Below are 225,370 nucleotides of genomic sequence, written 5' to 3'. Positions count from 1 at the left end.
CGCGGCGGATCGCATCGAATTGCGCGCACTCCACGCTCGGGTTGAAGTCCGCCTCGCCCTGCACGTCGGCGAGGATCTTGCGGATCATCGGCGGTATTCGCGTGCCGACCACCGCGTAGTCGAGCAGGGCGCGCAGGGACAGGTTCTGCTGCTGCGCCAAGGGATGTCCGACACGGCAAAAGAACCGCCCACGTCGAGGGCGCAACAGCTGAACCTGGTATTGCGGGTCGCCAGTGAAGTACCGCGCGTCGGCCACGAGGAATTCGATCTGCTGTTCGCGAAGCCAGACCGCCAGTTGCTCCCAGTCGCCCTGGTGGAAGCTGATGCGGATCGCCGGGTGAGCCTGGATGAATTCCGCCAGCGCCTCGGGCACCAGCACCTGGGCCGGGTACGGGCCGCAGCCGAAGTGCAACTCGCCACCGGTCAGGCCGTTGTATTGCGTCAGTTCGTTTTGCAGGGCCTGGCTGCCGGCGAGCAGGCGCCGGGCATGTTGCAGTACCAGTTGACCCTGGCCAGTCAGACGGAATTCGCGGCTGCTGCGTTCTACCAGCGCGCAGTCGAGGTCGCGCTCCAGGGTCTGGATGCTGCGACTGAAGGCGGGTTGGCTGAGGTTGATCGCCTCGGCGGCACGGCCGAAGTTGCGGTAATCGGCCAAGGCGACAAGGTGGCGGAGTTGTCGTAGGTCCATCATGCGTCTCCTGCATTTGTCGGATACTTTTAATGCATTGGATCGATATCACAGGGGCTGGCATAAGTACACGCCTGTCTTCTCGCCGTAACCTGCCATGACCAGCCAACCGTTCATTTCCAGCGCCTTCACCCGTACCATTCTCAGCCATGCCCGGCAGTCCGGACTGTGCCAGGACCAACTGCTGCAACGGGCCGGCATCTGCCAGTCGTTGCTCGAAGGGCAGGACCTGCACGTGCCCGCGCACCTGGTCGAACGCCTGTGGAATGAATGCGAACGTGCGGGCGCCGGGGTGTCGTTTGGCTGCGAACTGGTCAATGGCATGGCGACTACCACGTTACGGGGTTTGAACATTCTGCTGGACTCCGCCGCGACCCTTCGCGCGAGCCTGGCGTGTTTCACTGATTTCCTGCCGCGGGTGACCAACTACGTAGTGGCGGAACTGGAGGAGGGTGACGGGCAGGCTCGCTTGCATTTGCGCAGTGTTGACCAGCCGCCGCATTTTTTTGGTCTCGATGCGGCGACCCTGACGTTGGTGCGCAACATCGCCCGACGTTTGGGGCGCGCGCCGGCCGAGGTGTTCGTCGCGGTCCACTTGACGCCGCAACAGGCTGCCGGGCAGTGGTTGCGTAGCATGGGTGTCGAGGTGCTGGAGGGTTCACATCCGTGTCTGAGCCTGCCAGCGGCCAGTCTCGATGAGCCTTTGCTGGGGGCCAATGGGTTTTTGCATCAGAGTATGTTGCGGCACTGGCAGACCGCTGCGGCGCAACACACCCGTAGCGATAGCCTGGAGTTGGCGCGGCACTGGTTGACGGCGGGGGATCAGCCGATTGAGCGGATTGCCGAGCGGTTGGGGTATCGGCAGCCGAGCAATTTCATTCGGGCGTTTCGCAAGCAGTTCGGGATTACGCCTAAGCAGTTTCGCCTTGGTTTGTAGTCCGGGGTATAGGGCTTTGGTGATGGAGTACATATCCGTTGATCCCTTCACGTCCCACGAGGCCTTCCGAGGGGGCGGGTGGATCAAGATCAAGAGCTGCAGGCGAGCTAACGCTCGGCCTGATGAGTGGTGAGAAGCGCGGGTGTACGCCGCTCTGCCTTTGCTCTTCTGTAGGAGCGAGCCTGCTTGCGAAGGCGGCCTCACAGTCGACCGAAATCTTGCGGATGTACTCAGTACCTGTGGGAGCGAGCTTGCTCGCGAAAAACGTCCAGACACCGCGTTCATTCAGACAACACGCGTTATCGTTGACGTCCTTCGCGAGCAAGCTCGCTCCCACAGGTGACCGCATCCGCAGAAACGGATATGTACGCCTTCAGAAATTAACCGAAGCCCCCCGCAGATACCCCCGATGATTATTTTTTGTCGGCCATCGCTTGCGTGTCGGGGCCGATAGTTGGGCACCGTGTCCGGGCTGAGCAAACCTGACCGGAGCCTAATAATGATAAAAAAACGCTCGGCCACAGCCGGAGTCCGCCAACGGCTTCACCGGCTTGGCCACACTCGCCCGCAACCCCTTGCGCTGGCGATTCTTGCCGTACTGACGGGGCCAACCTACGCCACCACATTTGACCTCAACGAAGACTGGAGCCTGTCGACCAAGACCAGCCTGAGCCTGGGCAGCAGCTGGTCGACGCAAAACCCTGACAAAAGCCTGATGACCCGCGCCAACGCCCTGCAGGCCCAGGGCGTAAATGCCAATGGCACCAGCGTCAGCGCCGACGACAACCGGCTGAACTTCAAGAAGGGCGACCCCATCTCGCAACTCTTCAAGGGGCTCACCGATATCAGTCTCGATGGCCAGGGTCAGGGCGCGTTCATTCGCTTCAAGTACTGGTACGACCATGCCTATGAAACCGGCAATGGCCGCTTCAAGGATTTCGACGATTCGGGCTGGGACGACCTGTCAAAATTCAAGGGCTTCGAGGTGCTCGATGCCTACGTCTGGAAAGACTTCCAGGTGGCCGAACATCCGCTGAACGTAAAGGTCGGTAACCAGGTGTTGTCCTGGGGCGAAGCGCTGCTGATCCAGAACGGCATCAACGTGATCAACCCGTTGGACATCTCGGCGTTCAACCGTCCCGGCGTGGAGATCAAGGAAGGCCAGTTGCCGGTGGAGATGGTCTCCTTCAGCTTCGGCCTGACAGACACCACCAACCTCGAAGGTTTCTACCAGTACAACTGGCGCCCCAGCGTTCTCGACGGTTGCGGCACCTTCTTCGCCAGCAGTGATGTGATCCAGCCGGGTTGCGGGCCGCTGTACCTGAGCCAGGTACAGACCGATCAACAGATGCAGGCCGCTGGTTTGTTCGCCACGTCCCGGGGCAACGAATCGCCGTCCGACAACGGCCAGTTCGGCTTCGCCTTGCGCCAGATGATCCCGGCGCTCAACGATGCGGAAGCGGCGATCTACTACATCAACTATCACTCGCGGTTGCCGTACTTCACCATTAACGCCAGGAACACCGCCTTGCCCGGTACCTTCCCCGGTGGTATCCAGGGGCCGAGCTATGCGGCGGCCTTCCCGGAAAACATTCGCCTGTACGGCATCAGCCTCAACGGCGTCGAGCCTGTCACCGGGATTTCCCTGGCCGGTGAGTTGAGCTACCGGCCGAACATGCCGATCGCGATCAACGCGCCCGACGTCAACGTTGCGGTGATTTCCGGACCGGGGGGCAGTTCCTGGTTGCAGTTGCCGCCCGGCTTCAGCACCACCAATGGCAGCCAGTTCGATGCGTGGGAGCGCAAGGGCGTCTGGCAGTTGACCGGTTCGGCCACCCAGGCCATCGACAACGTGCTGGGCGCCACGCGCCTGAGCCTGTTCGGTGAGGCCGGTGTCGTGCACATCGACGATCTGGGGGACGAGCGCCTGGGCCGTAACGCCGCGTTCGGCCGCAGCGCCCCGCGCAACGGCACGCTGTGCAACACGGTGGCTTCAGGTGTGACCAACCAATACTGCACCGACAAGGGCTTTGCCACCGATTGGTCGTGGGGGTATCGCCTGCGCGCCAGCCTCGAATACAGCGATGTGTTGCCAGGCATCAACCTGATTCCGGCCGTCAACTGGCGGCATGACGTCTCGGGCTATTCCTACGATCCGCAAGGGCCGTTCCAGGAAGGCCAGCAAGCGCTGGGCGTGAGCCTGACCGGCGTCTACATGAACGACTACAGCGTGGAACTGGCCTACAACACGTTCTTCGGTTCCAACGACTACAGCACCCTCGACGACCGCGATTTTGCATCCGTCAGCTTCAAGGCAGACTTCTAAGGAGAACCGTTATGCGTATGCAATTGTGCGTGCTGGCCCTGGCCTGCACCGTCGGCCTGGCCCAGGCCAAAGGCACCGATTCGGTGGCACTGGGCAAGACCCTGACCCCCATGGGCTCGGAAATGGCGGCCAATGCCGACGGCAGCATTCCGGCCTGGACCGGTGGTCTGGCGAGCAACGCCGGCACCGTCGACAGCAAGGGCGGCTACAGCGATCCGTATGCCGCCGAGAAGCCGTTGCTCACCGTCACCGCGCAGAACCTGACGCAATACCAGAAGTTTCTCAGCCCCGGGCAAATCGCGTTGTTCAAGCGTTTTCCCGACACCTACAAGATGAACATCTACCCGAGCCATCGCAGCGCCAACCTGCCCAAGGAGGTACTGGCGGCCAGTCGTGAGAACGTCGCCAAGACCAGCATGGCCGACGGCGGCAACGGCTTGCACGACTATGCCAGGGGCATTCCGTTTCCGTTGCCCACCGAAGGCCTGGAGGTGATGTGGAACCACATGACCCGTTATCGCGGCGGCAGTTACGAGCGCATCAGCAGCGCCGCGCTGGTGCGTGAAAATGGCGCCACCAGCTACGTGCGCAACCAGTCTTTGATCAACTTTGCCGACACCGTGGGCGGGCTGGAACCGGGCTCGAACATCCTGTTCATGTTCAAGAGCCGGGTGCTGGAACCGGCGCGTCTGTCCGGTGAGGCGGTGCTCGTGCACGAGCCGATTGACCAGGTCGCCGAGCCGCGTTCGGCCTGGCAGTACCTGCCGGGGCAACGTCGCGTGCGCCGTGCGCCGATGATCGCCTACGACAACAGCGCCCGTTACAGCAACGGCCTGATCACCGCCGACAACATCGATGGCTACAACGGCGCGCCGGACCGTTTCGACTGGAAACTGGTGGGTAAGCAAGAGTTGTTCATCCCTTACAACAGCTACAAGATCGGCAGCCGCGACCTCAAGTACGACACCGTGATCAAGCCCAACCACGTCAATCAGGATCTGGCCCGCTACGAGAAGCACCGCGTGTGGGTGGTCGAAGCGACCCTCAAGCCCGGTGCCCGGCACATCTACGCCAAACGTCGCTTCTATGTGGACGAAGACAGCTGGCAGATCGCCCAGTCGGACCAGTACGACAGTCGCGGTGAACTGTGGCGCAGCGGTGAACTGCACGCGATCCAGCAGTACGACCACGGCTTCACCTACAACGTGCTGGAAACCTCCTATGACCTGATCTCCGGACGCTACTACGCCGGCGGCCTGGCCAACGAAGAGACCGAGCCGATGCGCGTGGGCTTCGCCGCCAAGACCGACGACTACACCCCGTCGGACCTGCGGCGTTGGGCCAAGTAAACCGGGAGGCACCGTAAATCCCTTGTGGGAGCGAGCTTGCTCGCGATGGCGGCGTGTCAGACGACATCAATGTTGGATGTTCCGGCTTCATCGCGAGCAAGCTCGCTCCCACAGGGATCAGTGTGTGTTGATATTTATCTACCAGGAAATCTGCCATGCGCTACTGGATATCCGCTCTGGCCCTGGGCGCGAGCCTGGGTACTGTTCACGCCGCAACCCTCGACCAACAGCAAGCCAAAGACCTGGCGCAGGAGGCCTACGTGTTCGCCTACGCCACCGTCGAACACGACAAAGTGCTCAGCGCCATCGCCGCGAAACTGCCGTTCAACCGTCTCTACAGCGAACCGCGCCTGCTCGGCCCGCAAGACAACAAAGTGGTGTCGCCCAACAACGACACTTTCTATTCCCGTGCCTTGCTGGACTTGCGCAGCGAACCTGTGGTGCTCGACGTACCGGCCGTGCAAGGTCGCTACTACAGTTTCCAGCTGGTGGACATGCGCACCGACAACCTCGACTACATCGGCACTCGCGCCACGGGTGACAAGGCGGGGCGCTACCTGATTGTCGGGCCGGACTGGAAGGGGCCCGCGCCTTCGGGGTTCAGCGCGGTGATTCGCTCACCGAGCCGGCTGGTCTTCCTGTTGGGACGGACCGAGGTCAAGGGCGAAGCGGATCAGAAAGACGCCGCGCAAGTGCTGAGGGGCTACGCCTTGCAACCGCTGTCCAAAGTCAATGGCAGCGCGCCCCCTGAACCCCTGGCACCGCTGCAACTGCCAGCGTACACGGACACCAGGCACGGGCCGGCGCAGGTGTTGTTCAGCACCTTCAACGCGCTGGCCCCCTTGCATCAATGGACCGCCAGCGAACAAAAGAAACTGGTCCGTTTCGCCGCCATCGGGGTGAAGCCGGGGGCCGGATTCCAGGCCCCGGCGGACTTGAACGAAGCCGTCGCACAGGGCGCCGAAGCCGGTCGCGAACAGGTCCGCGCAGCCTCCAGCCGACTATCGGTGGAACAGCAGGGCTGGTTGCCGTCGCCGCCCAACGTCGGCAAGTTTGGTGACGATGACCTGACCCGTGCCGCAGTCGCCTGGCGCTACATCTACGCCAACGATGCGGTGGAAGCGCTGTACCCGATGGCGTTGCACGATGCAAAGGGGCAGGAACTCAATGGCCAACACGCCTATCGCCTGCATTTTCCCGCCGGGCAATTGCCGCCGGTGAATGCGTTCTGGTCGCTGACCCTGTATGACGGCAAAACCCAGTTGCTGGTGGCCAACCCGATCCAGCGTTACGCCCTGGGCGACCGCAGCCCTGGTCTACAATACGATGCCGACGGCGGCTTGACCCTGATCCTGCAAGCCGATGCGCCCAAGGCTGCGCCGCAGGGCAACTGGCTGCCGACGCCGCAAGGTCCGTTCAACCTGCTGTTGCGCCTGTACCTGCCCAAGGGCGGGGCATTGGACGGGAGTTATCAGTTGCCGACGATTGCGAGGATCGAATCATGAACCTGATTTTCAGTCGCCGCCGGTTGCTGGGCGGCATGGGGGTATTGGGAGCAAGCCTGATGTTTCCACGCCGGCTGCTGGCCGGTGATTCCGATGACCCTCGGCAGATTGCCAAAGAGGCGTGGATTTACGCGTACCCCATGCTCATGCATTACCAGACCATGGAAAAACAGGCGCTCAACCCGGCCGCGCCGGAGTACGTCGGCGGCTTCAACCGCTTTCGTCATTACAGCGAGTTGTTTACCCCGAACAACCGCGACATCGTCACGCCGAACAACGACACGCCGTACTCCTGGGCGTGGCTTGACCTGCGCAGCGAGCCGCAGGTGTTGAGCGTGCCGGCCGTGCCTGACGACCGCTATTACGTGCTTCAACTGGTCGACCAGTACACCCACAACTTTGCTTATGTCGGCGTGCTCAGCACCGGTCGCGATGCGGGGAATTACCTGATCGCCGGACCCCACTGGCAAGGCCCGACACCGGACGGCGTCAAGGCTGTGCTGCGCAGTGAAACCGAAATCGTCATGGTGCTTGGGAGAACGGGCCTGAAAAACGCCGGGGACCTGCCGGCGGTGCGTGCCTTGCAGCAGCAATACGGTTTGCGTTCGTTGCATGAATACATCGGCAGTGCGCCGCCTGTGCCTGCGCCAGCCATTGACTGGCGCCCCTGGGACAGCAAGACCGGGTTGGGGCTGGAGTTTATCCCGGCGCTGAACCAGATCCTCAGCCTGTGCCCCACGCAACCGTCCGAACAAGCCTTGCGCGCGCGGTTTGCACGGATCGGCATCGTGCCCGGCCAGGGTTTCGACCCGGCGACGTTGCCGCCAGCAACGCGCCAGGCACTGCTCGCGGGGATTCAAGAGGCCCAGGCGCAACTGCAAATCGCGGTGAGCCAGGTACGCACCACCCTCGGGCTGTTCGGCACTCGCGAAGCGCTGAACGGCAATTACCTCAACCGCGCTGTCGCGGCGAATGTCGGCATCTACGGCAACAGCGTGGAAGAGGCCTTCTACACCGGCACTCGTCTGGATAATCAGGGGCAACCCTTGCAGGGTGGGCGAAGCTATCGCCTGCGTTTCGCAGCGGGTCAATTGCCGCCGGCCAGCGAGTTCTGGTCGCTGACGCTGTATGACTTGCCGGACCGGCAACTGGTGGCCAACCCGATCAATCGCTACTGCCTGAGCAGTCGGGATCAGTTGCAAGAAGATGCGGACGGCGGGTTGACGTTGATCCTGCAGAATGTCGCTCCGCCGGAGCAGAGCAACTGGTTGCCGACGCCTGCAAGCGGAGCGTTCACCCTGGTCCTGCGCCTGTATGGACCCGGGCAGCAGGTGGTCAATCAGCGCTGGAAAATGCCGGTGGTTGAAGTGGTGTCTGCCTGAACCGCATCGCGAGCAAGCTCGCTCCCACAGAGGATCTGTGTCGTTCACAAATGCTGTGAACAACCCGGCCCCCTGTGGGAGCGAGCTTGCTCGCGATGGCGACCTGACAGTCAATCAGGTACTCACAGACGAACGAACCCGGCAAACAGGCCGGCCGGTAGGCCGCCTCGGGTTAGCCGCCCCCGGCCATGGATGGCCGATGGCGGCGGGCCCACGGAGCAGGACCGGAGCGAGGGCATGCCGAGCCTAGGCGAGGCACCGAACGTCAGGGGCAAGAGCCCTTGGTTACTTGGGGCCGGGCGGCGCTCCGCTTTTCCAAGTGACCCGCCGTAAGGGCGGAACCCTGAGTGGCCGTGACCGCAGCAAGGGATATGTACACCCACAAAACAATCATCGCCTGACACAAAGCCATCGCGAGCAAGCTCGCTCCCACAGGGGATCGGGTTGTTCACAGCATTTGTGAATGGCACAGATCCAGTGTGGGAGCGAGCCTGCTCGCGATGAAGGCGACGCGGTTTCCCGCGTCATCCGGTCAAGGCGTGACAATATTGAACTGCGGCGCAAACGTATCGAGGCTGCTCATCAACTCCCCAAGCTTCTTGCCATTGCCTTGCAACTTGATCAGACCTTTCTGGATTGCCGTCGGAATATCCAGTTGCTTGAGGCTGATCTGTTCCAGGGTGGCCTTGCTCATGGTCACGCTGGCATCCGCCTGAGCATTGAGCCCTGCACGGTGGGTCAGCACGCCATTGCGCAGGGTCAGGTTGAAGTCCTTGCTCAGGTCATCGAAGGTCCAGTTCAGGGTCAGGTCATGGCCTACGGCCTTTTCACTGTCCAGGCGCACCGCCAGGAAGTCGAAGAACATCTGCGGGCTCATCGCCCGCACCATGTCCACCGATACCGAAGTGCCCGCATGGGGTGGCACGCCGTTGCGCAGCTCCATGGCACCGGTCAGGTACATGTTGCGCCAGGTGGCGTTTTCACTTTGATAGCCCATTTGCTCCAACGCCTGGGCCTGGACTTTGCGGGCGTCGCCGTTGTCCGGGTTGGCGAACAGCACCTGATTGCCCAGTTGCGCGGCCCAGCGGTATTCACCCTTGGCCATCGCCGCCTGCATTTTCTCAAGCACTGCCGCTTCGCCGCCCATGGCCTCGACCGAACGCTTGGCCGTTTCTACCGGCGGCAGCGGATTGAGGTTGGCCGGGTTACCGTCATAGAAACCCATGTAGCGCTGATACACCGCCCGGGTGTTGAAACTCAGTGAGCCGTAGTAGCCACGGGTGTACCACTTCTGGTCGAGGTTGCCGGGCAGTTTCTTGATTGAATCGGCGATTTCCAGCGGCGTCAGGCCCTGGTTCAGCAGGTGCAGGGTGCGGTCATTGAGGAAGGCGTACATGTCGCGCTGGTCGGCGAGGAAGGTGCGGATGCGTTCGCCACCCCAGGTCGGCCAGTTGTGCTGGGCGAACAACACGTCGCTCTTGTCGCCGTAACGCGCCAGGCTGGCGTCGAGGTACTCGGCCCAGGCCTTGGCGTCACGCACTTGCGCGCCGCGGGGGGTAAGGATGTTGTGCATCATTTGCGTGGCGTTTTCCGCCATGCACAAGGCGCGCAATTGCGGCAGGTACAGGTTCATCTCTGCCGGCGCCTCGGTGCCCGGGGTCAACTGGAACTCTACCTCGAGACCGGCGATGGTGCGGGTTTGCAGTTCCTTGTCGATCAGGTCGGTGGGCGGGATCAGGGTGACAGTGCCGCCGCTCGGTGTGCTCTTGCCCAGGCCGGCGTCGACCTGGCCTTTTTCGCCACGGGGCAGCAGGCTGCCGAACTGGAACTGTGCGCGGCGGCTCATGGCATTGCCGGCGTAGACGTTCTCGCTCATCACGTGTTCCATGAACCCGGTGGGGGCGAACACCTTGACCTTGCCGGCCTTGACGTCGGCTTCGTCGATGACCCCGCGCACGCCACCGAAGTGGTCGACGTGGGTGTGGCTGTAGATCACCGCCACCACCGGTTTGCGCGGACGGTTCTGGTAGTACAGGTCCAGTGCCGCCTTGGCGGTTTCGGCCATGGTCAGCGGGTCGATGATGATCAGCCCGTCGTCGCCTTCGATGATGGTCATGTTGGCCAGGTCGAGGCCGCGTACCTGATACAGCCGTGGGCTGACTTCGAACAATCCGGCATGGGCGCTGAGTTGGGCCAGGCGCCAGAGGCTCGGGTTGACCGACTCCGGGGCCTGGTCTTTGGCGAGGAAGTCATAGGCCTGGATATCCCAGATGACCTTGCCCGAGGCGTCCTTGACCTGGCCCTTGAACGGCGCGATCAGACCCTTGGTGACCGACTCGTAGTCGGTGCGGTCGGTGAAGGGCAGTTGTTGCAGCACGGCGGTGTTACTGGCCGTGGTTTGCGGGCTGGCTGCGACCGGTTCATCGGCGGCGACCACCGATTGCGCAAGGCAGGCAGTGATCAGGCAAGCGAGCAGCCCACGAGGGCTCAAGGTGAAACGAGGCATGGCGTCTCCGTTTTTTATCGTTATGGTTAGACCAGCTTCGAGGGTAGGGCGGGGCGCGGGCGGGGCGATCATCAGCAACGGACAAAAAACATTCAGGACCGCTATCCTTGAGCCACGCCTATCCAGCAGGTTGAGCCATGCTTGAAGTCCATGGTGTTTTCAAAAGCTACGCCACACCGCAGGGGCCGCTGCCGGTGCTGCAAGGCGTCGACCTGACGCTCAGGCCCGGCAGCAGCCTGGCGCTGATGGGCGAGTCGGGCAGTGGCAAAAGCACCTTGCTGCACCTGATCGCCGGGCTGGACAAGGTCGATCGCGGCAGCATCCGCAGTGGCGCGCATCGCCTGGAACAGATGAATGAAGGGCAACTGGCAAACTGGCGCCGTACGGAAATCGGCCTGGTGTTCCAGCAGTTCAACCTGATCGGCAGCCTGCGGGTCGAAGACAACCTGGCGATTCAGGCGCGGCTGGCGGGGCGTCATGACCCACGCTGGCAGGCGCACCTGGTGCGACGCCTGGGCCTGGGCGAGCTGCTGCGGCGCTACCCCGAGCAGCTGTCCGGCGGCCAGCAGCAACGGGTCGCGCTGGGCCGGGCGCTGGCGTCGCGTCCGCCATTGTTGCTGGCCGACGAGCCCACCGGCAGCCTCGATGAAACCACCGGTGCCGAGGTGTTGCAGTTGCTGCTGGAATTGCTCGACGACAGCCCCACCAGCCTGTTGATGGTCACCCACAGCCCCGGCGTCGCGGCACGGCTGGCGGAAAAAGCCCTGCTGTGCGGCGGTCGCCTGGCCGCTGCGGGCGAGCGCTGACATGCGCATCTTTGGCGAAACCCTGCGCGCACTGCTCAGCCACTGGCGGCAGCATCCGGTGCAGTTTTTCAGTGTGCTGACCGGGTTGTGGCTGGCCACCAGTCTGTTGACCGGCGTCCAGGCACTCAACAGCCAGGCCCGCGACAGCTATGCCCGCGCCAGTCAATTGATCGGTGGCGAACCTCAGGCCAGCCTCGGTGCGCCCGGTGGCGGCACGTTCCCCCAGCAATGGTTTATCGATCTGCGACGCGCGGGGTGGCCGGTGTCACCGGTGCTGCAAGGCCGGGTCACGCTCAAGGGGCACGAAGAGCAGCGCTTGCAGTTGATGGGCATCGAGCCGGTGTCGCTGCCGGCGGGCGCAGCGGTGGCCGGGCAGGCCTTGGCGATTGAACAGGTGGTCGGCTTTTTCAGTCCGCCGGGCAGCACCTGGATATCGTCGCAGACCTTGCAGGCAATGGGTTTGCGCGAGGGTGACCGGCCACTGAACCTGGCGGGCGTGGCCCTGCCGCCGCTGCATGTGCAGGCCGATATGGCGCCCGGCGTGCTGCTGGTGGACATCGGTTTTGCCCAGCAGATTCTTGGGTTGCCGCAGCAACTGTCGCGGCTGCTGTTACCGAAGGATTTCACCGCGCCGTTGCCGGAGCCGTTCAAGGGCCAGTTGCAACTCAAGCGCGCCGGCGAAGAAAACAATCTGAGGCGCCTGACCGAAAGCTTTCACCTGAACCTCGATGCCCTGGGGGTGCTGTCGTTCGTGGTCGGCCTGTTTATCGTGCACGCCGCCATCGGGCTGGCGCTGGAGCAACGGCGAAGCTTGCTCCGAACCCTGCGTGCCTGCGGTGTGAGTGCGCGGATGCTGATGGCCTGTCTTGCCGTCGAATTGGGTGGATTGGCCCTGATCGGTGGTGTGGCCGGGGTGGTCAGCGGCTACCTGCTGGCCGGCGTGCTGTTACCCGATGTCGCTGCCAGCCTGCGTGGCTTGTATGGCGCCGAAGTGGCGGGGCAGTTGAGCCTTGGTCTGTCGTGGTGGTTCAGTGGTATCGGCTTGAGTCTGATCGGCGCGCTGCTGGCCGGGGCCAACAGCCTGCTGCGGGCGGCGCGTCTGCCGTTGCTGGCGCTGGCCGATCCGCAGGCCTGGCATCAAGCCCATGCACGCTGGTTGCGACGCCAGGGTTGGGTGGCGGCCATGGCCGGGATGACCGCGTTGCTGGCGTTGATCTTCGGCCACAGCCTGATCAGTGGCTTCGTGTTGATGGCCGCGCTGTTGATCGGTGCCGCGCTGGCCTTGCCGGTGGTGCTCAGCGCGCTGCTCAGTCTCGTTTCGCAGCGCAGTCGCTCGGTGCTCGGCCAGTGGTTTGTTGCCGATTGCCGCCAGCAACTGCCGGCGTTGAGCCTGGCCTTGATGGCGCTGCTGTTGGCCATGGCGGCGAACATTGGTGCCGGCAGCATGACAGCAGGGTTTCGCCAGACCTTCAGCAATTGGCTCGAACAACGGTTGACGGCCGAGCTTTACCTCAATCCACAGAACCCGGCCCAGGCTCGGGACCTGCACAGCTGGCTCAACCAGCAGCCGCAACTGGTGGCCGTGCTGCCCAACTGGCAGGTTTCGATTCAATTGCAGGGCTGGCCGACGGACCTGTCCGGGATCATCGACCATCCGACCTATCGCCAGCACTGGCCACTGCTCGAAGCCTTGGGCGACAACCCTTGGGAGCGACTGGCCAAGGACGATGCGGTGATGCTCAGCGAACAACTGGCCCGGCGCCTGCGAGTGCAACTGGGCGATCACCTGACGCTGCCAACGCCCACCGGCCCGTGGTCGCCACGGATCGTCGGGATCTACGCCGACTACGGCAATCCCAAGGGCCACATTCTGGTGAACATCCGCCACCTGTTGCGCGGCTGGCCGCAACTGACTCCGAACCGCTTCAACCTGCGCATCGAGCCGGCGTCGATCCCGGTGTTCGTCACGGCATTGCAGGCGCGATTTGCCCTGGACGACAGCCGCATCGTCGATCAGGCGCGGCTCAAGGGCTGGTCCACGCAAGTCTTCGAGCGCACCTTCGCTGCCACCGCCGCACTCAACAGCCTGACACTGTGCGTGGCGGGGGTGGCGCTGTTCATCAGCCTGTTGACCCAAAGCCAGAGCCGTCTCGGGCAACTGGCGCCATTGTGGGCGTTGGGCGTGACGCGTCGGCATTTGATGTTGCTCAACCTCGGGCAAACCTGGCTGCTGGCGATATTGACCCTGGTGCTGGCGTTGCCGCTGGGCATCGCCCTGGCGTGGTGCCTGGACGCGGTGATCAACGTGCAGGCCTTTGGCTGGCGACTGCCGTTGCGAGTGTTTCCATTGCAACTGTTGCAATTGATGGGGCTGGCGCTGGTGGCGACGTTACTGGCCTCGGCCTGGCCGTTGTACCGTTTGTACCGCACGCAACCGGCGGACCTGCTGCGGACGTTTGCCCATGAAGATTAAAGCCGGCGTGTTGCTCCTGGCGCTGCTGGCAAGCGGTTGCGATCAACCGGCACCGGTGGAAAAAGGCTTTGCCGGGTTGGGCAACCAGGCCGCTGCGTTCACCCCGGTGGTGCCCGGTCGGGTGTTCAGCTTCCCGGCGGATCACGGCCCGCACGACGGCTTTCGCATCGAATGGTGGTATGTCACGGCCAACCTGAAGGACGATCAGGGGCATGAGTTTGGCGCGCAATGGACCTTGTTCCGCAGTGCCTTGAAAGCCACCCCCGAGGTGCTGGGCTGGCAGAATCAGACGATCTGGCTCGGCCACGCGGCAGTGACATCGGCGACGGCGCATCACGCGGCCGAACGTTATGCCCGTGGCGGCGTCGGTCAAGCTGGTGTCAGCGTCGCGCCGTTCAACGCGTGGATCGACGACTGGCAATTGAGTAGCCAGGCGACTGCCGACGACCCGTTGGCCGACCTGCAGCTCAGTGCCAGCGACCGGCGTTTCAGCTACCGGCTGCGGTTGACTTCGACAGGTCCGCTGGTGCTTCAGGGGGACCGGGGCTTCAGCCAGAAATCCGAACAGGGTCAGGCCTCTTATTACTACAGCCAGCCGTTTTTCCAGGCCAGCGGCACCCTGGACATCGACGGCAAGACCTTTCGGGTCAGTGGCCCGGCCTGGCTCGACCGGGAATGGAGCAGTCAGCCCCTGACGAGCAACCAGACCGGTTGGGACTGGATCTCCCTGCATCTGGACAGCGGCGAGCAGGTGATGCTGTATCGCATGCGGCAAAAGGACGGTGAGCCTTACCTCACCGGCACCTGGATCGACGCCCGGGGCCAGACACAATTGCTGCACGCCCGCGACATCAGTCTCACGCCGCAAGACACCGCCCGGGTTGCCGGGCGTGAGATGCCCATTCGCTGGTCGATCAAAATCCCTGCAAGACACCTCGATATAACCATTGCCGCGCTCAATCCCCAGGCCTGGATGGACTTGCGCATTCCGTACTGGGAAGGCCCGGTGCGGCTCAGTGGCAGCCATGCAGGGCAAGGCTATCTGGAAATGACCGGGTACTAGGCGCTCGTGTCAGGAAAATCACCGCTGCGGCGCGACCACTCGCTGAACAGCGTCTATGCTCACTCGCACACATGGCGTTGAGCCCGGTTTCAACGCCGTCTGTTGCCATCTATCACAGGGAATGTTCTGCCTATGAAACGCCACGCACTGAGCAAAGCCATCACCCTCGCAACCTTGCTGTCTGTCGCCAGTTTTGGCGCGGTTGCCGCCGAACTCCCGTTGTCCGAAGTTGTGGTGGTTGACCAGGTCACCACCAAAGTCGTTTCGGTAGATACCGCGAACCATTCCGTGGTCCTTAAAGGCCCGCAGGGTAATGAGTTCCCTGTGCAGTTGACCGACAAGGCGAAAAACCTCGACAACCTCAAGGCTGGCGATACGGTGGAAATCAGGGTTACCAGCGCCGTTGCAGCCTTCCTCGACACCGATGTCGACAAAGGCCTGCCCGGCACCGCCGAAGCCACCGGCGAAATGCGCACAGCGCCAGGTAGCCCCAACCCCGGCGGCGAAGCGTACCGTCAGGTGAAAGTGCAGCTGAAAATCACCAGCATTGACCTGAAGAAAAACCAGGTGACCTTCGAAAACCCGGAAGGCAAGTCCAAGACCGTCGACGTCAAACGACCTGAAGTCCAGGCCAAACTCAAGGACTTGAAAGTCGGACAAAGCGTCAACGTGGTTTATACCGACATATTGACGGTGACCAGCAAGCACTAATATTGAGTATTGGTGTTATACGGGCCGATTGTTTTTGTGCAAGTTTTGTATAGAAATAATCAGCTCGTAATGGTCGAACTGGTGAGTTTGAGATGCCGTGTTGCATAGTATTTAAATCGACATCTTGTTAAACATTGTGTCGATAAATTTCATTTTTGCGTACGGACATATTAATCCGCTTCTACTAAAATACGTTCCGTTCGCCCAGTGTCAGGGCTCTTTACCAGTGCATGGATTGCCGAGGCCATTGCACTGGGCGAACACTTTATTTGCTGTACAGAACGTTTCGGATATAAAAAAAACGGGCGACCTGTAGGTCGCCCGTTTTTATTGAGTTGTGACAAATCATTCAGTCATGTTTTTTATTGACTTGACGCAACATCGGCCAACGCGGCGAAACACTGTTCGATCGAACGCCGCTGGCTCTCGGCGTACAGTTCCAGCTCATCGATCGTCGAACGCCCCAGGGCCTGTTCGAACGCTTGCTGGTTGGCATGGGCGCCGTAACGGGTTTGCGCCGCGTCCCCCAGGTTTGATTGAAAAATCCCCGCCGCGCTGACGGGCAGGAAGTCTTCGTACACCAGGGGTTCTACCCGCAGGTAACCGTCGCTGAGCAGGTCTTCCAGGGGCGCGTTTTTCAGGTCGCCCGCCGCCAGGCCCTTTTCCGTCACGAAGTAGCGAAAGTAAGCCAGGCCCTGTTGGCGCATGCCTTCCCAGGTGTCAGGGAACTCGCTGAAATGCTGCGCCATCAGGGCGTTGTAGCGCGCAGCGTTGGCTTCGTTGGGGAAGTCCTTGAGTTCGTCCCGCGCGGCATTGAGCAAACGGTCGTAGAGTGCGCGGCCTTTGGGCGTGAGGGCGGCACCGCGCTGTTCGATCTCGCCGAACCGGGCACTGTGACTGCCGCGAGCCTCGCTTTGATCGGTGAAGGCAATCGGCTCGTCCAGAGCCTTGAAGCTGGTCTGGCGCAGCAGGATCGGGCACTGGCGGCGAGGCGGGCCTTCGATCACCGCTTTGGGGGTGATGCCATGGGCCGGCATCTGCGCCTGGACGATGTCGATGTCCAGGGTCCGTGGTGTCAGGTGGTTGATGTGCGGGCCCTTGAACGCCACCACGTCGGCGATCAGACGATGCTGGGCGCTGAGCTGTTGATACTGTTCGGCGGTGACGGTGGCGCTGTGGTGCCAGCGAAACGTTTCCAGTGCCTGCTCGACGAAGTCCAGGGCTTGCTGTTCGGTCAGGCCACCCTGGGATTCGGCGCGCTCGATAAGCGTGAGGGCCGTGGGGGTGAAGATCGAACGCTGGTCGAGCATCGACTGGGCGAACGCTCGTAGCTGCAGGTCTTCGATCAATTCCAGGCGCAACAGCGACGTGAACACCCGGAACGGGCTGACCTGCAGCGACGCTTCATGCACCGCGCGAAACGCCGTGGAATGCACTGGCACACCGGCCGGTGTCAGGTCGTAGTAACCCACCGGTTGCATGCCCATCACCGCGAACAGGCGGGCGAGGGTCGCCAGTTCATCGGCCGTACCGACACGGATCGCCCCATGCCGTTCCAGGTCCAGGCGTTCGATTTCGCCGGTGCTGGTGAGCTGCCGCAGGATTTGCGCATCGTTGTCCAGCACGTGACGGTTAGTCTGTTCCACCAGTTCCATCAACGCGCCGTACAACGGCACTTCCTCGCGGTACATGTCGGACATCGCTTTGGAGAAGCGTTGGCGGATCAGGTCAGGGCTGACGAAGTTCGGGTGGTTCATGAACAGGATTCCTGGCGCGGTGACGTAAAGGATGGACGAAAGATCGCAGCCTTCAGCGACGCCGACAAACGAAGTTTCTGACGAACTTCATTCTGCTAAGGACTGCTAGGGGGCGTTCTCAATTAGTTTCCCTACCGCGCCGGGTCTGCTGTTGTGCAGGGCAAGGCGCGAGAAGCGCAGTTTGGTCATTCCAAATCAGCTTCGAGCAACACAGCCCTGCACAACAGCAGACCCGGCCCTTCGGGTTGTGCCTTAAAGCTGGCCATGCTGCGTTGCAGGCCTTGGAAAGGGAACAACCATTCCCCGCGGCCTACGCCTTGCCTGGCCAGCTTTAAGGCGACAACGCGGTGGGGAAACTAATTGAGAACGCCCCCCCTAATGCAGTCGTTGATCCTGTGGGCTCTCCGAGCGCAGCGATGCCAAAAACTCGCGATACAGGCGCGCCGAACCGTATGGCGCTTCCACCATGGGCATGTGCCCGATGGCATCCCAGATATGCACGCGCAGGTCGGCGATGCCCTTGCTCCAGACCGCCACGCTGCTGACGTCGATCAGCCGGTCCTTGCGCCCCCACAGCAACAGCGCCGGGGCGGTGATGTCGGGCAGGTGCGGTTCCATCGGCGGGCTGGCACGGAATTCGCGGAAGATTTCCTCCAGTTCTTCGCGGGACTGTTCATAGCGCTGGGCGACGGCATCGAGCACCAGCTTCGGTACCCAAGGTGGCGAAGCCATGGTCATGGCGTAGAAACGCCGGAATTCTTCGCGCGAGTGAATCAGAAACGGGTTGTGGCCCTTGGCCAAATGCCGCTCAAGGTCACTGGGCTCGGGGGAGGTGACCCCGGCCGGGTCGACCAGGGCCACGGACACAATGCGTTCCGGGTAAGTGGCCGCGAGCCACGCCGCCATGTAGCCGCCCATGGAGTTGCCGATGACATGGACTTTCTCCACCCCGCAAACGTCCAGCAGCTGGATCATGCGTTTGGCCTGCAGCGGGATGTCGTAGCCGCCGCCCGCCTTGAAGCCGGTTTCGCCATGGCCGGCGATGTCCGGGATGATCACCCGATGGCTGCCGACAAAGTGCCGGGCGAAACGCAGCCAGAGGTTTTTGTCGGCGCTGAAGCCATGGAGCATCAGCACACTGCTGGTGGCCTCGTACGGCCCGCCTTGCCAGGTCGAGACGGTCATTTCGGGGATGGGCACGACGATCTTGTGCAGCCGGTACAACTTGGCCTCGGCCGCCATGCTCAAGTCATAGAGCCAGTAGCCGATGGCTGGGTAGGTCAGCCAGCTCCAGGCAACGAACACTGCGAGAACGACGAACAACAAAAGCATCACGCGTCTCCCTTCTATCTGCTCAGGACAAAATGTGATCGGCGGGTTTCAGCGCTCGGGTCAAGCGATGAAAGCTGAAGCTGAATCCCGGAAACATGGCAATCACATGACCGCTCTTGCTTTGATACCAACTGTGGCAACCACCGGATTTCCACACGGTGCGTTCCATTTCCCGGTGGATCATTTCAGTGTAGGTACGTTCCGCCTCATGGCGAACTTCGATGCTGCGTAAACCTTGAGTCTTCAAGGTGCGAATGCAATCGAGGATGTAATTCATCTGGGATTCGATGATGAACAGCGCCGAGGTGTGGCCAATCCCGGTGTTCGGTCCGGTGACGATGAACAGGTTGGGAAAGTCGGGCAGGGCGGTGCCGAGGTAGGCCCGTGGGTACTGCGCCCAGACCTCCTTGAGACGGGTGCCTTTTTTGCCCGTTACCGGGTAGGAAATCACCCCGTCGGTGGCATCGTAGCCAGTGGACCAGACGATCAGGTCCAGGTCGATGTGCTGGCCGTCCAGTGTCACGATACCGGTCTCGTCGATGGACGCGATGCCTTGCTCGCGGCTGTGCAGCGTCACGTTGTCGCGCGCCAGTGCCGGGTACAGCGTGCTGGACAGAATCACCCGTTTGCAGCCGATGGTGTAGTCCGGCGTCAGTTGGCGCCGCAGTTCGGCATCCGGCACCTGGCGTTTGAGAAAACGCAGGGCCTGGCGCTGGACCATGTGCACCGCCGGTTTCGAATACTTGAAGGCAATCACCCGGGTTTCGAATTGCCAGTAGATCCCCCAGCGCAGCAGCTTGTAGGCCGGCTTGAACCCCAGCAGCCAGCGCTGGAAACGGCCAAAGCTGCGGTCAGCCCGGGGCAGGACCCAGTGGGGCGTGCGCTGGAATACATGCAAGTGCCCGACGTCCGGGGCGATGGCCGGAATGACCTGGGCCGCACTGGCGCCGCTGCCGACGATGGCCACGCGTTTTTGCCGGTAGTCGTAGTGATGATCCCAGTTGTTGGTGTGAAACGCTTTACCTTGAAAACGCTCCTGTCCGTCGAAGCGCGGAACAACCGGTTGACTCAGCGGCCCGGTCGCGTTGATCAGGAACTGTGCGCAAAACGTGCCTTTGCCGGTGGTGTACACCGTCCAGCGTTTGTGGGCGTCGTCCCATTCGACGCGCTCGACATTGGCGCCCAGTTCCACTTTGTCCCGCAGGCCGAAGTGCTCCACCACGTGGCGGGTGTAACGGTGCAGTTCGGCCTGTTCGGCGAACATTTGCGTCCAGCGATACGGAGCAAAAGACAGGGAGTACAGCGGCGAGGGCACGTCGACTGCCGCGCCGGGGTAGGTGTTCTGGCACCAGGTGCCGCCGAAGAAATCACGCCGCTCCAGCAGGCGAAAATCGTCGATGTCGGCCTTGAGCAAATTGATTGCTGCACATTGGCCGCCAAACCCGCTGCCGATGATCAATACTTGAAAGGTCTGCATGGGCCTCCTCTTATGGTCATTGATCAACCCCTTCTTTCATGTATAGCCGTTAATGGGGGGAGGCTTTTGCTTTTATGTGAGCCTGATGTCGCGATTTTCAGCCCGTTAGTCGGTGATGGCTATTTAATGCCACCCTGATAGACTCCAGCGCATAGGCACAGGCTGTAATCGCATTCCGTGGAGTGGCAAAGAGGTCCTATGGCAAAAGCGGGAGGAAAGGGATCTTCATTGGCCAGGAGGCTCTATACATCGCGGATCCTGGGGTTGGCCCTGGGGCTGGTGTGTGTGAGCGCGGCAATGTATCCACTCGATCCTGCACCTTGGGTCTGGGGCTTCATGTGGTTCAATGGCCTGGTCTGGCCGCACCTGGCTTACCAATGGGCGCGCCGGGCCAAGACGCCCTATCATGCCGAACACCGCAATCTGCTGATCGATGCCTTTCTCGGCGGCTTCTGGATTGCCGCGATGCAATTCAATCCACTGCCCAGCGCGACCACCATTTCCATGATGGCCATGAACAACGTGGCCATAGGCGGCTCGCGCTTTCTACTGGCCGGGACAGCCTCGCAAATCCTGGGCGTGGGCGTTGGCATGCTGATTTTCGCCCCGGCGTTCATTCCTGCCACCAGCGCGGTACAGCTCTATGCCTGTTTGCCGTTGCTGTGCCTGTATCCGCTGGCGCTGGGCTGGATCTGCTTCCGCCAGGCCCATACTCTGGGCTGTCAGAAGCGTGAACTGCTGGCACTGAGCCGCACCGACAGCCTGACAGGCCTGCTGAACCATGGCACCTGGAAGGACCAACTGGAGATCGAGTTCCAGCGTTGCAACAGCCAGCAAAAAGGCGGAGCGATCGCCCTGATCGACATCGACCATTTCAAAGCCATCAACGACACCTACGGCCATGTTGCCGGCGACATCGTCTTGCGTCAATTGAGCAAAATGCTCAAGCAGAACCTGCGAGCGACCGATGTGGCAGGGCGCTACGGCGGCGACGAGTTCTGCGTGATCCTTCCGGACCTGCCCCTGAACCGCGCCGCCGCCATCATGGATGCCCTGCGCGCTCGCTTCGCCATCTTGGGCTACGAGCAGAACCCGGCGCTGAAAGTCAGCCTGAGCATTGGCCTGGCGTCATTCAACCCGGCCCATGCCGACGCGATGCTTTGGCTCAATGATGCCGATCATGCGTTGTACGAAGCCAAGACCACCGGGCGTAATCGGGTGATCTGCTGCGGTAACGGGAAACCCCATCGCGAACTGCTCGACTCGGTGTGACCCTTCACCGCAAAACCTGTGGGAGCGAGCCTGCTCGCGATGGCGGCGGGTCAGGCGGCAGGGATGTTGGCTGTGACGGCCTCATCGCGAGCAAGCTCGCTCCCACAGGGACTCCGGGTGAATACAAGATTTGTGTTCAACAGAAATCCACTGTGGAGCGAGCCTGCTCGCGATGGCGGCGGGTCAGGCGGCAGGGATGCTAGATGTGATGGCCTCATCGCGAGCAAGCTCGCTCCCACGGGGATTCCGGGTGAATACAAGATTTGTGTTCAACAGAAATCCACTGTGGGAGCGAGCTTGCTCGCGATGGCGGCGGGTCGGTTTAAACCGTCATTCCTTCACGCTCATGAACTCCTCCGCGAAGCGGATGTATTCCTCGGGTTGCGTATAGGTGTGCGTCAGCTCGGTGGCGCTCAGGTCCGACGTCTGGGTGAGGATCTGGCGTTGTTCGCGCAGGCTGTCGTAGGTCGCCTTGATCGCGGCGAAGTAGGCGCCATGGCCGTCGATGGTCACGCGCACACCCAGTTCGGCCAGGCGTTTGTCATCGCGCAGCAGCGGGTTGCCATAGGTCACCAGCATCAGCGGCACGCTCAGGTGCTCGGCGATCTGCTCCAGATGGTCGAAGTCCTTGATGCCCACCATGCAGATCCCGTCGGCGCCGGCGCTCTGGTATTGCCGGGTGCGGCTGATGATTTCCTGCACCGGCAGAATCCCGGCATGGGTGCGGGCGATGATTGCCATTTCCGAATCGCAGCGGGCTTCGAGCGCCGCGCGGATCTTGCCGACGCCTTCGGCGACCGTGATCAGGTCGGTGGATTTACGGCCGAACTGCGCGGGCAGCAGGGTGTCTTCGATGGTCAGCGCAGCCACGCCCGCACGTTCGAGTTCGACGATGGTGCGCATGACGTTGAGCGCGTTGCCGTAGCCGTGGTCGGCGTCGGCAATCACCGGCAACTGGGCGACACGGCCGATGCGAGTGGCCTGTTCAGCGAATTCGCTGAGGGTGATCAGGGCAAAGTCAGGGGCGCCCAGCACTTGCAGCGATGCGACCGAGCCCCCGAGGATCCCGACTTCGAAGCCCAGGTCGGCGGCGATGCGGGCCGACATCGGGTCGAAAACCGAGGCCGTGTGGTAGCAGGTGTTGGAGGCGAACAGTTGGCGAAAATTGCGGCGCAAATCTTGATGGGAAAGCCTGGACATATGAGTTCCACCAATGGAATGGAAGGGCTTGAGCAAAAGTGTCAACGCCGAAGAAATAAAAGGCTATCACGCGCGCAAGGGGAGAATGATGACGAATTTGCTGGGTCAGTCCGATTGACATCGCCGCGATGGAACTGATAGATCACGCCGCCACGGCCTGTTGCCGTTGGTCAAGCAGCGGCACGGCGCGCACCGAGTCTCCGGGTTGCAGTTGCAAGCGCTTGGCGGTCAGGCGATCAACCACCAGGCTGTTGCCCACCTGTCGGGCCGGGGCGCAGGTAATGCGACAGTTTTCCCGGCGGCGGTTGTGAATCAGCCAGAGGGGCGCTTTATCGTCCGGCGAGCCGATGGCCAGTGACAGCGGTTGGCTGTCGCGCACGGTGCGGATCCCGGAAACCGGGGCTTCGATGACCGGCCCGCCGTCGAAGATATCGATGTAACCCTGGTGGGCAAAGCCCTCGGCGCTGAGGATTTTCAGGGCCGGCTCGGTATTGGGGTGGGCCTTGCCGATCACCGCCTGGGCCTGTTCGGTGAGCAGGCAGGTGTACAGCGGCTGGCGCGGCATCAGTTCGGCGATGAACGATTTGTTGCCCAGCCCGGACAAGTGATCGGCGTGGCTGAAATCCATCTTGAAAAAGTGCCGGCCGAGGCTGTCCCAGAACGGCGAGCCGCCTCGTTCGTCGGCACTGCCGCGTAATTCGGCGATGAGCCGGTTGCCGAACAGCTGGGTAAACTCGGCCACGAACAACAAACGCCCGAGGGAAAGCAAACGGCCGTTGCTGCCCTGGCGCTGATCGGGGCGCAGGTACAACGAGCAGACTTCCGATTGCCCGGTCAATTCATTGCTCAGGAACAGGGTCTGGATCTGGCGCTGGATACCCAGGTCCGCCGAGGCGCTGACCGTCAGTCCGACCCGGTAGTTGTACCAGGGCTCGCGCAGACCGACGCCCCCCGTCAGGGCGCTGACGCCCACCACTTGCTGCTCGTCATCCTCGAGCACGAACAGGTAATCGGCATCGGCCCGGTCGACCTGTCCGGCGAAGGTGCGCTGGGCCCAGCGAATCCGGTAGGCCAGGCGTTCTTCATCGGCCGGCAGGCTGGTAAGCCCCGGAATGGCCTGCCGCACCAGCGTGAACAAGGCGGGCAGGTCGGTGATCTGGACCGGACGGACAATCATGGGGCGGTTCCTTGTGCGCGGGTGCTCGGGCGTTGAATCTGGCGGGTGTTCACAGGGCCACCAGCCTGACGGGGCTGCCCTCGGTCACCTTCAGCGCCGTGCACATGGCTGCGTCAAGGGTCACGGGTTGTCCGGGGATGTAATCAAGATCGGCGACGATGGCTCGGTAATCCTTCAAGGACTCGTTGCTCACCAGAAAGCGGCCGCGGGTGTCGATCACCGGGCCAGGCTGCGTTATGCCGCACTGGCTGAGGGCGATGGAGCGAATACCCGGGGTGCGCGCATAGAGCGTCGGGCCTCCATCGAACAGATCGATGTAACTGTTGGTTTCGAAGCCTTCCCGTTCGAGGATATCGAAGGCTTCCTGGCCGTCGGGGTGGATGCTGCCGATGCAGTCCTGTGCCGCCTGGGGCAGCATGGGCACGTAGATCGGATACTGCGGCATCAGCTCGGCGAGAAAGGTGCGGCTCTGCAGACCGCAAAGCCGTTCGGCCTCGACGTAGGGCAAGTCGAAGAAATGCTTGCCCACGGCGTCCCAAAATGGCGAGTGGCCTTCATCACTGCTGTAGCCGACGATCTCGGTGATCACCGTTTCGGAAAAACGCCGGGCGTGGGCGGCGATGAACAACAGGCGCGCCCGCGACAGCAGTTCGGAATGTGCGGTGCGTACCTGCGCGGCATCGATATGGAAGCCCCGCAGCAAGGTGTGGCCACTGAGGTCGTGACACAACGACAAGGCCGGCACGCCGTGCTCGATGTTCAGTTCCCTGGAGGCACTGGTGAAGTGCCGGTTGCGCAGGCTGTAGAACGGTTCGCTGTACCCCGCCGTGGCGAGGATTTCCGAACAGCCGACCAGGTGTTGCGTGGTCAGGTCTTCGAGGACGAAGAAATAGTTTTCCGGGCCATGACCCTCGATGTGTTTCTCGAACGAGGCACAGGAATCAAGGATTTTTCCGCGCAACCGTTCGCTATCGTCGGGCAGGGACGTGACGCCCACGAGGCTTTCACGGGCCAGCCTCTGCAACTGGGGCAGGTCGGCCAACTCGACTGGACGCAAGACCAGCATGGAGACACTCCTGTATCAAACGATTCGGCGGCTCGCGCCGAACCTGACTATCACTGTCGGTTTTTCCACACATTAAATCGGTGGTCATCTGAACGTTGTCAGGCGCCACGCTTTTTCTTATCGGATGTTTCTTGGGATGGACCGCATTAAACGAGGAGCAGGCGGTTCGGTCGGAGGTGGTGCCTGGCCAGGCGCGTTGATCGGGTGTTCGAGTAAAGGCATCCGGGCTCCTGCTGGATGAGTGTGGCACGTGTTTTAACAATCCGTTGAAAGGAGTATTTAATCATCGCGTACTGCCTGTCTAGTGAATTTTCGCGTGGTCTGCTCGTGCCCGAAAAAGGTGCGAAGTGCCTGTACTACGGGGCTACGCCGATGTCGTAAAGTCTTGTAGGCGATTGCCTGCATTGCGGTCAGCCATGACAGAAAATCTCGCAGGAAATGACTGAAGGAATCCGTTTCAAACAGGAAAATTAAACACCACCCGGGCCTGCTTTCTTGCGGCACAATTGCGCGATGGCGGTCACCTGACGCCGTCGTTTCTTTCCATCCCTGGAGTGATTGCTGGTGCAGGCAACCCGTTTAACCCTGATTTGCCACGCTCGAACCGTCGCACAGAAATTGGCGCGCTTTCCTCTGGACGAGCCTCTGGAGATGGATTGGCAAGCGCTCAGGCTTTCCCGTTGCAATCAGTTCAAGGGCGCTCCGCGTCTTGTCTGTGGTCCGGAGTTGCGCACCCGGCAAACCGCTGGACTGTTCGGCAGTGCGCCGCAGATTGTAGACGCCTTGAAGGACTGCGATTTCGGGCGCTGGGGCGGTGAGCGCATCGGTGATCTGCAAAAAACCGAAGCCCAGGCGCTCCAGCATTGGCTGGACGACCCGGCTTCGGCCCCCCACGGTGGTGAGTCGCTGGTGCAACTGGGCGAGCGGGTGGGCGCCTGGCTGACAACCTTGCAATCGACGCCGGGGCACATCGTTGCCGTTACTCATCCCTTTGTCATCCGCGCCGCGCTGACGCAAGTGTTGCAGGGGGGCGCGTCCAACCTGATCGACGTCGAACCCCTGTCGGCCATCGAGTTGAGGTTCCATGACCGCTGGCGGCTGCGCTTTCCGGGCATCGATCCCGAGGACCTGCCGTGATGAAAAAACTCCTGGTCATCGGCATCGGTGCCGGCAACCCCGACTACATCACGATGCAGGCCGTGAAGGCGCTGAATCAGGTCGATGTTTTTTTTCTCATGGACAAGGGCCAGAGCAAAGACAAACTCATCGATCTGCGCCGCGAAATCTGCGAGCGCTACATCACCGGCCACGACTACCGTTTTGTCGAAGCCCACAGCCCCGAGCGTGAGCGCGGTGAGGTGGACTACAAGACCAGTGTCGACGACTTGAACCTGGCCAAACAACAGACCTTCGAACGGCTGATCAATGAAGAGCTGTCCGACAGCCAGTGTGGTGGTTTTCTGGTGTGGGGCGACCCTGCGCTGTACGACAGCACCATCCGTATCCTTCAGGCGATCCAGGCCTCGGGCGCCTGTGGGTTCGAGTTCGAGGTGATTCCCGGGATTACCAGCGTCCAGGCATTGGCGGCACAACACAAAGTGCCGCTCAACCAGATTGGCCGCTCCGTTGAAATCACCACCGGCCGGCGCCTGGCGGCAGGGCAGGCGAGCGATGCCGACAGCCTGGTGGTGATGCTCGATGCCCAGGATGCTTTCCATCAGGTGGTGGATCAGGACACCGAGATTTACTGGGGGGCCTATCTGGGGACGCCGGATGAAATCCTGATCAGCGGCAAGCTCAAGGATGTCGCGGATGAAATCGAACGGGTGCGCAAGGCGGCGCGGTTGGCCAATGGCTGGATCATGGATACCTATCTGCTGCGAAAGCCTTGATCAGTCGGTGACCGGGCTGACGCCTTCGCGAGCAAGCCCGCTCCCACAGTGGATCGTGTTCACACCATCGGTGTGGGAGCGAGCCTGCTCGCGATTGGGCCTTGAAGGTCAACCGAAGGTGAAGTGTTACCCCCACGCCCAAACCGCTCCCGATACACCGAAGGCGGCACGCCAACCACCGTTCGAAACGCCACCCGGAAACTTTCCACCGAGCGATAACCACAGCGTTCGGCAATCTGCTCGGTGTTCTGGTCGCTGCTTTCCAGCAGTTCACGGGCGCGGCCCAGACGTTCGTGCTGCAACCAGGTTTTCGGTGACTGGCCGCTGGCTTCGGTGAAGCGGCGCAGGAAGGTGCGTTCGCTCATGGCGGCTTCGCTGGCCAGGTCGCGCACCTCCAGCGGCTCGTGCAAACGCTCACGTGCCCACTGCATGACGCGGGAAAGATCGTTGCGTGGTGCAGGACTGACCGGCGTCGGAATGAATTGCGCCTGGCCACCGCTGCGTTGCGGCGACATGACCAGGCGTCGCGCCACGGAGTTGGCCACCTGGGTGCCGAAATCCCGCGCCACCAGGTGCAGGCAGGCATCGATGCCTGCCGCGCTGCCGGCGGAGGTGATCAATTGGCCGGAATCGACATACAGCACGTCCGGGTCCACGAGGATGCCGGGAAACCGCTCGGCCAGTTCCGAGGTATAGCGCCAGTGCGTGGTCGCACCGTGCCCGTCGAGCAACCCGGTGGCGGCGAGGACGAAAACACCGGAGCAGATCGACAGCAACCGCGCCCCCCGGGCATGGGCCTGGCGCAAAGCAGCGATCAGTTCTGCTGGCACCGTGGCGCTGCGGTCGCGCCAACCGGGGATGATGATGGTGCGGGCATCGGCGAGCAACTCCATGCCGCCATCGGCCAGTACCTGGATGCCGCCCATGGCCCGCATCGGACCTTGATCGACCGCGACGATACGATGCTCGTACCACGGAAAATCGAATTCAGGTCGTGGCAGGCCGAAGATCTCCACGGCAATGCCGAACTCGAACGTGCACAGGCCGTCGTAGGCCAGAATCGCGACCAATCCTGGGGCGGGTTGCATTTGGCGGAAAATTCCCGGTGAGTGTCTTGTACGCCACTGTAGCCGCAAGTCGCTGGCGGATAAAGTCTTTCCACACCCACCACCTCTTTGGAGTACAGCCCATGACCAGCCTGGTTCGCGAAATTCCCGCCGCCCCATCGGCCATCGCCCTGATGCATTTCAGTAACCGTCTGACGTTCGAAACCGATTGTTCAGACGTCTACGGCAGCCAGCAGGCTGGCGAAGTCGATTTCATTCTGGTGGATGTTCGGGGGCCGCTGGCGTTCGAGCGCGGGCATGTACCGGGAGCGATCAACATTCCCGGGCGCTTGCTGAGCGCCGAAGGTTTGGCGGGTTATCCGAAAAACAGCCTGTTTGTGGTCTATTGCGCCGGGCCTCACTGCAACGGCGCCAACAAGGCGGCGGTGAAACTGGCGGCCTTGGGGTATCCGGTCAAGGAGATGATCGGCGGCGTGACAGGGTGGCTCGATGAAGGGTTTGAGTTGAGTGTCGGGGTGCCGCGGCCGGTGAATGCTGTGATCGGTTGTGAATGCTGATATCCAAACAGCATTGATCATTGTGGCGAGGGGGCTTGCCCCCGTCGGGTTGTGCAGCAACCCTCTGAAATAGTCGGGAGCGCTTCGCACTCCAACGGGGGCAAGCCCCCTCGCCACAGGTATGTATTTCAGCGAAAGGAAGCGGCCGCCCACCACTCATCCAGTGTCGCCTGCAACCACGCCAGCACATCGGCGTAGGCCGCATCGTCCTGCGGCCCTCGGGGCAACGGCGACTCATCGCCAAAATGCGCATTGAGCATGGTCACCGACTCGGCGTTCCACTCCGGATGAAACTGCAGACCCAGCCGCGCCGGCCCGGCTCGGTACATCTGCTGCACACAGTGCTCGCTGCTGGCCAACAGCTGCGCGGCAGGCGGCAGGTCGATGGCGTCTTCGTGCCACTCCAGCACCTTCAGCGTTTTCCCATCGATAAAGGTCACGGTGGTCCATCCGGTTTCGGTCCGGTCCATCCGCCGTACATTCCCGCCCAGGCTCAGCGCCAGCAACTGTGCCCCCAGGCATATGGCGAACACGGCCGCGTCCTGATCCAGCGTACCTCTGAGCCATTGTCGTTCGGCTTCCAGCCAGGCCGGGCCGGCATTGGATTCATAAGGCCCGCCCAACAGGATCACGGGATCGGCGCTGACGGGCGGCAATTGGCCGAGGTCGGCGCGAAACACCTTCAGCGTCAGCCCTCGGGATTCGGCCCAGATGGCGATGGCGCCCGGACCTTCGGCGCAGTGGTGCTGGATCAGGTTCAACGTGGGCATCACGCTACTCTCGATGGGACGCAAGGGCGCTCAATGTGCCGCAAAACACTGGGCATCGCCAGCCGTCCCATTCTGTCGGATGGAGCCGGAAAACCTGTAGGTTTGCTCTGAAAACGCGGTATGTCTGACAGACTTTGCACCGTCATGGCGCGTTCACCTCGATGCCTCTCTCCGGGTGCCACTTTTCTATAAATATTTGTCGCCTTGGCGTAATTTACCCTCCTGTAGCCGCTCTAGACTGCCGGCCACTTCGGTTTCCGCTCACGAAGCGATGACCGAACGCTGCCAATCGAAGCTGCCAATAAAAGCCTCCGCACACAGGAGTTATAAATGAAGAAGCTAGTGATGTTCGGTGCCCTGGCACTGTCGATGTTGTCCCTGACCGCCGTGGCCGAAGACGCCAAGCCGATTCGCATCGGTATTGAAGCCGGCTACCCGCCATTCTCGATGAAAACCCCTGACGGCAAACTCACCGGTTTCGACGTGGATATCGGCGATGCGCTGTGCGAGCAGATGAAAGCCAAGTGCACCTGGGTCGAACAAGAGTTCGACGGCCTGATCCCAGCGCTGAAGGTCAAGAAAATCGACGCCATCCTGTCGTCCATGACCATCACTGACGACCGCAAGAAGAACGTCGATTTCACCATCAAGTACTACCACACCCCGGCGCGCTTCGTGATGAAGGAAGGCAGCGACGTCAAGGACCCGCTGACCGAACTCAAGGGCAAGAAAGTCGGTGTGCTGCGCGCCAGTACCCACGACCGCTTCGCCACTGAAGTGCTGCAACCGGCGGGGATTGTCCTGGTACGCTACGGCTCCCAGCAGGAAGCCAACCTGGACATGGTTTCCGGCCGCATTGACGCGCTGCTGGCCGACTCGGTCAACCTGGACGACGGTTTCCTGAAAACCGACGCCGGTAAAGGTTTTGCCTTCGTCGGTCCTGAGTACAACGATCCGAAATACTTCGGCGGCGGCGCAGGCATTGCCGTGCGCAAGGGCGATAAGGAACTGGCGGACAAATTCAACACCGCCATCACCGAAATCCGCGCCAACGGCAAGTACAAGCAAGTGCAGGACAAGTACTTCAAGTTTGACGTTTACGGCGAGTAAGCGAGCGGGCTGAAAAAATGGCAACCGTCAGACGCGGTTGCCATTTTTTTTGTGCAATTTTTTCAGCGAAGAAGATACCTGTGGGAGCGAGCTTGCTCGCGATAGCGGTGGGTCAGGCAAAATGGCTTCGACTGAATGAACGCCATCGCGAGCAAGCTCGCTCCCACAGGTTTCTCTGTTTTCAGGAGTTTATATGCAACGCATCGACCACCAGCTTCCCTGGAGCCACCTGGGCAGCGAGCGCACCCTCAGCGTGTTTCGTTATGGCGCGGGCACGCGCAAGGTGTACATCCAGGCCAGCCTGCACGCCGACGAATTGCCGGGCATGCGCACCGCCTGGGAGTTGAAAAAACGCCTGGCCGAACTTGAACAACAGGGACAATTGAAGGGTGTGATCGAACTGGTGCCGGTGGCCAATCCCATTGGCCTCGACCAGCACCTGCAAGGCAGCCACATGGGGCGTTTCGAGCTCGGCAGCGGCAAGAATTTCAACCGCTCGTTCGTCGAACTCAGTGCGCCGGTGGCCGCGTTGATCGGTGATCGTCTCGGCAGCGATGCCCAGGCCAACATTGCGTTGATTCGCCAGACCATGGGCCAGGTCCTCGACAGCTTGCCGGCAGCGGCATCGCAGCTGGAAGCCATGCACCGCCTGTTGCTGCGCCATGCCTGTGACGCCGACATCACCCTCGACCTGCATTGCGATTTCGATGCGGCGATCCACATCTACGCGTTGCCGCAGCACTGGCCGCAGTGGCAATCCCTGGCGGCGCGTTTGCAGGCCGGTGTGGCGTTGTTGTGTGAAGACTCCGGCGGCAGTTCGTTCGATGAATCCTGTTCTTCGCCATGGTTGCGCCTGGCCAGGGCGTTCCCGGCGGCAGCGATTCCACCGGCCAACCTGGCGACCACCCTGGAACTGGGCAGCATGGGAGACACCCGCGTCAATCAGGCCCAGGCCAATTGCGAGGCCATTCTCGGGTTCCTCGCCGAGCAGGGATTCATCTCCGGCACCTGGCCGGCGGCACCGGCCGAATGCTGTGAAGGCATGCCATTCGAAGGCACCCAATACCTGTTCGCCCCGCATCACGGCGTGGTCAGCTTCCTGCGCGAGGCCGGGGAGTGGGTGGAGAAGGGCGATGCACTGTTCGAGGTGGTCGACCCGTTGAACGACAAGGTCACCACCGTGCAGGCCGGCACCAGCGGTGTGCTGTTCGCCATCGACCGAGGGCGCTACACCCAGCCAGGCAGCTGGCAGGCGAAGGTCGCCGGGCGCGAGCCGATTCGGGTGGGCAAGTTGATCAACGACTGAGCCAGGAATTTTCTTTGTCTGTACTGGCCTCTTCGCGAGCAAGCCCGCTCCCACAGGGTTTACGCGTTCCCTGTGGGAGCGGGCTTGCTCGCGAAGGCGGCATCGGCCACGCCTGAGATGTTCCTGTCTACTGCACAGTGTTAGGCTCTTGCGCGAATCCTGCATTCAGTGAAGGAAGACCCATGTTGAAGATTCTCGCGCTGCTCACGCTCCTGGTATCCACCGCTGTCCACGCCCAAACCCCGCTGCAAACCGACTTGCCGCTCAAGTATCTGGAGCAGGCCAACGCCGATTCGAACCATCAACCCCTGGTGATTTTCCTCCACGGTTACGGCAGTAACGAGCAGGACCTGTTCGGCATCAAGGATGACTTGCCCGCGTCCTACACCTACCTGTCGGTGCGGGCACCCTTGGTGATGGAGGCGGGCAGCTACCAGTGGTTTCGCAAGAAGGGCGAAGGGGCCTACAACGGCGAGACCGATGATCTGAAGTCCAGCGGCCAGTTGTTGCTGGATTTCGTCGCACAGGCCACGAAGAAATATCACACCGAACCGGAGAAGGTGTTCCTGGTCGGTTTCAGCCAGGGCGCGATCATGACCTACGAAACAGGCCTGCGGCATCCCGAGGCGCTAGGCGGGATCGCTGCGTTGAGCGGACGGATTCTGCCGGTGCTCAAGTCCGAGCTCCAGCCGGATGAAAAACGCCAGTCACTGGCTATTTTCATCGGGCATGGCGAGCAGGACAAACGCCTTCCCTACAGCGACGGTACTGAAGCCAACAGCCTGCTGCAGAGCGTGTCACTCGAACCCGAGTTCCACGGCTACCCCGGTGTCGGTCACAGCATCAGCGCCGACGAGATACAGGACTTGAGCGCCTGGTTGCAGCGTCTCAACCCCTGACATTCATTTTCCGTTGACGATCTGCTTGACCAGGGTTTCGTGGGCCGCCATGTCGCCGGGGCGGGAAATCACCTGGATTACCGCCATGCGAGTGCCGGATGCAGCCATCAGCGTGGTGGTGAGGGTCATGCCACCGCCTTGCGTGGCAGTGCCGTCGATCTGGCGCAGGCCCAGCCCGGTTTTCTGGGTCAGGGCTTTCTCGCTGAGCTTGTTGTAGTCGGGCAGGGATTTGTGTTGCGCCGCATCGAAATCGGCCACGGTGCCGTCGAGGAACCCGCCGTCGTTGTCCTTGACGCTGATACCGTTGGGTAGAGTGTTTTCAGCGGCGATCACCACGGTCTTGGTGGTTTCATTGCTGTAGAGGGTGCCGCTGGCACCGTCCGGGCTGGCCGGCAGCGGGTTGGCGACGAAACCCTTGGGCAGGTTGAAGGTGAACTTGCTGCCGAGCATGGAGACTTTATGGGCGGGCGCATCGCTGGAAGTGGACTTGGCGGCCTGCGCATTCAAAGCCCCAAGGCCGGTAGCGGCTGCCAGCAGCAGTACAAGGGCTTTTTTACTCAACAATGACATCGGAATCTCCAGGGATGTGCGCGCGGTGGGGCGCGATCATCCCATGGAGGTTGCGATGCATTCCAGCGTGCTCTACCCAGCGGTCACCTTGGCTGAACACCCACCTATGCTCAGGGCCGCTCGATGAGCTGATGCAGCTTAGCGTTTGATGGCTGCTCTTTGAGTGTCAGTCGCCGGGCTGGCTGGCCGCGCCAGCAGGCGTTTGGTCACGCCCAACATGGCCACCGACACCGCGACGCCCAGCACAAAAGCGTTCATTCCCATCGTCGGCAGGGCCAGGGCCAACACCAGGCAGAAGGCGGCGAACGAGTACATGCCGGTGGCAGTGGCGCGCAGCAGCGCGGCGGTAAAGGCCGGGCCACGGGTTTGCTGGGAGAACACCGCCATCACGCTGCCCAATACGGGGAACACTGCCAGCAGGCCGCTCCAGCGGTCACCGACGGTGCTGGCCAGCAGTGTCACCACCAGGGTGAGCAATGCACCGGCCACCATGCGCAACAGGAGCTTGTCGGATTTCGGCGCCGGGCCACTGAGCACGGGTTGCACAGTGGGGAACAGGTACGGTGCGGCGAGCAGCGCGGTGGCGGCGGCGCACACCGAAAACACCAGGGAGGCCGGGATCAACGACAGGACAACCGCCACCAGTGCCCAGACCGACAGCGAGATCAACAGCGCCAGCGGCCATCCGGCCCGTTGTGCGACCTGGGCGTAGCTCACGCAAAACGCAATCATCGCGAACATGGCTGACAGCGCGGCGGTGGCCGATTGCGCAGCGAACGCCTGGCCTTGTTCGAGGGCGAGGAACAACAGGATCGGCCCGACCACCACCGGCAACCCCGACAACCAACCGGCCACGCTCGGCCCCCAGCGTTTGCCAGCCAGGGAAATCAGCAGCAGGAAGCCTGGGATCACCAGCAGTTTGAGGATCAACACGCGCACGTCTCCGACCTTGTGAGGTGGCAACGGTAACATTGCAGCGGGTAGATTGCTTTATGTGCATGTAAGTTTTGTATACAAAATAGAGATTTTCTCGAGTTCTACGAAAGGCTCTTTTGCGCAAACGTTTTATCAAGGCATCCCACGATGAGGACAGCTCACCTTGAAACGCCAACGTTCACTCCTGCGCCATGGTCTGTGGCTGCTTGTCTTGCTGAGCTGCCAGGCCCTGGCCAATTGGCAGGACTCGCTGCCCGGTGCGCAAATCCTCGGCAGTGGTGAGTTTCGCAAGTACGGCTTCGATGTCTACAGCGCACGGCTCTGGAGTACTTCGCGCCCCCTGGCGAACGATCAGCCGTTCGCCCTGGAGCTGATCTACCAGCGCAGCATTTCCCGTGATGACCTGGTGAATGCCAGCGTCAGGGAAATCAAGAGACTCGCCGGCACCTCGGTCAGTGCCGAGCAACTGGCGTCCTGGCAGGTGCAGATGCAACAGTCGTTCGTCGACGTACAGGCCGGCACGCGGCTGACCGGTGTCTATCTGCCGGGGCAGGGCGCGCGGTTCTTTCTCGGCCAGCAGCTGTTGCGTGATGTGAAGGACCTGCAATTCGCCAAGGCGTTTTTTGCCATCTGGCTCGATCCGCGTACCGGCAACCCCGAGTTGCGTCAGCAGTTGTTGGGCGTGGCGCCGTAAACTTTACGATGATCCGGGCCTCATCGCGAGCAAGCTCGCTCCCACAGTGTTTGGCGGTGTGGCTCCATTTTTTGAACAGTACAAAAACCTGTGGGAGCGAGCTTGCTCGCGATGAACGATAACGCGGTCCATCTGAATAAAACGCAGGCAAAAAAGAACCCGGTGCGACTTGCATCGCACCGGGTGTTTTTCCAGGCGGTCACGGATCTTCGTGGGTCCCCGCGCCGTCTGTTGAACGCTGTTGGCTTAAGCCCGTTCGAGCGCCAGTGCCACGCCCTGACCACCACCGATACACAGGGTGGCGAGGCCTTTCCTGGCGTCACGCTTGAGCATTTCATGCAGCAGGGTCACCAGCACGCGGCAACCCGAGGCACCGATCGGGTGACCCAGGGCGATGGCGCCGCCGTTGACGTTGACCTTGTTCAAGTCCCATTCCAGGTCCTTGGCCACGGCCAGCGATTGCGCGGCGAAGGCTTCGTTGGCTTCGATCAGGTCCAGCTGGTCGATGGACCAGCCGGCCTTGTCCAGGCAGCGGCGGGTGGCCGACACCGGGCCGATGCCCATGATCGCCGGGTCGACGCCTGCGTTGGCGTAGGCGGCGATTTTTGCAAGGACTGGCAGGCCCAGGGCCTTGGCCTTTTCGGCGCTCATCAGGATCACGGCCGCGGCACCGTCGTTCAGCGACGAAGCGTTACCGGCGGTCACCGAACCGTCCTTCTTGAAGGCGGCTTTGAGTTTGCCCAGGGATTCGGCGGTGGTGCCGGCCCGTGGCTGCTCGTCGGTGGCGAAGGACAGCGGATCGCCCTTGCGCTGCGGGATCAGGATCGGCGTGATTTCATCGACGAAGCGCCCGGCTTCGATGGCGGCCACGGCTTTCTGCTGCGAGGCGGCGGCGAACGCGTCCTGCTGCTCGCGGCTCAGGCTGTATTTCTCGGCCAGATTCTCGGCGGTGATACCCATGTGGTAATCGTTGAACGCGTCCCACAGGCCATCGCTGATCATGGTGTCGACGATTTGCGCGTGGCCCATGCGCAGGCCGGTGCGGGCACCGGGCATGACGTAGTTGGCCAGGCTCATGTTTTCCTGGCCACCGGCGATGATGACCTCGGCATCACCGCAGCGAATCGCCTGGGCACCCAGGTGCAGGGCCTTGAGACCGGAGCCGCAGACCTTGTTCAGGGTCAAGGCCGGCACGGCGAAGGGCAGGCCGGCCTTGATTGCGGCCTGGCGCGCAGGGTTTTGCCCGGCGCCGGCGGTCAGCACCTGGCCCATGATCACTTCATCGACTTGCGCAGGATCCAGGCCGGTTTGTGCCAGCAGCTGGCGGATCACCGCAGCGCCCAGGTCGACGGCGGACACATTGGCCAGCGAACCCTGGAAACTGCCGATCGCGGTGCGCGTGGCGGCAACAATGACGACTTCTTGCATGGAATGATTCCTCACTGGGCAGCGAACTGCATTTCCGGTACGTGGTCCGGCACGATCAGTTTACCTGCGGTCTTGGCGACGATCTCTTCGACGCTGACGCCCGGCGCACGTTCTTTCAGGATGAACGCGCCGTTTTCGATTTCCAGGTAGGCCAGGTCGGTCAGTACACGCTTGATGCACCCGGCGCCGGTCAGCGGCAGGCTGCATTGGGACAGCAGCTTGGATTCACCATCCTTGGATGCGTGGGTCATGATGACGATGATGTTGTCTGCACCGGCGACCAGGTCCATCGCGCCGCCCATACCCTTGACCAGTTTGCCGGGGATCATCCACGAGGCGATGTTGCCTTGCACGTCCACTTCAAAGGCGCCCAGCACGGTCAGGTCGACATGACCACCGCGGATCATCGCGAAGGACTCGGCCGAGGAAAAGATCGAAGCACCGATACGTGCGGTCACGGTTTGCTTGCCGGCGTTGATCATGTCGGCATCGATGGTGTCTTCAGTAGGAAAAGGACCCATGCCCAGCAAGCCGTTTTCCGACTGCAGCATGACTTCCATGCCTTCGGGGATGTAGTTGGCGACCAGGGTCGGAATGCCGATGCCCAGGTTCACGTAGAAGCCGTCCTGCATTTCGCGGGCGACGCGTTGAGCCATTTGTTCGCGGGAAAGTGCCATTGTTTTTATTCCTTCATTCGGTCCGGGGGCAGGGGATCACTTACGCACGGTGCGCTGTTCGATGCGCTTCTCGAACGTGCCGCAGATGATCCGGTCGACGTAGATGCCAGGGGTGTGGATCTGCGCCGGGTCCAGCTCGCCGGGTTCGACGATTTCTTCGACTTCGACCACAGTGATCTTGCCGGCGGTGGCCGCCAGCGGGTTGAAGTTCTGGGCGGTGTGGCGATAGATCACGTTACCGAAATGGTCGGCTTTCCAGCCTTTGACGATGGCGAAGTCGCCGGTGATGGATTCTTCCATCAGGTACTTGCGACCATGGAATTCGCGGACTTCCTTGCCGTCGGCGACAGGCGTGCCAACGCCGGTGGCGGTGAAGAACGCCGGGATGCCGGCGCCGCCAGCACGCATTTTTTCAGCGAGGGTGCCTTGGGGGGTCAGGGTGACTTCGATTTCGCCCTTGAGCAGTTGCTCTTCGAACAGCTTGTTTTCGCCGACGTAGGACGCGACCACTTTGCTGATCTGGCGGTCGGTCAGCAGTACGCCAAGGCCGAAACCGTCGACTCCGCAGTTGTTGGAAACCACGGTGAGATCGCGGGTGCCCTTGCGCTTGATCTCGTTGATCAGGTTTTCCGGGATCCCGCACAGGCCGAAGCCGCCGGCGATCACGGTCATGCCGTCTTCAAGACCTGCCAGAGCTTCCTCGTAGGAACTCACGCGCTTGTCGAAACCTGCCATATGCACCTCTTTTATTCTTTGTGGGCGGCTGGCTAGCCGAATGGGATGGAGTGTCTCGCTGTCAGATTCATTTGTTAAGTTGTTTTTTAGAGCGGATTGATTGATAAAGCTCAATAATGTGTTGCCCAGTCTCTTGCAGCTTAGAACCTGTAGCTTACAACCGGAGCGTTGCCCCATGACCGTCAAGCAGATCCGCGCCTTTCTGGCCGTGGCCCAGAGCCTGAGCTTTGCCGTGGCCTGCGAGCGCCTGCACCTGTCGCAATCGGCCCTGAGCCTGACCATCAAGGCGCTGGAGGAGGGCCTGGGCGGGCGCTTGTTCACCCGCAACACGCGTAACGTGGCGCTCACCGCCGAAGGCGAATCCCTGGTGCCGCTGGCGCGCCGGTTGATCGCCGACTGGGACAATGCCGAGGATGAACTGCGTCAACGTTTCACCCTGCAGCGCGGTCGCGTGACCCTGGCGGCGATGCCGTCGTTCGCCGGCAACCTGCTGCCGCCGATCCTCAAGACCTTCCGCGCCCGTTATCCGAATGTCAACGTGACGGTCAATGACGTGATCAACGAGCAGGTGCTGGAAATGGTCCGTGACCGCCAGGTGGAGCTGGGAGTGGCCTTTGAACCGACCCAGAGTTCGTCGCTGCAATTCACGCCGTTGTACATCGACCGTTTCGTCGCGGTGGTGCCTCTGGATTCGGCACTGGCCGAGCTCGATGACATCGACTGGCAGACCCTGCTCAAGGAGCCGTTCATTACCTTGCAGCGTCCGTCCACTGTGCGAGTAATGCTTGAAGAGCATCTGCAGGCCCGCGGGATGAAGCTGCCGGTGGAATTTGAAAGCCATCAACTGGCGACGGTCGGGCGCATGGTCGCCAGTGGCCTGGGCGTGAGCGCGGTGCCGGCCTTGTGCGCGGGGCAGATGCGTGAACTGGGGGCGCGTTGCATCACCTTGCGCGACCCGGTGGTGGAGCGGGCGCTGGGGGTGTTGACGTTGCCGGGGGGCGAGCTGTCGGCGGCGGCGCAGGCGATGTTTGATGTGCTGAAAGAGGAAAACCTTGGTCAGCGATTTTCGTGAGTTGTATGGGGGACCTTGTGGGAGCGAGCTTGCTCGCGATGAGGCCAGCACATCCAGACAGTTTATTGGCTGATCCACCGTCATCGCGAGCTAGCTCGCTCCCACAGGGATCGGGTTTCGTCAGTTGCCAAGTAGCTTCGCCAATATTGGCAACAAGCGCTCGCACGACCCCTCGATCTTCAAGTCCAGAATCTCGTCCGCCCGGGTCTTGCCCAGGTTGATCGCAATCAACGGCTTGCCCTGATCCACCACCGCCCGGCACAAGCGAAATGCCGAATAAGCCATCAGCGACGAGCCGATCACCAACAGCCCGGCAGCCTGTTCGACGGCGGCCATCGCTTTCGCCGCCGTGGCCTGTGCGACGTTCTCGCCAAAAAACACCACATCCGGCTTCATCCGTTCCCCGGCGCAATGCGGGCAGTGCGGGACCTGGAAGCGTGCCTCGAAGGCCGGGTCGAGCAAGGTGTCGCCGTCCGGCGCTTGCACCGCGTCGACGCCGGCCAGGTAGGGGTTCTGTGTTTCCATCAAGTGCTGGATCGAATCGCGCTCGCTGTGCCGGCCGCAATCCAGGCACAACACCCGATGCAGACTGCCGTGGAGTTCGATCACGTCACGGCTGCCAGCCTGGTCGTGCAGGGTGTCGACGTTCTGGGTGATCAGCCCTCTGATCTGTCGCGTGTCTTGCAAGCGAGCCAGGGTGTCGTGGGCTTCGTTCGGCTGCGCCAGACGCACCCTCGGCCAGCCGAGCATCGCCCGCGCCCAGTAGCGTCGCCGGGACTCCGGGGCCGAGAGAAACTCCTGGTACATCATCGGCTGCCGGCCCCGTCGCACGCCCTGGCTGTCGCGATAATCCGGGATGCCCGAAGGCGTGCTGATGCCGGCCCCGGTCAGCACGGCAAACGGCTGATCCGCCATGAGCTGATGGAGGCGATCGAGCTGTTCATGGATCAGATTGTCGAACATGCTGTGCAGGCCTGTAGGAGCGAGCTTGCTCGCGATGGTCGTCAACGATAACACTGTAAGCCTGACACCCCGCGGCGTGATCGCGTTTATCGCGAGCAAGCTCGCTCCTACAAAAAGCAGACAGTATTTATTTACGCGCCTCCAGGATCAGGTTGAACGGTGTTTCCGTGGCCCGGCGGAAACGGGTGAAACCGGCCTCGCTGAACACCTTGCGCAAACGCGCTTCACCGGCCTGGGCACCGAGGCCGAGGCCGACTTCCTGGGACAGCGAATTGGGCGTGCAGATAAAGGTCGACGCCGCGTAGAACAGGCGTCCGATCGGGTTGACGTTGTCGTCGAGCAAGTCGTTGGCGTAGGGCTCGACCAGCAGCACCGTGCCGTCGTCCTTCAACGACTCATAGGCATGCCTGGCCGCGCCCACCGGGTCGCCCATGTCATGCAGGCAATCGAAGTAGCAGATCAGGTCGTAGTCGCTGCCGGGGTAGCTTTTGGCCGTGCCCTGGAAGAACCTGGCCCGGCTGGATACACCCCCTTCTTCGGCCCGTTGGGTGGCAACGGTAACGGACGGCGCGTGGTAGTCGAAACCGACGAAGCGCGAATCCGGAAACGCCTGGGCCATGATCACCGTCGAGGCGCCATGGCCGCAGCCGATGTCCGCCACTTTGGCCCCGGCTTCCAGTTTGGCCACCACGCCGTCGAGGGCCGGCAACCATTCGGCGACCAGATGGGCTTTGTAGCCGGGGCGGAAGAAGCGTTCGGTCCCGCTGAACATGCACGGATGGTGATCGCCCCAGGGCAGGGCGCCGTTGCCGCGCATGGCGTTGACCAGTTTGTCCTTGTCATGGAAAAACGACGCGACCACGCCGATCCCGCCCGCCACATAAACCGGTGAGTCTTCTTTTGCCAAAGCCATGGCCTGCTCTTCGGGCAGGCGGAACTGGCCGTCCTGGTGTTCCATGTAGCCTGAGGCGGCGTGGGCACTGAGCCATTCGCGCAGCAGGCGGGTGTTGCAGCCGGTTTTCTCGGCAAGGGTTTCAGGGGTGATGGGTTGACTGTCGGCCATCGCCCGGTACAGACCGAGTTCTTCGCCGAGGATGACGTTGGCGAGCATCGCCGCGCCGCCCATGTCATTAACCAGTTTGCCCATGAAATCGTTGAGTCTGGCCTCGTCCATCATGTGTGCTCCTTCAGCAGGATCACGGTCCAGAGGCGTTGTCTGGCGAGGGGATCGCCACTGGGCGGTGGTCGTGGGAATGTACAGGGCACCAAGCGGGCCCTGTGTGCAGTAAGTTTAGTTCGGGCCTTGTACCGCGCGGTCTGGCGCGACGAAAGCAACGTTTTTTCTGGCGGTACACGACCCTGTGGGAGCGGGCGTGTATCCCACTGTATCCAGACCCCTTTTCGACACAGTGACCTCTAATTCCGGCCCCAGCCGAACACAGTCCTGATACACCCCTTCGATTAACTCTGTCTCATGGCGGGCACCGGCTCGCGTCCTTGAACAGCTTGTGAGATCGACACCATGCAGACCTCCATTCCCCCCGTAGCCAAGGCCAGCGCAGGGCTTGGCCTACGTCGCGGTTTACTCAAAGACCTCCAGGCCGCACCAGCAGGCGATTTCGACTTTCTGGAAATCGCACCGGAAAACTGGATCGGCATCGGCGGTGCCCACGGCGCGGCATTGCGGGCCCTGGCGGAACGCTATCCATTGTCCTGTCACGGTTTGTCCCTGTCCCTCGGTGGGCCGTCGGCGCTGGACGTCGGTTTTTTGCAGGAAGTCCGGGGTTTTCTCGATCACTACAACGTGCCGCTCTACAGCGAGCATTTGAGCTATTGCAGCGATGACGGTCACCTGTACGACCTGTTGCCGTTGCCTTTTACCGAAGAGGCGGTGCACCACGTCGCCGCGCGTATCCGTCAGGCCCAGGACATTCTCGGGCGACGCCTGGCGGTGGAAAACGTCTCTTACTATGCCGCGCCTCAACAGGACATGGACGAGGTGACCTTCACCAATGCCGTGCTGCGCGAGGCCGATTGCGACCTGTTGCTGGACGTCAACAACGTGTACGTCAATTCGATCAACCACGGCTTCGATCCGCAGGTGTTCCTGGCTGGCATCGATTCGGGGCGGGTGGTGGCGATGCACATTGCCGGGCATTTCGATGAGTCTGACACCTTGAAGATCGACACCCATGGCGCTTCGGTCAAACCGGCGGTGTGGTCGTTGCTGGCCCAGGCTTATGCCCGGTTCGGTGCGCAACCGACCTTGCTGGAGCGGGATTTCAACTTTCCCGTCTTCGCTGAACTGGTGGCGGAATTGAAGACCATTCGCCGCCTGCAACAGGAGGGCGTGAACCGTGGGTAAGTCGAGCCTTTTGCATCAACAAACCACCATGGGCCTCTACCTGCGCGACCCTGAACGCAACGGGCCACCCACCGAAATGGACCCGGCGCGGGCCCTGGTTTATCGCGATCTGGTGTTCGCCAACCTGTCTTCGCTGCTCAGTGGCACCTTTCCGGTGTTGGTGAAGATTCTGGGTGACGAGCACTGGCGTTCGCTGGTGCGGATCTTTCTGCGGGACTACCGCGCCCGCACGCCGAAATTCGGTGAGATCGCCCAGGAGTTTGTCGAGTTTCTCGCGGCCGGGCCTCAGGCGTTGAGTGATGGGCCGTGGCCGCCGTTCATGGTGGAGCTGGCGCATTACGAGTGGGTGGAAATGGCGTTGCAACAGTCTGACGCCGAGCTTCTGGTGGGTGGTGATGCCGCGTTGCTGCTGGATCGGCCCTTGCGGGTGTCGCCGCTGGCCTGGCCGTTGGCGTATGCCTGGCCGGTGCAAAGGGTGGGGCCGGATTACCAGCCTGATGTGGCGCCTGCTCAGCCGACCTTGTTGCTGGTGCGTCGCGCCGAGGACTGGAGTGTGAGGTTTTCTGAATTGAGTCCGTTGGCGTGGCGGTTGTTGCTGCGAATTGGCGAGTTTCCCGAGTTGACCGGACGTGAGCAGTTGCAAGGACTGGCGGTCGAGGCGGGGGCGGTGGGGGCTTCGGAGTTTCTGGAGGGTGGGTTGGTGTTGTTGCGGCAGATGCATGGGGAGGGGGTTGTTGGTGTTGGTTGATATTCTTTGACCTTGGCGGCCTTTGGGCCGACCAGGTTCTTGGTTGATTGAGTACATATCCGTTTCTGCGGTAACGGCGGCTGGCGGTTTCGCCCTTACGGCGAGTCCCTTTGGCAAACGCCGGAGTGCCGGCCCAGCCCAAAGGAACCAAAGGTCTCGCCCCGAACGTACGGCCCCTCGCTTAGGCTCGGGGTTCCTCCGTTCAGCCTGCCGAGCTAACGCTCGGCCCTGTAGGAGCGAGCTTGCTCGCGATGGACGTCAACGATAACGCGTGCTGCCTGATTGATCGTGTTGTCCAGACGTTTTTCGCGAGCAAGCTCGCTCCTACAGGGAACGCGTTCAATTGCGAATAGGTCGGCCTGCCAGCCGACCAATTTCTTTCGAGTGTACCCAGCCCAACTGTAGGAGCGAGCCTGCTCGCGAAGGCGGCCTGCCACCCAATCAATTTCTTGCTGATGCACACCGATCAAATTGTGGGAGCGAGCTTGCTCGCGATGACGGCCTGACAGCTGACCAATGTCTCAAAGGTGCACCCGATCCCCTGTGGGAGGCTCGCTCCCACAATGAATCGCTTTTCAGGGTTGGCTGCCACTGGCACTCACGCGTGGTTGCTCGTTTGTTGCATTCACCCCCTTGTCCCAAAGAGCAACCAACCCACCGAAAGTCCCGACATAGGCCGTGCCGTCCGGCGCCAGTGTGATCGGCGACCAGTTGTTGTCGAAGGCCTGGCCGACCCCGCTCAGCGCCTTGAATCGGGTCTGGCCGCTGTCGAAATCCAGCGCCATCAGGTACCAGGCGTTCTCGCCGTCGGGCTGCGGCTCGAAGGTGTAGAAGTACAGCAGACCGTTGCTCACCGAGAGTTTGGGGACCACCGAAGGCGAACGTTCCTTCGATTCCCAGATCCGGTCGCAGCCCGACTCATCGGTGCGGATGTCGATGCGGCTGATGCCGCCGTGCACGGCCTGCCAGTCCTTCTGCGCGAAGGCGCTGGTGTAGCCGGCGTTGTTCTCGAGGATGATCGAGCGACCCCAGCCGATGGCCGAGTTGTCGGTGGCCGAGGCGTTGTTGTCGAACACCGGCAGCTTGCAGATCAGGCGATTGCCGGCGTAGTCCTGCTCGCGACGGTAGACCAGCAGGTTGATGCGTCCGTCGCTGTTGTCGGTGATGGTGACGTAGCGCTCGCCGAGCAGGGTCGGGGTGGTACCGCTGCCCTGATTGATCGCGCCGACCTTGCGCGTGGTGCCGCGGTCATAGACTTCGCGCCAGCCTTGCACGGGCTCGCCCTCGGCATCGGCGACGAAGCGGTACATGGCGTGGTCGGACACCAGGTAGACACCATCGGCCGCCACCGACATGCCGTTCTGGATTTCTTCGTTGGCCAGTTGAATGCCCTGGACCTTGCCGGTGTCGGGGTTCAGGGTGCCGATACGGCCGCGTCGGGTGATCCACCAGATCAAGCCCCGGTGATCGGGCATGACCCCGGTGACGGGGTCGCATTCGCCTTTGGGGAACCAGTTGGCAGGCTTCACACAATCGTGGGGGACCTTGTCGCTCAGGTCCCAGTTGTCGACCGCTTCGAACGACCACGCACCGGACTCATCCTGACGATGTACGACGCGCTGGATGTGCTGCTCGGCATCGGCGATGACCACGCGATTCTGTTCGTCGACATAGAAATAGGCGCCGGAGGTGTCGGCCATGATCTTGTCCGGGTCCAGGGTAATCAGCGCGTGGAAAGTCGACGGACGCGGCGGCAGCGGATAGCGGGCCAGCAGCTTGAGGGTGCGTGGTTCGAGCAATTGCAGTTCGAACTGCATCAGGTTGGCGCACAACACCACCAGGCGACCCTGCTGATCGAAGGTATGGATCGGGCACATGCCGCCGGGCTTGCGGCTGCCATCGCGACTGTTCACCTGTACATCCCGGCCCAACGGACCTGGCCCCGGGTGCGTGTCGGAGCTGTAGCCATCGGAATGCATGTAGCTGCTGCCGTTGCTGGTCATGTAGGGGTTGGCGGGAATCGTACCGTTCAGCGGTTGCGCGACAGCGGCGCTACCGATCAAGGGTGTGGCGCTGCCGTTGCTGGCCAGCGGTTTCGGTTCATAGGGTTCGGAACAGGCACTGAGCAGGCCGAGCAGGGGCAGGGCAAGCAGGAGTGGAGCACGCATCGAAGCCTCGCGATCTTGTTATTGGTGTGTTGCGCAATAAGCGGCAACGAGGCTGCCCGGGCATCGGCTGTTTGGACTAACCTCGGTGAAAGGCCTCGCACCGCTGATCAAAGCGGACATGTATTTTGGCCATTTCGATCTCCTTTTGGCCTGCCTCACGCTGTGAACCGGCGACGCCGTCAGCAAGAATCAGACGCGGGTGGCTGAGTCGGCAACCCAAGGTGAAAACCACAACCAGACGCTTCACTTCCTTGCCCTTGGCTGTTTTCAAGGCTGCTGCCGTGTACAGAACATAAAAACCATCGAACTCACGCCACACTTGGGGAAATGATCCATGGACTCAATGAAACGCATACTGGGCGCCACCGTTTGCGGACTGTCGCTGCTGGCCAGCGCGGTGCATGCCGAACAGCGCGAATTGCGGGTGTACAACTGGGCGGACTACATCCTGCCGTCCGTGCCCAAGGATTTCGCCAAGGACACCGGGATCAAGGTGACCTGGGACACCTTCGACACCAACGAGTCCCTGGAAGCCAAGCTGCTGACCGGCAACTCGGGCTACGACCTGGTGGTGCCGTCGAACCAGTTCATCGAAACCCAGATCAAGGCGGGCGTGTTCCAGAAGCTCGACAAGTCCAAGTTGCCGAACTGGTCGCACCAGGACCCTGCATTGCTCAAACTGCTGGACAAGAACGACCCGGGCAACCAGTACGGCGTGCCCTACATGTATGGCACCGTGTTGATCGGTTTCAACCCGGCCAAGGTCAAGGCGGCGCTGGGCGAGAATGCGCCGGTGGACAGCTGGGACCTGGTGTTCAAGCCCGAGAACATGGAGAAGCTCAAGGCCTGTGGCGTAGCGATGCTCGACTCACCGTCGGAGATCCTGCCGCTGGCCCTGCATTACCTGGGGCTGGATCCGAACAGCCAGAACCCCGATGACTACGAAAAAGCCAAGGCATTGATGCTCAAGGTTCGCCCCTACGTCACCTATTTCAACTCCGCCAAGTACATGACCGACATCGCCAACGGCGATATCTGCGTGGCCATCGGTTACTCCGGCAGCTTCTATCAATTCGGCAATCGCGCCAAAGAGGCGGGCAACGGCGTGGTCGTCGACTGGCGCCTGCCGAAAGAAGGCGCGCCGATCTGGTTCGACACCTTCGCCATCCCGAAAAGCGCGAAGAACGTCGCCGAGGCCCACGAATTCCTCAACCACCTGCTGGACCCGAAAGTCATCGCGCCGATCAGCGACTTCCTCGGTTACCCGAATGCCAACAAGGACTCGCTGGCGCTGATCAACAAGGACATCACCGGCAACCCGAACCTGACACCGACCAGCGAGGCATTGAAGACGCTGTACGTCGTGCAGCCACTGCCGCAAAAGCTTGAGCGGGTCCGTACCCGGGTCTGGACCAGTATCAAGTCCGATCAGTAACACCGGGATATTTATGTGAAATCCCTGTAGGAGCGAGCCTGCTCGCGATAGCGACCTGACAGTCAATGCAGGTGTCGACTGACCCGGCGCCATCGCGAGCAAGCTCGCTCCCACAGGTTTTTATGTCGAGCACAGGTTTTGTGTATACCCATGGCCCCTGTGGGAGCGAGCTTGCTCGCAATGGAGGACTGACAGGCAACAGAGGTGTACGGTGCTGGACTCAGCGAAAAAACTCCCCCGGTGTTTCGCCGAATTGCTGGCGGAAGGCAGCGATAAACGCTGACGTCGAATCGTAGCCACAGGCCAACGCGACGTCGGTCACTCGCTCGCCCTGCTCCAGCGGCGTCAGGGCGCCGAGCAGGCGCAAGCGCTGGCGCCAGGCGCGAAAGGTCAGGCCGGTGTCGCGCAGGAACAGGCGACTGAGGGTTTTCTCGGTGACGCCGAATTGGTCGCTCCAGTGGCTGAGCGTGGTCTGTTGCTCCGGGTGCGACTCCAGGCTTTGCGCGATTTGCCGCAATCGACTGTCCTGGGGCAGCGGCAGCATCAAGTCGATCTGTGGCGCCTCGGCCAACTGATCCAGAATCACCTGGGCCAACCGACCGTGCGGCCCGTCCTGATCGTATTCCACCGGAACCTGACTGAAGGCGCGGATCAACTCGCGCAACAAATCACTGACCCCCAGTACATGACAGCCCGGCGGTGCCCACGTCGAGACGCTGCAATCGATGTATAGGCTGCGCATTTCCGTGCGCGGCGAACTGAACACCCGGTGCGGCATTCCCGCCGGAATCCACACAGCACGCTCCGGCGGGGCCACGAAACGCCCGACGCCGGTCTGTATTTCGAGCACGCCCGCAATCGCATAGGAAAGCTGCACCCACGGGTGGCTGTGGCGCCGGGTCAGTGCGCGATTGGGCAGCGATTCGGTACGGCCGTAGAGCGGTCGTGGCAGGCTGGACAGCCCGGGAATACTGCGTCGAACACTCTTGTCATGTCCTTTAGGCGGCATCAGCTGGCTCATCGGCGTTAGTCGGTAATTATCAGGCACGTTAGAGTCACTTTCATGTACTGGCAACCCCCGGATGATCAACCCCATGACTCGCCCCCGTTTGTTACCCGACAACTTCACCCTGACCCTGATCGGCGTAGTGACGCTCGCCAGCCTGCTGCCCGTCAGCGGCCAGGTCGCGCTCGGTTTTGGCTGGCTGACCAACATCGCCATTGCGCTGCTGTTTTTCCTGCATGGCGCCAAGCTGTCCCGCGAGTCGATCATTGCCGGTGCCGGGCACTGGCGCCTGCATTTGCTGGTGTTCAGCCTGACCTTCGTGCTGTTTCCGTTGCTCGGTCTGGCGCTCAAGCCGCTGCTGTCGCCGCTGATCGGCAATGACCTGTACATGGGCATGCTCTACCTGTGCGCGCTACCCGCCACGGTGCAGTCGGCGATTGCCTTTACTTCGCTGGCGCGGGGCAACATCCCGGCGGCGATTTGCAGCGCGGCGGCGTCCAGCCTGTTCGGGATTTTCCTCACGCCGTTGCTGGTGACCCTGCTGTTGAATGTCCACGGCGAAGGCGCCTCGACCCTCGACGCCATCCTCAAGATCAGCGTGCAGTTGCTGCTGCCGTTCATTGCTGGGCAGATCGCGCGGCGCTGGATCGGCAACTGGGTGGCGCGCAACAAGAACTGGTTGAAGTTCGTCGACCAGGGTTCGATTCTGCTGGTGGTCTACGGCGCGTTCAGCGAAGCGGTGATCGAAGGCATCTGGCAGCAGATTCCGTTGTTGGATCTGCTTGGGCTGGTGCTGGTCTGCTGCATCGTTCTGGCGCTGGTGTTGGTGGCCTCGACCGTACTGGGCAAGGCATTCGGCTTCAACCAGGAAGACCGCATCACCATTCTCTTCTGCGGTTCGAAGAAAAGCCTGGCGACCGGCGTGCCGATGGCGCAGGTGCTGTTTGCCGGTAGCACCATTGGCTTGCTGATCTTGCCGCTGATGTTGTTCCACCAGATTCAACTGATGGTCTGTGCGGTGCTGGCACAGCGTTATGCCAAGCGGCCGGAATCGATTCCCGAGCTGATGGCCCAGGTTGATCCCTGATGATCCCGGGAAACTGTAGGGGCCGGCTTGCCGGCGATGGACTCAAGTGCGCCGCGTTCATCCAGCTCAAACGCGTTATCGTTAACGACCATCGCTGGCAAGCCAGCTCCCACATTACCGCTTGTCAGCGACCAATGGCGGGGTACGCGGCGGGATCATGCGTTTGCTGCCGGTCGATTCGAACGCCGACGCCAGGTGCAGCAGCGACGAGTCGTCATAGGCGCGCCCGGCAAACGTCAGGCCGACCGGCATGCCGATGTCCGGCATCACGCCCATCGGTACGGTGACCGTCGGCACACCGAGATGACGGATGGCGAGGTTGCCATTGGCGACCCATACGCCGTTGCTCCAGGCGATATCCGCCGATTGCGGATCGACATCGGCATTCGCCGGACCCACATCGGCCACCGTCGGGAACAGCACCGCGTCGAGGCCCAGGCGATCCATCCAGTCTTCCAGATCGATCTTGCGGGTCTTTTCCAGGCCGCGCAGGCCGTCCGGCACCGTGCTGATCTGATCCCAGGGCGTGATGCCGCGTTCGGCCATGCGCACGTATTCGTCCATGCCGGCGGCCAGGTCACCCTCGCGGTTGGGCAGGGTGCCCGGGTCATGAGGGAAGATCTGCGGGCCGTCGACATCGACGAGGCGATTCAGTTTGGGATCGCCGTTCGCTTGCAGGAAATCATCGAAGGCCCAGGCGGACAGGTCCCACAGTTCATGGTGTAAAAATTCCTTGGAGACGATGCCGCGATTGAACACGGTCGGCGCACCAGGACGATCGCCTTCGCAGTTGGAGACCAGCGGGAAGTCCACTTCGAGCACTTCGGCGCCCGCGGCTTCGAGGGCCTTGCGCGCCTGTTCCCAAAGCCCGATCACCGAAGGACGGGTGTTGATGCGTTGGCCAGTCGGCCCACCGATGCCCGGTGCTTCGGAGGTGCCGGCTTCAGTGTCGGCGTTGATGTACATGCGCGGGATGCCGAATTTCTTGCCTTTGAGCGCATCGCTATTCGCGGCCAGCGCGGCATAGGACTCAGGGCGTACCGAAGAAGATTTCGGGATCGGTACCCAGGGCTGCAGGCGCCACAGGTCGCCACGGGTGTCCGGGTCATCGGCCACGACCACGTCGAGCACTTCGAGCAGGTCGGCCATGGTCCGGGCAAACGGCACGACCACGTCCATGGTCGGGGTCAACGGCCAGTTGCCGCGCACCGAGATCACGCCGCGCGAAGGGGTGTAGGCGCACAAGCCATTGTTCGAGGCCGGTCCACGGCCGCTCGACCAGGTTTCTTCCGCCAGGCCGAAGGCCGAGAAACTGGCCGCGGTCGCCGTGCCGGCACCGTTCGACGAGCCGGAGGCGAAAGGGGCGGTGAGGTAGTCAGCGTTGTACGGGCTCTCGGCGCGGCCGTAGACACCACGCTGCATCCCGCCGTTGGCCATTGGCGGCATGTTGGTCTTGCCCAGGCAGATGGCCCCGGCGGCGCGCAGACGTTCGATGGTGAACGCATCGCGATAGGCGACCAGGTCCTTGAAGGCCGGGCTGCCGGAAGCGGCGGTGAGCCCTTTGACCAGATAGCTGTCCTTGGCGGTGTAGGGGATCCCGTCCAACGGCCCCAGCGTCTGGCCCTTGGCGCGACGGGCATCGGACGCCTGGGCTTCGGCGAGCGCCTCGGGGTTGCGAACCACGACTGCGTTCAACGCGGTAGGCGTTTCGGGGCCGTCAAAGGCGTCGATCCGCGCAAGATAAGCCTGGACCAGTTCAACCGAGGTGGTCTGGCCGGATTCGAGCGCGGCGCGCAGCTCGGCGATGGAAACTTCGGTAACTTCGATCATGCTGCCACCGCCGCTTGCAGGTGGAGGGTCCCAAACACTTCACTTTTCTCGAAATGGACTTTCATATCGTTATTCTCGTTGCACTGTGTGGCACGACAGGGTCGGGTGTTAAAAATACTGAGCACTATTTAGCATTAAACCGGGATTTTAGGAATCCGTTGTCCAATTTATCTTACAGGCGACAGAAAAAAGGCCACCACAACCCGACGTTGTGGTGGCCCGAGGGTGACTCATTATAGTGGCCCGCGCGCGCAGGCCAATGGATCAGTGAGCGCCGGCGGCCTTGTTCAGGTCGCTTTCGGCCCATTCGGTGTAGACGCAGGCATCCGCAGTAGCCCAGCGCACCCGCACCGGGTCACCGGACTTGAGCGGCATGCCGGCGGCGGACAGCGCCTTGACCGTCATCGAGGTGCCGCCAGCGGTGACCACGCTGCACGTCTGGCTTTCACCCAGAAACAGCACTTCCACGACCTTGGCTGAGACTTCGTTCCAGCCGGCAGCCAAGGGTTCGGCAACGGCCTGTTCATTGCTCAGGGCCAGGGCTTTTTCCGGACGCACCATCAGCAACACGTTCTGATCAGTTTGCAGGCCGGCCGTGAGTCGGATCGACAGCGGTTTCCCTTCGAAGGTCGCCACCGCATTACCCTGGGCCTTGAGTTTGAGGAAGTTGGAGTTGCCAAGGAACGAGGCGACAAAAGCATTCGGCGGATTCTGGTACAGGTCATAGCCGCTGCCCAGGCCGACGATCTTGCCATGGCTGAAAATCGCGATGCGCTGGGACAGGCGCATGGCTTCTTCCTGATCGTGGGTCACGTAGACGATGGTGATGCCCAGGCGCCGATGCAGCTGACGCAGTTCGTCCTGCAAGTCTTCGCGCAGTTTCTTGTCCAGCGCACCGAGGGGTTCGTCCATCAGCAGGATGCGTGGCTCATAGACCAGCGCCCGTGCAATGGCGACTCGTTGCTGCTGGCCACCGGACAATTGCGAAGGGCGGCGATGGGCAAACTGCTCAAGCTGCACCAGCTTGAGCATTGCATCGACCCGGCGTTCGCGTTCGGCGGCGGCCAGTTTGCGGATGGCCAACGGGAAGGCGATGTTGTCGCGTACCGACAGGTGCGGGAACAGCGAATAGCGCTGGAACACCATGCCGATATCGCGTTTGTGCGGCGGCACATTCACCAGCGACTGGCCGTTGACCAGGATCTCGCCGCTGCTCGGGGTTTCGAAACCGGCGAGCATCGACAGCGTGGTGCTTTTGCCCGAGCCGCTGGAGCCGAGAAAGGTGAGGAATTCACCGTCCTTGATGTCCAGCGAGATGTCGTCCACGGCGGCAAAGTCGCCGTAGTATTTGTTCAGGTTGCGCAGGCTCACCAGGGGCTTGTCATTTTGCTGCGCGGAATCTTTGATCACTGCACTCATGTCGTACTCCTGCGCGCTCAGGCGCTGATTTCATTGCGCCGGCGCAGTGCGGCGGCGATCACCATGACCAATACCGAGAGGCCGATCAGCAGCGTCGAGGCGACGGCGATCACGGGCGTCAGGTCCTGGCGCAGGGTGGTCCACATTTTCACGGGAAGGGTTTGCAGGGTCGGGCTGGCCATCATCACGCTCAGCACCACTTCATCCCAGGAGACGAGGAAGGCGAAGAGGGCGCCGGCCACCATGCCCGGACGAATCGCCGGGAAGGTCACCTTGAACACCGCTTGCAGGCGTGAGGCGCCGCAGATCACCGCTGCATCCTCGATCGACTGATCGAACAGCTTCAGCGAATTGATGATCGAGATGATGGTGAACGGCAGCGCGACGATGACGTGGCTGACCACGAACGCGAACATGGTCCCGGTGTAGCCCAGTTTCAGGAACAGCGCGTACACCGCCACGGCGATGATCACCAGCGGCACGATCATTGGCAGAGTGAACAGACCGTAGAGCATTTCCCGGCCGGGGAAGCGGCCACGCACCAGGGCGAAAGCTGTGGGCAGGCCCAGGGCCACGGCGAAGAACGTGGTCAGCACCGCGACCTTGAGGCTGGCCATGGCCGCGCTCATCCAGTCGGCGTTGGAGAAGAACTGGCCGTACCATTTCAGCGTCCAGCCCGGTGGCGGGAACACCAGCCATTGCGACGAGCCGAACGACAGCAGCACGATGAACACAATCGGCAGCAGCAGGAAAAGACCGATCAGCCCGGTGGTGGCATACAGGCCGAAGCGCATGCGCCGGCTCATGGCATTGGGGGTCAGGAGCATGACGGCTTACCTCGCGTTGCTGGCGCCAACCGGGGATTCCGGCTGGAGCTTCAGGTAGAAGTAGAACAACACCAGCGTGATCACGATCAGCAACGCGGCGCCGGCGCTGGCCAGGCCCCAGTTGAGGAACGACTGCACCTGCTGAATGATGAACTCGGGCAGCATCATGTTCTGCGCACCGCCCAGCAGCGCCGGGGTCACGTAGTAACCGAGGGACATCACGAACACCATCAGGCCGCCGGAGAACAGCCCCGGCCGGCACAGCGGCAGGAACACCCGGAAGAAGTTGGTCCACGGACTGGCGCCGCAGATCGAGCCGGCCTGCAGGATCATCGGGTCGATGGCCTGCATGGTCGCCTGCAACGGCAGCACGATGAACGGGATCATGATGTAGCTCATGCCGATCACCACGCCGGTGAGGTTGTGCACCATCTCCAGCGGTTGATCGATGATGCCCATGGCCATCAACGCCTTGTTGATCACCCCGGAGGCTTGCAGCAACACCAGCCAGGAGTAGGTGCGGGCGAGCAGGCTGGTCCACATCGACAGCAGCACGATGTTCAGGATCCAGCGGCCCCAGCCGCGCGGCACCAGGGTGATCGCCCAGGCCAGCGGGAAGCCCAGCAACAGGCTGAACAGCGTCACCAGGCCGGCCACCGAGAAGGTGTTGAGCAACACCCGCGCATAGGCCGAGTTGGCGAACAATTGCTCATAGTTGCCCAGGCCCGGCACCGGTTCCAGCACGCCGCGCAACAGCAGGCCAATCAGCGGCGCGAGAAAGAACAGGCCGAGGAACAGCAGGGCGGGGATCAGGTTGCTCGATCCGCGCCAGCGTTGCGCCAGGGTAGGGGATTGCGTCATCGCAGCCGCCTTGCCGACAGCGCCGGAGGCGCTCCCGACTGGCGTGGATGGACGGGAGGCGGTTACCGCCATTTTCATTTGACCAGCCATTCGTTCCACCGTGTCGCGATGGCCGGACCGTTCTTGGCCCAGTACGCGAAATCAAGAGTGATCTGATCCTTTGCGTAGGCGGTCGGCAGGTTAGGGGCCAGCGCCGAATCCAGGCGCGCCACACTGTCGACGTTGACCGGGGCGTAGGCGGTCAGGTTGGAGAAGTCCGCCTGTCCTTTGGCGCTGCTGGCATTGGCCAGGAACTTCATCGCCGCGTCCTTGTTTTTCGAACCCTTGGGGATGACCAGGATGTCGGCCATGACCAGGTTCTGCTTCCAGCTTACGCCGACCGGGGCGCCGTCTTCCTGCAGGGCATGGATCCGGCCGTTCCAGAACTGGCCCATGCTTGCCTCACCGGAGGCCAGCAGCTGCTGTGACTGCGCGCCGCCGCCCCACCAGACGATGTCTTTCTTGATGGTGTCGAGTTTCTTGAAGGCGCGGTCCAGGTCCAGCGGGTAGAGCTTGTCCGCCGCTACACCGTCGGCCAGCAACGCCAGTTCAAGCACGCCTGGGCTTGGCCATTTGTAGAGGGCGCGTTTGCCGGGGTAGGTCTTGGTGTCGAACAGCGCAGACCAGTCCTGAGGCTTGTTGGCGCCGAGCTTGCCTTCGTTGTAGCCGAGGACGAAGGAGAAGAAGAACGAGCCGACGCCGTGATCGCTGACGAAGCGCGGGTCGATCTTGTCGCGTTCAATGACTTTGAAATCGAGGGGTTCGAGCAAGCCTTCGGCGGCGGCGCGCAAGGCGAAGTCGGCTTCGACGTCGACCACGTCCCACTGCACGTTGCCGCTCTCGACCATGGCCTTGAGTTTGCCGTAGTCGGTCGGGCCATCCTGCACGACGGTAATGCCACTGGCCTTGCTGAACGGGTCGGCCCAGGCCTGCTTCTGCGCATCCTGGGTGCTGCCGCCCCAACTCACGAAGTTGACGCTTTCAGCCGCCAGCAATGCCTGGCTGGTCACGCTCAGCAGTCCCGCAAAAAGAACTGCGGTCGCACGTTTGTTCAACACCATTTTCACGCCCTCATTGTTGTGTTTATGAGCGGGGCTTTGGAGTGCCCGCCTATCGGGAGCAGTAGGTCCGTCGAGTCAGTGCTGACTGTCCGGTCTATGGAATATCATATTATGGTATTCCAAACTTTGTGCAAGCATTTTGCCGTACCGGCTATCAGCCAAAAGGTGTTTTTTCTGTGGATCTGAACTTCGTCCGGCGACGCAATCCCCTGTGGGAGCGGGCTTGCTCGCGAAAGCGGTGTGTCAGACAACTTTGGGTCGACTGACACTCCCTCTTCGCGAGCAAGCCCGCTCCCACAGGGAATTGCGTTAAACCAAGAGTCACTCGGTGAATGGAATACTCTCCACCACTTCCAGGTCATACCCGGTCAAACCGGCATATTTCAGCGGCGGCCCGAGATGGCGCAGCTTGCCGACACCCAGGTTCTGCAGGATCTGCGCACCGGTGCCCACCTCCGAATAAATCCGCGACTGCGAACGGCTGAACTGTCGGGGCGTCTGGGTCAATTGCGGTACACGTTCGAGCAACGCCTGGGAGGATTCGTGATTGGCCAGCACCACCACCACGCCGTGACCTTCGGCGGCGACACGCTGCAAGGCGGCCCACAAGGTCCAGTTGGTCGGCCCGCTGTACTCGGCACCGACCAGATCGCGCAACGGGTCAATCACATGCACGCGCACCAGCGTCGGCTCATCACGGCGCAGATCGCCCATGACCATGGCCATGTGGACACCGCCTTCGATGTGATCCTCAAAGGTGATCAGACGAAAGGTGCCGTGTACGGTGGGCAGATCACGTTCACCGATGCGCACGATGGTGTGTTCGGTGCTAAGGCGGTAGTGGATCAGGTCGGCGATGGTGCCGATCTTGATCCCGTGCTTGCGCGCAAACACTTCCAGGTCAGGGCGCCGGGCCATGGTGCCGTCGTCGTTCATCACTTCGACGATCACCGAGGCCGGGGTATGGCCGGCCAGGCGGGCCAGGTCGCAACCGGCCTCGGTATGACCGGCGCGGGTCAGCACGCCGCCTTCCCGGGCACGCAACGGGAAGATATGGCCGGGTTGCACGATGTCGGCAGGGCCGGCGTTGGCAGCGACGGCGGCGGCCACGGTGCAGGCACGATCGGCGGCGGAGATACCGGTGGTCACCCCGACGGCGGCCTCGATGGACACGGTGAAGGCGGTGCTGAACACGCTGCCGTTGCTCGGCACCATCTGCTCCAGGCCCAGGCGTTTGCAGTGCTCGTCGGTCAAGGTCAGGCAGATCAGGCCACGGGCTTCGCGGGCCATGAAACTGATCGCCTCGGGCGTGCAGCAGTCGGCGGCCAGCAGCAGGTCGCCTTCGTTTTCCCGGTCTTCGTCGTCGACCAGCAGGACCATTTTGCCGAGGCGGTAATCTTCGATGATTTCTTCGATGCTGTTGAAGGCCATGCTGGAGTCTCAGTGTTTGTTGGATGAGTATTGTGGTATACCATAATACAAAACAAACCGAGAGGTCACTATGAAGGCTTACTGGATTGCTCACGTGGACATCACCGACCCCGATCAATACAGCCAATACACCCAGCGGGCGCCGAAGGCGTTTGCCCTGTATGGCGGTCGGATTCTCGCGCGGGGCGGGCGCAGCGAGGCGATGGAAGGCCGGCCTACGCCGCAACGCAGTGTGGTGATCGAGTTTGATTCCTATGAGCAGGCGGTGGCTTGCTATCACTCGGCGCTGTATCAGGAGGCCAGGGGACATCGCGAAGGCGTGGCGAAGGCAGAGGTCATTATCGTCGAGGGCATGGCGCCGCTCTGACCCACACCGCTTGACCCTGTAGGAGCGAGCCTGCTCGCGAAAAACGTTAGAGCAACGCGTTCGGTCAGTCAGCACGCGTCATCGTTGACGACCATCGCGAGCAGGCTCGCTCCTAAAGGGGGAGTGGGGTTTTTTCAGCGAATGAAGTGAATCTTCCCGCTGTCGTCATTGCCCATGTAGATGCCATAAACCCCGGCCTGGCGCTCCTCGATATAGCGCTCAAGGATCTGCCGGATCGCCGGATAGTAGATGCTGTCCCAGGGAATGTCCTCGGGCGCGAAGAACTTGTAGTCGAGGGTTTCCGGGCCGTACTGCCCGGTAATCTCCAGCGCGATGGCGCGGAAGATGATGTACACCTCGCTGATCTTCGGCACGCTGAAGATCGAATAGGGCGAGACGATTTCGGCACGCACGCCGCTTTCTTCCCAGACTTCGCGCAAGGCCGCCTGTTCGGTGGTCTCGCCACTTTCCATGAAGCCTGCCGGCAGGGTCCAGGTGCCGGGGCGCGGCGGGATGGCGCGCTGGCACAAGAGGTACTTGCCGTCCTGCTCGATGATGCAGCCGGCAATGATTTTCGGATTGATGTAATGGATGTAGCCGCAACCGCGGCACATCAGGCGCTCGTGCGTATCGCCCGGCGGCAACTGTGACCTGAGGTCTGCGCTGCCGCACTTGGGGCAAAAGCTCGGGCTGAACATTTCAGCGACCTATGCGCGGTTCTTTCAGCGCGATGGGCAAGGTAATCGCCGGGATATCGCCGGTTTCTTCCTGCTTGCGCTTGAGGTAGTCCAGGGCCACGGCAGCGGCCGCACGCACGTGGTCGACGCAAGCCTGGTGGGCGGCCAGCGGATCACCGCCCTTGATCGCCTCGACCATGCGTTCCATTTCCTGGTTACTGGCGCCGCGACGGTTTTCCTGGGACACCGAGGTCGCGCGCAGGTAGCTGATGCGTGCCTGCAACTGGCGCAATTGAGTGGCCGCGACATGGTTGCCCGAGCCTTCGAGCAGCACATCGTAGAAACCTTGCACCGAGTCGATGACCTGTTGCAGCTCACCGTCCTTGAGCGCCTTGCGATTTTCTTCGAGGGCTTTTTCCAGGGCCTTGATGTCCTTGGCCTTGGCGCGCAGGGTGAACAGTTGCACGATCAGCCCTTCGAGTACGCAGCGCAGCTCGTAGATGTCCACGGCATCGGCCAGGGTGATGATCGCGACACGCGGGCCCTTGGCGTCGGCGAATTCCACCAGGCCTTCGGATTCCAGGTGACGCAAGGCTTCGCGCACGGAGGTACGGCTGACGCCCAGGCGATCGCACAGATCGCGTTCGACCAGACGGTCTCCCGGCAGGAGCTGGAAGTTCATGATGGCGCTTCGCAGTTTATCCAGCACGATTTCGCGCAGGGTAACGGGGTTGCGATTGACCTTGAAGCTGTCGTCGAGTGGCAGGCGTTTCATGGGGTCCGCTCTGATTGTGGCTGTCCATGCAAAAAAGAGCACTTCGATTACAGGAATCTGGGTGCCCGGTCAGATCAAACAGCCAAGGGTTAACTGGAGGCCTCGGCATCGGCTTCGGCGAAGGCTTCACGGGCGAGCCGGAAACTGTCTACGGCAGCGGGGACACCGCAATAAATGCCGACCTGAAGCAATATTTCGCGTATTTGCTCACGACTCAGGCCGTTACGCAAGGCGCCGCGTACATGCAGTTTGAGTTCATGGGGCCGGTTGAGGGCCGAGATCATCGCCAGGTTGATCATGCTGCGCTCCTTGAGCGACAAACCCTCACGACCCCAGACATGACCCCAACAATACTCGGTGACCATTTCCTGCAACGGTCGGGTGAAGTCGTCGGCGTTCTCGATGGAGCGATTGACGTAGGCCTCACCCAGCACCTGGGTACGGATCTTCAGGCCTTTTTCATACTTTTCGTTGTTCATTTGCGTAGCTCCCGCGGGCTCAAAGGCCGCCCATCAAGGTGTATTTGAGTTCCAGGTAATCCTCGATGCCGTACTTCGACCCTTCACGGCCCAGCCCCGAGGACTTGATCCCGCCGAATGGCGCGACCTCAGTGGAAATCAGCCCTTCGTTGATCCCGACCATGCCGTACTCCAGCGCCTCGCTCATGCGCCAGGCGCGGCCCAGGTCGCGGGTGTAGCAGTAGGCGGCCAGGCCGAATTCGGTGTCGTTGGCCATCTCGACGGCCTGGGCCTCGGTGTCGAAACGGAACACGGCGGCCAACGGGCCAAAGGTTTCATCCCGGGCGACTTTCATCCGGGTGGTGACGCCGATGAGCACGGTCGGCTGGAAGAACCCATTGCCCAGGGCATGGCGTTCACCGCCGCAGAGCAGTTGTGCTCCGTGGGCCAGAGCGTCTTGCACGTGTTCTTCGACCTTGGCCACGGCGCGCTCGTTGATCAGTGGCCCTTGGGTGACGCCATCATCGAAACCGCTGCCGACCTTGAGTTGCGAAACCCGCTCGGCCAGGCGTGCGACAAAGGCGTCGTGGATGCCGGCCTGCACCAGGAAGCGATTGACGCAGACGCAGGTCTGCCCGGCGTTGCGGAATTTGGCGATCAGCGCGCCGTCGACGGCGCGTTCCAGATCGGCATCGTCGAAGACAATGAACGGCGCGTTGCCGCCCAGCTCCAGCGAGACTTTTTTCAGGGTCGGCGCGCACTGGGCCATCAGCAGTTTGCCGATGGCGGTGGAGCCGGTGAACGACAGTTTGCGCACAAGGCTGCTGGCGGTCAGCTCGCCACCGATGGCGATGGCATCGCCGGTGATCACGTTGAAAATGCCCGCTGGAATCCCGGCCTGTTCCGCCAGCGCAGCCATGGCCAGTGCCGAGAACGGTGTTTCCGGGGCTGGCTTGACGATGCACGGGCAACCGGCCGCCAGTGCCGGGCCGGCCTTGCGGGTGATCATCGCCGCCGGGAAGTTCCACGGCGTGATGGCCGCGACGACGCCAATCGGCTCCTTGCTGACCACGATGCGCGCATCGCCCTTGTGGCTGGGAATGGTGTCGCCGTAGATGCGTTTGGCCTCTTCGGCGAACCACTCGATGAAGCTCGCGGCGTAGAGGATTTCGCCTTTGGCTTCGGCCAGTGGCTTGCCTTGTTCGAGGGTGAGGATGTGTGCCAGGGCGTCGGCGTTTTCCAGCATCAAGGCATGCCAGCGCTTGAGCGTATTGCTGCGCTCCTTGGCGGTCAGCGCGCGCCAGGCCGGCCAGGCCTTGTTGGCGGCCTCGATAGCCAGGCGTGCATGCTCGGCACCGAGGTTCGGCACCTGGCCGATCAGTTCACCGGTGGCCGGGTTGAAGATGTCCTGACAGGCGCCATCCGGCGCGTCCAGCCACTGGCCATCGATGTAGGCCTGCTGACGGAACAATTGCGAGGCTGCTGGGCTCATGCCGGCTCCTGGAAAGAATGAAGACTTAACTGTCTGGTGCAGTACCTGTGGGAGCGAGCTTGCTCGCGATAGCGGACTGACATTCAACATCCATGTCGACTGATACACCGTCATCGCGAGCAAGCTCGCTCCCACAGAAAAGCAGTGTCAGGCCAGGGTGGGCAGGGGGCCCAGTTTGCCTTTGTGGTAGATCATCGGCGTGACCGGTTGCGCGGGCAGGATCAGGTTCTTCACCGCGCCGACGATGATCGCGTGATCGCCGCCGTCGTATTCGCGCCACAGTTCGCACTCGATGATCGCCGTAGCCTTGGCCAGGATCGGGTTACCCCGTTCGCTCAAGTGCCACTCGATCCCTTTGGCCTTGTCCTTGCCTTTACCGGCGAAGGCATAGGCCTCGGCGGTCTGGTCGGCGGACAGCAGGTGAATCGCGAACTGCTTGCTGTCGCGCAGCACCGGGTAGGTGTCGGAGCCGTAGTTGGGGCAGAACAGCACCAGTGCCGGGTCGATCGACAGCGCACTGAAGGCGCTGGCGGTGATGCCGACGATGCCGCCGTCCGGGTCCAGGGTGGTGACCACCGTGACCCCGGACGGGAACGAACTCATCACGTCTTTGTAAATGCCGGGTTCGATCATTTTCCAGGACTCCTAGCGCATCACGAAGGGATCAGGCATCGGTGCCTGGGACAGGTTGATCCACACCGTTTTCAGCTCGGTGTAGGCCAGCACCGAATCGATGCCGCTTTCGCGTCCATAGCCGCTGTTCTTGAAGCCGCCGATCGGCGCCATGGCCGAGACTGCACGGTAGGTGTTGACCCAGATGATCCCCGAACGCACGTCCCGGGCCAGGCGATGGGCGCGGCCCAGGTCGCGGGTCCAGATGCCGGCGGCGAGGCCGAACTGCGAGTCGTTGGCAATTGCCAGCGCTTGGGCTTCGTCCTTGAAACGGATGACCGAAGCCACCGGACCAAAGACTTCTTCCTGCATGATCTTCATCGAATTGCGGTCGCACTCGAACAGCGTCGGTTCGTAGAACCAGCCGTCACCCAGATTCTCTGGACGCTTGCCGCCCAGGCGCAGGCGCGCGCCTTCGGCGATGGCATCGGCCACCAGGCCTTCGACCACGGCCAGTTGCTGCGCGGTGGCCATCGGGCCCATTTCGCTGCTGTCGTCCTGCGGGTTGCCAATGCGGATGCGCTTGGCGCGTTCCACCAGACGACCGACGAACTCATCGTAGATTTCGTCCTGCACCAGCAAGCGCGAACCGGAGACGCAGCTTTGCCCGGAGGCGGCATAGATCCCGGCGATGGCGCCGTTGATCGCGCTGTCGAGGTCGGCGTCGGCGAAGATGATGTTCGGCGATTTGCCCCCCAGTTCCAGCGACAGCTTGGCGAAGTTCTCGGCACTGCTGCGCACCACATGCCGAGCCGTCGCCGCGCCGCCGGTGAAGGCGATCTTGCGGATCAGCGGATGGCGGGTGAGGGCGGCGCCGGTGCTCGGGCCGTAACCGGTGACGACGTTGACCACCCCCGGCGGAATCCCGGCTTCCAGTGCCAGGCGCGCCAGTTCAAGAATCGTTGCCGAGGCGTGTTCCGACGGCTTGATCACGATGGTATTGCCTGCGGCGAGGGCTGGGGCGAGTTTGATCGCGGTCAGGTACAGCGGGCTGTTCCACGGAATGATCGCGGCAACCACACCCATGGCTTCGTGCACGGTGTAGGCAAACAGATCCGGCTTGTCCAGCGGCAGGGTGCCGCCTTCGAGCTTGTCCGCCAGGCCTGCGGTGTAGTGGAAGAACTCCGGCAAATAGCCGACCTGGCCACGGGTTTCGCGGATCAGCTTGCCGTTGTCGCGGCTTTCGAGCTGCGCCAGTTGTTCTTTGTTCTCGGCGATCAGGTCGCCCAGGCGTCGCAGCAATTTGCCGCGAGCGGTAGCCGTCAAACCGCGCCATGCCGGGCTGTCGAAAGCCGTCTGCGCAGCCTGCACGGCACGCTCGACATCGGCTTCGTCGGCATCGGGCAGTTCAGCCCAGGGTTCGGCCAGCGCCGGGTTGAGGCTTTCGAAGGTCTTGCCGGACAGGGCATCGACCCATTCACCGCCGATGCACATCTGGAAGCGTGCGAGTGTCATGCAACGATCCCCTTGATCTGGTTTTGTTTGGAGTGCGCGGTCTGCAGAAACTCCAGCAACAGCTGGTTGACCAGGCGCGGCGACTCTACCGGCATCATATGCCGTTGCTCGGCGAGTACGGCAACGGTCGCGCCGGGAATCCGTTCGGCCAGTTGCCGGGCCATTTCCGGGGTTGAGCCGGGGTCCAGTTCGCCGGTGGCGATCAGCGTCGGCACCTGGATGCTGGCCAGGTCGTCGGCGCGGTACATGTCCTGGGTGGCGAACAGTTCATAAGTGGTCAGGTAACCCTGAGGGTCATTGCCGGCCAGGGTCTGGCGAATCGCGGCGATCTGCGCCGGGTTCGCGGCCTGGTATTCACGGCTGAACCAGCGTGACAGTGCGGCTTCGGCATTGGCGTCCGGCCCGTGTTCGGCAGCCTGGCTGGTGCGGGCGATGACCCCGGCACGCTGTTCGGCACTGCGGTTGAACACGCTGTTGAGCACCACCAGGCCTTCCAGGCGTTGCGGGTAGTGCAGGGCAAAGGCCCGCGCCACCAGCCCGCCCATGGAAAAACCGATCACCGTTGCCTTGGGCAATTGCAGGTGGTCGAGCAGCTCCAGCAACTGGTCGGCATAGCCGAGCAGTTGCGTACCGTTCTCCGGTCGCGGGCTGGCGCCATGGCCGAGCATGTCGTAGGCGATGACGCGGTACTTCGTGGCCAGGCCAACGATCTGGCCGCCCCACATTTCTTTGTTCAGGCCCACGCCGTGGATCAAGACCACGGGCTGGCCTTGGCCGGTCGCCAGGTAACTGGTGCCAGCCGGGGTGAGTTCAGCGGTGAGCCGAATCATGGAGCGCTCCTGCAATGCCTTCTTGTTGTCGTTCTGCTGGCCGGTTACTGGGCTTTTTCGGCAGCCAGTTCTTCCAGGTCGATGTAGCGGTTGCCGATGCGCGGGTGCAGGCGGCCGCCATCGGCGCAACCCAGGACCACGACGATTTCGTCGGCACGCGGCGCGTCTTCGATCTGCATTTCCAGGGTGATGTAGTGCGAGCGCAGGCCTTCGTCGTCCTTGTGCATCATCGGGATCTGAATCGAGGTGCCCGGGCCGCCGCGCTTGTTGGTGAAGCTCAGGTAGCTCTTGGCCTTGACCGCTTCGCGGTAATGGTTGCCGAAGCGCAGGGTGTGGATCACCGCCGAAGCGTGTTCGATTTCGCCATCGGCGCCGACCACCGCAGCCTTGCCGTAGGCCTCGATTTTCTCGGCGCCGCCAATGATGCCCACCAGACGCTCGACCATCAGTGCGCCGAGGTCGGAGCAGTTGGCGCGGATCTGTGGTTTCAGGTCTTCGACGAAACCGTTGCCCAGCCAGGGGTTCTTCATCACCACGGCCAGACCGACCATGGTCACGGGCTTATCGGTGGCTTTGCCGCCTTCAATAAAGGTTTCTTCGACATAGCTGACGATCTTGCGGATTTCGAAACTCATGAGCTGCTCCGTAGAGGTTTGGGTGTCTGTGCGTCTGATGGTATACCATAATACCGGAAGCACAAGTCCCCCGAACGGAGTTTCTGGCTGGATGGCGATAAAAGGGGGGCGGGCGAGGCGCTATGCGTGGCGGGAAGGACTTATAAAAGACGTAAAAAAACCCGGCTGATGAGGCCGGGTTTTTCGTCGAGTCCTGCGGTAAAGCACTGCATTCAGACAGCGCGGCTTTCGATCAGACGATCCGAGCCGCCTTCAGCGACCACAGGTTGAGCGGCGGTAGCGGCGAAAGCGTTAACTGCGAAAACCGAGAAAGCGATGCCGAGAAGGGTTTGGCGTTTCATGATGGTGTGCTCCGGGGTGCTGATGGGTTGGTATGGAGCAGATGTTACGCCGTGGATTTTTTAAGAGAACTTCATTGAATCAATGGTGACTATCGACGCAGTCAATGGTGGATTCGATGCTCCTTGTGGGAGCGGGCTTGCTCGCGAAGGCGTCGGCATTGCCAGCAATGTTGTCGACTGACACAACGCCTTCGCGAGCAAGCCCGCTCCCACAGGTTTTTGCAGTGAACACAGGGTTCGCGGTGTTAGCGGGAAATGAGCCCATGATCGATGGCGTACTTGACCAGCGCCGCCGGCTTGTCGATGTTGAGCTTGCGCCGGATGCTCAAGCGGTGTGTCTCCACCGTGCGCACGCTGATGTCCAGTTCCCGGGCCATTTCCTTGTTGTTCAACCCCTGCGCCATCTTCGACAGCACCTGGCTTTCCCTAGGGGTCAGTTCGTTGTCGGTGTTCCTGTCGGCGATCAGCCGCTGGGCGATTTCCGCGCTGTAGAAGGTTCCGCCGCTGCTGATGGCTTCGATGGCGGCGATGATTTCCCGTGACGGGGCGTTCTTCAGCACGTAGCCGCTGGCACCGGAGCGCACCGATTCACTGACGTATTCGTAATTGTCGTACATGCTCAGCACCAGCACCTTGAGCGACGGGTACTGGCTGCGCAGCACGCGGGTCAGTTCCAGGCCGTTCATGTCCGGCAGGCTGATGTCGACCAGCAGCAGGTCCGGCTGGCAACGTCCAACCATCTCGATGGCCGCGGCGCCGTTTTCCGCTTCGCCGACCATTTCCAGGGGCGACATCACGGCCAGCAGCGCCTTGATTCCGTCGCGGACCAGGGAGTGATCGTCGACCAGGGCGACGCGGATCGGGGAAGGCAGGTTCATCGCAGCTATTCACTCTTGTAGTTTTGGGCCGGGTCAGCGTTATGCGTCTGGTTTCATTGGCAGCCGCACGTCCAGCTCACTTCTGCCCGGCATCGAAATCAAATCGAAGCGCCCACCAAAATGTTCGACGCGCTCGCGGATGTTACGCAAGCCAATGCCGGCCTGGCGACGTTCTACCTGGGCTACGTTGAAACCAATGCCGTCATCGACCACCGTCAGCCGCACCGACTGTTCGCAGCCGCGCAGTGTAATGGACACGTTCTTCGCCTGGGCGTGGCGTTCAATATTGGTCAGGCCTTCCTGGACGATTCGGAACAGCGAAACAGCCGCGCCGTCGACCAATTGGCAGTCGAATTCATTTTCGTCATAGGTCACGGTCAGCCCGCTGCGCTGCTCGAATTCGGCAGCCAATTGGCCGATGGCCGCCGGCAGGCCGAGGGTGTCGAGCAGGGATGAGCGCAGGTCGTGGGAGAGGCTGCGGACTTCGCCGATGGCATCGCCCAGGCGCTCGGTGGCGTCTTTCAGCGTGCTCAAGCCCTTGTCGTGGGCCTGTCCGCGTTCCAGCAGATGGCTGGCCAGTTCGAATTGAAACTTGATCGAGACCAGCACCTGGCTGATGCCGTCGTGCAACTCGCGGGACACTCGGGATCGTTCCTCTTCCTGCAGGCTGACGATGCGCTGGGTCAGGCGCTGCAGTTTCTTGTCCGCCAGCCGATGTTCGCTGACGTTGAGGGTCATGCCGGTGGCGAATACGAACAGCACCGCGACGAGGGCAACCACGGCAATCGCCATCATGGTCTTGCGGATGCCCATGGCCACTTCGGCACGGGCCTGCTGGGTGGCGCGTTCGACGTCTTCGAGGTAGATGCCGGTACCGAGCATCCAGCCCCAGCGATCGAGCATCACCACGTAGGCGAGCTTGTCGGTCACCTGACCGGAGGAGGGTTTGTTCCAGGCATAGCGTTGAAAACCTTCGCCCGATTGCGCGCTTTTGAGCAGCGCCTGGATCACCGGCAGGCCGTGGGGATCTTTCATGTCCCACAGGTATTGGCCCACCAGTTCCGACTGGCGCGCATGCATCAGGCTGCGGCCTTCGTGGTCGTAGACGAAGAAGTAGCCGTTGATGCCAAAGCTGAGCTTGCGCAGTTCTTCCAGCACTTGTTGTTGGGCACGGGCGTCGCCGTGGCCGTCGTCGTACAGGGGCGCGATCAGGCTCTGGGCCATTTCCACGTAGTTTTTCAGCTCCGCGCGCTTGCTCGCCAGAATGCTGTCTTCGATCAGTTGTGCCTGTTGATCGCCCAATTGGCGATTGAGGGAAATCACCAGCGCGCAGATGACGGCAATGGCCAGCACCAGCGGCAGAATCCCGAGGGCGACGATCTTGTGTTTGAGCTGCATGTTGACTCCTGCCCGCGCGAAGGCTCGGGATCATATGCCAAAGAGGTGTTCGGCCAGTAGCGTTGCTGGACGGAATGACCGGCGGCCGGGATGCCATTCAGTTGAAATACAGAACCTGTGGGAGCGAGCTTGTGCGCGATGAGGGCGGCACATTCAACATTGATGTGTCTGACAGCCCGCTATCGCGAGCAAGCTCGCTCCCACATTTGATCGGGGATGGCCCCGGGTCCGGTGGTGAACCCACATGAGATCGGCGTCATCTACGTAGAACTACGTAGGCGCCACGTACGTAGTAACGCGGATTTATTTGTGGACGACATGCGCAGATATTGGGCCAGCTCCGCACTGCGGACACAATTATAAAAATTACCGCCGCAGTCACTGGCTGTCGGCAGGAGACACGCTATGCCCCGTCTGGCTAAACACCTCGCCTGGTTTGCCGTGGCTGTCCTGGGAGCGATTGCGCTGAGTGTCGTGGCCCTGCGCCGCGGCGAAGCGATCAACGCCCTGTGGATCGTAGTCGCAGCCGTCGCCATCTACCTCGTTGCCTACCGCTACTACAGCCTGTTCATCGCCAACAAAGTGATGCAACTCGACCCCAATCGAGCCACTCCGGCTGTGCTCAATAACGATGGTCTGGACTACGTGCCGACCAACAAACATGTCCTGTTCGGTCACCACTTCGCAGCCATTGCCGGTGCAGGTCCGCTGGTCGGCCCGGTGTTGGCGGCGCAGATGGGCTACTTGCCCGGTACGCTGTGGCTGATCGCCGGCGTAGTGCTGGCCGGTGCGGTGCAGGACTTCATGGTCCTGTTCATGTCCACCCGTCGCAACGGTCGTTCCCTGGGCGATATGGTCCGTGAAGAAATGGGCCGCATCCCCGGCACCATCGCGCTGTTCGGCTGCTTCCTGATCATGGTCATCATCCTCGCGGTGCTGGCGCTGATCGTGGTGAAGGCCCTGGCCGAGAGCCCTTGGGGCATTTTCACGGTAATGGCGACCATCCCGATCGCGATGTTCATGGGTATCTACATGCGCTACATCCGCCCGGGTCGCATTGGTGAAATCTCGGTGATCGGCGTGCTGTTGCTGCTGGGCTCGATCTGGCTCGGCGGGCAGATTGCCGCGGATCCGGTGTGGGCCAAAGCCTTTACCTTTACCGGTATCCAGATCACCTGGATGCTGATCGGTTACGGTTTTGTCGCGGCGGTACTGCCGGTGTGGCTGATCCTGGCACCCCGTGACTATCTCTCCACCTTCCTGAAAATCGGCACCATCGTCGCCCTGGCGATTGGCATCCTGGTGACCATGCCCGAGCTGAGAATGCCGGCCCTGACCCAGTTCGTCGACGGCACCGGTCCGGTTTGGAAGGGCGGTCTGTTCCCGTTCCTGTTCATCACCATCGCCTGTGGCGCGGTCTCCGGTTTCCACTCGCTGATTGCTTCCGGCACCACGCCCAAGCTGCTTGCCAGTGAGGGGCATGCCCGCTACATCGGTTACGGCGGCATGCTGATGGAGTCGTTCGTCGCCATCATGGCCATGGTTGCCGCGTCGGTGATCGATCCGGGTGTGTACTTCGCCATGAACAGCCCGGCCGCTGTAGTCGGTGCCGATGCGGTGACCGTTGCGCAAACCGTCAGCAGCTGGGGCTTCGCCATTACCCCGGAAGCCTTGCAAGCCGTAGCCCATGACATCGGTGAAACCACCATCCTGGCCCGTGCCGGTGGTGCGCCGACCCTGGCGGTCGGTATCGCGCAGATCCTGCACAGTGTTCTGCCGGGTGAAAACACTATGGCGTTCTGGTACCACTTCGCGATCCTGTTCGAAGCGCTGTTCATCCTCACCGCAGTGGATGCCGGTACCCGTGCCGGTCGCTTCATGCTCCAGGACTTGCTCGGCTCTTTCGTGCCGGCGCTCAAACGCACCGAATCCTGGACCGCCAACCTGGTGGCCACCGCCGGTTGCGTGGCCATGTGGGGTTATCTGCTGTACCAGGGCGTGATCGATCCACTGGGTGGCATCAACACCCTGTGGCCGCTGTTCGGCATCTCCAACCAGATGCTGGCCGGTATCGCGCTGATGCTCGGCACCGTGGTGCTGATCAAGATGAAGCGCCAGCGTTATGTGTGGGTGACCTTGCTGCCGGCCGTATGGCTGCTGATCTGCACCACCACCGCCGGCTTCATCAAGCTGTTCGATGCAAACCCGGCGATCGGCTTCCTGGCCCTGGCCAAGAAATACAGCGATGCGCTGGCCAATGGTCAGGTGCTGGCCCCGGCCAAGAGCATCGACCAGATGCAGCATGTGATCTTCAACGCCTACACCAACGCGACCCTGACTGCGCTGTTCCTGTTCGTGGTGTTCAGCATCCTGTTCTTTGCGCTCAAGGTCGGCATCGCTGCCTGGGGCACCAAGGAACGCACGGATAAAGAAGCGCCATATCAAGCGCTGCCGGATGCCTGATCATGTTCAATGACCTGAGTCGCCTCGGTAAATACCTCGGTCAGGCCGCGCGCCTGATGGTCGGCATGCCCGACTACGACAACTACGTCGAGCATATGCAGACCAAGCACCCGGACAAACCGGTGATGGACTACGAGGCGTTCTTCCGCGAGCGCCAGGAGGCCCGTTACGGCAGTAAAGCCGGACCGAAGTGCTGTTGAGTGACATAAATAACCGGCTGAAAGGCCGGTTTTTTATTGAATACAGGAATGCCCTGATGACAACGTCCTTGCAGCCAATGCTGCTCATCCTCTGTGCAACTCGTTACTGATTTGAACTGTTTATCAGCTATCTCCAAAGATGAAGCGACAGTTTCCCCGACCGGGACTTTAATGGAGGGTCTGGAGCGACTGATCGCGGGGCTGTCATAGCCTCAAGGCTATGGATCCCATACCGAAAAGCTATTTCATCAATCGGTGATCCGGAGCCACGCTCAAAGGTGGTTAGCTGAAAACAAAATCAAGAGGAGATGCCATGTCAACTGAATCGAAATGCCCGTTCAATCACGCCGCTGGCGGTGGCACGACGAACCGCGATTGGTGGCCGAACCAACTGAACCTGAAGATCTTGAGTCAACACTCGCCCAAGTCTGACCCGCTGGGAGGCGACTTCAACTACGCCGAAGCCTTCAAGAGCCTGGACTTCCAGGCGCTGAAAAACGACCTGACTGCGCTGATGACCGATTCCCAGGATTGGTGGCCGGCGGACTTCGGTCACTATGGGCCTTTCTTTATCCGCATGTCCTGGCACGCCGCAGGCACCTATCGCACCGGTGACGGCCGGGGTGGCGCCGGCTCCGGCCAGCAACGTTTTGCACCCCTCAACAGCTGGCCGGACAACGTCAGCCTCGACAAGGCCCGTCGGCTGCTCTGGCCGATCAAGCAAAAGTATGGCAACAAAATCTCCTGGGCCGACCTGATCGTCCTCGCCGGCAACGTCGCACTGGAATCCATGGGCTTCAAGACCTTTGGTTTTTCCGCTGGCCGCCCCGATGTCTGGGAACCGGACGAAGACGTCTACTGGGGGGCTGAAGGCAAGTGGCTGGGTGGCGACGTGCGTTATGGCAAGGATGCCGGGCAAAATCCCGTAGAGCGCACTCTGGAAACCCCTCTCGCAGCCGTGCAGATGGGCCTGATCTACGTAAACCCGGAGGGCCCTGAAGGCAACTCCGATCCGGTTTCCGCCGGGATAGATATCCGTGAAACCTTTGCGCGCATGGCAATGAACGATGAGGAAACCGTCGCGCTGATCGCGGGCGGTCACGCCTTCGGCAAAACCCACGGTGCAGGTCCCGTCGATCATGTCGGACCTGAGCCCGAAGCCGCCGGCCTCGAACTGCAGGGCCTGGGCTGGAAGAGCACGTTCGGTACAGGTAAAGGTGGCGACACCATCTCCAGCGGCCTGGAAGTCACCTGGACCACCACGCCAACCCAGTGGAGCAACAACTACCTGGAGAACCTGTTCGGTTACGAATGGGAACTGACCAAGAGCCCGGCGGGGGCAAACCAGTGGAAGCCGAAAAACGGCGCGGGTGCCGGCACCATTCCGGATGCACACGATCCGTCCAAACGGCGCGATCCGACCATGCTGACCACGGACCTGTCGCTACGCTTCGACCCGATCTATGAACCGATTTCGCGGCGCTTCCTGGCCAATCCAGACCAGTTGGCCGACGCCTTCGCCCGTGCCTGGTACAAGCTGATTCACCGTGACATGGGTCCGCTCTCACGCTACTTCGGCCCGGAAATGCCGAACGAAGAACTGCTGTGGCAAGACCCGATCCCTGCCGTCGATCATCCGCTGGTCAATGACAGTGACGTGGCGGGCCTGAAAAGCAAGGTGCTGGCGTCCGGCCTGTCGGTCTCGCAGCTTGTATCTACAGCTTGGGCGGCGGCTTCCAGCTTCCGTGGCTCCGACAAGCGCGGCGGTGCCAACGGCGGGCGTCTGCGCCTGGCACCGCAAAAGTCCTGGGAGGCCAACCAGCCAGAGCAACTGGCCAATGTGCTGGCCAAACTCGAAGGCATCCAGAACGAGTTCAATAGCGCGCAAACCGATGGCAAGAAAATCTCCCTGGCCGACCTGATCGTGCTCGCCGGTGGCGCGGGTGTCGAACAGGCTGCGAAAAACGCCGGCCACAGTGTGACGGTGCCGTTCAGCCCGGGACGCATGGACGCCAGCCAGGAACAGACCGATGTCGAGTCCTTCGGATTCCTTGAACCGATTGCCGACGGCTTCCGTAATTACCTGAAGCAACAGTACCGGGTGCCGGCCGAAAAATTGCTGATCGACAAGGCACAACTGCTGACGCTCAGTGCGCCGGAAATGACGGTATTGCTGGGTGGCTTGCGCGGGTTGGACATCAATGTCGGCCAGAGCAAACACGGTGTGTTCACCACGCGTCCGGAAGCCTTGACCAACGACTTCTTCACCAACCTGCTGGATATGGGCGTGGAGTGGAAGCCCGTGTCGGATGCCCAGCAAGAGTATGAAGGGCGTGATCGCAAAACCGGTGCAGTGAAGTGGACGGGCACCCGGGTTGACCTGGTCTTCGGTTCGAACGCGCAGTTGCGTGCGCTGGCTGAAGTCTATGCCTGCGCCGATGCGCAGCAGAAGTTCGTCAAGGACTTCGTCGCTGCGTGGACCAAAGTGATGAACCTGGACCGATTCGACTTAAACCGCACTGTCTAGAGGGGATGTTGTCATAACGCTGGTTGTTGATGTTTGGTGGGCTGGCATGGGTAGTTTTAATGTGGTTCCTGCAAGCTATGATCGATACACACACTCAACACAAAAACCCGGCCACCGTGCCGGGTTTTTTGTTGCCCGTTCATCTGCTCGAATGCACCCTGCAATCCACACAGCTTCAAACCAATACGACTTGCGCTGTGACAAGACGCCCGGTGGGATCGATCGGCGAGCCAAGTAAGTCGCGACACGTTTCGCGAATCGCAAGCGTCTGGCCAAGGCATGATGGTCACCTTCCGACAAGAGAAAGCGAGCTCTCTCCTGTCAGTCCCTTTCCTACATTGGAGCTTGTCAGCGCTCGGCAAAGCTGTGCCCGAATGATCGCGCCCTGTGATTTACGATAATGGCGGGATTACTTCTCGACCAGTATTTTCGGGTTGGCGCTGCCCCAGACGGTATAGAGGTCGGCCAGTAGCGCACCGTTGATCTCTTCGACTTCAGCCTGGCTGACTTCGCTTGCGCCTTGTTTGCCAAACAGCACTACTTCATCACCCGCCTTGACGTCGGGTGCATCCGTGACATCGACCATCACGGTGTTCATCGAAACCTTGCCCACCACCGGCACGCGATGACCATTGATCAACACCACGCCTTTATTGGTGAACACGCGGCGATAACCATCGGAGTAACCGACCGTGATGTTGGCCAGTTTCGAATCACGTGACAGGGTGAATGTACGGTCGTAACCCACGGTGTTTCCAGCGGGATAGCTATTGACCGAGGCCACATGCGACTTGAACTGCATCACGCGCCGATACTCAGTGCGCGAGATGACGGTATCGCCAAACAACGCGCCGCCCGTGCGCACCATGTCCAGGCGCGATTCGGGTACTTCCAGGGTGGCGAAGGAGTTGGCCGCGTGCAGGGTGATTTTCTTGCGATCGAGCTGGGCCACGTCCATCAGCCAGGCCGCTTGTTCGTTGAAGGTTGCCAGGCCCTTGCGTACGTCGTCCTTATCCTCCACGGCGAAGTGGGTCATGATCGCAACCACTTCGACATTTGGCAGTTTGGTGATCGCCAGCGCGTCTTGTTTACCCTGCTCGGTAGCCATTTCCACGCCGTTACGGCTCATGCCGCTTGAGTTGAGACCGATGTGCACCTGCAGTTTGCGACCGTGTTTATGTGCAAGATCGGCCGCTTGGCGGGCGAAATCGAGGTTGCCAACCAGTTCCTCGATGTTGTACTGCAGAGCATTTTCCAGCTCCCCCAGGGAGGCGGTGCGAACACGGATTAACTGGCCTTTAAAGCCGCTTTCGCGAACCACTCGCGCCTCTTCGTTACTGGCGACCGCCACACACGGTACACCCAGCGCGATCACTGAAGGCATCACCAACCCGATACCATGACCATAAGCGTCGGCTTTCAGTACCGCACAGAGTTTCGACTTGCCGGCGAGCTCGGCTTGCAGGGTACGGATATTGTGCTCTAACGCGGTCTTATTGATTTCTATCCAGGCATTACTGATTTGCGCAGTCAGCTCGGAGTTGCCGTTAGCGAGCGACAGCGGCGCCGCCGCCTGGGCATTGCTCTGTAAAAAAACTAGGCCGAGGGACAACGCTAGAACAGTACGGGTAAAGGGCATCTGAAACTCTCCATGTAATCGGTCTTTTTATTATTCCGGTGCCGATTATTGGAAGGCGATGTAAGTTGCCGTTGTACGCCGGGTTCGAAGATGTAAAAACATGTAAGGAATTTGTTCGCGCTCAGCTTGACCCCAAGCGATGGCATCAGGAAGGTTTGTTGCCGGAACGGTTACCGCACAACAGAAATTCATGTCGCGACATTGGAGAGGGCATGACCAACGTCACTCGCCTGCACGCTCAGGTGCAGACCAACATCATGGTGAAGTGAACTGTTCAATGCTGTGGATTCATCTGCCTGCACCAGCTACTTTGAGATTTCACGCAAGGAGTTCGGACATGGCAGATAAATATGTTGGAAAAATAGTTGGGGTTGGCACAGATAACCTGGAATACGTGATTAACATCTATCAGGACGAGACCATTGAGCGCTCGCCAAACGGCATGGTTCGACATGAAGGTCTGAAGCATTTCGAAATGCAATTTGGTGGTGCCGTGAATAAAATTTCCGAAACTGAGTACGAGATTGTCGCTACGGGAGTTAGGGTCACTGTGCATGATGGTGAAAGCTAAGAGGGTCGGCCTCTCATGCCTGACGGTGAATGAGTTCGGCTTCAGCATTGCCTGGTCATTCGCAACGGCTGGCTTCATCGGCGTGCTCGGCGTAGAGCAGGCTCGTCAGCTTGGCAAGCGCTGGGCTGAGCGAAAGGCAGACGAGAGCTAATTCGCGACACGTTTCGCGAATTAGCAAATTGTGCCGCGGATACCGGGAAGGCTCGAGTGATGTTCGCGAAGCTATCTGCCATCAATCGAATACTTGCCAGGACCAGTAATGCCCAGCAGCAGCAAACCGCCCATGATACTGAGGTTCTTGAAATATTGGGTCATGTTGGCTGCGCGCTCTGGGTCAACCATAGTCCAAAAGTGATGTCCGATTAGAGCAGTACCGAGTACGAACAAGACGAAGAGAAATGCGAGTGGGCGGGTGTAGAAACCCACGACTATCGCTATAGCGACAAAGAACTCCATGACGACCGCAATCCCCGCAGCGACCATGGGCATGGGCACGCCGAGAGAGCTCATGTAAGTAGCGGTACCGTCAAAGTTGGTCAGTTTGCTCCAGCCGGAAATGATGAAAAGGATCATCAGAAGGATGCGCGCGAGCAGGATGATCTCGTTTCTCTGATTCTCGAACAGGTTGTATCTCATGACTACCTTCCTTTTGTGATGGGCAGTTTTATATTAGCTGCCGCCTGGAAGTTCGCCTGGGCACGACAACGCACTCTCTTCTGGTAGGACTCTGAAGGATTCCCATGACAACCAAGCAACCCGACTGGGAGGCAATTGAACGTGCCTACCGGGCCGGATTGCTTTCCACCCGTGAGATCGCATCTGCCCAGGGCATCACCCACGGTGCAATCAATAAGCGCGCCAAGCGTGAAGGGTGGGAGCGAGACCTCAAAGTGCCGGTCAACAGCATCACTCACCTGCCTGTGCCAGCGCGGCAACCAGTTCATCGGTGGTCAGGATGGCGTGAGCGAAGGTCGGACCGTTCAGCTCATGGGCCGAATGCATCATCTCCGGCATGAAGGCCGCGGTCGCATCCCGCACCAGGGTGACGTGATAGCCGAGTTCCTGAGCGTAACGGGCGGTTGCCTCGATGCAGGTATTGGCCAGCAGGCCGACGATGATCACGTGGGTGATGCCCTTTTGCTTGAGGCGAAAATCGAGGTCTGTATTGGCAAAACCGCTGGAGCCCCAATGTTCCTGCACGACGATGTCACCGTCCTTCGGCGCGAAGTCGGGGTGCCATTCGCCGCCCCATTCACCCCGTGCGAAGTGATGCATATGCATGACCTTGCACTGGGTGGGGCTTGGGTGATCCCAGTTTTCATAGTCGCCTTTTTCCCAGCGGCGGTGCGGTACGATGACCACCGGGATGTTGAGCGCGCGAATGGTGCGATCAAGCGTGCGCAGGTTGTTGAGCAGGCCGACTTGCTCGGCCATTGGCTCGATCAGGGGATAGATCTTTCCGCCCTCCGACAGAAAGTCGTTGTAGGGGTCGACCAGCAGATAGGCAGTCCGGTCAAGAGGGTAGGTGGCGTTGGGCATGACGGTTCTCCGCAAAACAATCCGTGGATGGTGAAGTGTAGTTGCTCAGGATTTACGTTGATATGATAATCATAGTAACTAGGAAAGAGACAATGCCGCATGTCGGTGAAAACAACCGTTTCTGAAACCCTGTGTCCGATCTCCCGGGCCGAAGCCATCGTTGGCGACCGCTGGACGGTGCTGGTGTTGCGGGAGTTGTTCATGGGTAGCCATCGCTTTGATGACATCCAGGCGCAGACCGGCGCTACGCCGCAAATGGTCGCGGCGCGCTTGAAGAGCATGGAGGCCGACGGGCTCGTAGAGCGCCGCGCTTATAGTGAGCGGCCAAAACGCTACGAATATCACCTCACGGAAAAAGGCGACGCGTTCTACTCGGTGGTCCTGGCGTTGCGGGCTTGGGGTGAAACCTGGTGCAAGTCGCCCGAGGAAGGCCTGGCGGTGGTTTATACCCACCGCAGTTGCGGCGAGCCGGCCGGGCTCGGACCGATGTGCGCCCATTGCGGGCAGCCCTTGCGCCGCGCGGACCTGATCAGTGAGCCGAGTGCCGCCTATGTCGCCGAACGCAGCGCCCGGCGCGACGCTTTCAAGGGCAGTCGCGGGGCTGCGGGGGAATAAGACCAACGCCGTGCCCGCAGTTGCGGGTTTGTATCCGCAGGTATCCGCAACGCCCGCCGTTACCGGGGCATACAAAACCGCCGTTTCCCGACACCTGGGCGATACACGGCGGCCTTCAAATGGAACCACCGGCACCGCGCCACTTTCGGCGCGGCCTGGCGTGGTTCAATTGGAGGAAAGACAATGTTGCGTACCCACACCCGTCACACCCTCGGCAAGCTTGGTCTGGCTCTGGCCGCCGCTGGGCTCGCTACCGTAGCGAGTCTCTCTCAAGCCCAGGAAACACAGCCGGCCCCGGCGATGAAAAGCTGGCAGCAGGGCCTGCATCGCACCGACCTGGTACGCGAAGACCTGGGCGCCGCCGATCGCGAAGTCCTTCAGGTGCTCGTGGACTTCGATCCGGGCGTGACTTCGCCCAAACATGCTCACCCGGGCGTAGAGGTGGCGCACGTGATCAGCGGTACCTTTGAGTATCAACTGGAAGGTCGGGCACCGGTGACGCTCAAGGCCGGTGATTCGTTGTACATCCCTGACGGCGTCGCCCATGTGGCGAAGAACGTGGGTGGAGGCAAGGCCTCGGAACTGGCGACCTACATCGTGAAGAAAGGCGAACCGCTGCTGATCCTGAAGGAATAGTAGGAGCGAGCTTGCTCGCGATGGTCGTTAACGAAAACGCGCGCTTGCTGGCTATGCGCGGCGCTCTTGAGACCATCGCGAGCGAGCTCGCTCCTACACCTACAGCAATTGCGGTGCTCAAAAAGCCTGGCCTGACCGGTATCAAGACGTCAGGCCAGGCTTTTCTGCATCGGTCAAACCAGATTGATTTCGACGTCGATGTTGCCGCGGGTCGCTTTGGAGTACGGGCAAGTCTGATGCGCCATTTCCACCACCTTGCGTGCGATGGTCGGGTCCAGGCCCGGCAGGCTGACATTCAGACGGGCTCGAAGGAAGAAAGCGTTTTCGGACTTGCCCAGATCGATTTCGGCATCCACCGCAACGTCGTTCGGCAAGGCCACGTTCAGCGCGACGGATGCCTTGCCCATCGCCCCGATGAAACAAGCCGACCAACCCGCCGCCAGCAGTTGCTCAGGATTGGTGCCGGCACCTGAAGAGCCGGGAGGCGAAAGCTTGATGTCCAGACGTCCGTCGGTGCTGCGCGCCTGACCGTCGCGGCCGCCGGTGGTGTGGGTCTTGCCGGTGTACAGCACGGTATCGATTGCATTGATCATGGTGGTTTTTCCTGTCAGTGGGTCGCTGGAATGCTCGGAAAACCTGCGCTTTCCGATGCGCCACACTTTTTCATTTCCATGTACTGCACATATGTCCTGAACCTGGCGGATTTGTATCGCTGTGTAAGGTGGCCGGGGGGAAGTACAGTTCGATACAAACCGCTTGAATGCCTTCGACTGGGGAGGGTGTGGCGGTCAAGCTTGGCGTTCCACACTCAGTTTCCCGGTGGTGTTATTGACTGCAAACCTCCCACACACAACCGCGCAGCCAGCGATGGGCCGGGTCGGCGTCCATGCGCGGGTGCCACAGCATCGAAACCGTGATCGCCGGCGTGGGGAACGGCAGGGCAAAGCAATGCATTCCCTGGCACAGGTTGCCGACGTGCCGCTGCGGTACGCTGGCGACCAGGTCCGAAGCCCGCGCCAAAGCAATCGCCGAAGAGAAGCCAGCGACAATGGTGGCGATGTCGCGAGTCAGTTCCAGCTCATTCAAGGCATCGTCCATGACGCCCTTTTCGTGGCCCCGACGCGAGACCAGGATGTGCCGGGCGGCGGCATAACGAACCGCTGTCATCTCGCCTCGAGCCAGTGGATGACCCTTGCGCACCACGCCAATGAACCGGTCGCGAAACAGCATCCGGGTCCGCACTTCCGGGCTGGTCGATTCGCCGATCACACCGGTTTCCAGGTCCACCGAGCCGTCGCGCAGCAGGGTGCTGTCCTTGTTCAGCTTCTGCACGAAATTCAGGCGGACACCGGGTGCTTCCTGGTGGAGGCGGGCGATCAGTGGTGGTCCGAAATTTTCCACGAAGCCATCGCTGGTGCGCAGGGTGAAGGTGCGCGCCAGTTGATTGAGATCCAGTGCCTCGGCGGGGCGCAGGACGGCTTCGGCATCCTGCACGAGTGCGCCGACGCGTTCACGCAGCTCCAGCGCCCGGGGCGTGGGAACCAGTCCGCGACCGGCCCGCACCAGCAGCGGATCACCCGTGGTTTCGCGCAACCGCGCCAGCGCCCGGCTCATGGCTGAGGGGCTCAGGCGCAACCGCTGCGCAGCGCGGGCCACGCTGCCTTCTTCGAGCAACACGTTCAGGGTGATCAGCAGATTCAGATCTGGCATGGAGTGAATCCTTGTGGGAGCGAGCCCTGTGGCGAGGGGGCTTGCCCCCGTTGGGTTGCGAAGCAGCCCCAAAATCTCTGATGCACCAAAGATCTTGTGAGTGCTACGCACTCAAACGGGGGCAAGCCCCCTCGCCACAGGGCTCGCTCCCACATTTTTGAGTGTGGCGTTGTATGCACGTATAAAGTGCAAATGCTGCGTCTTCCGCCATGTTAGGTGCGGGCTTAGGCTCGAGACAACCTATTTGCGGAGTCGCGAGAAAATGAAGTCCATATCGATTCGGGGCGCCTTGGCCAGCCTGTCGTTATCCATGTTGCTGTCGTCCCTGGGCACCAGCATTGCCAACGTTGGTTTACCGACACTGGCCGCAGCGTTCTCGGCCTCCTTCCAGCAAGTGCAATGGGTGGTGCTCGCTTACCTGCTGGCGATCACGGCGTTGATCGTCAGTGTCGGGCGGCTCGGCGACATCATTGGCCGTCGGCGATTGCTGCTGATCGGCATTGCGGTGTTCGCCATCGCCTCGTTCCTGTGCGCCCTGGCGGCCAGTCTGTGGTTGCTGATTGCCGCAAGGGCCTTACAGGGCATCGGCGCGGCCATCATGATGGCGTTGACCATGGCGCTGGTGAGCGAGGCGGTGCCCAAGGCAAAACTGGGCAGTGCGATGGGCCTGCTCGGCACCATGTCGGCGATTGGCACGTCGCTCGGCCCGACCCTCGGCGGTTTCTTGATTGCCAATCTGGGGTGGCAGGCGATTTTTCTGGTCAATGTGCCGTTGGGTGTTTTGGCGATTGGGCTCGCGCATCGTTTTTTACCGAAAGATTGCCGTGGGAAAAGGGCGGATCGAGCGGGTTTCAATGTCCTCGGCACCTTGGTACTGGTCTTGACACTGCTGGCCTATGCGCTGGCGATGACCCTCGGGCGTGGCGGTTTTGGTCCGCTGAACACGGCACTGTTGCTGGTGGCGATGGTTGGGGCGGGCGTGTTTGTGTTCGTCGAGCGTACAGCCGAGGCACCGCTGGTTCGACTGACGATGTTCCGCAATCCTCAGTTGAGCGCAGGTTTCGTCATGAGCATGCTGGTGACGACCGTGGTCATGGCCACCCTGGTGGTGGGGCCGTTTTATCTCACCGGCGCACTGGCATTGAATGCAGCGAGCGTTGGCCTGGTGATGTCGACGGGGCCGCTGGTCGCTGCACTGGCCGGGATTCCGGCGGGTCGATGGGTCGACGGATTGGGCGCGCATCGATCCAGCATGCTCGGATTGATTGCCATGTTGACCGGCGCTTGCATCCTGCCCGCCGTGCCGACGGGCTTTGGTGCGCTCGGCTACATCGTGCCACTGGCGGTCATTACCGCCGGTTACGCGCTGTTCCAGGCGGCCAACAATACCGCCGTCATGTCGAATATTGCGACGCCGCAGCGTGGCGTGGTGTCCGGTTTGCTCGGGTTGTCGCGCAATCTTGGCTTGATCACCGGCGCTAGCGTGATGGGCGCAGTGTTCGCCTTCGGTTCGGCCAGCAACGATGTTTTGCAAGCGCATCCCGAAGCCATCGCACAGGGAATGCGGCTGACGTTCGTGGTCGCCGCCGGGCTGATCCTCGTCGCCCTGGCGATTGGCGCAGTCAGCAAAATCGTTTCACGTCGCCTGATCGCGCCGTGCTGAAAAACGGCGCGACTGTCGTGAAAACGACCTGTTTGCGCTGAACGCGAAGCCTCGCGAGTTTTCTGTTGAACGAGTGTTCAGTCTGGACTATGTTGAGGGCCACCTTCCCCCGGCTGGTTGCGGGCTTGCGTTTCTTCAATTCGAACGAGGCACTGGCATGCGGTTTTCACCCTTTGTTGAACGGATCAGTGGCCAAGGCGTTGCCGCCTGGGATATCCACTACGCGGCCAACGCTGCGCAGCGCAATGGCGAGGACGTGATCATCCTCAGCGTCGGCGACCCGGATTTCCCCACTCCCGATTTCATTACCGATGCCGCCATCCACGCCCTGCGCGAAGGGGATACCCACTACACCGAAATCGCCGGTCGCCAGGCCCTGCGCGAGGCCATTGCCGGCCGCTACAGCCAATTGATCGACCGCGAACTGCAGGCGACCAACGTCATTCTCACGGCAGGTGCGCAGAACGCCTTGTTCGCCACCTCGATGTGCCTGCTCGGTGCCGGCGACGAAGTGATTGCCTTCGATCCGATGTACGTCACCTACGAAGCGACCCTCAAGGCGTCCGGCGCCACGCTGGTGCGGGTGCCTTGTGCGGCGGACTCGGGTTTCCGCCTCGATGCCGCCGTGTTGGCCAAGGCCATTACCCCGCGCACCCGGGCGATTTTCTTCTCCAACCCGAACAACCCCAGCGGCGTGGTGCTGGGTCGTGAAGAGCTGCAAGCCATCGCCGACCTCGCCATTGCCCATGACCTGTGGGTGGTGGTGGACGAGGTCTACGAGAGCCTCGCCTATGAGCGTGAACACCAAAGTCTGGCGGCGCTGCCGGGCATGGCCGAGCGCTGCGTGGTGATCGGCAGCCTGTCCAAATCCCATGCCATGACCGGTTGGCGCATCGGCTGGGTCGTGGCCAATCAAGCCCTGGTCAACCATGTCGAAACCCTGGTGTTGAGCATGCTGTACGGCTTGCCCGGGTTTGTCATGGAAGCGGCGCTCAAGGCCGTGCAGTCCCATGACGAAGTCACCCACGGCATGCGCGAGATCTATCGTCGGCGCCGCGATTTGGTGGTGTCCGGGTTGGCGGATTGCCCGGGTATCAGCGTGCTCAATCCCGATGCCGGCATGTTCGTGCTGGTGGACGTGCGCGGCACCGGCCTGACCTCGCTTGAATTCGCCTGGCGCCTGCTGCGCGAAGCCGGTGTCTCGGTACTGGATGCCGCGGCATTCGGTGAGCCGGCCCAAGGGTTTGTGCGGCTGTCGTTCACCCTGAGTGACGAGCGACTGGCCCAGGCCTGCCAGCGCATTCGCGGCTTTGTCCAGGTACTCAATGGTGAAGCGCCCAGGCCGGTGATCGGCACGGTGACCAGCACCGCGACCGTCGAACCGGCCACCGCCAGGACCATGATCGAAGTCGATGGCCTGCACAAACGCTTCGGCAATATCGAAGTGCTCAAGGGTGTTTCCCTGACCGCCCGCGAGGGCGAAGTGATCTCCCTGATCGGTGCCAGCGGCTCGGGCAAAAGTACCTTGCTGCGCTGCATCAACATGCTCGAAGTGCCGGACCAGGGACGCATCCTGGTCGATGGCGAAAGCATTCACCTTAACCAGAATCGCCCCGGCGCACCGCTGGTGTCGGACGCCAAACAGCTTGTGCGCATCCGTTCCAGCCTGGGCATGGTGTTCCAGAACTTCAACCTCTGGCCCCATCGCACGGTGCTGGAAAACCTCATCGAAGCGCCGACCCAGGTCCTGCGTGAAAGCCGTGCGGAGGCCACTGAACGGGCCGAAGCCCTGCTCGAGCGCGTTGGGCTGGCGGCCAAGCGCAACGAATACCCGGCGTTTCTCTCCGGGGGACAGCAACAACGGGTGGCCATCGCCCGGGCCCTGGCCATGCGGCCCAAGGTCATGCTGTTCGATGAACCCACCTCGGCACTCGACCCGGAACTGGTCGGGGAAGTGCTGCGGGTGATCCGCTCCCTCGCCGAAGAAGGCCGGACCATGATCCTGGTGACTCATGAAATGGCTTTCGCACGCGATGTCTCTTCCAAAGTCGCCTTTTTGCACCAAGGGCTGATCGAGGAAACCGGTTCGCCGGACGAAGTGTTCGTACACCCACGCAGCGAGCGTTGCCGACAATTCGTCAACGCTCATCAGACTCGCTAACTCATCATAAAAAGACGGGAAAACAACATGGGAAATCGACGTTTTGCAAACTGGTTGACCGGTGCGGCCTGCGTATTGCTGGCCGGCATGAGCGCGGCCCAAGCGCAACCGATCAGGTTCGCGGTGGCAGCCGAACCCTATCCGCCATACACCGAAAAACAGGCCAATGGTGAGTGGAAGGGCTTTGAAGTCGACCTGATCCACAAGCTGTGCAGCGAAATGAAAGCCGATTGCGAAATCAAGGAAGTGGCGTGGGACGGCATCATTCCGTCGCTGCTGGCGAAGAAGATCGACGTGATCTTTTCCTCGATGTCGGTGACCGAAGAACGCGAGAAACAGATCGCCTTCAGCAAGGCCTACTACGATTCGGCGATTGCCGTCGTCGGCCCGAAAGAGGCGTCGGTGAAGAAGTACCCGGATGACCTCAAGGGCAAGATCATCGGCGTGCAGAACTCGACCGTGAGCGCCAGTTACCTGAAGACCTACTACGAAAAAATTGCCGACGTTAAGTACTACGACACCCAGGACTCGGCCAACGCCGACCTGATTGCCGGGCGCATCGACCTGATGATGGCCGACGGCACCGCCATGGCCGCATTCATCAAGACCCCGGATGCCAAGGACCTGGCCTACCTCGGCACCGTGCCTTATGACCCGATCTTCGGCAAAGGCGTGGGTGCCGGCCTGCGCAAGGACGACACCGAACTCAAGGCCAAACTGGACAAGGCCATCCAGGAGCTGCTGGCGAGCAAGGACTACGACGACCTCTCCCAAAGCTACTTCGGCACCAGCGTGAAGCCTGCGTTCTGACAGCCAGGTCGAACGCGAACCCTTGGAAAACGCAAATCCTTGTGGGAGCGAGCTTGCTCGCGATGAGGGCATGACAGTCAACATCCAAGTTGACTGAACCACCGCTATCGCGAGCAAGCTCGCTCCCACAGGGTCTGGCGGTGCTTTCTAACCGCCAACTGGAGACTGAAATGCCGGCAATGTTCGATCTGATCAATTTCACTGAGCAGGGATGGGGCAGTGCGCTGTTGAAGGGGCTCTGGATGACCCTGCAGATTTCCGCCGGGGCCTTTGTCCTCGGGCTGGCTATCGGACTGGTGGTGGCGTGTCTCAAGCTCGGCGCGCCGAAGCCGATTGCAGCGCTGATGCGCGGCTACACCACGTTGTTCCGGGCGGTTCCGGAATTGCTGCTGATTCTGCTGCTGTACTACGTCGGCTCCATGCTCCTCAATTCGCTGATGACCCGACTCGGCTACGGCGTGGTCAATGTCAGCGGCCCGCTGGCGGCCATCGTGGTGCTGGGGCTGGTGCAGGGCGCCTATGCCTCGGAGATTTTCCGCGCGGCGATCCAGGCGATTCCCTTCGGCCAGATCGAAGCGGCCAAGGCGTTCGGCCTCAACGGTTTCGGGCTGTTTCGCCGGGTTACGCTGCCGATCATGGCGCCGTATGCGATGGCCGGGATGGCCAACCTGTGGATCAACCTGATCAAGGACAGTGCGCTGATCAGCGTGGTCGGCACCAATGAGCTGCTGTACACCGCCAAGCAAGGCGCGGGGTCGACGCGCCACTATCTGTTGTTCTACCTCACGGCTGCCGCGTTGTATTACGCGGTGACGCTGGCGTCGAACTATCTTTCGGGACGGTTGGAGCGACGCATTCGTCGCTGGATGCCTCTTGTTGACTGAACCGGCAGAGAGAATGAAATGATTCCAGCGTGGATAGTTGAATACGCGGCACTGTTGGGCCGGGGGCTGCAAACCACCCTCGTCATTCTGTTGGTATCGAGTGTGTTCGGTTACCTGCTGGCGGTGCTGGTGGCGCTGGCACGGATTTCGAAAAACAAGGTGATCGCCAAGGTCAGCCTGTTCTACACCAGCGTGACGCGCGGCACGCCGTTGCTGATCCAGATCTACATCTACTACTACGGGCTGGGCAGCCTGTTTGCCCAGTTCCCGCTGATTCGTGGCAGCTTTCTCTGGCCGTACCTGCGTGATGGCTACTGGTACATCGTGTTCGCCCTGGTGGTGTCGATGGGGGCCTATGTCGGCGAAGTGATTCGCGGTGGCCTACTGGCGGTGCCCAAGGGTGAGATGGAAGCCGCGTCGGCCTTTGGCATGACGGCGCGCCAGTCGTTGTTGCGAGTGCGCTTGCCCCGAGCCCTGCGCCTGCTGTTGCCGACCCTGGCCGGGGAAACCGTGATGCTGCTCAAGTCCACGGCACTGGCCTCGACCATCGCCGTGATCGACCTGCTCGGCGCCGCCAACGTGGTCCGCGCGCAGACCCTGCAGGTGTACGAACCCTTGTTGTTGGTGGCCGCCGTCTACGTCTGCCTGACGTTCCTGATCGAGGCGCTGTTTGCCTTTGCCGAACGGCGCGGGACGCCCGTGCGCAGGTCAGCCTGATGAGTTCGCCAACGGTTGACCGCTCGCTGCAGGGCATTGGCCTGTGCACCCTGGGCTACGCGTTCCTGGCCTTGCAGGACGCGGTCATCAAATGGCTGGTGGCCGATTATTCGGTGGTGACCATCCTGTTCTGGCGCAGCCTGGTGGTGGTCGCCGCGGTGTTGCTGGCGGGGCGCCTGCGCCTGGTCCAGCGGGCCTGGCGTTCACCGAGCCGGCGCTTGCTGGTGGTGCGCGGTTTGCTGTCGATCGTCGCCTGGGTGCTGTACTACACGGCGGCCAGGGACCTGACCTTGGCCGAGATGACCACCCTGTATTTTTCCGCGCCGATCATGGTCACGGTGCTGGCGGCGGTGATCCTCAAGGAGCGCGCCAGCGGTTGGCAGTGGTTCAGCCTGGTCATCGGTTTTGTCGGGGTGGTCATTGCCTGTCGCCCCGACAACATGACCGATCCGTTGCCGATCGTCCTGACCCTGTTGGCGGCGATGTGCTGGGCGTTTACCTATATCCAGCTGCGCCAGGTGGATGAGCAGACCTCAGTGCTGGAGCAGATGCTGATCACCAACGTGGTGTTCGTGATTTGCATGGCGGTTGCCCTGCCGTGGACCCACACGCCATCACCGACGCCCGCCTGGCTGGGCATGCTCGGCGCCGGCCTGGTGGGTGGCATCGGCCAGTTCCTGTTGTTCGCCAGTTTCCGACGCGCCACCGCGACCCTGCTCGCGCCGTTCGAATACACCGGGCTGATCTGGGCGTTTGCGCTGTCGAGCCTGGTCTGGGGCACGCTGATGGACATGTCGCTGATGATCGGCGCCGGGCTGATCGCCGTCAGTGGCACCCTGGCGATGATCTTCGGCCGGCATTCTTCACAGGATGTCGTCGGTGCTGAATGCTCCGTGACGCAGCCCCTTTATCCAGCAACGACAGATGTGGAGTCCGTTGGCGGCGCTGAAGGTCTCGGGGTTCAGGCACCACTCGAGCCAGAGCCCGTCGAGCATCGCCGATAAGCCGATGGCGGCCAGGCGCGTGTCGTGAATCACGAAGCCTTCGCTGGCGGCCAGCCCGTCGAGCAACTGGCGGATCAGGTCGAGGTAGGCGCGGTAACTTTTTTCGTGGGACTGGCTGACGTGTTCGGAGTGACGGATCAGGCTCCAGAACACCACCCACACGCCGAGCAGTTTCGGGTCCATGACCCTGGGCGAGAACGAGCCTTCCAGGAAGGCATCGATCTTTTGCGCGGGTGTCTGGGCCTGCTCGATTTCCTGGTGCAGGGCGGTGGTCAGTTCGTTCGCGAGCCGCTGATAGGTGTCGGCGATCAGTGCCTCGATGCTGCCGAAATGGTGGTTTAGCAACCCCACGGACACGCCGGCTTCGGTGGCAATGCGCCGTACGGAAATCCCGGCGTGACCGTCGCGGCCCAGGCAACGCAGAGTGGCGGCCACCAGCATTTCGCGACGGTCATCGGGTTCGGCGCGGCGGTTTTTCGGGGCATCGGTTGTCACAGGGTTGTCCTTGGGTGAGGTTCCACGATTCCGAGCTTAGTTGAACGTCTGTTCAATCACCAGCTACAGCAGCGATACCACGTTTTTCAGCATTCATGACGGGAGGGAAGCCAATGCCGCAGGATATTTCGTTCAGTGTTCGCAACAACAATGGCGATGCCGTGCGGGTCGGTGCCTGGCGTTATGCAGGCGACGGCAGCGGGCCAAACGTGCATCTGCAAGCCGGCGTACACGCCGATGAAATCGCCGGGATGCTGGTCCTGCACCTGCTGATGCAACGACTGCACACCGCCGAAGCCCAGGGCCGGCTCAAAGGCAACATCACCGTGGTGCCGCAGGCCAATCCGCTGGGCATCGGGCAGTTTCGCCAGGGGCGGATCCTTGGTCGTTATCACGACGCGACCGGGCATAACTTCAATCGCTCGTTCGACCAGTCGGCGGCCATGGCGCGACCTTCGACCTGCGTTCAGCAATGGCAAAAGAAACTGGTGCAACTGGCCGCCCCGGCCGATGTGATGCTTGACCTGCACACCGACGACGAGGCGCTACCGTACCTGTACGTGCACCGCAGTTTCTGGCCCCGTGGCCGCGAACTGGCGGCGGCGATGAAGATGGACGTGGCGATCATCTGGGATGACGGCGGCGATGGCTCCTTCGAGGAAACCATTATTGCCCCATGGATACGCGACAGAGTCACAGCGGGGCGCATGGCTGCGACCCTGGAGCTGCGCGGGCAGGGCGATGTCAGCGACCGTTTTGCCGAACAGGATGCCACAGGACTGTACAACTGGCTGTGCGGTTGCGGTGTCATCGATGAGTCAGTAGCGCCTGCAGAATGGCCCGTCGAAGCCGTGGAAATGGGCCACATGGAAACCATCCTCGCCCCGCAACCCGGGGTGCTGATCTTCGAAAAAGAGCTGGGGGATTTCGTCGAGGAAGGCCAGCGCTTTGCACGGATTCTCGGGCGCCCGGGTGATCCGTCTTCCGAAGTGGTGTTGTACGCCGAACAAGCGGGGCGCCTGGTGACGCGCTATCGCGACCGCCTGATACCCCAGGGCATGGGGGTGGCGAAGTTCACCGGCAGCCGGGTGTCGCGTAACTGGAGCGGCGGGTTGCTGGACCCGAACTAAGCCTCACCTTCGCAATTGTAGTGTCATGACATTTGTGGCGAGGGGGCTTGCCCCCGTTGGGCTGCGAAGCGGCCCCCGCTTTTCTTCAGTCAGATAGTGCAGGCAGGTTTTGCGACGGCTTCGCCGCCCAACGGGGGCAAGCCCCCTCGCCACAGGTTCAGTGTAAGCCTCAGCCAACATCAGCCCGGCTCAGTTGTCAGGGAATGCTGAGGGTGATCAGGTAGCTCCCCGAGCGAACAGGGGAGCCTGCATCATCCACCAACACATACTGCTGATCGAAATAGCGACCTTCCCGACCACTGTCAGCGAGCAGTTTGACGTTGACGCTGGATTGACCGACAGCGCTCACACTGGCGGTTGGCGCGATGCTGTTTGCCTCAATCCCCATCGCGCGACTCTGGGCCGGGCATTGGTAAAGTTCGAATGTGCCATGCGTACCCACGCGTGACTGACAGCCCGGCTCGACAATGCTGCCTTGAAACCTGATGGTGCCCGGCGCCGCCAGGCACGCACCACTGAGTGCGAACAAAAGACTCAATCCCGCTGCTATACGTTTGCCGTTCATGCTTAACGCTCCTTGAGTTGTAAGGTCTAGGTCGTCAATGAACTCTAGAAGCTTGAGGCTTTTGTTGTATCGCCGTGTATCAGGGCGCCACATCTTCGTACAGCCATACAAAACCAGCTCCCCACGGATACAGCCCGGATACACCACTGGGGCCAAATAGACCTGTCAAAGCGAGATGCACAACGCAGCTCGCAACCAGGTTTATCAACCCTTGTGGCACGACCAATAGTGGTCCAGCTGCGCAAATGATCCGGAGTATCAACATGTCTCGTATCCAGTCGAACAAAACCCGTATTGGCCTGCTCGCTGTTGCACTGGTCGGCGGTATCAACTTCGCTTCCACTGCGTTTTCCGCTGAAGCCTTGCCTCAGGGCTATCAACTGGCCTCTGCGGAAAAGACCAGCGAAGGCAAGTGTGGCGAAGGCAAGTGCGGTGCCAGCGAAGCCGGCGCGCAAAAGACCCAGGCCGAGGGCAAGTGCGGTGAAGGCAAGTGCGGCGATGCTTCTTTCGCGCGCACCGACACCGATGATGACGGCCGCGTGTCGCTCAAGGAACTGCTGGCGGTGGCGCCCAAGGGCACTGAGGAATTCAAGGCGATGGACACCAACGGTGATGGTTTCCTGTCCGAAGGTGAGGTGTACAAGTTCCGCACCAACCAGTTCACTTCCAACGGCAAGAAAGTACCGACGGAACTGTTCACCAAGTTGAGCCAGGCTAAAGACTGATCGGCCGCAAACAAAAAACCCTTCCTGTGTTGAATCGCAGGAAGGGTTTTTTTGCGTGGGCAGTACTGTATGGGAGAACTTTGTGAAAGTTCACTCAAGGAAGACTTATGTGTTTCTCAATATTTCATTACTTCACCGGGCAATAACCGCTTTTCAACCCCTCCTGCCCTGGAACTCTGGAGCTAGCCATGTTGCAGCGGTGGAGGGTTGGCGAATGCTACAGGGCTCATCAACACACGGCTGCATTCGCGATAAACGGTCAGGTCAAAGTGGCGCACTTGCGTTCCCTTGGAGTTGTCTAATTAGCCTCAACCCGCTGTAACGCAGTTCACGCTTACCATCTCCATCAACGGAGGGTAGAACCATGGCTATTATCCCTGGCACCCTGGGTGATGACTTTCTGCTCGGCACCGAGGAAGACGACCAAATAACCGGCCTGGCCGGCAACGACAGCGTGTTTGCCCTTGGCGGCAACGACAATGTCGACGGCGGTGACGGCAACGATGACCTCTTCGGCGACCTCGGCAACGACACACTTCTCGGAGGCAACGACAACGATACTCTCGACGGCGGATCAGGCGCCGATATCCTCACCGGCGGTGCCGGCATCGACAGCTACTTCTGGACCGTGGAAACCGGTAACGAGTCCAGCTCCCTGAGCCAGGACCGCGTCACCGACTTCGAAGGTGCAGGTCAGGTCGGCGGCGACATCCTGCGGCTCTCCAGCTTCCCCAACCGCCTGGTCTTCCAGGGCGCTCGCAACGACGTACCCACGGTGGGAACCAGCCTCGGTTTCGGCAATAACGGCTTCACCGAAGTCTTCTTCGCCCTCGGTGCCGCCAGCACCCTGCTGTTCGCCGACTCCAACGACAACGGCATCTTCGACGCCACTGACTTCGCTGTGCAGCTGGACGGCGTCCACAACCTGGACAGGAGCGACTTCGGCACCACCGCCTTCGTCCTGCGCGGTACTGAAGGCGGCGACGTGATCAATGGCACCAACGATCCCGACACCATCTTCGGCCTGGGCGGCGGCGATGTGATCAACGGCAATGGCGGCAACGACATCATCAATGGCGGCGACGGCAACGACACCCTGAACGGTGACGCGGGCATCGACCGGATCTCCGGCGGCACCGGCAATGACATTATCAATGGTGGCGCCGACCGCGACCTTCTGACCGGCAATGAGGGCAACGACATCATCAACGGTGGCGCCGGCAACGACACCACTCTGTCCGGCGGCGCAGGCAACGACGTCGTCAATGGCGGCGAAGGCAACGACACCCTCGACGGCGACGACGGCAACGACATCCTCAATGGCGGCGTGGGCAACGACGACTTCTTCGGCGGCGACGGCAATGACCAGATCTTCGGCGAAGACGGCAACGACGAACTGTTCGCCGGCCCCGGCAACGACATGCTCAATGGCGGCGCCGGCAACGACCTGATCATGGGTGAAGGTGGCCAGGACAGTCTCACCGGTGGCACCGGCGACGACGAATTCGAGTTCTTCACCGGCTTCAACCCCAGCTCGCCCTTCGCCACCTTCGACACCCTGGTCGACTTCCAGGGCGCAGGCGTAGTGGGCGGCGACACCCTGGAACTCAACAATGAGTTCTTCTTCCGCGGCCAGGTCAATGTCAATCCGCAACTGGGCGCCGTACTGGTGGGCGGTGGCAACGGCGTGACCGACCTGTTCTACAGCCTGCGCCCTGGCAATACCTGGCTGATCGCCGACGAAAACGACGACGGTGTGCTCGACAGCCTCGACTTCACCCTGCGCCTGCAGGGCACGCACAACCTGACGGCGGGCGACTTCGGTCGTAACACGAGCCTCATCACCGCCGGCACCGAGGGGAATGATGTGCTCACCGGCACCGATGGCGACGATCGCATCTTCGGCCTGGGCGGTAATGACCAGATCTTCGGTCTGGAAGGAGCCGACTTCCTCGACGGCGGCAGCGGTGACGACGTCATCGACAGCGGCCTGGGCTTCGACGAGCTGCTCGGCGGTTCCGGCAACGACACCCTGATCGTCCAGGAATTCGCCAATGCCAGTGGCGGCGATGGCGACGACCAGCTGTTCGGGGGCGACGACCCCTTCGGCTTCCAGTCCAACCTCCACGGTGACGCCGGCAACGACACCCTGACCGCGGGCGCCAGCGGCGCTGTCATGGAAGGCGGCGTAGGCAGCGACGTATTGGTGGGCAGCAGTGTCGACGACTTCATGGTCGGTGACGTCTTCTTCGAGCCGAGCCTCGGTGCGGACAAGTTCCAGTTCGGTGCGGTGTGGGGAACGGACACCATCTTCGACTTCGAGGACGGCACTGACCTGATCGACCTGAGCACTAGCGGTTTCACCTTCGCGAGTCTCGATATTGGAGAACAGTTCGGTGAGGCATTCATTACCGTCACTGGCCAGCCGGATGTGGGAAGCATCACCTTGACCGGCGTCCCACAGGCCGCGATCACCGAGGCGGACTTCGCCTTTACCTGAGTGATCGGCGCATGCTCACGCCGGGGGATGGCGTGAGCATGCCGCGTCGCTCGCGTCTGGGCCTGGGGCTTGGCTGGAGCTTTGTGGTAGCAGTGAAACCAGAAGGGGAAAGGGGACTGATTTATTTTTTTACTCCGAATGTCGGGTCGATTTCAGCCGGTCGAGGAAGGCAGAAGTCGGCCAAAAGCAGCCTCTGACCACCGTGGAGAACATACTTTCACCACGGTGGACTTGGCTTCCCTTGGGATCTAACTAAATGTTACTCGTAACTGATAATTCCGAGTTGCTTTGCCATGAACAGTTCGTTCCGTTCAACGATCTCCTCGACCACTTTACCCTCTTTGTTAAATCGGAAGTACGTCAGGGCCGTCCACGTCAAGCTCTTGCCTGCTACGTTAAAGCCGTGCCATGTATTCGAACCGGTTGCACAATGTGTCAGCGCGACTACAACAACGTCATTTGTAACAACTTCCTTGCTGAATGTAGTTTTAATTGTCTTATATCGCTCGAGAACATTTGCGCTCAAGGCTCGTTTGAAGTTTTCCAAACCACCTATCGGAGCATCGCAGTCCGGTCGATGCACGACCACGTCGACATCGAAATACTCTGAAACTCGCTCAACATCCTTACCATCCACACAATATTTAAAGTAGTTCTTCACCGTGTCTAGATTTTTGACGTTCATGCGACACTTACCTCTCTCACATTGATAACAAGCAATAAATTCAACTGCTTTTATAAAGGCCGCCCCACTCAAAAGGAGCCGTATCCGAGCGACGTTACATCGATACGAACAAGACTTTTTGCACACTTCGCAAGTGTTTAATTGGAGCGACCCAGCGTGTCAGGCACATTCTAGGAGGGGTTATGGTATTCGTAAATCTATAATATATTAGACATGCTATCGGCTAATGGAATACCACATGAGTCTGGAACGGTTGGAAAAATGGGCGACAGTCAGGCATTTCCGCTTGGCAATTGCATTGCTTGAATATGGCAGTGTCTTGCACGCCGCACGCTCGCTGAACCTCTCACAGCCCACGGCGAGCAAGCTATTGCAGGATCTGGAGGAGGCTGTAGGGGCTCAGCTCTACACTCGGAATCGTAGAGGGGTTACGCCTACAGAGCTTGGTCGGGACTTTGTGCAGCGCAGCCGGATGATTCTTGCCCAGCTGGATCATGTATCCCAAGCAATCGACGCTCTTGGAAAGGGGCATGCCGGGCGTGTTGCCATAGGAAGCGTGTTAACAGGGTCAAGTTATCTTGTACCTGCCGCCATCGCACGACTGTGGGCAAGCCGACCAAGCATCCGCATCAAAATAGTCGATGGGGTAAGTGGCGAACTGATACCTCGGCTCATCTCGGGCGAATTGGACTTTTTGATTGGGAGACTTTCCGATGTCAGCTCAAGCGTCGTTGTCGCTCAGGAGGCGCTTTTTAGCGAAAACGCCATCATCGTTGCGCGCCGTGACCACCCACTTGCTCAGCAACCAGGGGTTGAACTGGAAGAACTCGCGCGCGAAGCATGGATTCTGCCTCCAATAGAAACTACTTTACGGAAGCAGTTCGATGATATTTTTCATCGAAAGGACATCAATCCACCACATGCAACCATAGAAACAGCATCATTCTTTAATATACTTTGGTTATTAAAGCAGACTGATCTTCTTGGAATATTGCCGCAATCAGTTATTTCTGACCCCGCACACAGTAAGGAGTTGATTCGCCTCCCGGCTTTCGAACCTCTTATTCTGGAGCAGATCGGTGTTTCCCGACTGGCAGACGCTACATTGTCACCTGCCGCTTGCGCTTTATTGGACGCACTAAGAGAGGTTATGCACAGCACCCCAAAAATGAGGGAGTGCCTTCTGTGAGAGAAAGAGTTCAAATCGTTGCAATAGCCCATCGTATGGATGGACAGCCTTGAGAACAGGCAGCAATCGGCCAGGAGCAGTCACTCAGCGCGCTTACAAAAGGAAGGACGATTCAGTTTTCTAATCAACTGACCTTGCTGCGATACCAGACGGCCGTACACCCATTATCAGCTTGGGATTTTCGTATTTCGAACTGCCGTGATTCGTGCAGGACATGCCTCCAGCTGCTGCAACCGTAGCGCTTGGGCGTCTGCTCCGGATAGGTACTACCGATCCAGCGGATGGCTGCTTCCAGTCGAGTCCAGCCAGCGTCGGCAAGCTTGGTTTCTGCTTCACGTAAACAGCTACATATTCCACTGCCAGACCAATTGACAGAGCCATCCACCAAGATACCGTCGATCAAATCTTCAAATGCTTGGCTCTGTACAAACGAAGCCATTTCAGATCGTGTCTCATCCATGGCTGTGGCCCAGCGTTGCAGATTCAGGTAATGCCGATTGATGGTTTCGTAGCGCTCCTCCAGGAATCCATCCGCCGCCTGACAGCCTGTTTCAGACCAGAGATCGAAACGCTCAAGGAAGTGGTGAACCAGCTCATTGCGCAGGTCGACCAACTCCTTGAGGGCGACCTTTGTTGCCTCATTGTGTTCGGCTGGCATTTCCAGCTGGTGTCGATAGCTGAACCAGATTTGGTCACAAGCATCGGTTTCCGTCTGTGATTCTTCTTCATTTGGGGACAGCGGCGTCAGAAAGTTTTCGGTCAACATCCCCATCAACGTGCCCATGGTCTTGTTCTGGGCACATACGATCTTCTGCTCACGGATGATAGGCAGCTGATCCGCGGGACCGCTCAGCTCGCCATACGCGACAATGGCTTTCAGCTGCCGTTCGCATTGTTGCAAACGCAACAGACACCGTCCGAGCTTGCGCTGCACTATATGTTGAATAGCAGGTACATCATCCGAGGGCATGGTAGTGACTTCATCCATGATTAACGACTCAGGCATAAGTGGTAGGGCTGGAGCGATTCACTGCAATACGCTTGCCCTGCCAAGAGGGCTTGCAACTCGTAAATCGGACGCTTTCGAGCTCAGTATAGGTTGAGTCAATCCGCTCGGACTTTTTCAACAGAATCGGTCGACAGCTGCCGCTGGCGAGTGACAGCTATGGGTCGAAAACAGTCGAAGGGTTGCCTTTTAGAAGTCGAGTTGTGGATAGGGATTCCAACTCCTTCAAGCCTCCCTCTGGTCCGCTCCAGGCCGTAAAAAACGGCGCAATATGAATCTGTCTGAGGCATGCTGCGGCCTGTGGCGGCCCTAATTCTCGGGAGCGGAGCGGTTCCTGGGGTCTATTTCGAGTTGGCCAAGGGATACTTCATGAAAAAATTGATGATTTTAATGCTCGCGACTCTGATCGCTGGATGCTCTACGTCAGGAACATCCATTTTGATCGGTGAAGATGGTGCGCTTCCACCCACAGACCCAAGCTCGATCTCACTGCTCCTGGAGCCACCGCAGAAAAAGCATAAGGTCGTTGCCCTGGTTGAGGGTGTCGCGGCAACAGACGATTACTTCACGAAAGCAAAGACTGAAGCCGCTGCGATCACGGCCATGAAGGAAGAAGCCGCAAGGATTGGCGCAAACGCCATTGTGCTAACCGGTAAGGGCACCCAGCCTTATGGTCAAGTAACGGTTGGGAATAGCACTGGCTCGGCGTACGGTTCCGCAACGGCTACTGGCTTCAACGCCAACGCTTATGCAACAACTGTCAGCTCTGCTATGGGCTGGGAAAAGATTACCTTTAGCGGCACAGCAATTCGATACACGGATGAGGCTAAGTAGACTGCTTTTCGCACTTCGAGCGCGAAACGCACCGGCTCCGGTTATCAACGGCGTTAGGGGATTTCGTGAGAAAGCTGCTGGCTGTTTTCACAATTGTGCTTTGTGGATGTTCAGGCTCGAGCTCGGACTGGACCGCTTTCGTATACCCCCGATATAAAAAGCATTCCTGGCCCCGACCAAGTCCCATCACGCCTTGACCCACCGCTGGCGACTCCAGCTGCTCAGCCCGTCGACGGCAAACACCAGCACCAACATCGCCAGGATCACCGTGCTGGCCTGGGCTTCCTGGAACAGGCTGAGGCTGACATAGAGCATCTGCCCCAAACCGCCGGCACCAACAAAACCCAGCACGCTGGCCATGCGGATATTGTTTTCCCAGCGATACAGGATGTACGCCAACAGCTGCGGAAACAGGTTGGGCAGGGTGCCGTAACAGAAGGCCCAGACGACGTTGCCGCCCTGCAGACGGATGGCTTCGGCGGGTTGCGGCGGGGTGTTCTCCAGTGCTTCGGCGAACAATCGGCCCAGCACCCCGGTGGTGTGCATCGCCAATGCCAGGGTCCCGGCGTTGGGGCCGAGTCCGGCTGCCAGCACCATCAGCGCGGCCCACACCAGTTCGGGAATGGCGCGCAGGGCGTTAAGCACGAGGCGCGACGCACTCTGCAGTGGCCAACCGAAACGACCGGCCGCTGGCAAAGCCAGCACCAGGCCGAATACCGCCGCGAGCAGGGTGCCGAGGGCCGACATGGCCATGGTTTCCACGGCGCCACGGCCGATGGCTTGCAGATGGCCGGTGCTCAGGTCCGGGCTGAGAAAACGCAGCACGTAGGCACCCATCTGCTTCAGGTTACCGCTGCCCGTCAGTTCGCCGAGGTCGATGCCCAGGTAGCTGAACGAGGCCACGACCGCCGCGCAGATACAGAGGATCAGCAGCAGGTTGAAAAGGCGATTCATGCGAACCTCCAGCGCAACAGGCGGCTGATCTGATCGGCGAACAGCACCAGGACGAAAAAGGTCAGCAACATGCTCGCCACTTCACCACCGGCGAACATGCGTAACGACAAATCGATCTGCTGGCCCAGCCCGCCGGCGCCGACGAAGCCCATCACCACCGACGCGCGGATCGCGCATTCCCAGCGATATACCGTGTACGACAGCAGCTCCGCCGCGACATTGGGCAGGATGCCGTAGCAGAACGCCGCCAACCGGCTGCTGCCGGCTTGCATCAGTGAGTGGGCTGGGCGCTGGTCGACCGACTCGAAAATCTCCGCGTAGACCTTGCCCAGCATGCCGCTGTAGGTGATGGCAATGGCCAGCACCCCGGCCGTCGGGCCAAGGCCGACGGCGCGCACGAACAGCAAGGCCCAGACGATTTCCGGGACGCTACGCAGGAAAATCAGCAACCCGCGCACCGGCCAGCGCAACAACCGGCCCAAGGCACTCGGGCGACCGCTGCGCGAAGCCGCCGACAACGAGAGCGCCCGGCTGGCCAGCAGGCTGGCGGGGATGGCCAATAGCAAGGCCAGGGCCATGCCGGCGGTGGCGATGGCCAGGGTTTGCAACGTGGCTTGCCACAGCAACTGGAGGAACTCTTCGCCATGGGCCGGTGGCCAGAAGGCCGAGACAAACCGGCCCATTTCACTCTGGCTGTCAGCCTGGAGCAGCACACCCAGGTCCAGTTCGCTGAAATGAATACCGGGCCACAACAGGGCAAGCGCCAACAAACTGAGCAACAGGCGGGGCAGGGTGGCCGGGTCTCGTGTATCGCGGGTCAGCATCGTGGAATCTGCAGGCTCAAGGGCGCCACTGGCGCGGGCGGCGACAGCAGTTGCTCGTTGGCGTAGAGCTTGTCGAGCAAATCGTGGTCGACGTCGCTGGCGGGAAGATCGAACAGGATCTGCCCTTCACGCAATCCGATGATGCGCGAGAAGTGCGCCAGGGCCAGTTCCACCGCATGCAGGCTGGCGACCAGCGTCACCTGGTGTTCCCGGGCATGGCGGCAGAGAACTGACAGGGTGTGCCCGGCTAGCACAGGGTCCATCGCCGACACCGGCTCATCGGCCAGCAGCACTTCGGGCGCCTGGTACAGCACCCGGGCAATGCCCACGCGCTGCAGTTGGCCGCCGGACAATTGCTGGCACTGGGCGAACAGCTTGTCACCCAGGTCCAGCTTGAGCAGTGCCGCCCGCGCGCCTGGAACATCCACCGGATGCAACAGGCTCAACAGGCTTTTGGCAAAACCCCATTGCCCCAGCTTTCCGGCCAGCACCGCCGTGACCACTCGTTGCCGGGGGGGCAGGGGGGGGGCCTGATGCACCAGGCCGATGCGCGCCCGCAACTGCTGACGCCGACGCGCACCGAGCTGCCAGGCGTGTTCGCCGAGCACCTCGACCGCGCCGTTGTCCGGGCGCAGGGCGGTGGCCAGCACGTTGAGCAGGCTCGACTTGCCGGCACCGGACGGGCCGATGATTGCGACTTGCTCACCGGCGCCGATGTGCAGGTCGACCTCATGCAGCGCACGCACGCCGTTGCCGTGGGTGAGGCTGACCCGGTTCAGGTGCAAGGTCATTTCAACAGGTCGGCAGCGCGTGCGGCTTCCTCGATGCCCTTGTAGTTCTCAGGCTTGGTCTCGATGAAGCGGCTGGCGGCTTGCAGGTCCAGAATCGCTTTTTGCTCCGGGTTGGCTGGGTCGAGCGCGAGGAATGCCGCCTTGATTTTGCCAGCCAGGGCCGGGTCGAGGGTGCCGCGCACGGTCCAGTTGTAGTCGAAGTAGGCCGGTGTGGTGGCGAAGACCTTGACCTTGTCGGTGTCGACCTTGCCGGCCTTGACCAGTTTTTCCCAGACGCTGGCATTGAGTACGCCGGCGTCCACTTTGCCAGCCTGAACCCAGGCGACCGTGGCGTCGTGGGCGCCCGAGTAACCGACGCGACTGAAGTAGGTTTCCGGCTTGATGCCGTCCTGCAGCATGAAGTAGCGCGGCATCAAACTGCCCGACGTCGACGAGACCGAGCCGAAGGCAAAGGACTTGCCCTTGAGGTCGGCCAGCGACTTGACGGCCGGGTCGGCGGTGATGAATTTGCTGGTGAACTGGGCGTCCTGCTCACGCTGTACCAGTGGAATGGCATTGCCGGTTTTCAGTCGCGCCTGCACGAAGGTGAAGCCGCCCAGCCAGGCCATGTCGATACGGTCGGTGGCCAGCGCCTCGACCACCGCCGGGTAGTCGGACACCGGCACGAACTCGACCTTCATGCCCAGTTGCTTCTCGAGATACTCGCCCAGGGGCTTGAACTTGCGCAGCAATTCGGTGGGGGCTTCATCAGGAATGGCGCTGACCTTGAGGGTGTCGGCGGCCTGTGCCAGCAGGGTGGAAAAGGATAGGGTCAGGCCGACGGCCAATGCCAGGGTACGTTTGAGCATGGAAGTTCTCCGGTTCAATAGCGGAAAAATGTCGATGCGCCCCGCACAAGCTGATTGCTGCACGACGCTTCGTGAGGGTAGACGAAAATGGCGCGATTATAGGGGCTCTTGCGTGCTTGACCAGCGTTGCAACAGGAGTGATGGCCTAAAAAAACCTGTAGGAGCGAGCTTGCTCGCGATGGTCGTTAACGATGCCGCGTGTTTACTGACTGAACGCGGCGCTCTTGAGTCCATCGCGAGCGAGCTCGCTCCCACAGGTTTTGCGGTGTCCCACCATTCAGGTGATTTACATCCTTGCCAACGCCTGCGCCAGATCGGCCCGCAAGTCCTCGACATCCTCGACGCCCACCGACAACCGCACTAACCCATCGCCAATCCCCAGTTCCGCGCGGGTATCGGGCGGGATGGTGGCGTGGGTCATGATTGCCGGGTGTTCGATCAGGCTTTCCACGCCGCCCAGGCTTTCGGCCAGGGCGAAGATCTGCACGCTTTCAAGGAAGCGTTTGGTACCGGCCAGGTCACTGTTGAGGTCGAGGGCGATCATCCCGCCGAAACCGCGCATTTGCCGTTGGGCCAGTTCGTGTTGCGGGTGCGACGGCAGGCCGGGGTAGTAGACCCGTGAGACTTGTGGCTGGCGCTCCAGCCACTGCGCCAGCTCCAGTGCGTTGCTGCAATGCCGCTCCATGCGCAGCGCCAGGGTCTTCACGCCGCGCAGGGTGAGGAAGGCATCGAACGGGCCGGCGATGGCGCCGACGGCGTTTTGCAGGAAACCCAGGCGCTCGGCCAGTTCGGCGTTCTGCCCGACCACGGCGATGCCGCCGATCACGTCGGAGTGACCGTTGAGGTATTTGGTGGTCGAGTGCAGCACGATGTCGAAGCCAAGCTCCAGCGGGCGCTGGATCCACGGGCTGGCGAAGGTGTTGTCGGCCACGCAGATGATGCCGCGGGCGCGGCAGGTGCGGGCGATGGCGGAGAGGTCGGTGAGGCGCAGCAGCGGATTGCTCGGGGTCTCGACCATGACCATGCGTGTGTCGTCTTGCAGGGACGCCTCGAACGCCGCCAGGTCGGTCAGGTCGACGAAGCTGAAGCGGTGCCCGGCGCTGCGCTGGCGCACCTTGTCGAACAAGCGGAAGGTGCCGCCGTACAGGTCGTTGCCCGAAACGATGTGCGAGCCGGCGTCGAGCAGTTCGAGCACCGTGGAAATGGTCGCCAGCCCCGAGGCGAAGGCAAAGCCCCGGGTGCCGCCTTCGAGGTCGGCCACGCAGCGTTCCAGCGCCCATCGCGTCGGGTTGTGCGAACGCCCGTAGTCCAGGCCTTTGTGCACCCCGGGGCTCTGTTGCAGGTAGGTGGAGTTGGCGTAGATCGGCGGCATCAACGCCCCGGTCGAAGGGTCCGGCGCTTGCCCGGCGTGGATCACCCGGGTGGCGAAGCCCTGTGGCGGGGTGTTTTTATCCTGTTGACTCATGGCAGGGATCTCCGCAAATGGTTGAGCATGTCGGTTCGGGTAATCAGGCCGTGAAAGCCCGAGGCATCCTGGATGATCGCCACCAGTCCACGGCCCAGCTCGGCTTCCAGTTCAGCCAGGGTGGCATTGGGGGACAGGGTTTGCAGTTTGTCGGTCATGGCGCTGGAGACGGCCCTGCGAAAGTGCGCAACGTCTTCATGCACGCCCAGCAGGATGTCGGACTCGTCGATCACGCCGACCAGTTGCTGCCCCTTCACCAGCACCGGCAGCTGCGAGACATCCGCCAGGCGCATGCGCTGGAAAGCCGTCAGTAGCGTGTCATCCGGGCCGACGCTGATCACTCGGCCATCCTCGAAGCGCCGCGCGATCAGGTCGCGCAGGTCGCCGTAGTGCTTGCGTTGCAGCAGGCCCTGATCGTTCATCCACTGGTCGTTGTAGACCTTCGACAGGTAACGCGTACCGGTGTCGCAGACGAAGCTGACCACCCGTTTCGGCTGGGTCTGTTCGCGGCAGTAACGCAACGCCGCCGCCAGCAAGGTGCCGGTCGACGAACCGCCGAGAATCCCTTCGGCGCGCAGCAGTTGGCGGGCGTGATCAAAGCTTTCTTCGTCGCTGATCGAATAGGCGTGGCGCACGCTGGACAGGTCGGCAATCGACGGGATGAAGTCTTCGCCAATGCCTTCCACCGCCCAGGAACCGGGGGTGGGGAGGGTGCCACCGCGGCTGTATTCGGCCATCACCGAACCGACCGGGTCGGCCAGGACCATTTCCAGGTCTGGCTGTACTCGTTTGAAGAAACGGGTCAGCCCGGTGAGGGTGCCGGCCGAACCGACGCCGACTACGATGGCGTCCACATCATGCTGGGTTTGCGCCCAGATCTCCGGCGCGGTGCTGCATTCGTGGGCCAGCGGGTTGGCCGGGTTGTTGAACTGGTCGGCGAAGAACGCATCGGGAATTTCCGCCGCCAGCCGTGCGGCGACGTCCTGGTAATACTCGGGATGGCCCTTGCCGACGTCGGAGCGGGTGATGTGCACCTCGGCGCCCATGGCCTTGAGGTGCAAGACCTTCTCGGTGGACATCTTGTCCGGCACCACCAGCACCACTCGGTAACCTTTGGCGCGGCCGACCAGGGCCAGGCCGAGGCCGGTGTTGCCGGCGGTGGCTTCGACGATGGTGCCGCCGGGGCGCAGGCGGCCATCGCGTTCGGCGGTGTCGATCATCGCCAGACCGATGCGGTCCTTGATCGAGCCGCCGGGATTCTGGGATTCGAGTTTGAGAAACAGCGTACACGGGCCGGTATCGAATCGGCTGACGCGTACCAGAGGTGTATTGCCGATCAGTTCGAGCACGGCAGGGCGGGAGTTGTCAGTCATGTCGTCACTTCCTTGCGCTATTCGCACTGGGTGGACATCGACCGGCGCTGTGCCATCAGGCGTCAATCGCCGGCATTGCATCGCTAGGACCATAGGCCGGGATCAGGCCTCCCGCAACCTTGCACAGCCGACCGGTCGGCTCGACGCTTTTTCCTCGCCAGCAACCACAAAAAACATAATTTCGCTATTTCCCGGCTCCGAACAGAATGCGGCCAACACCCTGACACCGATAGCCGCAGCAGAAGAACAACAGTGATCAGAATCGAGGCGGCAGCCATGACCGACCTGAATCAAACCACCTTTCAGAAGTGCACAGCCATGACAGTTGATAAAACCGAAATTGATACGCTTGTTGTTGGCGCCGGCCAGGCCGGCGTGGCCATGAGTGAACACCTGAGCAAGCTCGGTGTGCCTCACCTCGTTGTGGAGCGCAATCGTATCGCCGAAGCCTGGCGCACCGGTCGCTGGGATTCGCTGGTCGCCAACGGCCCGGCCTGGCACGACCGCTTCCCGGGGCTGGAGTTCGACGGTCTGGACCCGGATGCCTTCGCCGGGAAAGAGCAGGTGGCTGAGTACTTCGAAGCCTATGCCCGCAAGTTCAACGCGCCGATTCGTACCGGCGTGGACGTGAAGAAAGTCGAACGTAACATCGACCGTCCCGGTTTCACCGTTGAAACCTCTGATGGCGTGATCGAGGCCCGGCATGTGGTGGTCGCCACCGGTCCGTTCCAGCGTCCGGCCATTCCGCCGATTGCCCCACAAATCGCCGGCATCGCGCAGATTCACTCCGCTCAATACTACAACCCGCAGCAACTGGCCGAAGGCGCGGTGCTGGTGGTGGGTGCCGGTTCCTCGGGCGTGCAGATCGCCGATGAACTGCAACGTTCCGGCAAGCAGGTCTACCTGTCGGTGGGCGCCCACGATCGTCCGCCGCGTGCCTATCGCAACCGTGATTTCTGCTGGTGGCTGGGGGTGCTTGGCGAGTGGGATGCCGAAGCCATGCAACCGGGCAAGGAACACGTGACCATCGCCGTGAGCGGTGCCCGTGGCGGCCATACCGTGGACTTCCGCCGGCTGGCTCACCAAGGCATGACCCTGGTTGGCCTGACCCAAGCGTTTAACGGCGCCATGGTGAGTTTCGAAAACAACCTCGCTGACAACATCCAGCGCGGCGATGAAAACTACTTGGCGTTACTCGACAAGGCCGACGCCTACATCGAACGCAATGGCCTGGACCTGCCGCTGGAACCCGAAGCCCGGGCCATGCTGGCGGACCCGGATTGCGTGACCAATCCAATCCTGGAGCTGGATCTGCTCAAGGCCGGCGTCACCACGATTATCTGGGCCACTGGTTACTCCACCGATTACAGCTGGCTGAAGGTCGATGCCTTCAAGGAAAACGGCAAGCCGCAGCACCAGCGCGGTGTGTCGGCTGAGCCGGGGGTGTATTTCGTGGGGTTGCCTTGGCAGTCCCGTCGTGGCTCCGCGTTTATCTGGGGCGTTTGGCACGACGCCAAGCACATCGCCGATCACATCGTTAAACAGCACACCTATCTCAACTACCGGGATGCGACCCAGCGTCAAGCCGAAGCCGCCCGTGCACCTATTCACAAAGCCAGCCTCATGGGAGTTCGTTAATGCCTACTCATACCCGCATCCGCATGTTCAACACCAAAGACACCTACCCGAACCAGACGCTGGACAACGATTTGTGCCAGGCCGTGCGCGCCGGCAACACCGTGTATGTGCGTGGTCAGGTCGGCACCGATTTCAACGGCCAACTGGTGGGCCTCGGTGATCCGCGCGCCCAGGCCGAGCAGGCCATGCGCAACGTCAAGCAACTGCTGGAGGAGGCGGGCAGCGACCTGAGCCACATCGTCAAGACCACCACCTACCTGATCGACCCGCGCTATCGCGAGCCGGTGTACCAGGAGGTCGGCAAGTGGCTCAAGGGCGTGTTCCCGATTTCCACCGGCCTTGTGGTCAGCGCCCTCGGCCAGCCGCAGTGGCTGATGGAAATTGATGTGATCGCTGTCATCCCTGAATAAGGAATTCGCCATGACTTTTTCCATCGTGGGTCGCTGCGCCGAGACCGGCCAGTTGGGCATTGCCATCAGCTCTTCGAGCATTGCCGTCGGCGCGCGCTGCCCGTGGCTGCGGGCCGGTGTCGGCGCGGTGTCGAGCCAGAACATCACGCTGCCGGCCCTCGGCCCGCAGATCCTCGATGAACTGGCCAACGGCTCGGCGCCGCCCCAGGCGCTGGACCACTCATTGACCCGCAACGGCTACAGCCAATACCGCCAGGTGGCGGTGGTGGATGCCCACGGGCGCACGGCGGTGTTCAGTGGCAACCATGCCCTGGGCATCAATAACGCTGTGGCCGGTGACCAATGCGTGGCGGCCGGCAACCTGCTGGCCAACAGTGGGGTGATCGAGGCGATGGTCGCGGCGTTCGAAAGCAGCGAAGGCTGTCTCGCCACCCGGCTGATGAACGCCTTGCAGGCCGGGCAGGACGCTGGCGGCGAAGCCGGCGCGGTGCACTCGGCAGCGCTGTCGGTGGTCGGTGACCTGACCTGGCCGATTGTCGACCTGCGGGTGGACTGGGCCGAGGAAAACCCGATTGGCGAGCTGGGCAAACTGTGGACGGCCTACGAGCCGCAATTGCAGGACTATCTGACCCGCGCCCTCAATCCGACCCTGGCCCCCGCGTATGGAGTGCCCGGCGATGAGTGAGTTGCGCAGCCGCGCCATGCTCGCGCGATTGATCGGGTTCGCCACGGTCAGCCGCGATTCGAACCTGGAGCTGATCGAGTTCGTGCGCGACTACCTGCACGAACTGGGCGTGGATTGCGAACTGATCTACAACGCCGAGCGGACCAAGGCCAATCTGTTGGCCACGGTCGGCCCGCGTGTGGCTGGCGGCATCGTGTTGTCCGGGCACACCGACGTGGTGCCGGTGGACGGCCAGGCCTGGACGGTCGAACCGTTCTGCCTGAGCGAGGCGCACGGCAAGCTTTACGGTCGCGGCAGCGCGGACATGAAGGGCTATCTGGCTTCTGTGCTGGCCGCTGTGCCGATGTTTCTCTCCAGCCCTTTAAAGCGCCCGGTGCATTTGGCGTTTTCCTATGACGAAGAGGTCGGTTGCCTCGGCGTGCGCGGCTTGCTGGAAGTGCTGCCCCAACGCATCCCGGCACCAGCGCTGTGTTTGATCGGCGAGCCGACCGAACTCAAGCCGGTGCTCGGTCACAAGGGCAAACTGGCGATGCGGTGTCACGTGCGCGGCGCCGCCTGTCATTCGGCCTACGCACCTTACGGGGTCAATGCCATCGAGCAGGCCGCGCGCCTGATCGGTCGGCTGGGGGACATCGGCGCCACCCTGGCCCGACCGCCATTGCACGACAAGCGCTTCGACCCTGCGTTCTCGACCGTGCAGGTCGGAGTCATCCAGGGCGGTACGGCGCTGAACATCGTTCCAGCTGACTGCCGTTTCGATTTCGAGATCCGCGCCTTGCCGGACTTCGCCCCACAAGTGGTCGTCGATGAGCTGCAGGACTACGCCGAGCAGACGTTGCTGCCGGCCATGCAGGCCGTGGACACCGATACCGGTATCCGCTTTGAAAAAATCTCGGCCTATCCCGGCCTGGCGACACCCGCCGACAGCGCAGCGGCCCGGCTGATTGCCCAGCTTTGCGGCAGCGACGAGTTCAGCACCGTGGCCTTTGGCACCGAAGGCGGGCTGTTCGATCAGGCCGGCATTGCGTCGGTGGTCTGTGGTCCCGGCAGCATGGACCAGGGGCACAAGCCCGATGAATTTGTCAGCGTTGATCAGATGGCGGCCTGTGACCGCCTGATGGATCGCCTGGCGGCTTACTTGAGTGAATCCGAACACCCATAACAACAACGGGCCGACAAGCCCCGAGGAAGCGATCCATGTCCAGATCCTTGCGTTGCAGTGTTCCGTTTGCCCTGGCGTTGTTGAGTGCCAGTGTGTGGGCGGCCCCCCAGGACCTCACCGTGATTTCCTTCGGTGGTGCTACCAAACAGGCCCAGGATAAGGCCTACTTCCAGCCCTTCAACGCCAGCGGCGCGGGCAACATCATCGCCGGGGAGTACAACGGCGAGCTGTCGAAGATCAAGGCCATGGTCTCCGCCGGTCACACCAGCTGGGACGTGGTGGAAGTCGAAAGCCCCGAGTTGTTGCGTGGCTGCGAAGAGGGCCTGTTCGAGAAGCTCGATGCGGGACGCTTTGGTGATTCGGCGAACTTCGTGCCGGGTGCGCTGACCGAGTGCGGTGTCGCAACCTATGTCTGGTCGATGGTCATGGCCTACGACCAGAGCAAGCAGGCCAAGGCGCCGCAGTCCTGGGCCGACTTCTGGAACGTCGCCGACTTCCCGGGCAAGCGCGGCCTGCGCAAGAGCGCCAAGTACACCCTGGAAATCGCGTTGCTCGCCGACGGCGTCAAGGCGGACGACGTGTACAAGGTCTTGAAAACCCCGCAAGGCGTGACGCGGGCTTTTGCCAAGCTCGACCAGATCAAGCCGAACATCCAGTGGTGGGAGGCGGGCGCGCAGCCGGCGCAATGGCTGGTGGCCGGTGACGTGGTGATGAGCGCGGCCTACAACGGCCGGATCGCTTCGGCGCAGAAGGAAGGCATGAAATTGAGCATCGTCTGGCCGCAGAGCCTGTACGACCCGGAATACTGGGCGGTGGTCAAAGGCACGCCGAACAAGGCATTGGCGGAAAACTTCATCGCCTTTGCCAGCCAGCCGCAGACGCAAAAAGTCTTCTCGGAAACCATCCCCTACGGGCCGGTGCATCGCCAGACCCTGCCATTGCTGCCCAAGGATGTGCAGGACCAACTGCCGACCGCAGAGGCCAACCTAGCCGGCGCGAGGGCCGTGGACGCGGAGTTCTGGGTTGACCATGGCGAGGAGCTTGAACAGCGCTTCAATGCCTGGGCTGCGCGCTGATACAGGCACCGCATAACCCCTGTGGGAGCGAGCTTGCTCGCGAAAGCGGTATGTCAGTCACATCGATGTTGGATGTGCCGCCGCCATCGCGAGCAAGCTCGCTCCCACAAAAAGCGCAGTGCAATACCTCGGGTTCATGCTTTGCCGTCTTCACGGAATGACGATGGTAGTCAATTCGGACGAAGGACCCTGTGGGAGCGAGCTTGCTCGCGATGAGGCCGTCAGATCCAACATCTTCGTTGGCTGACTCTCCGCCATCGCGAGCAAGCTCGCTCCCACAGGGATTTCGTCGTTCAGTTGTCATGGTGTTCTGATCAATATTTTATTTTTATTGGTTTTTTCTGCCGGTTATTCCGGAAAACCGCGCAATCTTTTTTAAAGTTTAAAGGCACAAATTAACTAATTTTCCTCCCCGCGCTCTTTGTCCATGATCGCCTCCAACAAGAAATGCGCAGGTATGCCCGCGCACACCGAAGTACGAACACGTACTCATCCTTGCCTTGGAGTTCGTCATGTCCACCACCGCTTCATCCGCCCCGCTCATCGAGAAACACACGATCGGGTACGTCCCCCCTGAGGATCGCCACGGAAAGGTCAAAGATCTGTTCACCCTGTGGTTCGGCGGCAATATCGCGCCGTTGCCCATCGTTACCGGCGCGCTTGGCGTGCAGTTGTTTCACCTGAATCTGGTCTGGGGCATCGTCGCGATCATCGTCGGCCACCTGGTCGGCGGTGTGCTGATGGCGCTGCACTCGGCGCAAGGCCCGCAGATGGGCATTCCGCAGATGATCCAGAGTCGCGCTCAGTTCGGTTCGCTGGGTGCGTTGCTGGTGGTGGTGATTGCCGGCGTGATGTACATCGGTTTCTTCGCTTCCAACATCGTCCTGGCCGGCAAGTCGCTGCATGGCGTGGTCGAGAGCGTGCCGGTGTCGGTCGGCATCGTCCTCGGCGGTCTTGGCTCGGGGATCATCGGCATCATTGGCTACCGCTTCATCCACGTGCTCAATCGCATCGGCACCTGGGTGCTGGGCCTCGGCATCGTGCTCGGCTTCGGCTACATCCTGACCCACGTGCAGACCGATGACTTCCTGACACGTGGCAGTTTCAACATCTCCGGCTGGCTGGCCACGGTGTCGCTGGCGGCGCTGTGGCAGATCGCATTCGCGCCCTACGTGTCCGACTACTCGCGCTACCTGCCCAAAGACGTGAAAGTCAGTTCGACGTTCTGGGCGACCTACCTCGGCTCCTCGCTGGGTTCAATCCTGTCCTTCGTGTTCGGCGCCGTCGCCGTGCTGGCAACGCCGGTGGGCATGGACACCATGGACGCGGTGAAACTCGCGACCGGCGCCATCGGCCCGCTGATGCTGGTGCTGTTCCTGCTCAGCGTGATCAGCCACAACGCCCTGAATCTGTATGGCGCCGTGCTGTCGGTGATCACCTTGCTGCAAACCTTCGCCCACCGCTGGATTCCGACTGCTTCGAGCCGGGCGGTACTGTCGCTGATCATCCTCGCCGGTTGCAGCGTGGCGGCCATCGGCGCCTCGGCGGATTTCATCGGGCATTTCGTCGACCTGGTACTGGCGTTGCTGGTGGTGCTGGTGCCGTGGACCGCGATCAACCTCATCGACTTCTACGCGATCCACAAGGGCGAGTACGACATCGCCTCGATCTTCCGCGTCGACGGCGGCATCTATGGCCGCTTCAACCCGCAGGCGCTGTTGGCCTACGCCATCGGCATCGTGGTGCAAATCCCGTTCATGAACACACCGATCTACACCGGTCCCGTGGCAGTGCACATTGATGGTGCGGATTTGTCCTGGCTGGTCGGGCTGGTGGTCACCACGCCGCTGTACTACTGGCTGGCGAACCGTGATACGGCTTACCGTCGGCGCCAGAACATGGCCGGGTTGATGCCGACCAACAGTTGATCGGGCCTGTGGCACAGGCGTACCGGGTTGAAATGATTGTGTAATTCGGGATGGTCGTTTGCCGGGCGTATGGCTATGCTCAGCAAGTTTGCCAAACGCCAATGATAACAATCACAGTGAAACCATGAGCCAATCAGACACGCGTGCGACTGTTCTAGCGCTGTATCCAGAAGACTCCCGCGAGGCGGCGGCATTGCTCAAGCAGGCAGTGCCGCTGATGGTTCGTCACAACATTCCGCCCAACCCGGTGCACTACGCGCTCTGGTACACCTACAGCAAGGGCCAGGAGCCGGAGCTCAATCGGCACCTGGACCGGGTGGTCAACGACTTCGACTACTTCCCGCCGGAGTCGGCCGCCAAGCTGTTTCGCGAGTACATCATCCGCGATGAACTGGCGGACGCCCGCTCCGGGCAGCAGGACGCGATCAATCTGGTCGACGACATGGAGCGCGATGTGTCGCGCAGCGTGAAGGGTAACCAGGATTTCCAGGCCAGCCTCGGCCAATACCTGCAGATGCTTGAAGAGCCCGCCAGCGAGCGCTTGCCGAGCATCCTGACCCAACTGCAACAGAGCACCCGGCTGATGCAGGGGCAGCAGGAACACTTCCTCGCCCAGTTGCAATCGGCACAGCATGAAATCAAAAGCCTGCGTGACAAGCTGGAGCGCGCCCAACTGGCCGCGACCCTCGATGGCCTGACCGAATTGCTCAACCGCACCACCTTCAACCGCCAGCTTGAACAGGCCTTGAGCAACATGGCGACGGGCGTGGCGCTGGTCATGCTGGATATCGACCACTTCAAGCAATTCAACGACCAGTACGGCCACCCCTTGGGCGACCGCGTGCTTCAGCATGTCGCCCGGGTGCTGCGTGATTCGCTGCCTGGCGAAGCGTTCGCGGCACGTTATGGCGGCGAGGAGTTTTGCGTGGTGCTCAAGGATTGTCCGGACCTGGCCGCCGCGGGCGCTTTTGCCGAGCGCCTGCGTTTGAAAATCCAGTCGCTGCGGGTCAAGGCCCGGGGCACCGACACGGTGCTGGACACCATCACCGCCTCGTTCGGCGTGGCCCATGCACAACCCGGCGATACACCGGAAAGCCTGGTGACCCGCGCAGACGACGCGCTGTACCAGGCCAAGCGCAACGGGCGCAATCAGGTGCGTCAGCAGTCTGACGTAGCGGTCGGGGCCGTTTAGCCAAGGATGAAGTAGACCTTGCGCACCGTGGTGAGGTTTTCCCAGGTGCCATTGAATCCGCTGGCGACCACAAAGGAATCACCGGGGCCGAACGTGCGCGCGACACCCTCGGCATCGGTCAGGCGCACGGTGCCTTCGAGGATGTGACACAGCTCATCGTAATCGCACTGGCAATGCTCCCGGTGCGGTCCTGCTTCCCAGATACCGGCCACGGCGTTTTTCTCAGGCGTCACAAAGTGCCGCCAACTCTTGCTGCGGTAAGGCGCGTCGACCACGGCCGGGTCGTTGATTTCAGTTTCACGGGGGTCAAGGTCGCTGGCGAAGTCGATGACGTGCCGGGGCAGGGCTGTGGACATGGTGGTCTCCGGATCAGGAATCGAAACCGATGCCAAAGGCATCGAAGGTCTTGAGCAGCAGGTCGCGGTGACCGTCGCGGTCCTCCCGCGCCAGTGAGCGCTGGGCCAGTTTCACGCCGACGTAACGCAAGGGTTCGGGCGGAAAGCGGAACGGCGCCTTGGAGGTCATCAGCAGTTCGGTGCGTTCGGTGCGCTCGCCGGCCAGCAGGTCGAGCATGTTCAGCGCGGCGAAGCGGCTGGCGGACACCCCTTGTCCAGTGAAGCCCAAGGCATAGGCGACGCGGCCCTGGTGTTCGCAACCGGTGAACATCGTGGTGCGCGCCGAGGTGTCGATGATGCCGCCCCAGGCATGGCTGAAGCGCACATCGCCAAGGGCCGGGAAAGTCTGGTGAAACTGCTCGGCCAGGCGCTGGAAGCTTTGCGGTCGCTGGGTCAGGGCTTCGTCGCGGCGCCCGCCGAAATGGTAGATGGCATCAAAGCCAGCCCAGAGAATGCGGTTGTCGGCGGTCTTGCGCAGGTAGTGGAACTGGTTGCCGGCGTCGGCGATGCCATAGCGACCGGTCCAGCCGATGGCTTGCAGCTGCGCATCGCTCAATGGTTCGCTGACCAGGCTGTAGTCGTAGACCGGGATCACGCTCGATGCCAGATGGCCGAGCAGCGGCGGGGCAATGTTGGTGGCGAGGGCGATTTGTCCGGCGATGACTTCGCCGTCGGCAGTGCGCAGGCGCAGGCTGTCGTTGCGGGCATCGAGTTTCAGGACCGGGCTGTTTTCGAACAGTTGGACCCCTTGTTCAAGGCAAACGCGGCGCAGTTCGGCCGCCATTTTCGCCGGGTTGAGGAGGGCGTAATTGGGTTCGAACAGGCCGGCCGCATACGCCGGGGAGTCGAGTCTCTGCGTCAGAGCGCGGCCTTGCAGCCACTCGCAGTCAATGCCGAACCGCGCGTAGTTACGCTGCATCGAGCGCAACCCGTCGACCTGCCACGGTTGGCTGGCGACGTTGAGTTTGCCATGGCGTTCGAACTCGACGTACATGCCAAAGCGTTGCAGGTCGGCGGCCAGTTCATCGAGGTTCTGCCGGCCGAGGCGGATCAGTTGCTCGGCTTCATCCGGCCAGCGCTTGAGCGCATTGGACACCCCATGGGAAATGCTCGGCGCGCAGAAACCGCCGTTGCGCCCGCTGGCCTCACCGCCGCAGCGTCGTGCCTCGATGATCGCAATGCTCAGCCCGGGGTTGCGCTGACGCGCCAGCAGGGCGGTCCACAATCCGGTGAATCCGCCGCCGACCACGGCCAGGTCGCATTGCACCGTGCCGGTGACGGAAGGTGCGGCGGGCGGCGGGGTGACGGTGTCCTGCCAGAAGGGATGGGGCAGGACATGGTCAAGCGCATCGAGACGCGATGGGGCATTCATGCTCAAACTCCGACGGTTTTTGTTGTTATGACTAGAGGTCTGGCAGCGCCAGGATCGCCCGCGCGGCAATGTCAGTACCGCGGGTCGCCTGCATGCGCTCGCTGAACGATTGGAGGCGTTGTTTCATCGGTTGGTCGCCCAGCAGCTGTTCAAGGGCGGCGGGCAGGGCGGCGACGGGATCGGCAAAGCGCGGCAGGTAGCGGCCGACACCGACTTCCTCGGCGCGGGCGGCGTTGTCGTGGCCGTCCCAGCAATAGGGGATGATCAGCGATGGCAGGCCGAAGTACAGCGCTTCACAGAAGCTGTTGTTACCACCGTGGTGGATGAACACATCGCATTCCTTGAGTACCGCCGGCTGGGCAAACCAGCTGTCCAGGTACACGTTGTCCGGCACGGTGGTGTACATGTCGCGGTAGGCGCCGACGTTGACCAGGAAGCGGTACGGCAAGCTTTCGATCGTGCTGATCAGGCGTTTCATCATCCCGGTGTCGGCCGCGCCGAGGCTGCCGAAGCTGAGGTAGATCAGCGGCGCGTCGTTGTGCCGTGGAAAGTCCGGGACAATGTACGGCGCTTCGCGGCGTACGCAACCGTCGAGGTACACGTAGCGTTGCGGGTCCAGCGGTTGCTGGCGCTCATAGCGCACTGGCGTCGGTGACAGCAGCAGGTTCAGCCATGGCGAGTCGGTGAGGAACTGCCCTGCTGGGCACGGCGCGGTGCCGTTGCCGAGGAGAAATTGCGAAAAGCGTTCATGGGCTGGCGCGACAGCCTTCAGGTACTGCTCGGTGTAACGCTCACAGGCCTGGGTGTCGCTGGCCAGGCACCCGGACAGGTACGGCGGAACGGCCGCATCCGGCAGTTCGGTTTCGGCGCAGGACACCACCCGCACCCAGGGGCAACCGGCGTTGGCGATGGCCGGGAACATCACCACGTTGTCGAGCACGATCACGTCGGGCTTGAGGCGGCCGAGCAACTGCTGCAAGGGTTTTTCCGCTTCGATGGCGGTATCGATGATGGCTTCCCAGGCCGGCGCCACATAGCTGTCGATCTGTGCCAGCGGGGTCTGGTCGAAGTAGGGAATGCTGCGCTCGATGAAGCGTTCCCAGTAGTGCTGGTGTTCCGCCGCCGACAACGGGCTCGCTTGCGGAATCGGGTACTCGTCGAAACCGTATTCGGCGAACAACCCCTGGAAATGTTCATGGCAGATGAACACCGGCTTGGCGCCCAGTTCACGCAGCGACTGAGCGATGCCAATGCAGTTCAAGGCCGCGCCGAAACTGGCTTCCGGAAACAGGGCGATCAGTTTTTGTTTTTGCATGGCGAGGACTGTCCATGGCGGGTCAGACCCGCCGCTCCTGAAGGTGTTTTTGATGCTGTCTTATTTTCAAAAAAAAATCATCATGTTTTTGCGAGCCGGTTAGCGACGCCCGAACAGATGGCTTTGCGGGATGCCACGGTTGGCGGTTTGCGGGCGTTGCGCGGCGCTCAGGCGCAGGTGCAGGCGCAGCAGGTCGGCGGCGATCTCCATCTGCCCGCGTTCGATCTGCGCGATGATTTGCAGGTGTTCGCGCAGCGCTTCCTGCAGGCGGTGTACGCTCACCGATGGCAGCAGGTTCGGCAGGCGGCGCAGGCCCTGATGCTGGAGCAGGGCGTCGCTGATGAAGCGGTTACCGCAGCTCTGGGCCAGCAATTCGTGGAAGCTGATGTCCAGTTCGCGAAATTGTTGGATGTCGAAGTCTTCCACGGGGCGGGCGAGCAGGCTTTGCGTGGCGCTGCGCAACAGCGCCAGGCGTTGCGGGTCGGCATTGAAGCTGGGGCTGAGCAGGGCTTCAGGCTCAAGGATCAGGCGGAATTTCAGGCTTTCTTCGAGCGCGGCCAAGCTGTTCAGCGACGGGCGAAACAGCCAGGACTGGCCGGGGCCGCGCTCGATGGCCTGGCTTTCGCTCAATTGCTGCAGGGCCTTTTGTGCCGCCGGCCGGCCGATGTCGTAGCGGCGCATCAGTTCGCTGATGCTGATGCTGTCGCCCAGGCGCCCGGCCATGCGGTCGCGCAGCACCGAGGCGGCCAATTCTTCTTCCTCGGCTTGCGGCAGGGTGGCGTTGAAGGCTTGGCCCACCGGCGAGGCCAGCAGTCGGTAGCCCTTGCCGGCTTCGTGGCTCAGCAGGTTTTCTTCCAGCAGCACTTTCAACGCGCCGCGAATCAGCGTGCGCGAGACCTGGAAGGTCCGGGCCAGGGCTTGTTCGGCCACCGGGTCGCCGGCCACCATTGCGCTTTCCTGGGTGTGCTCGAGGATGCGGCGGGCCAGCTCCAGGTGATTGGTGCGCGGTTTTTTTTCGGCTGTCGTGCTCAAGCGTCTTTTCTCGTTGTGATCCGCTGTCGGACTCAGGTGCTCATCTTATGTCATGCGCTGGCGAAGCGTCAGGCCGTAAAAAAGCGTTGACATCTTTTGATACTGGTCCTAATTTCTAAAAAAAAACACAAGCAATCGTTTCTCGTTTTGCCGTACTGCCTTCGAACACAACAATAAACAATCGTCGGGTGAGTATTTATGAGCAAGCTGAATGATCTTCTGTGCGTGGGATTGGCCGTTTCTCTGGCGATCGCTTCACAGGCTGCAAGTGCGAAAGACATGGTGATTTCCATCTGGGACGGCTACATGGCTCCGGATGCGCTGGAGAAGTTCAAGGCTGCCAGCGGTGTGGACGTCGACAAGGCGTTGCACGCCACCAACGAAGAAATCATGGGCAAGCTGATGGCCTCCGGTGGCGAAGGGTATGACGTGGTGTTCGTCTCCTCGCCCTTCGCCGAAGTCCTGCACAAACAGGGGCTGCTGGCGGACATCGATCCGGTCAAGGTTCCCAACCTGAAAAACCTCTACCCCGAAGCCACTCACCTGGAATATGACCAGGGCAACCGGTTCTCCGTGCCTTACACCTGGGGCACCACCGGCATCTGCTATCGCTCCGACAAGGTGACACCAGCGCCACAGAGCTGGAACGAGCTGCTCAATCCGAGCGATGCCCTCAAGGGCAAGGTCACGATGCTCGCCACCGACCGCTGGATGCTCGGCGCCGGTTTCCTCGCCAAGGGCTGGTCGGTCAACGACAGCGACCCCGCGCAAATCGCCGCGGTTCGCGACCAACTGATCGCCACCAAAAAACGCATCCTCTCCTTCGACGACACCACCTTCTATTCCAAGCTGGCCTCCGGCGAATCGCTGATGGCCCACGCCTGGGACGGCTGGTGCAACTACGGCACGCAAGCCAACGCTGCGATCAAGTTCGTGGTGCCCAAGGAAGGTTCCGACCTGTGGGTGGACACCATGGTGGTGCTCAAGGGTTCGAAGCACCAGGACCAGGCCTTCAAGTTCATCAACTTCATGCTGGCCAAGGAAAACCACGCCTGGGTCGCTGAAAACATCCTCTACAAAGTCCCCAACCAAGCGGCTATGGCCGGGTTGTCCGCTGACTTGCTCAAGCAATACCCCAATCTGACCATCGCCCCCGCCGAGCTGCTGAAAATGGAGCAATTGCGCGACCTGGGCGGCACCACGCAAAAGGCCTACACCCGCGCCGTCACCGAAATCATGGCGGCGCAGAACTAACGCCACGTCGATCCGAGGCATGCCCGGCATGCCTCGCCACGCTCGCAAGCCGCTTCTGTCCTGAAGCGGGAGGATATGGGTAATGAGTGCTTTGCATGCTGACAGGCGTCTGTCGGCCTGGCTTCTTGCGCCCGGCTTCGGCTGGCTGCTGATGTTCCTGGTGATTCCGTGCCTGCTGGTGCTGGTCTACAGCTTCGTTGAACGCGGCGCCTATGGCGGCATCGACTGGTTGTTCACCTGGGAAAACTACCAGCGTGCGTTCGATCCGCTGTACCTGGGCATCCTGCTCAAGTCGGCGAAAATCGCCGGGCTGGCCACGGTGTTCGCGGTGTTGATCGGCTACCCGGCGGCCTATGCGATTGCCCGCGCGCCACGGCGGCGTCAGGCGGTGTATCTGTTTCTGGTGATGCTGCCGTTCTGGAGCAACTACCTGATCCGCACCTACGCCTGGATCGTCCTGCTCAACCGCGAAGGCCTGATTAACCGCATGCTGCAATTATTCGGCTACAACGGCGAACCCATCAGCCTGCTGTACACCGAGTCGTCCGTCGTGTTGGGGCTGGTCTACAACTACATCCCCTTTGTGATCCTGGCGATTTTCTCGTCGCTGTCACGGATCAACAACGAACTGTGGGACGCCTCGAAAGACCTCGGCGCCTCGGGCTGGATGACCTTTCGCCGGATCATCCTGCCGTTGAGCGTACCGGGTATCGCCGCCGGTGCGGTGTTTGTCTTCGTGTTGAGCATCGGCAACTTCATCACTGCCGATCTGCTGGGCGGCAAGCAGGTGCAGATGGTCGGCAACCTGATCTATTCGCAATTCCTCACGGCACGGGACTGGCCGTTCGGTGCGGCGCTGAGTTTCTTCCTGATCGCAATCATGTTGATCCTGTTGTTCATCCAGGCACTGGTGGCCCGTCGTGCAGAAGGGGCGCGCTCATGAGTCAGTCTCGTTCTGTCAGCAGCACCGTACTGGGTTCGCACCTGGGGCTGGTGTACGCCTTCCTTTATATACCGATCCTGGTGTTGATCCTGCTGTCGTTCAACAAGTCCGGATTGCCCACCGCCTGGGGCGGCGTATCGCTGAAGTGGTACGCGGCACTGGCCCACAACACGGCGATTCTGTCGGCGGCGCTCAACACCCTGGTCGTTGCGTTGTCAGCAACCTTCATTGCCTGCGTGCTTGGCACGTTCCTGGCGCTGGGCATCGAGTTGCGCCGCAAGGGCAACGACAAAGGCCAGGTGGTCGACACCTTGCTGATGGCGCCGATGATCATTCCCGACATCGTGCTGGCGATTGCGCTGCTGAGTTTCTTCAACCTGCTCAAGGTCGGCCTGGGGTTGCACTCGATCATCATCAGCCACGCGGTGTTCAACATCGCCTTCGTCTGTGCGGTGGTTCGCACGCGGCTCAAGCACTTCGATTATTCGATCCTCGAAGCCTCGATTGACCTGGGTGCGAGCTGGTTCACCACCTTGCGCCGAGTGCTGCTGCCGGTGATTTTTCCCGGTGTGCTGGCCGGCGGTTTGCTCTCGTTCACCTTGTCGGTGGACGAATTCATCATCGCTTTTTTCAACTCGGGCTCCGGCCAGGCCTCGACCACGTTGCCCATGCAGATCTACGCCATGATCCGCTTCGGCGTCACCCCGGAAATCAACGCTCTGGCGACGCTGGTGATGCTGGTCAGCATCACCGCGCTGCTGGCTTCGCAGCGTCTCAACAAGGCTCCTCGCACCCATGAATAATTCATCCGCGGTACTGATCCTGGATAAGGTCAGCAAGTCTTATGGCAACGGTCTGGCGGTCAACGAGGTGTCGCTGAGTATCCGCGAGAACGAGTTCTTCGCGCTGCTCGGGCCATCGGGCTGCGGCAAGACCACGCTGCTGCGCATGCTCGCCGGTTTCGAGACTCCCAGCGGTGGTTGCATCTACCTGGACGGCAATGACATTTCGCCGCTGCCGGCCAACAAGCGTCCCCTGAACCTGATGTTCCAGTCCTACGCGCTGTTTCCCAACATGACCGTGCGCAAGAACATTGCCTACGGCCTGGAAATGGAGCGCCTGCCGGAAACCGAAATCCGTCGCCGGGTCGATGAAGTGTTGAGCACCGCGCAACTGGGTGAGCTCGCAGAGCGCAAGCCCGATCAGCTTTCCGGTGGCCAGCGTCAGCGGGTGGCACTGGCCCGGGCACTGGTCAAGCGTCCGCGGGTGTTGTTGCTCGACGAGCCCTTGGGCGCCCTCGACAAGAAGCTGCGGGAAAAGATGCAGCTGGAACTCAAACGCCTGCAACACGAGAGCGGCATCACCTTCATCATCGTCACCCACGACCAGGAAGAAGCCCTGGTGATGTCCGACCGCATGGCCGTGCTCGATGGCGGCAAGGTGTGCCAGTGCGGCAGCCCGACCGAACTCTACGAAAACCCCAACAGCCGCTTCGTCGCCAACTTCATCGGCGTCAGCAACCTGCTCGAAGGCGTGCGCTCGGGCCAGCACTCGGTGCGGGTCAACGGTCAGGAACTGAACGTCGAAACCGACGCGCCGCTGGTGACCGGCCAATCCGTCGCCGTGGTGGTTCGTCCCGAACGCCTGCAAGTACTGACGGAGCAGGGCAGCGATTGCGCCAATCAGGTCAGCGGCAAGATCGTCGAAATCGCCTACCACGGCCTCGACACCAACCTGCACGTGCAGACCCCCCTCAGCGACAAACCGCTGATCGTGCGCGTGCCGTCCTCGCAGTTTGAATTCGCCCATTTTGCAATCGACACGACCATCCGGCTGGGCTGGCAGGCCCGGCATGCCCGCGTACTGACGCGCTGAACAATAAAAAGACCAGGCAGGAGCAGCACTCGATGAAACAGAAAGTGATCGCATTCTTTCCGGAAGCCGCCTACGGCCCGGCGCTGAACTCAGTGGGTATCGCCCAGGCCTGTGAGGCCCTGGGGCATAAAGCGGTGTTCCTCACCGACCCGGGCATGAGCGGTGTCTACGCCGGTTATGGTTTTGAAGAGCACATGGTCAACATGTCGGCGCCGATGCCGGCCGAAGAGATGGCCCGCTACTGGGTGGATTTCATCAACGGCCACATTCCGAATTTCCGCAAGTCGCCGCTGGAGCAGATCGACAACTACGTCAAGGAATGCTGGGCGGCCATCGTCGAAACCGCCAAGTGGGCGCAAAAGGACCTGCCGGCGGTGCTGGACAAGGTCAAGCCCGACCTGATCTGTGTCGACAACGTGATCCTGTTCCCGGCAATCAAGCAATACGGCAAGCCATGGGTGCGGATCATTTCCTGCTCGGAGAACGAGATCGAAGACCCGGATATCCCGCCGCACCTGTCGGGCATGAGCATCGACGACAAGGCGGGCCACGCGCAATTCCGCCAGCGCTTCGAGGAAGTGGTCGGGCCGATACACGAGGACTTCAACCAGTTCCTGCAAGCCCATGGCGAGCAGCCCTATCCGCTGGGGACCTTCTTTGAAGCCTCGCCGTTCATGAACCTGCTGCTGTACCCGGATGCGGTGAAGTTCGACCGACGCCATCCCTTGCCGGCCGAGCGCTTCCATTACCTGCAAGGTTGCGTGCGCCACGACACGCCGTACGAGATTCCGCAGTTCCGTGCGAACAACGACAAGCCGCTGTTGTACGCCAGTTTCGGTAGCCTCGGCTCCGGCGATGTCGAGCTGCTCAAGCGCCTGATCGAGGCGGTGGGCAAGCTGCCTTACCGGGCGCTGTTCAACGTCGGCGAACACCTCGACGAATACCCGGACCTGCCGGACAACGTGCAGATTTCCAACTGGTTCCCGCAGCCGTCGGTGATTGCCCAGGTCGACGCGGTGATCCATCACGGCGGCAACAACAGTTTCACCGAGTGCCTGTTCTTCGGCAAACCGGCGATTGTCATGTCCTACGTCTGGGACGGCCACGACAACGCCATGCGCGCCGAAGAAAGCGGCCACGGCTTCAAGCTCGATCGCTACGAATGGAGCGAAGAACAGCTCGCGGAAAAACTCCACGCGTGCCTCAACGACGGGGCGATGCGCCAACGCCTGCAGCGCACCAGCGCGCAGATGCAATCACGCAAGGGGCCGCAAGACGCGGCCGCGATTCTCGACAAGGTGCTCAACGATGCCTGATTCATCCACCACGGCGGGTATCACGCCGTACCTCGAAGCCGTCAGCAGCCGCACCGACCTGGTGGACTGGGGCGTGCAGAGCGACGCCGTCGAAGGTGTCTCGCATTCCAGCGGCCGCTTGCTGTTCAAGGGCCCGAACAACAGCCCGGAAACCGGATTGTGGGTGTGCACCCCCGGTCGCTGGCGGCTGTCGATTCCCCAGGACGAGTTGTGTCACTTCATCGCGGGGCACGCCACTTACCGTAACGACAACGGTGAAGTGATTGAAGTGCGCCCCAACACCCTGGTGCTGTTCCCGGCCGGCTGGACCGGCGAATGCCACGTCCGGGAAACCCTGCGTAACGTGTACATGTTGGCCTGAGTCTGAATGCCGAATTGTAGGAGCGAGCTCGCTCGCGAAAAACGTCAGGACAACGCGCTCATCCAGACAGCGCGCGTCATCGTTGACGACCATCGCGAGCAAGCTCGCTCCTACACACACACACACACAACCTGGAGAACAACACATGACTACCCCGTTTCTGTACGACCCGCTGAGCATCACCGACGTCAAGGATTGGGGCGTGATCCCGACCATGCTTGAAGGTGAGTCCCGTGTATCCGGCGTGGTGCTGCACAAAGGGCCGGAAGGCCAGTCCGAATGCGGTATCTGGATCTGCACCCCGGGCAAGTGGTTTTGCCATGTCACCAGCGACGAGTTCTGCCACTTTCTCGACGGTCGCTGCACGTACGTCCACGAGTCCGGTGAAGTGATCGAGATCAAGCCGGACACCGCCGCTTTCTTCGGCAAGGACTGGAAGGGTGTGTGCACCGTCCACGAGACCATCAAAAAGGTCTACATGATCCGGTGACTGCCATGACAGATGCATTGGCGTCATTGCCAACCCGTGACGACCAGCGCGCCGCCTTTCTGGCCCGCGCCGGTTTCGCCGGGACCTTGCTGGTCGCCTTGCCGGCGGATGCTTCGACCCGGCGTTATTTCCGCCTGGACGGCGCGGGCCTGCTGCTGATGGATTCGCCGTCCGACAGCGAGCCCATCGGCCCGTTTGTGCGGATCGCCCGGCAGTTACAGGGGCTGGGCCTGTCCGCGCCGGCCTTGCTGGATGTGGACGAGGCGGCGGGGCTGGCGTTGATCGAGGATTTCGGTCACGACACCTACACCCGGCTGCTGCTGGCCGGGCATTCGGAGTCGGCGTTGTATCACCTGGCGGTCGATACGCTGGTGGCGTTGCATCGCGCAACGCCAGCCACGGAACTGGCGTCTTACGACGAACAGCGACTGGCGGCCGAGTACGCGCTGTTCATCGACTGGTACGTGCCGCTGCTGATCGGCAAAGAGGCGGCGCACAACTTGCGCGATGAATATCTGGCGTTATTCGCCGACGCCTGCCGCGATGTCGCAAAACGCCGCGAAGCCCTGGTGCTGCGCGACTTTCACGTCGACAACCTGATGCTGCTGCAAGGCCGTGAAGGTGTCGCGGCCTGCGGTTTGCTGGATTTCCAGGATGCCCTGGTCGGGGCGGCGGCCTATGACCTGATGTCGCTGCTCGAAGACGCCCGGCGCGATGTGCCCGAAGCGCTGCGCAAGGCACTGATCAGTCATTACCTGTTGCAGCGCCCGGAGCTGGATACGCCGGGTTTTCTCGAAGATTACCGGCGCCTGGCCGCCCAGCGTCACGCCAAGGTGCTGGGGATTTTCGTGCGCCTGGCCGGCCGTGACGGCAAGCACGGTTACCTGGCGCACCTGCCGCGCACCCTGGGGCTGTTTGTCCGCGCCCTGGACGCCGAGGCTTTTGCGCCGCTGCGCCAATGGCTCGACCGGCACGTGCCGGGCTGGCGTGAAGAACTGCCCGCCCAGACCCTGGCGACGTTGCGTGAAACCCCTTATCGATTGGTTCAAGGATCATCCCATGGCCACGTTTAACTGCGATTCTGCCTTGCGCTTCATCAATCCCGAGTTCCTGTCGCTGACTGAGGGCCGCGTGCGCGAAGTGCTCGACCCGGCGACCCTGCAACCGGTCGGGCAAGTCGGCGTGTGTGGCGAAGCCGATGTGCAAGCCGCCACCGATGCCGCCACCGCCGCGCAACGCCAATGGCGCCTGATCGACGCGAAAAGCCGCGCCGCGCGCCTGCATCAACTGGCCAACGCCATCGAACAGAACGCTGCCTGCAACCGTGAAGTCGCGCGCCTGATGACCCTGGAAATGGGCAAGCCGTTTCCCGAAGCCATGGGCGAGCTGGCCAACTGCGCGCCGATCTTTCGCTACTACGCAGAAATGGCCCGGGATGATGCCGGCAAGGTCGCCGGCACCACGCAGATCGGCTCGTTCCAGCATGTGCGTTACGAGCCGTATGGCGTCAGCGTGCACATCATGCCGTTCAACTTTCCGATCCTGCTGATGTGCTGGACGGTCGCCGCGTCCTTGGCGGCGGGCAACGCCTGCATCATCAAACCGGCGGAAGCCACGACCCTGTGCACCCTCAAGTTCATGGAGCACTTCACCGCGTTGCTGCCTGGGCTGGTGTCTTGTGTACCGGGCGATGCGGTCACCGCGCAGTTGCTGGTGCAGTCGGCGCAGACCCACGCGGTGGCCTTCACCGGCAGTGTGGCGGCAGGCAAAGCGGTGGCCGTGGCCTGTGCCGAACGGATGAAACCTTGTGTGATCGAGGCCGGTGGCAGCGACCCGCTGATCATCTCCAGGCATGCACCGCTGGAAGTGGCAGCGGCAGGCGCAGTGACCGCGGCGTTCCACTTGAGCGGGCAGATCTGCACCTCGGCGGAACGCTTCTACGTCGTCGATGAAATCCATGACGAATTTGTCGCGAAATTCGCCGAGCGCACCCGTGCCTTGCGCATTGGTCATGGCCTGGAACGCTCGGAGATCGGGCCGATGGTCAGCGAAGCCGCGCGCAATAAAGTCATGCGCCTGGTCGATGACGCCGTGGCCAAGGGCGCGAAAGTGGTGTGTGGCGGGCGCATTCCACCCGGGCACAGCGTCGGCTGGTTCTATGAACCGACCATCCTCACCGGCGTGACCGGTGACATGGCGATTTTGCAGGAAGAGTGCTTCGGCCCGGTGGCGGCAATCTGCCGGGTCAGCGATTTCGATGAAGCGGTGCGGTTGGCCAACGACTCGCCGTTCGGCCTCGGTGCCTCGCTGTTTTCCACTGACCTGGCCGAATCCATGGAAGCCGCCGAGCGTCTGGAGGCGGGGATGGTCTGGGTCAACAATCCGCTGATCGACAACGATGCGCTGCCGTTCGGAGGCTGGAAGATGTCCGGCCTTGGGCGCGAACTAGGGCGTCAGGGGCTGGAAGCGTTCCGCCGTTCGAAAATGGTCATCATCGACCACCAGCCGAAGATTCAGGACTGGTGGTACCCGTACGCCGACGACGTGTTCTATCGCGATCCGGCCTGAAGCCGGGATGCACACAGGAGGATGGTGATGAGCGACAACATGGGCTGGCCGACGCTGGCGGTGATTCTCGCGGCCGGGCAGGGCACGCGCATGCGTTCGCCGCTGCCCAAGGTCTTGCACCCGGTGGGCAACCAGCCGCTGCTCGGTCATGTGCTGGCGGCGGTGGCGGCGGCGGGCATCGAGCAACGGGCTGTGGTGGTGGGCGCTGGCGGTGGGCAGGTGGCGGAGTACCTGCAACAGGTCGCACCGACGGCGCAGGTGTTTACCCAGCACGACCAACTGGGTACGGCCCACGCGGTGCTCGCGGCCCGACCGGCCTTGCAGGCGCATGAACAGCAACAGGGTTGTGTGCTGGTGCTGTTTGGCGACTCCCCCTTGATCACCCCGCAGACCTTGAATCGCTTGCGCAGGGCATTGATTGACGGCGCGGCGGTGGCGGTGGCGGGTTTCCACACCCAACAGCCCGGGCCTTACGGGCGGCTGCTGGTGGAGCAGGGGCGCTTGCGGGTCATTCGCGAAGCCAGGGATGCAAGCCCGCAGGAGCTGGACATCAACTTCTGCAACGGCGGCGTCATGGGCCTGCGCGCCGATACCTGTCTGTGGCTGCTGGAGCGTATCGGCAACCTGAACGCCCAAGGCGAGTACTACCTCACCGAAGCGGTGGCGGTGGCCAACGAAGCGGGACTTGCGGTGACGGCCGTGGAAGTGGATGAAGTCGACGTGCTCGGGGTCAATGACCGCGAGCAATTGCAGGTCGCCGAACAGCTCTACCAGCAGCGTCGGCACCGCAGGATCAAGGAGTGTCCCATGGGTGACTATCAACGGTTGTACATCGGTGGCGAATGGATCGCCCCGGTTCAGCGCGGTGTTTTCGACACGCTCGATCCGAGTGACGAGTCGGTTCTGGCGCGGGTTGCCTCGGCGACCGCAGAGGACATCGATCTGGCCGTGTCGGCGGCGCGCAGGGCGTTTGACGAGGGCGACTGGCCACGCTGGCCCGGTGCCCGACGGGCGCAAGTGTTGAGGAAAATCGCCGAGGGCATCCGCGCTCGCCAGGACGAACTGGCGGCCATCGAAGTGCGTGATAATGGCAAGCCGTTGCCGGAAGCATTGTGGGACATCGCCGATACCGCCGGGTGCTTCGACTTCTATGCGGGACTTGCCGAGCAGTCGGACTCACACAACGAGCAGTCGATTGAGTTGCCGGATGCGCGCTTCACGTCATCGGTGATCAAGGAGCCGATGGGCGTGGTCGCGGCGATCATCCCGTGGAATTTCCCGATGCTGATGGCCGCGTGGAAAGTCGCCCCGGCACTCGCAGCGGGTTGCACCCTGGTGCTCAAGCCTTCCGAACTGACCCCGCTGACTGCCCTCGAACTGGCCGGCATCGCCGACAAGGCCGGGTTGCCGGCCGGGGTGCTGAACGTGGTCACGGGCTTGGGGCGCGAGGCGGGCGCGCCGTTGGCCGAACACCCGCAGGTCGACAAGATCGCCTTCACCGGCAGCGTGCCGACCGGACGCAAGATCATGCAGGCCGCCGCCAGCGAGATCAAAAACATCAGCCTGGAACTGGGCGGAAAATCACCCTTCGTGATCTTCGCCGACAGTGACCTCGAAGCGGCGGTGGAGTGGATTCTGTTCGGGATCTTCTGGAACCAGGGGCAGGTCTGTTCAGCCACCTCGCGGGTGCTGGTGGAACGCCGGTTGTACCCGGCGCTGTTGGAGCGCTTGATTGCCGCCACCGAGCAGATTCAGATTGGCCAGGGCTTCGAGGAAGGCGTGAAGCTCGGGCCGCTGGTCAGCCAGGGGCAGCTGGATAAGGTGCTGGTGGCCATTGCTGCCGGCCAGGCCGAGGGCGCCCGACTGGTTTCGGGCGGTGTGCGGCCGATTAATCTAAAAAAGGGTTATTACCTGACGCCAGCGATTTTCGCCGATGTCCCCGAGGACAGCACCGTTTGGCGCGAGGAGATTTTCGGCCCGGTGGTGTGCCTGCGTGCCTTCGACACGGAAGCCGAAGCGATCCGTTTGGCCAATGACTCGCCGTTCGGCTTGGCGGCGGCCGTCATGTCCCGGGATATCCCGCGTTGCGAACGGGTCGCTCGCGGTTTTCGCGCGGGCATCGTGTGGGTCAACTGCTCGCAGCCGACCTTCGTCGAGGCACCGTGGGGCGGCTACAAGCAAAGCGGCATCGGTCGCGAACTGGGCGAGTGGGGCTACAACAACTACCTGGAAACCAAGCAAATCACCCGCTACAACGGTGAACCCTGGGGGTGGTATCTGAAGTGACGTGAGCGCCAGAGCGGCCTGCCTCAGAACAGGGGCAGGTGATTTTTTCCGATCTGTGTGCCTATGTGTGTAATCCCGGTGACACGCCACTCAACTCAGAGCCAGTACTCCCAAAGGCGCGCCATCTGCTCCTTGGCTTTCACACCGAGCGAGCGGCTCTGCCACTTTTCCATCTTGATTTCGTTCGACTTGGCGAGATCGGCCAGGAATGCCGCCTGCATTTTTTTTCCAAACCCGGCGCCCAGCACAACAACGTTGACTTCATCGTTATGCAGGAAGCTACGCCAGTCGAGGTTGGTGGAGCCGACAGTCGACCACACGCCATCGATTACTGCTGTCTTGACGTGGAGTAGCGCGTCTTTGCGTTCGTAAAGCTTGACGTTGGCTTTCAACAGCTCGCTGTAGTAGGCGCGTCCAGCATGGAACACCAGCCACGAATCGGTGCTGCTGGGCAGCACCAGCTTGACGTCGACGCCACGTGCTGCAGCCTCCTTGAGTGCCGCCAGCAACTGCGGGTCGGGAATGAAGTAGGCGTTAGTCAGCCATATCTCGGATTGCGCGCTACGCAGCGCCGAAATCAGCGTGGCATAGATCAGGCTGAACGGCTCATTTGGCGAGCTTCCGATGGCCCGCACCACCTCGGTGCCTTTGCGCTCAGGTGGCGGAAAGTAGTGGCGAGCCGCGAGTGGTTCGCCTTTCTGGGTAGCCCAGGTTCCGATGAACAGCTTCTGGAGTTCCGCAACCACAGGCCCCTCGATGCGCAAGTCGGTATCGCGCCAGGGCAAATCACCATTTGGGCGAGTCTTTGAGTAAGAACTGAACGAGCTCCCCGAATAGACGCTGCTGATGTTGATCCCGCCGAGAAAGGCAATACGGCCGTCCACGATCAGCAGCTTTCGGTGGTCGCGCTGGTTCACGTCCCAGCCCGCTTTGGCCGTCACCGGATTGACTGGGTTGTACTCCAGCACCTTGACGCCCGCGTCGGTCAATTGAGAGAAAAACGCCGATGATGTTTTAAGGGTTCCGACGCTGTCACGGATCAGATTGACCTGTACGCCTTGCCGTTGCCGAGCGATCAGCGCGGTGGCGAAGCGCTGGCCGACTTCATCATCGTCGAGGATGTAGGTCTCCATGTTGATGTGGTCGCGCGCTGCTTCCACGGCTTTGATCATCGACTGGTAGGTGGTGGGGCCGTCCTGCAGCAAGTCGACCTTGTTTCCTTCCGTCAGCGGGCTGCCGACGATGGACTCTTCGATTGCGAGGTGCACGTCGAAGATGTTGGTCTCTGCGCCGGTGGACTCGAGTCGATCGAGAATGGCCTTGCTGCGCTCGGCTGACAGAGGCCCGTGTACCCCGTCGAGCTGCACTGGCGCAGAGCGCGCGTGAGCCATATCGGGCACTATCCTGGGCAATGTACTGCAGGAAACCACAAATGCCAGGAGCACAGCCATGCACAGAGCCAGAGGAACACACACACCCTTACATGTGGCAAAAAGATTCATCAGGCCCCCTCTTTGTGAGGACGGTGATAGCGAGTGGCGATGCCGTCACTTGCTTTGACTACTGCGCAAGGGCAGGGTTCGTCGTCAGAGAGTGCTTTTGGCCGATTGTTGCTTTCGGGAATGGGTCGTTTGCTGCCGAGTAAACAAGACCGCCAGTGCGATCTTGCCAGTTCCTTACATCTCCACCTGTGTGCCCAGTTCTATCACCCGATTCAACGGCAACTTGAAGTACTTAAGGTTGCTGTTGGCGTTCTTGAGTAAAAAGGCGAAAAGGCTTTCTCGCCAACGGGCCATACCGATGCGCTTGGTCGGGATCACCGTTTCCCGGCTCAGGAAATAGGTGGTGCGCATCGGGCTGAAGTCCAGCTCGGCCAAGTGACAGAGACTCAACGCCAAGGGGACATCGGGCTCCTCGATAAAGCCAAAGTGCAGACTGACCCGGAAGAACCCTTCGCCATACGCTTCAACCTCAAACCGTCGATCAGCACTCACACGAGGGCTGTCTTCAGACACCACCGTAAGCAGTACCACTTGCTCATGCAAAACCTGGTTATGCAGCAGGTTGTGCAGCAGCGCATGCGGAACGGCATCGGACCTGGCTGTCAGAAATACCGCCGTACCCTGTACCCGATGAGGGGGCTGCGTGCGGATGCTACCGATAAACAGTGGTAGAGGCAGCGCGGTTTCGTCCAGCCGTTCAACAATGATCTTGCGGCCACGTTTCCAGGTGGTCATCAAAATGAACAGGCCAATGCCAGCAATCACCGGGAACGCACCGCCCTGGAAGATCTTCGGAGCATTGGCCGCGAAGTACAGGCTGTCTACCAGCAGAAAACCGAGCAGCATCGGAACGGCCAACCAGCGCGGGGTTTTCCATAGCAGCAGGACGACGGCCGAGGACAGGATGGTGGTGATCAGCATGGTGCCCGTTACAGCGACCCCATAAGCGGCGGCCAAAGCACTGGACGACTCGAAACCAAGTACCAGCAGCACAACACCGACCATCAACGCCCAGTTAACGGTACCGATGTAAATCTGTCCCTGCTCCTGGCTGGAGGTATGCTGGATAAACATGCGAGGGACATACCCAAGCTGGATGGCCTGGTGTGTCAGGGAAAATGCGCCGGAGATCACGGCTTGAGAAGCGATGATGGTTGCCAGTGTAGAGAGTGCGACCATCGGCAGCAGTGCCCAGCCCGGCGCGAGCAAATAAAATGGATTGCGCACCGCCTCAGGGTTTTCCAGGATCAAGGCACCTTGGCCAAAATAATTGAGTACCAGTCCTGGCAATACCAAAATGAACCAGGCGCGGGCAATGGGTTTGCGACCGAAGTGCCCCATGTCTGCATACAGTGCTTCGGCGCCCGTCAGCGCAAGCACCACTGCCCCGAGGATGGCCACACCGATTCCCGGATGGGCGATGAAAAAATGCGCTCCCCAGTATGGATTGAGCGCTTGCAGCACTTCCGGCCGCTGTAAAATGCCATAGACCCCCAGCGCACCCAGCACGACAAACCACAGCACCATCACTGGGCCGAACAGAATGCCGATGCGAGCCGTGCCGTGTTTCTGTATCAAGAACAGCGCCACCAGCACGATCACTGATAAAGGCACGACCCAGTGTTCAATTCCGTCAAACGCCAGCTGTAGCCCTTCAACCGCAGAGAGCACCGAAATAGCCGGGGTGATCATGCTGTCCCCGTAAAAAAGTGCCGCACCAAACAGGCCAAGCAGAACGAGTATTTTACTCATGCGCGGATAAGGGGCTGCTGCGCGGCGGGCTAAAGCCGTCAACGCCATGATGCCGCCTTCACCCTGGTTGTCGGCACGCAGGATGAACAGCACATATTTGATCGAGACGACCCAAATCAGTGACCAGAAGACCAACGACAGAATACCCAGCACGCCGTCGTGGTTAGCCTGAACTCCGTAGTGGCCAGAAAATACTTCTTTCAGCGTGTAGAGGGGGCTGGTGCCAATGTCCCCGTAAACCACTCCGACCGCGGCGACGAGCAAGCCCACTCCTGACGCTTTGGATTGCGAGTTTTCATGTGCTCCGATTGCTGTTTCACTCAAGGGTCGCTTCTCTCGAATTACGGGGAGGAAATACATGCCATCCTTGGGCAAAACGATGTGCCTGGGCCACTGAAGCTTCAAGGCGCATGGACGATCTAAAAAGTCGCGGCCAGTATCTTTGAGGGCGCAAACAGCAGTCGTAAAGAAAGCGTAAAAAATTTACGGCAGATACTCGAAACATCAGATCCAGTGGCTTGGGCCTGTCACGCCCCGGCCCGACGCGTCGTGCGAGCAATCAGACCTGCGCCTCGCCTGGGAACGTCGGCAGCCCGTACGTCAACGCAAGTTCCAAGACCGGTTACAAGGGGTATAACTATCAGAACAAAAAGCGGGTCACCCAGAATAGGCCCTCCAAAGGCAGCGCCCGGTCCGGGCGCCCCAGGCCTGATCGGCGCCTGCGGTGCGGAGCGATGTGATGAGTTCCAGAGCATGGCGATGGGCTCGCAAGAGCTTTCTTGGCTGCATCGAGCTGGCCGTGCTGGTCACTCCACTGTGCGCCAGCGCCATGTTCAAGTGCCAAGCCAGGGACGGAGCCATCAGCTACACCAGCCAGGCCATCGCCAGCGCCCGCTGCACTCGCCTCAATGGCATGGCGGACGCCGGTGTCGGCGCCAAGGCAATGGCGCTGCCACGGGTTGTGCGGGACGACACCCCAGGCGCGGTACGGATCCGGGTGTGGACTTTCATCCACAAGGGTAATCGTCAATATGTGAGCCGGCGCCCCGTCGGGATCTCCGCACGGGTCGATGTCCTTGAGCTCTATTACATCAAGGGCTGCTATCTGTGCATGGCGCCGAAGGATTTCAAGGTCGCCTCACTGCGCCTGGACACCCATTCCTATCGGCGGGAGATCGAAGCCGCTTCGGGTCATTATGGTGTCGACAGGGCGCTGGTCCGCGCAGTGATACATGCCGAATCGGCGTTTCGCCCCAACGTCATTTCCGAAGCCGGCGCCCAGGGGCTGATGCAGTTGATGCCCGCCACCGCCGAACGCTTCGCCGTGGACGATCCGTTCGACGCACGACAGAACATTCGTGGCGGCGTGCGCTACCTGGCCTGGCTGCTCAAGCGCTTCAACGGCAACCAGATGCTGGCGTTGGCAGGTTACAACGCCGGCGAAGCGTCCGTGGTCCAGTACAACGGGGTGCCTCCCTACGCCGAGACGCAATCCTACGTCACCCTCGTGCAGTCCTTGACCGAACGCTATCGCAACCATAGCGGCCGTCCGTGAGAGGCAGAAACCGGCCAGGAGCGGACCTCGAACACATCACCTGATCGGCTGTTTTTGTAGGACGAAGCGGTCACCCGTGTTCCGCTGCCAACATTGACCTGAACTGCGAAACGATCTCTGAAGATAACCCGGCAGCTTCGAACACTGCGCAGGTAAAGCTAACGGGTGCAGGACCTGGAGCAGTTATGATGCGGTCGGCAACCACCGCTACTTGACTGCTTCGATAAAGCGTGGCCCCGTCATAATCTGCGGCATTCTGTTGTAAAAAGTCAGCGCTGTTCGAAGTATGAGGAACCGTGTCGAGAAGCCCGGCCCTCGCAAGTGCCAGCGTCCCCCCACAGATACCGGCAATTGTCGCTCCACTTGAACGACTAGCATGAAGAAAGTCCCGAATATCCGGTGCATCTGCACGCTCCCAGATCATTCCACCGATGACGACAACAACGTCCGGCTTCCAGTCCAGGCATTGTTGCAAGCTGCTATCCACAGTTACAGCCAATCCGCCCTGCGAGCGGAACTGCCCCGTAGTAGAGGTGAAAAACCTGACGTCGATCCCGTAAAACGGGGATGCGGTTCCTGCAATGAAAGCGTATTCCCAGTCCGCAAAACCGGGTGTCAGTATCAAGCCCAAGCGTGCCATCAGTCCGAATCCTCCATGAAAACGAACAACATAAAGCGACAACAAACAGATCTCAACGTCCGCTTCGGGTCTATTGTGTTGAAAAAAATCCCAACGCCATCCTGACTGTTACTGGACTTGAGAAAAAAACAATGAAGTCGCCGTTGCCTCTGTAGTTACCTCTTCAACCAGGTACTTGCCGGTTCTTCGCCTGCCCTCCATCCACATCCGCATGATTCATCCTCGTCTGAAGGTGAAATGAGTGGAGCTACCTCCAACAGATACCATAGAGGACAACCACTGACACGCCTCTGGCCGCTTGATACAGGGAAATGGGATGACTGGAAAAACGGTGGGCAAGTCTGTGCAATCACCCAGCCGGTGGAACTGCAAACCATTCTGGCAATCGAAACCTTAAAGGGCGGAGCGGGCGTAGTATGGGTTACGCATTCGCATTAAACGCCCTGTAGGGCTGTAAAGCCGGGAGGGTTGCGTGGAAAGGGACGCGATGTTCAAGTTCCTTGCGGGCTACCTGTTGATGTGTGCCCTGCTGGCATGGGGGGTGATCCAGGCGTCTCACTGGATTGCTTCTCGCCTGTTGCTGTATTGGATTATTTAGCGCCGACCCTCGCTGCTTCGCTCTTCCTTGTCGATTCTTCCAGTACCACAATGGTGCGATCCACTGTCTGGCCTTCTCCCTCTGACCCTCAGCCTGCTCGATCAGTCGCTGCAATAACAACGCGATCAGGCCGGTTCGCTGAGCCGGCAACTGGCTCCATTCAAGGATTGAGCCAGTTGCCGATGCTGCCAGGTTAGTGGAACGGAAAGATGTAATTCATCCATGCCGCCATGCGCAGAAGGATTTTGCGCATCATCGCGATGTGGTGGAAATGCTGGCTGTACAACGCCGCCTGGCCGTAGGCGCCGCCGGGCATCTGGTCGGCGTACTGGGCATAGTCGGGATCGGTGATCTCAATGATCACCGGAACCCGGCCGGCCGGCGGTGAACCGGTGAAGCTGATCAGTGTGCCCGACGGTTGGATCTGGCCTTCGGCGATGACCGAAACGACGGTCTTGACCTTGCCTTCGAAAACCTTGCCTGGAATGCCGTCGAAAGCGACCTCGGCCTCGTCGCCCTCGGTCAGGCGCAACAGGCTGTTCTGGCGCATCCACGCGGAGAAGTAATGCCCTTCGGCGGGAATGAAGACCATCGAAGGGCGCAGCGGCAACTTGGTCGCCATCATGCCCGGACGCAGTGAAACATGGGTGACGAAGCCTTTGCTCGGCGCACGGACGGTGGTGTTGTCGAGTTCGTACTGCGCGTTGTCCAGTTGTGCCTTCAGGTCGTCACTGCGAGCGACCACCATATCCAGTTCCCGTTGGGTACTGAAGTTACGCTTGATCAACTCGGTGATCCGCGCGCGATCGGCCTGGGCGGCAATCAGCTGTGCCTTGAGGGATTTCACCCGGTATTCGAAAGGTGCAGGGTCGATGCGAAACAGCACATCGCCTTTTTCCAGGGGCTGGTTGGTCTTCACCGATACATCGATCACCTGGCCGCTGACCACGGGTATCACCGGAACCGATACGAAATAGGAACGCGCCACCTCGGAGTAGGGGTGGTTGTAGTTCATCGTGAAAATCAGCGTGCCGATAATCACGATCCCGCCCAGCACCGCCGTGGGCACCGTCCATTTGTTCAGGGGGATGCGGAAGATCTTGAAGATGGCTACGCAGAGAGCGGCATACGTCAGAATGAGTAAGAGATCCATGGCTCAAATGCCCTCGCCGAGATTGTCCGTTGGCACACGATTCTGTGCCGTACCCATCGCTGACTCCAGGCGCTCGATCCGGCCTTGCAGCTCGGCGACCTGTTGTTCGAGGTGAACCACATGACTTTTGGGTGAATGTCCGTCACTGAAACCCCAGCCCCGGTCCTCCCGATAGGCCATCGCCCAGATCCAAAGGAACGGCCAGAGTGCGTGCAAGGTGAAGAGGCTGACCCAGCCGGTGGCGTGGATCGCATCCTGGTGAGGGTGGTTGCGGTGGACGGCAATTTCATAGGGGATGTCGTGGAGCAGGATGATCCCGTAGAACAAGAAGAGTCCTACAAATATCAGTACGCCCAGGGCGAAGTATTCAAGCATGAACCAGTCCTCTTGAAGCAGATAGCGTGTGCGCCTGAGTGTAGCCGTTCAATCTACACTTGACGGGGATGCGGATATCCAGCCGGAACAACCGGTGCCTGACCGACGAGGTGAGTTCATGCCAACCAATGCTCAATTCGAGAGGGCGCCTGTACTTGACCCTGTCGAGCGCATTACCGAGGTGATCTTCGGCCTGCTGATGGCCATGACGTTCACCGGCACCATCAGCGTGGCCACGGCAGACCAGGCCGCCGAACGCACGATGATGATTGCCGCGCTCGGCTGCAATCTCGCCTGGGGACTGGCCGATGCGGTCATGTACCTGTTGCGCGCACTGGTCGAGCGCACGCGCAGGATCAAGCTGTACATGGCCTTGCGTAATGGCACGGACGCCGCGGCCGGTCAGGCGCTCGTTGCGCAAGTGTTGCCGTTGCAGTTCGCGACGGCGGCCGGCAGTGAGGGCCTGGAGTTGTTGCGCCGTCGGCTGCTCGAGCAGCCCCCCTTGCCGATCAGGGCCGGCCTCGGCTGGAGCGACTTCAGGGGCGCCCTCGGTGTTTTCCTGTTGGTCGTGTGCTCGACGTTTCCGTTGGTGGTGCCGTTCATACTGCTCGATCAGACGGCGCTCGCCATCCGCCTGTCCAACCTGATCGGACTCGTGGTGCTGTTCATCGCAGGCTGGCTGCTCGCCAGATACGCTGGCGCCACGCAATGGCAGGGTGGGGTGATCATGGCCGCCACGGGGGGCGTGCTGATCCTTGCAATCATTGCGCTGGGTGGATAAAAACCGGGCATCATTCAACACACTAAAGACTCGTTCTCATTTACAATTGCTCTTCCATTTACGTCGGGCAGCCCGGTATGGATGTTCTCGCCGCAATCCATCTTCATTTATCCCAGTGGGTATTCGAGCCGGTCACCCGGCAGTTCCTGGGCATTTTCGACTTCAACGGCAGACTCGGTCTAGCCTTTCTCTGCATGTCTTACAGCGTCGCCTTTTGCCTGTTCCGCTACCGCAAATCCCGGGGCTTGACCGACGCGCGCTCATTCGGGCAGTTCATCGGCGGCTGCCGGGTGTACCTGCATCGCTCGGCGCTGCTCGACTACCGCTACTACTTCGTACTCGCCATCCTCAAGGTTGCCCTGGTGCTGCCCATCGTCGGCCTGGTCGATCCGTACGTCTTGCGTTCAGCGGACTACATCGCGTTCTTCACCCAGCTGTGGGGCGCGCGTACGCAAGTGGAAGAGAACCTGGCGCTGACCCTGCTCTATGGGCTGGGCGTATTTCTGGTCAAGGATTTCAGCCATTACTGGGGCCATCGCGCTTTCCATTCGCGGTATCTGTGGGCCTTCCACAAAGTCCATCATTCGGCGCCCGTGCTGGTGCCGGCGACGGCCAGCCGCGTGCACTTTCTGGAAGAAGTGGTCGAAAAGCTCACGGATATCATCTGCGTCGGCGCATTTGCCGGGGTCTTCTGGTACGCCTGCGGCGGGGAGATCAGCCGCTATACCTTGTTTGGCGTGACCTACATGGTGTTCATCTTCAATGGCCTGGCGGCCAACCTGCGTCACAGCCATGTCTGGTTTTCCTTCGGGCCGGTGCTGGAACGGGTGCTGAGCAGCCCGGCGCAACACCAGATTCATCACAGCGATGCGCCACGACACTTCAACAAGAACTTCGGCATCAATCTGTCACTGTGGGACTGGATGTTCGGCACGCTCTACGTCACCCGGTCCACACCCGAGGCCATTCACTTCGGCACCGGTGAACAGGATCACGAGCGTTACCTGACGCTACAAGGGTTGATCGTCACGCCTTTCGTGGACATCGCCCGCAAACTCCTTCCGGGAAAACCCCCGAAAGCACAGCCTGAAAACGGATCTGATCCGTATTTTTCAGCGCAATCTGCCTCTGTAACGGATACAGCCGCCAGCCCACAATAAGTCTTCGGTACGCCGCTCGGGCAGCACGCGCCGCCCCTGTACCGCCAATTCATAGTGTGGGAGGCCCCATGGCCAAGATGACGATTTTTCTCGGCGGTTTTCTGCTGTTGACCATCCTGATCGGTATGCTGGCGACGATTCCGCCGACTTGATTACACCCGTTGCAAATCAGGAACTCTGCCGATCAATATCGCGCCGCAGAACGACAGCGGTGGTGATGTCTTCAACGATTTCGTGACTGGCTACTGCATCTCTGACTCGATTCAGATCATCGATAGTTCGCGATTCGACCTCAATGACCAGATCGAGTTGGCCACTGACCGAGGAGACTCGTCGTACCTGCGAGTTTTGGGCAAGCAGGTCCAGCAAGCTGATTGCGGGTGTGCGTTTCAGGCATACAAGAAGGATTGCGCGAATCACGTTGGCATCGATTTCGCCGATATCAGCTCGGTAGCCTCTGATCACACCATTGCGTTCAAGGTTGATGACTCGCTCGCTGGTAGCACTTCTTGAAAGCCCGATTCTCGCTGCCAAGGCCTTCAGGGCAATTCGAGCCTCTTTGGAAAGAATTTCGAGTATTTCGCGATCTTTCGTGTCCAGGTCGCGCATCAGAACTCCCTAATTTTGCTACCGAAATTGTGCCGGTCGATTCCGACAATATGCAGGCTGAAGCCGACCGTATACCTACTGCCGTCCAAGGCGTTGCGTGCCAAGCTATCTGAAAAAAATGGCTTGGAAAACAATTACCATGACAAATCTTTCCCATCCTGCCCCCCAGTTCTCGACAGGGGATGCCGAAAAACTGAGTGAGCAGCTTTTCAACGTTATCGGTACGGCCACGCCTCTGGATGGCGAGCGCGACCGCAACTACCGGTTGAATACAGGAACCGATGCCGGATGGATTCTGAAAGTCGTCAACTCGACTGAACCTCGAGTTGAAAGCGAGTTTCAGACAGCCATTCTCAGTCATCTCGCCACGCACAGTCCCGAGCTTACCGTGCCTTTTCTCAAGAAAAGTCTTGCCGGTGAATACCTGGCCTCTGCGGTAGCGCCCTCCGGCGAAACCCATGCGGTCCGCCTGGTCAGCTGGTTGCACGGAACGCCGCTTGCCGAGGTCGAGCGCACGTTCGAATTGATGCGCAGCCTTGGCCAATCGTTCGGTGAGATAGATCGTGCACTTCAAGGCTTCATGCATCCAGGCGCGGTACGCGATCTCGACTGGGATTTGCGTCACGCCGCACGTTCGAGTTCACGCCAGCATTTCGTGAAAGATCCTGGCAGAAGGGCCATTCTGGAACGCTTCATTGAACGTTTCGAAAAAACCGTTCAACCGAAGCTTTCGCGACTGCGTGCACAAGTCATTCACAATGACGGCAATGACTGGAATATCCTCGTCGATTCCCGCAATCATCAGAAAGTCTCGGGCATCATCGATTTTGGCGATGCGGTCCATACGATTCTGATTGCCGAAGTCGCCATCACCTGCGCCTATTCCATTCTCGACACGGAAGATCCAATCGGCGCGGCTGCCGCCCTCACGGCCGGTTTCCATGAGAAGTACCCTCTGCAGCCGGAGGAGCTTGACGTCCTCTTCAATCTCATCGCGATGCGCCTGGTCACGAGCGTCACCTTGTCGGCATCGCGATCCGACCGAACGCAAGACAATCCCTACCTTGGTATCAGCGAAGCGCCGGCCTGGCGCCTTCTGGAAAGGATGGATCGCATGAACCCTCGTCTGGCGACTGCGATCCTGCGTAAAGCCTGTGGTTTTGACGCGATCGAAGGCGCTGGAGCGGTTCGCCGCTGGGTCGCCGAAAACAGCAAGTCCTTTGCGGATATCGTGCGTCCATCCGCTGCGACGATGAACAAGGTTATTGCTCCGTTCGGAGACGCTTCGCATGTGATGACTATCGCTTCAGCCGAGCAACGTCCAGCGCAGGCAACGAAGTGGTGGAACGATTTTTCTGCCGAACACAAGGTGCCGCTCGGTATCGGACCATGGGGCGAGGAAAGGACCATCTACACCGACACGGCGTTTGAATCACGATTCATTGAAGGGCAGCGTCGGATCCTTCACGTCGGTGTCGACTTGATCATGCCCGCTGGAACGCCTCTCTATACGCCTGTTGCCGGTGTGGTGCAGAGCGTAGAGGTCGAGCATGAGCCGCTTGGTTATGGTGGTTTGATCATGCTCGAGCACTCGCCTGAAGGTTGCCCGCCATTCCTGACGCTGTGGGGGCATATGGCTCATGAAGCCTTGGCGCGGCTCAAGCCCGGTGACCGCCTGGAGGCTGGCGCGCTTGTGGGATACATGGGGGCGGATACGGAAAATGGCGGATGGATTCCCCATGTGCATTTTCAAATGTCCACGGACACAGCGTTGAAAGCGAGCGAATTCATCGGCGTAGGTGAACGGGCTTATCTTGAGGTATGGGCCGACATTTTTCCCGATGCATCGACACTCGCGGGGATTCCTCCGGAAACCTACAGCCAGGACGGACGCACCAAGGCAGAGATTGTTGCGAAGCGTAAGGAGTTGTTGCTTCCAAACCTGTCGATTTCCTATTCAGATCCGATCAAGTTCGTTCGCGGTGATGGGGTCTGGTTGATCGATAACTTTGGTCGGGCGTATCTGGACTGCTTCAATAACGTGTGCCATCTCGGCCACTCCCACCCAGATGTGGTGCAAGCGCTTTCGCGGCAGGCATCACGCCTGAACACGAACACGCGTTATCTGCACGATAATATCGTTGAGTATGCAGAGCGGCTCACGGCTACCTTGCCTGAAGGTCTGGCAGTCGCTTCCTTCGGCTGTTCGGGAAGTGAAGCAAACAGCCTCATGCTGCGTATGGCGCGCAATCACACGGGGCGTAACGATGCAATTGTGCTGGATTGGGCTTACCACGGCACTACGCAGGAACTGATCGACCTCAGCCCTTACAAGTACAAGCGTAAAGCCGGTAAAGGGCGTGCAGATCATGTGTTTGAGGCGGCCGTCCCGGATGCCTACCGTGGTGTGGATCACTGGTCGTTTGAGGAACTTGGCAAGCGTTTCGCTGAAAGCGTGGCGGATCAGATTGAACTCATGCGCAAGCAGGGCAGATCCCCGGCGTTCTTTTTGGCGGAGTCCATTCCAAGTGTCGCCGGGCAACTTTTCTTCCCGGAAAACTACTTGAAAGAAGTCTATGCAATGGTTCGTGCAGAGGGCGGTCTTTGCCTGGCAGACGAAGTCCAGGTCGGCTTTGGTCGCGTAGGTAGCCATTGGTGGGCTTTTGAAACCCAGGGTGTCGTTCCCGATGCAGTGTCCATGGGCAAACCCATTGGCAATGGACATCCCATGTCGGCGGTTGTGACCACGCGAGAAATTGCAGACAGCTTCAACAATGGCATGGAGTACTTCAATACTTTCGCCGGCAGTCCGGTTTCCTGTGCTGTAGGGCTCTCGGTGCTCGATGTAATTGAGCGCGATAACCTGAAACTCAACGCATTTACCGTTGGCAACTATCTGCTTGACGGCTTCCGTAAGTTGCAGCAGCGATACGATGCAATAGGCGATGTGCGCGGGTTGGGTCTTTTTCTCGGGATAGAACTTGTCACGGACCGCAGAACGAAAGTTCCAGCCACGGAGCTGGCCAGGAAAGTAGCTGATGGTGCCAGGGAGCGAGGTATTTTGATCGGTACTGAAGGCCCGCATGACAATGTTCTGAAAATGCGCCCATCGATGATTTTCAGTCAGACAAACGCTGATTTTCTGCTTGAGGTCCTGGACGAAAGCTTTAAGGCCGCACTCCGGTAGATCGCAGAGGGCGGGGCGTGCGACAAGAAACCTGATTGGAGGATGTGACTACCCGACATAGTGTCGGCCAACTCCGGCAATGTGTCAGGTTGGCTGACACCTTGCCGGGTGCTTTCCAGAAGTGCCTATGCAAGACTTTTCATGAAGGCCGGGTGAATAACCCCAAGAAAATAATAAACAATTCTTCCAAGGTGCCATCCATGCTAACTAAAAAGCTCAAGGGTTTGATTGTCGCTTCTACCGTGGCGGCAGCGGCGCTACTTTCCACCTCAGCTGTTCATGCTGATGATTTGAAGTCGATCCAGGATTCCAAAGAGATCCGTATCGCGATGAGCGGTCAATACTCTCCCTTCAGCTTTGCAAACGAACAGAACCAGATCGTCGGATTCGACGCCTCCATCAGCGAGGCGCTGGCTGAGCGGATGGGGGTAAAGGTGACGATCATCACGACGCCATTCGACGGGATAATTGCAGGACTTCTCGCGAAGAAATATGACGCCATCATCGCTTCGATGACCATTACCCCGGAACGCCAGAAAGCAGTGGATTTTGTTGGGCCTTATTACCACGCTGGCCGAACGATCGTAGTGAAGGACAACTCTTCGATCAAAAGTCTTGATGATCTTAAAGATGTTGTTGTCGGCGTTACCCTTGGGGATGCACACGATAAATGGGCCAGGGCCCGCGGCAACCTGAAGGTGAGAACGTACAAAGGTCTTCCCGAAATGCTTGTCGACCTGGAGGCCGGGCGCATCGATGCGATAGTGATGGACAGTGTTCCGGTGTTGGTCGCCGTCAAAGAAACAGGGCAGAAAGTTCGCATCATTACTCCACCGGATAGCGATGGTGGCATTGAAGGCATGGGCATTGCCCTGCGCAAGAATAACCCTGAGCTCAAGGCGACCATGCAAAAGGCGCTTGAAGACATGCTCGCCGATGGCACCTACGAAAAGATCTCGATGAAGTGGATTGGCAACGATATCCGCTGATTCATGTTCAGCATGGCCCGACCTGTCGTCGGGCCAGCCAATCCGACTTTTCCGAGCGTTCCCATGGATCTGACTCTCATACAACGCACATTCCCGTTTTTCCTGGAGGCGGCCTGGATTACGGTGCAAATCTCTGTACTTGCTCTTCTGCTGGGTTTTCTGGTCGCAATCGTGCTGGTTGCTGCCCGGTTGTCCACTGTTCTCGCATTTCGATACCTTGCAAGACTCTACATCAGCGTTTTTCGCGGCACTCCCTGCCTGGTTCAGCTGTTCATCATTTACTTTGGTGGGCCGCAGATCGGAATTGAACTGGAGCCGTTTGCCGCAGGGGTAATCGGCTTGGGCCTGAACATCGCTGCCTACATGGCGGAATCCATTCGTGGCGCTATCACCAACGTTGACCCAGGCCAGGAAGAAGCTGCACGTTCGATTGGTTTCGGGCGTGGCCAGACCTTATGGTTTATCACGCTGCCACAAGCTGCAAAGTTGATGATCAGGCCGCTGGGAGTGAACGCTGTCGCTCTTATCAAAGGTTCTGCACTGGTGTCGACGATCTCTGTCGTTGAGCTTTCATATACAGCGCAACGCTTTATCAGTTCAACGTACAAACCTTTTGAGATTTTCATGGTGTCGGCACTGCTTTACATCGTGATGGTCTACTCGGTCAGATTTGTTGTTGACTATCTCGATAATCGCTTCGCGGCAAGGTGAGAGCATTCAGATGCAAAGCCTGGATCTTAGTATAGTTACACCCTATTCCGAGCTGCTTGCGACCGGTCTTTGGTGGACGGTTGTGATGTTTGTAAGTTCCAGCATATTGAGTTTGATGGCAGGGGTAGCCTTTGCACTCATCGTTCTTTATGCGCCCAGGGTCCTGGCGCTGCCCGTGCGTTTTATGACGTGGTTGCTCATGGGCACTCCACTGCTTCTTCAGTTGTACTTGATTTATTATGGTCTTGTACAAGTGGGGATTGATATTCCTGCCCTGGTGGCAGGCATCATAGGCCTCAGTTTGCACTTTGCCGTCTACAATGCCGACGTTATTCGTGCCGGTGTGGTATCGGTGGACCCAGGTCAGATTGAAGGTGCCCGCTCCATTGGTCTCAGCCGTGGACAGACTCAGCGTTACATCATCGTACCGCAGGCGCTTCGCAGGACTATTGCGCCGCTGGGAAACAATCTGATTGTCCTGTTGAAGGACACCTCTCTGGTTTCCATAATCGGTATTGCCGAGTTGGTGTACAGCGCGCAACTTGCCGTGAGCGAGACCTATAGCCCGTTTGAGTTTTATCTGACTGTCGCGGTTATTTATTATGCAGCCAATCTAGTTCTCGAAGCCGGTCTGCATCTTCTCGAAAACAAGGTAGAGATGTCACGATGATCAGCAAGGAATTCATGGTTGAGGTGAAGGGCGCTCGCAAGGCTTACGGAGCACTTGAAGTACTCAAGGGAATCGATCTTTCCATATCTCGCGGACAAATTGTCGCCATCATCGGCCCAAGTGGATCTGGCAAAAGCACGCTTCTGCGGTCAATCAACCACCTGGAGGTGCTTGACGATGGCGAGATATGGTTAGAGGGTGAGCAAGTCAATCGGCCATTGAAAGGTCGTGCGTTTGAACAGCATATAAATGCTGTGCGTCAGCAGATGGGTATGGTATTTCAACACTTCAATCTATTTCCGCATTTGACCGTGTATGAAAACATCGCTCTTGGTCCGATAAAACTCAAGGGCCTTACAAAAAAGGCATCTCGTGAGTTGGCAATGGAATACTTGTCAAAAGTTGGCTTGGCCAACAAGTTCGATGAGTATCCTTCTCGCCTGTCAGGCGGACAGAAACAGCGCGTTGCCATAGCAAGGGCACTGGCGATGCAACCAAAAGTCATGTTGTTCGATGAGGCTACATCGGCACTGGACCCTGAGCTTGTCGAAGAGGTCAACCTGGTCATGAAGCAACTCGCTGTGGAGCACATGACAATGTTGATCGTCACTCACGAAATGCGCTTTGCTGGCGAAGTGGCAGACCGGATTGTCTTTATGGACGGCGGGGTTGTGGTGGAGGAGGGGGCACCGCAAGAGATCCTGCAAAACCCTGTCCAGGAACGAACCCGGTCATTCTTGAAAAAACATCTGCACGACAGATAAGTTGCGCCTTCCTGCAAACCTTGCGTGATCTTGCAAAACCTAGTCTCCCAGACCAGACCAGACCAGACCTGCGCTGGCGGACAAACTGGCGGACGTTTTCATCGGCGGTCAGCGACACCGCGGGCGCTCACCTGTACTCATCATGCCGACGCCACCAAGGCCCCGTTTCATTGCGGCCCTTAGGCGCGCGGTCGAGCCATTGGTACATGCTCCACAACCCGTCAAGGCCCCGCGCGTAGGTGGAGTAGGTGTGATAAATCTCGCCGTCCTCCAGCACAAACGTACTCAACCCCGGCCTGTCGCGGGTATAGGTCGGCGCATCGGTACCACAGGTCGCGGCGAATTGTTTCACCGGTTCCGGGATCTGGCTGGCGTCCATGGCATGGCCGCCGCGCTGGTAGTTGTATTCGATCAAGCCTTCGCGCTGCTGCGCTTCGGTGAAGTAGACATTGAAGTCGGCGGTGAAGTCGCTATCGGCGGCCGAGGCCCAAGGGAAGGTCCAGCCCATTCGGCGCTTGTAGGCCTGCAGTTTCGCCAAGGGTGCGCGGGATATCGCCATCAGGGTCACGTCGTGGTTCGCCAGGTGGACGACGACGGGGTCGAAGCCATCGGCGATGGCTGAGCAGGAAGGGCAGCCGGCCGTGTAGTCGGGGCCGAACATGAAGTGGTAGACCAGCAGTTGCGAGCGCCCTTGAAAGAGTTCGGCCAGGGTGGCGCTGCCGTTGTCGGTATCGAAGCGGTACGTCTTGTCGAGGCGAAACCATGGCAATGCCTGGCGTTGCCTGGCCACATCATCGCTGCGTCGGGTCAGCGCCTTTTCCGCTTCAAGCAGTTGCAAACGTGCCGCCAGCCATTGTTCCCGGGTCGCGGTTTTGTGGGTGTTCATCGTTGTACGCTACTGGTGAAAGGTCGTGATTTAGACTAAACCCGGGTATCGAATGATGGGAGTGACAAGCGTGGCGGGATTTCGATGGATTCGCTGATCGCGGCGGCCGCCCAGGCGTTGGCGGCGGGAAACCCGCTGGGCGCTCTGGACCGCGTGGCCTTGCGCGACGATGCGCCGGCCCTGGCCCTGCGCGGTATCGCCATGGCGCAACTGGGCGATCTGGTGCGGGCCAGGGCGCTGGTCAAGCGGGCGCAACGGGCCTTTGCACCCAAGGAAGTACTGGCCCGGGCGCGCTGTGTGGTGGCCGAGGCGGAAATCGCCCTGGCTTCGCGGGAGCTCGGGTGGCCGGTCAAGGCGCTCGAAGCGGCGCGGGTCACCCTTGAACACCACGGTGACCGGGTCAATGCCGCCCATGCGCGTTATCTGCAAATCCGTCGTTTGCTGTTGATCGGCCAGCTCGACGAGGCGCAGCAGTTATTGGCCGGACTCGACCCCGGCCCATTGCCGCCGGCCTTGCGGGCAATCCATGAACTGGTGCTGGCGGGGATCGCTATTCGGCGCCTGCAATCGCACGCGGCGCGGGAGGCGTTGAACAGGGCCGGGCAGGCTGCCGGTCAAGCCGGGATTGCCGCGCTGATGGCTGAGGTCCAACACGCTGTGTATCTGCTCGATGCCCCCGCGGCACGCCTGATTGCCCAGGGTGAAGTACGGCCGCTGTTGCTCGATGATGTTGAAGCGTTGTTCTGTTCAACGTCACTGGTGGTGGACGCCTGCCGGTACGTTGTGTGCGGTTGTGGCATGTCGGTGTCGCTCGCGACGCGGCCGATTCTGTTCGTGCTCGCCCGTGCGTTGGCCGAGGCGTGGCCTGCCGACGTTGAGCGGGAAGTGCTGATCGCCCGGGCGTTCCGTCTGAAGCTTTCGGATGAATCCCATCGCGCCCGGCTTCGCGTGGAAATCGGCAGGCTGCGTAAAGCACTCAAGCCGTTGGCCGGCGTTATCGCGACAGCGCGCGGTTATGCCCTGCAATCACCGGTGTGTACGCATGTGGTGACGCTGGCGCAACCGGTCGAGGAAAAATTTGCCGCGGTGTTTGCCTGCCTCGCCGATGGCGAGTCGTGGTCGAGTTCCGCCCTGGCACTGGCGCTGGGTACCAGCCAGCGCACGGTGCAACGGGCGCTCGATGCGCTGGCGGAGCAGGGCAAGGTGCAGTGGTTTGGCCGTGGTCGCGCGCGGCGCTGGATGACGCCGCCCGTGCCGGGATTCGCGACGACCTTGTTACTCCCGGCGCCGCTGCCCGGTGGCTAGGATGAACCGCACCAACCCCATCGAGGAATGCCAGATGAAACACGCAACTGCTGAAATCATTCGTGAATATGGCCCGTTTGCCGATGTCGACCACGTGTGCGGCGTCACCTGGGATGGCGAAAAGGTCTGGTTCGCATGCAACAGCAAAATCAACGCCCTGGACCCGGAAAGCGGCAAGTTGCTGAGCTCGATCGATGTCGCTGCCCATGCCGGCACCGCGTTTGACGGGGAGCACCTGTTCCAGATCGCCGAAGACCGCATCCACAAGATCGACCCCCGCACCGGTCGCATCCTCTCGACGATTCCTGCTCCCGGCGCAGGCGCCGATTCGGGGCTGACCTGGGCCGAAGGGACGTTGTGGGTGGGCCAGTACCGCGAACGCAAGATTCACCAGATCGACCCCGAGAACGGCAAGATCCTGCGCACCATCGAATCCAACCGTTTCGTCACCGGCGTGACCTGGGTGGACGGCGCGCTGTGGCACGGTACGTGGGAAGGCGATGAAAGCGAACTGCGCCGGATCGATCCGCAATCGGGCGAAGTGCTGCTGAGCCTGAAAATGCCCGAAGGCGTGGGCGTGTCGGGGCTGGAGTCCGATGGTGGCGAGCGGTTGTTCTGCGGTGGCGGCGATAGCGGCAAGGTGAGGGTGGTGCGCCGGCCTGCATGAGTGAGGCCGGGTTACCAAGTGCAACCTGTGTGGGAGCGAGCTTGCTCGCGATTGCAGAGTGTCAGGCAACATCGATGTTGACTGATTTGACGCCATCGCGAGCAAGCTCGCTCCCACAGGGTTAGTGGATGTACGCAAAATCTGCGAGCAACCGAAATCACTGTGGGAGCGAGCCTGCTCGCGAATGCAGAGTGTCAGGCAACATCGATGTTGACTGATTTGACGCCATCGCGAGTAAGCTCGCTCCCACAGGGTTAGTGGATGTACGCAAAATCTGCGAGCAACCGAAATCACTGTGGGAGCGAGCTTGCTCGCGATAGCGGTGGGTCAGTCGATATCAATGTTGAATGTGCTGACCTCATCGCGAGCAAGCTCGCTCCAGTCACTCAGTCCGTTCGTGGATGCTGATCGTTGATGTCGTACCAATCCGCTTTCGAGCTGACAAAAACATGTTTTTGCTTGTTTGGTCGGAACGGCGTATCCAGCGTACCGAGGGCAATCGAAATCCACTCGGAAAACGCTCCGGTCGAGTCAGTCCAGAACAGTGAAGATCCGCAGTGAGAACAGAACTGCCGTGTGACACCCCTGGACGATTCATATGCCTTCAGCGAATCTGCGCCGGTCATGATGCCAAGCGCCGAGGCGGGTGCGCTGGCATAGGTTGCAAATGCAGCCCCATGACCCTTTCGGCATTGGCTGCAATGGCAATGGGTGACGGCTTTCAGCTCGGTCGACAAGCGATATTTGACGGCGCCGCAGAGGCAACTGCCGTGGTGAAACTCATCCATGTAAAGTCATCCGTGGATCGATAGTATTTTTCCGTCCTGCCATGTTTTCTGCTGGTCGAAATCGGTCTAAAAGCCCGGTTGGCAAATGTGTCTGTTTTGCTATCCTCAAAACTGTAGGTGAAGACGCAGACTGATGCGCAAAAGGATAGCAAGGAGACGTGGGGCGCGTTCCGAAGGGTACACGGTTAGAAAGATCCCCGCGCTGGGATCCAGCCCTTATGCCGTGTGAAGCAGAAGAGTTCCATTACAGTTTCACGACTCTTTTGTGGGAGGCCTGATAAACCTTGTAAGCCGGAGACCAGCACCGGCCACCTACTTGTTACATTCACCCACAAAGCCCGCTCAGTGCGGGCTTTTTAATGCCCGCAAGGTGGGTCCGGTCCGCGGCTCAAGGCGCGCCAAACAGCATCGTCCAGTAAACACCGTTGTCGCTGCGCGCGTTGGCGGCGTAAGCGGCACCGACCTGGGTGAACATCGGGTTCATCAGGTTGGCGCAGTGCCCTGGGCTGGCGAGCCAGCCGGCCATGGCCTTGCTGGGTGAACCTTGCCCGGCGGCGATGTTTTCACCGATCTGCCGGCCACGGTAGCCAGCGGCCCTGGCGCGGTCGGAGGGCATGTCACCGTCGGCGTCCTGGTGGGCGAAATAGTTGCCGTAGGCCATATCCTTGCTGTGGCTTTGTGCCGCGGAGCCCAAGGCTGCACTCCAGGACAGCGGCCGTGCGGCGGCGAAACGCTGGCGACCACACAGGCGCGGTTTAGCCCGGGCTGCGTTTACCTGCGCCAGCAACGCCTGAGCGGCGCTGCGTGGATCGCCGGTTTTCCCGTCGAGCACCGGCCGTGCCAGCACCACTTGCCACTCACTCCCAGCGCGGCTGACGCCGATGTCGGCGTATTGATTGTCGAGCAGTGCGGCGCAGTGCTCGTCCTGGAACATATCGAAGGCTTCTTCGGCATCCCGTGCACCCACCACGCGGATGGACCGCACCATGGTGGCCTGATAGCCGGAAGCCTTTAAGCGGTCCCGCAACCCACCGCCATAGCCAACGGGCAGGGCCAGGTTCGACTTGAGCGTCAGGGGTGATAAGCGTTGCGTCGGCCGCCGGTCGCAGCGTTGCGGATGGGCGCGATAATCGTTGATGGCGTCTACCAGTTGCCGTTGCCCATCGGCGTGGGCGGGGCTTGCAAAAACAGGGAGCAGGGAAAACAGGCACAGCGAAGAAAAGCGCAAGGCAACGACAGTTTGGCGCATGGACGGACAACTCTGATGAGATGACAACGAAGAAAGTGGGGAAAAACGCTGGGCTATGACTGGTGCCTTGAAACAAGGTTCACGGCGGGCACCTGTCTATTTGCGGGCGAAGCCATGAGTCCGACGAAGGGTGTCAGGTCGTCGGAAACCGGCAGCAACGGTTGTCACGCCAGCGCTAGGCTGGCTGATCGGTATTGCCTGAAGCAGGCTCTGTCGCGACGTCCGGGGTTTCGCTCGGACGCAGCCTGAAGCGACAGACATGCCCGCCGCGCACCATGCACTCGCTGTGCTCGACTTCACCGCCGCCCAACGCGCCAATCAAGGCCAGGTCCAGCTCGCAGACCACCGGGTGGGCAGCGGCCAGGCGATGAAACACGCAGTTATGCGCGACGATTTCCGGGGTGCCGCCTGAGCGAAAAAACACCTCGGCTTCGTAGCCTGCCTGGTTCATGTGCTGCACGATCCTGGCTTCATCCACGACCTGCTGTTCACGGTCCGAAGCCAGTTTGCGGCCCATGCTGCGCATCAGTGAAGCCAGGGCTTCAGGGCCGATGATGGCAGCGACTTCATCAATCAATACGCTGGCCAGTAGCTGATAATGGCGAGGGAACTGCTCCCGCGCGTGGTCGGTGAGCTGATACAACTGCTCGGGGCGACGGCCCGTCGGCCGGGTGTCGCCGCGCAGCACCAGAGCGTCACGCTCCAGCGCCGCCAGGTGTTGGCGGATCGCCGTGCGCGTGACTGCCAGGTGCTCAGCCAACTCGTCAATGCTCATGCCGCCCCCATGGTGCAGCAGTGCGTTGAGCAGGTCCTGCTGTGTTCGGCCCAGTCCTTCCAGCATGGTGTGCCCTCGCGCGATATCAGAACTTGTCCGGGAATTGCTTGACCAGCGCGCCGGTCAAGGCGTCGGCCAGGGCCAGGATGTGCGTGCGCATCATCGCCCAGGTGCGGGCTTCGCCGGTGTAATCGTGTGCCGAGAATTCATCGATCTGGGCGACGTGGTGACCGCCATGGGCCGACAACATGTTGACCAGCGTGGCTTCAGGCAGATTGGGGTTGGCGGTGGCCAGGAAAGCCGCAATCGCCTTGGCATTGCCGGTCAACTCGGTGACGGCAGCCTGCTTGCCTTTCGCGTCTTTCGCGACGGTGGCATCGCTGTAGTGTTTCACCGCGCCCCAATGACCGGCAAGCAGCTTGAGCAACTGATCGGCTGCCGGTTGGCCGTAGAGCGGGGCGATGCTGTTGGCGATTTTGGTGGCGTTGTCGACCACCTGGTCCGCCGCCACTTTGGCTTGCTTCTGGTCGGCGGATTGATTGGCCAGCGCGTAGTTTCTGATCCAGAAAATGTGTTCGACCCAAAGGTCGCGAAGGACCAGGCGTGTGCTCAGCGCGGGGCTGTCGGCAGCGGCAGGTGAGGCGGCAGGCGTCTGGCTCCAGACCGGTTGCGCACAGAAAGGCAGCAGGAGCAAAGCCAGGATCTTGATATTCATGACGGCACCCTCTGAGAGTGGGAATGTTCGACAATATCAATATAGGCATAAAAATATGTTTTTATTGGGCGTGGGTGAACTCTCGGATTAACGGTCGTATTTCGTCATGGGAAAAGGCACGTTGCACTCAGGTTTTACAACCCTTCACGCAGACGTTTGAGGTAGTCGGGGCTGTCACTGATCGAGTTATGGCCCGTCCCCGCAATGACCTGCAATGACGCCACACCACGGGTGAAGTGACTCAACAGGCGCTCGGTGCTTGGGCGCGCAATCACCTCGTCATGCTCGGCCGCGATCAACAATGTCGGCACGGTGATGCGGGCGGCGTACCGCCAGGACTGAAACTTGTCCTTCAACAACCAGCGCACCGGAAACCAGCGGAACTGACGGGCGGCGAGCCCTTCGAGGCTGTTGTAGGGCGTGATCAGCACCAGTCGCGCCGCCGGACGCTCGCTGGCCAGGCGCACGGCCACCCCGGAACCCAGGCTGCGTCCGACCACTGCCACATGCGGATGGCTGGCATGTACCTGGTCGAACAAGGTGATGGCATCGCGGGCAATGGCCTCTTCGGAAGGCGAGCCGGAACTCCCGCCATAACCCCGGTAATGCAGCAGATACAGGGCGTAGTCAGGGAATGCTTGGGAGAACCCGGGCAGGTTGCGCGAGACGTCTTCGGCATTGCCGCCAAAATAAATCAGCGCGTTGGGACCCTCGTGCGGTCGGATGGACACCAGCACCTGTGCGTCGGCAGTCGGCAGGGTGAGCAGCGTCGCGGCAGTCCCGACGGCGCGCGGTTGCGGGTAGTAAATCAGCGCTCGCTGGAAAACGAACAGCGCCACGCACAGCGCCAGGTACAACGCAGCGACGATGACGACGAGTAACAACAGGGTGCGCGACATTCGACTAACGTTAGTGGGCGGCATTGACTGCTCGGGGTTTGAAAATGGCTGGCGCCGCAAGGCTTTCTGAGTGTAGTCAATCTACCCTTGGCGCGGGTTATCCGTATTGTCGACGCAACAGGCCGGACCCTGGCGACTGGTGAGAAGCGTTTTATGAGCCATCCTGTGGGGTACACCCGTCGAGCAATACTCACGCTGGCTGCCGGTGCTTCGGCGGTCTTCACGTTCGGTCAGGCGGGGGCACAACCCGTGCTGTCGACGGGAACAGGAGGCAAGACCATGCAGACCCGCGCCATTCCTTCCAGCAACGAGTCCTTGCCGATCGTAGGGTTGGGCACTTACCGAGGCTTCGATGTCGAGCCTTCGCAACCGGCCTACAAGGACTTGCCCGCAGTGCTGGATGCCTTGTTTGACAAGGGGGGCAAGCTGATCGACAGCTCGCCTATGTACGGTCGCGCCGAACAGACCGTCGGCGAACTGCTGTCGATCCATGAGCCGCGCTCGCCGGCCTTTCTGGCCACCAAGGTGTGGACCCGGGGCCGCGAAGAAGGCATCGCGCAGATGGAACAATCCTTCGCCCTGCTGCAGACCGACCGGATCGACCTGATGCAGATCCACAACCTGCTGGACTGGCAGACGCACCTGCCGACCCTGCGCCACTGGAAGGAAGCAGGGCGCATCCGCTACATCGGCATCACCCATTACACGGCGTCGGCTTATGAAGAAGTGGAAGCGGTACTCAAGGCCGAACCAGTGGATTTCTTGCAGATCAACTACGCCCTGGATGATCGCGGCGTCGAGAAACGCCTGTTGCCGTTGTGCCGCGAGCGGGGAGTGGCGGTGATCTGCAACCGACCGTTTGGCGGTGGCGACTTGCTGGCCAAACTGAAAGATAAGCCGCTGCCAGGCTGGGCGGCGCAAGTCGGGGTCAAGAGCTGGCCGCAACTGGCACTGAAGTACCTGCTGTCACATTCGGCGGTGACCTGCGTGATTCCCGGCACCGGCAACCCGCGCTACATGGCGGAAAATGTCCGGGCCGGTTTCGGCCCGATGCTCACCGATGCCCAGCGTCAGCAACTGATTGCGCTGGTGGGCTAGCGACGTGTTCAACCCGTTGCGGCGAGTCGCCGAACCTCTCCTATACTGAGTCGCGTCCATGCCGTTGAAAGCGCATTCGCTGCCCTGACGGCGTCCCTGTCCATCACTGCAAGGAGATCGAACATGGCTATCCGCATTGGCGACGAAGCACCGGATTTCACCGCCGACACCACCGAAGGCACCCTCAACTTTCACCAATGGATCGGCGATGGCTGGGCCATCCTGTTTTCCCATCCCAAGGATTTCACCCCGGTGTGCACCACCGAACTGGGTTACCTGGCCAAACTCAAACCGGAATTCGACAAGCGCAACACCAAGGTCCTGGGCCTCAGCGTCGACCCTGTCAGTGACCACAACCGTTGGGTCGGTGACATCGCCGAGACCCAGGGCACGGCGGTGAACTACCCGCTGATCGGCGACGAAAACCTGGTGGTGGCCAAGCTCTACGACATGATCCACCCCAATGCCAGCGGCGGCGCGCGCACGGCAGTGGACAACGCCACGGTGCGTTCGGTGTTCATCGTCGGCCCGGACAAGAAGGTCAAGGCCATGCTGATCTACCCGATGAGCGCCGGGCGCAATTTCGATGAAGTGCTGCGTCTGCTCGACTCCCTGCAACTCAATGCCAAACACACCGTCGCCACGCCAGTGAACTGGCGGCCGGGTGAAGACGTAATCATCCCGACCTCGGTGTCCGACGAAGACGCGAAGAAGAAATACCCGGATGGCTTCAAGACCCTGAAGCCGTATCTGCGGACCGTGGCTCAGCCGAAGTAGTCACCAACAGTCATACCGCCATCGCGAGCAAGCTCGCTCCCACACTGGATCTCTGCTGTACACAGATTTTGTGTTCACCAACGATCCCTGTGGGAGCGAGCTTGCTCGCGATGAGGCCAGTCCTGCTGGCCGAGTATTTCCCTGGTCAAACCAGATACTTGCGAAACCACCCCAACGTCCGTTCCCACGCCAGTTTCGCCGCCGCCTCGTCGAAGCGCGGCGTCGAATCATTGTGAAAGCCATGATTGCAGCCCGGATAAATGTAGGCCTCATAGGTCTTGCCCCCGGCCTTCAACGCTTGCTCATAGGCGGGCCAGCCTTCGTTGATCCGCGTGTCCAGTTCGCCGTAGTGCAGCATCACCGGGGCCTTGATCCGGGGCACTTCCTCGGCCGTTGGCTGACGGCCATAAAACGACACGGCGGCCCCCAGTTCCGGGTAGGCCACCGCGGCGGCGTTGGTCACGCCACCGCCATAGCAGAACCCGGTGATACCGACTTTTCCCGTAGCGGCAGGGTGTTTCATCATCCATTCGACGGCGGCGAAAAAGTCGTTCATCAGCTTTTCCGGGTCGACCTTGGCCTGAAGCTCGCGGCCCTTGTCGTCATTGCCCGGATAACCGCCGACCGAACTCAGGCCGTCCGGAGCGAGGGCGATGAAACCGGACTTGGCCAGCCGCCGGGCCACATCTTCGATGTACGGGTTGAGCCCGCGGTTTTCGTGCACGACCACCACTGCTGGTACTTTGCCGGTGGCTTTGGCGGGACGCACCAGATAACCGCGAACCTGGCCGTGGCCCTTGGGCGACGGGTAGGTGATGTACTCGGCAATAATCTCCGGATCGGTGAAGGAGACCTGCTCGGCCAGCGCATAGTTGGGGCTTAGCGCGGCGAGCAGGGCTCCAGCGGTCAAACCGCCGAAGGTAAACAGCGCCGCACGGTCGAGAAACTCCCGGCGGTTGATCTTGCCGTGGGCGTAGTAGTCGTACAGTTCCAGCAGTTGCGGGGAAAAGTCTTTGGCAGTTAGACGGGTCATTGCTGCAACTCCTCATGACTGGTTTAACACGGACCCTGTGGGAGCGAGCTTGCTCGCGATGGCGGAATGTCATTCAACATAGATGTCGACTGGTCTGCCACTATCGCGAGCAAGCTCGCTCCCACAGGGGGAAGTGGTGATGCCAAAACCTCATTTCACGCTCTGTGCCCCGGCCTTCGCTACCTGCGCATCCTGTTCAGGCTTGACGCCCGACACCCCGACAGCGCCTATCACCTGCCCATCGAAAACAATCGGCACGCCACCCTCAAGCGAAGTCAGCAAGGGTGCCGAGAGGAAAGCGTAGCGCCCGGCGTTGACCATGTCCTCATAGCTTTTCGATTCGCGCCGCCCGAGGGCTGAAGTGCGCGCCTTTTCGGTGGCGATGTAGGCACTGCCTGGCGCGCAGCCATCGAGGCGTTCGAGGGCCAGCGGGTGGCCGCCGTCATCGACCACCACTATGGTCACGGCCCATTGATTGGCCTGTGCTTCGGCGCGGGCGGCGGTGAGTATCTGGCCGACTTCGGCCTGGCTCAGGACAGCTTTGCGGTTCATGGGCATCTCCAGGGGCCGGTTAAGGCAAGTTGGCTTCGACCAGTTCGATCCAGTGCCGCACCGGGGTTCGCCCTGCGCCGTCGAGGTGCGACTGGCAGCCGATGTTGGCCGTGACAATGACCTCGGGATGGCCGCTTTCCAGGGCGTCGAGCTTGTTGTCGCGCAGTTGTCGCGACAGTTCAGGCTGGGTCAGCGAATAGGTGCCCGCCGAACCGCAGCACAGGTGCCCGTCGGGGATGGACGTCAGGTTGAAACCGAGTCCGGTCAGCAGCGCTTCCACGGCACCGCCGAGTTTCTGCCCGTGCTGCAGGGTGCAGGGGCAATGGAAGGCCAAGCGTTGCGAGGCGTGGATGCCGAGTTGCTCCAGCGGTTCGTCGCGCAACACTTCCACCAGATCCCTGGCCAGCGCACTGACCTTTTTTGCCTTGTCGGCATAGGCCGGGTCGCTGGCGAGCAGGTGGCCGTAATCCTTGATGAAGGCGCCGCAACCGCTGGCGGTCTGCACAATCGCCTCGGCGCCTTTTTCCAGGCTCGGCCACCACGCGTCGATGTTGCGCCGGGCACGATCGAGGCCGGCAGCCTGGGCGTCCAGGTGGTAGTCCACGGCGCCGCAGCAACCGGCTTCGGGGCTCGCGATGACGCTGATCCCCAACCGGTCCAGCACCCGCGCCGCCGCGGCATTGGTGTTGGGTGACAGACTGGGCTGCACGCAACCTTCGAGCATCAGCACCTGACGCTCGCGCAGGGTCATGGGTCGCGGCTTGGCCGGGTAGACATTGCGCGGCAACTTGCTTTGCAGGTTGCCGGGCAGCAGCGCGCGGAACACCTGACCGCTATTGACCAGGCTCTTGAACAGCTCTGGATGCGGCACAGTCTGTCGCAAACCCTCGCGCAACAAGCGCTGACCGAGGGGGCGTGGCACCGCCGCATCGACCACCGCCCGCCCGATGTCCAGCAGGTTGTGGTAGTCGACGCCCGACGGACAGGTGGTTTCGCAGTTGCGGCACGACAGGCAGCGGTCCAGGTGCTGCTGGGTCTTTTGCGTGACGTCGTTGCCTTCCAGCACCTGCTTGATCAGGTAAATGCGACCCCGTGGTCCGTCCAGTTCATCGCCGAGCAATTGATAGGTCGGGCACGTGGCATTGCAGAACCCGCAGTGCACGCAGGTGCGCAGGATGCTTTCGGCTTCTGCGGCGCGGGGCAATTTGCTGGCGCGTTCACTCAAGGTCGTCTGCATGGTTCAAAGCTCCGCGTACAGACGTCCGGGGTTGAAGATACCCCGTGGATCGAGCTGTTGTTTCAGGTTGCGGTGATAGCGCATCAGGGCCGGGGGCAGAGGCTGGAATGGAGTGTCGGTCAGGCCGTGGCTGAAGCAGGTGGCATGGCCACCGACCTCGTCGACGACCTGGCGGATGTACGCCGCTTCGGCATCGGATTTCAGCCAGCGCTGGGCGCCCCCCCAGTCGATCAACTGGCGCCCCGGCAACGACAGAAGCGGCGTGTTGTGCGGCAGTGACAGGCGCCAACGCGGTTGGTCTTCATCGAAGAAACTCAAGCGCTGTTCGTTGAGATCGTCCCACCAGCAAGCCTCCAGCCGTTCGCCCCCGAGGCGCTCATGGGCCGCCGATACCGAACCTTCACCGCCCTCAAGCCGCAGGTGCAGACATGAACCGTCGTGACAAGCCGCGCTGATCGGCAACGGCTGCTGGCCCCATTCCGCCAGGCGCAACAAGGCCCGTTCGGCGTCCATTTCCAGGCTGATACTGAGGCACTGCCGGGGTTTGGGCAGCACTTTGAGGGAAACTTCGGTAATCAGCCCGAGGCTGCCGTAACTGCCGGCCATCAGGCGCGACAGGTCGTAGCCGGCGACGTTTTTCATCACCTCGCCACCGAAGCGCAACAGCTTGCCTTGCCCTGTGATGACCCGCGTGCCGAGCACGAAATCGCGCACCGAACCGGACCACGGGCGCCGTGGCCCGGACAGCCCGCAGGCGATCATGCCGCCGACGGTGGCGCCGTCGCCGAAGGACGGTGGCTCGCAGGGCAGCATCTGTTGCGCGGCGTCCAGCACCTGCGTCAGTTGCGACAACGGTGTGCCGCAACGGGCGGTGATCACCAGTTCAGTCGGGTCGTAACTGACGATACCCCGGTGCGAGCGGGTGTCGAGAATCTCCCCGGCCGTGGTGCGGCCGAGAAAGGCTTTGCTGTTGGACCCCTGGATGCGCAAGGGCGTGGCGTTTTCCAGCGCCTGATTGACCTGTTCCAGCAGTGACTGGCTGTCATCGAAATCTTCAGGGCCGTGCATCAGAAGCGCTCCAGCTCGGGGAAGGGCAATTGACCGCCATGTATGTGCATGGCACCGAATTCGGCGCAGCGGTGCAGGGTCGGAATGTTCTTGCCGGGGTTGAGCAGGCCGCTGGGGTCGAAGGCGGCCTTGATGGCATGGAACAGGGTCAGCTCATCGCTGTTGAACTGCGCGCACATCTGGTTGATCTTCTCGCGGCCCACGCCGTGTTCACCGGTGATGCTGCCGCCGACTTTCACGCACAACTCCAGAATCTTGCCGCCCAGGGCTTCGGCCCGATCAAGTTCACCGGGTTGATTGGCATCGAACAGGATCAGCGGGTGCATGTTGCCGTCGCCGGCATGGAACACGTTGGCCACCCGCAGGCCGTATTCGTTCGAAAGCTCGGCGATAGCGTGCAGTACGCCGGGCAGTTCGCGACGGGGAATGGTGCCGTCCATGCAGTAGTAGTCCGGCGAGAGGCGACCCACCGCCGGGAAGGCATTCTTGCGTCCGGCCCAGAACAGCACGCGCTCGGCTTCGTCCTTGGCCTGGCGTAACTCGGTGGCGCCGGCCTGTTGCAGTACCTGGCGCACCCGGTCGCAGTCATCAGAAACATCGGCTTCGACACCATCGAGCTCGCACAGCAGAATGGCCTGGGCATCCACCGGATAACCGGCGTGGATGAAGTCCTCGGCGGCGCGGATGGCCAGGTTGTCCATCATTTCCAGGCCACCGGGGATGATGCCGGCGGCAATGATGTCGCCGACGGCGCGCCCGGCTTTTTCCACGGAATCGAACGCCGCCAGCAGCACTTTGGCGGTCTGCGGCTTGGGCAGCAGCTTGACCGTGACCTCGGTGATCACCCCGAGCAGGCCTTCGGAGCCGGTGAACAGCGCCAGCAGGTCGAAACCGGGGGCGTCGAGGGCGTTGGAGCCCAGGCTCAGGTGCTCGCCATCGACGGTGAGGATGTCGACCTTGAGCACGTTGTGTACGGTCAGGCCGTACTTCAAGCAGTGCACGCCACCGGCATTTTCCGCGACGTTGCCGCCGATGGAACAGGCGATTTGCGAGGAAGGATCCGGCGCGTAATACAGGCCGAAGGGTGCCACTGCCTGGGAAATCGCCAGATTGCGTACGCCGGGCTGAACCCGTGCGGTACGGGCGGCTGGATCGATGTGCAGGATGTTGTTGAAGCGCGCCATCACCAGCAGCACGCCTTTCTCCAGGGGCAACGCGCCGCCGGACAACCCGGTCCCCGCGCCACGGGCCACGACGGGGACGCGCAGTTCATGGCAGACCCGCAGCACCCCCTGGACTTCGTCGATGGATCGGGGCAGCACCACCAGCATCGGCGTGGTGCGGTAGGCCGACAGCCCGTCGCATTCGTAGGGCTTGGTTTCCTCGCGCTGATGCAGGATCTCAAGAGCTGGCAAGCGGGTTTTCAGGGCGTGCAACAGCGCCTGTTTGTCGACGTCGGGCAAGGCGCCGTCAACGCGTTCATCGTAGAGAATGTTCATCGGCGCTCGACACTCGTTTTGTTGATGCGTGAGGTCTGTTTACGCGGTCCACTGTCTTAATCATTGGCCCGTCAGGCCCAGCTGTCCATGGGATCGTTGTCTGCTCGACGTACCACCATCCATAGATGTGGGAGCGAGCTTGCTCGCGATAGCGGCAGACCAGTCGACATCTATGTTGAATGACACTCCGCCATCGCGAGCAAGCTCGCTCCCACAGGGATCAATGTCCGCCCACCACCATATGGCTGAACGGCGCGACGTAGGCCTGCAGCGTCACCAGGCCACCGACCAGGATCGCCAGCACAATCGAGTGGAAGAACACGTAGCGCAGGATTTCCCCTTCATGGCCGTACCAGCGGGTGGCGGTGGAGGCGACCACGATCGACTGGGCGTCGACCATCTTGCCCATGACCCCACCGGAACTGTTGGCTGCAGCCATCAACACCGGGCTGATACCCAACTGCTCGGACGTCACCCGCTGCAGGCCGCCGAACAGCACGTTGGACGCGGTGTCCGAACCTGTCAACGCCACGCCGAGCCAGCCGAGCAGGGTGCCGAACATCGGGTAGAAAATGCCCGTCGCGGCGAAAGCCAGGCCCATGGTCGCATCCAGGCCCGAGTAGCGCGTGAGGAAGCCCAGCGCGAGCATCGCCACTATGGTGATCAGCGAATAACGCACCACCCACAAAGTGCGCAGGTACTGGTGAATCAGTTGCGGGATCGAGTACCCCATCAGCAAACCGCCGACAATCGCCGCCAGCAGAATGCCGCTGCCGGTGGCGGTGAACCATGTGAACTTGTACACCGCTTCTTCGGTTTTCGGCGCGGCCACCACGGGCGGGACTTTCTCGACCTGCAAGTGCAGAGTGGTGAAGGTCACGACCGGCGCAAACAGCGGGTTCGCCTCGCGCATCGGCTTGCCCTGAGGATCGAGCTTGGCGGCACTGGTTTGCGGGTCGATGGCGGGGCGGGTGTCGAAGGTGTTCTTGAAGCCCTGGGTGCCCCAGATGAACACGAAGACCGTGAGGATGAGCCACGGCATCCACGCCCGCATCACTGCCGGTTTTGCTTCATTGGCAAAGGTTGCAGTGGGTACAGGCTTTTCGTCGTGCTCGACATCGATCTTCGAGTTGTCGACCCGGCCGGACAGGGCGGCGGAGGTATGCACGGTGGCCGGTTTCCACACCTTGAGGAAACCGGTCAGGCAGGCCATGGAAATCAGTGCGGCGATCACGTCCACCAGCATCGGCCCGTGATAGTTGGACACCAGGAACTGCGGCACGGCAAAACTGACCCCGGCCACCAGGATCGCCGGCCAGATTTCCACCATCTTGCGCCAGCCGGCAAAGGCCCAGATCAACCAGAACGGCACCAGCACCGAGAAGAACGGCAACTGCCGGCCGACCATCATCGACAGCTCCATTTCATCCAGCCCGGTGACCTTGGCCAGGGTGATGATCGGTGTGCCGAGGGCGCCGAACGCCACGGGGGCGGTGTTGGCGATCAGTGCCAGCCCTGAAGCGGCGAGCGGCGAAAACCCCAGCCCGATCAGAATCGCCCCGGTCACCGCCACCGGCGTACCGAAACCGGCCGCGCCCTCGAAAAACGCCCCGAAGCAGAAGGCGATCAGCAGCAATTGCAGGCGCCGGTCATCGGTGATGCGCGCCAGGGAGTCTTGCAGCACCTTGAACGAACCGTTCTCGGTGGTCAGGCGATGCAGGAAGATGATGTTCAACACGATCCAGCCAATCGGCAGCAGGCCGTTGGCCGCACCGAACAGCGCCGCGGAACCGGCCATGCTCGCCGGCATGCCGAAGGCGAAGATCGAGATCAGCAAGGCCGAGACCAGGGCGAGCAACGCCGCCAGGTGCGCCTTGATATGAAAAAAAGCGAGGGCCGCCAGCATCACCACCACCGGCACAGCCGCCATGAGCGTTGAAAGCACCGGGTTACCGAACGGATCGTAGACTTGCTGCCAGACCATGTTCCACCTCTGCTTTTTATTGTTGGACGTGCAGATCCCCTGGGGGAGGTGGCCTTGAGTATAGGTGGCATTGCGCCGCTGTCAGGGCCGGCCTCCGGTCCTGCCAATCGGCGCATTCCGGAGGGCTGAGCTAGCATGGCCAGTAGGGTTTGAATTCAGTCAGGGGAGCAATGCAGTCATGACCGAGCGCCATATGGAGCACAAGGAAACGCTATCGAACGGATGCAACATCAAAGTCAAGGCAGAGATATTGAAGGACGGTTCGTTGGGCATGTTCATCGGTGTCTATCGGCCGGACGGCTCGGCGATCGATGAGAACCACGACCCGCGGCCGCACATGCTGGACATGGAAGCGGCGATGGATTGGGGGATTGATATTGCCAAGGGGATCGGCAATAGCCAGCGAACGTTGTGAGCGGTTGCCGTCCGTGCCCGGGCGACCGGCGGTCGCTGTCAGAACCCGAACGAACGGGCCGAGCCTTTTGCCAGTTCGACATCCAGCAGATGCTCGACCAGCACGTCATTCAAAAAACGGAACTGATCATTGAGCCCGACCACTTCGTTGCTGAAGTGATGATCGGCTGCCGGGATCAGCAACGCCTCGAACTTCTCGTCGAACAGAAGAGTCAACTCTTTACGTGACTCGAACTCCTGCGCGTAGAAATTGTTGCCGAACACCGGAAAACGTACGGCGAGGGTGACAGTGTGAATCATGATGTTTGTTCCTCGCTCAGGACGTACCAGGCAAACACACTCAATGTGAACGCCGTCAGGGCCAGGCAGGTCAGCAGATGGATCAGCATGAGGTTCCCCTCCGATTCGGGGTTTCGTGTTGGCTTGGAATTGATCCTACGCTGACGGCGTTCAAGCGGAAGGCAATCGCGGCGATGGTGAATATCGACGCAAGTGATGGTGGTTTTTGTGTTGTTGATGCGGACCCCTTCGCGAGCAAGCCCGCTCCCACAGGTTCACCGCCGACCAGGGTGGGAGCGGGCTTGCTCGCGAAGGCGGCCTCAAGGGCACCGCCACCTATACTTAAACCGATGGTTTCGAGTGTCGGGCATTTCGTCCGGTGCACACTGCGGGAAGTCGCAATCTTGAGCCTGCGTTCGCTGATCGTCGCCGTGCTGGTGGTGTTGGCGGGGTGCGCCACACCGCCGCGTGCGCCAGTGGAAGTGGCGCCGGTCATCGTCTCAACGAGCACCTGGCAGCAAGTGGACCGGGAGATCGTCGCTGCGTCGCAGTCAGCCACCGAGCAAACCAGAATCTACGCCCGCGGCGCCATGGAGTACTGGCGCACACGGGTCTATGAGTTGACCGAACAGAATTTCATTCCGTGGTTCAGCAGCTACTGGACCCAGGAATGGCTGTCGGTGAAGGTCAGCTGGTACACCCTCAGCGCCAAGGGTGAGCAGGACGCATCGGAAAAACGCCTGGCGGCGTACCTGCTCGAAGCCTATCAGGAGAAGGTCCTGGCCCCGGCGGCATTGGAAGTCGATCCCGATGCGATTCTCGGTCTGGCAGCGGCGTTCTACGTCGACATCCTCAAGGAAGAGCTGCAGAAAATCTCCACCCGCCACGGCGTGCCGATGGCCCAGCTCAACGGGCGCATCCAGAAAATCCCGGCCATCGCCCTCGGGCCGCCGCCGGCGCGGGACGCCTCGTTGTACCAGATCGTGCACACCGAATCGCTGAACACCTTGCCGGCCTTCGCCGCGCTGGTCGACAAAATCCACAAGGCCGGTGGCGACAAGGGGGTGGGCTCGACCGACACCGCGATGGCGCCGGTGGCCAGGCGCGCCAGCCGGCGGATGGAAGCCGAGATGGCCCCGCGCGGGGCCGCCAGCGCCGTGGCCGCGGCAGCCGGGAGACTCGCCGGTGGCTTGATCACGATAGGGGTGGCGGGCATTCGCGCACTGATTCAGGCCAATGACCGGCCCGACAGCGAGGCGCTGATCCGCAGCAGCCTGGGCAATACCTTCGACAAGGCCTGGCTCAAACTGGTGCAGAACCCGACCACCGGCGTCATGGCTGGCACGCTTTACATGGCGGGGCAGATCGAAGGCAGCCTGGCGGTGAGTACTGAACCACCGGTCGGTTTGAGTACCGGCACTGTCGATTGGACGCCAGCGCAATCGACTACCCAGCAGAACACCCCATGACCCAAGGAGAAATACTCATGTCTTATGTCGATGGTTTTATCGCTGCCGTACCCACCGCCAACCGTGAGCAATACATCAAACACGCCGAAATCGCCGCCTCGATTTTCAAGGAAAACGGTGCCTTGAGCGTGGTCGAATGCTGGGGCGAGGATGTCCCGGAAGGCAAGGTCACCTCGTTTCCAATGTCGGTGAAGCTCAAGGAAGGCGAAACCGTTGCCTTTGGCTGGATCGTCTGGCCGGACAAGGCCAGGCGCAATGCCGGAATGGACAAGATGATGCAGGACCCGCGCATGAAGCCGGACGTCAATCCGATGCCCTTCGATGGCCAGCGCATGGTGTACGGCGGGTTCGAATTGCTCCTCCAGGCCTGACGCCTTACGCGGGATCATTCCGGCGTCGGGGTGATCCTGCAACTCTTGCGCTGGCGGATCTCGTCGTCCGTCGGCCGCTCGCGGATGAACTCGAAGCGCGGCTCGCCTTCGCTGTAGTGCACCAGCCAGCCCCATTCCAGCTTGAGTTCATCCTGGCCGGGCTCGGGCGGTCTGGCCCACCATGGTTCCTTGCTGATGATCTGTCGCATGGCCCCCTCCGGTTTTTCGGGATGCTAAAACTATAACGCGCCTGCCCCACGATGCCAGAAATGCGCTGGTCGGCAGGCGGGTGTTGAGTACACTCAGGCAGTCTTCCCAAGAGGTGTCCGGCATGAACGACGAATCCCGCGAGCCGTTCAAGCGTCTGTTCTTTGCGCTGAACTGCGCCCCGGCCCAGCGCCGGGAGATAGCGCAGTGGCGCAGTGCGCTGCAACTGCGTAACGGACGGCCGGTGCCGGCGGAAAACTTTCACCTGACGCTGAAGTTTTTGGGGGCGGTGGGCGCGGCGCAGATTGCTGATATCTGTACCGCTGCGGCGGCGATCCGTACACCGGGCGAGCGCTTGACGGTGGTGCTGGATCAGTTGGACGTGTGGCGCAGGGCAGGGGCGCTGGTGCTCGCACCGGAGCAGGCGCCCCCGGCATTGTTGCGCCTGGTGTATGCCCTGGAACAGGCGATGTTGCCGTTCGGCCTGGAGCAAGCCCCAAGGGAATACCGTCCGCACCTGACCCTGGCGCGAGACTATCGGGCACCGGTGCCGGAGTCCGCAACGGCGCCGGAATTCTTCCTGCGTGCCGACCGGTTCACCCTGTTCGAATCCCACAAGGGCCGCTATCGGGCGCTGGCCGAATGGCCTTTGATCGATCCCCAATAAAAAAGGCGCCCGAGGGCGCCAAAATTCACCTGAACCGAGGGAGCCAGGTGAGGCCGTTCTACTTGCAGGAGAGGCAGCGGTGGTAAGGCGCTGCGTGAACGGAAATGGGTAAAGCTGAAATGTGTGCTGGCTGTTCTGGCCTCATCGCGAGCAAGCTCGCTCCCACAGGGGGGGAGCGTCGTTCGCACATCATTGGTTCAACACGGACCACTGTGGGAGCGAGCTTGCTCGCGATGGCAATCTCAGGCTCAGCAGATCAACTGAGTGAATTACTGGCCCAACTTCACCTTGGTCCAGCCACGGGTCATGATCCGCTGGACGGCAATCGGCTGGTCCGGCACGGCATAGAGCGTGGCCATCACCGCTTCCGGCGGGTAGGAGCCCGGATCGTTGCGGATCGCTTCATCGACCAGTGGCGTGGCCGCAGCGTTCGCGTTGCTGTAGCCGATGTTGTTGGTGATGTCGGCAATCACGTCGGGGCGCATCAGGAAGTTCATGAACAGGTACGCGTTCTCGACGTTGGCGGCATCGCGCGGGATGGCGAGCATGTCGTAGAAACTGGCGGCGCCTTCTTTCGGGATGCTGTAGTCGATCTTCACCTTGTCCCCGGCTTCCTGGGCGCGGGCCTTGGCCTGCAGCACGTCGCCGGAGTAACCGACGGCCACGCAGATGTTGCCGTTGGCCAGGTCCGAGATGTATTTCGACGAATGGAAGTACGCCACGTTCGGGCGAATCTTCATGAACAGCGCCTCGGCTTCGGCGATGTGCTGTTTGTCCTGATCGTTCACCGGGTAGCCCAGGTAGTGCAGGGCGGTCGGGATCATTTCAGTCGGCGAATCGAGGAAACTGATGCCGCAGGCTTTTAGCTTCTCGGCGTTTTCCGGTTTGAACAGCAGGTCCCAGGAGTTGGTCGGGGCGTTGGCGCCGAGCACTTCCTTGACCTTCTGCGGGTTGAAGCCGATGCCGATCGAGCCCCACATGTACGGGATGGCGTGGGCGTTGTCGGGATCGCTCGCGGAGGCATTTTTCAGCAGCACCGGGTTGAGGTTTTTCCAGTTCGACAGCTTTGACTTGTCCAGTTCCTGATAGACACCGGCCTTGATCTGCTTGGCCAGGAAGCTGTTGGACGGCACGACGATGTCGTAGCCGGATTTACCCGCCAGCAGGCGTGCCTCAAGGGTTTCGTTGCTGTCGAAGACATCGTAGGTCACCTGGATGCCAGTCTCGTCCTCGAACTTCTTGACGGTATCCGGGCCTATGTAATCCGACCAGTTATAGACGCGCAGAACCTTGTCATTGGCCTGGGCGCCGGTGGCGATTGCGCCCAATAAGGACAGTGTCAGCAGAGTCCTGCCAAACATTTTCATCGGTACAACTCCATTTTTTTATTCAAAAACACAAAACAGTGAACACAACACCTGTGGCGAGGGGGCTTGCCCCCGTTGGGTCGCGCAGCGGCCCCAAAACCGGATTCCGCGGTGTTTCAGTTACACCGAACGCACTGGTTTTACGGTTGCTGCGCAGCCGAACGGGGGCAAGCCCCCTCGCCACAAAGAGCAAACCACAGCGTCTTAGGCGGTGGCTTCCAGCATTTTCTTTTCAGGTTGCTGCCAGGATTCGCTGGCGGTCTGGTCCATGGCTTCCTGGATCGCGCGCTTGCGGCTTTCTTCGGCACGGCGGCTGAAGTACCAGACCATGAAGGTCACGATCGACACTGCCAACAGGATCAGGCTGGCCACGGCGTTGATCTCGGGCTTGACGCCCAGACGCACCGCCGAGAACACTTCCATCGGCAGGGTCGTGGAACCCGGGCCGGACACGAAGCTCGCCAGCACCAGGTCATCCAGCGACAGGGCGAACGACATCATGCCGCCGGCCGCCAGTGACGGCGCGATCATCGGAATGGTGATCAGGAAAAACACCTTGAACGGCTTCGCACCCAGGTCCATGGCCGCTTCTTCGATGGACAGGTCCAGTTCGCGAAGGCGGGCGGAGACTACCACTGCCACATAGGCGGCACAAAACGTGGTGTGGGCGATCCAGATCGTGACGATGCCACGCTCCATCGGCCAGCCGATCAACTGCGCCATGGCCACGAACAGCAGCAACAGCGACAGGCCGGTGATCACTTCAGGCATCACCAGCGGCGCGGTGACCAGGCCACCGAACAGCGTGCGGCCCTTGAAGCGTGTGACGCGGGTCAGGACGAACGCGGCCAGCGTCCCTAGTGCGACTGCCGCAATCGCGGTGTAGCAGGCGATTTCCAGCGAGCGCAGCACCGACCCCATCAACTGGCTGTTGTCGAGCAAACCGGCGTACCACTTGATCGACCAGCCACCCCACACCGTCACCAGCTTGGAGGCGTTGAACGAGTAGATCACCAGAATCAGCATCGGCAGGTAGATAAACGACAGGCCGAAAATCAGCATGAACTTTGAAAATCCGAAGCGTTTCATCCCCGTGCCTCCATCTCTTTGGCCTGGCTGCGGTTGAACAGCAGAATCGGCACAATCAGGATCAACAGCATTACCACCGCCAGGGCGGACGCCACCGGCCAGTCGCGGTTGTTGAAGAACTCTTGCCACAACACACGGCCGATCATCAGGGTTTCCGGGCCGCCCAGCAGTTCCGGAATCACGAACTCACCGACCACCGGAATGAACACCAGCATGCAACCGGCGATGATGCCGTTCTTGGCCAAAGGCACGGTGATTTTCCAGAAGCTGTTGAAGGTGCTTGAACCCAGGTCCGATGCGGCCTCCAGCAGGCTCTGGTCATGTTTGACCAGGTTGGCGTACAGCGGCAGCACCATGAACGGCAGGTATGCATAGACGACGCCTATGTAGACGGCGATGTTGGTGTTGAGGATCTCGATCGGGTGCGAGGTCAGCCCGGTCCACATCAGGAACCCGTTGAGCAGGCCGTTGTTGCTGAGGATGCCCATCCACGCATAAACGCGGATCAGGATCGCGGTCCAGGTCGGCATCATGATCAGCAGCATCAGCACGTTCTGCGCTTCCTTGCTGGCCTTGGTGATGGCGTAGGCCATCGGGAAACCGATCACCAGGCACATCACGGTGCTGAAAAACGCCACCTTCAACGAGCCCAGGTAGGCAGACAGGTACAGCTCATCCTCGCCCAGCAGGGTGTAGTTGCCGATGTTGAGCAACAGCTGGAATTTCTGCTCGGCGAAGGTGTAGATCTCCGAGTAGGGCGGAATGGCCAGGGCCGCTTCCGAGAAGCTGATCTTCATCACCAGGAAGAACGGCAACATGAAGAACAGGAACAGCCAGATGAACGGAATCCCGATGACGAACTTGCGCCCGCTGGGGACCCACCTCAGGAATTGCTGATTGAAGGTTTTCATGCGCGCAGTACCACGCCGCTGTCGTCTTCCCACCACACGTAGACCTGATCGTCCCAGGTCGGACGCGCACCACGGCGTTCGGCGTTGGCCATGAACGACTGGACGATCTTGCCCCCAGGCAGCTCGACGTAGAACACCGAGTGCCCGCCCAGGTAGGCGATGTCATGCACTTTGCCCGCGGACCAGTTGTAGCGGTTATCCGGCTTGACGGTGCTGACCAGCAGTTTTTCCGGGCGGATCGCGTAGGTGATCGACTTGTCCTGCACCGAAGTGCTGACGCCGTGACCGACGTAGATCTTCTGCTCCAGGTCCGGGCTGTGGATGATCGCGTGACCTTCCAGGTCCTCGACCACGGTGCCGTCGAAGGCGTTCACGTTGCCGATGAATTCGCAGACCATGCGGCTGACCGGTGCTTCATAAATGTCCACCGGGCTGCCGATCTGGGCGATCCAGCCCAGGTGCATGATCGCGATGCGCTGGGCCATGGTCATGGCCTCTTCCTGGTCGTGGGTCACCATCACGCAGGTCACGCCCACGCGCTCGATGATCTCCACCAGCTCCAATTGCATCTGCGAACGCAGCTTTTTATCCAGTGCGCCCATCGGTTCGTCGAGCAGCAGCAGCTTCGGACGCTTGGCCAGGGAACGGGCCAGGGCCACGCGCTGACGCTGGCCGCCGGACAGTTGGTGCGGCTTGCGCTTGGCGTATTGGGTCATGTGCACCAGGCGCAGCATCTCCTGCACCCGGGCGTCGATTTCGGCCGCTGGCAAACGGTCCTGCTTGAGGCCGAAGGCGATGTTCTGCGCTACCGTCATGTGCGGGAACAGCGCGTAGGACTGGAACATCATGTTGATCGGTCGTTCGTACGGCGGCATGTCGGTGATGTCGACACCGTCGAGCAGAATCCGGCCTTCGGTCGGGCGCTCGAAACCGGCGAGCATGCGCAGCAGGGTCGATTTGCCGGAACCGGAACCACCGAGCAGGGCGAAGATTTCACCCTGGTGGATTTCCAGGGACACATCGTCCACGGCGATGGTTTCATCGAACTTCTTGGTGACGCGATCGATTTTCACCAACACCTTTTTCGGTGCCTGGTGACCCTCAAGAGCCTTCCTGTAGATGCTGGAGGCGTTTGCCATGTGAAACTCCCAACAGGTTTCAGTCGCCCGGCCAACACGGCCCGGCTTAATAGTGGATTGCAAACCCGTATCGGGGACTTCGGTCAGAACGCAGACCCTGTGGGAGCGAGCTTGCTCGCGATGAGGCCGGCACAATCGACATTGATGTCACCTGACACATCGCTATCGCGAGCAAGCTCGCTCCCACAGGGATTTGCGTTTGCTGATCGAACTCACCCATACCGCTCGGGTTTATTCGGCGCCGCCATCCTGGCTGCCTGGTCGTACTTGTTGTTATTGCAGTGTGTTGTTTTCGCGAGCGAGGCACGCACAAGCGCCTGCCCGCTCGCGTTGGGCAGTCAATCGTTGAATGTGGGTATCAGGTCGTCAGCTCGAGTGACGCAATGCCGCCCGTTGCCGGCAGGCTTCGCCAAACGCCTGGAAAATACTCAAGTAAGGAGGGTTGTTCAGCACTTGCCATTCCGGGTGCCATTGCACGCCGAGGGCAAAGGCCTTGCTGTGCTCGACGGAGATCGCCTCGATCAGGCCATCGGGCGCGACGGCTTCGGCGCGCAGGCCGGGCGCGAGGCGGTCGATGCCCTGGCTGTGAATCGAGTTCACGTGGAACACCGCAGGCAGCTCCAGCGCTTCGAACACACCGCCGGGCTGCACATTCACCTCATGGGCGGGGGCGTATTGCACGGCCAGGTCCGGATGGTTGGCCTCGCGATGGTCGAGCAAGCCAGGCAGCTCATGGACCTTCTGATGCAGGCTGCCACCGAACGCCACGTTCATTTCCTGGAAACCACGGCAGATGCCGAGCACCGGCACGCCCGCTGCAATAGCGGCGCGGATCAGGGGAAGGGTGGTGGCATCCCGCGCCGGATCATGATCCGTGCCGGGGGCGCTGTCGGGGCCTTGATAGTGGAAGGGTTCCACGTTCGACGGCGAGCCGGTCAGCAACAGACCGTCGAGCTGCGGCAGCAGGTCATCGATTTCGGTCAGGTCGCCCAAGGAAGGAATAACGACAGGCAGCCCCAGTGCCGCAGCGCTGACAGCACGCAAGTACTTGTCACCGCTGATGTGGTAGGGGTGCAGGCCAATCTGTTTGACGCACGCAGTAACGCCGATCAATGGCTTGAGTGCCATTTTTATCACCTCGAAGTTTCACACTTGAACGAGCTTTTCCGGAGCTTAGCCTTGTTGATTTTAATTAACAACTCTCATGTAAAAAATTCTAAACGCCGCACGTCCGATCTTCAGGGTTTACGCGTGTTTGAGGGCGTATCTGGCACTCTCGTCCCCCTAGGAGGCCCGAAAATAAACGTTGAAAGGCCAAGTGTTCGCTATTGACTTCACTTTGCCTTTCGGATTGACTGGGCTCGTGAAAGGGCGGTGAACATAATAATTAACAGTAAAAAATAGGTGCATCATGTCGGTCCCTCTGCGTGCCGTTCAACTCAACGAAGCAAACGCATTCCTTAAGAAACATCCTGAGGTTTTGTACGTCGACCTTCTGATTGCGGATATGAACGGTGTGGTGCGCGGCAAGCGCATCGAGCGCACCAGTCTTCATAAGGTTTACGAGAAAGGCATCAACCTGCCGGCCTCTCTGTTTGCTCTGGACATCAATGGTTCCACGGTGGAAAGCACCGGCCTGGGTCTGGACATCGGCGATGCCGACCGGATCTGCTACCCGATCCCCGGCACCCTCAGCATCGAGCCATGGCAGAAGCGCCCGACCGCGCAACTGTTGATGACCATGCACGAAATCGAAGGCGAGCCATTCTTCGCCGACCCGCGTGAAGTGCTGGCCAATATCGTGCGCAAGTTCGACGACATGGGCCTGACCATCTGCGCCGCGTTCGAACTGGAGTTCTACCTGATCGACCAGGACAACGTGAACGGTCGTCCGCAATCGCCACGTTCGCCGGTGTCCGGCAAGCGTCCGATGTCGACCCAGGTGTACCTGATCGACGACCTCGACGAATACGTCGATTGCCTGCAAGACATCCTCGAAGGCGCGAAAGAGCAGGGCATCCCGGCTGACGCCATCGTCAAGGAAAGCGCCCCTGCGCAATTCGAAGTCAACCTGCATCACGTGGCTGACCCGATCAAGGCCTGCGACTACGCGGTCCTGCTCAAGCGTCTGGTGAAGAACATCGCCTACGACCACGAGATGGACACCACCTTCATGGCCAAGCCGTATCCGGGCCAGGCAGGTAACGGTCTGCACGTGCACATTTCGATTCTCGACAAAGAAGGCAACAACATCTTTGCCAGCGAGGATCCCGAGCAGAACGCCGCGCTGCGACACGCGATCGGCGGTGTGCTCGAGACCCTGCCGGCGCAGATGGCGTTCCTTTGTCCGAACGTCAACTCGTACCGTCGTTTCGGCGCGCAGTTCTATGTACCGAACTCGCCGAGCTGGGGCATCGATAACCGCACCGTGGCCGTGCGTGTACCGACCGGCTCCAAGGACGCCGTGCGCATCGAGCATCGTGTAGCCGGTGCCGACGCCAACCCGTACCTGCTGATGGCATCGGTATTGGCCGGTGTTCACCACGGTCTGACCAACCAGATCGAACCGGGCGCCCCGGTGGAAGGCAACAGCTACGAGCAGAACGAGCAGAGCCTGCCGAACAACCTGCGCGACGCACTGCGCGAGCTGGACGACAGCGAAGTCATGGCGCGCTACATCGACCCGATGTACATCGACGTGTTCGTGGCGTGCAAGGAAAGCGAGCTGGCCGAGTTCGAGAACTCCATCTCCGACCTTGAATACAACTGGTACCTGCACACCGTCTGACGGCGTTGGCGGCACACACAAATCCTGTGTGCACCGCCAAACCCTGTGGGAGCGAGCTTGCTCGCGATGAGGCCATCACATTCAACATGGATGGCGTCTGACCCACCGCTATCGCGAGCAAGCTCGCTCCCACAGGGATTGCGGTTCTTTTCAGATTCTTATTCCCCTGCGTCGAGTCACAACCATGACAAACACTCGCAGCGATTGGGAGCAGCGCTTCCAGTCCCTAACCATCGAAGGTCGCGCATTCATTGACGGCCAATACTGCGCAGCCGCCAGCGGCGCGACGTTCGAATGCATCAGCCCCGTGGACGGTCGTTTCCTGGCGAACGTCGCCAGCACCGACGAAGCCGACGCCAATGCAGCGGTCGCCGTGGCGCGCCGCACCTTCGAATCCGGCGTGTGGGCCAACCTGGCCCCGGCCGAGCGCAAGCGCATCCTGATCCGTTTCGCCGACCTGATCCTGGCGAACCAGGAAGAACTGGCCCTGCTCGAAACCCTCGACATGGGCAAGCCGATCAGCGACTCCATGAGCATCGACATTCCGGCGACCGCCAACGCGATCCGCTGGACCGCCGAAGCCATCGACAAGATCTACGACGAAGTCGCCGCCACGCCCCAGGATCAACTGGGCCTGGTGACCCGCGAAGCGGCCGGCGTGGTCGCGGCCATCGTGCCGTGGAACTTCCCGCTGATCATGGCCAGCTGGAAATTCGCCCCGGCTCTGGCGATGGGCAACTCGTTCATCCTCAAGCCTTCGGAAAAGTCCCCGCTGACCGCGATCCGCATCGCGCAGCTGGCGCTGGATGCCGGCATCCCGAAAGGTGTGTTCAACGTCCTGCCGGGCTACGGCCACACCGTTGGCAAGGCGCTGGCGTTGCACATGGACGTCGACGTGCTGGCCTTCACCGGCTCCACGGCGATTGCCAAGCAGCTGATGGTCTACGCCGGGCAGAGCAACATGAAACGCGTCTGGGCCGAAGCCGGGGGCAAGAGCCCGAACGTGGTGTTCGCCGACGCGCCGGATCTACGCGCGGCAGCACAGGCGGCGGCCAGTGGCATCGCCTTCAACCAGGGTGAAGTCTGCACCGCCGGTTCTCGCTTGCTGGTGGAGCGTTCGATTCGCGAGCAATTCATTCCATTGTTGGTGGAAGCCCTGCAAGCCTGGAAACCGGGCCACGCCCTCGACCCTGCGACCACCGTCGGCGCGGTCGTCGACCAGCGTCAACTGGACAACGTATTGCGCTACATCGGCATCGGCAAAGAGCAGGGCGCCGAACTGATCGCCGGCGGCAGCCGCACCCTCGAAGACACCGGTGGCCAGTACGTGGAACCGACGATTTTCGACGGCGTGACCAACGCCATGACCATCGCCCGGGAAGAAATCTTCGGCCCGGTGCTGTCGGTCATCACCTTCGACACCTTCGATGAGGCCCTGGCGATTGCCAACGACAGCATCTTCGGCCTGGCCGCTGGTGTATGGACCAGCAACCTGAGCAAGGCCCACACCTTCGCCCGTGGCCTGCGTGCCGGCAGCGTCTGGGTCAACCAGTACGACGGCGGCGACATGACCGCGCCGTTCGGCGGGTTCAAGCAGTCGGGTAACGGTCGGGACAAATCGCTGCACGCGTTCGACAAGTACACCGAACTCAAGGCGACCTGGATCAAGCTCTGATAACAATAAAGCGACGGTCGCCGGCTCTGTCGGCGGCCATCGGAGAACTGTATGAAACAGACACATGTAAACAGCTACTACGCCGCCACTCGCAACTTCACCGGTGATTTCCCAGTGCTGGAAGGGGCGGTGGACTGCGACGTCTGCGTGATCGGCGCCGGCTACACCGGCCTGTCCTCGGCCCTGTTCCTCGCCGAAGCGGGCTACAGCGTGACCGTGCTCGAAGCGGCCAAAGTCGGCTTCGGCGCCAGCGGTCGCAACGGTGGCCAACTGGTCAACTCCTATAGCCGCGACGTCGATGTCATCGAAGAGCGCTACGGCGACAAGACTGCCGAGGTCCTCGGCAGCATGATCTTCGAAGGCGCCGACATCATCCGTCAGCGCATACAGCACTACGACATCCAGTGCGACTACCGTCCCGGCGGCATCTTCGCGGCGATGAACAAAAAGCAACTCAAAGGCCTGGCCGAACAGAAGAAGAGCTGGGAACGTTACGGCAACAAGAACCTGAAAATGCTCGACGCGGCCGACATCAAGCGCGAAGTGGGTTCCGACGCCTACGTCGGCGGCCTGCTGGACATGCAGGGCGGCCACATTCACCCGCTGAACCTGGCCCTCGGCGAAGCCTCGGCCATCATCGGCCTGGGCGGCAAGATCTACGAGCAGTCGGCGGCGGTGGAAATCACCTACGGCGAGCCGATCACCGTGCGCACCGCCAAAGGCGTGGTGAAGGCCAAGTACCTGCTGATCGCCGGTAACGCCTACCTGCCGCAAGGCCTGGACAACCGCGTGACCAGCAAGAGCATGCCGTGCGGTTCGCAGATCGTCGTCACCGAGCCGTTGTCTGAAAAGCAGGCCCGAAGCCTGATCACCAACAACTACTGCGTGGAAGACTGCAACTACCTGCTCGACTACTACCGCCTGACCGCCGACAACCGCCTGCTGTACGGCGGCGGCGTGGTCTACGGTGCACGCGAGCCGGACGACATCGAACAACTGATCCGCCCGAAGATCCTCAAGACCTTCCCGCAATTGAAGGACGTGAAGATCGACTACCGCTGGACCGGCAACTTCCTGCTGACCATGTCGCGCATGCCGCAATTCGGCCGTATAGAGAAAAACGCCTACTACATGCAGGGCTACAGCGGCCACGGCGTCACCTGTTCGCACCTGGCCGGCAAACTGATCTCGGAAATGATCCGTGGCGACGCCGAGCGCTTCGATGCATTTGCCTCGCTGCCGCACATGCCGATGATCGGCGGGCGTACCTTCTCGGCGCCGTTGACCGCCCTCGGCGCGGTGTACTACTCGCTGCGTGACCGTTTCGGGATCTAGGTTTTACCTCACCGGCGGCTGCCCCAAAAAGGTGCCGCCGGTTTTTTATTTCAGCAACACAGCAAATCCCCCTGTGGGAGCGAGCTTGCTCGCGATAGCGGTCTGACATTCGACATTGATGTTGACTGACCCGCCGCCATCGCGAGCAAGCTCGCTCCCACAGGTCTTGTGTCTTGACCCAGAATTATCATCAACAGGTTCTTTTTTTCAGCCGTTTATCGAACCTGCTGAGCATTACGAACAAACGTGATTTAATAGCCGCCTTTCACGTTTCCGGGACCGGAAAACGGCGTGATCCGCGCCTGCACTCCACCCCTCCATTATCCCTGTAGGAGCGAGCCTGCTCGCGAAAGCGTTGGTTGAGTCGACATCAATGTTGAAGGTCAGATCGCAATCGCGAGCAAGCTCGCTCCTACGGGTTGGCACATAAGGCTGTCATGGACACGGGCTCACGACTCAAATTAGTACGCGAAAGCTACAAACTGTCCCAGCGCGAGCTGGCCCGGCGTAGCGGCGTCACCAATGCAACCATCTCCCTGATCGAACAGAATCGGGTCAGTCCTTCCGTCAGCTCCCTGAAGAAATTGCTGGAGGGCATCCCCATGTCCCTGGCCGACTTCTTCACCTTCGATCAGCCGCCGCGCGAACACCAGTACGTCTTCCGCGCCAACGAACAGCCTGACCTCGGCCGCCATGGCCTGCGCTTGCTGCTGATCGGCGCGTCCGTGCCAAGCCGGCAGATGCGCCTTCTGCGCGAGCAATACGCACCGGGCGCAAGCTCCGGCGAAGAGCCGATCGTGCATTCCGAAGGCGAGGAGTGTGGGTTGGTGACCCGGGGTACCGTGGAGTTGACCGTGGATGGCCAGGTGAGTGTGCTCAACGCCGGGGATGGCTATTACTTCCCGACGACCTTGCCGCACCGGTTTCGCAATATCGGGGCGGATGAGGCGGAAATCATCAGCGCCAACACACCGGCGAACTTCTGATAACCGCTTTTTGGGCAGGGATCATCAGGATCCAGCCGTTAAAACCCGCCTCTGATGCGGGTTTTTTTATCATTTGAATCTGGTTTGGCCGGGCATCTTGAATGTGCAGTGTTGGTCATTTCCAATGCTCAAGACGAAATACTGCACCCTTTGCGGGTTATTTCGATCTGTTGGTAGTCGGCGCGCGTTTCTTTCTGCAGGGTGGCCAACAGAGATAAAGTGGCTTGCGGATCATTGAGCGGTAATGTCTTGAGTACCTCGACATCAACATCCCACCACTTGCTGTCGATCAGCGCTTCAATCAACTCGGGTGTGTGCCGATACTTGACAACTTTTGCCGGGGTGCCGGCAACAATGGCGTACGGTGGCACGTCATGGGCAACCAGGGCGCGGGTTGCGATGACAGCGCCGGTGCCTATGGTCACGCCTTCCAGGATCATCGCGCTATGGCCGATCCAGACGTCATGCCCAATCGTGATGTCCGCAACCTCCGGGTCGTAAACCAGCGCAGTGTCGGTATATTGAAAGGGATGTGAACTGAGCCAGTCCAACGGATGCGAGCTCTTTTGTTGGCCGATAAAACAGCTGCTGCCAATGGAGCAAAACCTGCCAATGGATGAGACCGCCGAAAGGACGCAGTCACTGCGGATATAAGTATGCGCACCAATTTCCAGCTTTTTTGACTCTATGACCATATGCCCAAGCGTCACGCCTTCTTCTAGGGTCACTGTCGATCTTTTGTGCAGCGACAATAAACCGCCCGCCACTTTGCATTTGTGTTTGCGGATCCATCTTTTCCAGTAACTATTTCGCAAGTAACTAATTATTGTTTTCATGAACCGCTGTCTTGGATATCCGTTATAGGGCATGGCCCGGCCCCATGAGCCAACGGCCGAGTCTAAATGAATCGGCCGGGGGGAGATGAACTTTTTAGACGCTACTCAAAAACGGTTTTTGCGCGTTTCAGTTTGCTGATGGCTGCTGTAGTCAACTGAATCGTCATAAGTAAAACTTCCTCGTATCTGTAAGAAGAGCTACTCCCGGTCACTGCGATTCGAATGGGGTGCTAGCTATGTGCGGGTTCGCGGGAGCGAGCTCCCTCGCCACAAAGGGACAAGTCCTACAAATTTTCCAGACGTCAAGATTGAACGTTCGTCGGATGGCGGGTTGCTACCATCGCAATTGCCTGCCGATATCAACACGGCTGCTACGCTTGGTCGTTGCAGTGCCCGAGTTCCATTCCTGCTCACGCTGCAAGGGTAATCACGGAGTGCGACATCCATTCCTGTCGGCAACCTGCACGGAGGCAGGCGATGGTGATCAAAAGCATGGCCGATTCGACTGCGGCGGGGAGACCCGAGCCGCTCGATCGGGAAGAAATCGAGCGGGTGCTGGCGCTGTTGCTGGTCAGCCCGTTGTTTGCCAAGTCCAGGCGCATGGGCAGTCTGTTGCGTTTTCTGGTCGAGCACGACCTTCAGGCTTGCAATACGCCGCTGACCGAACACGCCATCGGCATCGCGGTGTTTCGTCGTGACCCGGCAGTGTATTGCACGGGCGACGATCCGGTGGTGCGAGTGCAGGTGGGGCGCTTGCGGCGCAAGCTCGCAGCGCATTACGCCGGCAACGGCCAGCAGGACCCGGTGCGCTTCAGCATTCCACCCGGGTGTTATCGCTTGACCTATCAGCGGCTGCGGCCCAAGGGCGTCGGCATTCGCCATCCTGTGGTCCAGATCCAGCCGTTTACCTGCCTCACCCGCGATGGCGATGACTTTACCCGGGGTTTGTGCGAGGAGTTGAGCTGCCGGCTGTTCGAGTCGTTCGAGCAGGCGCAGACCGGGACCAATCATGTGTTGATGCGGGTGGCACGCAACAGCGAGCCGGTACCGGACTTCAAGCGTGGCGGGCGTTACAGCTATTGCCTGGAGGGCAGCGTGCGGGTCGAGCCTTCGCGGGTGCGAGCGTCATTGCGCCTGGTGGATGTGGCGCAGGGGCGGATTCGCTGGTCGGCGCAGTTCGATCGTGATCGACCCCATGGCATCGCCACCCAGGAGGACCTCGCGCAGTCGATCTGTCGTTCGCTGACGGGCTACTTCGCCGCGGCGGGCAAAGAGGAGTGAAAGGGCAACCGCAAGGTTGCCCCGGCATGACGGTTACACGGTTTTCCACTGACCGCCTTCGTAAAGGCGACCTGCGGTGTTATCGAACGTCAAGTCGATTTCGATCGCCTTGGAGCGTGAGGTACTGAACATGGTGCTGGTCTGTACGTTCTGTTCGAACCACACGAGGATGGTTTCCACCGGCGTCAGCACGGTTTCACCGGTGACCACCTGATCCACCGCAACGTAAATGGGGGTGCTGACCTGATTGCCATCAATGCCGGTAGATAACTGGTTGATACCCGGATGGATGGGGGCGTAGTCGTTTACAAAGGTCATGGAAATGTTCGGTCCCCCGGTAACCGCCGAACTCAGCAGACCGTGCTCATCGAGTGTCGATGTTTGCCCCAGGCCGATATTGACGATGTTGGTCGAGACTTTGACCTGCACATTTGCCTTGAACAGGTTGGACGCAAACAGCTGATATTGAGGCGTCCAGCTGAACTCGTTGTTGCTCAGGTAAGCGTCATAGGACTGCCAGACCACGTTGTAGTCGGCGTCACCCACCTTCTTGGCGAAGCACAGCTTGTAGCCGGACTTCTTGAGCTGCGCCAGGTCGCCGGCGGCGATTTCGATGGTGACGGTTTTTTGCGAAGCCGCCAGGGCCGACCTCAGTACCCGGCCGTAATCCGCCGCTTTCAGTTGCGTTGCACCCATGATCGACTTGACGGCTTCTTGCACATCATTGTGAAGCTGCTGGCTCTTTTGGCTGACAGCGATTGATTTGCTCATGGTTTCCCTCTTCCTTGGTGGTGTGTTGGGCAAACAATGGGCTGCTGGCGCTTGGCGCTGCAGTCCATTGACGGCTTCACTCTAGGGGCGAGGGGCAGGGCGGCTAAGTGTCTTGGTGTTACAAGCGGGTATCGGGGGTGTATCAGGGGCCGGGTCAGCGGGGCAGCCGATCGGCCGCCCCGCCTTGACCTCAGGCGGCCCGGGCATCGGCCCAGACGAAGTTCCAGCTGGTGCGTTTGCCCTTGGCGATCTCGATCAGCTTGTTCTCGTACACCGTGTGATTGACCACGCCGGTGTAGGTCAGGGTGCGGGCGGCATTGGTCCCGGTGACCTCGCCCGGCTTGCCGCCCGACTCGACCATGGCTTTTTTCATGTCGGCATCCGACGGGGCGCTGCTCTGGTTTTTTTCCACTTTGACGAAACTCATGATTCACCTCTTCCGTGATGGGGGGATCGGTGCCAACGCGGGCCGACAAGTCGACGACCCAGTTCCACACCGACGGCCATACTCTATTGGCCAGTTCGGCGGCGCAGAAGTGACAACTGCGGCGCTGAGGTAACAGTCGGGAAACAGTGCCACGCATTGAAGTATCTGCGACGTATCAAGCGTGGATTCACATCGAAGAACGTTGCGGCGAATGCCCGGACGTGAAACCTGGCTTCGAGCGGATGAGCGCAGACGGTTCATGGCTCTGTGACTCGATGGAACCAACTACGTCAATAGCGTCTAAATTTCAGGGAACATTTCCCACCACGAAGGAGTGACTCATGTTCAGGTCTCGATCTTTGATTGCAGCAATCACCTGTTTGACCCTGATCAGCGGCTCGGCGACGGCGCTGGCTGATCCCGGTAACGGCCAAGGTGGCGGGAAGGTCAACCATGGCAACCAGGGCAGTCATGGCAACAAGAACAAGAATTCCGGCGGCGGGGACTGGAGCAATGGCCCGAGCATCAACCGCAGCAGCGTGCTCCAGATCATTGGCGTGAACACGGGCTACTGGAGCCCCGGGCCTGATTTGCCACCGGGCATTCAAAAGAACCTTGCCCGTGGCAAGCCGCTTCCACCCGGCATCGCCAAAAAACTGGATGGCCGGCTGGTCGGCAGGCTGCCCCACTACGATGGCTACGAATGGCAGCAAGTCGGTACGGACCTGATCCTGGTTGCGCTGGCCACTGGGCTTGTCTATGAAATTCTCGACGGTGCGTTTGATTAACGTGTGGAAGGTCTTCCCGTTGACTGAGGGTGCTCCAGCCGTCTGTCGTGGCACTTGAACTGTTCCAGGGATATCGCGTCATACGTCACGCGATATCAACCTCCTACGGAAGCAATCATGCTTTTTAAAAACAAGAGTCTCGTTGCTGTAATGTCATGCGCCATGATGCTTGCAGCCGCTCCGTTACTCCCTGATGGCCTGTCGATCATGGGTTCCGCATACGCGAAGGATGGCGGTGGCGGTGGCGGTGGAAACGGTGGTGGCGGCGGTGGCGGAAATGGCGGTGGTAATGGCGGTGGTAATGGCGGCGGAAACGGCGCAGGCCACGGCGGCGGTATGGGGGGCGGACACGCCGGTACAGGCCACTCCGGCAGTAACGGCCGCGGCAACGGGCTGAACAGCGACCATGCCGGCAAATCCGTGCGCGACCATGGCCTGAGCGGGAACCACTACGGTAGTGAGCGCAACGATGATAACGGTCATGGCACCACGACCTCAGGCATCGCCCATTCCAAAGATACTCGCGGCATCTCCAAGGCCAGGGCTATTTCGGCCTCGACGCCGGGTGAGCACAACACCAAGGGCTTGAGTAAAGCCGGGCAGTCGACCTCGAAAAAAACCCATTGAGTTCGCGGCGACAGATCAGTTTCTGAAAAGCAAAAAAACCGCTGGAAGGCGGGTTTTTTTATACCTGGAAATTGACCACCGGCCACCACACACCTCGTTCCCCGCCAGGCACATCACTCACAACCAGCCCCCCCAGCGGGCATTACACGGACAGAAAACGAGCCGCCTGGACACATCGCGCAGTGATTTGCGTTCGCGGGCGATTTGTCATGTTCAGCGCCATTTCATTGTAGATATTAGTCAGCCCAACGCGATTTCAATGAGGCTGCACTGTGTTCCAACGACTTGTGTGTTCGCTGTCTGTTTTGAGCCTGTCCATCGCTGCCGCCCAGGCGGCCGAGACTGTCCCCCTCAACACTCCTCGCCTGAAGAGCATCGATAATTTGCGCGATGTCGCCGGTCTCACCACCGCGTATTCGACGGCCAATGACGGCACGATGCGTGGCGGGGTGTTTTACCGCTCCAACGCGCTGACGCCATCGGCGGCGGATCTGGCAACCCTCAACGGTATGGGCATCAAGGCGGTCTACGACCTGCGCACGCCAACCGAAATCGCCGCCACGCCCGACACGATGCCCACGGGTGCGACGTACACCAACATCGACATCATCGGTGGCTCCACGTCGGGTGCGAACATCACCAACGTTGCGTTCCACAGCGCCGCCGAAGCCACCGCCATGATGCAGGACACCAACCGTGATTTCGTCCGCAACCCTGGGATGCGCAGCGAGTTCAACCAGCTGTTCAATGAGCTGGCCACGGTCGACGGCGCCGCGCTGTTCCATTGCACCGCCGGCAAGGACCGTACGGGCTGGACCGCTGCTGTGCTGCAAAGCATCGCCGGGGTCGACGATGCCACCATCATGAGCAACTACCTGGCGACCAACGACTACACTGCTGCGCGTATCCAGGCGACTCTGGCGGCGTTGCCTCCGAGCCTGGCGACCATCTATGGGCCGCTGATCGGTGTGGAGGCCAGTTATCTGCAAGCCGGCCTGGACGAGGTGACCGCGCAGTACGGCACGATGGATAACTACCTCAAGGAAGGTCTTGGCCTGTCCCAGGAAACCATCTACGTGCTGCGCGGCAAGATGGTGTTCTACAACAGCCTGCCTGGCGCAGCGGACCTGGCCGGCAACGCTGCGGCCGGCGCGCAGTTGTTGCAACAACTGCAGAACAGCAACCTGTCGGGCACCTACAGCGCCTACAACTACTACCTGCAGTCGGCCATCGATGCCCGCAGCCTCGGGGGCGTGGAGTCCACCGTCGGCGGTCAGGTGCACGCCGACGCCGCGAGCTACCTGCTGCGTCAGGGCGCGATGATCGAATAGGCCGCCGCGCCGTTCACCAGCGGCATCGACCTCAAGGCCGGGCAATATCGCCTGTGGAGCACCGCCCTGGCGGGGTACCTGGGCACGGATGGTTCGTCCCAGGCCTCCAGCAGCAACGAGCATAGCCAGGGCATGATGATTGGCCTGACCCAGCGCTTTTCCGAACAGCTCAGCGCCCATGCCGGCTTCGGCTACAGCAGCGGCAATGTCGGTGGTGCAGGTGGCGAGGCCGATACCGACCTGACCTTCTTCAGCGTCGGCGCACGCTTTGCGCCGAACGGTCTGGAACGTGGCCTGTTTGTGGATGCCAATGCCAGCGCGGGCTATCTCGATTACGAGAGCAAGCGAGAACTCGGCGGCGGTCTGGGCACGGCCAGGGGCGACAGCCATGGCAACCTCACCGGCGCGACTCTGGCGCTCGGTTACCGTGTGCCGGTGAACGGCGTGACCCTCGAACCGAGCCTCGGCGTGCGGGTCAGCCACGTCAACCTGTCGGGTTTCCAGGAAAAAGGCAGCGAACTGGCCCTGGACGTCGACGGCATCCACGAGACCCGCAAGAGCGCGGTGGCCAACCTCAACGCATCCTTTGCACCTGTCAGCCTCGGTGCCTGGCAAGTGGTGCCGGGTGTGCAAGTGGGCTACGAGCATGTGTTGGGCGACCATGAAGTCGACAGCGAAGGGCAACTGTTGGGCCTGGACATCGAACAGCAAGCCGCCTTCGACAACCGTGACCAGTTCACCGGTGGTGTCAACGTCATGGCCAACCTTGGTCCGTGGAGCGTAGGGGCGCAAGTCGGCGCCAGTGGTGGCGGCGACAGCCACGGCTTCAATGGCGGCCTGAAGGCCAGCTATCTGTTCTGACGATCAGATTAAACAATCTGTGGGAGCGAGCTTGCTCGCGAAGGCGGATTAGCAGCCGACGAAGAGGGTGGCTGACATACCGCCATCGCGAGCAAGCTCGCTCCCACAGTGGTTTTTTGTCGTACGCGGGATTTGTGTTCGACACCGATCAATGGTGGGAGCGAGCTTGCTCGCGAAGAGGCCGTGTCAGTCGACATGGATGTTGAATGTCACTACGCCATCGCGAGCAAGCTCGCTCCCACAGTGGTTTTTTGTCGTACACCGGATTTGTGTTCGACACCGATCAAAGTGTGGGAGCGAGCTTGCTCGCGAAGAGGCCGTGTCAGTCGACATGGATGTTGAATGTCACTACGCCATCGCGAGCAGGCTCGCTCCCACACATCCTCAATTGGTCGCCATGGGTCGCGTTCTCCGGCCTTTTCTCACGTCTGCGGGACTGATGCCGTAGGCACTCTGGAAATACTGGCAAAACCGGCCGACATTGCTGAAGCCGTGTTGCAAGGCCACGTCTGTCACCGACGGCGCCCCCCCTTGGGACAGCGCGGCAAAGGCGCGCTCCAGGCGTACCTGGCGCTGATAGGCAACGATCGAGGTGCCCATGAAACGCTGAAAACCCTCCTGCAATGCGCGCAGGCTGACGTTGGTCAATTGCGCCAGTTCGGTACCGCTGGCCAGTCGGTCGGGATGAGCCTGAATGTACTCGACGGCCAGCTTCACATGTCGCGGCGCTATCAGTGGGGAGGGGCGCTGAAGGGCCTCGGTGAAGTTGTGCGGCCAGGTTTCGAGCACGGCGTCGACCAGCATTTCGCGAAGGCGTGAAGGCATCAGCGAGCCCGTATTGATCAGCAGGTCGAACTCGGTTCCGGTGGCCAGGTCCACCAGCGCCTTGATGCCCTGCAAGGCGGGTACGCTCAGATCCACCACGGGCTCAAAACAGATTTTTTGCAGGATCGGCTTGCCGAGCAACATCGACAGTCGTTCGGTGATCAGCGCCCGGCTGATCGAAATCCCGTGCTGCGCATGATTGTCGACAAAGCGCGCCGAGCGGACCTTGGCCTTGTCGATGGCCAGGCCGATCTGGGCGAAGCCAACCGACTCGGTGACGTGGTTGAAGATGATCTTGCCGGCGGTGGGAATGACGAACGTGATTTCATCAAGGGGGGCGGGAAATGCCACCGTGAAGTCACCGTGAAAGTGCATGCGACGAAAGCTGACACCTTCGTGTCTGCCGTAGACCCCGCCGATGCTGATGCTTTTTGGCGGCGGCGCAGAATCGGAGTAAAGGTTGCCGAACAGGTTCAAGAACAACGCGCCAAAGTCGTCACAGCTCATGTCGTTGGACCTGATGATGATTTGCTTGCGCGTCGTGCTTGAGTACACCTGTAGTGTCACCTTGAGCGGTTGGGCAAAGCCCGGTACGGGGAACTGCCGATCGGAGTTCGAACGGATGCGGTTCGGGAAAGCGCTAGGACGTTATCAGTGACTAATGACAGGTTTGTTACCGGTTGTTGCCACTGTCGTCGCCGGCTCCGTTCACCCGACGCCACCGCTCGCACCGGACAACGGGTGGCACGAGCGGTACCGGGGCGTGGGCGGCCAGCAATGGCCGCGGCTATTTCACCGGTTCTGTTGCCTTGATATCCCCGCAAAAAATATCGACGTTGCCATCGGTCGAAGCCGTTCGCACGACCACCGAATACTTGCCGTCAAGCAGGGTTTGCAACGGCACAGGCGCGGTTCTGGTAAAAGACCAGCCGCGTACGGGTTGGCGTTCGGTGTTGACGGTGTCGTTCATCGCGTAGGCGACTGACCCGGGTTGCTGGCAGGTGCCGTTATTGATGAAAGAGTAAAGACGCAGGGGCAGCGTAACCCCCATTGGAGCACCGCTGATGAAGAAACTGAGCCCAGTTTTCTTGTCCCAGTCGGTCAAGGTGACGGTGCCGATCTGACCGGCGTTTTGCCGGGTGGCGACCAGGTTAACGTTCACGCCGTGGGTCGAAGAAGTGGTGCAGCCGAAAAGGCTTGCCGCAACCACGAGTGCTGCCAGTGAGGTTTTGAGCTTCATTGCCAAACTCCTGAGTTGAAGAACTGCAATGGGGAGAATTAGCGGGTATAGCTCATTTATCGCTTTCATGACGTCGTCCATACGAGGCTTCCACTTTCAGGAAGGACGTGTTGGAGGTATTCGGGCTCAATCAACGAATCCCTTCATCGCCGCGCAAACCGGCTACATTTGTAATCTACCGAGCCCGATTGCCCGGACGTTTGCCGGTGTATTCAACCCATGCCCCACCCTTGGAATTTCCTCAACCTGAGCTGATTGCCCGCCGGCACACGCGCTTCGATGCCTTTGAGGGTTTGCAATGGTTGCGCGTGCAGTTAAAGGATTGTGCGGTCTGTCGAGCCCACTCATCATCCGCATGGAAGATTTGCCACTGGAGTGACCGATGAATCAACAAGGCAGCCATCCGCAAGAGCGGATTCCAGGCACTCCACAGCGGGGAACCTTGCGCAGCCTGTTGATCCCGGAGTGGCTCGGCAGCTACCGGCCAGACTGGCTGCGCAGCGATGTGGTCGCCGGGCTGACGGCAGCGGCCGTGGTCATTCCCAAGGCGCTGGCGTACGCCACCATTGCCGGCCTGCCGGTGCAGGTCGGGCTGTACACGGCGCTGGTACCGATGGTGATCTATGCCGTGCTCGGCACGTCGCGCCCGCTTAGCGTCAGCACCACGACCACCCTGGCCATTCTTGCCGGCTCCGCGTTGGGCCAGATCAGCCCCGATGGCGATGCGGCGACCTTGCTCGCCGGTTCCGCCACGCTGGCCCTGATGGTGGGTGCGATCCTGATTGTCGCGGGGTTGCTGCGCCTGGGTTTCGTCGCCAATTTCATTTCCGAGCCGGTACTGGTGGGTTTCAAGGCCGGCATCGGCGTGGTCATCGTGCTCGACCAACTGCCCAAGCTGTTGGGCACGCACATCGACAAAGGCGGCTTCCTGCACAATCTGGTGGCCACGGTCCAGAGCGTCGGCCATGCCTCGCTGCCGACCGTGGCGGTCGGTGTGTTCATGGTCCTGCTGCTGGTGGGCATGAAGCGTTTTACGCCCCGGCTGCCCGCACCTTTGATTGCGGTGGCGCTTGGCATCATCGGCATGAGCCTGTTTGGCCTGGAGCGCTTTGGTGTGTCCGCCGTGGGCGTGGTGCCGATCGGATTGCCCGCACCGACCCTGCCGGTTTGGTCGATGGCCGAAACCCTGTGGTCCTCGGCGATGGGTATCGCGCTGATGAGTTTCACCGAAACCATCGCGGCGGGGCGCGCTTTCGCCCGCAGTGACGAGCCCGCGCCACAACCGAATCGGGAACTGCTGGCCACAGGCGTTGCCAACATCGGTGGCGCGTTTCTCGGGGCCATGGTCGCCGGTGGCGGGACCACCCAGACGGCAGTGAACCGCCTGGCCGGCGCCCGTTCGCAACTGGCCGCACTGGTCACCGCCGCACTGGCGCTGGGCACTTGCCTGCTGCTGGCACCGCTCATTGGCCTGATGCCCAACGCCACGCTCGCCGCCGTGGTGATCGTGTATTCGGTGGGTTTGATCGAACCGGCGCAATTTCGCGAAATCCTGTCGGTTCGCCGTACCGAATTTGCCTGGGCCGTGGTGGCCATGATCGGCGTGATGCTGCTGGGCACGCTGCAAGGGATCGTCGTGGCGATTATCGTCTCGTTGCTGGCCCTGGCCTACCAGGTCTCCGACCCGCCCGTGCACGTACTTGGACGCAAGCCCGGTACCAACGTCTATCGTCCGCAGGCCACCGACAACGAAGACGACGAACACTTTGACGGATTGCTGTTGCTCAGGCCCGAAGGACGGGTGTTCTTCGCCAATGCCGAGCGCATCGCCGACAAGATCCGGCCGCTGATTGACGTGGCGAATCCCAAGGTCGTGGTCCTGGACCTGCGCAGTGTGTTCGACCTGGAATACACCGCGCTGAAAATGCTCACCGGCGCGGAGCAGCGCATGAGTGAGAAAGGCATTTCACTGTGGCTGGTGGGCATGAGTCCGGGCGTATGGGACATGGTCATCAAGGCACCCCTGGGCCATGTGCTGGGCGAGGCGCGCATGTTCCTGAACCTGGAACAGGCGGTTGAATATTATCAGCGCAGTCGACGCGCAATGAACGCGGCCGGGGGCACTCCGGACGCTATGTGACGCATTGAAGGAGGTTACGGGCATGGCAAAGAAGAAGGCGGCAACCAAAAGCAAACCGGTCGAAAGCGGCAAGCTCAAGAACAAGGATTATCTCGAGGAACTGGCGCGGCTGCATGTCGAGATGGTCAAGCTGCAGGAGTGGGTGCAGCACTCGGGCGCCAAGGTCTGCATCGTCTTTGAGGGCCGTGATGGCGCCGGCAAGGGCGGGACAATCAAGGCGTTGACCGAACGGGTCAGTCCGCGGGTGTTCAGGGTGATGGCGCTGCCGGCACCGACCGAGCGGGAAAAAAGCCAGATGTATGTGCAACGTTATCTGCCGCACCTGCCGGCGGCCGGTGAAGTGGTGATCTTCGATCGCAGCTGGTACAACCGCGCCGGTGTCGAGCGGGTCATGGGGTTCTGCAGCGACGAGCAGGTGCACACCTTTCTCACCGGGGTGCCGCGCGTCGAGCAGGCACTGGTCGAATCGGGAATCATCCTGATCAAATACTGGCTTGAAGTGAGCCAGGAGGAGCAGACCCGACGCCTCAAGTCGCGTATCACCGACGGGCGCAAGATCTGGAAGCTGTCACCCATGGACCTCAAGTCCTATAACCGCTGGTACGACTACTCCCGTGCCCGGGACGACATGTTCAAATTCACCGACACCGAATTCGCCCCGTGGCGGGTCGCCAACTCGAATGACAAGCGACGGGCGCGACTGAACATCATCAGTGATGTGCTGAACAGTATTCCTTATGAAGAAATACCGCGGGCAAAAGTGAAACTGCCAAAACGCCAAAGTCCCGGAAACTATCGGGATCCGAACTATCCGTTCAAGTACATCCCGGAAAAATTCTGATCGATGCATTGGGCAGGAGCCGGCCCACGCCAGCTCCTGCTGCATGCCATCAGGCCTTGATCACGTACCCATACGCTCGGGTACGACCGCCTTCCTGCTTCAGGTACACGCCCTGCAGCTCCGGTGTGAACCCGGGCAAGCGGTTGATGCCTTCCTCCAACGCCAGGAAGTACTTGAGCACCGCGCCGCCCCAGATTTCACCCGGCACCACGCACAGCACCCCCGGCGGATAAGGCAACGCACCTTCGGCCGCAATGCGCCCGTCGGCATCCGCCAACGCCACCAGTTCGACGTTGCCGCGGATGTACTCGATTTGCGCTTGCTGCGGGTTCATGGCCTTTTTCGGGAAGTGTTCCTTGCGGAACATGTCCTTCTGCAACTGCTGCACATTGTGGTGGCGGTACAGGTCGTGCATTTCCTGGCAGAGCTGGCGAATGGTGTAGTTGCGATAACGTTCCTGATGCTGCGCGTAGATGGCCGGCAACACCCGGCTCATCGGCGCGTCATCGCTGATGAAGCGTTCGAAACGGGCGATCTGCGCGGCCAGGTGGGTCATCTTCGCCCAGTCTTCGGCCGGGGTGAGCAGGAACAGGATGGAGTTGAGGTCGCATTTTTCCGGAACGATGCCGTTCTCGCGCAGGAAGTTGGCCAGGATACCGGCGTGAATGCCGAAGTCGGTGTAGCTGCCATCCACCGGGTCGATGCCCGGCGTGGTGAACAGCAACTTGCACGGGTCTATGAAGTACTGCTTCTCGGCGTAGCCGGCAAAGGCGTGCCAGCGGTCCTTGGGGTGGAACTCGAAGAAGCGGATGTCATTGGCAATGTCTTCGGTTGGATAGTCTTCCCAGGCGCGCCCTTCAATGGTATCCGGCACGAACGGTCGGACCATGGTGCAGGCTTCGAGGATCAACTTGCGCGCCTCGATGCCGAACTTCACGCAGTCTTCCCACAGGCGCAGGCCGCTGCGGCCCGAGTGAATGCGCGCATTCACATCCAGCGAAGCGAACAGAGGGTAGAAGGGGCTGGTGGACGCCTGGGCCATGAACGCGTTGTTGAGCCGGTGATGGTTGCAATAGCGCGCCTGGCCTTTGATGTGGCGGTCCTTCTTGTGCACCTGGGAGGCCTGGGAAAAACCGGCCTGCTGTTTGTGCACCGACTGGGTGACGAAGATGCCCGGGTCGTTCTCGTTGAGGTCGAGCAACAGCGGCGAGCAGTCTTTCATCATCGGGATGAACTGCTCGTAGCCGACCCACGCCGAGTCGAACAGGATGTAGTCACACAACTTGCCGATGCGGTCGACGACTTGCCGGGCGTTGTAGACGGTGCCGTCATAGGTGCCCAATTGAATGATCGCCAGGCGGAACGGCCGTGGCAGTTGCGCCTTGTCCGGGGCGACTTCGGCGATCAGTTCGCGCAGATAGTCTTCGTCGAAACAGTGGGCGTCGATGCCGCCGATGAAGCCGTAGGGGTTGCGCGCGGTTTCCAGATACACCGGCGTGGCGCCGGCCTGCAACAGCGCGCCCTGGTGGTTGGATTTGTGGTTGTTGCGGTCGAACAGCACCAGATCGCCGGGGGTCAACAGGGCGTTGGTCACCACCTTGTTCGACGCCGAGGTGCCGTTGAGCACGAAGTAGGTCTTGTCGGCGTTGAACACCTGCGCGGCGTGTTTTTGCGCCAGCAGCGCCGGGCCTTCGTGGATCAGCAGGTCGCCGAGCTTGACGTCGGCGTTGCACATGTCGGCGCGAAACAGCGTCTCGCCGAAGAAATCGAAAAACTGCCGCCCCGCCGGATGCTTGCGAAAGAACTGGCCGCCCTGGTGACCGGGGCAGGCAAAGGTTGCGTTGGCCGCCTCGGTGTACCGTTTGAGCGAATCGAAGAAGGGCGGCAGCAGGCTTTCTTCATAGGCTTTGGCCGCTGTCTCCAGTTGGTTGCCATGGTATTCGACGTTACTGGGGGACAGGTCGAAGATGCCGTTCACCTGCAGCAGCACGTCATTGAGGTGTTTGTAGACTTCCCGGGGGCGGGTGCTGGTGCCGGGGGAAGGCACCAGGAAAATCGGCACATCAAAACCGGTGCGCTGAATGACGTCCAACGCTCCAGCCAACACATCATTGACCGACACCACGGCCACGGCGACGTCGGTGAAGTCGGTTTGACTGAGCGGGACCACCTCCCGGGTGTTCAGGAAACATTCGGAGGTGCCATCGCTGGCGGCGATTTTCAGAGCTTTCATGGGTGGTGTCTCCTGGCGGGCACTCATTTGTCCGCGGCTTTTTTAGAGAGCAACTTCCGAGGGAGCCTTCCAGTTCCCCTGATCGGAAATCATGTCACCACTGGTTATAGTGCATATTCCTGATCTGTCAGGCGTTTTACCGCGACCTTGCACAACTTGACGTCTCACGACCTGTCGGTCAGGCGTGTACCAGCGCAATCGTGAACGAGACCACGATCATGCACGCAAAAGCAAAATTGATATTCATGAGGTTTCCATCCGAAACATGAGTGACGGCGCCATCTTGAACAGGTCACAGCAAAATAAAAAATTCGGCGTAATGATTTGAAAGATCGAAAAAAATGATACTTGGAGGTGTTTGCCCGGCCGCCCGTTTGTGTTTGTCCCGTGCTTTGGCTAATCTCGCCGAAGAGCGCAATTTCACGCATAAACGGGCAAAAACATGCACGACAACCATTCCGCTGCCGAACTTCCATCCGTACGCCGGCAAAAAATCCTGTTGATCCTCGAACGTGACGGCAAGGTCATGGCCTCGGAGTTGAGCCAGCATTTCGCGGTGTCCGAAGACACCATCCGCCGGGATCTGGCGGAACTGGCCAGTGTCGGCCTGGTGCAGCGGGTACACGGCGGGGCGTTGCCGCGTCCCAAGGACACGGGTAAGGACTATTTCACCCGGATCAGTGAAACCGATGAGGTGAAAACCCATCTGGCGCAATTGGCTGCGCGACGGGTGCAAGACGGTCAGATCGTAGTGTTCGATTCCGGCACTACCACCTTGCAGATCGCGCGTTCGCTGCCGGCGGACATCGCCATTACCGCGATCACCGCGTCGCCGATGACCGCCATCACCTTGTCCGAATACAAAGGCATCAAGGTGATTCTGGCGGGCGGCCAGCTCAACCCGGCGACGATGTCGGCCAGCGGTCACGAAACCCTGCGGTTGCTGGCGGGCATCAAGGCCGATCTGCTGTTTACCGGGGTTTGCGCGATTCACCCGCAGGTGGGCTTGAGCTCACTGCATTTTGATGAAGTGCCGGTGAAACAGGCGATGCTCGACTGTGCCTCTCACGTGATTGCCGTCACCACGGCGGACAAACTCGGGGCGGTGGAACCCTTTGTCGTCGCGCCTTGCAACCGCGTGCACACGCTGATTACCGAACGGCATGTGGCGTCTGGCAATGTTGAAGATTACCGGGCGCTGGGGATCGAGGTGGTGCAGGCTTGAGTGGGTCTTTGTGGGAGCGAGCTTGCTCGCGATGGCGTACTTTCAGCCGACATCACTGCTGAATGAGACACCGCCATCGCGAGCAGGCTCGCTCCTACAGGAATCGATGTCGACCACAAATCTCCAGGCCAGCACAAACAACATCCATGTTGAATGTATTGGCCAGTAACCTCAGCGCAGTCGCTCAAGCATCTGGTAGTACCACATGCCGGCGGCGAGCATCGGGTTGCCGAGCAGGTCGCCCATGGGCACGCGGATGTGCTGGCAGGCGGCTAAGGTGTCGAACTGTTCCAGTTTTCCTGTGATCGCACGGCCCATGATTTCGCCCATGATGTGGGTGGTGGCGATGCCGTGGCCGGAGTAGCCCTGGCAATACCAGACGTTGTCCGACAGCTTGCCCAGTTGTGGGATGCGGTTGATCACGATGCCCATCGCGCAGCTCCACTGGTAATCGATGGCCACGCCTTTGAGCGCCGGGAAGGTCTGCTCGATGCACGGACGCAGCTCGGCGGCGATGTCCCGCGAATCCTTGCCGCTGTAGTTGGCGCCGCCCCCGAACAACAGGCGACCGTCAGCGGTGAGGCGGTAGTAATCGAGCACGAAGCGGCAGTCATAGACCGCCAGGTCTTCGGGGTTGATCTGCCTGGCCAGATCGCCCAGCGGCGCAGTGGTGACGATGCCGCCCATGGCCGGGAAAATCTTGCCCTTGAGCTTGCCCGGTTCCAGCTTGTGGTAGACGTCGCCGGCCAGCAGCACCTGGTTGGCGTCGATGTGTCCGTGGGCGGTGCGCACTCCAGGCGTGTCCCCGTGGATGATCTCCAGCACTTCGCTGTTCTCGAAGATCAACGCACCGAGGCTTTCGGCTGCGCGGGCCTCGCCGATGCACAGGTTGAGCGGGTGCAGGTGCATGTTGCGGGTGTTCTTGATCGCGCCGTGGTAGAGGTCGCTTTGCAGCAGGTCGCGCACCTGGCTGCGGTCGAGCAGGCTGACCTCGTCGCCCATGCCACGGTGCACCGCCTCTTCGTAATCCTTGCGCAAGCCGACCATGTGCGCGGGTTTGTATGCAGCGTGCAGGTGGCCGTGCTTGAGGTCGCAGGCGATGCCGTATTTTTCCACGCGCTGCCGGATGATCTGGTGCCCGCGCCAGCGCAGGTTCCAGATGAAATCATCGACTTCATCACCAATGGTGCGGCGCATCTGTTTGCGCATGGCTTCATCGCCCGACAGGCTGCCGGTGACCTGGCCGCCATTGCGCCCGGTGGCGCCCCAGCCGATCTTGTGGCTTTCGACGATGGCGACCTTCAGGCCTTTTTCCGCCAGCTCGACGGCGGTGGCCACACCGGTGAATCCGCCGCCGATGATCACCACATCAACCCGGTGCCGGCCTTGCAGCGTCGGGTAATCGGTGTCCTGGTTGAGGGTGGCGGTGTAGTAGGAATTGCAACGTTGAGTCATGTCGGTGTCCAGGCAGAATTGGGAGAAACCAATGCCGGTCAGGTGAGCACAGTCATTGTGGGAGCGGGCTTGCTCGCGAAGAGGCCCGCACATCCAGCACTTGAGGTGACTGACACACCGCTTTCGCGAGCAAGCCCGCTCCCACAGGTTCTGTGTATGGCTGAGCAGGGTTCACGCGGACCGGGATAGCGAAGGAGGGGGCTCGCCGATCAGGCGAGCAGGGCGCTATCCGGCGGACGTGCGGAGTGACGCAGTTTGGAGCGGCGCAGGGCCATGGGCAGGTTGACGATGCGCTTCATGCAATGCCGTCCACGGCCAGCAGCGAGGTGGCCTGGATCGAGAGGTTCAGCAGGTGCTGTTCTGACGGCAAAGTACGCATGGCGCAGGTTTCCGGCGGCGGAAATCGTCGGTGGCCAGTAGCACAAGCCATCCGGGGGATGGCTGGATACTAGGGAGGATTGCGGCGCGTGTAAATGTTTGATTCAGAACATCAGGTGCACACCCAGGCCGATCAACCCGCAGCCGATCAACACCTCGATCACCCCGCGTTTGAATCCAAGCAATGCAACGCCCGCGACTATCGCGATCAGCAGCGAAGGCCAGTCCAGTGCTCCTTCGAAGCCTTTGGGCCACAGCACGTGGTAGGCAAAGAAACAGGCCAGGTTGAGAATCACGCCCACCACGGCGGCCGTAATGGCCGTCAGTGGCGCGGTGAACTTGAGTTCGTTGTGCGTCGATTCCACCAACGGCCCGCCGGCGAGGATGAACAGGAACGAGGGCAGGAAGGTGAACCAGGTCACCAGCGTCGCGGCGATGGCGCCGGCAACGAAGGCCTGATCCGGGCCGAAGACCTGATGCACGTAGGCGCCGATAAAACCGACGAAGGCGACAACCATGATCAACGGACCCGGCGTGGTTTCACCGAGCGCCAGGCCGTCGATCATCTGCGTAGGCGTCAGCCATCCGTAGTGGCCGACCGCGCCCTGGTAGACATACGGCAACACCGCGTAGGCGCCGCCAAAGGTCAGCAGCGCGGCCTTGGTGAAGAACCAGGCCATCTGGGTCAGCGTGCCTTCCCAGCCGAACAGTGCGGTGAGCATGGCCATGGGCAGTGTCCACAAGATCGCACCGATCACGGCCAGACGCGCCAGTTTCCAGCCACTGAAGCGGGCGTGTCCGGGGGTAGGGGTGTCGTCGTCGATCACTGCCGGGCCGTAGGAGCGTTTCGCAGCGCTGTGGCCACCGGTCCTGAATTTTTCCGGTGCCAGTCGCCCGCCAAAATAACCGATGACCGCCGCGCCGAGCACGATCAACGGAAACGGCACATTGAGCACGAAGATGGCCACGAAGGACGCGGCGGCGATGCCCCATAACCAGCCGTTCTTCAGCGCCCGCGAGCCGATCCGGTGAGCCGCCTGCACGACGATTGCCGTGACCGCAGGCTTGATCCCGTAGAACAGTCCGGCGACCACGGGCACGTCACCAAAGGCGATGTACACCCAGGACAGCGCAATCAGGATGAACAGCGAAGGCAATACAAACAGCACGCCAGCGATCACACCGCCCCAGGTTCGGTGCATCAGCCAGCCGATGTAGGTCGCCAACTGCTGAGCCTCAGGCCCGGGCAGCAACATGCAATAGTTGAGGGCATGCAGAAAGCGCCGCTCGGAGATCCAGCGCCGGCGTTCGACCAGCTCCTGATGCATGATCGAAATCTGCCCCGCCGGCCCGCCGAAACTGATGAAACCAAGCTTGAGCCAGAACAGGAAGGCTTCGCGCAGGCTGATGGACCGGGGTTGCAGTACATCCTGTTGCGTGATCGGGGAGGGCGTGGGGCTCAAGCGGAAACTCCTTGTGCAGAAAAGCTTTGAGCCGATGACTGTAGCTAGGCCGGAGCGCGTTGCATAGCCGCCTCATACGGCCTATCTGCCCAGCGCTCGACGGCTGACCGGTCGCTGTCACGGGCATCGACCCAGCGTGCGCCGGACGCCACGTCTTCGCGTTTCCAGAACGGTGCGTCCGTTTTCAGGTAGTCCATGATGAATGCACAGGCTTCGAAAGCGGCTTGACGATGGGGGCTGCTGACGCCGACAAACACGATCGGCTCGCTGATCGACAACGGGCCGATCCGATGCACGATCTGCACGGCGTTCAATGGCCATCGGGCCCTGGCATTGTCGACGATTTTTTGCAGCGAACGTTCGGTCATGCCCGGGTAGTGCTCCAGAAACAACCCGCTGACCGCCTCACCCTGATTGATGTCGCGCACATAGCCGACGAAGTTGACCACGGCACCCACGCCCGGATCGTTTGCCTGCAGGCTGTCGATCAGCCGGCCGACGTCGAACATTTCACGCTGGACCCGAACCGTCATGTCTCAACCCCCGGTGACCGGTGGAAAAAAGGCGATCTCGTCATAGTCCTCGATCACCCGGTCTGGATGGCACAGCTCCTGGTTCAGCGCACACATCAGGTTGCTTTCACCCAGCACATGGCTCCACACCTCACCGCGAGCCATCAGCAGTCGGCGCACGTCCTCGATGGTCTTGAGGCTGTCAGTCAGGGGCAGTTTTTCACCGCCCAGGTTGAGCTGCTCGCGGTAACGGGCGAAGTAATTGATCAGGATCATTGTGCGTCCTCGAACTTGAAATGACCGGAGCGGCCACCTTGTTTACTCAGCAGGCGGATGTCATCGATGACCATGCCTCGATCCACTGCCTTGCACATGTCATAGAGGGTCAGCGCCGCCACGCTGACGGCGGTCAGGGCTTCGAGTTCGACCCCGGTCTGGCCCTCGACGCGGCACGTACTGAGGATTTTCACGCTGTCGGGTGTGCAGGCCTTGAGTTCGACGTGGATCGAACTGAGCAGAAGGGTGTGGCACAGCGGGATCAGCTCATGGGTTTTCTTTGCCGCCATGATTCCGGCGATCCGCGCCACGGCAAATACGTCGCCCTTGGGGTGGCCGTCGCTTTGAATCAGCTTCAGGGTTTCCGGGCGCATCCGCACCCAAGCCTGGGCCTGGGCTTCACGCAGCGTCGAGGTTTTTTCGCTGACATCGACCATGTTGGCGCGACCCTGGCTGTCGAGGTGGGTCAGCCCATCGGGCGATGCATCTGAAATGTCTGTCATGGGAGGTTCCTGCGCTTGCCAGCGCGGTGATCAGGTGAAGGCATCATGCCGGGCTGTAAATGCGTGGTGCGTTGCGGTGGGGGATGTGAATCAGGTTGAGGCGATGTTTGATTGCCCATTGCACGGTCAGGGCGGTGGGTGCCGACAGACTGACCAGCGTACCGAGCCTGGCCCTGACGGCCTTGTGGATCAGTTCGAGGCTGCAACGGCTGGTGACTACGGTGAAGCCGCAACGGCTGTCGATGCCGGCGTGTTGCAGGGCACCGATCAACTTGTCCAGCGCGTTGTGGCGGCCAATGTCTTCGCGGCAGATCAGCGCGTTGCCTTGGGGGTCGAAGTACAGCGCCGCGTGCAGCGCACCGCTGCTGCGGGCCATTTGTTGGGCCTGTTCGATGCGGTTGCGGATGTCGATGAAATGCTCGGCGGGCGGCAGGGCAACCGGATCGAGAATCTGCAGTTTCGGCAAGGCCTGCTCCAGCGCTTCCACACCGCACAGCCCGCAACCACTGGTGCCGGCCATTTGCCGACGATGGTTCTTCAGCGCCCAGAATGCGCGGCTGGAGATCTGCACGTCGGCTTGAACGGCCTGGTCGAATCGGGTGAGGCGCAAGTCGTAGATTTCGCTCTGGTCCTCAACGATGTCGTTGCTGACGCTGAAGCCACGGATGAAATCTTCGAGGTTGCCCGGCGACACCATCATCACCGCCTGACTCAGACCGTTGTACGTGATTGCCAGGGCAATCTCTGATGCCAGCGCCGCCTGACAGACTGACGCGGCGTTGTCGTACTCGCGAAAGTTCACACTCAACGGTTGGGGCGCGGGGGCATTGGTGTCGCTTCGAACATCGGTTTGTTCAACTTTGCACAACATGAAAAGAACCTCGAAGCGCTGAATTAAGTTCAGGCTACGGGTAACTTTAAACAGCGTCCAATCGCTTGTTCCGATGTGCCGATTGGTGATGTCTATCAAACTGGGCAAACATGTCCGGTTCGGTTTTTTTTAAAACCGAAACTTGATCAGTCAGTCCGGCTGAATAACGTTCGTGCTTCGGCGAAACACTTTTCGGCAATCGCCGAACGCGGTTCGGTCTTGCGCATCACCAGGCCCAGGGGCGCGAGTACGCTGGCATCCGGCAATTCGATGAACGCCAGGTGTTCAATGGGCTCTTCCAGGCCACTGTCCAGCGGCATGATCGCGCAGCAGAAACCCTCGTGAATCGCCTGCAGCAACTGGTAAGTCGAATCGCTTTCCAGGATCGGTTGCGGGTCCAGTCCGCGGCTGCGAAAGCTCAGGTCGATGGATTTGCGGTAGTGCATGCCGTTGCTGAGCATCCCCAGCGGCAGTTCGGCGGCGTCCTCCCAGCTCATTTGCGTGCCGTCGAAATGGAAGTGGCGATTGTCGTACAGCAGGCCGACGCGGGTTTCGCCGATCTCGAAAAACTCGAAATAGCTCGGGTTGACGTGATCGAGGTAGCACACGCCCAGGTCCAGCTGATTGTTGCCAAGGCCCTCGATGATCTGGTCGGAACTTAAAGACGACAGGCTGTACTTGAGCTCGGGAAAGCTGCGGGACAGGTCCTGGATGTAGGTGACTGGGTTGAAGCTGCTGAGGGGTACCAGCCCCAGGCGCAGGTTGCCCACGAGCTGGCCCCGGCACGCGGCGGCCTCGGCGAAGAGCCCGTCGTGGGCGGCCAGCAGGGTCCTGGCCCACGCCAGCACCCGTTCGCCGGCCTCGGTAAAACCCTCGAAGCGCTGGCCTCGGGTGACCAGCACCAGGTCCAGTTCATCCTCCAGGTTGCGCAGGCGCATCGACAGCGTGGGCTGGGTGATGTGGCAGCGCGCGGCCGCCTGGCCGAAGTGGCGGGTCTGCTCAAGGGCAATCAGGAACTTGAGTTGTTTGATGTCCATGACGGCACCTGCTGGCGGGGGAGTGAAGGGTTAAGTATTGACTCAGGCGCGCAAGACACAAGGCGAGGCAGAAATCGTGAGCCGAGACGATCTCATTGTCTTCGGTGTGCGTCCAATCACTGCTATCTAAGGTGTTATCGACGGGCTCTATCATTGCTGTTGTTTCTGGTCTTTTTATATTGATAGATTGGCTCGATAGTCTGGTTGGTTAGAGTGATTAGACACGGCTTGAATTATCGAATTAGTCTCCGGAAGTCATTTAATCAATATCTGCCGGAGAACCCCATGAGCGTCAAACCGGATGCATTGTTTATACCCCTGAATATTGCCGTGTTGACTGTTAGCGATACCCGCGAATATGCCAATGACACCTCCGGCCAATTACTCGTCAGTCGTTTGCTGGAAGCCGGCCACACCCTCAGCGAGCGCAACCTGCTCAAGGACGACCTGTACAAGATCCGCGCGCAGGTGGCGAACTGGATTGCCGACGACGGCATCCAGGTGGTGCTGATCACGGGCGGCACCGGGTTTACCGGCCGCGACAGCACACCTGAGGCAGTGGCCTGTTTGCTGGATAAACAGATCGAAGGCTTCGGTGAGCTGTTCCGGGCGATTTCGATCCTCGATATCGGCACCTCGACGGTGCAGAGCCGGGCATTGGCCGGGCTGGCCAATGGCACGCTGGTCTGCTGCCTGCCGGGTTCCACGGGCGCCTGCCGCACCGCGTGGGAAGGCATCCTCGCCGAGCAACTCGACGCGCGCCACCGGCCGTGCAATTTCGTACCGCACCTCAAGCCTACGCAGGCTTGCGGGACGCGGGGATGAGCTATTCACCCTTGATGCCGGTGGAGGATGCCATCGAACGGTTGCTGACAATGGCCGAGGCACAGAGGATTGAAGACAGTGAAGCGGTGCCGCTCAGTGCCGCACGGCAACGGGTGTTGGCCAATGACCTGGTGGCGACCCTCGATCTGCCGCTGTGGCCGAACAGCGCCATGGACGGCTATGCCCTGAATGTCGACGGTTGGGACGGGGCACCGCTGACCGTGTCGCAACAGGTATTTGCCGGTCACGCCCCCCAAGCACTGGCACCGGGAACCTGCGCGCGCATCTTCACCGGCGCCCCGGTTCCGCCGGGTGCCAACGGCGTGGAGATGCAGGAGAACACGCAAGTACTGGATGACGGACGTATCCGCTTCAAGCAGCCATTGAGCGCCGGCAGCAACATCCGCCCGCAAGGTCAGGAGAACCGAGTCGGCGATGTGTTGCTGCGCGCCGGCAAGCGCCTCGGTCCGTTCGAACTGGCGGTCGCGGCAGCGCAGGGCTGCACCCATGTGCAGGTCGTGCGGCGACCACGGGTGGCGTTGCTGTCCACCGGCGATGAACTGGTCGATCCGGGCACACCGCTCAAGCCCGGCAGCATCTACAACAGCAACCGCACATTGTTGAGCCATTGGTTGAATGCGTTGGGTTGCGAGGTCATCGAGGCCGGCATTCTCCCCGACGAGCCACGCCAGACGCGACTCAAACTCGAACAACTGCAACACACGGCGGACCTGATGCTCAGCACGGGCGGCGTGTCCGCCGGTGACGCCGACTGCCTCGGCCAGGTACTGCGCGAGTGCGGCAAGCCGTTGCTGTGGAAGCTCTCGATCAAACCCGGCAAGCCATTGACCGTGGGCCACTTCGGCCGCGTGCCGGTGATTGGCCTGCCGGGCAATCCGACCTCGGCGTTGGTCACTTTCGGTCTGTTGGCCCGGGTTTATCTGTTGCGGATTCAGGGTGTCGAAGACGTCGAGCCTTTGAGCTTCCCGGTCAGGGTCGGCTTCGCCTGGCCCAAACCCGGAAGCCGCCGCGAGTACCTGCGGGCGAAACTCGAAGCCGGTTGCGCGGTGCTCTATCCGAACCAGAGTTCCGGCGTGTTGCTGGGCGCATCCTGGGCCGATGGGCTGGTGGAAGTGCCGGAAGGCTGCACACTGGAAGCGGGCGACATGGCGCGGTTTATTCCCTTCAGCGAGCTGTTCTGAATTCCGCAAACAAACTGTGGGAGCGAGCTTGCTCGCGATGAGGCCGGCACATTCAACAGAGAGGTTGACTGACCTGACGTCTTCGCGAGCAAGCTCGCTCCCACAGTTTTGATCTTCAGTGAATGTCAACCTTGCGACCGGCCACAATCCCTGTGGGAGCGAGCTTGCTCGCGATGAGGCCGGCAAATCCAACAGAGATGTTGGCAGGCAGACCGCTATCGCGAGCAGGCTCGCTCCCACAGTTTTGATCTTCAGTGAATGTCAACCTTGCGGCCGGCCACAATCCCTGTGGGAGCGAGCTTGCTCGCGATGAGGCTGGCAAATCCAACAGAGATGTTGGCAGGCAGACCGCTATCGCGAGCAAGCTCGCTCCCACAGAATTTGTGTGTTTCCTGAGTCTCAGTTCAACACAAAATCCACCGGCTCCAGTTGCGGTGGCAGTTCTGTCACACCCAGGGCAGCCAGCACATCGCGCTCGATATTGCGCACGATGGCATCGGTGGGCAGGTCGTTTTCGTCGCGGCCGAAGGGGTCTTCCAGTTCATCGGCAATCGCATCCAGGCCGAAAAAGGTGTAGCTGACAATCGCGGTGAAAATCGGTGTCAGCCAGCCTAGGGGTTCGGCCATGGCAAAGGGCAAGAGGATGCAGAACAGGTAGATGGTGCGGTGCAGCAGCAGGGTGTAGGGAAAGGGTAGCGGGGTGTTCTTGATCCGTTCACAGACGGCCTGGGCATGGGTCAGGCTGGTCAAATGGTTGGCCATGAGCGTGTAGCGCCAGTCGTTGATCGCCCCGGATTCGTTGAGTGACGAGCACTGTTGACCGACCTGCATCAGTATCTGCCCGCTGATGTCCGTGGTGTTGCCCTTGGGCATCGGGTGCAGCCAGTCGCCACTGGCGGCCATCTCGTTTTCCTGGCGCAGGCGCGCGTTGAGGGCATGGGCGAAGCCGCAGAGGTTGCTGAGGATCGTGTGGCGCTCAGCGGTGTCCTTGATCATCAGGGTTTCACGAATCATCGAGCGGATCTCCACGATCACATCGCCCCAGGCCTTGCGCGCTTCATACCAGCGGTCGTAGCAGGCGTTGTTGCGAAAGCTCATGAAGATCGACAGCGACAAACCCAGCAGCGTGAAGGGCGTGGCGCTGACCTTGGAAAAGTAGCTGGGGTGCAGGGTTTCGATGAGCACGATGGCCGAGGCGAGCAGCGTCACCATCAGGCTGCGCCAGGCGATGCGTTTGGCAATCGAACCCTTGAGGGACGTCAGCACGCCGATCAGGTTGGGTTTGGGTCTCACGATCATGGGTTTCAGCCGCCCGTCATGTTCATGAAGCGAATGACCTGAACATCGTCGTTCACTTCGAAGTTGTGTCGATAAGGCTTGAGTTTCATCGCCTCGATAATGGCTTTTTCCAGGCGCTCGGGCTGTCCGGGGTGGCTGCGCAAGACCGCCTTGAGATCCACGGAGTGCTCATTGCCCAGGCACAGCAGCAGACGTCCCTCCACGGTCAGTCGCACCCGATTGCAGGTGCCGCAAAAGTTGTGGCTGTGAGGTGAGATGAACCCCAGGCGAATCTGCGGCGCCTCGGCCAGGCGCCAGTAGCGCGACGGTCCTTGGGTCGACTCGGCGGAATCAATCAAAGTGTAGCGTTCGGCAATGCGTTCGCGGACCTGGGCACTTGCGAAAAACGATTCGGCGCGACTGTGCTCGTCGATGGTGCCCAACGGCATTTCCTCGATGAAGGAGATGTCGAGGTTACGGTCGATGGCGAAGCTCACCAGATCATTGATCTCATGGTCGTTGCGACCTTTCATCACCACGCAATTGAGCTTGGTGTTGCGAAATCCCGCCTGGTTGGCCGCGTCGATGCCTTTGATCACCTGCGCCAGGTCACCGGTGCGGGTCAGTTCGCGAAAACGTTGCGGGTCCAGGCAATCGAGGCTGATGTTGAGGCGCTTGACCCCGGCTTCGAACAACGGCCCGGCCAGTTTGGCCAGCTGCGAACCATTGGTGGTCATGCACAGTTCACGCAGGCCGGGCAGGGCGGCGATCTTCTCGCACAACTGCACCACGCCCGGACGGATCAGCGGCTCGCCCCCGGTCAGGCGGATCTTGCGGGTGCCCAGCGCCACGAAGCTTTGTGCCAGTTGATAAATCTCTTCCAGCGTCAGCACCCGTTGGCGGGGCAGAAACTGCATGTCCTCGGCCATGCAATACACGCAACGGAAATCGCAGCGGTCGGTGACTGACATCCGCAGATAGTCCACGCGCCGGGAGAATCCATCGATCAAGACTTGTTCTGACATGACACCCTCGCTTGGCACGCATTGAATGAATGTTCCGTGTAGGAGCGAGCTCTGCTCGCGATGGTCGTTAACGATTACGCGTGCTTGCTGGTTGAACACGGTGCTCTTGAGTCCATCGCGAGCAGAGCTCGCTCCTACAGAAATTACGCCGATAACGGATTTATTGAGCGCAGGCTAAGAGCAACTTGTCGGCCCGTCCAATCACTATTAGTAACCGGTTGATCGAGTGCATCTATGATGGATAAAGTTGCAACGTTAACGGCTGTTTAGATCTTATAAGCTATTGATAAACAACAATAAATATCGATGATAAATATCCTCGATCATGTGGTCGTAAATAGCGATTAGACAATAATTATTCCCTGTTCATATGCTTTCTCCGTCAAACGATCAATGGCCTGAATCAGGTCACGGAGAAGTACCATGTCTCAAGTCGACCGCTACAAACCCTACAAAGGTGCCGCCGCTGGTTGGGGCGCGCTGATTGCTGTTACCAAAAACTGGCTGGGCAGTGAAAACGCGCTGAAGAATATTCGTGCCATGCTCAAGACCAACCAGAACGGCGGGTTCGATTGCCCCGGTTGTGCCTGGGGCGAGTCGCCGGAAAACGGCATGGTCAAGTTCTGCGAGAACGGCGCCAAGGCGGTTAACTGGGAAGCCACGGGCCGTTTGGTCGACCCGGCCTTCTTCAACAAATACAGTGTCTCGGCACTGGCCGAGCAGAGCGATTACTGGCTGGAGTATCAGGGCCGCCTGACCCACCCGATGCGCTATGACGCGGCCACTGACCGTTACGTGGAAACCACCTGGGACGAAGCGTTCGCGCTGATCGCCAGGCACCTCAACGCGCTGGAATCACCGGACCAGGCCGAGTTCTATACCTCGGGCCGGGCCAGCAACGAAGCCGCCTTTCTCTATCAGCTGTTCGTCCGGGCCTACGGTACCAACAACTTTCCGGACTGCTCCAACATGTGCCATGAAGCCAGCGCGGTGAGCATGATCGAAAGCCTCGGCGTGGGTAAAGGCACCGTGGTGTTCGACGATCTGGAACATGCCGATGCGATTTTCGTCATCGGTCAGAACCCTGGCACCAACCACCCGCGGATGCTTGAACCGTTGCGCGAAGCGGTCAAGCGCGGTGCACAGGTGATCTGCATCAACCCACTCAAAGAGCGCGGGCTGGAGCGCTTCCAGCATCCACAGCACCCGATCGAAATGCTGCTGAACGGCTCCGAGCCCACCAACACAGCCTACTTCCGCCCGGCACTGGGCGGCGACATGGCGGTCATGCGCGGCATGGTCAAGTTCCTGCTGCAGTGGGAGCGCGAAGCTCAGATCAGCGGCGGCGAACCGGTGTTCGACCATGAGTTCATCGCCGAACACACCTCGGGAATGGGCGCTTACCTGGGCGAAGTCGACGCAACCAGTTGGGAGCACATCGAGCAGCAGTCTGGCATGCCATTGGCGGACATCGAACTCGCCGCCCGCATGTACGCCCGGTCCAAGCGGGTGATCATGTGCTGGGCGATGGGGCTGACCCAGCACACGCATTCGGTGCCGACGCTGCAGGAAGTCATCAACCTGATGTTGCTGCGCGGCAACGTCGGCCGTCCCGGCGCAGGCCTGTCACCGGTTCGCGGTCACAGTAACGTGCAGGGCGACCGCACCATGGGCATCAACGAACTGGCGCCCACCGACTTGCTCAATGCCCTGGAAAAACGCTTCTCCTTCAAGCCACCTCGCGAGCACGGTCACAACACCGTGATGGCGATCGGCGCGATGGAGCAGGGGCGTTCGAAAGTGTTTATCGCCCTGGGTGGCAACTTCGCCCAGGCCACCCCCGACACGCCACGCACCCACGCCGCGTTGCGTAAATGCGACCTCACCGTGCACATCGCCACCAAGCTTAACCGCAGCCATCTGGTCACCGGCCGTGAAGCACTGATCCTGCCGTGCCTGGGCCGCACCGACATCGATATCCAGGCCGAAGGACCGCAAGGCGTCACCGTGGAAGACACCTTCAGCATGATCCACATCTCCCACGGTCAACTGAAACCGAAGTCGAAACACCTGCGCTCCGAGCCTGCGATCATTGCCGGCATCGCCGCCGCGACACTGGGCAAGCACCCGATCGACTGGAACTGGGCCATCGGCGACTACGGTCGCATCCGCAACATGATTGCCGACACCATTCCCGGTTTCGAAGATTTCAACCAGCGCTTGCTGCATCCGGGCGGTTTCCACATGCCCAACGACGCGGCCAGGCGCATCTGGAAAACCGCCAGCGGCAAGGCCCAGTTCACGCCGAGCGTGCTGCCGGAGCACCTGATCAGCGAGGGCGTGCGCAACCTGACGGTCAAGCCACACCTGATTCTGCAGACCATGCGCTCCCACGATCAGTACAACACCACGCTGTATGGCCTGGATGACCGTTATCGCGGGGTGTACGGCATGCGCGACGTGGTGTTCGCCAACGAGCAGGACATTCGCCGGCTGGGTTTTGAGCCTGGGCAGAAGGTCGACCTGGTGGCGCTGTGGGATGACGAGCGCGAGCGTCGGGTCAGCGGTTTCACCCTGATCGCCTACGACATTCCGGCCGGTCAGGCAGCGGCGTACTACCCCGAGACCAACCCGCTGGTGCCGCTGGAAAGTTACGGTGACCGCACCTTCACCCCGACTTCCAAGTTCATCGCCATCCGGCTGGAGCAGGCGAAGGCCAGCAACCTGATTTCGACTTCCGCCGCGTAGCACCGGGGGCGGCCCGGTGCCGCTCACCTAACCCTTTCGACTTGTGTTGGCTGCAGGCCCCCGGCCTGACGGTGGCCCGGCCGTGTGCCGCCGTTTTTCAGCCGCAATGAGGATATCGACATGTTTAACCTGGAGGCACTTGACCTGGCGCGCATTCAATTCGCGTTCACGGTTTCGTTCCACATCATCTTTCCCGCCATCACCATCGGGCTGGCCAGTTTCCTGGCGGTGCTCGAAGGGCTTTGGCTGAAGACCCACAACGACACCTACCGCGATCTCTACCATTTCTGGTCGAAGATCTTCGCCGTCAATTTCGGCATGGGCGTGGTCTCGGGGCTGGTCATGGCCTACGAGTTCGGCACCAACTGGAGCCGTTTCTCCGACTTCGCCGGCAGCATCACCGGGCCGTTGCTGACCTATGAAGTGCTCACGGCGTTCTTCCTCGAGGCCGGTTTTCTCGGGGTCATGCTGTTTGGCTGGAACCGGGTAGGGCGCGGCTTGCACTTCTTCTCGACGGTCATGGTCGCCATCGGCACCCTGATTTCGACCTTCTGGATTCTTGCGTCCAACAGCTGGATGCAAACGCCCCAGGGCTTCGAGATCGTCGACGGTCGGGTGATGCCGCTGGACTGGCTGGCCATCGTGTTCAACCCGTCGTTCCCGTACCGCCTGGCGCACATGGCGATTGCCGCTTTCGTGGCCACCGCGTTCTTTGTCGGCTCGTCGGCGGCGTGGCACCTGCTGCGCGGCAACGACACCAAACAAGTGCGCAAGATGCTGTCGATGGCGTTGTGGATGGCCTTGATCGTCTGCCCGATCCAGGCAGTGGTCGGTGACGCCCACGGCTTGAACACTCTGGAACATCAACCGGCGAAGATCGCTGCCATCGAAGGGCACTGGGAAAACAACGGGAGCGAAGCGACGCCCCTGGTGCTGTTCGGCATCCCCGACATGCAGGCCGAGAAAACCAGGTACGCCATCGAGATTCCGTACCTGGGCAGCCTGATCCTGACCCACAGCCTCGACAAGCAGATCCCGGCGCTCAAGAGCTTCCCGAAAGAGGACCGACCCAATGCGACGGTGGTCTTCTGGAGCTTCCGCGTCATGGCCGGGCTGGGCATGTTGATGGTGCTGGCCGGCGTGCTCGGCCTGGCCCTGCGCCGCAGCGGCGCCATCTACCGCAATCGCTGGTTCCTGCGCCTGATGCTGTGGATGGGGCCAAGTGGCCTGATCGCCATGCTGGCCGGGTGGATCACCACCGAAGTCGGGCGCCAGCCGTGGGTGGTGTATGGCCTGCTGCGTACCGCCGATGCCGCGTCCAATCACAGCGTCGCGCAGTTGAGCATCTCGCTGGCGCTGTTCGTGGTGATTTATTTCTCGGTGTTCACGGTGGGCATCGGCTACATGATGAAACTGGTCGGCAAAGGACCGCAGCCCCATCACGGGCATCCGGTCGACGGGCACTCCGATCAGCTGGTCACACCGCGCCGGCCGCTGTCCGCCGACGCTGAAATTCTCGAAACCGACGCCCGCGTCAATTGAAGGAAGGGAGTTGAGTCATGGGTATTCAAGGTATCGATTTATCGCTGATCTGGGGCGTGATCATCGCCTTCGGCGTGATGATGTACGTGATCATGGACGGCTTCGATCTGGGGTTGGGCATTCTGTTTCCGCTGATCCCGGATGCGAAGGAGCGCGATGTGATGATGAACACCGTGGCACCGGTCTGGGATGGCAACGAGACCTGGCTGGTGCTGGGCGGCGCGGCGCTGTATGGCGCGTTCCCCCTGGCCTATTCGGTGATTCTGGAAGCGTTGTACCTGCCGCTGATCCTGATGTTGTGCGGCTTGATCTTTCGCGGTGTGGCGTTCGAGTTCCGTTTCAAGGCCAGCCCTGAAAAGCGTCACATCTGGGACATGGCGTTCATCGGCGGTTCGCTGCTGGCGACCTTTTCCCAGGGCGTGGTGATCGGCACCTACATTGCCGGCATCCCGGTGGTCGAGCGCCAGTTCGCCGGCGGTTCGCTGGACTGGCTGGCACCGTTTCCGCTGTTCTGCGGTGTCGGTCTGATCGTCGCTTATGCGCTGCTCGGCAGCACCTGGTTGCTGGTCAAGACCGAAGGCATGCTGGAATCGCGTATGCGCCTGTTCACCCGGCCCCTGGCCTGGCTGCTGTTGGCGGTGATCGGCGTGATCTGTGTATGGACGCCCATCCTCCATCCGGAAATAGCCACGCGTTGGTTTGCCCATGCGCACCTGGCGGTGTTCGGAGGCCTGGCGCTGCTGGCCTTGCTGGCGATGTTCGGCTTGCTCAGGACCCTGCGCCAACGTCACACCCATTGGCCGTTCGCCTTCACCCTTATGCTGGTGTTCCTGGGTTACATCGGCCTGGCGTTCAGCATCTGGCCGAACATCGTGCCGCCGTCGATCAGCCTGTGGGCAGCGGCGTCACCGCCAACCAGCCAGTTGTTCATCCTGATCGGCGCGCTGTTCATTCTGCCGATCATCCTGATGTATACGGTCTGGAGCTATTACGTATTCCGCGGCAAGGTGAGGATTGGCGATGGCTATCATTGATTCTTGTGAACGGGCACCTTGGTACAAGCGACTTGGGTGGCTGGTGGTGATCTGGTTGGGCAGTGTGGTTGCCTTAGGTGTGGTGGCGGGGGCATTGCGGATGTTGATGCATGCGGCTGGGATGAGTAGCCACTGATGGCCAGTCATTAAGGAGTTCCAGTTCACGTTGATGCGTATGCATGGATTGGATTGGATTGGGTGAATATCCATTCCTGCGGTAACGACCACCTATGGTTCCGCTCTTACAGCGGGTCACTTGGAAAAGCCCCAAGTAACCAAGGGCTCTTGCCCCTGACGTTCGGTGCCTCGCTGTGGCTCGGCATGCCCTCGCTCCGGTCCTGCTCCGTGGGCCCGCCGCCATCGGCCATCCATGGCCGGCGGCGGCTAACCCGGCATCCATGCCGGGTTGCCCACTACGCAGAACCTCCGCTCGGCCTCACGAGGGGGCGTGTACCGCAAAAGCGCCCGAGGCGGCCTATCGGCCGGCCTGATCACAATTAGAAGTCGTTTATCTGTAGGAGCGATGCTTGCTCGCGAAAAACGTCTGAACAACGCGGGCATTCAGACAACCCGCGTTATCGTTGACGTCCATCGCGAGCAGGCTCGCTCCTACAGGTACGAGGTAGCTCGGGCTTTTGATTTTGATCTGCCCCATCGGCCGGCCTGATCGCAATTGAGCTCGTTTCCGTGTAGGAGCGAGCTTGCTCGCGAAAAACGCCAGGACAACGCGGGCATTCAGACAACCCGCGTTATCGTTGACGTCCATCGCGAGCAGGCTCGCTCCTACAGGTACGAGGTAGCTCTGGCTTTTGATTTTGATCTGCCCCATCGGCCGGCCTGATCGCAATTGAGCTCGTTTCCGTGTAGGAGCGAGCTTGCTCGCGAAAAACGCCAGGACAACGCGGGCATTCAGACAACCCGCGTTATCGTTGACGTCCATCGCGAGCAGGCATCGCTCCTGCAGGTGCCCCGTTGGGTGGCCCGTCCGCGACACATTCAGAGTCTTGTCATTACTGCGCCCCAAACAGCGCCGTCCAGTAAATCCCCGCATCGCTCTTCGGATCGGTCGCGTAAGCCGCGCCCAGTTCGCGGAACTGTGGGTTCATCAGGTTGGCGCAGTGGCCGGGGCTGGCCAGCCAGCCTTCGACCACCTTGTGCGCGGTGTCTTGGCCGGCGGCGATGTTTTCGCCGATCTGCTGGAAGTCGTAGCCGGCCAGTTCCGCGCGGTCGCCCGGGGTGCGGCCATCGCGGTCTTTGTGATCGAAGTAGTTGTTGTTGGCCATGGAGCGGGAGTTGCCTTCGGCGGCGGTGGCCAGGGTGGCGTTCCAGGCCAGCGGTGGCGCGGCGGCGAAGGACTGCGCGCCGCATTGGCGTGGTCGGGTGCGTGCGGCGTTGAGTTCGGTGAGCAGCTTCTGGCCTTCGGCCTGCGCGTCGCCCAGGCGTGCGCTCAACAACGGCCGTGCGACCACGATGCGCCATTCACGGTCCTGGCGGCTGACGCCGACATCGACGAATTGCGGGTCGAGGACGATCTGGCAAAAGCTCTCCTGAATCGCCTTCATCGCCGAGGCGGCATCGCGAGGCCCGGACAGGCTGATGGCTTGCACATTCTTCATGGGATAACCGGCAGTGACCATGGCCTGCTGCAGATTACCGATGTTCGGGGCGGTCAGCACCAGGCGCGGGTCGGCCGACAGGGGGGGCAGCTCCGATGAAGCCTGGCCTGCGCAGCGCTGCGGTTGGCTACGGTAGACGTTGATCGATTCGATCAATTGCGCTTCGTCGGCCGCGACGGCGTTGGCGGCGAATACCAGGCCCAGTGATACACCGGCCAAACGCATTGCGGATGAAATGAAACCCATGAAAATCCCCCTTGAGCAGATTGCGCCCATGATGCGCGAAGTTGGCCCATCTAAGACAACGGATTTATCCAGAGTGTAGTGGGGTGGGCGAAATCATTTCACTACTAGACTCAATTGAACCACTCACCATGTGACACCGACCATGCGCTTCGACCGCTTCGACTGGATCGCCACCTGCCTCGCCCTGACGTTGCTTGCCGGCCCGGTATCCGCTACGGATCAAGCGCAAAAGCAGGAGTCGGCTGAGAACAAGGCCGAGGTGCTGGAACAGAAAGCCGCCGAGAGCAACAACCCGGCACCAGCGCCCAAGGCAGAAGCCATTACCCCGTCAGAAGTCCAGGCCGTCGACCCGGCCGGCGCCGCGCCACTGGACGATGCGATCACTTGCCTGGCCCGGTCCATTTACTGGGAAGCCAAGGGCAAGGACGCCGCCGACATGGAGGCGGTGGCCAACGTGGTGATGAATCGCCTGGGCCACGAGGGCTTTCCGGACACGGTGTGCAAAGTGGTCAAGCAGGGTTCGGAAACCAGGAGTTGCCAGTTTTCCTGGTGGTGCGACGGTAAATCCGATTCGGTCCAGGAAGAAGTGCCTTACGCGATGGCCAAGGAAATCGCGCGCAAGGCCCTGAACAAGGAGCTGCCGGATCGCACCCAGGGTGCCCTGTATTTCCATGATCGTACCGTCAAGCCGGATTGGGCCAGGCAATACATCAGGACCGTGGATATCGGTTTGTTCCGGTTTTACAAACCCCATGGCGGATCGGCCAGATAACCGCGGTGTTTTCGGCCGGATATTTTATTTTTTCGAGGTGGCGCGAGGCGTTATCCAAACTGAAATGTGTCTGTTTTATAAGCTTCATAACGCAACCGTGCGCGAATGAAGCCATAAGCAGGGACTACACATGAAGTTGACGAGGGTCCGGATCAGTCATCTCGCGTCGATCGCGGCGCAGTCGCCGGCGCGCTTCCCATGACCGTCCTGGTCACCGGTGCGGCCGGTTTCATCGGCTTTCATACGGTCCAGCGCCTGTGCCGCGAGGGTCAGGAGGTCGTTGGTATCGATAACCTCAACGACTATTACGACGTGGAACTCAAGCACGCACGTCTCAAGGTGCTGGAGACTCTGCCGGGTTTTCGCTTCCGGAAAATGGACATCGTCGATAAACCTGCCCTGATGAGCCTGTTTCAACAACACGCTTTTACCGAGGTGGTGCACCTGGCGGCCCAGGCCGGGGTGCGCTACTCGCTGGACAACCCGGATGTCTACGGGCAATCGAACCTGGTGGGTTTCCTCAATGTGCTCGAAGCCTGTCGGCACCATCGCCCCGAGCACCTGATCTACGCCTCGAGCAGTTCGGTGTACGGCGCCAACAGCAAGATGCCGTTCAGTGTCGAGGACCCTGTCGATCATCCCGTTTCGCTGTACGCCGCCAGCAAGCGCGCCAATGAACTGCTGGCTGAAAGTTATTGCCATTTGTATGGCCTGAAAGCCAGTGGCCTGCGCTTCTTTACCGTCTACGGCCCGTGGGGTCGTCCGGATATGGCGCTGTTCAAGTTTACCGACGCCATCCTCAAAGGCCTGCCCATCGACATCTACAACCAGGGGCAGATGTACCGCGACTTTACCTTTGTCGACGACATTGTCGAAGGGATCGCCCGACTGCGGCCAAGGCCTCCGGTGCCGGAAGGCTCTGTCGCCGGGGTTAACCGGCTCTTCAACATCGGTCGCGGCATGCCGGTGGCGTTGCTGGATTTTGTCGAGTGCCTGGAATCAGCCCTGGACCTGCAGGCCCGGCGCAACTACTTGCCAATGCAGGCCGGTGACGTGGTCAAGACCTGGGCCGATGTCTCGGCGCTGGCCGATTGGGTGGGCTTCAGCCCGCAGGTGACGCTGGAAACCGGCGTCGGTGAATTCGTGAAGTGGTATCGGCAGTTCTATCAGATTTGAAGCGTTCGCCTCTGATCTCGAACAATCAAAAAAGGCGAGAGAGACCCCATGAGCCAAGACATTTTTGTATCCGTAGTGATTCCCGCCAAGAACGAAGCGAACAACCTCAAGCCATTGCTTGAAGAAGTCCGCGTGGCGCTGGCCGATGAGGCTTACGAAATCATTGTGGTCGACGATGGCAGCACCGATTCGACCCTGCAGGAACTGCGGCAGATCCGCCATAACGGCTTGAACACCTTGCGCATCTTGCATCATGAGCGGTCGCTGGGGCAGAGCACCTCGCTGTACCACGCGGCCCGTGAGGCACGCGGGCAGTGGCTGGCGACCCTCGATGGCGACGGCCAGAACGACCCGGCGGACATTCCCGGCATGCTGGCGCTGGTGCGCGGCGAACCGGGCAATGTCGATGTACAACTGGTGGCCGGGCACCGGGTCAATCGCCGTGACACCGCGAGCAAGCGCTACGCCTCGCGGTTCGCCAACAACCTGCGCCGGCGCCTGCTCAGGGACGCCGCCCCGGACACCGGTTGTGGCCTGAAGCTGATCGAGCGCGCGGCGTTCTTGCGCCTGCCGTACTTCGACCACATGCATCGCTATATTCCGGCGCTGATCCAGCGTCATAACGGGCGCATGATCGTGCACCCGGTCAACCACCGTCCGCGCACGGCCGGGGTGTCGAAATACGGCAACCTCGACCGCGCGCTGGTCGGCATTCTTGACCTGATCGGCGTCTGGTGGCTGATCAAACGCACGCGCCTGAACACCCAAGCCCAGGAGCTCGAAGGATGATTCTGACCCGTGAAACCCTGTGGTTGCTGGTCGGCTTTGCAGGGCAGGCTGCCTTTACCGGGCGGTTTGTCTTGCAGTGGTTGTACAGCGAGTACAAGAAACGCAGCGTGATCCCGACCAACTTCTGGTACCTGAGCATCGTCGGCAGCACCTTGTTGCTCGCCTATGCCATTTACCGCCAGGACCCGGTGTTCATCGTCGGGCAGGCGTTTGGCTCCCTGGTCTATTTTCGCAACCTGCAATTGATTGCCAAAAGCAGAAGCGCAAAGGAATAAGCAATGCGTAGATCGTTGTCGCCCAGGGTCGAGTGCCTGGGGCTGATGCTGCTTGCCCTGTTGCTGATCGGCGCGGGCATGGGGTTGCGTCAGGCTCAGAATGTGGACGAAGAGCGTTTCCTCGGTGTCGCGCTGGAGATGCTGCAGAACGGCTCGTGGCTGATCCCGCACCGGGCCGCCGAGATCTACGGTGACAAGCCGCCGATTTTCATGTGGACGGTGGCGTTCTTCACCTGGCTGACCGGCAAACCCAACATCGCGCTTTATATCCCGGGACTGTTTTCGGCGGTGACGGTCACGGCGATGGTTTATGACCTGGGCCGTCGCCTGTGGACCCAGCGTACCGGGCGCAACGCCGCGCTGTTGTACCTGGCGACCTACCAGACCTACAGCATCCTGCGCACCGGTCAGATCGACAGTTTCTTGATTCTCTTCACCTCCCTGGGCCTGTACGGTCTGGCGCGGCACCTGCTGCTGGGACCTGCGTGGCGGTGGTTCTACGCGGGCTGCGCGGCCATGGGCATTGGCGTGATCACCAAAGGTGTGGGTTTCCTGCCGGCACTGTTGCTGATTCCCTACGCCTATGGGGTGCGCAAAGGCTGGCCCGGTGTGGTGGCGATGCCGGGCGAGGCGCGCAAGTGGTTGCTCGGGTTTGCGCTGATGCTTGGCGCCATCGCGATCTGGCTGTTGCCCCTGGCCTTGTCCATCCTCTTCAATGGCAGCGCGGACGAAGTTGCCTATGCACGGGAGATCCTCCTGCGCCAGACCGCGGGCCGCTATGCCGCCGCGTGGCATCACCGCGAACCGTTCTGGTATTTCTTCACCAACGTAATCCCGCAGTATTGGCTACCACTGGTGCTGGTGCTGCCATGGCTGGTGCCGGCCTGGCGCCGTCAGTTGCAAAAACGCGACGGCCGGGTCTTGGTGTTGCTCGGTTGGGTGGTGCTGGTGGTGCTGTTTTTCTGCATCAGCACAGGCAAGCGCAAGTTGTACATCTACCCGGCGCTGCCTGGGCTGGTGCTGGTCGCCGCGCCGTTGATCCCGTGGCTGCTCACGCGCTGGTTCAAACGGCACCCGCGTATGCGTCGGGTGTTCCCGGCACTGGTGGCGACCTGGTTCGCGTTGTGGTTCGCCCGTGGTTTCATCGAACCGCTCAAGGACGGCACCAACGTTGATCAGGTGCTCATGACCCAGGCGGCGTCCATGACCCGGGGCGCCGATCTGGTGCTGGTCAACTGGGAGGAGGGGCACTGGTTGTTCGCCCGGCAACCGATCGTGCATTTCGGCATGGACAATTCGACCATCGAAAAGGCCGCGCGGTATCTGCGCGAACACCCCAAGGCCTACGCATTGGTGCCGGATGACGTACTGAACCAGTGCTTCAAACCCGAAGCGGCCCGTGAACTGGGGGAAAACGCCCGGGCGAACTGGTCGATCGTGGGCTCGGATGCCGATAACGGCAAATGCCTGCCGCAAGAGGCCGGCAAAGCCTATCGGTTCACCTGGAATGATCCGCACATGCCATTCGCGCCTGCGCAGGTAGCCAATCCCTGAGGGAATTTGTAGGAGCCGGCTTGCCGGCGATGGACTCAAATGCGCCGAGTTTATCCAGCTCACACGCGTTATCGTTAACGACCATCGCTGCGATGCGGCGACCCGACAAGCCAGCTCCTACAAGGTCACTGACTGGCGTCCAGCACCACGCGGTAGCGCGCCTTGCCACTGCGCAAGTGATCGATGGCCTCGTTGATGCGGCTCATGGGAAACATCTCGACCTGCGGCACAATCTGGTGGCGTGCGCAGAACTCCAGCATGGTCGCGGTGTTGGCGGGCGAGCCGACCGGTGAGGCGGACATGGTTTTTTGCTGGGGAATCAGCTCGAACACGTGCATCGGTATGGCATCGGGCACGACGCCGACAAAGTGCAGGCGACCCTTGCCGCGCAGGGTGGCGAGCATGGCGCTCCAGTCGAGGTTGGCGTTGGCGGTGACCAGGAGAAAATCCAGGGTGCCGGCAATGGCATTGAGCGCATTGGTATCGGTCGAGGCGACCACCTTGTGTGCGCCCAGGCGCCTGGCTTCGTCCTGCTTGCTCAGCGATGAGGTGAACGCCGTGACTTCGCAGCCCCAGGCGTTGAGGAAGCGCAGCGCCAGGTGACCGAGACCGCCAATACCCACCACGCCGACCCGGTCAGTGGGCTTGATGCCGAATTCCAACAGCGGGTTGAACACGGTCGAACCGGCACAGAACAGCGGCCCGGCCATTGCCGGATCGAGTCCGGCCGGGATCGGCAGGGCCCAGGCCCAGTGCGAACGAATGCGGTCGGCAAAGCCGCCGTTGCTGCCGATGATGGTCGGTTGCACGGTGCGACACAGGTTATGGGAACCTTCGATGCACGACGTGCAATGCATGCAACTGCCCTTGTACCAACCGATGCCCACCCGTTGCCCCATTTCCAGACCGTGAACCTGGTCGCCCAGCCGCACGATACGGCCGACCACCTCATGGCCGGGGATAAACGGGTAGTGGCTGATACCCCAATCGTTGTCGATCAACGACTGGTCGGAGTGGCAGACGCCGCAATATTCCACGGCGACTTCCACCTCGTCGTTGCCCAACGGACCGGGATCGTAGCTGTAGCGTTCCAGTGGCGCGCCCGCTGCGGTGGCGGCCCAGCCGGTAAAGGTGGTGAGTTCGCTGCTGTCGCTCATGGGATACCTCCAGATCAGAAGTCAGGGGTCTTGACCGCTTTGGTGCCGCGGCGGAGCGAGGAAAGTGTAGCGGGTTGCCGGCGTTCCATCGGGTGCGAGCCTGGATACATGAAAATACAAAGGCGCCCGATGTGGACACAGTGCAGATACATGAGCGCGGTTTCATGGGCCAGGTCCCACGCATACAGAGAGATCAGTCATGTTCAGCAAACTGCAGCAGATCGCCAGATTGTTCAGCCAGAGCGCCCGATTGATGGTGGGCGTTCCCGAGTACGACAACTACGTGGCACAAATGGCCCGCAACCGTCCGGGCGAGCCAGTCATGAGCTATGAGATGTTTTTCCGCGAACGCCAGGAAGCGCGTTTTGGCCGGGGCAAATGCAATACGCGGTGTTGTTGAAGGCGTTGGGCGTATACGCGGTTTGAAAGAATCCGACGCATACGCCCGTCATGGTCACAACGGCCTAATCGAGTGGCTTGCCGGCCGTTTCCTTGACCATCGCCAGCCCGATCAAGGTCAGGCACAGGCACGCCATGACATACAGCGCCGGGGCGTTGTTATTGCCGGTCAGGCCGATCAAACCGGTGGCGAAAAACTGCGCGAAGCCGCCGAACACCGAGACACCCAGGCAATAGATGATCGATAACCCGGTGGCGCGAATCGCCCTTGGGAACAATTCAGTGACCAACACCAGGGTCGGCACGGTGATCAACACCAGCAACAGGGTGGTGACCAACGAGACGGCCAGCAGCATGCCGAGCGTCGGGAACTGGTTCATCAGCATGAACGCCGGATAGATCAGCAACAGCATCGGGATACTGCCCAGAGCGATGGTGCGGCGCCGGCCGATACGGTCGCTGAGCCGGCCGGCCCAGATCGACAGGCTGATCTGCACCAGCGCGCCGAGGCATGCGGCGGTGGTGCCCATGGTCATCGGTAGGTGCAGCACCGTGACCGTGTAGTTGGTCATGTAATCGAGCACGATGTAGCTGGACGCGGTGCTACCGATCACCAACAGCACCCCGGTCACGATCAGGCGACGGTAGCCGGTGAAGATCACCCGCACGCTGGAGAACGCTTCATGACCTTGTTCGGCGGCGGTTTCCTTGAGGTGACGACGGATATAAATGCCGACCGGGATCACCAGCATCCCGAGGGCAAACGGCACCCACCAACCCCAGCTTTCCAGCGCCTCGGGCGGCAGGGACGAGCTCAGTGCCAGGGCCACCAGTGCGCCGAGCAGAAAGCTCAAGCCCTGGCTGAACAGCTGCCAACTGCCGTAGAACCCGCGGCTTCTGTCATCGGCGTGTTCCATCAGCATTGCCGTAGAGGCTCCGACCTCACCGCCGATGGCGAAGCCCTGGATCAGGCGTGCCAGCACAATGATCAACGGTGCGAAGACGCCGATCTGCGCATAGGTGGGGGCGATGGTGAACAACAGCGAACCCAGCGCCATCAGCCACAGGGTGAGCATCATCGCCGGTTTGCGCCCGACCCGGTCGGCATAGGCGCCGAGTACCAGGCCACCGATGGGGCGCATGCCGAAACCGACACCAAAGGTCGCCAGGGACAGCAGCAATTGCCCGAGCGTGCTCTCGACCGGGAAAAACTGGCGACCGATCAGCGTGGCGAAGAAGCTGTAGACGGAAAAATCGTAGAACTCGAGATCGGAGCCGATGGTGATGGCGGCGATGGCTTTCGCACCAATCGGCTGCCGGGTCGCAGCGGTATCAGGCATGGCGGTAGAAACGGGAGTGGACATTTGACGAACTCCAGAAGACGAGGGCGATAGGGATGAGGTCAGGCCAGGAAGGTCTCGACCAGCCGCACCCAGTAGCTCGCACCTGTCGGCAGGCAGTCATCGTTGAAGTCGTAGCCGGGGTTATGCACCATGCAGCCGCCTTCGCCATCACCGTTGCCGATCAGCAAATAACAACCGGGGCAACGCTCCAGCATCACGGCGAAATCCTCACTCCCGGTCAGCGGTTGCATGTTCGCGATCAAGCCGTCTTCGCCCACCCAATCAAGCGCTACTTGCCGGGCGAACTCGGTGCTTTCGGGATGATTCAACAGAGCCGGGAAGCGTTGCGCCTCGTCGACCGTCACCGTGGCGCGGGCGCCGAAACTCGTAGCCTGGGCCTCGGCCACGGCGGTGATCCGTACAATCAGCTCGTCACGCACCTGCGCCTTGAGCGCACGCACGCTCAACTGCAACTCGGCGTGATCGGGAATCACGTTGGCGGCAATCCCGGCGTGGAACGCGCCGACGGTCACAACCGCTGTGTCGAGCGGCGCGACATTGCGCGAGACAATGCTTTGTAATGCCATGACGATGGCCGAGCCGGCCAGTACCGGGTCAACGGCCTTGTGCGGCATGGCGCCGTGACCGCCAACGCCGTCGACCCGAATGGTCACGGTGTCGGTCGAGGCCATGAACGGGCCAGCGAGGAAGCCCAGTTTGCCCACTGGCAGTCCTGGCATGTTGTGCATCGCGAACACCGCGTCGCAGGGGAACAGCTCGAACAGACCGTCATCGAGCATGCGCCGAGCGCCGCCGTCGCCTTCCTCGGCCGGCTGGAAAATCACCACCAGCGAGCCGTCGAACTCTCGGCTCTCGGCCAGGTAACGGGCGGCCGCCAGCAGCATCGCCGTGTGCCCGTCGTGACCGCAGGCGTGCATCACGCCTTCGTGGCGGCTGGAGTAGGGCAACCCGGTCTGCTCGATGATCGGCAGCGCATCCATGTCGGCGCGCAGGCCGATCGTTTTGCCGCTGGAGCCTTGGCGCAACAGCCCGACCACACCGGTGCCGCCCAGGCCGCGATGTACCTGGTAACCCCAGGCCTGGAGCTTGCTCGCCACCAGGTCAGCGGTGGCGAACTCTTCAAAGCTCAATTCCGGATGGGCGTGGATGTGTCGGCGCAGGGCGATCATCTCTTCTTCGAGTGCACGAATGCCGGGCAGGGCGGGCAAATCGGTCATCAGATTCTCCTCGTTTTTATTGGTCGTTTTCGGCTGTTGGACTGATACCCTGTGATGCTAATGAGTTGGCGAATGTCGCGGCAGTCGCAAAAAAGGTGGGCTGAAAACCGCTGGTTTACACCCTGGTGCATCAGGAGGAAGGGATGAAGCTGCATCAATTGCGGGCGCTGGTGATGATTGCCGACTGCGGCAGCATTCGTGCGGCGGCGCGGCAACTGGGGGTGTCGCAGACGGCAGTGGCCAAGGCGTTGCGCGAGCTGGAGGAGCACTTGAACCTGCCACTGCTGTTGCGCAATGCCAGCGGTGTGGTGCTGACCACCTACGGTCAGTCACTGTTGCAGCATGCGCGGCAGATGCTCAGCCAACTCGAACGCGCGCAACTGGAACTGGCACACCTGAGCGACCAGGCCGAAGGGCAGTTGCGCCTCGGCATTTCGCCGTGGATGGGCATGACCTTGTTACCCGAGGTCGTAACGCTATTCCGCCAGCGCATGCCACGGGTACGCCTGGAGATTTTCGAAGGCTTGATGGCGGTGACGTTGCCGCGATTGCGCGACGGCACCATGGAGTTTGCAGTGGGGTTGGTGTCATCACTGCTGCCGCGCCCGGAGTTCGTCAGCGAGCAGATTCTGTCTTACCGCATGGCCGTGGTGGCCCGCCATGAGCATCCACGGCGCGACAGCCGCTCGATCCACGATTTGCTGGATCAGGATTGGGTGGTCAACTACCCGGATGCCAGCCATGAAGGTTTGATGACCGAGTTGTTTTGGCAACACGGTGCGCAGATCGATATGCAACACATCCACCGCGCGCATTCACCGCAGTTGACGCTTTCATTGGTGGAGCAGACAGACATGCTCAGTTACTTCCCGGAGCCGATGCTCACCATCCCGGGCTACCGCGAACGGGTGGGGCGCCTGGCGCTGGCGGAAACCTTCGCCACCGACACCATCGGCATCGTCACCCCGCGCAATGCCCAGTTGGGGGTCGCCGGGCAATGCTTCGTCGACTGCCTGTTCCAGGTCATCCGCCGCCGCGCCCGGTCGACACGGCCGGAAGATGTCGAACTGTTCGATACGCTGGAACTGTTGATTTGAGGGTCGCTTCACAGATCCAGATCGATCACGAAGGCATCATCGAAATCAGGATTTTCATTGATGCCATTCTTGGCATAGCCCCGGGGATTGCAGATCACGCGGGTGTTACCCACTCGATAATCAAAGCTGCCATGGGTATGGCCATGCAGCCACAGTGCCGGCTGCCAGTCCTTGATCCGCGCTTCGAGGTCCGAGACAAAGCTTGAGTTGATCGGCGAAGCGGCAAAGGTCGGGCTGATGCTCGATTTTGTCGGGGCGAAATGAGAGACCACCACCGTGGGTGTGCTGCTGTCGCGCTTGAAGCAGTCTTCCAGCCAGGCGACCGTCTGCAGAAACACCAGCTGGGAAATGGCCGGCGTGAACAGGTCAGGGAAATCGGGGGCGATCTTGATGTGGCTGAAGTCACGAATCAGCCGGGTCGCCAGATCGATGCCCAGCGCCCGGTCCTCGGGGCCGTCGAGAAGGCGATAGTCAGACCACAAGGTGCAGCCGAGAAAACGCACGCCGTCGTGGACGTACTCCGAACGTTCCAGAACGTGGATCTGCGTACCTTGCGTCAGGCTGTTCAACTGTTCGTAGGTGGAGACCAGGTCACTGCCATAAAACTCGTGATTGCCTGCCACGTACAGCAATGGAACCGGGCAGGCTCTGGCCCACTCGATGGCCTTGGCCGGCCGGGCGATGTCCCCGGCGAGCACGACAATATCGGCATCCACGACGGGAAACGGGATCGTGTTGACGGACAGGTGCATGTCGGACAGCAAGGCGATGCGCATGGATCAACTCCGGCGTGTCGTTAAGGGCAGGTCATCAACTTACGCGTTGATAACCCGTTGCCACAAGTCTGCCGCCCACAGTTTTGATCTTCAGTGAACGCTAATCCAACGACCGGCCACCATCCCTCTGGAAGGCGTTCAAACACTTACCTGACTGGCATTGCTCTCCAGGGGCCACTTTTGTGAGCAAATGTCCTGATCAGAAATATTTGAGCCATCTGATATCGCGACGGCGTGCCTTCAATGCCGCGAACCAGCGCACGGGTAAGTACAGGGATAAAGCCAGGAGCACCGCCGTCAGCCACACAGCCCAAATGCTGTCGAAACCGAAAAAATTTCCCTGGTTCAATCCGAACAACGCCACGCTGACCAGATACAGCGCCTTGAGTACGTAAAGGTGGAGTAAGTAGAAGAACATCGGCGCCGCGCCAAAGACTGCCAATGCATTGACCCACTTGCGTTGTTGAGCCTGTTCCAAGGCACGAAGCAGTAACAGGCCCATGCCCGACGTCAGCAAAAGGAACAACAGGGAGGGCGGGTATTTTGTAATGTTGAAGAAGCTCATGAGGGTTTGCGTGATGCCTTCATGGGCGACCCAATGCACCTCGCCATAACCATTGACTGCTCGCAGTGCGACAAACCCGACCAATGTCCCGGCCCCGGCAAGCAGCAGAGTACGTTGACGCTCCGCGGCCAGAACCTGGCCAGCAAACCAAGGGCCGATACTGTATCCAAGGGCGATCACACCGATCCAGGGAAGCACAGGATAAGAGGTGCGCAGACGTAAGCTGTCGCAGACATCGATCCAGCCGCGATCATGCAAAATGGCCCAGGGAATATGCATGGGCGAGCCTGTCGCGAAGTGCACATTATCCAGCAGATTGTGCCCGGCCACGATCACCAGGCCCAGGCAGCACAGAATGGGCCTGGGTAACCAAACCAGTCCGGCCAGGGCAATCATGCAGATGCCAATGGCCCAAATCACTTGCATGTAGATCGCCGTAGGTGGGAGCTGAAATGTCCAGGCGAAATTCACCAGGGTGAACTCCAGCAGTACCAGCAATAGACCGCGCTTGAACAAAAAGGCTGACACATCGCCCTTGCCCTGGTGCTTTTGGCCATACAGGTAAGCGGAAAGTCCAGTGAGCAGTATGAACACCGGCGCACACAAATGAGCAAGTGTGCGGCTGAAAAACAGCGCCGGCTCAGTGGATTCGATGTCCATGGGGTCTGCTACTTGACGGTGCAAAAAGAACGTTTCGCGCACGTGATCCAGCAGCATAAGGAGGATTACCAATCCCCTCAGGGCATCAATGGACAGCAGGCGTTGGTTCAAGCTTGTGATGGGGGGGATGTGAGTAGAAGTTGTCATCGAATGTCGCAAGCAGGGGGTGGACGGCTCTGCCAGTGGCGACTGACAGTTCATGGTTATATAAGATATAACATAACATGTATGCCTGCCGCGTGTGTATTCGCATGGGGTGGCTCGGCGTCATCGGAACTGGAGGAGGGCGGCAGCATAACCATGATCGTTTGCATATTGCCTTCAACGCCGCCGAGGAGGGCGAAAGGGAGTCGTTCGTACCTCGTCGACGTTTCTAGCCAGCTTCTACAACCCGATGAGCGAGTACAGCTGTATCGGGCCGGTTTCGCAGGTTGGCGGTGCATCGCCGGTGTTGCAGGCGAATTGCCCTTGGCGTCGCACTAGCGACGATAGTAGCGGCGATCGTCCTCATAGCGGTGCCGCATGGCCCGATCATGGTGGCGTTCCCAATAACGTTGGCGTTCTGCTTCGCGGCGGGCCTGCTCTCTGCGCCAGTTATCTCTACGCCAGTCGTCACGGCGCCAATCGTCTCTACGAGAGTGCCAGCGGCCGTCATGCCAGTATCGGTCGTCATGGGCAAGCAACGGCCCTGGTTGCTTGCCGGCCATGCTGGCCAAGGTCGGCCAAGGATTGCCGGCAGTCTGGGCCGGCACCTGAACGACTGCGACTTCAGGTGCGAAAACAGGGGTTGAGGTCTTCATCTGTGTTGCTGATGCCGAGCCCACTGCCGCGAACGCGAACAGGCCGAAGAGCACCATCCGTGGGTCATGGAATTTCATGAGCGAAGACAACCTCTGGTTGATTTGTGGGGGAGCCTGCGGGTTCGCGTTTACCGAACGGATGTGGCTATCCACATAGACCGATAAATAGAGAAAAGTTCTAGGGGCCACTGCTTAAATAGCTAACGGCGCCAGTGTGCGGCCCCTTTGAGGTTCGCTATCTCGATAACCGTTCCTGGCGATTTACTGCCGTTAGTGAACGCCAGTAAACGACTGTGGATTCAACTGGTCATGCGTCCAGTAAATCGGGGCGACTCAAATACAACGCGCTGACAGTGGGCTTTCGGTCGAACATCGGCAACGGCGACCGGCAGCAGTCGGTCGATTCTGTTGAAAAAGTTGACTCGGCCAAGTAGGGGATAGATGGCATCCAGGCGTATATTGATAGTTCCAGATAGTTGAGGCGATAGTAAATCGTCGGTGGTGTGACAGGCGACAACGCTGGGGGGGCTAGATATCCCGAAGCATTTGGAGGTGTTACATGAGCCAATATCAACGACTCTTTCTGATAGCCGGTCCAGTCATGCGTCATACCCCGGCGTTGGAGCGAGCTGTCGCCATTGCCGAAGCCACTGGCGCAGCGCTGCATATCACGGTGTTTATCGAAGACTCCAACCTCTTGGGTTTGATGAGCGCCGGTGCGCGTTTTCGTGAGGCCTGTCAGCAAGAAAACGAAAAGTGGCTGAAGGATGAGGCCGGTCTAATCCGCGGACGCGGAGTTGCAGTGAGCACCGAAGTGCTTGTTACGCGCACCGCGCTGCAAGAAATACTTCAGCATGTGGCAGAAATGCAGCCGGATCTGGTTATCAAGGACGTGCAACACGAGTCAGCGCTCAAACGCGTTTTCATTACGCCTCTGGATTGGCACTTGTTGCGCGAATGTCCGGTGGCTGTGCATCTGGTCAGCGAACTCAGGTGTCCACTTCCACGGGTGGTAGTGGCGGCAGTTGATCCGTCACAACCCGAGACTCAGATCACTGGCATCAACGACCGCATCATCCAGGCGGCGACCGGGTTGTCGATGCAATGCAACGCGGAGTTGCATCTGCTGTATGCCTACGATCTATCGATGACACATATATCCGACGCAGGCGCTGGTGCAGTGACGATGCCAGGCTTCAGCAGCGATGTACGCAAGTCACTGCAAAAGACATTTATCGCATTGGCCGACCACTATGGCGTACCCACTGAGCGGCAACACTTCGTTGCAGGACCCCCTGGCAAAGCACTGGCCGACTTTGCAGCGCATCACCGGGCCGATGTGATCGTCATGGGAAATGCGCATCGCAAGGGACTGGGCAAATGGGTGGGCAGTACGACGGAGCATGTTCTGTATCAAGTGCCCTGCAACATTTTCGCCGTTACGGGTTCTGCGGATCAGTGATCGAGAAGACACCGCAAGGCGTAGGTGACTGGAATATTCCCACTGACACATGGTTATGACGGAGCTTGGTTGATTGCAGCCAGTGACCATGGGAAAGGCTCGGGCAAAGCGCATGACAATGCCAAATGAGTCGCAAGCCCCGAAGCGAAGTGGGGCTTGCGACTTGTTTTCGAGATCTGTCGCACAGTCCGAAACACTGGCACGGGGTATCGGTGCCGACGCTTTCAGCGACTTCGAGACGATGGTCAAGGCATAGGTTGGAGGCTGGTTTTGAAGGTAGTGACCACACGGTTACGGCCTTCGTGTTTAGCGTGATACAGGCGTTGATCGGCTGTACGCAGAATTGCCTCGATCGTGTCGCCATCGCGACCGGATTGCGATACGCCGATGCTCACTGTGACCACGGTTGACCGCTGCTGGCCATGAAAAGAACTATTTGCAACGGTGCTTCGCAGACGCTCAGCGATTTCGTGCGCGCCTTCAAGTGAAGTCTGAGGTAGCAGTATCATGAATTCCTCCCCGCCCACTCGGGCTACACCGTCATACGGGCGGATCGAATCGAGGCATTTCTCCACGAAACTCTTCAGGATGTCATCGCCAACCTGATGCCCGAAGCGATCGTTGATGGACTTGAAATTATCCAGATCGAGTGCCAACACGGAGAACGGCGCACCGCCGCGTTTGGTCCGGCCAATTTCGACTTCGACCCGCTCCATGAACCGACGACGATTATCAGCGCCTGTCAGTGGATCGGTCGCCGCAAGGTGCCCGAGTTCTTGATTGGTGCGCTGGAGTTCCTGCAGGGCGCTCTCGGCATACGCCATCGCTTCGGCAAGACGCACCATCAATTCCTCTTGGCTGTAAATCTTCGAAAACGACCGCGTGGTGAGGAACGCTTGCACTACCCCATAGCTCAACATGAAGAATCCGCCGGCGAAGATCGCGTGAGCGAGCCACCACATATGGTTCCAGGGACGTGCAAGGATGAAGGCAAGAGAGGACAGCGCGAACGCGGTGACCGAGATGATAAAAATGGTCATCAGCGGCGAACGGATACGGCGCAGCAGGAGTATTGTCACGGTCAATGTGGAAAGAACGAGGGCACCACCTTCCATCGATAGGCGCACCGCGAGATTGCTGGCGATCGGCGAATTCGCGACGTACGCCACTGCCACGTCGACCAGCAGGAACAGCCCTATCCAGGTCAACCACGGGCGGGCCTTCATTCGTTGGTCCGCGGCAACAGGTGGGCGGTGGTACGACAGCAGTCCGACTAACAGCAGAATCGACATGACCAGGCGAGAGGCGGGTCCATAAAGCAGGAAGAGCCAGATATTGTGGTGTGCTTGCCCGGTGAACGCACCATGCAACGCATAGATCAGTACAAAGCCGAGAAAACCAAGCGTCATCCATCGCAGCAGCGGATCTCCCGATGACTGATAGCAGCGCCACGTTACGTACGTAACAAACGAGCCGGCCAGGGTGGCTGTCGTGATCGCAACTATATGGAACAGGTGATTCTCGAATGTAAGCGTGGGGTCCTGAAAAAAGTACAAGTACCCAATCAGATAGGCCGGAACAAACGCAAATCCTGCGAGCAGCAAGTAGGCGTAAACCCTGACCATGAGGCGAACGGCTTCAGGTGACTCGTCGGTGGCGATGAGATTGTTCATGGTTCCCTCCAGTTTTAAATCAATTCAGAGTTCTTTCAGGAAGCCCAACAGCAGCTCATTGACCTCTGTCGCGCGCTCTTGCTGTATCCAGTGGCCGGCACCTTCGAGGATATGACACCCGCGCAGTCCCGGCAGTGTCTGCGCGAAGGCTTCGATCTGCCGCGGGGAACTCGGAAACTTCAGCACGCCGTCGCGGCTCCCGGCAATGAACATCGACGGCTGCCGGATAATGCAACCGCGCCAAGGTGCCAGAAGTGCCCATGAGCGCGTCATGTTGCGGTACCAGTTCAAGCCGCCGCGAAATCCGCTGCGGGTGAATTCGCGGGTGTAATAGGCAATGTCCTCAAGGCTTAGCCAGACTGGCAGGGTTTCGGGCTCGACCATCGCGCCGAGGAAGCCCTGGCCCGGCTGCAGCCGGCCGAACACCGGCCAATCGGGTCCGTCACCCGAGCCACTGAAGTAGATGCGCCGGATCGACGACTCGACGTCCCTTTCCAACTCGGCCTCGGCCACACCCGGCGTCTGGAAATACTGGATGTAGAAGTCGCTGATACCCCGCGAGGCAAGCGCGCTGAGGAGCTCCACGCGTGTCGGTGGCGAGAAGGGAACGCTCATGCCGACCACCGCGCGGAACAGATCGGGTCGCATCAATGCTGCGCCCCAGGCTACCTGCGCGCCCCAGTCATGGCCGACGATCACGGCTTGCTGTTCGCCGAGTGCGTTGACCAACTCGACCATGTCGCCTACCAGGTGGAGCGTGGTGTAGGCGTCGGGTTCGGCCGGCGCATCTGTGCCGCCATAGCCGCGCATGTCGGGCGCTACCGCTCTGTAGCCGGCGGCCGCCAGCGCAGCAAGCTGGTTGCGCCACGAGTACCCCAGCTCCGGGAATCCGTGGCATAGCAAGACCAAGGGACCGGAGCCCTGGATGGCGACCTGCATGCGGATGCCATTGATGTCGAGCAGTTCGAGGTGTGGCTCGTTCATGTGCGCTTCCTGCGATTCAAGCGATGGCCTCCAGCAAACGCGGCAGATTCGTCAGAGCCTGTTGCCTGCTGACAGAGAGCCGACGCAGCTGTGCCAGTTTCTCGGTGTCGGTTTCTTGCAAGCCCCTGACCACCGCCGTCATGAAGTACAAACGCGACTGCCTGATCCAGCGGGACAGACCTTCATGTTCTCCCCAGCGTAGCTGGTTACCCAGGTAGACGGCCCAGATTCTGATCCAGTCCGTGGGGACGTGAGGCGGGGGGACCATTGTGCAAAACGCGTTCATTTGCGCTTGATCGTCCAGGTGGCTTTCCACATAAGCGATCAAGGCCGCACTGAACAAGGGTTGGCAGCTGCTTACCATCACCAGGTTGATCTTACCGCCGTCGAACACCTGCATTTCAGGGAGTGTCGGGATGGCACTGGCGCTGCAATCAATGTGCAGAGCATTTGGGCTCGTGGCGATGCTGCCCTGCTCGAGCACGATGCGCGTTGGCTCGATAACGCTCACTCTCCCCAGGCGCACAATGTTGTCGATGCGTCGAAGCTCGCGTAATTCCGCTTGAGTGACGGTGGCGCAGCGGTAAGCAGTGGGTTCGACGGACGTATCCAGGCGCAAGAGCTGGCCCGCCGCCTCAAGCCTGGAGAACAGGTCCGGGATCGAGTCCGCGGCTGCGATAGCCTCGAGCTGTGCCGTGAGGCCGCCGATTGTTCGTTCGAAGCTGTCGAGGCCGGGTTGCAAGTTGGCCCGGTCGATCAACCACGGATCGTTCGGCATGATCCAGCAGATTTTTTCGGGCGCAACACCGTTTTGCAGGCACCACAGGCAGGCGTCGATCCCGGTCTTGCCCGATCCCACCACAACGTAGCCAGTGTGTGGGTGCTGGATCTTCGGCAGGTCGTTCAGTGGCACGCATTGCACGCCGGGCTCCACCTTGTATCTGGGCGGGTGGGTCGAGGGCACCGCCGTCTGGGCATGGGTGGCGTCCACCACCTTTTTGTGCACCCGCACCTGATGGCTTACGCCGCTGATCAGCGAGGTAAACCGGTGGTCGTCAATGCGGTCGCCGGTGTAGTCGCACATGGGGAAGTAACGGACCCGACCTGACGGCAGAAACTGCTGATTCATCACCTGGTCGAAGTAGCTCATCACCTCGGCGCCGGAGGCCAGCTCATACAAGCCCTCGTTCAGTGCCGTTGTGTCTTTCGTTCCGCTGCCCAGTTCCCGTGAGTTGACGCCATAGAAGGCCGAGGGCTGGTGCAATCGGACAAAGGGGTAGGCATCATTCCAGTGCCCGCCAGGTCGACCGTGCCGATCCACCATCACGATACGTGCATTCGTTTCCTTGAGTAGCGTATCGACGAAGGCCATGGCCGTCGCGCCAGCCCCGATGATCAGATAGTCGGTTTCGATCGGATTTGCGTCCATATGGTTGCACCTTCCTGACGGTTGCCCCCCTCAACCTCCGTAGATTAGCCACCCATGCCGCGCGCAATAGAACGAATGCTCCTCACCCACATAACCAATGGAATTAATGGCTGCAGCGTGAATGTCCATACTCAAGTCGGCATGCGCGAAGAAAAACTACACGGCCTGGATTTCAGTTAACCGGTGGTCATGACATTGCCGAACAGATGGCAACTGGCGTAATCAGGCAAGGTCGGATCGCCGCACGCTACCGTGCTGGCGCTATTCGTCCATGCTGACGCCCGATCCCCCTAATTCGCTGGGGACATCCTTCAGCTTGGGCAACCCGTCTTTGATGTGCAGCCTGGCCTCTTGATAGTGCACGTGAACTCCTGGCGAATACGCGAGATCCGGGATGACAGCGGCATACACGTCGATGAGCCCCATCCCCGGATGTTCGGTGAAGAGGTGTCCGCCGCAACTCTTGCACCATTTGCGATAACTCTGCGGTGTCTTGTTGTAAGTGCCAATGTTGTCAGCCCCCCGAGTTACTTGCACCGCCTCGGGTTTCCACAGCGTGAAGGCATTGACCGGCGCTGCTGACCAATGTCGACACGACTCGCAATGGCAATAGCCCATTGCGGCCGGCTCACCGCTGACGGTGAACTCGACTGCGCCGCAAAAACAACTGCCTTTGTAAGACCTTTGAATGCTCATGGAATGACTCCTTCATCAGTTATTACACATACCGTCGAAGTTGGGATGGATTGCCTGAGCGTTGGTTAGCGTCACTCGTCGATGAAGCGCACCGCTGTCGCCGGCGTGCGTCGCACCTGCAGTTCGAAAATGTCAGGGCGCGCATAGTGCCCGGTGACGTCGAGCGTCCGTCGCGCTGGCGCCACGAGTGAGGTGTCGATGTCCGCATACAGAATGCCTGCCTCACGGTGTAATGGACCGGCTGTGATCCGGCCTTGAGGGTTGACCACCACCGAGTCGCCATCGTTGATCCACTCTTGCGGATCGGGAAACAGTTGCATGCGAGCCGGAAAGTCATCGGGGATGTCGCTGCCGCGCAGCAAAGTGCCGCTGCCGAGCACCCAACAGCGGCCTTCGAGTGCAATGTGACGCATCGTGCTGATCCAGCCATCGCCACTGTCATACGTGGGTGCGATGTAGATCTCTACCCCCTGGGCATACAGTGAATAGCGTGCCAGCGGCATGTAGCTTTCCCAGCAGATGAGTGTTCCAACACGGCCGACCGGTGTATCGACCGTACGTAACCCTGACGCATCACCGAAACCATGGACCATGCGCTCGGGGTTCGTTGGCATCAGCTTGCGATGCCGGTTGAGCACTTCGCCGTTCGTACCGATAACGACTACGCTGTTGTAGAGCGTGCCGCCGCCATGGCGCCGGTCGCATTCATTGATGCCGCACACGATCGTCACGACATGAGCGCTGGCGGCCTCGCACAATTCGTTCAGGTCACCGTTCGCGATATCAACGGCGTTGGCCAGCAGACGCGTGTGTAACTGGCCCATTAAAGCCCCGTCTTTTCCCGCCGCCAGCCGCCAGATCCATGACGGGTAACCTGGAATGAACTGTTCGGGCAAAACGATCAGCGAGGCTCCCGCCACCGCCGCCTCAGCGACCGATTGCACGGCTCGGGCGATCGTCGCGCTGCGATCGAGCAGCACTGGCGGCCGCTGAATGATGGCTATCTTGGTCATGGCGTTCTCCTGAGACGGTGGCTTTCGCAGGTTTCAGCGTGCACGTGGCGAAACCGCGAGGCTAGTTCAGAATCTGAAGCGTTGTATGTGCGGAGTACAGGCGATGGATGAAAGCTACGGTCAGTTCTGTACGGTCGCGCGCGGTGCTGAAGCACTGTGCGAGCGCTGGACGCCTTTGGTCGTGCGCGAACTGCTGTGCGGCAGTAAGCGCTTCAATGAACTGCACCGCGGCGTACCACGGATGTCCACCAGCTTGCTGGCACAGCGGTTGCGCCACCTGGAAGATATCGGTGTCGTACATCGCACGGCCACGGGCAAAGTCTGGGAGTACAGCCTAACCGAGGCAGGCGAGGAACTGCGCCCCATCATCATGGCGCTAGGGCATTGGGGCGCGCGTTGGATAGGTAGTCGCCTTCGCGATAACGAACTCGACGCGGGCCTGCTCATGTGGGACGTGCGCCGGTTCGCGCGCATCGAGATGTTCCCGTCCCGGGCGGTGGTCATTCACTTCAGGTTCCGCGACGCGCGGTCCGGCGAGCAAGAGTGGTGGCTCGTAGTCGAACATGGTGTGGCAGATCTGTGCCGCGACGACCCCGGACGCGAACTCACGCTCGTCGTGGA

Annotated in this window: 207 protein-coding genes and 3 pseudogenes (2 of these 210 only partly in view); 101 read left to right on the top strand and 109 right to left on the bottom strand. The window is 60.8% G+C overall.

Going from position 1 to position 225,370, the window contains the following annotated elements:
- Positions 1-688, bottom strand: the 5' portion of a protein-coding gene (locus ABIE16_RS16115) for a LysR family transcriptional regulator (RefSeq protein ID WP_429521534.1). Its footprint begins 230 nt before the window's first position; only the first 688 of its 918 coding nucleotides appear in the window; the start codon lies at positions 686-688; the stop codon falls past the left edge of the window.
- Between the two features lie 97 nt (positions 689-785).
- On the opposite strand from ABIE16_RS16115, the gene ABIE16_RS16110 reads away from it, so the two are divergent.
- The 5 genes from ABIE16_RS16110 (at position 786) to ABIE16_RS16090 (ending at position 8,187) form a co-directional block, all read left to right on the top strand.
- On the top strand, positions 786-1,625 hold the full coding sequence (locus ABIE16_RS16110) for an AraC family transcriptional regulator (protein ID WP_090456379.1): 840 nt from the start codon (positions 786-788) through the stop codon (positions 1,623-1,625).
- A gap of 499 nt (positions 1,626-2,124) precedes the next feature.
- Positions 2,125-3,951: a DUF1302 domain-containing protein gene (locus ABIE16_RS16105; protein WP_429521533.1), complete on the top strand. Its 1,827-nt coding sequence runs from the start codon at positions 2,125-2,127 to the stop codon at positions 3,949-3,951.
- A gap of 11 nt (positions 3,952-3,962) precedes the next feature.
- Positions 3,963-5,300 carry a DUF1329 domain-containing protein gene (locus ABIE16_RS16100; protein WP_429521532.1) on the top strand — a complete coding sequence of 446 codons (1,338 nt, stop codon included), beginning with the start codon at positions 3,963-3,965 and terminating at the stop codon, positions 5,298-5,300.
- A 155-nt stretch (positions 5,301-5,455) separates the two neighbouring features.
- Positions 5,456-6,805, top strand: a complete 1,350-nt coding sequence (locus tag ABIE16_RS16095) for a DUF1254 domain-containing protein (RefSeq protein WP_429521531.1) — start codon at positions 5,456-5,458, stop codon at positions 6,803-6,805.
- Positions 6,802-8,187 carry a DUF1254 domain-containing protein gene (locus tag ABIE16_RS16090; RefSeq protein ID WP_429521530.1) on the top strand — a complete coding sequence of 462 codons (1,386 nt, stop codon included), beginning with the start codon at positions 6,802-6,804 and terminating at the stop codon, positions 8,185-8,187. Before ABIE16_RS16095 ends, ABIE16_RS16090 begins: the two co-directional genes overlap by 4 nt.
- A gap of 532 nt (positions 8,188-8,719) precedes the next feature.
- Here the strand turns inward: ABIE16_RS16090 and ABIE16_RS16085 are convergent.
- On the bottom strand, positions 8,720-10,693 hold the full coding sequence (locus tag ABIE16_RS16085; protein WP_429521529.1) for an alkyl/aryl-sulfatase: 1,974 nt from the start codon (positions 10,691-10,693) through the stop codon (positions 8,720-8,722).
- A 137-nt stretch (positions 10,694-10,830) separates the two neighbouring features.
- Here ABIE16_RS16085 and ABIE16_RS16080 point away from each other — a divergent pair, with 137 nt between their 5' ends.
- From ABIE16_RS16080 to ABIE16_RS16065, 4 genes are all read left to right on the top strand, one after another.
- Positions 10,831-11,499 carry an ABC transporter ATP-binding protein gene (locus ABIE16_RS16080; protein WP_090456368.1) on the top strand — a complete coding sequence of 223 codons (669 nt, stop codon included), beginning with the start codon at positions 10,831-10,833 and terminating at the stop codon, positions 11,497-11,499.
- Between the two features lies 1 nt (position 11,500).
- On the top strand, positions 11,501-13,972 hold the full coding sequence (locus ABIE16_RS16075; RefSeq protein WP_429521528.1) for an ABC transporter permease: 2,472 nt from the start codon (positions 11,501-11,503) through the stop codon (positions 13,970-13,972).
- Positions 13,962-15,035 carry a lipocalin-like domain-containing protein gene (locus ABIE16_RS16070; RefSeq protein WP_429521527.1) on the top strand — a complete coding sequence of 358 codons (1,074 nt, stop codon included), beginning with the start codon at positions 13,962-13,964 and terminating at the stop codon, positions 15,033-15,035. The genes ABIE16_RS16075 and ABIE16_RS16070 overlap by 11 nt, the downstream gene beginning before the upstream one ends.
- Before the next feature lie 132 nt (positions 15,036-15,167).
- A complete protein-coding gene (locus tag ABIE16_RS16065; RefSeq protein ID WP_154862343.1) occupies positions 15,168-15,746 on the top strand; it encodes a hypothetical protein in 579 nt (192 codons plus the stop codon).
- Positions 15,747-16,108: 362 nt separating this feature from the next.
- Here the strand turns inward: ABIE16_RS16065 and hglS are convergent, their stop codons facing one another.
- From hglS to ABIE16_RS16050, 3 genes are all read right to left on the bottom strand, one after another.
- Positions 16,109-17,503 (bottom strand): 2-oxoadipate dioxygenase/decarboxylase HglS, encoded by a 1,395-nt coding sequence (gene hglS / locus ABIE16_RS16060; protein WP_223504760.1) that lies wholly within the window; start codon positions 17,501-17,503, stop codon positions 16,109-16,111.
- 375 nt (positions 17,504-17,878) lie between these two features.
- On the bottom strand, positions 17,879-18,835 hold the full coding sequence (locus ABIE16_RS16055) for an alpha/beta fold hydrolase (RefSeq protein WP_429521526.1): 957 nt from the start codon (positions 18,833-18,835) through the stop codon (positions 17,879-17,881).
- Positions 18,836-18,857: 22 nt separating this feature from the next.
- Positions 18,858-20,312, bottom strand: a complete 1,455-nt coding sequence (locus tag ABIE16_RS16050; protein WP_090456359.1) for a flavin-containing monooxygenase — start codon at positions 20,310-20,312, stop codon at positions 18,858-18,860.
- A gap of 198 nt (positions 20,313-20,510) precedes the next feature.
- Between ABIE16_RS16050 and ABIE16_RS16045 the strand changes: the two genes are divergently transcribed.
- On the top strand, positions 20,511-21,584 hold the full coding sequence (locus ABIE16_RS16045) for a diguanylate cyclase (RefSeq protein WP_090456357.1): 1,074 nt from the start codon (positions 20,511-20,513) through the stop codon (positions 21,582-21,584).
- Between the two features lie 330 nt (positions 21,585-21,914).
- Here ABIE16_RS16045 and ABIE16_RS16040 read toward each other — a convergent pair whose 3' ends face one another.
- The 3 genes from ABIE16_RS16040 to ABIE16_RS16030 form a co-directional block, all read right to left on the bottom strand.
- A complete protein-coding gene (locus tag ABIE16_RS16040; protein WP_046043248.1) occupies positions 21,915-22,784 on the bottom strand; it encodes an isocitrate lyase/PEP mutase family protein in 870 nt (289 codons plus the stop codon).
- Between the two features lie 142 nt (positions 22,785-22,926).
- Entirely contained in the window at positions 22,927-23,961 is a 1,035-nt protein-coding gene (astA, locus tag ABIE16_RS16035) for an arginine N-succinyltransferase (protein ID WP_407516545.1), read from the bottom strand.
- A 49-nt stretch (positions 23,962-24,010) separates the two neighbouring features.
- Positions 24,011-25,027, bottom strand: coding sequence for an arginine N-succinyltransferase (locus ABIE16_RS16030; RefSeq protein ID WP_429521525.1), 1,017 nt, complete (start codon positions 25,025-25,027; stop codon positions 24,011-24,013).
- Positions 25,028-25,591: 564 nt separating this feature from the next.
- Here ABIE16_RS16030 and ABIE16_RS16025 point away from each other — a divergent pair.
- Positions 25,592-26,164 (top strand): histidine phosphatase family protein, encoded by a 573-nt coding sequence (locus ABIE16_RS16025; RefSeq protein ID WP_429521524.1) that lies wholly within the window; start codon positions 25,592-25,594, stop codon positions 26,162-26,164.
- Positions 26,164-26,919, top strand: coding sequence for a precorrin-6A synthase (deacetylating) (gene cobF, locus ABIE16_RS16020; RefSeq protein WP_429521523.1), 756 nt, complete (start codon positions 26,164-26,166; stop codon positions 26,917-26,919). Before ABIE16_RS16025 ends, cobF begins: the two co-directional genes overlap by 1 nt.
- A gap of 59 nt (positions 26,920-26,978) precedes the next feature.
- Here the strand turns inward: cobF and ftrA are convergent, their stop codons facing one another.
- Positions 26,979-28,007 (bottom strand): transcriptional regulator FtrA, encoded by a 1,029-nt coding sequence (ftrA, locus tag ABIE16_RS16015; RefSeq protein WP_429521522.1) that lies wholly within the window; start codon positions 28,005-28,007, stop codon positions 26,979-26,981.
- Positions 28,008-28,108: 101 nt separating this feature from the next.
- Here ftrA and ABIE16_RS16010 point away from each other — a divergent pair, with 101 nt between their 5' ends.
- Positions 28,109-28,543: a rhodanese-like domain-containing protein gene (locus ABIE16_RS16010; protein ID WP_223532937.1), complete on the top strand. Its 435-nt coding sequence runs from the start codon at positions 28,109-28,111 to the stop codon at positions 28,541-28,543.
- A 128-nt stretch (positions 28,544-28,671) separates the two neighbouring features.
- Here ABIE16_RS16010 and ABIE16_RS16005 read toward each other — a convergent pair whose 3' ends face one another.
- The gene (locus ABIE16_RS16005; protein ID WP_340313758.1) at positions 28,672-29,313 is read right to left on the bottom strand and encodes a type 1 glutamine amidotransferase; all 642 of its coding nucleotides are present in this window, start codon (positions 29,311-29,313) and stop codon (positions 28,672-28,674) included.
- A 330-nt stretch (positions 29,314-29,643) separates the two neighbouring features.
- Here ABIE16_RS16005 and ABIE16_RS16000 point away from each other — a divergent pair, with 330 nt between their 5' ends.
- The 3 genes from ABIE16_RS16000 to ABIE16_RS15990 all read left to right on the top strand — a co-directional run bounded on the left by ABIE16_RS16000 (position 29,644) and on the right by ABIE16_RS15990 (position 32,628).
- Positions 29,644-30,423 carry an ABC transporter substrate-binding protein gene (locus tag ABIE16_RS16000; RefSeq protein WP_090456345.1) on the top strand — a complete coding sequence of 260 codons (780 nt, stop codon included), beginning with the start codon at positions 29,644-29,646 and terminating at the stop codon, positions 30,421-30,423.
- Between the two features lie 193 nt (positions 30,424-30,616).
- The gene (locus ABIE16_RS15995) at positions 30,617-31,729 is read left to right on the top strand and encodes a succinylglutamate desuccinylase/aspartoacylase family protein (RefSeq protein WP_150814347.1); all 1,113 of its coding nucleotides are present in this window, start codon (positions 30,617-30,619) and stop codon (positions 31,727-31,729) included.
- 182 nt (positions 31,730-31,911) lie between these two features.
- Positions 31,912-32,628 carry an alpha/beta hydrolase gene (locus ABIE16_RS15990; protein ID WP_223504861.1) on the top strand — a complete coding sequence of 239 codons (717 nt, stop codon included), beginning with the start codon at positions 31,912-31,914 and terminating at the stop codon, positions 32,626-32,628.
- Positions 32,629-32,631: 3 nt separating this feature from the next.
- On the opposite strand, the gene ABIE16_RS15985 is transcribed toward ABIE16_RS15990, so the two are convergent.
- The gene (locus tag ABIE16_RS15985) at positions 32,632-33,198 is read right to left on the bottom strand and encodes a hypothetical protein (protein ID WP_429521521.1); all 567 of its coding nucleotides are present in this window, start codon (positions 33,196-33,198) and stop codon (positions 32,632-32,634) included.
- 138 nt (positions 33,199-33,336) lie between these two features.
- Positions 33,337-34,131, bottom strand: coding sequence for a hypothetical protein (locus ABIE16_RS15980; protein WP_429521665.1), 795 nt, complete (start codon positions 34,129-34,131; stop codon positions 33,337-33,339).
- Between the two features lie 166 nt (positions 34,132-34,297).
- Between ABIE16_RS15980 and ABIE16_RS15975 the strand changes: the two genes are divergently transcribed.
- Positions 34,298-34,828, top strand: a complete 531-nt coding sequence (locus ABIE16_RS15975) for a chalcone isomerase family protein (RefSeq protein WP_429521520.1) — start codon at positions 34,298-34,300, stop codon at positions 34,826-34,828.
- Positions 34,829-35,074: 246 nt separating this feature from the next.
- Here the strand turns inward: ABIE16_RS15975 and ABIE16_RS15970 are convergent, their stop codons facing one another.
- The 3 genes from ABIE16_RS15970 to ABIE16_RS15960 are packed head-to-tail and all read right to left on the bottom strand — an operon-like array spanning position 35,075 to position 37,668.
- A complete protein-coding gene (locus tag ABIE16_RS15970; protein ID WP_090456334.1) occupies positions 35,075-36,256 on the bottom strand; it encodes an acetyl-CoA C-acetyltransferase in 1,182 nt (393 codons plus the stop codon).
- Between the two features lie 11 nt (positions 36,257-36,267).
- On the bottom strand, positions 36,268-36,933 hold the full coding sequence (locus ABIE16_RS15965; protein WP_008021761.1) for a CoA transferase subunit B: 666 nt from the start codon (positions 36,931-36,933) through the stop codon (positions 36,268-36,270).
- A gap of 36 nt (positions 36,934-36,969) precedes the next feature.
- Positions 36,970-37,668, bottom strand: coding sequence for a CoA transferase subunit A (locus ABIE16_RS15960; protein ID WP_034150336.1), 699 nt, complete (start codon positions 37,666-37,668; stop codon positions 36,970-36,972).
- Positions 37,669-37,843: 175 nt separating this feature from the next.
- Between ABIE16_RS15960 and ABIE16_RS15955 the strand changes: the two genes are divergently transcribed.
- Positions 37,844-38,740 (top strand): LysR family transcriptional regulator, encoded by an 897-nt coding sequence (locus ABIE16_RS15955; RefSeq protein WP_150814351.1) that lies wholly within the window; start codon positions 37,844-37,846, stop codon positions 38,738-38,740.
- A 120-nt stretch (positions 38,741-38,860) separates the two neighbouring features.
- Here the strand turns inward: ABIE16_RS15955 and ABIE16_RS15950 are convergent, their stop codons facing one another.
- Positions 38,861-39,703 carry an NAD-dependent protein deacetylase gene (locus ABIE16_RS15950; protein WP_429521519.1) on the bottom strand — a complete coding sequence of 281 codons (843 nt, stop codon included), beginning with the start codon at positions 39,701-39,703 and terminating at the stop codon, positions 38,861-38,863.
- 127 nt (positions 39,704-39,830) lie between these two features.
- Positions 39,831-40,877, bottom strand: coding sequence for a class I SAM-dependent methyltransferase (locus ABIE16_RS15945; RefSeq protein WP_090457940.1), 1,047 nt, complete (start codon positions 40,875-40,877; stop codon positions 39,831-39,833).
- A 348-nt stretch (positions 40,878-41,225) separates the two neighbouring features.
- On the opposite strand from ABIE16_RS15945, the gene ABIE16_RS15940 reads away from it, so the two are divergent.
- Positions 41,226-42,068 (top strand): HvfB family MNIO-type RiPP peptide maturase, encoded by an 843-nt coding sequence (locus ABIE16_RS15940; protein ID WP_429521518.1) that lies wholly within the window; start codon positions 41,226-41,228, stop codon positions 42,066-42,068.
- The gene (locus ABIE16_RS15935; protein ID WP_429521517.1) at positions 42,061-42,816 is read left to right on the top strand and encodes an HvfC family RiPP maturation protein; all 756 of its coding nucleotides are present in this window, start codon (positions 42,061-42,063) and stop codon (positions 42,814-42,816) included. The genes ABIE16_RS15940 and ABIE16_RS15935 overlap by 8 nt, the downstream gene beginning before the upstream one ends.
- Positions 42,817-43,391: 575 nt before the next feature.
- Here ABIE16_RS15935 and ABIE16_RS15930 read toward each other — a convergent pair.
- Complete coding sequence (locus ABIE16_RS15930) at positions 43,392-44,984, bottom strand: hypothetical protein (RefSeq protein WP_429521516.1); 1,593 nt, start codon at positions 44,982-44,984, stop codon at positions 43,392-43,394.
- Positions 44,985-45,060: 76 nt separating this feature from the next.
- Complete coding sequence (locus ABIE16_RS15925) at positions 45,061-45,303, bottom strand: hypothetical protein (RefSeq protein ID WP_090456324.1); 243 nt, start codon at positions 45,301-45,303, stop codon at positions 45,061-45,063.
- A 15-nt stretch (positions 45,304-45,318) separates the two neighbouring features.
- Between ABIE16_RS15925 and ABIE16_RS15920 the strand changes: the two genes are divergently transcribed.
- Positions 45,319-46,419, top strand: a complete 1,101-nt coding sequence (locus ABIE16_RS15920) for a polyamine ABC transporter substrate-binding protein (RefSeq protein WP_151214966.1) — start codon at positions 45,319-45,321, stop codon at positions 46,417-46,419.
- Between the two features lie 220 nt (positions 46,420-46,639).
- Here ABIE16_RS15920 and ABIE16_RS15915 read toward each other — a convergent pair whose 3' ends face one another.
- A complete protein-coding gene (locus ABIE16_RS15915) occupies positions 46,640-47,428 on the bottom strand; it encodes an AraC family transcriptional regulator (RefSeq protein WP_223503793.1) in 789 nt (262 codons plus the stop codon).
- Positions 47,429-47,513: 85 nt separating this feature from the next.
- Here ABIE16_RS15915 and ABIE16_RS15910 point away from each other — a divergent pair, with 85 nt between their 5' ends.
- Positions 47,514-48,512 (top strand): bile acid:sodium symporter family protein, encoded by a 999-nt coding sequence (locus tag ABIE16_RS15910; protein WP_429521515.1) that lies wholly within the window; start codon positions 47,514-47,516, stop codon positions 48,510-48,512.
- A gap of 114 nt (positions 48,513-48,626) precedes the next feature.
- On the opposite strand, the gene ABIE16_RS15905 is transcribed toward ABIE16_RS15910, so the two are convergent.
- The 6 genes from ABIE16_RS15905 to ribBA all read right to left on the bottom strand — a co-directional run bounded on the left by ABIE16_RS15905 (position 48,627) and on the right by ribBA (position 55,980).
- A complete protein-coding gene (locus ABIE16_RS15905) occupies positions 48,627-50,342 on the bottom strand; it encodes an amidase (RefSeq protein ID WP_429521514.1) in 1,716 nt (571 codons plus the stop codon).
- Between the two features lie 264 nt (positions 50,343-50,606).
- Positions 50,607-51,761, bottom strand: coding sequence for an ABC transporter ATP-binding protein (locus ABIE16_RS15900; RefSeq protein WP_429521513.1), 1,155 nt, complete (start codon positions 51,759-51,761; stop codon positions 50,607-50,609).
- A 17-nt stretch (positions 51,762-51,778) separates the two neighbouring features.
- Positions 51,779-52,588: an ABC transporter permease gene (locus tag ABIE16_RS15895; RefSeq protein ID WP_090456315.1), complete on the bottom strand. Its 810-nt coding sequence runs from the start codon at positions 52,586-52,588 to the stop codon at positions 51,779-51,781.
- 6 nt (positions 52,589-52,594) lie between these two features.
- On the bottom strand, positions 52,595-53,527 hold the full coding sequence (locus ABIE16_RS15890; protein WP_167362897.1) for an ABC transporter permease: 933 nt from the start codon (positions 53,525-53,527) through the stop codon (positions 52,595-52,597).
- Positions 53,524-54,549 carry an ABC transporter substrate-binding protein gene (locus ABIE16_RS15885; RefSeq protein WP_095967714.1) on the bottom strand — a complete coding sequence of 342 codons (1,026 nt, stop codon included), beginning with the start codon at positions 54,547-54,549 and terminating at the stop codon, positions 53,524-53,526. Before ABIE16_RS15885 ends, ABIE16_RS15890 begins: the two co-directional genes overlap by 4 nt.
- A gap of 321 nt (positions 54,550-54,870) precedes the next feature.
- Positions 54,871-55,980, bottom strand: a complete 1,110-nt coding sequence (gene ribBA / locus ABIE16_RS15880; protein WP_429521512.1) for a bifunctional 3,4-dihydroxy-2-butanone-4-phosphate synthase/GTP cyclohydrolase II — start codon at positions 55,978-55,980, stop codon at positions 54,871-54,873.
- Between the two features lie 70 nt (positions 55,981-56,050).
- Here ribBA and ABIE16_RS15875 point away from each other — a divergent pair, with 70 nt between their 5' ends.
- Positions 56,051-56,347: a DUF1330 domain-containing protein gene (locus ABIE16_RS15875; RefSeq protein ID WP_150814363.1), complete on the top strand. Its 297-nt coding sequence runs from the start codon at positions 56,051-56,053 to the stop codon at positions 56,345-56,347.
- 134 nt (positions 56,348-56,481) lie between these two features.
- Here the strand turns inward: ABIE16_RS15875 and ABIE16_RS15870 are convergent, their stop codons facing one another.
- The 11 genes from ABIE16_RS15870 to ABIE16_RS15820 form a co-directional block, all read right to left on the bottom strand.
- The gene (locus ABIE16_RS15870; RefSeq protein ID WP_102671435.1) at positions 56,482-57,045 is read right to left on the bottom strand and encodes an NUDIX hydrolase; all 564 of its coding nucleotides are present in this window, start codon (positions 57,043-57,045) and stop codon (positions 56,482-56,484) included.
- 1 nt (position 57,046) lies between these two features.
- Positions 57,047-57,799 carry a GntR family transcriptional regulator gene (locus tag ABIE16_RS15865; RefSeq protein ID WP_015095667.1) on the bottom strand — a complete coding sequence of 251 codons (753 nt, stop codon included), beginning with the start codon at positions 57,797-57,799 and terminating at the stop codon, positions 57,047-57,049.
- A gap of 89 nt (positions 57,800-57,888) precedes the next feature.
- Positions 57,889-58,278, bottom strand: coding sequence for a carboxymuconolactone decarboxylase family protein (locus tag ABIE16_RS15860; protein ID WP_007991919.1), 390 nt, complete (start codon positions 58,276-58,278; stop codon positions 57,889-57,891).
- A 19-nt stretch (positions 58,279-58,297) separates the two neighbouring features.
- The gene (locus tag ABIE16_RS15855; protein WP_429521511.1) at positions 58,298-59,749 is read right to left on the bottom strand and encodes an NAD-dependent succinate-semialdehyde dehydrogenase; all 1,452 of its coding nucleotides are present in this window, start codon (positions 59,747-59,749) and stop codon (positions 58,298-58,300) included.
- 147 nt (positions 59,750-59,896) lie between these two features.
- On the bottom strand, positions 59,897-60,382 hold the full coding sequence (locus ABIE16_RS15850) for a flavin reductase family protein (RefSeq protein WP_218496465.1): 486 nt from the start codon (positions 60,380-60,382) through the stop codon (positions 59,897-59,899).
- A gap of 12 nt (positions 60,383-60,394) precedes the next feature.
- Positions 60,395-61,876, bottom strand: coding sequence for an aldehyde dehydrogenase (locus tag ABIE16_RS15845; protein ID WP_090456300.1), 1,482 nt, complete (start codon positions 61,874-61,876; stop codon positions 60,395-60,397).
- A complete protein-coding gene (locus tag ABIE16_RS15840) occupies positions 61,873-62,706 on the bottom strand; it encodes an alpha/beta fold hydrolase (protein WP_090456298.1) in 834 nt (277 codons plus the stop codon). The genes ABIE16_RS15845 and ABIE16_RS15840 overlap by 4 nt, the downstream gene beginning before the upstream one ends.
- 44 nt (positions 62,707-62,750) lie before the next feature.
- Positions 62,751-63,341: an amino acid synthesis family protein gene (locus ABIE16_RS15835; RefSeq protein ID WP_007978708.1), complete on the bottom strand. Its 591-nt coding sequence runs from the start codon at positions 63,339-63,341 to the stop codon at positions 62,751-62,753.
- A gap of 212 nt (positions 63,342-63,553) precedes the next feature.
- Complete coding sequence (locus ABIE16_RS15830; RefSeq protein WP_429521667.1) at positions 63,554-63,682, bottom strand: hypothetical protein; 129 nt, start codon at positions 63,680-63,682, stop codon at positions 63,554-63,556.
- 245 nt (positions 63,683-63,927) lie between these two features.
- Positions 63,928-64,560, bottom strand: coding sequence for a response regulator (locus tag ABIE16_RS15825; protein WP_407516570.1), 633 nt, complete (start codon positions 64,558-64,560; stop codon positions 63,928-63,930).
- 39 nt (positions 64,561-64,599) lie between these two features.
- Positions 64,600-65,958, bottom strand: a complete 1,359-nt coding sequence (locus ABIE16_RS15820; RefSeq protein ID WP_154863145.1) for a cache domain-containing protein — start codon at positions 65,956-65,958, stop codon at positions 64,600-64,602.
- 405 nt (positions 65,959-66,363) lie between these two features.
- Here ABIE16_RS15820 and ABIE16_RS15815 point away from each other — a divergent pair, with 405 nt between their 5' ends.
- The 3 genes from ABIE16_RS15815 (at position 66,364) to katG (ending at position 71,148) form a co-directional block, all read left to right on the top strand.
- Positions 66,364-68,421, top strand: a complete 2,058-nt coding sequence (locus ABIE16_RS15815) for a carbon starvation CstA family protein (protein ID WP_090456291.1) — start codon at positions 66,364-66,366, stop codon at positions 68,419-68,421.
- 2 nt (positions 68,422-68,423) lie between these two features.
- Positions 68,424-68,621: a YbdD/YjiX family protein gene (locus ABIE16_RS15810; RefSeq protein ID WP_007976534.1), complete on the top strand. Its 198-nt coding sequence runs from the start codon at positions 68,424-68,426 to the stop codon at positions 68,619-68,621.
- A gap of 313 nt (positions 68,622-68,934) precedes the next feature.
- Positions 68,935-71,148 carry a catalase/peroxidase HPI gene (katG, locus tag ABIE16_RS15805; RefSeq protein ID WP_090456289.1) on the top strand — a complete coding sequence of 738 codons (2,214 nt, stop codon included), beginning with the start codon at positions 68,935-68,937 and terminating at the stop codon, positions 71,146-71,148.
- A gap of 409 nt (positions 71,149-71,557) precedes the next feature.
- Here katG and alr read toward each other — a convergent pair whose 3' ends face one another.
- Positions 71,558-72,787 (bottom strand): alanine racemase, encoded by a 1,230-nt coding sequence (gene alr, locus ABIE16_RS15800; RefSeq protein WP_090456287.1) that lies wholly within the window; start codon positions 72,785-72,787, stop codon positions 71,558-71,560.
- A gap of 337 nt (positions 72,788-73,124) precedes the next feature.
- Between alr and ABIE16_RS15795 the strand changes: the two genes are divergently transcribed.
- Complete coding sequence (locus ABIE16_RS15795) at positions 73,125-73,358, top strand: hypothetical protein (RefSeq protein WP_090456285.1); 234 nt, start codon at positions 73,125-73,127, stop codon at positions 73,356-73,358.
- Positions 73,342-73,509 carry a hypothetical protein gene (locus ABIE16_RS15790; protein WP_407516494.1) on the top strand — a complete coding sequence of 56 codons (168 nt, stop codon included), beginning with the start codon at positions 73,342-73,344 and terminating at the stop codon, positions 73,507-73,509. The genes ABIE16_RS15795 and ABIE16_RS15790 overlap by 17 nt, the downstream gene beginning before the upstream one ends.
- Before the next feature lie 71 nt (positions 73,510-73,580).
- Here the strand turns inward: ABIE16_RS15790 and ABIE16_RS15785 are convergent, their stop codons facing one another.
- Together ABIE16_RS15785 and ABIE16_RS15780 are read right to left on the bottom strand one after the other, a co-directional pair.
- Entirely contained in the window at positions 73,581-73,994 is a 414-nt protein-coding gene (locus ABIE16_RS15785; RefSeq protein WP_218496475.1) for a DoxX family protein, read from the bottom strand.
- Positions 73,995-74,264: 270 nt separating this feature from the next.
- Positions 74,265-74,897 (bottom strand): isochorismatase family cysteine hydrolase, encoded by a 633-nt coding sequence (locus ABIE16_RS15780; RefSeq protein ID WP_429521510.1) that lies wholly within the window; start codon positions 74,895-74,897, stop codon positions 74,265-74,267.
- A gap of 99 nt (positions 74,898-74,996) precedes the next feature.
- Between ABIE16_RS15780 and ABIE16_RS15775 the strand changes: the two genes are divergently transcribed.
- Positions 74,997-75,512, top strand: a complete 516-nt coding sequence (locus tag ABIE16_RS15775) for a winged helix-turn-helix transcriptional regulator (protein WP_429521509.1) — start codon at positions 74,997-74,999, stop codon at positions 75,510-75,512.
- Between the two features lie 183 nt (positions 75,513-75,695).
- Positions 75,696-76,148 (top strand): cupin domain-containing protein, encoded by a 453-nt coding sequence (locus tag ABIE16_RS15770; RefSeq protein WP_223531989.1) that lies wholly within the window; start codon positions 75,696-75,698, stop codon positions 76,146-76,148.
- A 173-nt stretch (positions 76,149-76,321) separates the two neighbouring features.
- On the opposite strand, the gene ABIE16_RS15765 is transcribed toward ABIE16_RS15770, so the two are convergent.
- Positions 76,322-76,741, bottom strand: a complete 420-nt coding sequence (locus ABIE16_RS15765; protein WP_349736731.1) for an organic hydroperoxide resistance protein — start codon at positions 76,739-76,741, stop codon at positions 76,322-76,324.
- Between the two features lie 232 nt (positions 76,742-76,973).
- Positions 76,974-77,858 carry a LysR family transcriptional regulator gene (locus ABIE16_RS15760; RefSeq protein WP_340317037.1) on the bottom strand — a complete coding sequence of 295 codons (885 nt, stop codon included), beginning with the start codon at positions 77,856-77,858 and terminating at the stop codon, positions 76,974-76,976.
- 244 nt (positions 77,859-78,102) lie between these two features.
- Here ABIE16_RS15760 and ABIE16_RS15755 point away from each other — a divergent pair, with 244 nt between their 5' ends.
- The 6 genes from ABIE16_RS15755 (at position 78,103) to ABIE16_RS15730 (ending at position 85,097) form a co-directional block, all read left to right on the top strand.
- Positions 78,103-79,521, top strand: coding sequence for an MFS transporter (locus ABIE16_RS15755; protein ID WP_429521508.1), 1,419 nt, complete (start codon positions 78,103-78,105; stop codon positions 79,519-79,521).
- Between the two features lie 157 nt (positions 79,522-79,678).
- Complete coding sequence (locus tag ABIE16_RS15750; RefSeq protein WP_429521507.1) at positions 79,679-81,682, top strand: aminotransferase class I/II-fold pyridoxal phosphate-dependent enzyme; 2,004 nt, start codon at positions 79,679-79,681, stop codon at positions 81,680-81,682.
- A 27-nt stretch (positions 81,683-81,709) separates the two neighbouring features.
- The gene (locus ABIE16_RS15745) at positions 81,710-82,492 is read left to right on the top strand and encodes a transporter substrate-binding domain-containing protein (RefSeq protein WP_090456270.1); all 783 of its coding nucleotides are present in this window, start codon (positions 81,710-81,712) and stop codon (positions 82,490-82,492) included.
- A gap of 170 nt (positions 82,493-82,662) precedes the next feature.
- Positions 82,663-83,376 carry an ABC transporter permease gene (locus ABIE16_RS15740; protein ID WP_007981895.1) on the top strand — a complete coding sequence of 238 codons (714 nt, stop codon included), beginning with the start codon at positions 82,663-82,665 and terminating at the stop codon, positions 83,374-83,376.
- 18 nt (positions 83,377-83,394) lie between these two features.
- Positions 83,395-84,093 carry an ABC transporter permease subunit gene (locus ABIE16_RS15735; protein WP_154908666.1) on the top strand — a complete coding sequence of 233 codons (699 nt, stop codon included), beginning with the start codon at positions 83,395-83,397 and terminating at the stop codon, positions 84,091-84,093.
- Complete coding sequence (locus tag ABIE16_RS15730; protein WP_429521506.1) at positions 84,093-85,097, top strand: DMT family transporter; 1,005 nt, start codon at positions 84,093-84,095, stop codon at positions 85,095-85,097. Before ABIE16_RS15735 ends, ABIE16_RS15730 begins: the two co-directional genes overlap by 1 nt.
- On the opposite strand, the pseudogene ABIE16_RS15725 reads toward ABIE16_RS15730, so the two are convergent.
- Positions 85,053-85,538 (bottom strand): annotated as a pseudogene (locus ABIE16_RS15725) (TetR family transcriptional regulator C-terminal domain-containing protein); the annotation flags it as partial. The gene ABIE16_RS15730 and the pseudogene ABIE16_RS15725 overlap by 45 nt on opposite strands.
- A gap of 167 nt (positions 85,539-85,705) precedes the next feature.
- Here ABIE16_RS15725 and ABIE16_RS15720 point away from each other — a divergent pair.
- Positions 85,706-86,722 (top strand): M14 family zinc carboxypeptidase, encoded by a 1,017-nt coding sequence (locus ABIE16_RS15720; RefSeq protein WP_429521505.1) that lies wholly within the window; start codon positions 85,706-85,708, stop codon positions 86,720-86,722.
- 196 nt (positions 86,723-86,918) lie between these two features.
- Here the strand turns inward: ABIE16_RS15720 and ABIE16_RS15715 are convergent, their stop codons facing one another.
- Positions 86,919-87,287 carry a type 1 fimbrial protein gene (locus ABIE16_RS15715; RefSeq protein WP_218496489.1) on the bottom strand — a complete coding sequence of 123 codons (369 nt, stop codon included), beginning with the start codon at positions 87,285-87,287 and terminating at the stop codon, positions 86,919-86,921.
- 263 nt (positions 87,288-87,550) lie between these two features.
- Between ABIE16_RS15715 and ABIE16_RS15710 the strand changes: the two genes are divergently transcribed.
- Positions 87,551-88,012: an HvfA family oxazolone/thioamide-modified RiPP metallophore gene (locus ABIE16_RS15710; RefSeq protein ID WP_090456262.1), complete on the top strand. Its 462-nt coding sequence runs from the start codon at positions 87,551-87,553 to the stop codon at positions 88,010-88,012.
- 364 nt (positions 88,013-88,376) lie between these two features.
- A complete protein-coding gene (locus tag ABIE16_RS15705; RefSeq protein ID WP_429521504.1) occupies positions 88,377-90,512 on the top strand; it encodes a calcium-binding protein in 2,136 nt (711 codons plus the stop codon).
- Positions 90,513-90,771: 259 nt separating this feature from the next.
- Here the strand turns inward: ABIE16_RS15705 and ABIE16_RS15700 are convergent, their stop codons facing one another.
- Positions 90,772-91,197: an ester cyclase gene (locus tag ABIE16_RS15700; RefSeq protein ID WP_429521503.1), complete on the bottom strand. Its 426-nt coding sequence runs from the start codon at positions 91,195-91,197 to the stop codon at positions 90,772-90,774.
- A gap of 238 nt (positions 91,198-91,435) precedes the next feature.
- On the opposite strand from ABIE16_RS15700, the gene ABIE16_RS15695 reads away from it, so the two are divergent.
- Complete coding sequence (locus tag ABIE16_RS15695) at positions 91,436-92,386, top strand: LysR family transcriptional regulator (RefSeq protein ID WP_429521502.1); 951 nt, start codon at positions 91,436-91,438, stop codon at positions 92,384-92,386.
- 124 nt (positions 92,387-92,510) lie between these two features.
- Here ABIE16_RS15695 and ABIE16_RS15690 read toward each other — a convergent pair whose 3' ends face one another.
- Positions 92,511-93,374: an OST-HTH/LOTUS domain-containing protein gene (locus ABIE16_RS15690; protein ID WP_429521501.1), complete on the bottom strand. Its 864-nt coding sequence runs from the start codon at positions 93,372-93,374 to the stop codon at positions 92,511-92,513.
- 387 nt (positions 93,375-93,761) lie between these two features.
- Here ABIE16_RS15690 and ABIE16_RS15685 point away from each other — a divergent pair, with 387 nt between their 5' ends.
- Positions 93,762-94,226 carry a hypothetical protein gene (locus ABIE16_RS15685; RefSeq protein ID WP_218497775.1) on the top strand — a complete coding sequence of 155 codons (465 nt, stop codon included), beginning with the start codon at positions 93,762-93,764 and terminating at the stop codon, positions 94,224-94,226.
- A 186-nt stretch (positions 94,227-94,412) separates the two neighbouring features.
- Here the strand turns inward: ABIE16_RS15685 and phnE are convergent, their stop codons facing one another.
- The 6 genes from phnE to ABIE16_RS15655 all read right to left on the bottom strand — a co-directional run bounded on the left by phnE (position 94,413) and on the right by ABIE16_RS15655 (position 100,481).
- The gene (gene phnE, locus ABIE16_RS15680; protein ID WP_429521500.1) at positions 94,413-95,180 is read right to left on the bottom strand and encodes a phosphonate ABC transporter, permease protein PhnE; all 768 of its coding nucleotides are present in this window, start codon (positions 95,178-95,180) and stop codon (positions 94,413-94,415) included.
- Entirely contained in the window at positions 95,177-96,004 is an 828-nt protein-coding gene (locus ABIE16_RS15675) for a PhnE/PtxC family ABC transporter permease (RefSeq protein ID WP_090456254.1), read from the bottom strand. Before ABIE16_RS15675 ends, phnE begins: the two co-directional genes overlap by 4 nt.
- Positions 95,998-96,795, bottom strand: a complete 798-nt coding sequence (locus ABIE16_RS15670) for a phosphonate ABC transporter ATP-binding protein (RefSeq protein WP_349736748.1) — start codon at positions 96,793-96,795, stop codon at positions 95,998-96,000. The genes ABIE16_RS15675 and ABIE16_RS15670 overlap by 7 nt, the downstream gene beginning before the upstream one ends.
- The gene (locus ABIE16_RS15665) at positions 96,792-97,643 is read right to left on the bottom strand and encodes a putative selenate ABC transporter substrate-binding protein (protein ID WP_090456250.1); all 852 of its coding nucleotides are present in this window, start codon (positions 97,641-97,643) and stop codon (positions 96,792-96,794) included. Before ABIE16_RS15665 ends, ABIE16_RS15670 begins: the two co-directional genes overlap by 4 nt.
- Positions 97,644-97,929: 286 nt before the next feature.
- A complete protein-coding gene (locus tag ABIE16_RS15660) occupies positions 97,930-99,108 on the bottom strand; it encodes a trans-sulfuration enzyme family protein (RefSeq protein ID WP_429521499.1) in 1,179 nt (392 codons plus the stop codon).
- The gene (locus ABIE16_RS15655; protein WP_102671909.1) at positions 99,105-100,481 is read right to left on the bottom strand and encodes a pyridoxal-phosphate dependent enzyme; all 1,377 of its coding nucleotides are present in this window, start codon (positions 100,479-100,481) and stop codon (positions 99,105-99,107) included. Before ABIE16_RS15655 ends, ABIE16_RS15660 begins: the two co-directional genes overlap by 4 nt.
- A gap of 276 nt (positions 100,482-100,757) precedes the next feature.
- On the opposite strand from ABIE16_RS15655, the gene ABIE16_RS15650 reads away from it, so the two are divergent.
- From ABIE16_RS15650 to ABIE16_RS15620, 7 genes are all read left to right on the top strand, one after another.
- Positions 100,758-102,119: a flavin-containing monooxygenase gene (locus ABIE16_RS15650; protein ID WP_429521498.1), complete on the top strand. Its 1,362-nt coding sequence runs from the start codon at positions 100,758-100,760 to the stop codon at positions 102,117-102,119.
- Positions 102,119-102,529 carry a RidA family protein gene (locus ABIE16_RS15645; RefSeq protein WP_003201555.1) on the top strand — a complete coding sequence of 137 codons (411 nt, stop codon included), beginning with the start codon at positions 102,119-102,121 and terminating at the stop codon, positions 102,527-102,529. The genes ABIE16_RS15650 and ABIE16_RS15645 overlap by 1 nt, the downstream gene beginning before the upstream one ends.
- Positions 102,530-102,539: 10 nt before the next feature.
- Positions 102,540-103,214 (top strand): DUF1028 domain-containing protein, encoded by a 675-nt coding sequence (locus ABIE16_RS15640; protein WP_429521497.1) that lies wholly within the window; start codon positions 102,540-102,542, stop codon positions 103,212-103,214.
- Positions 103,207-104,376 (top strand): acetylornithine deacetylase, encoded by a 1,170-nt coding sequence (gene argE, locus ABIE16_RS15635; RefSeq protein WP_429521496.1) that lies wholly within the window; start codon positions 103,207-103,209, stop codon positions 104,374-104,376. Before ABIE16_RS15640 ends, argE begins: the two co-directional genes overlap by 8 nt.
- A 35-nt stretch (positions 104,377-104,411) precedes the next feature.
- Positions 104,412-105,452: an ABC transporter substrate-binding protein gene (locus ABIE16_RS15630; RefSeq protein ID WP_090456239.1), complete on the top strand. Its 1,041-nt coding sequence runs from the start codon at positions 104,412-104,414 to the stop codon at positions 105,450-105,452.
- Between the two features lie 512 nt (positions 105,453-105,964).
- A complete protein-coding gene (locus ABIE16_RS15625) occupies positions 105,965-107,380 on the top strand; it encodes a purine-cytosine permease family protein (protein ID WP_349736752.1) in 1,416 nt (471 codons plus the stop codon).
- Between the two features lie 124 nt (positions 107,381-107,504).
- On the top strand, positions 107,505-108,572 hold the full coding sequence (locus ABIE16_RS15620; RefSeq protein ID WP_349736753.1) for a GGDEF domain-containing protein: 1,068 nt from the start codon (positions 107,505-107,507) through the stop codon (positions 108,570-108,572).
- Here ABIE16_RS15620 and ABIE16_RS15615 read toward each other — a convergent pair.
- From ABIE16_RS15615 to ABIE16_RS15600, 4 genes are all read right to left on the bottom strand, one after another.
- Positions 108,569-108,928: a cupin domain-containing protein gene (locus tag ABIE16_RS15615; protein ID WP_349736754.1), complete on the bottom strand. Its 360-nt coding sequence runs from the start codon at positions 108,926-108,928 to the stop codon at positions 108,569-108,571. The genes ABIE16_RS15620 and ABIE16_RS15615 overlap by 4 nt on opposite strands.
- Positions 108,929-108,941: 13 nt before the next feature.
- A complete protein-coding gene (locus tag ABIE16_RS15610) occupies positions 108,942-110,339 on the bottom strand; it encodes an NAD(P)/FAD-dependent oxidoreductase (RefSeq protein WP_349736756.1) in 1,398 nt (465 codons plus the stop codon).
- A 31-nt stretch (positions 110,340-110,370) separates the two neighbouring features.
- Positions 110,371-111,654 (bottom strand): glycosyltransferase, encoded by a 1,284-nt coding sequence (locus ABIE16_RS15605; RefSeq protein WP_349736758.1) that lies wholly within the window; start codon positions 111,652-111,654, stop codon positions 110,371-110,373.
- Positions 111,655-111,753: 99 nt separating this feature from the next.
- Positions 111,754-112,686, bottom strand: a complete 933-nt coding sequence (locus ABIE16_RS15600; protein ID WP_349736759.1) for a GntR family transcriptional regulator — start codon at positions 112,684-112,686, stop codon at positions 111,754-111,756.
- Between the two features lie 198 nt (positions 112,687-112,884).
- Between ABIE16_RS15600 and ABIE16_RS15595 the strand changes: the two genes are divergently transcribed.
- The 11 genes and pseudogenes from ABIE16_RS15595 (at position 112,885) to ABIE16_RS15545 (ending at position 123,779) form a co-directional block, all read left to right on the top strand.
- Positions 112,885-113,940 carry a polyamine ABC transporter substrate-binding protein gene (locus ABIE16_RS15595; protein WP_349736761.1) on the top strand — a complete coding sequence of 352 codons (1,056 nt, stop codon included), beginning with the start codon at positions 112,885-112,887 and terminating at the stop codon, positions 113,938-113,940.
- Between the two features lie 82 nt (positions 113,941-114,022).
- On the top strand, positions 114,023-114,883 hold the full coding sequence (locus ABIE16_RS15590; RefSeq protein ID WP_150815039.1) for an ABC transporter permease: 861 nt from the start codon (positions 114,023-114,025) through the stop codon (positions 114,881-114,883).
- The gene (locus ABIE16_RS15585; protein ID WP_349736762.1) at positions 114,880-115,686 is read left to right on the top strand and encodes an ABC transporter permease; all 807 of its coding nucleotides are present in this window, start codon (positions 114,880-114,882) and stop codon (positions 115,684-115,686) included. The genes ABIE16_RS15590 and ABIE16_RS15585 overlap by 4 nt, the downstream gene beginning before the upstream one ends.
- Positions 115,679-116,758: an ABC transporter ATP-binding protein gene (locus tag ABIE16_RS15580; protein ID WP_154908655.1), complete on the top strand. Its 1,080-nt coding sequence runs from the start codon at positions 115,679-115,681 to the stop codon at positions 116,756-116,758. Before ABIE16_RS15585 ends, ABIE16_RS15580 begins: the two co-directional genes overlap by 8 nt.
- A 32-nt stretch (positions 116,759-116,790) precedes the next feature.
- Entirely contained in the window at positions 116,791-118,074 is a 1,284-nt protein-coding gene (locus ABIE16_RS15575; RefSeq protein WP_349736764.1) for a glycosyltransferase, read from the top strand.
- Positions 118,067-118,435 (top strand): cupin domain-containing protein, encoded by a 369-nt coding sequence (locus ABIE16_RS15570; RefSeq protein ID WP_429521495.1) that lies wholly within the window; start codon positions 118,067-118,069, stop codon positions 118,433-118,435. The genes ABIE16_RS15575 and ABIE16_RS15570 overlap by 8 nt, the downstream gene beginning before the upstream one ends.
- 145 nt (positions 118,436-118,580) lie before the next feature.
- Complete coding sequence (locus ABIE16_RS15565) at positions 118,581-118,925, top strand: cupin domain-containing protein (RefSeq protein ID WP_154908652.1); 345 nt, start codon at positions 118,581-118,583, stop codon at positions 118,923-118,925.
- Positions 118,926-118,930: 5 nt separating this feature from the next.
- Complete coding sequence (locus tag ABIE16_RS15560; RefSeq protein ID WP_429521494.1) at positions 118,931-119,998, top strand: aminoglycoside phosphotransferase family protein; 1,068 nt, start codon at positions 118,931-118,933, stop codon at positions 119,996-119,998.
- Positions 119,985-121,493 carry an aldehyde dehydrogenase family protein gene (locus ABIE16_RS15555; protein ID WP_429521493.1) on the top strand — a complete coding sequence of 503 codons (1,509 nt, stop codon included), beginning with the start codon at positions 119,985-119,987 and terminating at the stop codon, positions 121,491-121,493. Before ABIE16_RS15560 ends, ABIE16_RS15555 begins: the two co-directional genes overlap by 14 nt.
- Before the next feature lie 21 nt (positions 121,494-121,514).
- Positions 121,515-121,976 (top strand): annotated as a pseudogene (locus ABIE16_RS15550) (NTP transferase domain-containing protein); the annotation flags it as partial.
- A gap of 324 nt (positions 121,977-122,300) precedes the next feature.
- On the top strand, positions 122,301-123,779 hold the full coding sequence (locus ABIE16_RS15545) for an aldehyde dehydrogenase family protein (protein WP_349736794.1): 1,479 nt from the start codon (positions 122,301-122,303) through the stop codon (positions 123,777-123,779).
- Positions 123,780-123,874: 95 nt separating this feature from the next.
- Here ABIE16_RS15545 and cls read toward each other — a convergent pair whose 3' ends face one another.
- The gene (gene cls, locus ABIE16_RS15540; protein ID WP_429521492.1) at positions 123,875-125,170 is read right to left on the bottom strand and encodes a cardiolipin synthase; all 1,296 of its coding nucleotides are present in this window, start codon (positions 125,168-125,170) and stop codon (positions 123,875-123,877) included.
- A gap of 285 nt (positions 125,171-125,455) precedes the next feature.
- Positions 125,456-127,357 (bottom strand): potassium transporter Kup, encoded by a 1,902-nt coding sequence (locus ABIE16_RS15535; protein WP_090456231.1) that lies wholly within the window; start codon positions 127,355-127,357, stop codon positions 125,456-125,458.
- A 415-nt stretch (positions 127,358-127,772) separates the two neighbouring features.
- On the opposite strand from ABIE16_RS15535, the gene ABIE16_RS15530 reads away from it, so the two are divergent.
- Complete coding sequence (locus ABIE16_RS15530) at positions 127,773-128,588, top strand: lytic transglycosylase domain-containing protein (protein WP_429521491.1); 816 nt, start codon at positions 127,773-127,775, stop codon at positions 128,586-128,588.
- A gap of 70 nt (positions 128,589-128,658) precedes the next feature.
- On the opposite strand, the gene ABIE16_RS15525 is transcribed toward ABIE16_RS15530, so the two are convergent.
- The 3 genes from ABIE16_RS15525 to ABIE16_RS15515 form a co-directional block, all read right to left on the bottom strand.
- Positions 128,659-129,228 (bottom strand): DJ-1/PfpI family protein, encoded by a 570-nt coding sequence (locus ABIE16_RS15525; protein ID WP_429521490.1) that lies wholly within the window; start codon positions 129,226-129,228, stop codon positions 128,659-128,661.
- A gap of 791 nt (positions 129,229-130,019) precedes the next feature.
- Positions 130,020-130,979, bottom strand: coding sequence for an HlyD family secretion protein (locus tag ABIE16_RS15520; RefSeq protein ID WP_150814616.1), 960 nt, complete (start codon positions 130,977-130,979; stop codon positions 130,020-130,022).
- A gap of 3 nt (positions 130,980-130,982) precedes the next feature.
- Positions 130,983-131,354, bottom strand: a complete 372-nt coding sequence (locus ABIE16_RS15515) for a DUF3302 domain-containing protein (RefSeq protein ID WP_090456221.1) — start codon at positions 131,352-131,354, stop codon at positions 130,983-130,985.
- Positions 131,355-131,472: 118 nt separating this feature from the next.
- Here ABIE16_RS15515 and ABIE16_RS15510 point away from each other — a divergent pair, with 118 nt between their 5' ends.
- On the top strand, positions 131,473-132,135 hold the full coding sequence (locus ABIE16_RS15510) for a hypothetical protein (protein ID WP_154862001.1): 663 nt from the start codon (positions 131,473-131,475) through the stop codon (positions 132,133-132,135).
- A 77-nt stretch (positions 132,136-132,212) separates the two neighbouring features.
- Positions 132,213-133,295, top strand: a complete 1,083-nt coding sequence (locus tag ABIE16_RS15505; protein WP_429521489.1) for a sterol desaturase family protein — start codon at positions 132,213-132,215, stop codon at positions 133,293-133,295.
- A 168-nt stretch (positions 133,296-133,463) separates the two neighbouring features.
- Here the strand turns inward: ABIE16_RS15505 and ABIE16_RS15500 are convergent, their stop codons facing one another.
- The gene (locus ABIE16_RS15500) at positions 133,464-133,904 is read right to left on the bottom strand and encodes an Lrp/AsnC family transcriptional regulator (protein ID WP_102671896.1); all 441 of its coding nucleotides are present in this window, start codon (positions 133,902-133,904) and stop codon (positions 133,464-133,466) included.
- Between the two features lie 139 nt (positions 133,905-134,043).
- Here ABIE16_RS15500 and ABIE16_RS15495 point away from each other — a divergent pair, with 139 nt between their 5' ends.
- The 5 genes from ABIE16_RS15495 to ABIE16_RS15475 all read left to right on the top strand — a co-directional run bounded on the left by ABIE16_RS15495 (position 134,044) and on the right by ABIE16_RS15475 (position 140,225).
- A complete protein-coding gene (locus ABIE16_RS15495) occupies positions 134,044-137,091 on the top strand; it encodes an aminotransferase class III-fold pyridoxal phosphate-dependent enzyme (protein ID WP_429521664.1) in 3,048 nt (1,015 codons plus the stop codon).
- A gap of 200 nt (positions 137,092-137,291) precedes the next feature.
- On the top strand, positions 137,292-138,080 hold the full coding sequence (locus ABIE16_RS15490) for an ABC transporter substrate-binding protein (protein ID WP_154861998.1): 789 nt from the start codon (positions 137,292-137,294) through the stop codon (positions 138,078-138,080).
- A 63-nt stretch (positions 138,081-138,143) separates the two neighbouring features.
- A complete protein-coding gene (locus tag ABIE16_RS15485; protein ID WP_102671893.1) occupies positions 138,144-138,791 on the top strand; it encodes an amino acid ABC transporter permease in 648 nt (215 codons plus the stop codon).
- Positions 138,792-138,801: 10 nt separating this feature from the next.
- Positions 138,802-139,461 (top strand): amino acid ABC transporter permease, encoded by a 660-nt coding sequence (locus ABIE16_RS15480; protein ID WP_102671892.1) that lies wholly within the window; start codon positions 138,802-138,804, stop codon positions 139,459-139,461.
- The gene (locus tag ABIE16_RS15475) at positions 139,458-140,225 is read left to right on the top strand and encodes an amino acid ABC transporter ATP-binding protein (RefSeq protein WP_429521488.1); all 768 of its coding nucleotides are present in this window, start codon (positions 139,458-139,460) and stop codon (positions 140,223-140,225) included. The genes ABIE16_RS15480 and ABIE16_RS15475 overlap by 4 nt, the downstream gene beginning before the upstream one ends.
- A 127-nt stretch (positions 140,226-140,352) precedes the next feature.
- Here the strand turns inward: ABIE16_RS15475 and ABIE16_RS15470 are convergent, their stop codons facing one another.
- A complete protein-coding gene (locus ABIE16_RS15470) occupies positions 140,353-141,111 on the bottom strand; it encodes a DUF899 domain-containing protein (protein WP_154947392.1) in 759 nt (252 codons plus the stop codon).
- Between the two features lie 84 nt (positions 141,112-141,195).
- Between ABIE16_RS15470 and ABIE16_RS15465 the strand changes: the two genes are divergently transcribed.
- On the top strand, positions 141,196-142,416 hold the full coding sequence (locus ABIE16_RS15465) for a helix-turn-helix domain-containing protein (RefSeq protein WP_429521487.1): 1,221 nt from the start codon (positions 141,196-141,198) through the stop codon (positions 142,414-142,416).
- A 34-nt stretch (positions 142,417-142,450) separates the two neighbouring features.
- The gene (locus ABIE16_RS15460; protein WP_429521486.1) at positions 142,451-143,083 is read left to right on the top strand and encodes a PQQ-binding-like beta-propeller repeat protein; all 633 of its coding nucleotides are present in this window, start codon (positions 142,451-142,453) and stop codon (positions 143,081-143,083) included.
- Between the two features lie 386 nt (positions 143,084-143,469).
- On the opposite strand, the gene ABIE16_RS15455 is transcribed toward ABIE16_RS15460, so the two are convergent.
- From ABIE16_RS15455 to ABIE16_RS15435, 5 genes are all read right to left on the bottom strand, one after another.
- Positions 143,470-143,871: a GFA family protein gene (locus tag ABIE16_RS15455; RefSeq protein ID WP_429521485.1), complete on the bottom strand. Its 402-nt coding sequence runs from the start codon at positions 143,869-143,871 to the stop codon at positions 143,470-143,472.
- 388 nt (positions 143,872-144,259) lie between these two features.
- On the bottom strand, positions 144,260-145,120 hold the full coding sequence (locus ABIE16_RS15450) for a CAP domain-containing protein (RefSeq protein ID WP_150814604.1): 861 nt from the start codon (positions 145,118-145,120) through the stop codon (positions 144,260-144,262).
- Between the two features lie 175 nt (positions 145,121-145,295).
- Positions 145,296-145,961: a helix-turn-helix transcriptional regulator gene (locus ABIE16_RS15445; protein ID WP_429521484.1), complete on the bottom strand. Its 666-nt coding sequence runs from the start codon at positions 145,959-145,961 to the stop codon at positions 145,296-145,298.
- A gap of 19 nt (positions 145,962-145,980) precedes the next feature.
- Entirely contained in the window at positions 145,981-146,610 is a 630-nt protein-coding gene (locus tag ABIE16_RS15440; RefSeq protein ID WP_429521483.1) for a hypothetical protein, read from the bottom strand.
- Positions 146,611-146,744: 134 nt separating this feature from the next.
- Complete coding sequence (locus ABIE16_RS15435; protein WP_340316974.1) at positions 146,745-147,533, bottom strand: alpha/beta hydrolase; 789 nt, start codon at positions 147,531-147,533, stop codon at positions 146,745-146,747.
- 129 nt (positions 147,534-147,662) lie between these two features.
- On the opposite strand from ABIE16_RS15435, the gene ABIE16_RS15430 reads away from it, so the two are divergent.
- A complete protein-coding gene (locus ABIE16_RS15430) occupies positions 147,663-148,607 on the top strand; it encodes an aldo/keto reductase (RefSeq protein WP_218497705.1) in 945 nt (314 codons plus the stop codon).
- A 123-nt stretch (positions 148,608-148,730) separates the two neighbouring features.
- Positions 148,731-149,384 (top strand): peroxiredoxin, encoded by a 654-nt coding sequence (locus ABIE16_RS15425; RefSeq protein ID WP_056727305.1) that lies wholly within the window; start codon positions 148,731-148,733, stop codon positions 149,382-149,384.
- A 145-nt stretch (positions 149,385-149,529) separates the two neighbouring features.
- Here the strand turns inward: ABIE16_RS15425 and yghX are convergent, their stop codons facing one another.
- The 6 genes from yghX to ABIE16_RS15395 form a co-directional block, all read right to left on the bottom strand.
- Entirely contained in the window at positions 149,530-150,417 is an 888-nt protein-coding gene (gene yghX / locus ABIE16_RS15420) for a YghX family hydrolase (protein WP_218497703.1), read from the bottom strand.
- Between the two features lie 150 nt (positions 150,418-150,567).
- Positions 150,568-150,969 carry a heme-binding protein gene (locus ABIE16_RS15415; protein ID WP_090456193.1) on the bottom strand — a complete coding sequence of 134 codons (402 nt, stop codon included), beginning with the start codon at positions 150,967-150,969 and terminating at the stop codon, positions 150,568-150,570.
- A 19-nt stretch (positions 150,970-150,988) separates the two neighbouring features.
- Positions 150,989-152,206, bottom strand: a complete 1,218-nt coding sequence (gene glcF / locus ABIE16_RS15410; RefSeq protein ID WP_429521482.1) for a glycolate oxidase subunit GlcF — start codon at positions 152,204-152,206, stop codon at positions 150,989-150,991.
- A gap of 3 nt (positions 152,207-152,209) precedes the next feature.
- Positions 152,210-153,274, bottom strand: coding sequence for a glycolate oxidase subunit GlcE (gene glcE, locus ABIE16_RS15405; RefSeq protein ID WP_429521481.1), 1,065 nt, complete (start codon positions 153,272-153,274; stop codon positions 152,210-152,212).
- On the bottom strand, positions 153,274-154,773 hold the full coding sequence (gene glcD, locus ABIE16_RS15400; RefSeq protein ID WP_429521480.1) for a glycolate oxidase subunit GlcD: 1,500 nt from the start codon (positions 154,771-154,773) through the stop codon (positions 153,274-153,276). Before glcD ends, glcE begins: the two co-directional genes overlap by 1 nt.
- 220 nt (positions 154,774-154,993) lie before the next feature.
- Entirely contained in the window at positions 154,994-156,757 is a 1,764-nt protein-coding gene (locus tag ABIE16_RS15395) for an L-lactate permease (RefSeq protein ID WP_340316957.1), read from the bottom strand.
- A 178-nt stretch (positions 156,758-156,935) separates the two neighbouring features.
- On the opposite strand from ABIE16_RS15395, the gene ABIE16_RS15390 reads away from it, so the two are divergent.
- Positions 156,936-157,172 (top strand): hypothetical protein, encoded by a 237-nt coding sequence (locus ABIE16_RS15390; RefSeq protein WP_090456183.1) that lies wholly within the window; start codon positions 156,936-156,938, stop codon positions 157,170-157,172.
- Positions 157,173-157,210: 38 nt separating this feature from the next.
- Here the strand turns inward: ABIE16_RS15390 and ABIE16_RS15385 are convergent, their stop codons facing one another.
- Positions 157,211-157,471 carry a hypothetical protein gene (locus tag ABIE16_RS15385; RefSeq protein WP_090456182.1) on the bottom strand — a complete coding sequence of 87 codons (261 nt, stop codon included), beginning with the start codon at positions 157,469-157,471 and terminating at the stop codon, positions 157,211-157,213.
- Between the two features lie 383 nt (positions 157,472-157,854).
- On the opposite strand from ABIE16_RS15385, the gene ABIE16_RS15380 reads away from it, so the two are divergent.
- Positions 157,855-158,919 (top strand): hypothetical protein, encoded by a 1,065-nt coding sequence (locus ABIE16_RS15380; protein ID WP_429521479.1) that lies wholly within the window; start codon positions 157,855-157,857, stop codon positions 158,917-158,919.
- Between the two features lie 17 nt (positions 158,920-158,936).
- Positions 158,937-159,290, top strand: coding sequence for a DUF1428 domain-containing protein (locus ABIE16_RS15375; protein WP_090456179.1), 354 nt, complete (start codon positions 158,937-158,939; stop codon positions 159,288-159,290).
- 14 nt (positions 159,291-159,304) lie between these two features.
- Here ABIE16_RS15375 and ABIE16_RS15370 read toward each other — a convergent pair whose 3' ends face one another.
- A complete protein-coding gene (locus tag ABIE16_RS15370) occupies positions 159,305-159,499 on the bottom strand; it encodes a hypothetical protein (protein WP_056727280.1) in 195 nt (64 codons plus the stop codon).
- 122 nt (positions 159,500-159,621) lie between these two features.
- Between ABIE16_RS15370 and thpR the strand changes: the two genes are divergently transcribed.
- On the top strand, positions 159,622-160,164 hold the full coding sequence (gene thpR, locus ABIE16_RS15365; protein ID WP_429521478.1) for an RNA 2',3'-cyclic phosphodiesterase: 543 nt from the start codon (positions 159,622-159,624) through the stop codon (positions 160,162-160,164).
- Between the two features lie 269 nt (positions 160,165-160,433).
- On the opposite strand, the gene ABIE16_RS15360 is transcribed toward thpR, so the two are convergent.
- The 5 genes from ABIE16_RS15360 to ABIE16_RS15340 form a co-directional block, all read right to left on the bottom strand.
- Positions 160,434-161,531, bottom strand: coding sequence for a polyamine ABC transporter substrate-binding protein (locus ABIE16_RS15360; RefSeq protein WP_150814395.1), 1,098 nt, complete (start codon positions 161,529-161,531; stop codon positions 160,434-160,436).
- A gap of 204 nt (positions 161,532-161,735) precedes the next feature.
- On the bottom strand, positions 161,736-162,620 hold the full coding sequence (locus ABIE16_RS15355; RefSeq protein ID WP_154908602.1) for an ABC transporter permease subunit: 885 nt from the start codon (positions 162,618-162,620) through the stop codon (positions 161,736-161,738).
- Positions 162,617-163,531, bottom strand: a complete 915-nt coding sequence (locus tag ABIE16_RS15350; protein WP_150814396.1) for an ABC transporter permease subunit — start codon at positions 163,529-163,531, stop codon at positions 162,617-162,619. Before ABIE16_RS15350 ends, ABIE16_RS15355 begins: the two co-directional genes overlap by 4 nt.
- Positions 163,528-164,670 (bottom strand): polyamine ABC transporter ATP-binding protein, encoded by a 1,143-nt coding sequence (potA, locus tag ABIE16_RS15345; protein WP_102672777.1) that lies wholly within the window; start codon positions 164,668-164,670, stop codon positions 163,528-163,530. The genes ABIE16_RS15350 and potA overlap by 4 nt, the downstream gene beginning before the upstream one ends.
- Before the next feature lie 366 nt (positions 164,671-165,036).
- Positions 165,037-165,798: a gamma-glutamyl-gamma-aminobutyrate hydrolase family protein gene (locus ABIE16_RS15340; protein ID WP_429521477.1), complete on the bottom strand. Its 762-nt coding sequence runs from the start codon at positions 165,796-165,798 to the stop codon at positions 165,037-165,039.
- A gap of 283 nt (positions 165,799-166,081) precedes the next feature.
- On the opposite strand from ABIE16_RS15340, the gene ABIE16_RS15335 reads away from it, so the two are divergent.
- The 4 genes from ABIE16_RS15335 (at position 166,082) to ABIE16_RS15320 (ending at position 171,454) form a co-directional block, all read left to right on the top strand.
- On the top strand, positions 166,082-167,458 hold the full coding sequence (locus ABIE16_RS15335) for a glutamine synthetase family protein (RefSeq protein WP_090456168.1): 1,377 nt from the start codon (positions 166,082-166,084) through the stop codon (positions 167,456-167,458).
- 184 nt (positions 167,459-167,642) lie between these two features.
- Complete coding sequence (locus ABIE16_RS15330) at positions 167,643-169,133, top strand: aldehyde dehydrogenase (RefSeq protein ID WP_150814399.1); 1,491 nt, start codon at positions 167,643-167,645, stop codon at positions 169,131-169,133.
- 51 nt (positions 169,134-169,184) lie between these two features.
- Entirely contained in the window at positions 169,185-170,468 is a 1,284-nt protein-coding gene (locus ABIE16_RS15325) for an NAD(P)/FAD-dependent oxidoreductase (protein WP_154861981.1), read from the top strand.
- Between the two features lie 437 nt (positions 170,469-170,905).
- Entirely contained in the window at positions 170,906-171,454 is a 549-nt protein-coding gene (locus ABIE16_RS15320; protein WP_007975263.1) for a cupin domain-containing protein, read from the top strand.
- Between the two features lie 128 nt (positions 171,455-171,582).
- Here ABIE16_RS15320 and ABIE16_RS15315 read toward each other — a convergent pair whose 3' ends face one another.
- Positions 171,583-172,290 carry a CatB-related O-acetyltransferase gene (locus tag ABIE16_RS15315; RefSeq protein ID WP_429521476.1) on the bottom strand — a complete coding sequence of 236 codons (708 nt, stop codon included), beginning with the start codon at positions 172,288-172,290 and terminating at the stop codon, positions 171,583-171,585.
- Positions 172,291-172,767: 477 nt separating this feature from the next.
- On the opposite strand from ABIE16_RS15315, the gene ABIE16_RS15310 reads away from it, so the two are divergent.
- Positions 172,768-173,571, top strand: a complete 804-nt coding sequence (locus ABIE16_RS15310) for a hypothetical protein (protein ID WP_429521475.1) — start codon at positions 172,768-172,770, stop codon at positions 173,569-173,571.
- Positions 173,572-173,604: 33 nt separating this feature from the next.
- Here the strand turns inward: ABIE16_RS15310 and ABIE16_RS15305 are convergent, their stop codons facing one another.
- Both ABIE16_RS15305 and ABIE16_RS15300 read right to left on the bottom strand, forming a co-directional pair.
- A complete protein-coding gene (locus ABIE16_RS15305) occupies positions 173,605-174,342 on the bottom strand; it encodes a hypothetical protein (protein ID WP_090456159.1) in 738 nt (245 codons plus the stop codon).
- A gap of 190 nt (positions 174,343-174,532) precedes the next feature.
- The gene (locus ABIE16_RS15300; RefSeq protein WP_090456158.1) at positions 174,533-174,769 is read right to left on the bottom strand and encodes a hypothetical protein; all 237 of its coding nucleotides are present in this window, start codon (positions 174,767-174,769) and stop codon (positions 174,533-174,535) included.
- Between the two features lie 341 nt (positions 174,770-175,110).
- Here ABIE16_RS15300 and ABIE16_RS15295 point away from each other — a divergent pair, with 341 nt between their 5' ends.
- The 3 genes and pseudogenes from ABIE16_RS15295 (at position 175,111) to ABIE16_RS15285 (ending at position 178,376) form a co-directional block, all read left to right on the top strand.
- Entirely contained in the window at positions 175,111-175,557 is a 447-nt protein-coding gene (locus tag ABIE16_RS15295; protein WP_090456156.1) for an anti-virulence regulator CigR family protein, read from the top strand.
- Positions 175,558-175,674: 117 nt separating this feature from the next.
- Positions 175,675-176,184: a hypothetical protein gene (locus ABIE16_RS15290; RefSeq protein ID WP_429521474.1), complete on the top strand. Its 510-nt coding sequence runs from the start codon at positions 175,675-175,677 to the stop codon at positions 176,182-176,184.
- Positions 176,185-176,456: 272 nt separating this feature from the next.
- Positions 176,457-178,376 (top strand): annotated as a pseudogene (locus ABIE16_RS15285) (tyrosine-protein phosphatase).
- A 384-nt stretch (positions 178,377-178,760) separates the two neighbouring features.
- Here ABIE16_RS15285 and ABIE16_RS15280 read toward each other — a convergent pair.
- Both ABIE16_RS15280 and ABIE16_RS15275 read right to left on the bottom strand, forming a co-directional pair.
- A complete protein-coding gene (locus tag ABIE16_RS15280; protein WP_429521473.1) occupies positions 178,761-179,708 on the bottom strand; it encodes a helix-turn-helix domain-containing protein in 948 nt (315 codons plus the stop codon).
- A 280-nt stretch (positions 179,709-179,988) separates the two neighbouring features.
- Positions 179,989-180,441 carry a hypothetical protein gene (locus ABIE16_RS15275; protein ID WP_090456151.1) on the bottom strand — a complete coding sequence of 151 codons (453 nt, stop codon included), beginning with the start codon at positions 180,439-180,441 and terminating at the stop codon, positions 179,989-179,991.
- Between the two features lie 382 nt (positions 180,442-180,823).
- Here ABIE16_RS15275 and ABIE16_RS15270 point away from each other — a divergent pair, with 382 nt between their 5' ends.
- Both ABIE16_RS15270 and ppk2 read left to right on the top strand, forming a co-directional pair.
- Positions 180,824-182,581 (top strand): SulP family inorganic anion transporter, encoded by a 1,758-nt coding sequence (locus ABIE16_RS15270; RefSeq protein WP_429521472.1) that lies wholly within the window; start codon positions 180,824-180,826, stop codon positions 182,579-182,581.
- 22 nt (positions 182,582-182,603) lie between these two features.
- Complete coding sequence (gene ppk2 / locus ABIE16_RS15265; RefSeq protein WP_090456147.1) at positions 182,604-183,422, top strand: polyphosphate kinase 2; 819 nt, start codon at positions 182,604-182,606, stop codon at positions 183,420-183,422.
- Positions 183,423-183,471: 49 nt separating this feature from the next.
- Here ppk2 and speF read toward each other — a convergent pair whose 3' ends face one another.
- Positions 183,472-185,655 carry an ornithine decarboxylase SpeF gene (gene speF / locus ABIE16_RS15260; RefSeq protein WP_159390181.1) on the bottom strand — a complete coding sequence of 728 codons (2,184 nt, stop codon included), beginning with the start codon at positions 185,653-185,655 and terminating at the stop codon, positions 183,472-183,474.
- Positions 185,656-186,097: 442 nt separating this feature from the next.
- Here speF and ABIE16_RS15255 point away from each other — a divergent pair, with 442 nt between their 5' ends.
- Positions 186,098-186,880, top strand: coding sequence for a DeoR/GlpR family DNA-binding transcription regulator (locus ABIE16_RS15255; RefSeq protein ID WP_090456143.1), 783 nt, complete (start codon positions 186,098-186,100; stop codon positions 186,878-186,880).
- 171 nt (positions 186,881-187,051) lie between these two features.
- On the opposite strand, the gene ABIE16_RS15250 is transcribed toward ABIE16_RS15255, so the two are convergent.
- The 7 genes from ABIE16_RS15250 to ABIE16_RS15220 form a co-directional block, all read right to left on the bottom strand.
- A complete protein-coding gene (locus ABIE16_RS15250; protein WP_429521471.1) occupies positions 187,052-188,335 on the bottom strand; it encodes an NAD(P)/FAD-dependent oxidoreductase in 1,284 nt (427 codons plus the stop codon).
- 482 nt (positions 188,336-188,817) lie between these two features.
- A complete protein-coding gene (chrA, locus tag ABIE16_RS15245) occupies positions 188,818-190,176 on the bottom strand; it encodes a chromate efflux transporter (protein ID WP_090456140.1) in 1,359 nt (452 codons plus the stop codon).
- A 44-nt stretch (positions 190,177-190,220) separates the two neighbouring features.
- Positions 190,221-190,709, bottom strand: a complete 489-nt coding sequence (gene moaE, locus ABIE16_RS15240) for a molybdopterin synthase catalytic subunit MoaE (RefSeq protein WP_159390179.1) — start codon at positions 190,707-190,709, stop codon at positions 190,221-190,223.
- A gap of 3 nt (positions 190,710-190,712) precedes the next feature.
- Positions 190,713-190,964: a molybdopterin converting factor subunit 1 gene (moaD, locus tag ABIE16_RS15235; RefSeq protein WP_090456136.1), complete on the bottom strand. Its 252-nt coding sequence runs from the start codon at positions 190,962-190,964 to the stop codon at positions 190,713-190,715.
- Positions 190,961-191,467, bottom strand: coding sequence for a cyclic pyranopterin monophosphate synthase MoaC (moaC, locus tag ABIE16_RS15230; RefSeq protein ID WP_150814415.1), 507 nt, complete (start codon positions 191,465-191,467; stop codon positions 190,961-190,963). The genes moaD and moaC overlap by 4 nt, the downstream gene beginning before the upstream one ends.
- A 43-nt stretch (positions 191,468-191,510) precedes the next feature.
- On the bottom strand, positions 191,511-192,338 hold the full coding sequence (gene fdhD / locus ABIE16_RS15225; RefSeq protein WP_429521470.1) for a formate dehydrogenase accessory sulfurtransferase FdhD: 828 nt from the start codon (positions 192,336-192,338) through the stop codon (positions 191,511-191,513).
- 146 nt (positions 192,339-192,484) lie between these two features.
- The gene (locus tag ABIE16_RS15220) at positions 192,485-193,375 is read right to left on the bottom strand and encodes a LysR family transcriptional regulator (protein ID WP_429521469.1); all 891 of its coding nucleotides are present in this window, start codon (positions 193,373-193,375) and stop codon (positions 192,485-192,487) included.
- 285 nt (positions 193,376-193,660) lie between these two features.
- On the opposite strand from ABIE16_RS15220, the gene moaB reads away from it, so the two are divergent.
- Both moaB and ABIE16_RS15210 read left to right on the top strand, forming a co-directional pair.
- The gene (moaB, locus tag ABIE16_RS15215) at positions 193,661-194,200 is read left to right on the top strand and encodes a molybdenum cofactor biosynthesis protein B (RefSeq protein WP_154861959.1); all 540 of its coding nucleotides are present in this window, start codon (positions 193,661-193,663) and stop codon (positions 194,198-194,200) included.
- Positions 194,197-195,402 (top strand): molybdopterin molybdotransferase MoeA, encoded by a 1,206-nt coding sequence (locus ABIE16_RS15210; RefSeq protein ID WP_429521468.1) that lies wholly within the window; start codon positions 194,197-194,199, stop codon positions 195,400-195,402. Before moaB ends, ABIE16_RS15210 begins: the two co-directional genes overlap by 4 nt.
- Positions 195,403-195,801: 399 nt before the next feature.
- On the opposite strand, the gene ABIE16_RS15205 is transcribed toward ABIE16_RS15210, so the two are convergent.
- Together ABIE16_RS15205 and moaA are read right to left on the bottom strand one after the other, a co-directional pair.
- On the bottom strand, positions 195,802-196,701 hold the full coding sequence (locus ABIE16_RS15205; RefSeq protein ID WP_154861957.1) for a bestrophin family protein: 900 nt from the start codon (positions 196,699-196,701) through the stop codon (positions 195,802-195,804).
- A 5-nt stretch (positions 196,702-196,706) separates the two neighbouring features.
- The gene (gene moaA / locus ABIE16_RS15200; RefSeq protein ID WP_090456122.1) at positions 196,707-197,705 is read right to left on the bottom strand and encodes a GTP 3',8-cyclase MoaA; all 999 of its coding nucleotides are present in this window, start codon (positions 197,703-197,705) and stop codon (positions 196,707-196,709) included.
- 423 nt (positions 197,706-198,128) lie between these two features.
- Here moaA and ABIE16_RS15195 point away from each other — a divergent pair, with 423 nt between their 5' ends.
- The 4 genes from ABIE16_RS15195 to ABIE16_RS15180 all read left to right on the top strand — a co-directional run bounded on the left by ABIE16_RS15195 (position 198,129) and on the right by ABIE16_RS15180 (position 203,165).
- On the top strand, positions 198,129-200,453 hold the full coding sequence (locus tag ABIE16_RS15195) for an FdhF/YdeP family oxidoreductase (RefSeq protein ID WP_429521467.1): 2,325 nt from the start codon (positions 198,129-198,131) through the stop codon (positions 200,451-200,453).
- Positions 200,454-200,573: 120 nt separating this feature from the next.
- Positions 200,574-201,995 (top strand): cytochrome ubiquinol oxidase subunit I, encoded by a 1,422-nt coding sequence (locus ABIE16_RS15190; RefSeq protein WP_150814423.1) that lies wholly within the window; start codon positions 200,574-200,576, stop codon positions 201,993-201,995.
- A 17-nt stretch (positions 201,996-202,012) separates the two neighbouring features.
- Positions 202,013-203,029 carry a cytochrome d ubiquinol oxidase subunit II gene (gene cydB, locus ABIE16_RS15185; RefSeq protein WP_429521466.1) on the top strand — a complete coding sequence of 339 codons (1,017 nt, stop codon included), beginning with the start codon at positions 202,013-202,015 and terminating at the stop codon, positions 203,027-203,029.
- Positions 203,016-203,165: a DUF2474 domain-containing protein gene (locus tag ABIE16_RS15180; protein ID WP_429521465.1), complete on the top strand. Its 150-nt coding sequence runs from the start codon at positions 203,016-203,018 to the stop codon at positions 203,163-203,165. The genes cydB and ABIE16_RS15180 overlap by 14 nt, the downstream gene beginning before the upstream one ends.
- Before the next feature lie 372 nt (positions 203,166-203,537).
- On the opposite strand, the gene ABIE16_RS15175 is transcribed toward ABIE16_RS15180, so the two are convergent.
- Together ABIE16_RS15175 and ABIE16_RS15170 are read right to left on the bottom strand one after the other, a co-directional pair.
- Entirely contained in the window at positions 203,538-203,969 is a 432-nt protein-coding gene (locus tag ABIE16_RS15175; RefSeq protein ID WP_429521464.1) for a hypothetical protein, read from the bottom strand.
- Between the two features lie 70 nt (positions 203,970-204,039).
- Positions 204,040-204,891, bottom strand: coding sequence for a CAP domain-containing protein (locus tag ABIE16_RS15170; RefSeq protein WP_429521463.1), 852 nt, complete (start codon positions 204,889-204,891; stop codon positions 204,040-204,042).
- Positions 204,892-205,033: 142 nt separating this feature from the next.
- Here ABIE16_RS15170 and ABIE16_RS15165 point away from each other — a divergent pair, with 142 nt between their 5' ends.
- From ABIE16_RS15165 to ABIE16_RS15145, 5 genes are all read left to right on the top strand, one after another.
- Entirely contained in the window at positions 205,034-205,663 is a 630-nt protein-coding gene (locus tag ABIE16_RS15165; protein WP_429521462.1) for a cell wall hydrolase, read from the top strand.
- A 198-nt stretch (positions 205,664-205,861) separates the two neighbouring features.
- Complete coding sequence (locus tag ABIE16_RS15160) at positions 205,862-206,839, top strand: NAD-dependent epimerase (protein WP_407516437.1); 978 nt, start codon at positions 205,862-205,864, stop codon at positions 206,837-206,839.
- Between the two features lie 48 nt (positions 206,840-206,887).
- Positions 206,888-207,628 carry a glycosyltransferase family 2 protein gene (locus ABIE16_RS15155; RefSeq protein ID WP_429521461.1) on the top strand — a complete coding sequence of 247 codons (741 nt, stop codon included), beginning with the start codon at positions 206,888-206,890 and terminating at the stop codon, positions 207,626-207,628.
- Positions 207,625-207,903 (top strand): lipid-A-disaccharide synthase N-terminal domain-containing protein, encoded by a 279-nt coding sequence (locus ABIE16_RS15150; RefSeq protein ID WP_095945709.1) that lies wholly within the window; start codon positions 207,625-207,627, stop codon positions 207,901-207,903. The genes ABIE16_RS15155 and ABIE16_RS15150 overlap by 4 nt, the downstream gene beginning before the upstream one ends.
- A 3-nt stretch (positions 207,904-207,906) precedes the next feature.
- Positions 207,907-209,457 carry an ArnT family glycosyltransferase gene (locus ABIE16_RS15145; RefSeq protein WP_429521460.1) on the top strand — a complete coding sequence of 517 codons (1,551 nt, stop codon included), beginning with the start codon at positions 207,907-207,909 and terminating at the stop codon, positions 209,455-209,457.
- A 125-nt stretch (positions 209,458-209,582) separates the two neighbouring features.
- Here ABIE16_RS15145 and ahr read toward each other — a convergent pair whose 3' ends face one another.
- On the bottom strand, positions 209,583-210,614 hold the full coding sequence (ahr, locus tag ABIE16_RS15140) for an NADPH-dependent aldehyde reductase Ahr (RefSeq protein ID WP_429521459.1): 1,032 nt from the start codon (positions 210,612-210,614) through the stop codon (positions 209,583-209,585).
- 199 nt (positions 210,615-210,813) lie between these two features.
- Here ahr and ABIE16_RS15135 point away from each other — a divergent pair, with 199 nt between their 5' ends.
- Entirely contained in the window at positions 210,814-211,014 is a 201-nt protein-coding gene (locus ABIE16_RS15135) for a YbdD/YjiX family protein (RefSeq protein ID WP_090456099.1), read from the top strand.
- Between the two features lie 64 nt (positions 211,015-211,078).
- Here the strand turns inward: ABIE16_RS15135 and ABIE16_RS15130 are convergent, their stop codons facing one another.
- Together ABIE16_RS15130 and ABIE16_RS15125 are read right to left on the bottom strand one after the other, a co-directional pair.
- Complete coding sequence (locus ABIE16_RS15130; RefSeq protein WP_429521458.1) at positions 211,079-212,377, bottom strand: MFS transporter; 1,299 nt, start codon at positions 212,375-212,377, stop codon at positions 211,079-211,081.
- A 38-nt stretch (positions 212,378-212,415) separates the two neighbouring features.
- Entirely contained in the window at positions 212,416-213,594 is a 1,179-nt protein-coding gene (locus ABIE16_RS15125; protein ID WP_154908537.1) for a M20 aminoacylase family protein, read from the bottom strand.
- A 143-nt stretch (positions 213,595-213,737) separates the two neighbouring features.
- On the opposite strand from ABIE16_RS15125, the gene ABIE16_RS15120 reads away from it, so the two are divergent.
- The gene (locus ABIE16_RS15120; RefSeq protein ID WP_090456093.1) at positions 213,738-214,691 is read left to right on the top strand and encodes a LysR family transcriptional regulator; all 954 of its coding nucleotides are present in this window, start codon (positions 213,738-213,740) and stop codon (positions 214,689-214,691) included.
- A gap of 8 nt (positions 214,692-214,699) precedes the next feature.
- Here the strand turns inward: ABIE16_RS15120 and ABIE16_RS15115 are convergent, their stop codons facing one another.
- The 3 genes from ABIE16_RS15115 to ABIE16_RS15105 form a co-directional block, all read right to left on the bottom strand.
- Positions 214,700-215,467, bottom strand: a complete 768-nt coding sequence (locus ABIE16_RS15115; RefSeq protein ID WP_429521457.1) for a metallophosphoesterase — start codon at positions 215,465-215,467, stop codon at positions 214,700-214,702.
- Between the two features lie 199 nt (positions 215,468-215,666).
- Positions 215,667-216,839, bottom strand: coding sequence for a DUF1624 domain-containing protein (locus tag ABIE16_RS15110; protein WP_429521456.1), 1,173 nt, complete (start codon positions 216,837-216,839; stop codon positions 215,667-215,669).
- 332 nt (positions 216,840-217,171) lie between these two features.
- Positions 217,172-217,570, bottom strand: a complete 399-nt coding sequence (locus tag ABIE16_RS15105; RefSeq protein ID WP_218497584.1) for a hypothetical protein — start codon at positions 217,568-217,570, stop codon at positions 217,172-217,174.
- 481 nt (positions 217,571-218,051) lie between these two features.
- Between ABIE16_RS15105 and ABIE16_RS15100 the strand changes: the two genes are divergently transcribed.
- Positions 218,052-218,954 (top strand): universal stress protein, encoded by a 903-nt coding sequence (locus ABIE16_RS15100; RefSeq protein ID WP_340317502.1) that lies wholly within the window; start codon positions 218,052-218,054, stop codon positions 218,952-218,954.
- 245 nt (positions 218,955-219,199) lie between these two features.
- Here ABIE16_RS15100 and ABIE16_RS15095 read toward each other — a convergent pair whose 3' ends face one another.
- The 5 genes from ABIE16_RS15095 to ABIE16_RS15075 all read right to left on the bottom strand — a co-directional run bounded on the left by ABIE16_RS15095 (position 219,200) and on the right by ABIE16_RS15075 (position 224,749).
- Positions 219,200-220,627: a GGDEF domain-containing protein gene (locus tag ABIE16_RS15095; RefSeq protein WP_150813918.1), complete on the bottom strand. Its 1,428-nt coding sequence runs from the start codon at positions 220,625-220,627 to the stop codon at positions 219,200-219,202.
- A 24-nt stretch (positions 220,628-220,651) separates the two neighbouring features.
- Positions 220,652-221,611 carry an alpha/beta fold hydrolase gene (locus ABIE16_RS15090; protein WP_218497583.1) on the bottom strand — a complete coding sequence of 320 codons (960 nt, stop codon included), beginning with the start codon at positions 221,609-221,611 and terminating at the stop codon, positions 220,652-220,654.
- Between the two features lie 16 nt (positions 221,612-221,627).
- Complete coding sequence (locus ABIE16_RS15085; protein WP_340317497.1) at positions 221,628-223,040, bottom strand: FAD/NAD(P)-binding protein; 1,413 nt, start codon at positions 223,038-223,040, stop codon at positions 221,628-221,630.
- A gap of 261 nt (positions 223,041-223,301) precedes the next feature.
- Positions 223,302-223,736, bottom strand: a complete 435-nt coding sequence (locus tag ABIE16_RS15080; protein ID WP_154908529.1) for a GFA family protein — start codon at positions 223,734-223,736, stop codon at positions 223,302-223,304.
- A 71-nt stretch (positions 223,737-223,807) separates the two neighbouring features.
- A complete protein-coding gene (locus ABIE16_RS15075; protein ID WP_340317495.1) occupies positions 223,808-224,749 on the bottom strand; it encodes a carbon-nitrogen hydrolase family protein in 942 nt (313 codons plus the stop codon).
- A gap of 103 nt (positions 224,750-224,852) precedes the next feature.
- Between ABIE16_RS15075 and ABIE16_RS15070 the strand changes: the two genes are divergently transcribed.
- Positions 224,853-225,370, top strand: the 5' portion of a protein-coding gene (locus ABIE16_RS15070) for a winged helix-turn-helix transcriptional regulator (RefSeq protein ID WP_090456076.1). The gene runs 178 nt beyond the window's last position; 518 of the gene's 696 nt are visible here — the first part of the coding sequence; the start codon lies at positions 224,853-224,855; its stop codon lies beyond the right edge, outside the window.

Source organism: Pseudomonas sp. 2725 (genome assembly GCF_050434585.1).
GTDB classification, from domain to species: domain Bacteria; phylum Pseudomonadota; class Gammaproteobacteria; order Pseudomonadales; family Pseudomonadaceae; genus Aquipseudomonas; species Aquipseudomonas jessenii.
This window is presented reverse-complemented; position numbering and strand designations above follow the sequence as displayed.

Bases quoted from the DNA above. Each gene is read 5' to 3' on its own strand.
- ABIE16_RS15130 (WP_429521458.1), bottom strand. From the start codon at position 212,377: ATGTCCACTCCCGTTTCTACCGCCATGCCTGATACCGCTGCGACCCGG.
- cls (WP_429521492.1), bottom strand. From the start codon at position 125,170: ATGGCTCACGCGCGCTCTGCGCCAGTGCAGCTCGACGGGGTACACGGG.
- ABIE16_RS15970 (WP_090456334.1), bottom strand. From the start codon at position 36,256: ATGCAAGAAGTCGTCATTGTTGCCGCCACGCGCACCGCGATCGGCAGT.
- ABIE16_RS15645 (WP_003201555.1), top strand. From the start codon at position 102,119: ATGCCTACTCATACCCGCATCCGCATGTTCAACACCAAAGACACCTAC.
- ABIE16_RS15795 (WP_090456285.1), top strand. From the start codon at position 73,125: ATGGCAGATAAATATGTTGGAAAAATAGTTGGGGTTGGCACAGATAAC.
- phnE (WP_429521500.1), bottom strand. From the start codon at position 95,180: ATGAATCGCCTTTTCAACCTGCTGCTGATCCTCTGTATCTGCGCGGCG.
- ABIE16_RS15750 (WP_429521507.1), top strand. From the start codon at position 79,679: ATGCGGTTTTCACCCTTTGTTGAACGGATCAGTGGCCAAGGCGTTGCC.
- potA (WP_102672777.1), bottom strand. From the start codon at position 164,670: ATGGCAAACGCCTCCAGCATCTACAGGAAGGCTCTTGAGGGTCACCAG.
- ABIE16_RS15865 (WP_015095667.1), bottom strand. From the start codon at position 57,799: ATGAAACGCCTGCCACTCGACGACAGCTTCAAGGTCAATCGCAACCCC.
- ABIE16_RS15685 (WP_218497775.1), top strand. From the start codon at position 93,762: ATGAAAAAATTGATGATTTTAATGCTCGCGACTCTGATCGCTGGATGC.
- ABIE16_RS15315 (WP_429521476.1), bottom strand. From the start codon at position 172,290: ATGAAAACAATAATTAGTTACTTGCGAAATAGTTACTGGAAAAGATGG.
- cobF (WP_429521523.1), top strand. From the start codon at position 26,164: ATGAAAAAACTCCTGGTCATCGGCATCGGTGCCGGCAACCCCGACTAC.
- ABIE16_RS15900 (WP_429521513.1), bottom strand. From the start codon at position 51,761: ATGAGTGCAGTGATCAAAGATTCCGCGCAGCAAAATGACAAGCCCCTG.
- ABIE16_RS15385 (WP_090456182.1), bottom strand. From the start codon at position 157,471: ATGATTCACACTGTCACCCTCGCCGTACGTTTTCCGGTGTTCGGCAAC.
- ABIE16_RS15690 (WP_429521501.1), bottom strand. From the start codon at position 93,374: ATGGATGAAGTCACTACCATGCCCTCGGATGATGTACCTGCTATTCAA.
- fdhD (WP_429521470.1), bottom strand. From the start codon at position 192,338: ATGTTGTGCAAAGTTGAACAAACCGATGTTCGAAGCGACACCAATGCC.
- ABIE16_RS15355 (WP_154908602.1), bottom strand. From the start codon at position 162,620: ATGAAACGCTTCGGATTTTCAAAGTTCATGCTGATTTTCGGCCTGTCG.
- ABIE16_RS15825 (WP_407516570.1), bottom strand. From the start codon at position 64,560: ATGAACCTGCCTTCCCCGATCCGCGTCGCCCTGGTCGACGATCACTCC.
- ABIE16_RS15585 (WP_349736762.1), top strand. From the start codon at position 114,880: ATGAGTCAGTCTCGTTCTGTCAGCAGCACCGTACTGGGTTCGCACCTG.
- ABIE16_RS15290 (WP_429521474.1), top strand. From the start codon at position 175,675: ATGCTTTTTAAAAACAAGAGTCTCGTTGCTGTAATGTCATGCGCCATG.
- ABIE16_RS15270 (WP_429521472.1), top strand. From the start codon at position 180,824: ATGAATCAACAAGGCAGCCATCCGCAAGAGCGGATTCCAGGCACTCCA.
- ABIE16_RS15220 (WP_429521469.1), bottom strand. From the start codon at position 193,375: ATGGACATCAAACAACTCAAGTTCCTGATTGCCCTTGAGCAGACCCGC.
- ABIE16_RS15505 (WP_429521489.1), top strand. From the start codon at position 132,213: ATGGATGTTCTCGCCGCAATCCATCTTCATTTATCCCAGTGGGTATTC.
- ABIE16_RS15415 (WP_090456193.1), bottom strand. From the start codon at position 150,969: ATGAACCGCAAAGCTGTCCTGAGCCAGGCCGAAGTCGGCCAGATACTC.
- ABIE16_RS15945 (WP_090457940.1), bottom strand. From the start codon at position 40,877: ATGGACGAGGCCAGACTCAACGATTTCATGGGCAAACTGGTTAATGAC.
- ABIE16_RS15515 (WP_090456221.1), bottom strand. From the start codon at position 131,354: ATGCTTGAATACTTCGCCCTGGGCGTACTGATATTTGTAGGACTCTTC.
- ABIE16_RS16050 (WP_090456359.1), bottom strand. From the start codon at position 20,312: ATGCAGACCTTTCAAGTATTGATCATCGGCAGCGGGTTTGGCGGCCAA.
- ABIE16_RS15095 (WP_150813918.1), bottom strand. From the start codon at position 220,627: ATGAACAATCTCATCGCCACCGACGAGTCACCTGAAGCCGTTCGCCTC.
- ABIE16_RS15745 (WP_090456270.1), top strand. From the start codon at position 81,710: ATGGGAAATCGACGTTTTGCAAACTGGTTGACCGGTGCGGCCTGCGTA.
- ABIE16_RS15840 (WP_090456298.1), bottom strand. From the start codon at position 62,706: ATGATTCGGCTCACCGCTGAACTCACCCCGGCTGGCACCAGTTACCTG.
- ABIE16_RS15425 (WP_056727305.1), top strand. From the start codon at position 148,731: ATGGCTATCCGCATTGGCGACGAAGCACCGGATTTCACCGCCGACACC.
- ABIE16_RS15360 (WP_150814395.1), bottom strand. From the start codon at position 161,531: ATGAAAATGTTTGGCAGGACTCTGCTGACACTGTCCTTATTGGGCGCA.
- ABIE16_RS15390 (WP_090456183.1), top strand. From the start codon at position 156,936: ATGACCGAGCGCCATATGGAGCACAAGGAAACGCTATCGAACGGATGC.
- ABIE16_RS15145 (WP_429521460.1), top strand. From the start codon at position 207,907: ATGCGTAGATCGTTGTCGCCCAGGGTCGAGTGCCTGGGGCTGATGCTG.
- ABIE16_RS15620 (WP_349736753.1), top strand. From the start codon at position 107,505: ATGAGCCAATCAGACACGCGTGCGACTGTTCTAGCGCTGTATCCAGAA.
- ABIE16_RS15190 (WP_150814423.1), top strand. From the start codon at position 200,574: ATGTTTAACCTGGAGGCACTTGACCTGGCGCGCATTCAATTCGCGTTC.
- ABIE16_RS15325 (WP_154861981.1), top strand. From the start codon at position 169,185: ATGAAACAGACACATGTAAACAGCTACTACGCCGCCACTCGCAACTTC.
- ABIE16_RS15695 (WP_429521502.1), top strand. From the start codon at position 91,436: ATGAGTCTGGAACGGTTGGAAAAATGGGCGACAGTCAGGCATTTCCGC.
- ABIE16_RS15875 (WP_150814363.1), top strand. From the start codon at position 56,051: ATGAAGGCTTACTGGATTGCTCACGTGGACATCACCGACCCCGATCAA.
- ftrA (WP_429521522.1), bottom strand. From the start codon at position 28,007: ATGCAACCCGCCCCAGGATTGGTCGCGATTCTGGCCTACGACGGCCTG.
- ABIE16_RS15590 (WP_150815039.1), top strand. From the start codon at position 114,023: ATGAGTGCTTTGCATGCTGACAGGCGTCTGTCGGCCTGGCTTCTTGCG.
- ABIE16_RS15255 (WP_090456143.1), top strand. From the start codon at position 186,098: ATGCACGACAACCATTCCGCTGCCGAACTTCCATCCGTACGCCGGCAA.
- ABIE16_RS15300 (WP_090456158.1), bottom strand. From the start codon at position 174,769: ATGAGTTTCGTCAAAGTGGAAAAAAACCAGAGCAGCGCCCCGTCGGAT.
- ABIE16_RS15960 (WP_034150336.1), bottom strand. From the start codon at position 37,668: ATGGCAGGTTTCGACAAGCGCGTGAGTTCCTACGAGGAAGCTCTGGCA.
- ABIE16_RS15860 (WP_007991919.1), bottom strand. From the start codon at position 58,278: ATGAACAACGAAAAGTATGAAAAAGGCCTGAAGATCCGTACCCAGGTG.
- ABIE16_RS16030 (WP_429521525.1), bottom strand. From the start codon at position 25,027: ATGCTGGTCTTGCGTCCAGTCGAGTTGGCCGACCTGCCCCAGTTGCAG.
- ABIE16_RS15175 (WP_429521464.1), bottom strand. From the start codon at position 203,969: ATGGACGTCAACGATAACGCGGGTTGTCTGAATGCCCGCGTTGTCCTG.
- katG (WP_090456289.1), top strand. From the start codon at position 68,935: ATGTCAACTGAATCGAAATGCCCGTTCAATCACGCCGCTGGCGGTGGC.
- ABIE16_RS15510 (WP_154862001.1), top strand. From the start codon at position 131,473: ATGCCAACCAATGCTCAATTCGAGAGGGCGCCTGTACTTGACCCTGTC.
- ABIE16_RS15180 (WP_429521465.1), top strand. From the start codon at position 203,016: ATGGCTATCATTGATTCTTGTGAACGGGCACCTTGGTACAAGCGACTT.
- ABIE16_RS15850 (WP_218496465.1), bottom strand. From the start codon at position 60,382: ATGATCGAACCCGGCATTTACAAAGACGTGATGAGTTCGTTCCCGTCC.
- ABIE16_RS15430 (WP_218497705.1), top strand. From the start codon at position 147,663: ATGAGCCATCCTGTGGGGTACACCCGTCGAGCAATACTCACGCTGGCT.
- ABIE16_RS15595 (WP_349736761.1), top strand. From the start codon at position 112,885: ATGAGCAAGCTGAATGATCTTCTGTGCGTGGGATTGGCCGTTTCTCTG.
- ABIE16_RS15280 (WP_429521473.1), bottom strand. From the start codon at position 179,708: ATGAGCTGTGACGACTTTGGCGCGTTGTTCTTGAACCTGTTCGGCAAC.
- ABIE16_RS15105 (WP_218497584.1), bottom strand. From the start codon at position 217,570: ATGAAATTCCATGACCCACGGATGGTGCTCTTCGGCCTGTTCGCGTTC.
- ABIE16_RS15760 (WP_340317037.1), bottom strand. From the start codon at position 77,858: ATGCCAGATCTGAATCTGCTGATCACCCTGAACGTGTTGCTCGAAGAA.
- ABIE16_RS15485 (WP_102671893.1), top strand. From the start codon at position 138,144: ATGGATCTGACTCTCATACAACGCACATTCCCGTTTTTCCTGGAGGCG.
- ABIE16_RS15520 (WP_150814616.1), bottom strand. From the start codon at position 130,979: ATGGATCTCTTACTCATTCTGACGTATGCCGCTCTCTGCGTAGCCATC.
- ABIE16_RS16070 (WP_429521527.1), top strand. From the start codon at position 13,962: ATGAAGATTAAAGCCGGCGTGTTGCTCCTGGCGCTGCTGGCAAGCGGT.
- ABIE16_RS15790 (WP_407516494.1), top strand. From the start codon at position 73,342: ATGATGGTGAAAGCTAAGAGGGTCGGCCTCTCATGCCTGACGGTGAAT.
- ABIE16_RS15165 (WP_429521462.1), top strand. From the start codon at position 205,034: ATGCGCTTCGACCGCTTCGACTGGATCGCCACCTGCCTCGCCCTGACG.
- ABIE16_RS15710 (WP_090456262.1), top strand. From the start codon at position 87,551: ATGTCTCGTATCCAGTCGAACAAAACCCGTATTGGCCTGCTCGCTGTT.
- ABIE16_RS15905 (WP_429521514.1), bottom strand. From the start codon at position 50,342: ATGATCGAAGTTACCGAAGTTTCCATCGCCGAGCTGCGCGCCGCGCTC.
- moaB (WP_154861959.1), top strand. From the start codon at position 193,661: ATGAGCGTCAAACCGGATGCATTGTTTATACCCCTGAATATTGCCGTG.
- alr (WP_090456287.1), bottom strand. From the start codon at position 72,787: ATGCCCTTTACCCGTACTGTTCTAGCGTTGTCCCTCGGCCTAGTTTTT.
- ABIE16_RS15845 (WP_090456300.1), bottom strand. From the start codon at position 61,876: ATGACACTCGCACGCTTCCAGATGTGCATCGGCGGTGAATGGGTCGAT.
- ABIE16_RS15135 (WP_090456099.1), top strand. From the start codon at position 210,814: ATGTTCAGCAAACTGCAGCAGATCGCCAGATTGTTCAGCCAGAGCGCC.
- ABIE16_RS15730 (WP_429521506.1), top strand. From the start codon at position 84,093: ATGAGTTCGCCAACGGTTGACCGCTCGCTGCAGGGCATTGGCCTGTGC.
- ABIE16_RS15445 (WP_429521484.1), bottom strand. From the start codon at position 145,961: ATGCTGGAAGGACTGGGCCGAACACAGCAGGACCTGCTCAACGCACTG.
- ABIE16_RS16055 (WP_429521526.1), bottom strand. From the start codon at position 18,835: ATGCTTTTGTTGTTCGTCGTTCTCGCAGTGTTCGTTGCCTGGAGCTGG.
- ABIE16_RS15205 (WP_154861957.1), bottom strand. From the start codon at position 196,701: ATGATCGTGAGACCCAAACCCAACCTGATCGGCGTGCTGACGTCCCTC.
- cydB (WP_429521466.1), top strand. From the start codon at position 202,013: ATGGGTATTCAAGGTATCGATTTATCGCTGATCTGGGGCGTGATCATC.
- ABIE16_RS15705 (WP_429521504.1), top strand. From the start codon at position 88,377: ATGGCTATTATCCCTGGCACCCTGGGTGATGACTTTCTGCTCGGCACC.
- ABIE16_RS15340 (WP_429521477.1), bottom strand. From the start codon at position 165,798: ATGGCACTCAAGCCATTGATCGGCGTTACTGCGTGCGTCAAACAGATT.
- ABIE16_RS15275 (WP_090456151.1), bottom strand. From the start codon at position 180,441: ATGAAGCTCAAAACCTCACTGGCAGCACTCGTGGTTGCGGCAAGCCTT.
- ABIE16_RS15470 (WP_154947392.1), bottom strand. From the start codon at position 141,111: ATGAACACCCACAAAACCGCGACCCGGGAACAATGGCTGGCGGCACGT.
- ABIE16_RS15655 (WP_102671909.1), bottom strand. From the start codon at position 100,481: ATGACTGACAACTCCCGCCCTGCCGTGCTCGAACTGATCGGCAATACA.
- ABIE16_RS15615 (WP_349736754.1), bottom strand. From the start codon at position 108,928: ATGTCCACAGCCCTGCCCCGGCACGTCATCGACTTCGCCAGCGACCTT.
- ABIE16_RS16010 (WP_223532937.1), top strand. From the start codon at position 28,109: ATGACCAGCCTGGTTCGCGAAATTCCCGCCGCCCCATCGGCCATCGCC.
- ABIE16_RS15700 (WP_429521503.1), bottom strand. From the start codon at position 91,197: ATGAACGTCAAAAATCTAGACACGGTGAAGAACTACTTTAAATATTGT.
- ABIE16_RS15545 (WP_349736794.1), top strand. From the start codon at position 122,301: ATGGGTGACTATCAACGGTTGTACATCGGTGGCGAATGGATCGCCCCG.
- ABIE16_RS15870 (WP_102671435.1), bottom strand. From the start codon at position 57,045: ATGTTCAGCCCGAGCTTTTGCCCCAAGTGCGGCAGCGCAGACCTCAGG.
- ABIE16_RS16105 (WP_429521533.1), top strand. From the start codon at position 2,125: ATGATAAAAAAACGCTCGGCCACAGCCGGAGTCCGCCAACGGCTTCAC.
- ABIE16_RS15530 (WP_429521491.1), top strand. From the start codon at position 127,773: ATGAGTTCCAGAGCATGGCGATGGGCTCGCAAGAGCTTTCTTGGCTGC.
- ABIE16_RS15765 (WP_349736731.1), bottom strand. From the start codon at position 76,741: ATGATCAATGCAATCGATACCGTGCTGTACACCGGCAAGACCCACACC.
- ABIE16_RS15080 (WP_154908529.1), bottom strand. From the start codon at position 223,736: ATGAGCATTCAAAGGTCTTACAAAGGCAGTTGTTTTTGCGGCGCAGTC.
- ABIE16_RS16065 (WP_154862343.1), top strand. From the start codon at position 15,168: ATGAAACGCCACGCACTGAGCAAAGCCATCACCCTCGCAACCTTGCTG.
- ABIE16_RS15575 (WP_349736764.1), top strand. From the start codon at position 116,791: ATGAAACAGAAAGTGATCGCATTCTTTCCGGAAGCCGCCTACGGCCCG.
- ABIE16_RS15735 (WP_154908666.1), top strand. From the start codon at position 83,395: ATGATTCCAGCGTGGATAGTTGAATACGCGGCACTGTTGGGCCGGGGG.
- ABIE16_RS15915 (WP_223503793.1), bottom strand. From the start codon at position 47,428: ATGCCGCCTAAAGGACATGACAAGAGTGTTCGACGCAGTATTCCCGGG.
- ABIE16_RS15480 (WP_102671892.1), top strand. From the start codon at position 138,802: ATGCAAAGCCTGGATCTTAGTATAGTTACACCCTATTCCGAGCTGCTT.
- ABIE16_RS15955 (WP_150814351.1), top strand. From the start codon at position 37,844: ATGACCGTCAAGCAGATCCGCGCCTTTCTGGCCGTGGCCCAGAGCCTG.
- ABIE16_RS15450 (WP_150814604.1), bottom strand. From the start codon at position 145,120: ATGCGCCAAACTGTCGTTGCCTTGCGCTTTTCTTCGCTGTGCCTGTTT.
- ABIE16_RS15640 (WP_429521497.1), top strand. From the start codon at position 102,540: ATGACTTTTTCCATCGTGGGTCGCTGCGCCGAGACCGGCCAGTTGGGC.
- ABIE16_RS15525 (WP_429521490.1), bottom strand. From the start codon at position 129,228: ATGGCACGCTTGGGCTTGATACTGACACCCGGTTTTGCGGACTGGGAA.
- ABIE16_RS15155 (WP_429521461.1), top strand. From the start codon at position 206,888: ATGAGCCAAGACATTTTTGTATCCGTAGTGATTCCCGCCAAGAACGAA.
- ABIE16_RS15210 (WP_429521468.1), top strand. From the start codon at position 194,197: ATGAGCTATTCACCCTTGATGCCGGTGGAGGATGCCATCGAACGGTTG.
- ABIE16_RS15665 (WP_090456250.1), bottom strand. From the start codon at position 97,643: ATGCTCAAACGTACCCTGGCATTGGCCGTCGGCCTGACCCTATCCTTT.
- glcD (WP_429521480.1), bottom strand. From the start codon at position 154,773: ATGAACATTCTCTACGATGAACGCGTTGACGGCGCCTTGCCCGACGTC.
- ABIE16_RS15460 (WP_429521486.1), top strand. From the start codon at position 142,451: ATGAAACACGCAACTGCTGAAATCATTCGTGAATATGGCCCGTTTGCC.
- ABIE16_RS15565 (WP_154908652.1), top strand. From the start codon at position 118,581: ATGACTACCCCGTTTCTGTACGACCCGCTGAGCATCACCGACGTCAAG.
- ABIE16_RS15815 (WP_090456291.1), top strand. From the start codon at position 66,364: ATGCCCCGTCTGGCTAAACACCTCGCCTGGTTTGCCGTGGCTGTCCTG.
- moaC (WP_150814415.1), bottom strand. From the start codon at position 191,467: ATGACAGACATTTCAGATGCATCGCCCGATGGGCTGACCCACCTCGAC.
- argE (WP_429521496.1), top strand. From the start codon at position 103,207: ATGAGTGAGTTGCGCAGCCGCGCCATGCTCGCGCGATTGATCGGGTTC.
- ABIE16_RS15785 (WP_218496475.1), bottom strand. From the start codon at position 73,994: ATGAGATACAACCTGTTCGAGAATCAGAGAAACGAGATCATCCTGCTC.
- moaA (WP_090456122.1), bottom strand. From the start codon at position 197,705: ATGTCAGAACAAGTCTTGATCGATGGATTCTCCCGGCGCGTGGACTAT.
- astA (WP_407516545.1), bottom strand. From the start codon at position 23,961: ATGATTGTCCGTCCGGTCCAGATCACCGACCTGCCCGCCTTGTTCACG.
- ABIE16_RS15110 (WP_429521456.1), bottom strand. From the start codon at position 216,839: ATGACAACTTCTACTCACATCCCCCCCATCACAAGCTTGAACCAACGC.
- ABIE16_RS15465 (WP_429521487.1), top strand. From the start codon at position 141,196: ATGGATTCGCTGATCGCGGCGGCCGCCCAGGCGTTGGCGGCGGGAAAC.
- ABIE16_RS15250 (WP_429521471.1), bottom strand. From the start codon at position 188,335: ATGACTCAACGTTGCAATTCCTACTACACCGCCACCCTCAACCAGGAC.
- ABIE16_RS15775 (WP_429521509.1), top strand. From the start codon at position 74,997: ATGTCGGTGAAAACAACCGTTTCTGAAACCCTGTGTCCGATCTCCCGG.
- ABIE16_RS15990 (WP_223504861.1), top strand. From the start codon at position 31,912: ATGTTGAAGATTCTCGCGCTGCTCACGCTCCTGGTATCCACCGCTGTC.
- ABIE16_RS15370 (WP_056727280.1), bottom strand. From the start codon at position 159,499: ATGCGACAGATCATCAGCAAGGAACCATGGTGGGCCAGACCGCCCGAG.
- ABIE16_RS15770 (WP_223531989.1), top strand. From the start codon at position 75,696: ATGTTGCGTACCCACACCCGTCACACCCTCGGCAAGCTTGGTCTGGCT.
- ABIE16_RS15490 (WP_154861998.1), top strand. From the start codon at position 137,292: ATGCTAACTAAAAAGCTCAAGGGTTTGATTGTCGCTTCTACCGTGGCG.
- ABIE16_RS15330 (WP_150814399.1), top strand. From the start codon at position 167,643: ATGACAAACACTCGCAGCGATTGGGAGCAGCGCTTCCAGTCCCTAACC.
- ABIE16_RS15440 (WP_429521483.1), bottom strand. From the start codon at position 146,610: ATGAATATCAAGATCCTGGCTTTGCTCCTGCTGCCTTTCTGTGCGCAA.
- ABIE16_RS15570 (WP_429521495.1), top strand. From the start codon at position 118,067: ATGCCTGATTCATCCACCACGGCGGGTATCACGCCGTACCTCGAAGCC.
- ABIE16_RS15195 (WP_429521467.1), top strand. From the start codon at position 198,129: ATGTCTCAAGTCGACCGCTACAAACCCTACAAAGGTGCCGCCGCTGGT.
- speF (WP_159390181.1), bottom strand. From the start codon at position 185,655: ATGAAAGCTCTGAAAATCGCCGCCAGCGATGGCACCTCCGAATGTTTC.
- moaE (WP_159390179.1), bottom strand. From the start codon at position 190,709: ATGACGGTTCGGGTCCAGCGTGAAATGTTCGACGTCGGCCGGCTGATC.
- ABIE16_RS15350 (WP_150814396.1), bottom strand. From the start codon at position 163,531: ATGAAAACCTTCAATCAGCAATTCCTGAGGTGGGTCCCCAGCGGGCGC.
- ABIE16_RS15670 (WP_349736748.1), bottom strand. From the start codon at position 96,795: ATGACCTTGCACCTGAACCGGGTCAGCCTCACCCACGGCAACGGCGTG.
- ABIE16_RS15660 (WP_429521499.1), bottom strand. From the start codon at position 99,108: ATGAGTCAACAGGATAAAAACACCCCGCCACAGGGCTTCGCCACCCGG.
- ABIE16_RS15950 (WP_429521519.1), bottom strand. From the start codon at position 39,703: ATGTTCGACAATCTGATCCATGAACAGCTCGATCGCCTCCATCAGCTC.
- ahr (WP_429521459.1), bottom strand. From the start codon at position 210,614: ATGAGCGACAGCAGCGAACTCACCACCTTTACCGGCTGGGCCGCCACC.
- ABIE16_RS15115 (WP_429521457.1), bottom strand. From the start codon at position 215,467: ATGCGCATCGCCTTGCTGTCCGACATGCACCTGTCCGTCAACACGATC.
- ABIE16_RS15085 (WP_340317497.1), bottom strand. From the start codon at position 223,040: ATGGACGCAAATCCGATCGAAACCGACTATCTGATCATCGGGGCTGGC.
- ABIE16_RS15855 (WP_429521511.1), bottom strand. From the start codon at position 59,749: ATGAGCCCAGCAGCCTCGCAATTGTTCCGTCAGCAGGCCTACATCGAT.
- ABIE16_RS16080 (WP_090456368.1), top strand. From the start codon at position 10,831: ATGCTTGAAGTCCATGGTGTTTTCAAAAGCTACGCCACACCGCAGGGG.
- ppk2 (WP_090456147.1), top strand. From the start codon at position 182,604: ATGGCAAAGAAGAAGGCGGCAACCAAAAGCAAACCGGTCGAAAGCGGC.
- ABIE16_RS16045 (WP_090456357.1), top strand. From the start codon at position 20,511: ATGGCAAAAGCGGGAGGAAAGGGATCTTCATTGGCCAGGAGGCTCTAT.
- ABIE16_RS15965 (WP_008021761.1), bottom strand. From the start codon at position 36,933: ATGGCACTTTCCCGCGAACAAATGGCTCAACGCGTCGCCCGCGAAATG.
- ABIE16_RS15100 (WP_340317502.1), top strand. From the start codon at position 218,052: ATGAGCCAATATCAACGACTCTTTCTGATAGCCGGTCCAGTCATGCGT.
- ABIE16_RS15495 (WP_429521664.1), top strand. From the start codon at position 134,044: ATGACAAATCTTTCCCATCCTGCCCCCCAGTTCTCGACAGGGGATGCC.
- ABIE16_RS15560 (WP_429521494.1), top strand. From the start codon at position 118,931: ATGACAGATGCATTGGCGTCATTGCCAACCCGTGACGACCAGCGCGCC.
- ABIE16_RS15435 (WP_340316974.1), bottom strand. From the start codon at position 147,533: ATGCCGCCCACTAACGTTAGTCGAATGTCGCGCACCCTGTTGTTACTC.
- ABIE16_RS15985 (WP_429521521.1), bottom strand. From the start codon at position 33,198: ATGTCATTGTTGAGTAAAAAAGCCCTTGTACTGCTGCTGGCAGCCGCT.
- glcF (WP_429521482.1), bottom strand. From the start codon at position 152,206: ATGCAGACGACCTTGAGTGAACGCGCCAGCAAATTGCCCCGCGCCGCA.
- ABIE16_RS15580 (WP_154908655.1), top strand. From the start codon at position 115,679: ATGAATAATTCATCCGCGGTACTGATCCTGGATAAGGTCAGCAAGTCT.
- ABIE16_RS15610 (WP_349736756.1), bottom strand. From the start codon at position 110,339: ATGAATGCCCCATCGCGTCTCGATGCGCTTGACCATGTCCTGCCCCAT.
- ABIE16_RS15160 (WP_407516437.1), top strand. From the start codon at position 205,862: ATGACCGTCCTGGTCACCGGTGCGGCCGGTTTCATCGGCTTTCATACG.
- ABIE16_RS15895 (WP_090456315.1), bottom strand. From the start codon at position 52,588: ATGCTCCTGACCCCCAATGCCATGAGCCGGCGCATGCGCTTCGGCCTG.
- ABIE16_RS15820 (WP_154863145.1), bottom strand. From the start codon at position 65,958: ATGCAGCTCAAACACAAGATCGTCGCCCTCGGGATTCTGCCGCTGGTG.
- ABIE16_RS16075 (WP_429521528.1), top strand. From the start codon at position 11,501: ATGCGCATCTTTGGCGAAACCCTGCGCGCACTGCTCAGCCACTGGCGG.
- ABIE16_RS15810 (WP_007976534.1), top strand. From the start codon at position 68,424: ATGTTCAATGACCTGAGTCGCCTCGGTAAATACCTCGGTCAGGCCGCG.
- ABIE16_RS15835 (WP_007978708.1), bottom strand. From the start codon at position 63,341: ATGAGTTTCGAAATCCGCAAGATCGTCAGCTATGTCGAAGAAACCTTT.
- moaD (WP_090456136.1), bottom strand. From the start codon at position 190,964: ATGATCCTGATCAATTACTTCGCCCGTTACCGCGAGCAGCTCAACCTG.
- glcE (WP_429521481.1), bottom strand. From the start codon at position 153,274: ATGCACGGCCCTGAAGATTTCGATGACAGCCAGTCACTGCTGGAACAG.
- ABIE16_RS15920 (WP_151214966.1), top strand. From the start codon at position 45,319: ATGGACTCAATGAAACGCATACTGGGCGCCACCGTTTGCGGACTGTCG.
- thpR (WP_429521478.1), top strand. From the start codon at position 159,622: ATGAACGACGAATCCCGCGAGCCGTTCAAGCGTCTGTTCTTTGCGCTG.
- ABIE16_RS16040 (WP_046043248.1), bottom strand. From the start codon at position 22,784: ATGTCCAGGCTTTCCCATCAAGATTTGCGCCGCAATTTTCGCCAACTG.
- ABIE16_RS15305 (WP_090456159.1), bottom strand. From the start codon at position 174,342: ATGAGCAAATCAATCGCTGTCAGCCAAAAGAGCCAGCAGCTTCACAAT.
- ABIE16_RS15910 (WP_429521515.1), top strand. From the start codon at position 47,514: ATGACTCGCCCCCGTTTGTTACCCGACAACTTCACCCTGACCCTGATC.
- ABIE16_RS15295 (WP_090456156.1), top strand. From the start codon at position 175,111: ATGTTCAGGTCTCGATCTTTGATTGCAGCAATCACCTGTTTGACCCTG.
- ABIE16_RS16095 (WP_429521531.1), top strand. From the start codon at position 5,456: ATGCGCTACTGGATATCCGCTCTGGCCCTGGGCGCGAGCCTGGGTACT.
- ABIE16_RS16000 (WP_090456345.1), top strand. From the start codon at position 29,644: ATGAAGAAGCTAGTGATGTTCGGTGCCCTGGCACTGTCGATGTTGTCC.
- ABIE16_RS16090 (WP_429521530.1), top strand. From the start codon at position 6,802: ATGAACCTGATTTTCAGTCGCCGCCGGTTGCTGGGCGGCATGGGGGTA.
- yghX (WP_218497703.1), bottom strand. From the start codon at position 150,417: ATGACCCGTCTAACTGCCAAAGACTTTTCCCCGCAACTGCTGGAACTG.
- ABIE16_RS15780 (WP_429521510.1), bottom strand. From the start codon at position 74,897: ATGCCCAACGCCACCTACCCTCTTGACCGGACTGCCTATCTGCTGGTC.
- ABIE16_RS15120 (WP_090456093.1), top strand. From the start codon at position 213,738: ATGAAGCTGCATCAATTGCGGGCGCTGGTGATGATTGCCGACTGCGGC.
- ABIE16_RS15650 (WP_429521498.1), top strand. From the start codon at position 100,758: ATGACCGACCTGAATCAAACCACCTTTCAGAAGTGCACAGCCATGACA.
- ABIE16_RS16005 (WP_340313758.1), bottom strand. From the start codon at position 29,313: ATGCCCACGTTGAACCTGATCCAGCACCACTGCGCCGAAGGTCCGGGC.
- ABIE16_RS15320 (WP_007975263.1), top strand. From the start codon at position 170,906: ATGGACACGGGCTCACGACTCAAATTAGTACGCGAAAGCTACAAACTG.
- ABIE16_RS15395 (WP_340316957.1), bottom strand. From the start codon at position 156,757: ATGGTCTGGCAGCAAGTCTACGATCCGTTCGGTAACCCGGTGCTTTCA.
- ABIE16_RS15890 (WP_167362897.1), bottom strand. From the start codon at position 53,527: ATGAAAATGGCGGTAACCGCCTCCCGTCCATCCACGCCAGTCGGGAGC.
- ABIE16_RS15475 (WP_429521488.1), top strand. From the start codon at position 139,458: ATGATCAGCAAGGAATTCATGGTTGAGGTGAAGGGCGCTCGCAAGGCT.
- ABIE16_RS15930 (WP_429521516.1), bottom strand. From the start codon at position 44,984: ATGCGTGCTCCACTCCTGCTTGCCCTGCCCCTGCTCGGCCTGCTCAGT.
- ribBA (WP_429521512.1), bottom strand. From the start codon at position 55,980: ATGGCCTTCAACAGCATCGAAGAAATCATCGAAGATTACCGCCTCGGC.
- ABIE16_RS15310 (WP_429521475.1), top strand. From the start codon at position 172,768: ATGGTGATCAAAAGCATGGCCGATTCGACTGCGGCGGGGAGACCCGAG.
- ABIE16_RS15630 (WP_090456239.1), top strand. From the start codon at position 104,412: ATGTCCAGATCCTTGCGTTGCAGTGTTCCGTTTGCCCTGGCGTTGTTG.
- ABIE16_RS16110 (WP_090456379.1), top strand. From the start codon at position 786: ATGACCAGCCAACCGTTCATTTCCAGCGCCTTCACCCGTACCATTCTC.
- ABIE16_RS15455 (WP_429521485.1), bottom strand. From the start codon at position 143,871: ATGGATGAGTTTCACCACGGCAGTTGCCTCTGCGGCGCCGTCAAATAT.
- ABIE16_RS16100 (WP_429521532.1), top strand. From the start codon at position 3,963: ATGCGTATGCAATTGTGCGTGCTGGCCCTGGCCTGCACCGTCGGCCTG.
- ABIE16_RS15720 (WP_429521505.1), top strand. From the start codon at position 85,706: ATGCCGCAGGATATTTCGTTCAGTGTTCGCAACAACAATGGCGATGCC.
- ABIE16_RS15605 (WP_349736758.1), bottom strand. From the start codon at position 111,654: ATGCAAAAACAAAAACTGATCGCCCTGTTTCCGGAAGCCAGTTTCGGC.
- ABIE16_RS15555 (WP_429521493.1), top strand. From the start codon at position 119,985: ATGGCCACGTTTAACTGCGATTCTGCCTTGCGCTTCATCAATCCCGAG.
- ABIE16_RS15075 (WP_340317495.1), bottom strand. From the start codon at position 224,749: ATGACCAAGATAGCCATCATTCAGCGGCCGCCAGTGCTGCTCGATCGC.
- ABIE16_RS15150 (WP_095945709.1), top strand. From the start codon at position 207,625: ATGATTCTGACCCGTGAAACCCTGTGGTTGCTGGTCGGCTTTGCAGGG.
- ABIE16_RS16085 (WP_429521529.1), bottom strand. From the start codon at position 10,693: ATGCCTCGTTTCACCTTGAGCCCTCGTGGGCTGCTCGCTTGCCTGATC.
- ABIE16_RS15885 (WP_095967714.1), bottom strand. From the start codon at position 54,549: ATGGTGTTGAACAAACGTGCGACCGCAGTTCTTTTTGCGGGACTGCTG.
- ABIE16_RS15125 (WP_154908537.1), bottom strand. From the start codon at position 213,594: ATGACCGATTTGCCCGCCCTGCCCGGCATTCGTGCACTCGAAGAAGAG.
- ABIE16_RS15375 (WP_090456179.1), top strand. From the start codon at position 158,937: ATGTCTTATGTCGATGGTTTTATCGCTGCCGTACCCACCGCCAACCGT.
- ABIE16_RS15335 (WP_090456168.1), top strand. From the start codon at position 166,082: ATGTCGGTCCCTCTGCGTGCCGTTCAACTCAACGAAGCAAACGCATTC.
- ABIE16_RS15940 (WP_429521518.1), top strand. From the start codon at position 41,226: ATGCAGACCTCCATTCCCCCCGTAGCCAAGGCCAGCGCAGGGCTTGGC.
- ABIE16_RS15675 (WP_090456254.1), bottom strand. From the start codon at position 96,004: ATGCTGACCCGCGATACACGAGACCCGGCCACCCTGCCCCGCCTGTTG.
- ABIE16_RS15995 (WP_150814347.1), top strand. From the start codon at position 30,617: ATGCAACGCATCGACCACCAGCTTCCCTGGAGCCACCTGGGCAGCGAG.
- ABIE16_RS15170 (WP_429521463.1), bottom strand. From the start codon at position 204,891: ATGGGTTTCATTTCATCCGCAATGCGTTTGGCCGGTGTATCACTGGGC.
- ABIE16_RS15090 (WP_218497583.1), bottom strand. From the start codon at position 221,611: ATGAACGAGCCACACCTCGAACTGCTCGACATCAATGGCATCCGCATG.
- ABIE16_RS15625 (WP_349736752.1), top strand. From the start codon at position 105,965: ATGTCCACCACCGCTTCATCCGCCCCGCTCATCGAGAAACACACGATC.
- ABIE16_RS15830 (WP_429521667.1), bottom strand. From the start codon at position 63,682: ATGAAACGCCAAACCCTTCTCGGCATCGCTTTCTCGGTTTTCGCAGTT.
- ABIE16_RS15500 (WP_102671896.1), bottom strand. From the start codon at position 133,904: ATGCGCGACCTGGACACGAAAGATCGCGAAATACTCGAAATTCTTTCC.
- ABIE16_RS15715 (WP_218496489.1), bottom strand. From the start codon at position 87,287: ATGAACGGCAAACGTATAGCAGCGGGATTGAGTCTTTTGTTCGCACTC.
- hglS (WP_223504760.1), bottom strand. From the start codon at position 17,503: ATGAACCACCCGAACTTCGTCAGCCCTGACCTGATCCGCCAACGCTTC.
- ABIE16_RS15740 (WP_007981895.1), top strand. From the start codon at position 82,663: ATGCCGGCAATGTTCGATCTGATCAATTTCACTGAGCAGGGATGGGGC.